This window comes from Agromyces bauzanensis (assembly GCF_014645655.1).
In the GTDB taxonomy this organism is placed as follows: domain Bacteria; phylum Actinomycetota; class Actinomycetes; order Actinomycetales; family Microbacteriaceae; genus Agromyces; species Agromyces bauzanensis.
Genome location: NZ_BMMD01000006.1, coordinates 1 through 168,168, shown reverse-complemented (window position 1 = coordinate 168,168; position 168,168 = coordinate 1). Strand labels below are relative to the sequence as shown.

The 168,168-nt window shown below is 68.4% G+C and carries 164 protein-coding genes, 1 tRNA gene and 2 pseudogenes; 84 read left to right on the top strand and 83 right to left on the bottom strand.

The genetic code is table 11. The annotated features are described in order from the left end of the window. The 3 genes from IEX31_RS07460 to IEX31_RS07450 all read right to left on the bottom strand — a co-directional run. Positions 1-441, bottom strand: a 441-nt coding sequence (locus tag IEX31_RS07460; protein ID WP_308423489.1) for a biotin/lipoyl-containing protein, incomplete at its 3' end; no start/stop codon positions are given. A 66-nt stretch (positions 442-507) separates the two neighbouring features. Further along, positions 508-1,881: a dihydrolipoyl dehydrogenase gene (gene lpdA, locus IEX31_RS07455; protein WP_188742793.1), complete on the bottom strand. Its 1,374-nt coding sequence runs from the start codon at positions 1,879-1,881 to the stop codon at positions 508-510. A gap of 96 nt (positions 1,882-1,977) precedes the next feature. After that, positions 1,978-3,444 (bottom strand): leucyl aminopeptidase, encoded by a 1,467-nt coding sequence (locus IEX31_RS07450; RefSeq protein ID WP_188742792.1) that lies wholly within the window; start codon positions 3,442-3,444, stop codon positions 1,978-1,980. An 87-nt stretch (positions 3,445-3,531) separates the two neighbouring features. Between IEX31_RS07450 and IEX31_RS07445 the strand changes: the two genes are divergently transcribed. The 4 genes from IEX31_RS07445 (at position 3,532) to IEX31_RS07430 (ending at position 8,197) form a co-directional block, all read left to right on the top strand. Next, entirely contained in the window at positions 3,532-4,458 is a 927-nt protein-coding gene (locus tag IEX31_RS07445; protein ID WP_188742791.1) for a proteasome assembly chaperone family protein, read from the top strand. A 208-nt stretch (positions 4,459-4,666) separates the two neighbouring features. Continuing rightward, entirely contained in the window at positions 4,667-6,193 is a 1,527-nt protein-coding gene (locus tag IEX31_RS07440; RefSeq protein ID WP_373285507.1) for an RNA polymerase sigma factor, read from the top strand. A 7-nt stretch (positions 6,194-6,200) separates the two neighbouring features. Continuing rightward, a complete protein-coding gene (locus IEX31_RS07435; RefSeq protein ID WP_188742789.1) occupies positions 6,201-7,457 on the top strand; it encodes a MurT ligase domain-containing protein in 1,257 nt (418 codons plus the stop codon). Then, positions 7,454-8,197, top strand: coding sequence for a type 1 glutamine amidotransferase (locus IEX31_RS07430; RefSeq protein ID WP_188742788.1), 744 nt, complete (start codon positions 7,454-7,456; stop codon positions 8,195-8,197). Before IEX31_RS07435 ends, IEX31_RS07430 begins: the two co-directional genes overlap by 4 nt. 106 nt (positions 8,198-8,303) lie before the next feature. Here the strand turns inward: IEX31_RS07430 and IEX31_RS07425 are convergent, their stop codons facing one another. Next, positions 8,304-8,540 (bottom strand): DUF7455 domain-containing protein, encoded by a 237-nt coding sequence (locus IEX31_RS07425; protein WP_188742787.1) that lies wholly within the window; start codon positions 8,538-8,540, stop codon positions 8,304-8,306. A gap of 144 nt (positions 8,541-8,684) precedes the next feature. On the opposite strand from IEX31_RS07425, the gene IEX31_RS07420 reads away from it, so the two are divergent. Next, positions 8,685-10,763 carry a DNA gyrase/topoisomerase IV subunit B gene (locus IEX31_RS07420; protein WP_188742786.1) on the top strand — a complete coding sequence of 693 codons (2,079 nt, stop codon included), beginning with the start codon at positions 8,685-8,687 and terminating at the stop codon, positions 10,761-10,763. Between the two features lie 189 nt (positions 10,764-10,952). Here IEX31_RS07420 and IEX31_RS07415 read toward each other — a convergent pair whose 3' ends face one another. Further along, positions 10,953-13,427 (bottom strand): DNA gyrase/topoisomerase IV subunit A, encoded by a 2,475-nt coding sequence (locus tag IEX31_RS07415; RefSeq protein WP_188742785.1) that lies wholly within the window; start codon positions 13,425-13,427, stop codon positions 10,953-10,955. Positions 13,428-13,502: 75 nt separating this feature from the next. Here IEX31_RS07415 and IEX31_RS07410 point away from each other — a divergent pair, with 75 nt between their 5' ends. Next, positions 13,503-14,651 (top strand): alkaline phosphatase family protein, encoded by a 1,149-nt coding sequence (locus IEX31_RS07410; protein ID WP_188742784.1) that lies wholly within the window; start codon positions 13,503-13,505, stop codon positions 14,649-14,651. A 7-nt stretch (positions 14,652-14,658) separates the two neighbouring features. Here the strand turns inward: IEX31_RS07410 and IEX31_RS07405 are convergent, their stop codons facing one another. Further along, complete coding sequence (locus IEX31_RS07405) at positions 14,659-15,243, bottom strand: DUF3043 domain-containing protein (RefSeq protein ID WP_229662175.1); 585 nt, start codon at positions 15,241-15,243, stop codon at positions 14,659-14,661. Between the two features lie 37 nt (positions 15,244-15,280). Here IEX31_RS07405 and IEX31_RS07400 point away from each other — a divergent pair, with 37 nt between their 5' ends. The 5 genes from IEX31_RS07400 to IEX31_RS07380 all read left to right on the top strand — a co-directional run bounded on the left by IEX31_RS07400 (position 15,281) and on the right by IEX31_RS07380 (position 20,396). Continuing rightward, positions 15,281-16,705: a dipeptidase gene (locus tag IEX31_RS07400; RefSeq protein WP_188742782.1), complete on the top strand. Its 1,425-nt coding sequence runs from the start codon at positions 15,281-15,283 to the stop codon at positions 16,703-16,705. Positions 16,706-16,785: 80 nt separating this feature from the next. Beyond that, positions 16,786-17,136: an iron-sulfur cluster insertion protein ErpA gene (gene erpA / locus IEX31_RS07395; protein WP_188742781.1), complete on the top strand. Its 351-nt coding sequence runs from the start codon at positions 16,786-16,788 to the stop codon at positions 17,134-17,136. A 201-nt stretch (positions 17,137-17,337) separates the two neighbouring features. Continuing rightward, positions 17,338-18,240, top strand: coding sequence for an aa3-type cytochrome oxidase subunit II (gene ctaC / locus IEX31_RS07390; protein ID WP_188742780.1), 903 nt, complete (start codon positions 17,338-17,340; stop codon positions 18,238-18,240). After that, a complete protein-coding gene (gene ctaD, locus IEX31_RS07385; protein ID WP_188742779.1) occupies positions 18,237-19,973 on the top strand; it encodes an aa3-type cytochrome oxidase subunit I in 1,737 nt (578 codons plus the stop codon). Before ctaC ends, ctaD begins: the two co-directional genes overlap by 4 nt. Beyond that, the gene (locus IEX31_RS07380; RefSeq protein WP_188742778.1) at positions 19,974-20,396 is read left to right on the top strand and encodes a cytochrome c oxidase subunit 4; all 423 of its coding nucleotides are present in this window, start codon (positions 19,974-19,976) and stop codon (positions 20,394-20,396) included. Between the two features lie 455 nt (positions 20,397-20,851). Here the strand turns inward: IEX31_RS07380 and IEX31_RS07375 are convergent, their stop codons facing one another. From IEX31_RS07375 to ctaE, 5 genes are read right to left on the bottom strand one after another with little or no spacing between them, the layout of a single operon-like run. After that, positions 20,852-21,703 carry a methyltransferase domain-containing protein gene (locus tag IEX31_RS07375; protein WP_188742777.1) on the bottom strand — a complete coding sequence of 284 codons (852 nt, stop codon included), beginning with the start codon at positions 21,701-21,703 and terminating at the stop codon, positions 20,852-20,854. Positions 21,704-21,741: 38 nt separating this feature from the next. Further along, positions 21,742-23,376: a cytochrome bc1 complex cytochrome b subunit gene (qcrB, locus tag IEX31_RS07370; RefSeq protein WP_188742776.1), complete on the bottom strand. Its 1,635-nt coding sequence runs from the start codon at positions 23,374-23,376 to the stop codon at positions 21,742-21,744. Next, positions 23,373-24,449, bottom strand: a complete 1,077-nt coding sequence (qcrA, locus tag IEX31_RS07365; protein WP_188742775.1) for a cytochrome bc1 complex Rieske iron-sulfur subunit — start codon at positions 24,447-24,449, stop codon at positions 23,373-23,375. The genes qcrB and qcrA overlap by 4 nt, the downstream gene beginning before the upstream one ends. A 38-nt stretch (positions 24,450-24,487) precedes the next feature. Further along, the gene (qcrC, locus tag IEX31_RS07360; RefSeq protein ID WP_188742774.1) at positions 24,488-25,279 is read right to left on the bottom strand and encodes a cytochrome bc1 complex diheme cytochrome c subunit; all 792 of its coding nucleotides are present in this window, start codon (positions 25,277-25,279) and stop codon (positions 24,488-24,490) included. A 50-nt stretch (positions 25,280-25,329) separates the two neighbouring features. Continuing rightward, a complete protein-coding gene (ctaE, locus tag IEX31_RS07355; protein ID WP_188742812.1) occupies positions 25,330-25,968 on the bottom strand; it encodes an aa3-type cytochrome oxidase subunit III in 639 nt (212 codons plus the stop codon). A 131-nt stretch (positions 25,969-26,099) separates the two neighbouring features. Here ctaE and trpD point away from each other — a divergent pair, with 131 nt between their 5' ends. Beyond that, positions 26,100-27,152 (top strand): anthranilate phosphoribosyltransferase, encoded by a 1,053-nt coding sequence (trpD, locus tag IEX31_RS07350; RefSeq protein ID WP_188742773.1) that lies wholly within the window; start codon positions 26,100-26,102, stop codon positions 27,150-27,152. Between the two features lie 60 nt (positions 27,153-27,212). On the opposite strand, the gene glpK is transcribed toward trpD, so the two are convergent. Further along, positions 27,213-28,733, bottom strand: coding sequence for a glycerol kinase GlpK (gene glpK / locus IEX31_RS07345; RefSeq protein WP_188742772.1), 1,521 nt, complete (start codon positions 28,731-28,733; stop codon positions 27,213-27,215). A gap of 103 nt (positions 28,734-28,836) precedes the next feature. Then, positions 28,837-29,562, bottom strand: coding sequence for an MIP/aquaporin family protein (locus tag IEX31_RS07340; RefSeq protein WP_229662177.1), 726 nt, complete (start codon positions 29,560-29,562; stop codon positions 28,837-28,839). Positions 29,563-29,829: 267 nt separating this feature from the next. Here IEX31_RS07340 and dhaK point away from each other — a divergent pair, with 267 nt between their 5' ends. The 3 genes from dhaK to dhaM are packed head-to-tail and all read left to right on the top strand — an operon-like array spanning position 29,830 to position 32,218. Then, complete coding sequence (gene dhaK / locus IEX31_RS07335; RefSeq protein WP_188742770.1) at positions 29,830-30,831, top strand: dihydroxyacetone kinase subunit DhaK; 1,002 nt, start codon at positions 29,830-29,832, stop codon at positions 30,829-30,831. 9 nt (positions 30,832-30,840) lie between these two features. Next, positions 30,841-31,488 (top strand): dihydroxyacetone kinase subunit DhaL, encoded by a 648-nt coding sequence (dhaL, locus tag IEX31_RS07330; RefSeq protein WP_188742769.1) that lies wholly within the window; start codon positions 30,841-30,843, stop codon positions 31,486-31,488. Position 31,489: 1 nt separating this feature from the next. Next, a complete protein-coding gene (dhaM, locus tag IEX31_RS07325) occupies positions 31,490-32,218 on the top strand; it encodes a dihydroxyacetone kinase phosphoryl donor subunit DhaM (protein WP_229662174.1) in 729 nt (242 codons plus the stop codon). A gap of 39 nt (positions 32,219-32,257) precedes the next feature. Here the strand turns inward: dhaM and IEX31_RS07320 are convergent, their stop codons facing one another. Next, a complete protein-coding gene (locus IEX31_RS07320) occupies positions 32,258-33,022 on the bottom strand; it encodes an SDR family NAD(P)-dependent oxidoreductase (RefSeq protein ID WP_229662173.1) in 765 nt (254 codons plus the stop codon). Positions 33,023-33,087: 65 nt separating this feature from the next. On the opposite strand from IEX31_RS07320, the gene IEX31_RS07315 reads away from it, so the two are divergent. Further along, the gene (locus IEX31_RS07315) at positions 33,088-33,420 is read left to right on the top strand and encodes a hypothetical protein (protein WP_188742768.1); all 333 of its coding nucleotides are present in this window, start codon (positions 33,088-33,090) and stop codon (positions 33,418-33,420) included. A 3-nt stretch (positions 33,421-33,423) separates the two neighbouring features. Here IEX31_RS07315 and IEX31_RS07310 read toward each other — a convergent pair whose 3' ends face one another. Then, positions 33,424-34,365 (bottom strand): helix-turn-helix transcriptional regulator, encoded by a 942-nt coding sequence (locus IEX31_RS07310; protein WP_188742767.1) that lies wholly within the window; start codon positions 34,363-34,365, stop codon positions 33,424-33,426. A 101-nt stretch (positions 34,366-34,466) separates the two neighbouring features. Between IEX31_RS07310 and IEX31_RS07305 the strand changes: the two genes are divergently transcribed. Continuing rightward, on the top strand, positions 34,467-34,856 hold the full coding sequence (locus IEX31_RS07305) for a VOC family protein (RefSeq protein ID WP_188742766.1): 390 nt from the start codon (positions 34,467-34,469) through the stop codon (positions 34,854-34,856). 54 nt (positions 34,857-34,910) lie between these two features. Here IEX31_RS07305 and IEX31_RS18785 read toward each other — a convergent pair whose 3' ends face one another. From IEX31_RS18785 to IEX31_RS07295, 3 genes are read right to left on the bottom strand one after another with little or no spacing between them, the layout of a single operon-like run. Continuing rightward, positions 34,911-35,189, bottom strand: a complete 279-nt coding sequence (locus tag IEX31_RS18785) for a hypothetical protein (protein ID WP_229662172.1) — start codon at positions 35,187-35,189, stop codon at positions 34,911-34,913. Next, the gene (locus IEX31_RS18780) at positions 35,165-35,521 is read right to left on the bottom strand and encodes an SRPBCC domain-containing protein (protein WP_229662171.1); all 357 of its coding nucleotides are present in this window, start codon (positions 35,519-35,521) and stop codon (positions 35,165-35,167) included. Before IEX31_RS18780 ends, IEX31_RS18785 begins: the two co-directional genes overlap by 25 nt. A 2-nt stretch (positions 35,522-35,523) precedes the next feature. After that, positions 35,524-35,874, bottom strand: coding sequence for an ArsR/SmtB family transcription factor (locus tag IEX31_RS07295; RefSeq protein ID WP_188742765.1), 351 nt, complete (start codon positions 35,872-35,874; stop codon positions 35,524-35,526). A gap of 189 nt (positions 35,875-36,063) precedes the next feature. On the opposite strand from IEX31_RS07295, the gene helR reads away from it, so the two are divergent. Continuing rightward, the gene (gene helR / locus IEX31_RS07290; protein WP_188742810.1) at positions 36,064-38,208 is read left to right on the top strand and encodes an RNA polymerase recycling motor ATPase HelR; all 2,145 of its coding nucleotides are present in this window, start codon (positions 36,064-36,066) and stop codon (positions 38,206-38,208) included. Between the two features lie 4 nt (positions 38,209-38,212). Here helR and IEX31_RS07285 read toward each other — a convergent pair whose 3' ends face one another. Further along, complete coding sequence (locus tag IEX31_RS07285; protein WP_188742764.1) at positions 38,213-38,818, bottom strand: dihydrofolate reductase family protein; 606 nt, start codon at positions 38,816-38,818, stop codon at positions 38,213-38,215. Further along, complete coding sequence (locus IEX31_RS07280) at positions 38,811-39,680, bottom strand: metalloregulator ArsR/SmtB family transcription factor (protein WP_188742763.1); 870 nt, start codon at positions 39,678-39,680, stop codon at positions 38,811-38,813. Before IEX31_RS07280 ends, IEX31_RS07285 begins: the two co-directional genes overlap by 8 nt. 131 nt (positions 39,681-39,811) lie before the next feature. Between IEX31_RS07280 and IEX31_RS07275 the strand changes: the two genes are divergently transcribed. The 4 genes from IEX31_RS07275 to IEX31_RS07260 all read left to right on the top strand — a co-directional run bounded on the left by IEX31_RS07275 (position 39,812) and on the right by IEX31_RS07260 (position 42,667). Further along, on the top strand, positions 39,812-40,258 hold the full coding sequence (locus IEX31_RS07275) for an SRPBCC family protein (protein ID WP_268236965.1): 447 nt from the start codon (positions 39,812-39,814) through the stop codon (positions 40,256-40,258). Between the two features lie 29 nt (positions 40,259-40,287). Next, a complete protein-coding gene (locus IEX31_RS07270) occupies positions 40,288-41,058 on the top strand; it encodes a DUF4386 family protein (protein WP_188742761.1) in 771 nt (256 codons plus the stop codon). Between the two features lie 360 nt (positions 41,059-41,418). Continuing rightward, positions 41,419-42,192 carry an alpha/beta fold hydrolase gene (locus IEX31_RS07265; protein WP_188742760.1) on the top strand — a complete coding sequence of 258 codons (774 nt, stop codon included), beginning with the start codon at positions 41,419-41,421 and terminating at the stop codon, positions 42,190-42,192. A 223-nt stretch (positions 42,193-42,415) separates the two neighbouring features. Beyond that, a complete protein-coding gene (locus tag IEX31_RS07260) occupies positions 42,416-42,667 on the top strand; it encodes a hypothetical protein (RefSeq protein ID WP_188742759.1) in 252 nt (83 codons plus the stop codon). A gap of 464 nt (positions 42,668-43,131) precedes the next feature. Here IEX31_RS07260 and IEX31_RS07255 read toward each other — a convergent pair whose 3' ends face one another. Next, positions 43,132-43,941, bottom strand: a complete 810-nt coding sequence (locus IEX31_RS07255; RefSeq protein ID WP_188742758.1) for a hypothetical protein — start codon at positions 43,939-43,941, stop codon at positions 43,132-43,134. Positions 43,942-44,549: 608 nt separating this feature from the next. On the opposite strand from IEX31_RS07255, the gene IEX31_RS07250 reads away from it, so the two are divergent. After that, positions 44,550-44,990 (top strand): iron chaperone, encoded by a 441-nt coding sequence (locus IEX31_RS07250; protein ID WP_188742757.1) that lies wholly within the window; start codon positions 44,550-44,552, stop codon positions 44,988-44,990. Positions 44,991-45,136: 146 nt separating this feature from the next. Further along, complete coding sequence (locus IEX31_RS07245) at positions 45,137-46,651, top strand: deoxyguanosinetriphosphate triphosphohydrolase family protein (protein ID WP_188742756.1); 1,515 nt, start codon at positions 45,137-45,139, stop codon at positions 46,649-46,651. Between the two features lie 157 nt (positions 46,652-46,808). Here IEX31_RS07245 and IEX31_RS07240 read toward each other — a convergent pair. From IEX31_RS07240 to IEX31_RS07230, 3 genes and pseudogenes are all read right to left on the bottom strand, one after another. Then, a pseudogene (locus IEX31_RS07240) lies at positions 46,809-47,952 on the bottom strand (ATP-binding cassette domain-containing protein); the annotation flags it as partial. Between the two features lie 173 nt (positions 47,953-48,125). After that, positions 48,126-48,536: a VOC family protein gene (locus tag IEX31_RS07235; protein ID WP_188742755.1), complete on the bottom strand. Its 411-nt coding sequence runs from the start codon at positions 48,534-48,536 to the stop codon at positions 48,126-48,128. A gap of 16 nt (positions 48,537-48,552) precedes the next feature. Beyond that, positions 48,553-48,984: a helix-turn-helix transcriptional regulator gene (locus IEX31_RS07230; RefSeq protein ID WP_188742809.1), complete on the bottom strand. Its 432-nt coding sequence runs from the start codon at positions 48,982-48,984 to the stop codon at positions 48,553-48,555. Positions 48,985-49,525: 541 nt separating this feature from the next. Here IEX31_RS07230 and IEX31_RS07225 point away from each other — a divergent pair. Continuing rightward, positions 49,526-50,134 carry an HdeD family acid-resistance protein gene (locus tag IEX31_RS07225; protein WP_188742754.1) on the top strand — a complete coding sequence of 203 codons (609 nt, stop codon included), beginning with the start codon at positions 49,526-49,528 and terminating at the stop codon, positions 50,132-50,134. A gap of 80 nt (positions 50,135-50,214) precedes the next feature. Here the strand turns inward: IEX31_RS07225 and IEX31_RS07220 are convergent, their stop codons facing one another. Continuing rightward, positions 50,215-50,982 carry an SDR family oxidoreductase gene (locus tag IEX31_RS07220; protein ID WP_188742753.1) on the bottom strand — a complete coding sequence of 256 codons (768 nt, stop codon included), beginning with the start codon at positions 50,980-50,982 and terminating at the stop codon, positions 50,215-50,217. A 141-nt stretch (positions 50,983-51,123) separates the two neighbouring features. Between IEX31_RS07220 and IEX31_RS07215 the strand changes: the two genes are divergently transcribed. From IEX31_RS07215 to IEX31_RS07195, 5 genes are all read left to right on the top strand, one after another. Continuing rightward, positions 51,124-51,594 (top strand): NfeD family protein, encoded by a 471-nt coding sequence (locus IEX31_RS07215; protein WP_229662176.1) that lies wholly within the window; start codon positions 51,124-51,126, stop codon positions 51,592-51,594. A gap of 55 nt (positions 51,595-51,649) precedes the next feature. Further along, positions 51,650-52,120 carry an NfeD family protein gene (locus IEX31_RS07210; protein ID WP_188742751.1) on the top strand — a complete coding sequence of 157 codons (471 nt, stop codon included), beginning with the start codon at positions 51,650-51,652 and terminating at the stop codon, positions 52,118-52,120. Positions 52,121-52,152: 32 nt separating this feature from the next. Further along, positions 52,153-53,124, top strand: a complete 972-nt coding sequence (locus IEX31_RS07205) for an SPFH domain-containing protein (protein WP_188742750.1) — start codon at positions 52,153-52,155, stop codon at positions 53,122-53,124. A gap of 14 nt (positions 53,125-53,138) precedes the next feature. Next, positions 53,139-53,891: a glycerophosphodiester phosphodiesterase family protein gene (locus tag IEX31_RS07200; RefSeq protein ID WP_188742749.1), complete on the top strand. Its 753-nt coding sequence runs from the start codon at positions 53,139-53,141 to the stop codon at positions 53,889-53,891. An 86-nt stretch (positions 53,892-53,977) separates the two neighbouring features. Then, positions 53,978-54,343 carry an RNA polymerase-binding protein RbpA gene (locus IEX31_RS07195; protein ID WP_188742748.1) on the top strand — a complete coding sequence of 122 codons (366 nt, stop codon included), beginning with the start codon at positions 53,978-53,980 and terminating at the stop codon, positions 54,341-54,343. Positions 54,344-54,352: 9 nt separating this feature from the next. Here the strand turns inward: IEX31_RS07195 and lnt are convergent, their stop codons facing one another. From lnt to IEX31_RS07150, 9 genes are all read right to left on the bottom strand, one after another. After that, complete coding sequence (gene lnt / locus IEX31_RS07190) at positions 54,353-55,951, bottom strand: apolipoprotein N-acyltransferase (protein ID WP_188742747.1); 1,599 nt, start codon at positions 55,949-55,951, stop codon at positions 54,353-54,355. Positions 55,952-55,980: 29 nt separating this feature from the next. Next, positions 55,981-58,410 (bottom strand): DEAD/DEAH box helicase, encoded by a 2,430-nt coding sequence (locus tag IEX31_RS07185; RefSeq protein ID WP_188742746.1) that lies wholly within the window; start codon positions 58,408-58,410, stop codon positions 55,981-55,983. Between the two features lie 25 nt (positions 58,411-58,435). Continuing rightward, the gene (gene tatC / locus IEX31_RS07180; RefSeq protein WP_188742808.1) at positions 58,436-59,188 is read right to left on the bottom strand and encodes a twin-arginine translocase subunit TatC; all 753 of its coding nucleotides are present in this window, start codon (positions 59,186-59,188) and stop codon (positions 58,436-58,438) included. 49 nt (positions 59,189-59,237) lie between these two features. Beyond that, the gene (gene tatA / locus IEX31_RS07175) at positions 59,238-59,507 is read right to left on the bottom strand and encodes a twin-arginine translocase TatA/TatE family subunit (RefSeq protein WP_188742745.1); all 270 of its coding nucleotides are present in this window, start codon (positions 59,505-59,507) and stop codon (positions 59,238-59,240) included. A 99-nt stretch (positions 59,508-59,606) separates the two neighbouring features. Then, on the bottom strand, positions 59,607-60,626 hold the full coding sequence (locus tag IEX31_RS07170) for a helix-turn-helix transcriptional regulator (RefSeq protein WP_188742744.1): 1,020 nt from the start codon (positions 60,624-60,626) through the stop codon (positions 59,607-59,609). Further along, entirely contained in the window at positions 60,626-61,645 is a 1,020-nt protein-coding gene (locus IEX31_RS07165; protein WP_308423487.1) for a helix-turn-helix transcriptional regulator, read from the bottom strand. Before IEX31_RS07165 ends, IEX31_RS07170 begins: the two co-directional genes overlap by 1 nt. Positions 61,646-61,695: 50 nt before the next feature. Continuing rightward, positions 61,696-62,640: an FKBP-type peptidyl-prolyl cis-trans isomerase gene (locus tag IEX31_RS19440; protein WP_188742743.1), complete on the bottom strand. Its 945-nt coding sequence runs from the start codon at positions 62,638-62,640 to the stop codon at positions 61,696-61,698. A 43-nt stretch (positions 62,641-62,683) separates the two neighbouring features. Then, a complete protein-coding gene (locus tag IEX31_RS07155) occupies positions 62,684-63,730 on the bottom strand; it encodes a tRNA (adenine-N1)-methyltransferase (protein WP_188742742.1) in 1,047 nt (348 codons plus the stop codon). Beyond that, positions 63,727-64,401, bottom strand: coding sequence for an HAD family hydrolase (locus IEX31_RS07150; RefSeq protein WP_229662169.1), 675 nt, complete (start codon positions 64,399-64,401; stop codon positions 63,727-63,729). Before IEX31_RS07150 ends, IEX31_RS07155 begins: the two co-directional genes overlap by 4 nt. 74 nt (positions 64,402-64,475) lie before the next feature. Here IEX31_RS07150 and IEX31_RS07145 point away from each other — a divergent pair, with 74 nt between their 5' ends. Continuing rightward, complete coding sequence (locus IEX31_RS07145; protein ID WP_229662168.1) at positions 64,476-65,417, top strand: proteasome assembly chaperone family protein; 942 nt, start codon at positions 64,476-64,478, stop codon at positions 65,415-65,417. A gap of 176 nt (positions 65,418-65,593) precedes the next feature. Here the strand turns inward: IEX31_RS07145 and IEX31_RS07140 are convergent, their stop codons facing one another. After that, entirely contained in the window at positions 65,594-66,421 is an 828-nt protein-coding gene (locus tag IEX31_RS07140; protein ID WP_188742741.1) for an undecaprenyl-diphosphate phosphatase, read from the bottom strand. Between the two features lie 37 nt (positions 66,422-66,458). Further along, complete coding sequence (locus tag IEX31_RS07135) at positions 66,459-67,784, bottom strand: M20/M25/M40 family metallo-hydrolase (protein ID WP_188742740.1); 1,326 nt, start codon at positions 67,782-67,784, stop codon at positions 66,459-66,461. A gap of 112 nt (positions 67,785-67,896) precedes the next feature. Between IEX31_RS07135 and IEX31_RS07130 the strand changes: the two genes are divergently transcribed. The 5 genes from IEX31_RS07130 to IEX31_RS07110 all read left to right on the top strand — a co-directional run bounded on the left by IEX31_RS07130 (position 67,897) and on the right by IEX31_RS07110 (position 74,292). Then, positions 67,897-67,980, top strand: a tRNA-Leu gene (locus tag IEX31_RS07130). Between the two features lie 131 nt (positions 67,981-68,111). Next, complete coding sequence (imuA', locus tag IEX31_RS07125) at positions 68,112-68,837, top strand: DnaE2-dependent mutagenesis accessory factor ImuA' (protein ID WP_188742739.1); 726 nt, start codon at positions 68,112-68,114, stop codon at positions 68,835-68,837. Continuing rightward, entirely contained in the window at positions 68,834-70,378 is a 1,545-nt protein-coding gene (locus tag IEX31_RS07120; RefSeq protein ID WP_188742738.1) for a DNA polymerase Y family protein, read from the top strand. The genes imuA' and IEX31_RS07120 overlap by 4 nt, the downstream gene beginning before the upstream one ends. After that, positions 70,378-73,836: an error-prone DNA polymerase gene (locus IEX31_RS07115; protein ID WP_188742737.1), complete on the top strand. Its 3,459-nt coding sequence runs from the start codon at positions 70,378-70,380 to the stop codon at positions 73,834-73,836. Before IEX31_RS07120 ends, IEX31_RS07115 begins: the two co-directional genes overlap by 1 nt. A gap of 225 nt (positions 73,837-74,061) precedes the next feature. Continuing rightward, on the top strand, positions 74,062-74,292 hold the full coding sequence (locus IEX31_RS07110; protein ID WP_188742736.1) for a YkvA family protein: 231 nt from the start codon (positions 74,062-74,064) through the stop codon (positions 74,290-74,292). A 59-nt stretch (positions 74,293-74,351) separates the two neighbouring features. Here IEX31_RS07110 and IEX31_RS07105 read toward each other — a convergent pair whose 3' ends face one another. Further along, entirely contained in the window at positions 74,352-74,780 is a 429-nt protein-coding gene (locus tag IEX31_RS07105; protein WP_188742735.1) for a hypothetical protein, read from the bottom strand. Positions 74,781-75,096: 316 nt separating this feature from the next. Further along, positions 75,097-75,342: a hypothetical protein gene (locus IEX31_RS07100; RefSeq protein ID WP_188742734.1), complete on the bottom strand. Its 246-nt coding sequence runs from the start codon at positions 75,340-75,342 to the stop codon at positions 75,097-75,099. 96 nt (positions 75,343-75,438) lie between these two features. Between IEX31_RS07100 and IEX31_RS07095 the strand changes: the two genes are divergently transcribed. Continuing rightward, on the top strand, positions 75,439-76,311 hold the full coding sequence (locus IEX31_RS07095) for a DUF3097 domain-containing protein (protein ID WP_188742733.1): 873 nt from the start codon (positions 75,439-75,441) through the stop codon (positions 76,309-76,311). A gap of 159 nt (positions 76,312-76,470) precedes the next feature. Continuing rightward, positions 76,471-77,565, top strand: coding sequence for a VIT1/CCC1 transporter family protein (locus tag IEX31_RS07090; protein ID WP_188742732.1), 1,095 nt, complete (start codon positions 76,471-76,473; stop codon positions 77,563-77,565). A gap of 24 nt (positions 77,566-77,589) precedes the next feature. Here IEX31_RS07090 and IEX31_RS07085 read toward each other — a convergent pair whose 3' ends face one another. Then, complete coding sequence (locus IEX31_RS07085) at positions 77,590-78,066, bottom strand: Lrp/AsnC family transcriptional regulator (protein WP_188742731.1); 477 nt, start codon at positions 78,064-78,066, stop codon at positions 77,590-77,592. 112 nt (positions 78,067-78,178) lie between these two features. Between IEX31_RS07085 and IEX31_RS19535 the strand changes: the two genes are divergently transcribed. After that, positions 78,179-78,964: a PLP-dependent transferase gene (locus IEX31_RS19535; protein ID WP_373285506.1), complete on the top strand. Its 786-nt coding sequence runs from the start codon at positions 78,179-78,181 to the stop codon at positions 78,962-78,964. Positions 78,965-79,247: 283 nt separating this feature from the next. Here the strand turns inward: IEX31_RS19535 and IEX31_RS07075 are convergent, their stop codons facing one another. Then, entirely contained in the window at positions 79,248-79,544 is a 297-nt protein-coding gene (locus IEX31_RS07075; RefSeq protein WP_188742730.1) for a hypothetical protein, read from the bottom strand. Positions 79,545-79,760: 216 nt separating this feature from the next. On the opposite strand from IEX31_RS07075, the gene IEX31_RS07070 reads away from it, so the two are divergent. Next, a complete protein-coding gene (locus tag IEX31_RS07070; RefSeq protein WP_188742729.1) occupies positions 79,761-80,399 on the top strand; it encodes a transglutaminase domain-containing protein in 639 nt (212 codons plus the stop codon). Positions 80,400-80,559: 160 nt separating this feature from the next. Here IEX31_RS07070 and IEX31_RS07065 read toward each other — a convergent pair whose 3' ends face one another. Beyond that, positions 80,560-81,984, bottom strand: a complete 1,425-nt coding sequence (locus IEX31_RS07065; RefSeq protein ID WP_188742728.1) for an MFS transporter — start codon at positions 81,982-81,984, stop codon at positions 80,560-80,562. Positions 81,985-82,050: 66 nt separating this feature from the next. Further along, entirely contained in the window at positions 82,051-83,850 is a 1,800-nt protein-coding gene (locus tag IEX31_RS07060) for a DEAD/DEAH box helicase (RefSeq protein ID WP_229662167.1), read from the bottom strand. 91 nt (positions 83,851-83,941) lie between these two features. Here IEX31_RS07060 and IEX31_RS07055 point away from each other — a divergent pair, with 91 nt between their 5' ends. After that, entirely contained in the window at positions 83,942-84,727 is a 786-nt protein-coding gene (locus IEX31_RS07055) for an SGNH/GDSL hydrolase family protein (protein ID WP_188742727.1), read from the top strand. On the opposite strand, the gene IEX31_RS07050 is transcribed toward IEX31_RS07055, so the two are convergent. Continuing rightward, complete coding sequence (locus tag IEX31_RS07050; RefSeq protein WP_188742726.1) at positions 84,709-85,989, bottom strand: D-alanyl-D-alanine carboxypeptidase family protein; 1,281 nt, start codon at positions 85,987-85,989, stop codon at positions 84,709-84,711. The two genes, IEX31_RS07055 and IEX31_RS07050, sit on opposite strands and share 19 nt — an antisense overlap. Beyond that, positions 85,982-86,803: a TrmH family RNA methyltransferase gene (locus IEX31_RS07045; protein WP_188742725.1), complete on the bottom strand. Its 822-nt coding sequence runs from the start codon at positions 86,801-86,803 to the stop codon at positions 85,982-85,984. The genes IEX31_RS07050 and IEX31_RS07045 overlap by 8 nt, the downstream gene beginning before the upstream one ends. Before the next feature lie 154 nt (positions 86,804-86,957). On the opposite strand from IEX31_RS07045, the gene IEX31_RS07040 reads away from it, so the two are divergent. Then, complete coding sequence (locus IEX31_RS07040; RefSeq protein WP_188742803.1) at positions 86,958-87,740, top strand: Sir2 family NAD-dependent protein deacetylase; 783 nt, start codon at positions 86,958-86,960, stop codon at positions 87,738-87,740. A 39-nt stretch (positions 87,741-87,779) separates the two neighbouring features. Here IEX31_RS07040 and IEX31_RS07035 read toward each other — a convergent pair whose 3' ends face one another. Both IEX31_RS07035 and IEX31_RS07030 read right to left on the bottom strand, forming a co-directional pair. Further along, on the bottom strand, positions 87,780-88,889 hold the full coding sequence (locus IEX31_RS07035; RefSeq protein WP_188742724.1) for a glycosyltransferase family 4 protein: 1,110 nt from the start codon (positions 88,887-88,889) through the stop codon (positions 87,780-87,782). Beyond that, on the bottom strand, positions 88,886-89,779 hold the full coding sequence (locus IEX31_RS07030) for an alpha/beta fold hydrolase (RefSeq protein ID WP_188742723.1): 894 nt from the start codon (positions 89,777-89,779) through the stop codon (positions 88,886-88,888). The genes IEX31_RS07035 and IEX31_RS07030 overlap by 4 nt, the downstream gene beginning before the upstream one ends. A 113-nt stretch (positions 89,780-89,892) precedes the next feature. Between IEX31_RS07030 and IEX31_RS07025 the strand changes: the two genes are divergently transcribed. Continuing rightward, positions 89,893-90,594: an exonuclease domain-containing protein gene (locus IEX31_RS07025; protein WP_188742722.1), complete on the top strand. Its 702-nt coding sequence runs from the start codon at positions 89,893-89,895 to the stop codon at positions 90,592-90,594. A gap of 175 nt (positions 90,595-90,769) precedes the next feature. Here IEX31_RS07025 and IEX31_RS07020 read toward each other — a convergent pair whose 3' ends face one another. The 3 genes from IEX31_RS07020 to glgA all read right to left on the bottom strand — a co-directional run bounded on the left by IEX31_RS07020 (position 90,770) and on the right by glgA (position 93,215). Beyond that, entirely contained in the window at positions 90,770-91,018 is a 249-nt protein-coding gene (locus IEX31_RS07020; protein WP_173924034.1) for a type B 50S ribosomal protein L31, read from the bottom strand. A gap of 134 nt (positions 91,019-91,152) precedes the next feature. Beyond that, on the bottom strand, positions 91,153-91,944 hold the full coding sequence (locus tag IEX31_RS07015; protein WP_188742721.1) for an ABC transporter ATP-binding protein: 792 nt from the start codon (positions 91,942-91,944) through the stop codon (positions 91,153-91,155). A gap of 83 nt (positions 91,945-92,027) precedes the next feature. After that, complete coding sequence (glgA, locus tag IEX31_RS07010; protein ID WP_188742720.1) at positions 92,028-93,215, bottom strand: glycogen synthase; 1,188 nt, start codon at positions 93,213-93,215, stop codon at positions 92,028-92,030. 106 nt (positions 93,216-93,321) lie between these two features. Between glgA and IEX31_RS07005 the strand changes: the two genes are divergently transcribed. The 3 genes from IEX31_RS07005 (at position 93,322) to IEX31_RS06995 (ending at position 96,265) form a co-directional block, all read left to right on the top strand. Continuing rightward, positions 93,322-94,569: a glucose-1-phosphate adenylyltransferase gene (locus IEX31_RS07005; protein WP_188742719.1), complete on the top strand. Its 1,248-nt coding sequence runs from the start codon at positions 93,322-93,324 to the stop codon at positions 94,567-94,569. Then, positions 94,566-95,228 (top strand): phosphoserine phosphatase SerB, encoded by a 663-nt coding sequence (gene serB / locus IEX31_RS07000; RefSeq protein WP_229662166.1) that lies wholly within the window; start codon positions 94,566-94,568, stop codon positions 95,226-95,228. The genes IEX31_RS07005 and serB overlap by 4 nt, the downstream gene beginning before the upstream one ends. An 86-nt stretch (positions 95,229-95,314) precedes the next feature. Next, on the top strand, positions 95,315-96,265 hold the full coding sequence (locus tag IEX31_RS06995) for an SMP-30/gluconolactonase/LRE family protein (protein WP_229662165.1): 951 nt from the start codon (positions 95,315-95,317) through the stop codon (positions 96,263-96,265). Between the two features lie 18 nt (positions 96,266-96,283). On the opposite strand, the gene IEX31_RS06990 is transcribed toward IEX31_RS06995, so the two are convergent. Next, positions 96,284-96,994 (bottom strand): beta-ketoacyl-ACP reductase, encoded by a 711-nt coding sequence (locus tag IEX31_RS06990; RefSeq protein WP_188742717.1) that lies wholly within the window; start codon positions 96,992-96,994, stop codon positions 96,284-96,286. Between the two features lie 166 nt (positions 96,995-97,160). On the opposite strand from IEX31_RS06990, the gene IEX31_RS06985 reads away from it, so the two are divergent. The 3 genes from IEX31_RS06985 to IEX31_RS06975 are packed head-to-tail and all read left to right on the top strand — an operon-like array spanning position 97,161 to position 98,607. Continuing rightward, complete coding sequence (locus IEX31_RS06985) at positions 97,161-97,529, top strand: DUF3099 domain-containing protein (RefSeq protein WP_188742716.1); 369 nt, start codon at positions 97,161-97,163, stop codon at positions 97,527-97,529. Further along, entirely contained in the window at positions 97,526-97,774 is a 249-nt protein-coding gene (locus tag IEX31_RS06980; RefSeq protein WP_229662164.1) for a hypothetical protein, read from the top strand. Before IEX31_RS06985 ends, IEX31_RS06980 begins: the two co-directional genes overlap by 4 nt. Further along, complete coding sequence (locus IEX31_RS06975; RefSeq protein WP_188742715.1) at positions 97,771-98,607, top strand: SURF1 family cytochrome oxidase biogenesis protein; 837 nt, start codon at positions 97,771-97,773, stop codon at positions 98,605-98,607. The genes IEX31_RS06980 and IEX31_RS06975 overlap by 4 nt, the downstream gene beginning before the upstream one ends. A 1-nt stretch (position 98,608) precedes the next feature. Here the strand turns inward: IEX31_RS06975 and IEX31_RS06970 are convergent, their stop codons facing one another. After that, positions 98,609-100,207 carry an ABC-F family ATP-binding cassette domain-containing protein gene (locus IEX31_RS06970; protein WP_188742714.1) on the bottom strand — a complete coding sequence of 533 codons (1,599 nt, stop codon included), beginning with the start codon at positions 100,205-100,207 and terminating at the stop codon, positions 98,609-98,611. A gap of 130 nt (positions 100,208-100,337) precedes the next feature. Between IEX31_RS06970 and IEX31_RS06965 the strand changes: the two genes are divergently transcribed. Continuing rightward, positions 100,338-101,438 carry a winged helix DNA-binding domain-containing protein gene (locus IEX31_RS06965; protein ID WP_188742713.1) on the top strand — a complete coding sequence of 367 codons (1,101 nt, stop codon included), beginning with the start codon at positions 100,338-100,340 and terminating at the stop codon, positions 101,436-101,438. A 54-nt stretch (positions 101,439-101,492) separates the two neighbouring features. Here the strand turns inward: IEX31_RS06965 and IEX31_RS06960 are convergent, their stop codons facing one another. After that, positions 101,493-102,056, bottom strand: a complete 564-nt coding sequence (locus IEX31_RS06960; RefSeq protein ID WP_188742712.1) for a YceI family protein — start codon at positions 102,054-102,056, stop codon at positions 101,493-101,495. 130 nt (positions 102,057-102,186) lie between these two features. Beyond that, positions 102,187-103,353 (bottom strand): glycoside hydrolase family 3 N-terminal domain-containing protein, encoded by a 1,167-nt coding sequence (locus IEX31_RS06955; protein WP_188742711.1) that lies wholly within the window; start codon positions 103,351-103,353, stop codon positions 102,187-102,189. A gap of 81 nt (positions 103,354-103,434) precedes the next feature. On the opposite strand from IEX31_RS06955, the gene IEX31_RS06950 reads away from it, so the two are divergent. The 6 genes from IEX31_RS06950 to IEX31_RS06925 all read left to right on the top strand — a co-directional run bounded on the left by IEX31_RS06950 (position 103,435) and on the right by IEX31_RS06925 (position 109,611). Next, on the top strand, positions 103,435-104,571 hold the full coding sequence (locus IEX31_RS06950) for an aggregation-promoting factor C-terminal-like domain-containing protein (RefSeq protein WP_188742710.1): 1,137 nt from the start codon (positions 103,435-103,437) through the stop codon (positions 104,569-104,571). Beyond that, positions 104,571-105,398, top strand: a complete 828-nt coding sequence (locus IEX31_RS06945; RefSeq protein WP_188742709.1) for an oxygenase MpaB family protein — start codon at positions 104,571-104,573, stop codon at positions 105,396-105,398. The genes IEX31_RS06950 and IEX31_RS06945 overlap by 1 nt, the downstream gene beginning before the upstream one ends. Beyond that, entirely contained in the window at positions 105,395-105,889 is a 495-nt protein-coding gene (locus IEX31_RS06940; protein WP_188742708.1) for an Lrp/AsnC family transcriptional regulator, read from the top strand. Before IEX31_RS06945 ends, IEX31_RS06940 begins: the two co-directional genes overlap by 4 nt. Before the next feature lie 109 nt (positions 105,890-105,998). Then, positions 105,999-107,147 carry a pyruvate dehydrogenase (acetyl-transferring) E1 component subunit alpha gene (gene pdhA / locus IEX31_RS06935; protein ID WP_188742707.1) on the top strand — a complete coding sequence of 383 codons (1,149 nt, stop codon included), beginning with the start codon at positions 105,999-106,001 and terminating at the stop codon, positions 107,145-107,147. Then, positions 107,144-108,166 carry an alpha-ketoacid dehydrogenase subunit beta gene (locus tag IEX31_RS06930; RefSeq protein ID WP_188742706.1) on the top strand — a complete coding sequence of 341 codons (1,023 nt, stop codon included), beginning with the start codon at positions 107,144-107,146 and terminating at the stop codon, positions 108,164-108,166. Before pdhA ends, IEX31_RS06930 begins: the two co-directional genes overlap by 4 nt. Further along, a complete protein-coding gene (locus IEX31_RS06925; protein WP_188742705.1) occupies positions 108,154-109,611 on the top strand; it encodes a dihydrolipoamide acetyltransferase family protein in 1,458 nt (485 codons plus the stop codon). The genes IEX31_RS06930 and IEX31_RS06925 overlap by 13 nt, the downstream gene beginning before the upstream one ends. Positions 109,612-109,668: 57 nt before the next feature. On the opposite strand, the gene IEX31_RS06920 is transcribed toward IEX31_RS06925, so the two are convergent. From IEX31_RS06920 to IEX31_RS06900, 6 genes and pseudogenes are all read right to left on the bottom strand, one after another. Continuing rightward, positions 109,669-110,202, bottom strand: coding sequence for a hypothetical protein (locus IEX31_RS06920; RefSeq protein ID WP_188742704.1), 534 nt, complete (start codon positions 110,200-110,202; stop codon positions 109,669-109,671). 104 nt (positions 110,203-110,306) lie between these two features. Further along, positions 110,307-110,786: pseudogene (locus tag IEX31_RS06915) on the bottom strand (glutathione peroxidase); the annotation flags it as partial. Between the two features lie 64 nt (positions 110,787-110,850). Beyond that, positions 110,851-111,411 carry a TetR/AcrR family transcriptional regulator gene (locus IEX31_RS06910; protein WP_188742702.1) on the bottom strand — a complete coding sequence of 187 codons (561 nt, stop codon included), beginning with the start codon at positions 111,409-111,411 and terminating at the stop codon, positions 110,851-110,853. Positions 111,412-112,076: 665 nt separating this feature from the next. Continuing rightward, positions 112,077-112,658, bottom strand: coding sequence for a hypothetical protein (locus tag IEX31_RS06905; protein ID WP_188742701.1), 582 nt, complete (start codon positions 112,656-112,658; stop codon positions 112,077-112,079). A 149-nt stretch (positions 112,659-112,807) separates the two neighbouring features. After that, on the bottom strand, positions 112,808-112,936 hold the full coding sequence (locus IEX31_RS19250) for a hypothetical protein (RefSeq protein WP_268236963.1): 129 nt from the start codon (positions 112,934-112,936) through the stop codon (positions 112,808-112,810). Positions 112,937-113,231: 295 nt separating this feature from the next. Further along, a complete protein-coding gene (locus IEX31_RS06900) occupies positions 113,232-113,822 on the bottom strand; it encodes a hypothetical protein (protein ID WP_188742700.1) in 591 nt (196 codons plus the stop codon). A gap of 168 nt (positions 113,823-113,990) precedes the next feature. Here IEX31_RS06900 and IEX31_RS06895 point away from each other — a divergent pair, with 168 nt between their 5' ends. After that, positions 113,991-114,404: a hypothetical protein gene (locus IEX31_RS06895; protein WP_188742699.1), complete on the top strand. Its 414-nt coding sequence runs from the start codon at positions 113,991-113,993 to the stop codon at positions 114,402-114,404. Between the two features lie 347 nt (positions 114,405-114,751). Here IEX31_RS06895 and IEX31_RS06890 read toward each other — a convergent pair whose 3' ends face one another. From IEX31_RS06890 to IEX31_RS06860, 6 genes are all read right to left on the bottom strand, one after another. Further along, on the bottom strand, positions 114,752-115,807 hold the full coding sequence (locus IEX31_RS06890; protein WP_188742698.1) for an Eco57I restriction-modification methylase domain-containing protein: 1,056 nt from the start codon (positions 115,805-115,807) through the stop codon (positions 114,752-114,754). Position 115,808: 1 nt separating this feature from the next. After that, entirely contained in the window at positions 115,809-119,222 is a 3,414-nt protein-coding gene (locus IEX31_RS06885; protein ID WP_188742800.1) for a DEAD/DEAH box helicase, read from the bottom strand. Next, entirely contained in the window at positions 119,134-119,781 is a 648-nt protein-coding gene (locus tag IEX31_RS06880; RefSeq protein ID WP_188742697.1) for a DNA methyltransferase family protein, read from the bottom strand. The genes IEX31_RS06885 and IEX31_RS06880 overlap by 89 nt, the downstream gene beginning before the upstream one ends. Before the next feature lie 600 nt (positions 119,782-120,381). Then, positions 120,382-121,293, bottom strand: a complete 912-nt coding sequence (locus IEX31_RS06870) for a hypothetical protein (protein ID WP_188742696.1) — start codon at positions 121,291-121,293, stop codon at positions 120,382-120,384. Further along, complete coding sequence (locus tag IEX31_RS06865) at positions 121,290-121,811, bottom strand: hypothetical protein (RefSeq protein ID WP_188742695.1); 522 nt, start codon at positions 121,809-121,811, stop codon at positions 121,290-121,292. The genes IEX31_RS06870 and IEX31_RS06865 overlap by 4 nt, the downstream gene beginning before the upstream one ends. A gap of 146 nt (positions 121,812-121,957) precedes the next feature. Next, the gene (locus IEX31_RS06860) at positions 121,958-123,073 is read right to left on the bottom strand and encodes an EcsC family protein (protein ID WP_188742694.1); all 1,116 of its coding nucleotides are present in this window, start codon (positions 123,071-123,073) and stop codon (positions 121,958-121,960) included. Positions 123,074-123,913: 840 nt separating this feature from the next. Here IEX31_RS06860 and IEX31_RS06855 point away from each other — a divergent pair. Beyond that, on the top strand, positions 123,914-124,306 hold the full coding sequence (locus tag IEX31_RS06855) for a helix-turn-helix domain-containing protein (RefSeq protein WP_188742693.1): 393 nt from the start codon (positions 123,914-123,916) through the stop codon (positions 124,304-124,306). A 20-nt stretch (positions 124,307-124,326) separates the two neighbouring features. Here IEX31_RS06855 and IEX31_RS06850 read toward each other — a convergent pair whose 3' ends face one another. Continuing rightward, a complete protein-coding gene (locus tag IEX31_RS06850; protein WP_188742692.1) occupies positions 124,327-124,677 on the bottom strand; it encodes a hypothetical protein in 351 nt (116 codons plus the stop codon). A gap of 122 nt (positions 124,678-124,799) precedes the next feature. On the opposite strand from IEX31_RS06850, the gene IEX31_RS06845 reads away from it, so the two are divergent. Beyond that, positions 124,800-125,093, top strand: coding sequence for a hypothetical protein (locus tag IEX31_RS06845; RefSeq protein ID WP_188742691.1), 294 nt, complete (start codon positions 124,800-124,802; stop codon positions 125,091-125,093). 165 nt (positions 125,094-125,258) lie between these two features. Here IEX31_RS06845 and IEX31_RS06840 read toward each other — a convergent pair whose 3' ends face one another. The 6 genes from IEX31_RS06840 to IEX31_RS06815 all read right to left on the bottom strand — a co-directional run bounded on the left by IEX31_RS06840 (position 125,259) and on the right by IEX31_RS06815 (position 132,994). Further along, on the bottom strand, positions 125,259-126,542 hold the full coding sequence (locus IEX31_RS06840) for a hypothetical protein (protein ID WP_188742690.1): 1,284 nt from the start codon (positions 126,540-126,542) through the stop codon (positions 125,259-125,261). 5 nt (positions 126,543-126,547) lie between these two features. Next, positions 126,548-126,814 (bottom strand): hypothetical protein, encoded by a 267-nt coding sequence (locus IEX31_RS06835; protein WP_188742689.1) that lies wholly within the window; start codon positions 126,812-126,814, stop codon positions 126,548-126,550. Between the two features lie 88 nt (positions 126,815-126,902). After that, on the bottom strand, positions 126,903-127,280 hold the full coding sequence (locus IEX31_RS06830; protein ID WP_229662163.1) for a sulfate permease: 378 nt from the start codon (positions 127,278-127,280) through the stop codon (positions 126,903-126,905). Positions 127,281-127,391: 111 nt separating this feature from the next. Beyond that, positions 127,392-130,838 (bottom strand): MobF family relaxase, encoded by a 3,447-nt coding sequence (mobF, locus tag IEX31_RS06825; RefSeq protein ID WP_188742688.1) that lies wholly within the window; start codon positions 130,836-130,838, stop codon positions 127,392-127,394. 338 nt (positions 130,839-131,176) lie between these two features. Then, the gene (locus IEX31_RS06820) at positions 131,177-132,244 is read right to left on the bottom strand and encodes a DUF3644 domain-containing protein (protein ID WP_188742687.1); all 1,068 of its coding nucleotides are present in this window, start codon (positions 132,242-132,244) and stop codon (positions 131,177-131,179) included. 36 nt (positions 132,245-132,280) lie between these two features. Further along, the gene (locus tag IEX31_RS06815; protein WP_188742686.1) at positions 132,281-132,994 is read right to left on the bottom strand and encodes a DUF3223 domain-containing protein; all 714 of its coding nucleotides are present in this window, start codon (positions 132,992-132,994) and stop codon (positions 132,281-132,283) included. Positions 132,995-133,148: 154 nt separating this feature from the next. Here IEX31_RS06815 and IEX31_RS06810 point away from each other — a divergent pair, with 154 nt between their 5' ends. Then, a complete protein-coding gene (locus tag IEX31_RS06810; RefSeq protein ID WP_188742685.1) occupies positions 133,149-133,532 on the top strand; it encodes a transposase in 384 nt (127 codons plus the stop codon). Positions 133,533-133,606: 74 nt separating this feature from the next. Here the strand turns inward: IEX31_RS06810 and IEX31_RS06805 are convergent, their stop codons facing one another. Continuing rightward, complete coding sequence (locus IEX31_RS06805) at positions 133,607-135,721, bottom strand: DEAD/DEAH box helicase (protein ID WP_188742684.1); 2,115 nt, start codon at positions 135,719-135,721, stop codon at positions 133,607-133,609. Then, a complete protein-coding gene (locus IEX31_RS06800) occupies positions 135,721-136,638 on the bottom strand; it encodes a HamA C-terminal domain-containing protein (protein ID WP_188742683.1) in 918 nt (305 codons plus the stop codon). Before IEX31_RS06800 ends, IEX31_RS06805 begins: the two co-directional genes overlap by 1 nt. A 261-nt stretch (positions 136,639-136,899) precedes the next feature. Here IEX31_RS06800 and IEX31_RS06795 point away from each other — a divergent pair, with 261 nt between their 5' ends. Then, entirely contained in the window at positions 136,900-137,631 is a 732-nt protein-coding gene (locus tag IEX31_RS06795; protein ID WP_188742682.1) for a hypothetical protein, read from the top strand. A 446-nt stretch (positions 137,632-138,077) separates the two neighbouring features. Next, positions 138,078-138,812 (top strand): NYN domain-containing protein, encoded by a 735-nt coding sequence (locus tag IEX31_RS06790; RefSeq protein WP_188742681.1) that lies wholly within the window; start codon positions 138,078-138,080, stop codon positions 138,810-138,812. Between the two features lie 331 nt (positions 138,813-139,143). On the opposite strand, the gene IEX31_RS06785 is transcribed toward IEX31_RS06790, so the two are convergent. The 4 genes from IEX31_RS06785 to IEX31_RS06770 form a co-directional block, all read right to left on the bottom strand. Beyond that, the gene (locus tag IEX31_RS06785; protein ID WP_229662162.1) at positions 139,144-140,262 is read right to left on the bottom strand and encodes an alpha/beta hydrolase family protein; all 1,119 of its coding nucleotides are present in this window, start codon (positions 140,260-140,262) and stop codon (positions 139,144-139,146) included. Between the two features lie 26 nt (positions 140,263-140,288). After that, positions 140,289-141,305, bottom strand: coding sequence for a DUF6545 domain-containing protein (locus IEX31_RS06780; protein WP_188742680.1), 1,017 nt, complete (start codon positions 141,303-141,305; stop codon positions 140,289-140,291). Then, complete coding sequence (locus IEX31_RS06775) at positions 141,302-141,712, bottom strand: hypothetical protein (RefSeq protein ID WP_229662161.1); 411 nt, start codon at positions 141,710-141,712, stop codon at positions 141,302-141,304. The genes IEX31_RS06780 and IEX31_RS06775 overlap by 4 nt, the downstream gene beginning before the upstream one ends. 119 nt (positions 141,713-141,831) lie before the next feature. Beyond that, positions 141,832-142,263: a hypothetical protein gene (locus IEX31_RS06770; protein ID WP_229662160.1), complete on the bottom strand. Its 432-nt coding sequence runs from the start codon at positions 142,261-142,263 to the stop codon at positions 141,832-141,834. A gap of 329 nt (positions 142,264-142,592) precedes the next feature. On the opposite strand from IEX31_RS06770, the gene IEX31_RS06765 reads away from it, so the two are divergent. The 13 genes from IEX31_RS06765 to IEX31_RS06705 all read left to right on the top strand — a co-directional run bounded on the left by IEX31_RS06765 (position 142,593) and on the right by IEX31_RS06705 (position 154,417). After that, positions 142,593-143,654, top strand: a complete 1,062-nt coding sequence (locus tag IEX31_RS06765; protein WP_188742678.1) for an ArdC-like ssDNA-binding domain-containing protein — start codon at positions 142,593-142,595, stop codon at positions 143,652-143,654. Next, a complete protein-coding gene (locus IEX31_RS19530; protein WP_188742677.1) occupies positions 143,654-144,583 on the top strand; it encodes a bifunctional DNA primase/polymerase in 930 nt (309 codons plus the stop codon). The genes IEX31_RS06765 and IEX31_RS19530 overlap by 1 nt, the downstream gene beginning before the upstream one ends. Next, positions 144,571-145,263, top strand: coding sequence for a DUF2637 domain-containing protein (locus IEX31_RS06755; RefSeq protein WP_229662159.1), 693 nt, complete (start codon positions 144,571-144,573; stop codon positions 145,261-145,263). The genes IEX31_RS19530 and IEX31_RS06755 overlap by 13 nt, the downstream gene beginning before the upstream one ends. Further along, positions 145,256-145,666: a hypothetical protein gene (locus IEX31_RS06750; RefSeq protein WP_188742676.1), complete on the top strand. Its 411-nt coding sequence runs from the start codon at positions 145,256-145,258 to the stop codon at positions 145,664-145,666. Before IEX31_RS06755 ends, IEX31_RS06750 begins: the two co-directional genes overlap by 8 nt. Before the next feature lie 3 nt (positions 145,667-145,669). Further along, on the top strand, positions 145,670-146,560 hold the full coding sequence (locus tag IEX31_RS06745) for a hypothetical protein (protein WP_229662158.1): 891 nt from the start codon (positions 145,670-145,672) through the stop codon (positions 146,558-146,560). Further along, on the top strand, positions 146,557-147,534 hold the full coding sequence (locus tag IEX31_RS06740) for a ParB/RepB/Spo0J family partition protein (protein ID WP_188742675.1): 978 nt from the start codon (positions 146,557-146,559) through the stop codon (positions 147,532-147,534). Before IEX31_RS06745 ends, IEX31_RS06740 begins: the two co-directional genes overlap by 4 nt. 401 nt (positions 147,535-147,935) lie before the next feature. Then, positions 147,936-148,247 (top strand): hypothetical protein, encoded by a 312-nt coding sequence (locus IEX31_RS06735; RefSeq protein WP_188742674.1) that lies wholly within the window; start codon positions 147,936-147,938, stop codon positions 148,245-148,247. Between the two features lie 9 nt (positions 148,248-148,256). Then, on the top strand, positions 148,257-149,423 hold the full coding sequence (locus IEX31_RS06730) for a M23 family metallopeptidase (RefSeq protein WP_229662157.1): 1,167 nt from the start codon (positions 148,257-148,259) through the stop codon (positions 149,421-149,423). 1 nt (position 149,424) lies between these two features. After that, positions 149,425-149,691, top strand: a complete 267-nt coding sequence (locus tag IEX31_RS06725; protein ID WP_188742673.1) for a DUF6112 family protein — start codon at positions 149,425-149,427, stop codon at positions 149,689-149,691. A gap of 273 nt (positions 149,692-149,964) precedes the next feature. Beyond that, positions 149,965-150,759: a hypothetical protein gene (locus IEX31_RS06720; RefSeq protein ID WP_188742672.1), complete on the top strand. Its 795-nt coding sequence runs from the start codon at positions 149,965-149,967 to the stop codon at positions 150,757-150,759. A gap of 509 nt (positions 150,760-151,268) precedes the next feature. Continuing rightward, the gene (locus tag IEX31_RS06715; protein ID WP_022888103.1) at positions 151,269-151,538 is read left to right on the top strand and encodes a DUF6112 family protein; all 270 of its coding nucleotides are present in this window, start codon (positions 151,269-151,271) and stop codon (positions 151,536-151,538) included. 27 nt (positions 151,539-151,565) lie between these two features. After that, positions 151,566-152,954, top strand: a complete 1,389-nt coding sequence (locus tag IEX31_RS06710) for a TrbL/VirB6 family protein (protein ID WP_188742671.1) — start codon at positions 151,566-151,568, stop codon at positions 152,952-152,954. After that, entirely contained in the window at positions 152,951-154,417 is a 1,467-nt protein-coding gene (locus tag IEX31_RS06705; protein WP_373285508.1) for an SCO6880 family protein, read from the top strand. Before IEX31_RS06710 ends, IEX31_RS06705 begins: the two co-directional genes overlap by 4 nt. A 30-nt stretch (positions 154,418-154,447) precedes the next feature. Here IEX31_RS06705 and IEX31_RS06700 read toward each other — a convergent pair whose 3' ends face one another. Continuing rightward, complete coding sequence (locus IEX31_RS06700) at positions 154,448-155,221, bottom strand: CFI-box-CTERM domain-containing protein (RefSeq protein ID WP_188742669.1); 774 nt, start codon at positions 155,219-155,221, stop codon at positions 154,448-154,450. A gap of 537 nt (positions 155,222-155,758) precedes the next feature. Between IEX31_RS06700 and IEX31_RS06695 the strand changes: the two genes are divergently transcribed. The 7 genes from IEX31_RS06695 (at position 155,759) to IEX31_RS06665 (ending at position 162,265) form a co-directional block, all read left to right on the top strand. Then, the gene (locus IEX31_RS06695) at positions 155,759-156,205 is read left to right on the top strand and encodes a hypothetical protein (RefSeq protein ID WP_188742668.1); all 447 of its coding nucleotides are present in this window, start codon (positions 155,759-155,761) and stop codon (positions 156,203-156,205) included. After that, positions 156,202-157,686, top strand: coding sequence for a putative type IV secretion/conjugal transfer ATPase (locus tag IEX31_RS06690; RefSeq protein WP_188742667.1), 1,485 nt, complete (start codon positions 156,202-156,204; stop codon positions 157,684-157,686). The genes IEX31_RS06695 and IEX31_RS06690 overlap by 4 nt, the downstream gene beginning before the upstream one ends. Before the next feature lie 61 nt (positions 157,687-157,747). Further along, positions 157,748-158,737: a DNA-processing protein DprA gene (gene dprA, locus IEX31_RS06685; protein ID WP_188742666.1), complete on the top strand. Its 990-nt coding sequence runs from the start codon at positions 157,748-157,750 to the stop codon at positions 158,735-158,737. 4 nt (positions 158,738-158,741) lie between these two features. Then, entirely contained in the window at positions 158,742-160,580 is a 1,839-nt protein-coding gene (locus IEX31_RS06680; protein WP_188742665.1) for a TraM recognition domain-containing protein, read from the top strand. 149 nt (positions 160,581-160,729) lie between these two features. Further along, a complete protein-coding gene (locus IEX31_RS06675) occupies positions 160,730-161,101 on the top strand; it encodes a hypothetical protein (protein WP_188742664.1) in 372 nt (123 codons plus the stop codon). A gap of 90 nt (positions 161,102-161,191) precedes the next feature. Then, a complete protein-coding gene (locus IEX31_RS06670) occupies positions 161,192-161,680 on the top strand; it encodes a single-stranded DNA-binding protein (RefSeq protein WP_188742663.1) in 489 nt (162 codons plus the stop codon). 66 nt (positions 161,681-161,746) lie between these two features. Further along, entirely contained in the window at positions 161,747-162,265 is a 519-nt protein-coding gene (locus tag IEX31_RS06665) for a hypothetical protein (RefSeq protein ID WP_188742794.1), read from the top strand. A 934-nt stretch (positions 162,266-163,199) separates the two neighbouring features. On the opposite strand, the gene IEX31_RS06660 is transcribed toward IEX31_RS06665, so the two are convergent. Continuing rightward, on the bottom strand, positions 163,200-163,856 hold the full coding sequence (locus IEX31_RS06660; RefSeq protein ID WP_188742662.1) for a hypothetical protein: 657 nt from the start codon (positions 163,854-163,856) through the stop codon (positions 163,200-163,202). A gap of 220 nt (positions 163,857-164,076) precedes the next feature. On the opposite strand from IEX31_RS06660, the gene IEX31_RS06655 reads away from it, so the two are divergent. Continuing rightward, a complete protein-coding gene (locus IEX31_RS06655) occupies positions 164,077-164,649 on the top strand; it encodes a hypothetical protein (RefSeq protein WP_188742661.1) in 573 nt (190 codons plus the stop codon). Here IEX31_RS06655 and IEX31_RS06650 read toward each other — a convergent pair. Continuing rightward, a complete protein-coding gene (locus IEX31_RS06650) occupies positions 164,612-165,382 on the bottom strand; it encodes a phage integrase central domain-containing protein (protein ID WP_188742660.1) in 771 nt (256 codons plus the stop codon). The two genes, IEX31_RS06655 and IEX31_RS06650, sit on opposite strands and share 38 nt — an antisense overlap. Continuing rightward, a complete protein-coding gene (locus IEX31_RS06645) occupies positions 165,382-165,615 on the bottom strand; it encodes a helix-turn-helix domain-containing protein (RefSeq protein ID WP_188742659.1) in 234 nt (77 codons plus the stop codon). Before IEX31_RS06645 ends, IEX31_RS06650 begins: the two co-directional genes overlap by 1 nt. A 400-nt stretch (positions 165,616-166,015) precedes the next feature. Between IEX31_RS06645 and IEX31_RS06640 the strand changes: the two genes are divergently transcribed. Then, positions 166,016-167,029 carry a hypothetical protein gene (locus IEX31_RS06640; RefSeq protein WP_188742658.1) on the top strand — a complete coding sequence of 338 codons (1,014 nt, stop codon included), beginning with the start codon at positions 166,016-166,018 and terminating at the stop codon, positions 167,027-167,029. 286 nt (positions 167,030-167,315) lie between these two features. On the opposite strand, the gene IEX31_RS06635 is transcribed toward IEX31_RS06640, so the two are convergent. After that, positions 167,316-167,990, bottom strand: a complete 675-nt coding sequence (locus IEX31_RS06635; protein ID WP_188742657.1) for a hypothetical protein — start codon at positions 167,988-167,990, stop codon at positions 167,316-167,318. Positions 167,991-168,168: the final 178 nt, after the last annotated feature.

Here is a 168,168-nt window from a genome sequence, read left to right as displayed (position 1 = left end):
GGCCTCGGGTGCGGGTGTCGGCGCAGGCGGGGCCGGCGCGGCCGGCGCGGCCGGCGCCACCGGAGCGGCCTCGGGTGCGGGTGTCGGCGCAGGCGGGGCCGGCGCCACCGGAGCGGCCTCGGGTGCGGGTGTCGGCGCAGGCGGGGCCGGCGCCACCGGAGCGGCCTCGGGTGCCGGCGCGGCGGCCAGTGCTGCGGCCCCCGACCCGTCGCCGATCGTCACGAGCGGGGTGCCGACCTCGACGGTCTCGTCCTCCTGGACGAGGATCGCCTCGACGACGCCGGCCACCGGCGACGGGATCTCGGTGTCGACCTTGTCGGTCGAGACCTCGAGCAGCGGCTCGTCGACCTCCACACGATCGCCGACGTTCTTCAGCCATCGGGTGACCGTGCCCTCTGTGACACTCTCGCCGAGTGCCGGGAGGCTGACGGATTCGCTCATGCGCTTGTCTCCTTCACAGCGTGTGACGCTTTCCAGCTTATTGCAGTCGTTTTTCGGGGCGCCGGGTCAGCTCACGTGGAGCGGCTTGCCGGCGAGCTTGAGGAACGCCTCACCCAGGGCCTCGTTCTGGGTCGGGTGGGCGTGGATGAACGGGGCGATGTCCTCGGGGTAGGCCTCCCAGTTCACGGCGAGCTGGGCCTCTCCGATGAGCTCGCCGACGCGGGCGCCGATCATGTGCACGCCGACGATGGGGCCGTCGTTCACGCGGACGACCTTGATCGAACCGCTCGTCTCGAGGATGTGGCTCTTGCCGTTGCCTGCGAGGTTGTACTCGTACGAGGACACCTGGTCTGCACCGTACTTCTCGGCCGCACGGGCCTGGGTGTAGCCGATCGAGGCGACCTCGGGTTCGCAGTACGTGACCCTCGGAATGTTCACGTCCTCGACGATGATCGGGTTGAGGCCCGCGATCTCCTCGGCGACGAAGATGCCCTGTGCGAACCCGCGGTGCGCGAGTTGCAGCCCGGGCACGATGTCGCCGACCGCGTACACGCCCGGCACGTTGGTGGCGAGGCGCTCGTCGGTGACGACGAAGCCGCGGTCGATCGTGATGCCGGCCTCTTCATAGCCGAGGCCCTGCGTGACGGGGCCGCGCCCGACGGCGACGAGCAGCAGTTCGGCCTCGACGGTCTCGCCGTTCTCGAGGGTCAGCAACACCCCGTCCTCGTGCTGCGTGACGCCCTGGAAGCGCACGCCGAGCTTGTAGGCGATGCCGCGCTTGCGGAATGCGCGCTCGAGCTGCTTGGAGACCGACTCCTCCTCGTTGGGCACGAGGTGGGGGAGCGCCTCGATGATCGTGACGTCGGCGCCGAACGACTTCCAGACGCTCGCGAACTCGACGCCGATGACGCCGCCACCGAGCACGGCGACCTTGCCGGGCACGAAGTCGAGTTCGAGTGCCTGCTCGCTCGTGATCACGCGGCCGCCGATCTCGAGGCCGGGCAGCGACCGGGAGTACGAGCCCGTGGCGAGGATGACGTTCTTGCCGCCGATGCGGTCGTCGCCGACCTGCACGGCGTTCGGCGCCACGAGTCGACCCTCGCCCTCGATGACCGTGATGCCCTGCGCCTTGACGAGACCCTGCAGGCCCTTGTACTTGCTGGCGACGATGCGCTCGCGGTACGTCGTGACGGCCGCGATGTCGATGCCCTCGAACACGGAGCGAACACCGAACTTCGAAGACTCGCGTGAGTTGTCGGCGATCTCGGCCGCGTGCAACAGGGCCTTCGTGGGGATGCAGCCCCGATGCAGACACGTGCCACCCAGCCTGTCCTTCTCGACCAGGCCGACGGTGAAGCCCAGCTGCACGGCACGCAGCGCGGCCGCGTACCCTCCGCTGCCGCCACCGAGGATGACTATGTCAAAGTTCTGCTCGGACAACCGCAATCTCCCTTGCGCACCGGATCTGCGACACGGACCACCCCAGTTCGAAGCGGGGCGGGGTGTATGGGCGACGATGTCGCCCATAAGACCTTACTACCCCGCTGCGAGGTCCTCGCCCAGCCGGACGAGGGTGCGCACGGCCACGCCCGTGCCCCCGGATCCGGTGAATCCCCAGGCGCCCGCGGAGTTGTACGACGGGCCCGCGATGTCCAGGTGCGCCCACGGGATCCGGTCGGCGGAGTCGGCCCGCTTGCCCACGAACTCGCGCAGGAAGACGCCGGCCAGGAGCATGCCGGGCACGGTCATGCCGAGCTTGGTGTTGGAGAGGTCGGCGACATCCGACGTCAGGAGGCTCTTGAGATCGCCCGGGAGCGGCATCGGCCACACCGACTCGTCGACGGCGTCGGCGGCGGCACGCGTGCGGGCGACGAGCGCGTCCTCGCCCATGAGTCCCGCCATGCGGCTGCCGAGTGCCACGACCTGGGCGCCAGTGAGGGTCGCGACGTCGACGATCGCGTCGGGGTGCTCGGCGCTCGCGGCGGCGAGCCCGTCGGCCAGCACCAGTCGGCCCTCGGCGTCGGTGTTCAGCACCTCCACCGTCGTGCCGCCGTGGATGCGCAACACGTCGTTCGGACGCACGGCCGTGCCAGACGGCAGGTTCTCGGCGAGGCAGAGCCAGCCGGTGACGCGGATGGGGACGTCCAGCTCGGCGAGCGCGACGATCGCCGAGAGCACGGCGGCGGCTCCGGCCATGTCGCTCTTCATGCCGACCATCGAGGCCATGGGCTTCAGCGAGAGGCCGCCCGAGTCGAACGTGATGCCCTTGCCGACGAGTGCGACATGCACGGATGCCCCGTCAGGGGCGTACTCGAGGCGCACGAGCCGAGGACCGCGGCTCGAGCCCCGCCCGACGGCCAGGATGCCACCGAAACCGCCGGCTTCGAGGGCCGCCTCATCCCAGACGCGCGACGACAACCCCGCGGCGTCGGCTGCGGCCACCGCGAGCTCCGCGAGGCGCTCGGGGGAGAGGTCGGCGGGCGGTGTGTTCACGAGGTCCTTCGTGCGCGCCACGGCGGTCGCGATGGCGCGCACCCGGTCGACGCGGACCTGGTCGAGGTCGGTGTGCAGAGTGACGACCGCCACGGGCGACTTCGCCTCGGCGCGGTACTCGGTGAAGGCGTAGGCGCCGAGGGCCGCGCCCTCGAGCGCCGCCTCGGCCTCGGCGGCGTCGGCGACGGGGATGGCGATGGCGACTGAGCCCGTGCCGGCGAGCTGTCGAAGGGCGCTTCCGGCGGCGAAGCGAAGGCCCGCGGCATCCGTGCGGACGCCGAGCCCCACGACGGCCACGACGGCGGGACCGTCGCCCCGCGCCGGGATCCGCGTGAGCTCGTCGGTCGCGCCGGTCGCGGCGAGTGTCCCGAGCAGCGGCGCCACCCATGCGTACTCGTCGGGCGCGAGGAGCGCGATGCCGGAGTCCTCCGGCCGGGCGGCCAGGAGCACGACATCGGCGTCGGATTCGGTGACGGGGGAGGCGGAGCAGGCGAGTTCGGGCACGGTCATGCAGCCGATCGTACGTGTTCGCTCCGAGCGTCACGCGGCCCGTCCGCGAACGACCGGGCGGAGAATCCCCGTCAGTAGGCTTGAAGCATGCGCGATCCCCGTTCCCTGTACGAGCTGAACCCGGACGTCGTCGTGCCGCCCGGCCTGCCGCTCGTCGCGGGCCTCACCGGATTCGCCGACGCCGGTGCTGCCGTCGCGCAGACGACCGAGTACCTCCTCTCCACGCTCGAGAGCACGGTGGTCGCGACGTTCGATGCCGATGAATTGCTCGACTACCGGGCGCGCCGCCCGATCATCCTGTTCGCGGGCGACCACCTCGCCGACTACCGCCCGCCGCGGCTCAGCCTCGATCTCGCGCGCGACGAGCTCGGACAGCCGTTCCTCCTGCTCACGGGCTACGAGCCCGACTTCCAGTGGGAGCGATTCGGCTCCGCGATGCTCGGGCTCATCGATGACCTCGGCGTGTCGTCGACGACGTGGATCAACTCCATTCCAATGCCCGTGCCGCACACACGCCCGATCGGCATGACCGTGAGCGGGAACCGTGCCGACCTCATCGACGCGATGTCCATCTGGCGCCCGACGACCCGGGTGCCGTCGAACGCGCTCCATCTCGTCGAATACCGCCTGCACGAGCAGGGTCATCCGACCACGGGCTTCGTCCTGCTCATTCCGCACTACCTCTCCGACACCGAGTACCCGCTCGCCGCTGTGGCCGCGCTGGAGGCCATCAGCGCCTCGACCGGACGGATCTTCCCCACCGATTCGCTGCGCGAGCAAGGGCGCGAGTTCGTGGCGCGGATCGACGAGCAGGTCGCAGAGAGCGGCGAGCTCGGCAAGCTCGTCGGCACGCTCGAGGAACGACACGACTCCTACATGAAGGGCACGACGTTGCGCTCACCGCTCACCGATGAGGCCGGCGAGCTGCCCTCCGCCGACGAGATCGCCGCCGAACTCGAGAAGTTCCTCGCATCCCGCCGTACGCGCGACGACGAATCGCCGCTCGGCGGCTGACAGCTCGCGCCCGAAGGCGCCCCGGCGCCGGGGATCACGCGGAATCAGGGGCTGCAACCGGGAATGCCCGACCTCCCGGATTCGTTGTGCCAAGAGGGGAAACGGCACGGCGTGTGGACGCCCGCACGCATGGGTGACTGTATAATGGAGGCAGGACCCGTTCTGGTCCGCTGGCACGACGTGTTCGCGCCGAAGAAGCGGACTTGACATGGGTCCTCACAGTGTCCGAAATCGACCGGGCCGAGAGCACGTGCCGCGCGTCCGAGAGGGCACACGCCGCGCGACGGTAGGAGAGGTTCAACGAATGGCAACGACGAAGGCTGCGACGTCGGCGAAGAGCGAGGCGGAGAAGCCCGCTGCGACGCGCGCGACGGCCGCGAAGTCGACCGCCGCGAAGACGGCCGCGAAGGCCACCGCCGCGACGACCGCGGCGAAGACGAAGTCCGCCGCGAAGAGCGGTGGCACGACTGCGGGCCCGAAGGCCGCGACGACGACGGCGGGCAAGACCCCGCGTACGAGCACCGCGAAGTCGGCGGCGAAGCCGCGCGGCAAGGCGGAGGCCGGCGCTGCCGGCGACGAGGACGACATCGAGCCCCACGAGATCGAGGACGTCGACGCCGACGTCGTCGTCGAGGTGGTGGAAGAGGTCGACGTGGTCGAGGAGACCGCCGAGGACGCGGCATCCGACACCGACACCGACGAGGACTCCGAGGAGGAGACCAAGCCCGTGGCCGTCGAGCCGCACCCGACGGGCGCTCTCGTCCTGCGCGCGGTCGACGACGAGGACGAGGTGCCGGTCTACTCGACCGCGATCACCGGCGCGACGGCCGACCCGGTGAAGGACTACCTGAAGCAGATCGGCAAGGTCGCGCTCCTGAACGCGGCCGAAGAGGTCGAACTCGCGATGCGAATCGAGGCCGGGCTCTTCGCCGAGGAGAAGCTGTCGCACATGACCGACGCCGAGCGCCGCTCACAGCTCGGTCGTGAGCTGCAGTGGGTCGCGAAGGACGGCCAGCGTGCGAAGAGCCACCTGCTCGGCGCGAACCTGCGCCTCGTGGTCTCGCTCGCAAAGCGCTACACCGGTCGCGGCATGCAGTTCCTCGACCTGATCCAGGAGGGCAACCTGGGCCTCATCCGTGCGGTCGAGAAGTTCGACTACACCAAGGGCTTCAAGTTCTCGACGTACGCCACGTGGTGGATCCGCCAGGCGATCACGCGCGCCATGGCCGACCAGGCCCGCACCATCCGCATCCCGGTGCACATGGTCGAAGTCATCAACAAGCTCGCCCGCGTGCAGCGTCAGATGCTGCAGGACCTGGGCCGCGAGCCCACGCCCGAGGAACTGTCGAAGGAACTCGACATGACCCCGGAGAAGGTCATCGAGGTGCAGAAGTACGGCCGCGAGCCCATCTCGCTGCACACGCCGCTCGGCGAAGACGGCGACAGCGAGTTCGGCGACCTCATCGAGGACACCGAGGCGGTCGTTCCGGCCGACGCGGTGGGCTTCACGATGCTGCAGAAGCAGCTCGAGTCGCTCCTCGACTCGCTGAGCGAGCGCGAGGCGGGCGTCATCCGCATGCGCTTCGGCCTCGGCGACGGCATGCCGAAGACGCTCGACCAGATCGGCGACACGTTCGGGGTGACCCGCGAGCGGATCCGCCAGATCGAGTCGAAGACGATGGCGAAGCTCCGCCATCCGTCGCGCTCGCAATCGCTCCGCGACTACCTCGAATAGGCCGCCGGTGCGCTACGCGCCGGCGATCCTCGTCGGCAGGCTCGTCCGATTCGCCGCCCGGCTGCGCAAGCCCGGCGGCGGATCGGCGATTCCGGGCCTGATCGTCAACCGGATCGCGCCGGGTTACCTCAGGCGGACCCTCTCGGGCTTCCCCCAGGGCCTCGTGGTCGTCTCGGGGTCCAGCGGCAAGTCGACCACGACGAAGATGCTCGTCGCGATCCTTCGCGCCCACGGCGTCGACGTCTTCACGAATCCCTCGACGGCGAACATCAGCCAGGGCCTCACGTCGGCGCTCCTCGAACGCGCCGACTGGCGGGGCCGCGTGCCCGGCGACATGGCCGTGCTCGAGATGGACGAGGGCCACGGCGCCGTCGTGATGCAGGGCGTCGACGCACGGGCCGTCGCCCTCACGAACGTCATGGTCGACCAGATCGACCGGTTCCACGATTCCGACATGGTCGCGGGCATGCTCGCGAAGATCGCCGCGCGCGCCCACGAGGCGGTCATCATGAACGCCGACGACGCGTACCTCGAGCGCATCGCCGCGAAGGCCGGTCCGGATATCACGGTGCACCGATTCGGCGTGTCGCAGTCGGTCGTCGACCAGGCGCCGCGCGGCCTCGGCCACACCGAGACCGCCGCGACGCGCCTCGCGGCCGGCGACGGCGTCGTCGTCGAGTCGGTGCAGGGTCGCGGAGCCGTCCTCAACGACGGACGTTCGTTCGCCACCATCGAGCTCCCCGCGCGCGGCGTGCACTATGCCGTCGACGCGGCAGCGGCCTACGCCACGGCGAAGGCCCTGCTCGGAGAGCGGTTCTCCGCCGACACCACCGCCCGCGCACTGAACGGGATCCCTCCGGTGTTCGGCCGGGGCGAGCGGGTCACGGTGCGCGGCCAGCAGGTCGAGTTCGTGCTGGTGCAGAACCCGACGAGTTACCAGCTGAACGTCGACAGCATCGAGCCCGGCACCGAGCAGATCCTCTTCGCGATGGGATCCGACGTGCGCGATCCCTCGTACTTCTGGCGCACGGATGCCTCGTCGCTCCGGCGTGTGGCGATCGTGAGCGGCTCGAAGGCGCCCGAGGCGGCGCTCATGCTCGCCTACGACGGCGTGCAAGTCGACCGCGTCGAACCCGACCTCGCGCGAGCACTCGACGACTTCCTCGCGTCGCCCGCACCCGCCGCGGGCGCGAAGACCATCGTCTTCACGGCCGACTCCATGCGGCGCACGCGCGCCCATCTCGGACTCACGGGAGCGGAATGACCCTCACCATCGTGGCGCTGCTGCCCGCGCTCCAGAACACGAACGGCGACGCCGAGAACGCGATGGTGCTCGCCCGACGAGCCGAGTGGGCGGGGCTCGACGCCCGCGTCGTGGCGGTCGACGCTCGCGAGCAGCTGCCCGAGCGCGTTGACGCGTTCGTCCTCGGATCGGGGAGCGACTCATCGATCGAGCAGAGCCGGGCCGTGCTGCTCACGATGCACGACGAACTGCGCACGTGGGGCACCGAGGGCGTGCCGATCCTCGCTGTCGGCACCGGCTGGGAGCTGCTGAGCTGGGGGATCGAGCTGCCCGACGGCTCGGGCATCGAGGGACTCGGCATCCTGCCCGGCCGTGCGGTCCCGGCTCCCGCACGCGTGACGGGCGACCTCGTCGTCGCCTCACCGAGGTTCGGCACGCTCGTCGGCTTCGAGAACCATTCCCGCGACTACGTCGGCGCCGAGGGCTCGCCGCTCGGCCGCGTGCGAGCGGGCGCGGGCAACGGCCGTGACGCGGGGCAGGAGGGTGTCGTGATGGGCGCCGTCATCGGAACCCACCTGCACGGTCCGGTGCTTGCCAAGAATCCGGCGTTCGCCGACCAGATCCTGGGTGTCGTCGCGGAGCGCGCCGGCCTGGCGTACGAACCCGGTCCTCGCGCCGCCGTCGTCGACGCGTACGCAGCCGCGGCCAGGGAGGCGCAACTCGGGGCCGTGCGCGCGGCGGCGACGCTCGCGCGGGGCTGAGTCGAGGCATTCGCCCGCACCCGAGGCGTGCCCACGGTACCGCCCGGAAACGAGGAACGCCCCGGTCACGACCGGGGCGTTCGTTCGTTCGTGAAGCGCTTGGGGGTCAGTCGCGACCCTCCCCGAGCAGGCGGCTCGACTCGTCGTGCCAGCTGTGCGCGATCTGGGCGAGCTTCTCCTGGTGCTTGCGCCCGTGGTGGGCGCAGAACAGCAGCTCGCCGTTGGCGACGACGACCCGGATGTAGGCCTGAGCACCGCAGGCGTCGCAGCGGTCGAGCGCGGTGAGCTCATATGGGGTGTCGAGTTCATCGACCGCACCGGTGGTGTCGGTGTACTGGGTCATGGCTCCTCCTCCTGCTCGACCTCAAGATTCCGTTCCTCAATGAAAGCACGCGCGAGGGGGTGATCCTTCCGTTGAGGCTGGCATTTCGCTGTGCGCGTAGCGCCTCACGCGTCGTGTCGCCCGGCGTCAGTAGGCTTGACCGACGTGAGCTCCGACTATTCCGCCCGCCATCTCTCCGTCCTCGAGGGCCTCGAGGCGGTGCGCAAGCGACCCGGCATGTACATAGGCTCGACCGATTCGCGCGGCCTCATGCACTGCCTCTGGGAGATCATCGACAACTCGGTCGACGAGGCGCTGGCCGGCCACGGCACCGAGATCGGGGTCATCCTGCACCCCGACGGCAGCGTCGAGGTGCGCGACAGCGCCCGGGGCATCCCCGTCGATGCCGAGCCCAAGACCGGGCTGTCAGGCGTCGAGGTGGTGTTCACCAAGCTGCACGCGGGCGGCAAGTTCGGCTCGGGCTCCTATGCCGCGTCGGGCGGTCTGCACGGGGTCGGGGCATCCGTCGTCAACGCCCTCTCCGAACGACTCGACGTGGAGGTCGACCGCGACGGCAGGACGTGGGCAATGTCGTTTCACCGAGGCGAGCCCGGGATCTTCGAGGACTCGGGGGAGCCGACCGCCGACGCACCGTTCACGCCGTTCGAGGAGCACAGCGAGCTGCAGGTCGTCGGCAAGGTCGCCAAGGGCGTCACCGGCACCCGCATCCGCTACTGGGCCGACCGGCAGATCTTCACGAAGGGCGCCGAGTTCCAGACCGACGAACTGCTCGGCCGTGCGCGCCAGACCGCGTTCCTCGTGCCGGGTCTCGCGATCGACGTCACCGACGAACGCGGCGCCGAGCCGCATACGACGTCGTTCCAGTTCGAGGGCGGCATCTCGGAGTTCGTGGAGCACCTGGCGACGGATGCCCCGCTCACCGACGTGTGGCGCCTGACCGGCTCCGGCGGCTTCACCGAGACCGTGCCCGTGCTCACCGAGGGCGGCACGATGGTGCCGACCGAGCTGCAGCGGGAGTGCCAGGTCGACATCGCGCTCCGCTGGGGTACCGGCTACGACACGATCGTGAAGTCGTTCGTGAACATCATCGCCACCCCGAAGGGCGGCACGCACCAGACCGGCTTCGACCAGGGGCTGCTGAGATTCCTGCGGCAGCAGGTGGAGCAGAACGCCCGGCGCCTGAGGGCCGGGAACGACAAGCTCGAGAAGGACGACGTGCTCGCGGGGCTGACGGCGGTCATCACCGTGCGGCTTCCCGAACCTCAGTTCGAGGGGCAGACCAAGGAGGTGCTCGGCACGCCCGCGGCCCGCGCGATCGTCTCGAACGTGCTCACGAAGGAACTCGGTGCCCGGTTCTCGTCGCCCAAGCGCGACGACAAGACGCAGTCCGCCCTGCTGCTCGACAAGGTCGTCGCCGAGATGAAGTCGCGCATCTCGGCCCGCGCCCACAAGGAGACGCAACGGCGTAAGAACGCCCTCGAGAGCTCGTCGCTGCCGGCGAAGCTCGTCGACTGCCGGTCGACGGATGTCGCGCACAGCGAGCTGTTCATCGTCGAGGGCGACTCGGCGCTCGGCACGGCGAAGCTCGCGCGCGACAGCGAGCACCAGGCGCTGCTGCCGATTCGCGGCAAGATCCTCAACGTGCAGAAGGCGAGCGTCTCCGACATGCTCGGCAACGCGGAGTGCGCGTCGATCATCCAGGTGATCGGGGCCGGCTCGGGCCGGAGCTTCGACCTGTCGGCGGCGCGATACGGCAAGGTCATCATCATGAGCGACGCAGACGTCGACGGCGCTCACATCCGCACGCTGCTGCTCACGCTGTTCTTCCGCTACATGCGGCCGATGATCGAGGAGGGTCGTGTGTTCGCGGCCGTGCCGCCCCTGCATCGCGTGGTCGTGGTGAACCCTGGCTCCAAGCCCAACGACACCATCTACACCTATTCGGAGGCCGAACTGCAGGGCGTGCTCGCGACCCTGAAAAGGCAGGGCAAGCGGCACCAGGACCCCATCCAACGCTACAAGGGCCTCGGCGAGATGGACGCCGATCAGCTCGCGACGACGACGATGGACAGGCGGCACCGCACGCTGCGGCGTGTGGGCATCGGCGGCGCGGAGAACGCGGGCCGCGTCTTCGAGCTCCTCATGGGCAACGACGTGGCTCCACGCAAGGAGTTCATCATCGACAGCTCCGATGCGCTGGAGCGCGACCGCATCGACGCCTGACCGGGCACCGCATCCACGCCAGACCGGGCGCGCAGTTCGTCTCGGCACCGGCCGGGCACGAGTCGAGGCCATCCGCACCGTGCGTCGATCCCATCGGTGCGGATGACATCGATTCGCGACGCAGGCGGGGTCGGGGCGTACGAAACGTATGGTCGAGCGCAGGCCTGGACGATGCAGCGCCGCGGCGTGTCAGCCGATGCGCGACCCGATCGCGGCGACGACCGCGTCGAGCGACTGCCCCGACGCGTCGCGTCTGGCACCGCCGTCGGGCAGTTGGCGGGCCGACCCGTCGAGGTCGACCGCCAACGCGGGGGAGCGGCCCACCCAGGCGAGGTGCAGCGCATCCTCGCCCTTGAGGAACCGCTGCGCGCGCACGCCGCCGGTCGCGCGGCCCTTCGCGGGGAACTCCGTGAATGCGCTCACCTTGGCGCTGCCGGGGTCGGTGCCGAGGAGCGTCTCACTGCTCGTGGCGATCGTGACGACCACGGCGTCGGCCGCGGCATCCGCCGGCACTCCCGTGAAGTGGACGACGTGCGCGCCACCGGCGAGGTTGATGCCCGCCATGCCGCCGGCCGGGCAGCCCTGCGGGCGCACCGAGGCGGCCGGGAAGCGCAGCAGCTGCGCATCGGATGCCACGAACACGAGCTCGTCGGCCTCGTCGCCCTGCACCGCGCCGACGACCTCGTCGCCCGCCTTCAGGCCGATCACCTCGAACTCGGGCCGGTTGGGGAAGGCGCCCGTCGAGACGCGCTTCACGATGCCCAGCTTCGTGCCGAGCGCGATCGACCGGTCGGCGTCGAGCGAGACGAGCGCGAGCACCTTCTCGTCCTTGCTGGGCAGGGCGAGGTAATCGGCCACCCGAATGCCGGCGCCGAGCTGCACCGACGTGGGCGGCAGCATCGGCAGGTCGACGGGCGTGAACCGGATGAGTCGCCCGAGGCTCGTGAGGGCGCCGATCTCCGCGCGGCTCGTGGTGTCGAGCGAGGAGCGGATCGCATCGTGCCTGCTGCGACGCGCCGGCGGCGTGATGGTGACGGGGCCCTCTGGCCTTTCGGGCAGGTCGACGCGAGCGATCCGGCCCGTGGCGCTGAGGAACACGCGGCACGGGACATCCGCCACCTCAAGGGCGACCGCCGCGTGCTTCGCCGCCGCCCGTGCGACGCTCGGACTCGCGTCGGTCAGGAGCGTGCGCCGGGGCGTGCCATAGCGCTCGGCCGCCTCGGCGAGCTCGTCGGAGACGAGGGCCTCGATGCGGTGCCGGTTCGCGAGGATCTCCTCGAGCTCCTCGATCTCGGCGCGCAGCCGGTCGCGCTCGGTCTCGAGCTCGATGCGGGAGAACTTGGTGAGACGGCGCAGCCGCAGCTCGAGGATGTACTCGGCCTGCACCTGGGTGAGGTCGAAGACGTCCATGAGGCGCGTGCGCGCCTGGTCAGCCTCGTCGCTCGTGCGGATCACCTGGATGACCTCGTCGATGTCGAGGATTGCGATGAGCAGGCCCTCGACGAGGTGCAGGCGTTCGTGCCTGCGGGCGAGGCGGAACTGCGACCTCCGGGTGACCACCGAGATGCGGTGCGCCAGGTAGACCTGCAGGAGTTCGCGCAGCCCGAGCGTCTCCGGGCTGCCGCCGACGAGCGCGACGTTGTTGATGTTGAATGAGTCCTCGAGGGGGGTCAGCCGGTACAGCTGCTCGAGCACCGCCTCGGGGCTGAAGCCGGTCTTGATGCCGATGACGAGCCGCAGGCCGTTCGTGCGGTCGGTGAGGTCGGTGACGTCCGAGATGCCGCTGATCTTCTTCGCGTTCACCCCGTCCTTGATCTTCTCTATGACCTTCTCGGGCCCGACGAGGTAGGGCAGCTCGGTGACGACGAGGCCCATCTTGCGGGCTGTGACGGACTCGATCGACACCCTCGCGCGGGTCTTGAAGCTGCCGCGCCCGGTGGCGTAGGCGTCCTTGATGCCGGCGAGCCCGACGATCGTGCCGCCCGAGGGCAGGTCGGGGCCCGGCACGAACTCCATGAGCTCGTCGAGCGTCGCGTCGGGGTGCGCGATGAGATGCCGCGCCGCGCCCACGACCTCGATGAGGTTGTGGGGCACCATGTTGGTGGCCATGCCGACGGCGATGCCGCTTGCGCCGTTGACGAGGAGATTGGGGTAGGCGGCGGGCAGCACGTCGGGCTGCTGGGCGGAGTTGTCGTAGTTTGGCACGAAGTCGACGACGTCCTCGTCGAGGCCGTCGGTCATGGCCAGCGCAGGGGCGGCCAGCCGTGCCTCGGTGTAGCGGGGCGCCGCGGGGCCGTCGTCGAGCGAGCCGAAGTTGCCGTGGCCGTCGATGAGCGGGACGCGCAGCGTGAACGGCTGCGCCATGCGCACGAGCGCGTCGTAGATGGCCGTGTCGCCGTGCGGGTGGTACTTGCCCATGACGTCGCCGACGACGCGCGACGACTTGACGTGACCGCGGTCGGGGCGCAGGCCCATCTCGCTCATGCCGAACAGGATGCGCCGCTGCACGGGCTTCAGGCCGTCGCGAGCATCGGGCAGCGCCCGCGAGTAGATGACCGAGTACGCGTACTCGAGGAACGAGCCCTGCATCTCGGTGGCGACGTCGACGTCCTCGATGCGTTCGACGATCGGATCGTCGGCGGGCGGGTTCTTTGCTCGGGTCATCCGTCGTCTCTGGGGCTGGCGTGCTCGGCACGCGGCGGAACGGGGCCGCGCCCGGCCTGTGCCAGACTGGGCGCGATGCCTGCAATGCTACCGGTGCCCGCCGTCAGTGCCCCCAGGCTTGCCGGGGTGCTCGGCAGTTCGTTCGCAAGTCTCAGGGGGGGGTCCAACCCGTTCGGGCTGCCCGCGGCATCCGGTGCCGTAGTCGTGCTCGTCGACGGCCTCGGAGCCGCCAACATCCAGGCCCGGGCCGGTCACGCGCGCTTCCTTTCGGCGAGGATGTCGCGGCGCGACGTGATCCGCACCGTGCTGCCGTCGACGACCGCGGCGGGCATCACGAGCTTCACCACCGGGCGGATGCCGGGCGAGCACGGCATCGTCGGCTACCGCGTGCTCGACCGAGCCAACGACCGGATCGTGAACCAGCTCACCGGCTGGGACGAGAAGATGGTTCCCGAGACCTGGCAGCGCGTGCCGACGCTCTTCGAGACCGCCAGGGATGCCGGCACTCGGAGTTTCGCGGTCGGATCGCCCAAGCACGTCGGCTCGGGCTTCTCGCGCGCGGTGCTGCGCGGCGTCGAATACCGGGCGGCGTCGACGATCGCCGACTGCCTGGCCGAGGCGCGCGACGTCGTCGCGACCGAGCCCGGCTCCCTCGTCTACGTCTACGTGTCCGAGCTCGATCGCATCGCGCACGCGCACGGATGGGAGTCCGATCGCTGGCTCGCCGCCCTGGAACAGCTCGACGCCGAGTTGGCGGCGTTCGAGCGCGGCCTGCCGCGCGGCGTCGGCGTACTGGTGACGGCCGACCACGGCGTGATCGACGTCCCGGCGGAGCGGCACGTGTTCGTCGACACCCGTCCGGAACTCCTCGAGGGGATCCGGTACGTCGGCGGCGAGCCTCGGTTCTTCTCGTTCTACTTCGAACCCGAGCTCGACGCCGCGGCGCGTTCGGCGCTCGTCGAGGGGTGGCGGGCCGCCGAGGGCAACCGCGCGTGGGTGCTCGGACGCGACGAGGCCATCGATTCCGGGGTGTTCGGGCCGGTCGCCGACGAGGTGCGCGACCGCATCGGCGACATCCTCATCGCCGCACGGTCGGGCGTCGCTTACTACGACCGTCGCGAGGCGAACCGGCAAGGGGAGTCCATGATCGGCCAGCACGGTTCGCTCACCGACGAGGAGACGCGCGTTCCGCTCATCCGCGGCGGCGCATACGCCCGCGCGTGACCGCGCCTCAGGCGGGGTACCGGCCGCGCTTGACCTGCGGCTTCGGCAGGCGCAGCGGACGGAGCTGTAGCGCCCGCATCGCGGCATACCAGCGCACGCGCTCGGCCTTGTCCTCGCCGTACTTCGCCCTGAGCTTGCGGGTGAGGATGAAGCCCAGGATCACGACGTCGAGCACCGCGACCAGGAAGAACGCCCAGAGCGCCATGATGCCGATCGCCTGCACCTCGGCGCTCGGCACGAACGTGAGCAGGATGATGGCGAACATGAAGGGGATCAGGACCTCGCCGATGCTGAACCTGGCGTCGACGTAGTCGCGAACGTACTTCTTCTGCGGGCCGCGATCGCGGGCCGGCAGGTACTTGTCTTCGCCCATCGCCATGCCGACGCGCGCGCGCTCGCGAGCCTCTGCCTGCTTCGCCCGTGCCTGCTTCGCCGCCTCCTTGCGGTCGTTCGGCACGAGCGGACGCTTGCGTGCGGCCTCCCGCTCGGCGCGACTCGGCGTGGGCGCGCCCTTGCCGACCTGGGGGGTCGCGGATGCCTCGTCGTCGGCGCCGGCCTCAGGCGCAGGGGTGTTGGTGGGGTGCTTTGCCACGGAAGTCCTCGAATCGGTTGGCCTTAAGATTATCGGCATGACCCAGCCGCATCCCACCGGATCCCCGGTCGTCGACTCCCACGAGGCCGTCGACGACATCCGCGACGCCGTCGACGGCGGATTCCCCGCGACCGTCGCCGATCTCGCGCGCCTCGTGCGCATCCCGTCCGTCTCGTGGCCCGCGTTCGACGCCGCCCACGTGGCCGAGAGCGCCGATGCCGTCGCCGAGCTCCTCCGGGGCACGGGCGTGTTCGACCTCGTCGACATCCGCCGGGCGCCGGTCGCGGACGGCTCCGAACTCGGCCAGCCGGCCGTCGTCGCGAGGCGGGCCGCGCGCAACGGGCGCCCGACCGTGCTGCTCTACGCGCACCACGACGTGCAGCCGCCGGGAAGGGACGAGGACTGGGAGACCCCGCCGTTCGAGCCGACCCAGCGCGGCGACCGCCTGCACGGCCGCGGGGCCGCCGACGACAAGGCCGGCATCATGGCGCACGTCGGCGCCATCCGCGCGTTCGCCGAGGTCGCCGGCGACTTCGATCTCGGCCTGGCGGTGTTCATCGAGGGCGAGGAGGAGTGGGCGTCGCGCTCGTTCGCGAACTTCGTGCACGAGAACCGCGACCTCCTCGCCGCGGACGCTATCATCGTCGCCGACTCGGGCAACTGGGATGTCACCACACCCGCCATCACGGTCGCGTTGCGCGGCGCGGTCGCCTTCAACCTCCGCATCGACACGCTGACGCACGCGTCGCACTCGGGCATGTTCGGAGGCGCCGCACCCGATGCCATGCTGGCGGCCATCCGACTGCTCGATTCCATGTGGGCCGACGACGGCTCGGTCGTCGTGGAGGGGCTGCGGAGCATCGACCTGCCGACCCCGGAGTACGACGAGGCGCAGCTGCGCGCCGAGGTCGGGCTGCTCGAGGGTGTCGTGCCGATCGGAAACGGTTCGCTCCTGTCCCGTATCTGGGCGCAGCCGGCCGTCACCGTGACGGGCATTGACGCTCCGGATGTCGCGAACGCGTCGAACACGCTGCTTCCCGGCGTCCGCGTGCGCGTGAGCGCGCGCATCGCCCCCGGCCAGGACGCCGACGAGGCGTTCACGGCGATCAGGAGCCACCTCGAGGCCCGTGCGCCGTTCGGGGCACGACTCACCTTCGAGGACATCGACACCGGGCAGCCGTTCCTCGTCGACACGAGTGGCTGGGCGGTGGCCGAGACGCGGGCGGCCATGGCGGAGGCGTGGGGGAGGGAACCGGTCGAGGTCGGCGTTGGCGGCTCGATACCGTTCATCGCCGAGTTCGTCGAGGAGTTCCCCGACGCACAGATCCTCGTGACCGGCGTGGAGGACCCCGACTCGCGAGCCCACAGTCCGAACGAATCGCTCCACCTCGGCGTGTTCAAGCGCGCGCTGCTCGCCGAGGCGCTCTTGCTCGCCCGGCTCGACGCGCGATCGGATTCCTGACCGCGCGTGGGGCCCACTCGCCGTTCCGGCGGTTACCATTGGAAGAGACATCCGCGTTCCCTGACGCACCGAGGAGAGACATGAGCGACATGATCACCGAGACGATGCACGGCGTGAAGCTGAGCGACGCCGCCGCCGACAAGGTCCGCGGCCTCCTCGAACAGGAGGGCCGCGACGACCTACGCCTCCGCGTGGCGGTGCAGCCGGGCGGATGCTCCGGGCTGATCTACCAGCTCTACTTCGACGAGCGCCTCCTCGACGGCGACGCGATCGTCGACTTCTTGGGCGTCGAGGTCGTCGTCGACAAGATGAGCGTGCCGTACCTCGACGGCGCCTCGATCGACTTCGAGGACACCATCCAGAAACAGGGCTTCACGATCGACAACCCCAACGCGCAGGGCAGCTGCGCGTGTGGCGACTCGTTCCACTGATTCCGGGCCCGAATCGCTCCCGAAGGGGGGTCGCGCGAGCGGCCTCCCTTCGGCGTTTCGGCCGATCGAGCGTGGATTTCCGGCTTCGACGCGCCGAACACCGCCCTCCGATGCACACCCCGGTGGTCGAGTCGGAGTAGGCTAGGCACCGATCACCGCGCTTCGCTGTGAAGCGCCTTCGAGTCTCCCGAAAGGTCACCGGTGCGCCATAATCGCCGTCTCCGATGGGCTGCTATTCCGATCGCAGCGTCGCTCAGCCTCGTCCTCGCCGGATGCACGCAGGCCCAGCTGAACGGATTCCTCCCGGGGTTCGAGGACGGAGCGGGTCCGGCCACCAACCACACCGAGCGCGTCTCGGGCCTCTGGGTCACGTCGTGGATCGTGCTGCTGGTCGTCGGCCTCGTGACCTGGGGACTCACCATCTGGGCCGTGATCGCGTACCGCCGCCGCAAGGGCCAGACGGGCCTGCCGGTGCAGCTGCGCTACAACATGCCGATCGAGGTGTTCTACACCGTCGTCCCGCTCATTCTCGTCCTGGGATTCTTCGCCTTCACGGCGCGCGACCAGGCGGCGATCGAGCAGCGCTTCGCCGAAGACGAGGTCGACGTGCGCATCGAGGTGATCGGCAAGCAGTGGGCGTGGGACATCAACTACATCGACGAGAACGTCTACTCGCCCGGCATCCAGGGCCAGCTCGACGACGAGGGCCCCTCGGGGTCGCTCGTGCAGTCCGAGCTCCCGACCCTCTACCTGCCCGTCGGCCAGAACGTCGAGCTCAAGCTCGAGGCTCGCGACGTCATCCACTCCTTCTGGGTCGTCGACTTCCTCTACAAGAAGGACCTGATCCCCGGCAAGACGAACTACATGTCGTTCGTCCCAGAGCGCGAGGGCACCTACGCCGGCAAGTGCGCCGAGCTCTGCGGCGAATACCACTCGCTCATGCTCTTCAACGTCGAGGTCGTCTCCCAGGACGAGTACGACGCCTACATCGAATCGCTCCGCGACCTCGGCCAGGAGGGCCAGCTCTCCACCGAATACGACCGCCGTCAGAACCAGCCCGGCCCGGGCGCGCCCGAATTGAACGAGGAGCAGGAAGCCGAATGAGCACCACGACCGCACCGGCTCGACCGCAGTCGAGCAGCCTGCCGTTCGGCACCTCAAAGGTCGAGCGCAAGGGGAACGTCCTCGTGCGGTGGATCACCTCCACCGATCACAAGGTCATCGGATACCTCTACCTGATCACGTCGTTCATCTACTTCTGCGTCGGCGGCGTGATGGCCCTCATCATCCGCGCCCAGCTGTTCGAGCCGGGCCTGGAGATCGTGCAGACGCGTGAGCAGTACAACCAGCTGTTCACGATGCACGGCACGATCATGCTGCTGATGTTCGCGACGCCGCTCTTCGCCGGCTTTGCGAACGTGCTCATGCCGCTGCAGATCGGCGCTCCCGATGTCGCGTTCCCGCGGCTGAACGCGCTGGCGTACTGGTTCTTCAACTTCGGTTCGCTCATCGCGGTCGCAGGCTTCTTCACGCCGCAGGGCGCCGCGTCCTTCGGCTGGTTCGCGTATCAGCCACTCGCCTCCACGACATTCTCACCAGGCATGGGCGGGAGTCTCTGGATGGTCGGGCTCGGCCTGTCGGGCTTCGGCACGATCCTCGGTGCGGTGAACTTCATCACCACGATCATCACGATGCGCGCACCCGGCATGACGATGTTCCGCATGCCGATCTTCACGTGGAACACGCTCGTCACGTCGATCCTGATCCTCATGGTGTTCCCGGTGCTCGCGGCCGCGATCCTCGCCGCGGCCGCCGACCGCATCCTCGGGGCGCACATCTACGACCCGGCCAACGGCGGTGTGATCCTCTGGCAGCACCTCTTCTGGTTCTTCGGGCATCCCGAGGTCTACATTATCGCGCTGCCGTTCTTCGGCATCATCTCGGAGGTCTTGCCGGTCTTCAGCCGGAAGCCGATCTTCGGATACAAGACCCTGATCTACGCGACGATCGCGATCGCCGCACTGTCGGTCACGGTCTGGGCGCACCACATGTACGTCACGGGATCGGTCCTGCTGCCGTTCTTCGCGCTCATGACCATGCTCATCGCCGTACCGACGGGTGTGAAGATCTTCAACTGGGTGGGCACGATGTGGCGCGGCTCGGTCACGTTCGAGACGCCGCTCGTCTGGGCGGTCGGCTTCCTCATCACGTTCGTGTTCGGTGGCCTCACCGGCGTCATCCTGGCGTCGCCGCCGCTCGACTTCCACGTCTCCGACACCTACTTCGTCGTCGCGCACTTCCACTACGTCGTCTTCGGAACGGTCGTGTTCGCGATGTTCTCGGGCTTCTACTTCTGGTGGCCGAAGTGGACCGGCAAGATGCTCAACGAGCGGCTCGGCAAGTGGCACTTCTGGCTGGTGTTCATCGGCTTCCACACGACGTTCCTCGTGCAGCACTGGCTGGGCGTCGTGGCGATGCCGCGCCGGTACTACTCGTACCTGCCGGAAGACAACATCACGTGGATGAACCAGCTGTCGACGGTCGGCGCCGCCATTCTGGCGATCTCCATGATCCCATTCTTCCTGAATGTGTACATCACCGCTCGCCGCGCGCCGAAGGTGACCGTGAACGACCCGTGGGGCTATGGTCGATCGCTCGAGTGGGCCACGAGCTGCCCGCCGCCGCGGCACAACTTCACCTCGATCCCGCGCATCCGTTCGGAGGCGCCGGCGTTCGACCTCAACCACCCCGAGGCGGGCATCCCTGTGGGTATCGGCCCGGCGAAGGATGCGCCGGATGCTCCCGTGTACGATGCAGCGACGAAGGAAGTCAAGTAGATGCGTGCGAATGTCATCCTCTTCTGGATCCTGTTCGTCTACTTCGCGCTGTTGGCGGCGATCTACGCATTCTGGACTTGGCTCGACGATGGGCAGCCCGGCGTTGAGCCGGCCGGGACCGTGGCGCTCACGCTCACGGCGGTGCTCTCGGCCTTCATCGCCTTCTACCTCGGGCGCGTGCGCAGCGCGCAGGGGGCTGAGCTGCCAGAGGACCGCCTCGACGCGAACATCGACGACGGCGACCCCGAACTCGGTTTCTTCAGCCCCTGGAGCTGGTGGCCGATCACGCTCGCTGCCGCCGCGGCGCTCGGCTTCCTCTCGTTGGCCGTCGGCTGGTGGATGTTCCCCATCGCCATCGTGCTCTTCCTCGTGGCCATCGTGGGTTGGGTCTACGAGTACTACCGCGGCAACTTCGCCCGCTGACCCGGGCGGATGCGGTCACGCCGCGTTGCGGCGATGACCCACCACTTCGGGCCGGTCCGAAGCGGGCGGACACGGAATCCTGCACACTCGAGGACGTCGTACATCGCCGCGGGGGAGTGCACGTACCCGCGGTACTCGCGTCCGCGGAGCCGCATCATCGCATTGCCGATTCCGACCGACATCCGTGTGAACCGCGTTCTCGGTGGATGACTGAACACGAGGGTCCGGCGTGCGTGGACGGCCGCTGCCCCGAGGAGCCGATCCGAATCGGGATTGCAGCAGACGACCCGGTGGAGCACCACGTAATCGGCAATGGCGATCCGGTCGCCGTTCGACCCTCGACGGCCCCGGTACCGCTTGGCCACGTCGTGGGAGAAGCGGCCGTCGAACACGCCCTCGTATCGCGCCGAGCCCTGATTGCAGCAATCGGGCATGCGCCCAGTATGCACCCGGCGTCAGCCCGACGGCGATATGAGTTGAAACGCGAGGACGTCGACGGCGATCGTCACGTCGAGGTCGCCTCCTGCGGGTCGTCCTGCGAGTGACACAGCATGGTGGGCGGACGGTCCCATCCCCGCGAGCAGCGCTCGCGTGTCGGGATCCGCCTCGAGGACGTACTGCACCCGAGCAGCACCGCGTGGTACGAGGCCGACGGCCGCAAGCCGGTCCGTGACCGTCTCGGCCTTTTGCGCCGGGACGTCGAGGAGCAGCCCGAGCTCCCTGAGCTCACGGAGGTGGTGCACGTGGGGAACGACGACCACCAGCCGACCGCCTGGTCGCAGGATCCGAGCGAACTCGCTCGGGTTCCGCGGAGCGAACACGTTCAGGACCACGTCGGCGACGTCGTCACGCAGGGGTAATGGGCGCCAGATGTCGAGGACGACGCCGGAGGCGCTGGGAACCGCGCGCAGGGCGGCACGTACGGCGTCTGGTGATCGGTCCGCGAGCAGGAAGTCCGCGTCGGGCAGGGCTTCGCTGAGAAATCGGGAGTAGTACCCGGTGCCGCAGCCGAGATCGGCGACGCGCAGGCGCACCTCCGCCTGCCCGGGGTTCGCCGGCAACGCGGCTCGCGCCAACTCCTCGGCGATCGGCCGGTAGGCGCCACGGTCGAGGAGCGCCGCGCGTGAGACGAGCATCTCGCGGTCGTCGCCGGTCGTGCGAGGTGCCCTGGGCGGGAGCAGCGTGAGATACCCGTGCTTCGAGGGATCGAATCGATGACCGTGGTCGCAGCCGTACGCCCGGTCGTCGACGGGAGAGAGGTCGCCGAAGCAGTTCGGGCACCGGAGCCATGTCCAGTCGATCGACATGGCGTTCCGGTGCCCGAATCGGTGAATGAGCCGCAGGCTCAGCCGTGGGTGGTATCCACCTCGGCATGGTGGCTGGAGTGCGCCGCCTCGAGCTCGCCCCTCGTGACCGGGGCGATCCGGTCCTCGAAGAACCATCGCGACACGGACGCCCGCAGCCGCTGGCCGGCCGTGATCTTGCCGCGTGCGTCCGGGCGGATCATGAGCGGCTCGTACGACTCGAAGCTCACCAGGCGCCAGCGGTCGTATTCGTCGAGCGGCTGGTGCACTTCGATGAACTCGCCGCCCGGCAGCTTCACGATGCGGCCCGACTCGTAGCCGTGCAGCACGATCTCACGGTCCTTCTTCTGCAGTGCGATGCAGACGCGCTTGGTGATGAAGTAGGCGATGATCGGTCCGAGGATCACCGTTGCCTGGAGCGCGTTGATGACGCCCTCCATCGTGAGCGAGAAGTGAGTGGCGAGGAGGTCCGAGCTCGCCGCGGCCCAGAGACCGGCGTAGAACGTCACGCCCGCGGCGCCGATCGCCGTGCGGATCGGCGCGTTGCGCGGACGGTCCGCGATGTGGTGCTCTCGCTTGTCGCCCTTGACCCACGCCTCGATGAACGGATAGCCCACGACGAGGACGAGGAAGATGCCGATCGCGATGAGGGGAACAAGGATGTTGAACGACCAGGTGCGATCGAGCCACACGAACTCCCAGCCCGGCGGGATCAGTCGAAGGGCGCCGTCGGCGAACCCGATGTACCAGTCGGGCTGCGTGCCCGCCGACACCGGTGACGGGTCGTACGGGCCGTAGTTCCAGATCGGGTTGATCGTGAACATCGCCGCGATGAGCGAGATCACGCCCCAGATGATGAACATGAAGCCGCCCGCCTTCGCGGCGTAGATCGGCAGGATGGGCGGACCGACCGAGTTCGTCGGCTGGCGCCCGGGTCCGGCGAACTGCGTGTGCTTGTGGATGAACACGTAGCCGACGTGCACGGCGATGAGTGCGACCACGAGCGCCGGCAGGAGCAGGATATGCAGCGTGTAGAGGCGGCCCACGATGGCCGTACCGGGGAACTCGCCGCCGAAGAGGAGGAACGAGGTCCACGTGCCGATCAAGGGGATGCCCTTGACCATGCCGTCGATGATGCGCAGGCCGTTGCCCGAGAGCAGGTCGTCGGGGAGCGAGTACCCGGTGAAGCCCTCGGCCATCGCGAGGACGAACAGGAGGAAGCCGAACACCCAGTTGATCTCACGGGGCTTGCGGAACGCACCGGTGAAGAACACGCGGAGCATGTGCAGGCCGATCGCGGCGACGAAGAGCAGCGCCGCCCAGTGGTGCATCTGCCGCACGAAGAGTCCGCCACGGATGTCGAAGGAGATGTCGAGGGTGGAGGCCATCGCCACCGACATCTCGACGCCCTTGAGCGGCACGTATGATCCGTCGTACTCGACCTCGGCCATCGAAGCCTGGAAGAAGAACGTCAGGAACGTGCCGGAGACCAGCACCACGACGAAACTGAAGAGCGCGACCTCGCCGAGGAGGAATGACCAGTGGTCGGGGAAGGCCTTGCGGCCGAGTCCTTTGATCGCGACGGCGATGCCGGTTCGATCGTTGACGTACTCGGATGCCGCCGCGGTGAACGAACGCTTCTCAGGAGCGGTTGATCGGGTCGTTGCGGTGCTCAATGGCGCTCCCAGAAGCTCGGGCCGACGGGTTCGTTGAAGTCGCTCTGGGCGACGAGGTAGCCCTCGTCGTCGACGGCGATCGGCAACTGCGGCAGGGCACGCTTTGCAGGCCCGAAGATGACTTCGCAGTTGTTCGAGACGTCGAACTGCGACTGATGGCAGGGGCAGAGCAGGTGATGCGTGTGCTGCTCGTACAGTGCTACCGGGCATCCGACGTGGGTGCAGATCTTCGAGTACGCCACGATGCCGTCGTACGCCCAGTCCTCGCGGCCTGGCGCCGGGTTGAGCTGGCTCGGCTCGAGGCGCATGAGGAGCACCGCCGCTTTCGCCTTCTCCTCCAGCTTGCCGTGCTCGAGCTCCGCGAGTCCCTCGGGAACCACGTGGAATGCGCTGCCGATCGTGACATCGGAAGCCTTGATCGGCGTGCCCGATGGGTCGAGCGTCAGGCGGGTGCCCCGTCGCCACATCGTGTGGCTGAGCAGCTCGACGGGCAGCTGGTCCTGCGGGGCGAGACCCCGGAAGAGCACGACGGCCGGCAGCGGGAACGCGAGGAGGGCCCCGATGAGGCTGTTGCGGATGACCGTGCGGCGACTGAATCCCGACTCCTCGTCGGCCTGTCGCATGACCTCGACGGCGCCCTGCTGGGTCGCCGGCGTCGAGCTGATGGGGTGCCGGATGTCGATCGATTCGGCTGAGGTCATCAGCGACTTGCCCCAGTGCACTGCGCCGAACCCGATGCCCAGCAGCGCGAGCGTGACGCCGATGCCCACGAACATGTTGTTCAGGCGCACGGCGCCGACGTCGTTCGACTCCATCGGGAACAACATGTACGCGGCGATCGCCCACACGCTGCCGAGGATCGAGAGGTAGAAGAGCGTGTAGACCGTGCGCTGCGCGCGCTTCTCGCGCTTGGGGTTCTCGTCGGTGACACGAGGACGATGCGGTTCGAAACCGGGGTTCTCGAACGCGTCGCGGGGGATGACTGCCGTGCCGGTCGAACCGGCGAACTCCTGCTCGGCGTGCGACGAGTCGGCAGCGACGAGATCGACGCCGCTGTTGTCGTCCTGGGCCATGGTTCTCCTTCTTCAGCTGCTTCGGTGCCGGGCGTGCGCTAGTTGGACTTCGCCGTGATCCACACGGTGATCGCGACGATCGAGCCGAGACCGAAGATCCAGATCAACAGCCCCTCTGCCACGGGACCCAGCGAGCCGAGCTCGAAACCGCCGGGGGAGCGATTGTCCTGGACGTACTTGAGGTACGTGATGATGTCGCGCTTGTCCTCCGGCGAGATGTTCAGGTCGTTGAACACCGGCATGTTCTGCGGGCCGGTGACCATGGCCTCGTAGATGTGAACGCCGGAGACACCCGTCAGCGCCGGAGCGAACTTGCCCTCGGTGAGCGCACCACCGGCGCCGGCCACGTTGTGGCACATGGCGCAGTTGATGCGGAAGAGCTCGGCGCCGTTGGCCGCATCGCCGCCGCCGTTGACGAGGTGGTCCGCGGGGATGTCGGGACCGGGGCCGAGGGAGGCCACGTAGTAGGCGAGCTGCTTGACCTGCTCATCGGTGAACTGCGGCGGCTTCACCTGCGCCTGCGGGCCCTGCATCTGCATGGGCATACGGCCGGTGCCCACCTGGAAGTCCACGGATGCCGCGCCCACGCCGATGAGGCTCGGGCCGTTGTTGCCCTGCGCGTCGAGCCCGTGGCAGGTCGCGCAGTTCGCCTGGAAGAGCTTCTTCCCCTCCTCGATCGTCTCCTGCGACGTGGGCTCCGCCTCGGCCTGCGCCACGGAGCCGGAGCTCAGAGCCGCATAGGCGCCACCGGTGAAGACGAGTCCGAGCGCGAGCAGCGCGACGGTTGCGAGCGGGTGCCGGCGGCCGGTGCGTCGCTTCGAGCGGTTCATCAGTTTCTTCCTGTTCGCGGGCATGCTGTTCGTGACGCTCCTGTCGAGGCTCATCTGAGGATGTAGATCACGAGGAACAGACCGATCCAGACGACGTCGACGAAGTGCCAGTAGTACGACACCACGATCGCGCTCGTCGCCTCGCGGTGGCCGAAGTTCTTGACGGCGAACACCCGGCCGATCACGAGGAGGAAGGCGATCAACCCGCCCGTGACGTGCAGGCCGTGGAAGCCGGTGGTGAGGTAGAACGCGGACCCGTAGGCGTTCGAGTCGATCGCGATGCCCTCGGAGACGAGCGTCGCGTACTCCCAGATCTGGCCGGCGACGAAGATGGCGCCCATGGCATAGGTCAGGAAGAACCACTCGACCATGCCCCACTGCGTGGGCTTCCAGCCGGTGGCGTAGGGCTGCAGCCGCTCGGCCGCGAACACGCCGAACTGGCACGTGAACGACGACGCCACGAGGATGATCGTGTTCGTCAGCGAGTACGGGAAGTTGAGGCGACCCGCCTCGAACGCCCACAACTCGGGCGACATCGATCGCAGCGTGAAGTAGATCGCGAACAGCCCAGCGAAGAACATGACCTCGCTGCCGAGCCAGACGATCGTGCCCACCGCGACGGTGTTCGGTCGTTTGATCACGGGCGCGCTCGCCTGGTAAGTGATTGAGGTGCTCGTCACGCACACCATTATGGCTGAAATCGCGGGTGAGTTCTCGTCAACCCGGACAGCCATGTCCGTCCCGGCCGGTTAGGGAACCCTAAGTTCTCAAGGGTCGAAGCCGGGAATCCGCCCTGAATCCGGCAGATAGGATCGAGTCCATGCCCACCCGACAGAATTGGCCGACCATCATCTCCGCGCTCCTCGAGCACGAGGACCTCAGCGTGTCGGACGCGGCGTGGTGCATGGAACAGGTCATGACCGGCACGGTCACGCCCGCACAGCTGGCCGGATTCCTCATCGCCCTCAGCGTGAAGGGGGAGACGGTGGACGAGATCGTCGGGTTCCGCGACGCGGTGCTCGAGCACGCGATCCCGCTGCCCGTCGATCCGATGGCGCTCGACATCGTGGGCACGGGCGGCGACCGCTTCGGCACGGTGAACGTGTCGACGATGGCGTCGGTCGTGGCCGCGGCATCCGGAGTCCCCGTGATCAAGCACGGCAACCGCGCCGCGAGCTCGTCGTCGGGATCCTCCGACGTGCTGGCCGCGCTCGGCCTCGACTTGGCGCTCCCTGCCGAGCGAGTGGCCCGGGTGCTCGGTGAGGTCGGCATCACGTTCGCGTTCGCCGGTGCCTTCCACCCCGGCTTCCGTCATGCGGGTCCGGTGCGGTCCGAACTCGGTGTGCCGACCGTCTTCAACTTCCTCGGCCCGCTCTGCAACCCTGCCCGCCCCGAGGCGTCGGCAGTGGGGGTCGCCAACCTCGACCGGGTGCCGCTCATCGTCGGCGTGTTCCGGACGCGCGGCGCGACGGCGCTCGTGTTCCGGGGCGACGACGGCCTCGACGAGCTCACGACCACCGGGCACAGCCACATCTGGGAGGTCTCGCGTGGCACGGTCAAGGAGCACGATCTCGACCCGCGGGAACTCGGCATCCGGCGCACGACGATCGACGAGCTGGTCGGCGGCGACGCAGCCCACAACGCCGAGATCGTGCACCGGGTGTTCGCCGGCGAGCGCGGTCCGGTGCGCGACATCGTCGTGCTCAACGCGGCCGCCGGCCTGGTGTCGTTCGAGCTGGCGAAGGACCCGAGCCAGTTCCAGCGCGCCGTGCTCGACCGGTTCCACGACAAGCTGGCCGTGGCCGAGGAGGCGGTCGACAGCGGCGCCGCGGCCCGGAAGCTCGAGGAGTGGATCGACGCCACGAAGCGGTGACGACGAAGGGTCCCGCGGCATCCGCGGGGCCCTCGCCTCACTGCTGGAGCACGCTCGGCATCAGCCGTGCGACACATCCTCGTCGACCCAGTCGAACGTCTTCGTGACGGCCTTCTTCCAGAGGCGCAGCTGACGGTCGCGCTCGGCGGGATCCATCTTCGGCTCCCAGCGCGAGTCCTCCTGCCAGTTGGCACGGAGCTCGTCGAGGCTCGACCAGAACCCGACCGCGAGGCCGGCCGCGTAGGCGGCTCCGAGCGCCGTGGTCTCGGCGACGACCGGACGCACGACCGGTACGCCCAGGATGTCGGCCTGGAACTGCATCAGCGTGTTGTTGGCGATCATGCCGCCGTCGACCTTGAGCTCGGTGAGGTCGACGCCCGAGTCGGCGTTCACCGCGTCGAGCACCTCGCGGGTCTGGAACGCGGTGGCCTCGAGGACGGCCCGGGCGATGTGGCCCTTGTGCACGTACCTGGTGAGGCCGACGAGCGCGCCGCGGGCGTCGGGTCGCCAGTACGGCGCGAACAGGCCGGAGAACGCCGGCACGAAGTACGCGCCGCCGTTGTCGTCGACGGTCTTCGCCAGGTCCTCGATCTCGGACGCGTTCGAGATGAGCCCGAGGTTGTCGCGCACCCACTGCACCAGGGAGCCCGTGACGGCGATCGCGCCCTCCAGCGCGTAGTGCGGCTTGTCGTCGCCGAGCTTGTAGCCGAGCGTCGTGAGCAGGCCGTTCCTGGAGTGGACGATCTCCTCGCCGGTGTTGAAGATGAGGAAGTTGCCGGTGCCGTAGGTGTTCTTCGACTCGCCCGGATCGAACGCCGCCTGCCCGAAGGTCGCCGCCTGCTGGTCGCCGAGGATCCCCGCGACCGGCACCTCGCGCAGCAGGCTCGAGGGCTCGACGGTGCCGTACACCTCGGACGACGCCTTGATCGCGGGCATCATCGAGCGCGGCACGCCGAACGCGGCGAGGATGTCGTCGCGCCACTCGAGCGTCGCGAGGTCCATGAACAACGTGCGGCTCGCGTTCGTGACATCCGTGGCGTGCACGCCGCCGTCGGTGCCACCGGTGAGGTTCCAGAGCACCCAGCAGTCGGTGGTGCCGAAGAGCAGGTCGCCCGCTTCCGCCTTCTCACGAGCACCGGGCACGTTCTCGAGGATCCAGACGATCTTCGTGCCCGAGAAGTACGTGGCGAGGGGAAGGCCGACATCCTGCTTGAACCGCTCCACGCCGCCGTCGGCCGCGAGCCGGTCGACGATGGGCTGGGTGCGCGTGTCCTGCCAGACGATGGCGTTGTAGACGGGCTCGCCGGTGTTCTTGTCCCAGACCACCGCGGTCTCGCGCTGGTTCGTGATGCCGACGGCCGCGATGTCGTGCCGGGTGAGGTCGGCCTTGCCGAGGGCCTGGCCGGTGACCTCCCGAGTGTTGCGCCAGATCTCCATGGGGTCGTGCTCGACCCAGCCGGCCTTGGGGAAGATCTGCTCGTGTTCGAGCTGTCCGGTCGCGACGATGGAACCCCTCTTGTCGAAGATGATCGCGCGCGACGACGTCGTGCCCTGGTCGATCGCCAGGATGTAGTCAGCCATGACTTCCTCTCAGATGATGCGGATGCCCCGCCACCGTCGGCGGGGGCACGGGGAACCGGCGGAACGGAGCGGGGCCGGTCCTTGCGGACCGGCCCCGCCGGGTTCAGCCGAGTAGCGGAAGGAGCGGGATCGCGGCCCAGCCGGCGAGGAGCCCGCCGATGATGGGGCCGACGACGGGGACCCACGAGTACGCCCAGTCGGAGGAGCCCTTGCCGCGGATGGGGAGGATGGCGTGTGCGATGCGCGGGCCGAGGTCACGCGCCGGGTTGATCGCGTAGCCCGTCGGACCACCCAGCGAGGCGCCGATTCCGATGACGAGAAGGCCGACGGGCAGTGCGCCGAGCGCCGCGAGCCCCGAGGCGTCTCCCTGCCGCCCGAAGCCGATCACCACGAAGACCAGCACGAACGTGCCGATGACCTCGGTGATGACGTTCCAGCCGTAGGAGCGGATCGCCGGACCGGTCGAGAACACGCCGAGCTTCGTCGCGGGCTCGGGCGCGTCGTCGAAGTGCTGCTTGTAGGCCAGCCACACGAAGACCGCGCCGATGATGCCGCCGAGCAGCTGCGCACCGATGAACGCGAGCACCGACAGTGCGTCGACCGGGACCGTCGTGCCGAAGGCCGGATTGCCGAACTCGGTCGCGCCGTTCGCCACGAGGCCGAGCGTGACCGCCGGATTGATTTGCGCGCCGGAAGCATAGGCGACGATGACACCGGCGAAGACTGCGAGGCCCCAGCCGACGTTCACCATGAGGAACCCGCCGCCGAAGCCCTTCGTCTTCGCGAGGGCGACGTTGGCCACCACACCGCAACCGAGGAGCACCAGCATCGCCGTCCCGACCATTTCGGACAGGAACAGCACACCGAGATCGTCCACGTTGACCTTCCATCCTTTTCGCTTGGCCCACAGGGCTTCGCCCAGGGGCGGAACACTGCCCACCATACTCAGCAGGCCTTCAGGTGGGAATGGTCTCGCCGATTTCGTCGAAGCCCCTTCCGGCGGGCTGCGGCGCGGGCGTAGGTTGACGGGGGAGTGCTGCGTCGACGCCGATGCACGGTCGCACGGCGTGCGGCAGCGATGGGGAAAGGGATACTCGTGAAGAAGATCATCAACGACCCGAAGCGCGTCGTCGACGAGTCGGTCGCCGGGTTCGGACTCGCCCACGCCGACATCGTGCGCGTCGAGATGGACCCGATCTACGTCGTGCGCGTCGACGCGCCGGTCAGCGGGAAGGTCGGCATCGTGAGCGGCGGCGGCAGCGGCCACGAACCCCTGCACGCGGGATACGTGGGCTTCGGCATGCTCGATGCGGCCGTGCCCGGTGCGGTGTTCACGTCGCCAACGCCCGACCCGATCCTCGCCGCGACCAAGGCGGTCGACGGCGGTGCCGGGGTGCTCCACATCGTGAAGAACTACACCGGCGACGTGCTGAACTTCGAGACGGCCGCCGACCTCGCCTCCGCTGAGGACATCACCGTGCGGGCGGTCGTGATCAACGACGACGTCGCCGTGAAGGACTCCCTCTACACGGCGGGTCGCCGTGGTGTCGGCGGCACGGTGCTCGTCGAGAAGCTCGCCGGAGCGGCAGCCCAGCGCGGCGACTCGCTCGACGACGTCGCCGAGATCGCCGAGCGCGTGAACGCCAACGTCCGCTCGATGGGCCTCGCGCTCACCCCGTGCATCGTGCCCCACGCCGGTGAGCCCAGCTTCACGCTCGCCGAGGACGAGATCGAGATCGGCATCGGCATCCACGGCGAGCCCGGGCGCGAGCGGATCAAGCTCGCACCCGCCGACGATCTCGTCGACCGGCTGATCGACCCCGTGCTCGACGACCTTCCCTTCGCCGGCGGCGAACGTGTGCTGCTGTTCGTGAACGGAATGGGCGGCACGCCGCTCATCGAGCTCTACCTCGCCTACCGCCGCGCCGCGGAAGTGCTGCAGGGACGCAACGTCACGATCTCCCGTTCGCTCGTCGGCAACTACATCACGTCGCTCGAGATGCAGGGGATGTCCATTACGGTGCTGCGGCTCGATGACGAGATGATCGAACTGTGGGATGCCCCGGTGCAGACGGCGGCACTCCGGTGGGGACGATAGGGGGCGACCTTGGGGCTGGACATCACCTGGGCGGTGGACTGGGTCAGGCGGAGCGCGGACGTCATCGCCGAGCACCGGGTCGAGCTGATCAAGCTCGACCGCGAGATCGGCGACGGCGATCACGGCGAGAACATGGACCGCGGCTTCCAGGCCGTGCTCCCGAAGCTCGACGACCTCCCCGCCGGATCCACACCGGGTGACGTCCTGAAGCTCGTGGCGACGACGCTCATCTCCACGGTCGGCGGCGCGGCCGGGCCGCTGTACGGCACCGCCTACCTCAAGGGCGCGGTCGCCGCCGGTTCGGCCACCTCGCTCGACGGCTCGGCGATCGCCGCGGTGCTGACCGCGGCGCGAGACGGCATCGTGCTGCGCGGCAAGGCCGAATCGGGCGACAAGACGATGGTCGACGCGTGGACGCCGGCCGCCGAGGCCGCCGACGCGGCCGCGTCGAACGGGTCGGATGTCGCGGCCGTCCTCGGGGCGGCGGCGGATGCCGCGGCCACGGGTTCCGACGCGACGATTCCGCTCGTCGCCCGCAAGGGTCGCGCGAGCTATCTCGGCGAACGTTCGGCGGGTCACCGCGACCCCGGCGCGCAGTCGTCGGCCCTGCTGCTGCGGGCGGCAGCGGAGGCTGCATCCGCCGCCGCTGGAGCCTGAGGTGGCGGCAGCCGACCGTGTCGGCGTGGTCTTCGTCTCGCACTCCGCCCGGATCGCGGAGGGGCTGGTCGAACTGGCAAGGCAGATGGCGCCGTTGGCGAGACTCGTCGCCGCAGGCGGTACCGACGACGGACGGATCGGCACGAGTTTCGACCTGGTGAACGCCGGCATCGCCGAGGCGGATGCGGGTGCGGGTGTCGTCATCCTCTGCGACCTGGGCTCGGCGATCCTCACCGCCGAGACCGCGCTCGATTTCCTCGACGATGAGACGCGCGCCCGCGTGCGCATCGTCGACGCGCCGCTCGTCGAGGGCGGCGTGGCCGCCGCCGTGGCGGCGGAGGCTGGCGACGGCCTCGACGAGGTGGTCGCCGCGGCGGAGAGCGCACGTGCCCCCGCCGGGGGCGCCGGTGCGACCGAGACCGGTGTTGACGCGGCATCCGTCGCCGCTCCGCCCACGAAAGCGGCGCCGCACGCGACGCACACGCGCCAGGTGACGCTCATCAATGCCGACGGCCTGCACGCCCGTCCCGCCGCCGAGCTCGTGAAGCTCGCGAGCACGTTCGGGCAGCGGGTCACCGTGAACGGCACCGACGCGAAGAGCCTGCTCGGCATCATGTCGCTCGGGCTCACGAAAGGCGCGACGATCGTGATCGCGAGCGACGACCCCGACGGGCGCGAGGCCGTCGATGCGATCGCCGCGCTGGCGGAGTCGGGGTTCGGCGAGCACTGAGCGCCGGCCGCGTCCGGGCGCCCAGGCGACCGGCTCAGGTCAGATGCCGCCTGCGACCCGGATGTCCGCGCCCGACGTGTACGAGGCATCCGCTGAGAAGAGGTATGCGACCGCACCGGCGATCTCGTGCACCTCGCCCGGGCGTCGCATGGGGATTCTGGGGGCGCGCTCGTCGGGCGCGTTCGGCCGGCCGGCCGCCGCGTGCATCTCGGTGCGCGTCGTACCCGGAGAGACGGTGTTCACGCGTACGCCGACCGGCCCGAACTCCTTCGCGGTGCCCGTGGTCAGCGCGTTGATCGCGGCCTTGCTCATGGCGTAGGGGATGTACGTGTTCGGCGCGCCCGAGGTGGCCGCACCCGAGGAGATGTTCACGATGCATCCGCCGGCCCCGCCGCGATCGGTGGCCATGTGGGCAATCGCGGCCTGCGTGAGCACGATGGGCGCGAGCACGTTGACGCGGAAGAGGAGCTCGGCCTCGTGGATCGAGGCGTCGAGGAATCCGCCGATCCGTCCGGTGATGCCGGCGTTGTTGACGAGCCCGGTCACCGTGCTGAACTCCGCGATCGCCGCCGGCACCACCGACGCGGCCTGCTCGAGATCGGCCAGGTCCGCGCGGAGCAGCAGCACGCGGGCACCGGATGCCTCGCACGCGCGCACGACGGCCGCGGCATCCGTCGCCCGATCCCGGTAGGTCAAGACGAGGTCGTGCCCGTCAGCGGCGAGTCGCTCGGCGATGGCGGCGCCGATGCCGCGACTCGCGCCGGTGATTATCGTGACGGGGCGAAGCCCTTCATTCATCTGCATGACGGCCAGCCTAGGTGGGCGGGGTGCTCTGGCGCGGCCCGGGGGAGCGGGCGTACCATCGGGCCATGGCACGCGAAGAGGCGAGCCCGCCTGAGGGCAACACGTTCACACGATTCTTCGATCGCGTCGACCGGGCCCTGCTGCCCGCGTTCGGCCTGCCGCCGATTCTCGACGACCGCGACGAGGACACCACGCCGCTCGATGAGCGAGCATGCCCGATCTGCGGGCATCCCATGTTCGAGCACGTGGTCGATCACTCGACTCCGAACACCGTGCTCGTCTGCCCCACGGAGGAACGGCTGCCCGAGCACGAGCCCACCACGGGTCCGCTGAACGAGCTCGGCATGCCCGCATCCGGCCGTCGACGGGAGAAGTTCGAGCAGCGCAGCTCCGGCTGACCGTCACGCGTTCCGCCGTACGAGCGCTTCGCCGAGGCGCCGCAGTTCAGTGCGGACCGAGGCCGGTTCGAGGACCTCGACGTACTCGCTCCAGCCCGCGAGTCCGCGGGCGAGCAACTGCTCGGTCGGAGCCGTGACGCGCACGCGGGAGCGGATGGGGTCGACGGATTCCGCTTCGACGGCCCGCTGTCCGAATTGGGTGCTCAGGAGCGGCACGATGCCGGTGTCGACGAGGATCGTGGCGGATGCTGCCGCGCGCTGCGCGTCCACGGCAGCCGTGACCCGCTCCCAGACCTCGGCGAGGTCGAGTCCGTCGGGGCGTTCGGCCGGCGCATCCGTCACCTCGGCCTCGAGGATCCGATCAACCCGGTAGGTGCGCTCCGCGCCGCCGACCCCGGCAAGCAGGTACCAGTGGTCCCGCTTGCGCACGAGACCCCAGGGGTCGACGAGCCGGTCGGCCGGGTCCCGATTCCACGCTGCGTAGCGGATTCGCACCCGGCGGCGCGCGACCACCGCCGACTCGAGCACGGGAAGGAGCGCAGGACGCTCGGTCGGCGGTTCTCCCCAGTCATCGGGATCGATCACGATCGCCTCGGCGGCGGACGCGGCATCCGCTCGGAAGGTCTCGGGCAGGGCACGCACGAGCTTGCGCAGCGCGGCCTTCGCATCGGGGTCGACGGACGCCGCGGGCCCGACGAGGAGGAAGAGGGCGCGTGCCTCGGGGGCGGTGAGTCCGCTGAGGTCGGTGCGCGCGCCACCGAGGAGCTGCCACCCGCCGCCGCGGCCCGGCTGCGGGTACACGGGGATGCCTGCGGAGGAGAGTGCCTCGAGGTCACGGCGCACGGTGGCGACCGAGATCTCGAGTTCCTCGGCGAGTTGGGCGGCGGTCACCCTTCCGCGTGCCTGCAGCGTGAGGAGGGTGGCGACGAGGCGGTCTGCGCGCATGTTCCGATTCTCGCCGGAAAAGTGGTCACGAGATGAGCACTTCTGCGTCCGAGAATGGGTTCAACAGATCGACATCGACACCGAAACAGAAGGATCACGACATGCTCAGGGGATTCGCCACCGTCAGTTACTACGCCGCCGACCTCGCCGCGGCATCCGCCTGGTACTCGGAGGTGCTCGGCATCGAACCGTACTTCGAGCGTCCCGGGTACCTGGAGTTCCGGGTGGGAGACTACCAGCACGAACTCGGCATCATCGACGCGAAGTACCGGCCGAACACGCCCGAACAGCCGGGGGGCGAGGTCATCCACTGGCACGTCGACGACCTGCAGGGAGCGTACGAACGGCTGCTCGAACTCGGCGCCACGAGCTACCAGCCGCCCATCGAGCACGGGCCCGGGTTCACGACGGCGGCGGTGGTCGATCCCTTCGGCAACGTGCTGGGCGTCATGTACAACCAGCACTACCTCGACGTGCTCGCCCGCGGCTGACGGCTGCGGGCGAGCGAGGTCGTCGGGCCAGGGCGGGGCCGCGGCATCCGTCGCTCAGGAGGGCAACACCGTGTACTGCGCCACGGCGGCATCACGGGCGCCGGCGATCTCCCCGGCCGAGGCCGTCGACGACGACTCGACGGCCTCGGTCCAGCGGTCGATCGAGCCGCGGTTGAACTCGATCACCTCGGGCGAGTTCGCCGCCTGGAGCGGGTCGCCGACGGACTCGCCGCGAAGGTGGAGTCCGAGCCCGAGCAGCGCGCCGTCCCAGCCGGGGCCGACGAAGAGTGCACCGGCCCCGCTTTGGGTCATGGCGATCGGCACGGTGTGCACGAGTCCAGCGTCGTACCGGTGCGCGCGTCGGTCAGGCGCACGTCGAGCACACTGTCGGGCGCACCGAAGGTCACCCGCAGCGCCGTCGGCCGGTCGCACTGGCGGATCTCACCGCCGGCGTTGCCCTCGAGCTGGAAGGTGCCCCCTGGTCGGAGGTCTCCGCTGATGGGGTAGAACCAGCGGGGGAGACGCTCGGGATTGGTCAGTGCGTCCCAGACGGCGTCACGGTCGGCGTCATACGTTCTGGAAACGGTGACCGAGACGGTGTCTGCCGCATCGTCGCGTGCCACCGAGCGGTGGATGGCAGCGAGCTCTTCGAGCAGGTCGAACATGGTCAGTCTTCGTTCGAGGAGTGAGATTTGCGCTCGTCACGGCGCCCCCTGGCGAGCTCGGTGCCGAGCGCATCGAGTCGCTGATTCCAGAAGGCACGGAATGGCTCGAGCCAGCGATCCACGTCCTGCAGGGGCGCAGCCTCCACGGCGTAGAGGCGGCGAGTGCCCTCCGCGCGAACGCGCGCGAAACCGTTCTCTCGCAGCACACGCAGGTGCTGCGAGACCGCGGGTTGGCTGATGCCGAATTCCGAGGCGATGACAGCCACGATCTGGCCCGACGACTGCTCGTCCTCGAGGAGCAACTCGAGGATCCGCCGGCGCACCGGGTCTCCGAGGATGTCGAACGCGTGCACAGGGGGAGCGTATCAGCCGAGACTTATTTAAGTCCAGACTTATGTTCAGGATGGCGCGGCGAGTTCGTGCTGCGCTATCGGTAACAGACGGGCGATGGGGCATCCGAAGCCCTGGATCTCCTCGCATTTCCAGTTTAACGGTGGGTGGGGGACTTGCCGCAAGACGGGGGTCGTGGCCGAGAATCGTCGATCGTGACTGCGAATCAGCGCGCGTTCAACCTTCCCGATCGCCTCGCCGCGAAGGCCGACCCGGCGTTGATCGCCGCCGACGAGCGGCATTTCGAAGCCATCGCCGAGAGCATCGAGGAGTCGACCGCAGAGCTGACGCGACGCCTCGACGCCGCGCGCAGGTCCGGCGGCGGCATCGGGCAGGCGGCGTTGGATCGCGACCTCGAGATCCATCGGCTGACGGCGCAGCTGCGCCTGCTGCGTCGGTTCGGCCTCGACCTGTGCCTCGGCCGCATCGTCGGCGACGACGGCGAGACGATCTACATCGGTCGCCGGGGGCTCACGGATGCGAGCGGCCGCCGTCTCCTGGTGGACTGGCGGACGCCTGCCGCCGAGCCATTCTTCGCCGCGACCCACGCGAAGCCGATGGGCCTCGTGAGCCGCCGGAGGTACCGGTGGACCGGAGGCCGGATCAGCGACTACTGGGACGAGGTGTTCACGCCCGATGGCCTGGTTCGGAACGCGGCGCTCGACGACCAGTCGGCGTTCATCGCGAGCTTGGGCAGCAGCCGATCGCCCCGGATGCGGGACGTGCTCAGCACGATCCAGGCCGATCAGGACGCGATCATCCGTGCCGGCTCCCGTGGCGCGCTCGTGGTCGACGGTGGACCAGGCACCGGCAAGACCGTGGTCGCGCTGCACCGCGCGGCCTTTCTCCTCTACGCGGACCCGCGCCTCGCGCCGAGCCATGGGGGAGTACTGTTCGTCGGTCCCACCCCGGCCTACCTGGCGTACGTCGACGACGTGCTGCCGAGCCTCGGTGAGGAGAGCGTGCAGATCTGCACGCTCAGCGATCTCGTCACCGAAGGGGCGACGGCACGAACGGAGCCGGACCCGGATGTCGCGGTGCTCAAGTCGTCGGCGGAACTCGTCGGCGCGGTCGAGGCGGCCGTCAGGTTCTACGAGGAGTCACCCGCCGAGGAACTGACGGTCGAGACGCCCTGGGCCGACCTGTGGCTCGGTCCCGCCGAGTGGGCCGAGGCCTTCGATGCGGTGGAGCCCGGGACGGCGCACAACGACGCGCGTGACGAGGTGTGGGAGGCCTTGCTCGACATCCTGATCGACCAGTTCGAGGACGAGGAGGTGCCGCCGCATCTTGTCCGACGGTCGCTGCTGCAGAACGAATCGCTCGCCGCGACGTTCGCGAAGGCATGGCCGCTGCTCGACCCGGCTGGCGTCGTCGGAGACCTGTGGACGGTGCCCGCCTACCTGCGGAGGTGCGCTCCGTGGCTGAGTTCCGAGCAGGTCGGCATGCTGCAGCGCGCTGATGCCCGGAGTTGGACGGTGTCGGACCTGCCCTTCCTCGACGCGGCTCGGCAGCGCATCGGCGACCCCGATGCCGCACGCCGCCGACGCCGGCGGGAGGCGGCCCTCGCCGCCGATCGGCAGCGCATGGCCGACGTGGTCGACGACCTGATCGCTGCCGACGATTCCGAGATGCTCGTCATGACGATGCTGCGGGGGCGGGACTTCCAGAACACCCTTGACGACGAAGCGGGCCTCCCGAGCACCGACCCCGACCTGCTCGCCGGTCCGTTCGCGCACGTGATCGTCGACGAGGCTCAGGAACTCACCGATGCGGAGTGGCAGATGCTGCTGCGCCGTTGCCCGTCACGAAGCTTCACCGTCGTGGGGGACCGGGCCCAGGCCCGGCACGGCTTCGCAGAGTCCTGGCAGGAGCGACTGCAGCGAGTCGGGCTGGGGCGGGTGGAACTCTCCTCGCTGAGCATCAACCACCGCACGCCGGCGGAGGTGATGGCGGAGGCTGAGCCGGTGATCCGAGCAGCGCTTCCGGATGCCAACGTGCCGACGTCGATCCGGAGCAACGGCCGTCCGGTCGTGCATGCGTCGAGGCCGGAACTGGACTCGATCGTGGAGACGTGGCTCGCCACGCATCCGGAAGGAATCGCGTGCGTCATCGGGGATTCGTCGTTCGCCTCGACGTCGCGGGTCCGCTCGTTGCGGCCGGAGCATTCGAAGGGGCTCGAGTTCGACCTCGTCGTGCTCGTCGACCCTCAGGCGTTCGGAACCGGCACCGAGGGCGCCGTCGATCGTTACGTCGCGATGACCCGGGCGACTGAGCAACTCGTGATCCTCACCCGTTGACTGCTCAGTCGGCGGCGCGCAGCCGGTCGTAGACGAGCGCGACGGCCCCGTGCTCGCCGCTCACGGCGGTCGCGAGCCTCCACTTCGATGCCGGCAGTCCCTCCTCGAACATGCGTGCACCGCCGCCGAGGATCTCGGGGAAGATCATGAACGAGAGCCGGTCGACGCGATCCGCGGCGAGCAGTGCCTTGATGACGCTCGCGCTCGAGAACACGACGATGTCGCCGCCGTCTTCCGCCTTCAGGCGGTCGACGACGTCTTCGGCGGGCTCGTTGAAGATCCGGGTGCGCTCCCATGGCGACTCGGTGAGGGTGCTCGAGAGCACGACCTTGTCGGCATCGCGGAGCCAGGCGGCGTAGCCGCGGTCGCGCGGGTCGGCATCGGCCTGGTCGGCGACGGGCGGCCAATAGGCCAGGAATCCCTCGGCGTTCGTGCGTCCCAGCAGCGCCGTGGTGGCGGGCTCCCACAGCCGCGTGAGGTGGTCGCGCGCGGCATCCGTGATCGCATATGGCATCACGAAGCCCATGTCCTGGGGGCCGCCGGGGCCATGATAATAACCGTCGATGCTCACGTTGGTGTTGACGACCACGCGGCGTCCGTTCTCAGTCATCCGTTTCCTTACTGGTGATGGTGTTCATGGTGGTGGTGTTACGGGAAGTGCTCACCGCCACGGCCGCGGCGAGCTTGTCGAGGCACTGATCCCAGCCCAGCTGCACGCCCGCGATGAACTCCGCGGACGGCACCGTGCTGTCGCTGATGCGCAGTCGCACCTCGAGCTCGGTGTTCTCGCCGGCCTCGGTCAGCGAGTACGTGTAGTGACCGTTGAACGCGGTGCTCCCGTCAGGCAGCACGGGGGAGAGGCGGAATGCCAACCGCTCAGCCGGGGTGACGGATTCGACGACGCCCTCAGCACGACCGATGACGGAATCGGCACCCTCGCCGACGTCGTCACCGGTGTACAGCTGCACGAGGCGGTCGCCCGGCCGGGTGCTGAACTCGATGTGCGAGAGCCGCAGGCCGTCGGTCGCCCACCACTCGGGCACCAGCTCGGGCAGCGTGAGGTGCCTCCAGACGGTGTCACGCGACGCGGTGAGCGTGCGACGGAAGACGTACTCCCGCTCGTCGGCCCAACGGTCGCGATCGGCGGCGAGCACTTCGGCGTCCACCTGGCTGGCGTATTGGTCGTACGTCTCCCGGTTGGCGCGATTCTCGTGGGCGATCGCCGCGACCCGCATGAGTTCGGCGATCACGGACTGCACCGCGTCGACCTGCAGCGCGTAGATGCGACGCTGCCCGAACCGCCGGGCGACCACGAGCCCTGCCCGTTCGAGGGTCTGCAGGTGCTTGGTCGCCTGCGGTTGGCGCAACCCGGTGAGGGAGGCGACGACACCCACCGCTCGCGGACGCTCGGCGAGGAGCTCGACGATGCGCCAGCGGGCGGGATCGGCGAGGGCGGCGAGCCTTTCGTGCATGCAGATGAGTATTCTCGGTCATGACTATTCGTGTCAAGGAATATTCCCCGCCACATCGCGGGGTCGCCCGCTCGGGGGAGTTCGAAGTTCCTCGGCCCCCTCAACGGGCAAGAGCCGTATAGCCTGAACAGGTGGCTCATGTCACTGGGAGCGTGCGGATCGCGGCACCGCCGGAGCAGGTCTTCGACACGGTGGCCGATTCGCGAAACGAGCCCTCGTTCAACACCGCCATGTCTCAGGTCGAATTGCTGACCCCCGAGCCCATTGGACTCGGCACCAGATTTCGTGCACGCATGGGCAACGCCGGCATGGACATGCTCGTGGAGCTGACCGAGTTCGACCGCCCCCACCGGCTGGGTTCGCTGACCACCAGCTCGATCATGGAGACCTCCGGGACGCTGACCTTCACCACCGACACTGACGCCACGCTCATGGTGTGGGACTGGCAGGTACACCCCAAGGGATGGTTCCGGATGCTCGGTCCCCTGGTGGGACCGGTCGGTCGACGCATGGAGCGCAAGATCTGGACCGGGCTGAAGCGCAGACTCGAGGCCGACGCCGCGCCTCGCACCTCGTGACCAATACGAATGACGCGGGAGGCGCGGAGATGACCGTTGAAGCCAGAACGATGGAGCCGGTCGGCACTGGATGGCGAGGGTTGGTCAGGCTCGGCGCCGCCGCAGCGGTGTTCGTGGTGGTGATGATCCCCCTCCAAGCAGCCGTCTTCATCCTCAGCCCACCACCCAGCACTGTCGAGGGCTTCTTCGCGTTGTTCCAGGACAACCCGCTGCTCGGCCTGCTCGACCTCGACCTCCTCCTGACTCTCGACTACCTCGTCATGATCCCCTTCTACCTGGCGTTGTACGTGGTGGTCCGCCGGGTAGCCCCCGCGTGGGGGCTGCTGGCACTGGTCTTCGGCCTCTTCAGTGTCGTACTCCTGGTCGTCTCCCGCGAAGCCACCTTCTCGATGTGGATGCTGAGCAACGAGTACGCCGCAGCGACCTCCGCAACCGACAAGGCCGCACTGCTGGCGGCAGGCACGACCCTGCTCACCCTCTACAACGGCGGCACGTTCGCAACCAGCTACATACTCGGTGCGATCAGTACCCTCCTCTTCTCGGCCATGATGGTGCGGCACCACATCTTCGGCCGGTTGCCCGGCCTCGTCGGCATCCTCACCGGACTGACCATGCTCGTCCCCGCGAATGCCGGCCCGGTCGGACTGACCATTGCCATGGTGTCCCTTCTTCCCACCGCCGTCTGGTTGATACTGCTCATCCCGCACTTGCTGCGGGTTGCCCGCGAAACACCCACCGGACAACACGACAGACCGGTTGCGGCGACGACGGGTGGTCCTGACATCGACCGTCGACATTGATCTGTCCGCAGTGGTGAGACGTCTCGTATGGCTTTGGGTTGCGAAACACTTACGGTGTCGCAGATGAGGCGACTTCGTGGGCGGGTTCACCGGGCGCTCGCAGCTCGCGTGTCTCTAGCGTGAACCACCTGTGTGCGGGATCATGGCCTCTATGAGTGGTGGGGCCACTCGGAGGTCGACCGCCCTGGGGGAGGGCCAATGGCGACAACTGCACACCAAACGGGGCGTAGGCGAGCCGTGTGGCTCGTCGGCGCATTCGCCCTACTCGCCGCGATTGGTGCGGCAGGCGTTCTCGTGGCACGGCGCGAACGCGCGAGGGTCGATGCGTCCACACCTCGGGTTGCAGTCGCCGCCAACGGAATGGAGTACGCGGTGCTCGGTGACGGGCGCAAGACGATCCTCTTCATCCCCGGCGGGCCCGGCAGTGAGATCCCGACAGGCGGCCTTGCAAGGAAGGGAATCCTGGGGCAACTCAAGCCGTATACGGAGGCCGGGTACACGGTGTGGCAGGTGTGCAGGCGTCGCAACATGCCCGTGGGCCACACGGTCGCCGACATGGCTGACGACTACGCGCGGTTCATCCGCGAGGAGCTCGGCGGGCACGTCGACGTGGTCATCGGCGAATCCTATGGCGGGATGATCGCGATCTACCTCGCGGCCGATCATGCCGCCCTGACCGGCCGCGTGGTCCTCGCGCTCGCCGCTGCGACGATCACGGACAGCGGACGGGAACTGGACCGGCGATGGGCGCGAGCGCGCGCAGAGGGACGGTTCAGCGATGCCGGTGCCATCGCCCTCGAGTACGTCCTCCGCGGTGACGAGATGGCCGGACTGCGGCACCGGCTCGGCCCCCTCGTCGGCCGAATGTTCGCGAATTCCCACATCCCTGCCGGCGACCTGCTCGTGGAGGGAGATGCCGAAGCATCCTTCGACGCCCGCGGCGTGCTGGGGCGTATCACGGTGCCAGTCCTTCTACTCTGTGGCGACAGCGATCAGTTCTTCACACCCGATATCGTCAGGGAGACAGCGGCGGGCATCCCTGACTGCACTGTGGTCTGGTTCGAGGGCATGGGGCACATGCGCGCTGCCATGAGCGGTCGTATTCCACGCGAGGTCCTCGCCTGGATTCAGTGAGTGCTTCGAGTCAAAGGGCAGTGGTTGCCCGGTGCCTACAGAGATGTCAGCGAGCGATCCTCTCTGATCAGGGGTTTGACATCCGTGGTGTCACGCTCGGCGAGGATGTCGTGCCATCGCAGACGTCAACTCCGTAGCCCGCGAGACACACTGGACGATCCTTGGGTGGGCAGGATCACCGACTTGAGTCGTCGGCCGGTGTGCTCCCGATAGGCTCGCGTCCGTGACCAACCTGCGGACCAACGCCGCCGAAATGCGACGCAGAGGATCGAACCGGAATCTGGTCACGAGCGTGGTGGCGGCGGTCTTGGCCTTGCTGCCGCTGTTCTTTGTCACGGGACTGCTCGCGCTGAGCATTGATGAGTACCAGTCGTATACGGCGTCGATCGCAGAGTACGGGGACGCCGCTGCGATGAAGGCGGAGGAGGAACGCGGCAACATCGTCATGGCCTCGTTCGTCCTCGTGGTGTTGTAGTTCTTCCTGACCGGGCTTGCAGTGACCTACGCAGCCATTACCAAGGGGCGGGTGCTCCGGACCGCGGTCTGGGTCGGCGGCGGGCTGGCGGTGGCTGTCGGCGTGATGCTCCTGGTTGACCTAACGGTCGGTACCGCCTGACGACGGTGCCACCTCCGGCATACATCTGACGTGGTCAGAGTCAGGAAACAGGAATGAGCGGCCCGGTCCCGAGATCGCTCCGAGCGTCGGCGCAGACCTGCATCTGCCCGTGTTCATCCCATCCGCAGAGTGGACGCGGTCTCGAACTCCCGCATGCTCAGGTTCCGCGGCTCGGGGGAGTCGGCAGTCCGGCATATCGCGCGCGCGGCCGGCAGCAGGTTCCGTACTGTTCGCACGTGCCACCCCCGCCCCAAGCCTTGCCAGAAGGATCCCGAATCAGGGTTGCAGCGCAATAGTCTAGGCGTTCCCAGCGGACTCACAGGTTAGTTCGCCGTTTCGGACTGCGGCGCGAGCGCGGGGACGGAACGCGCCCACGGGTAGGCGCCGTGAAGCGGCTCGACCAGTTGACATCTGGGTTTCAAAGCCCCGGAATCCGGGGATTGGCACGTCGGTTGGCAAGAATGACAGGTTCGCTGCAACGGGCAGCAGTGGTGGACCGGGAGAGTGTGGCAGTTAACTCTATCCGACATAATGTGCATTATCGGCGCTCCGAAGCAGTGGTCATCGACCGGTCGAGGGATGGTCGCGATGTCGGTGGACACGTCGTAGGCGGGTGAGCCGAACTTGTTCTGCGCCGGCTGAGCAGACCCTGACGGCTCAGTGGGCGTCGACTCGCCGGCGCTCCGTCGTGGCTCGACCGTCGACTTCAGCTCCTCGAGCGACGACGCCATGAACTCGTCGACGGCGGAGGATTCCTCTTCGTGCGAAGCCGGTTCACCAGGACGACGGCGCTCGCGCTGAGGACGTAAAGGGCTCGGCCGGATCAGGGCGGTCGGGACGGCGAGTACAAGCGCGGCCCAAGCCCGCTGCCGTTCACCCACCAATGCCGACAACGCCAGCAAGGCGATGAGACCCAGGCTCATCACGCCCAGCGAGGGCTCCGGGATGCGTTGTACGTCGCCGATCACCGACGCGTGCACGAGCCGGAACAGCACGAACCCGTCCGGCGCGACATCCAGTACGCCGATCATCACGAGCACGGCGAGCAATGCCGCGTCGGCCCGGAGCGCCAGGCGGACGCCGGACTCGGCTTGGCGGAGTACGGCGGATCGCCAGATGAGGTCCGCCGGCATACCGCGAATCGCCCGCAGCCGGATCTACCATCCGCATTTCCTGTTGGGCATCGTGACGATTGCGACGGCCACGACCTCGCCGCGTGCACGGCGTCGAGCACCCAGGTGCCGCAGTCCGCACCATCACCCACGGCCGGTGACTCGGCCTGCTCGAGCCACCACGCATAGTCCGATCGCCACCTCAACCGCGCCGTGGCCGAAGCCATGGTGTATGGTGCTGCTGCCGGGCTGGCCTCCATCGACGAACTCGTCGAGAGTGGCAGCCCACCGGTCCCAAACGCATCTCCTTGGTGCGCGCTCACCTGTTGGAACGCGCAGGCCGAACCGGCGAAGCGGTCGAGGAGTATCGTGAGGCCGCCCGAATGACCCACTCGATCCCGGAACGCGAGTACCTGATCGCCCGCGCCAGGCGATTGCAGGAATGATGACACTCGCGGGTGCCCCGTGAGGTTCGATCCGTTCGGTGAGATCAGCGACGAAGGTGCTCATCCCCCGATTCCTCGGATCGATCAGGAATGAAGAAGCCGGCGACGAACGCACCCGAATAGCCTGAGATCGACGCCGGATGCAGCGGTGTCGCGATCACAGTTCCGGAAGGGGAAACGACGATGGCCAAGACCGACACGTCCGGAGGGCTGAGCCAGGAGGAGCGCGACGCGGTCAAGCAGCGCGCGAAGGAGCTCCGCGAGCAGGAGAAGGCGGGCAAGAATCGCGCGGCCGGTGAGGAGGCCGTCCTGGAGGCAATCGCCCAGCTGGAGCCCGACGACAAGGTGCTCGCCGAAGGGCTCTACCGCGTCGTCACCGAGGTCGCGCCCGACCTCGTGCCGAAGACCTACTACGGCATGCCCGGTTTCGCGAACGCCGAGGGCAAGATGATGCTGTTCATCCAGCCGGCACACAAGTTCAAGACCCGCTACGCGACGATCGGCTTCGAAGACAAGGCCGCCCTCGACGACGGCGACCTGTGGCCCGTCGCCTTCGCGATCCGCGATTGGACGCCGTCGGTGGAGCAGAGAATCACCGAGCTCGTTCGCACGGCCGTCAGCTGAGGGCTCGGATCGACACGATCCCGGTTCCGGATGCCTCATCACGGTCGCTCGCCCCCTCGGGCCCATCTCGACACGACCCGGCCTAGATTGGGACACGAGCGGCCGCGGCATCCGTCGCCCGCGAACCGAGCAGAGGGAGGCATCGGATGAACCGGGAACGCGCCACCCGACTGGTCGCCGAGCCGAGCAGCAGCGTGGAGGTCACGGGCGAGCACTCGCAGTTCCGGCTCGACCTCGAGCGCATCCGCTTCTCCCCCTACTTCTCACGCCTCTCCGCCGTCACGCAGGTGATCGCCCAGCCGGGCGCAGGACCGCTCATCCACAACCGGCTCACCCACTCGATCAAGGTCACCGCAGTCTCGCGTGCGATCGCGGTCGGATTGACGGATGCCTCGTCGCCGGCGCGTGATCTCGCGCTCGAGCACGGCTGCGACGCCGTCGTCGTGCAGGCCGCCGCGAGTGCCCACGACCTCGGGCACCCGCCATTCGGGCACATCGGCGAGCGCGTGCTCGACCGTCTCGCTCGTGAGAGCCTCGGCCTCGCCGACGGGTTCGAGGGCAACGCGCAGACGTACCGGATCATCACCACACTCGACGTGTGCGAGGCCGCGCCGCGCGGGCTGAACCTCACCGCGGCGGTGCGGACCGCTGTCGCGAAGTACCCGTGGACGCGGTTCGTCGACGCCTCGGATCTCGGCGACGGACTCCCCCGCGGGCTCCGGCGGGCCGACGGCGGAATCGAGGTCGTGAAGTTCTCGGCGTACGACCTCGACGCCGACGACCTCGTCGCCGCTCGGCGCGGACTGCCGCCGATGGAGCAGTCGCTCGAGTGCTCCATCATGGACATCGCAGACGACATCGCCTACTCGATCCACGACGTCGACGACTTCTATCGGGCGGGACTGCTCAGCCACGGGGCGGTCGCGCGCGAGTTCCGCGGCTGGCTCTCGGGCGCCGCCGAGCTCGGCCGACTCCCGGAAGCCGAGTTGGCGATGCACTCGGCGCCGCCGGGGGCCGCGCTCGACGGGCTCCGTCGCAAGCTCAGGCGCAGCGACCCGTGGATCGCCGACGACGACGCGTTCGCGCAAGCGGTCGATGTCGTCGCCGACGACCTCGTCGACGGCCTCCTCGCAACGCCGTTCGACGGGTCGATCGCCTCGGAGCGTGCCCTCTCGTCATTCACGAATCGTTGGATCGGCCACCTGCAGACCTCGGTCGTGCCGGCGCCGGCGGACGTCGTCCGCTCGGGGCTCGTGACGCTCGACCGGCGCGCCTGGCACGAGGTCGAGATCCTGAAGTTCGTGCACCGCCACTTCATCCTCGACCGGGCCGACATCGTGATGTACCAGCGCGGGCTCAGCCGCGTGCTGACGCGAGCCGTCAAGGGGCTCGCCGCGTGGATCACCGACGACTATGACCGCAACCGCGTTCCGCTGCGGCTGAGGGAGCTCGTCGACATCGCCGCCGACGGCTACGCACGGCTGCGAGCGGCGCGGCCCGAGGGCATCCTGATCCCCGAGGCATCCGATGTGCTCACGCTCGGGGTGGGGCGAGGGGTGATCGACTACGTCGCCTCACTCTCAGACGACCAGGCGCTCGCGGTGTCGGAGGCGATCGACGGCCGCCCCGACCGGCTCTGGGACATCGGGCAGAACCTCTGATGCGACGCCCGCGAGCCCGGCGGATGCGAGGTCGGCGGCGGATGCTGCGACGCCCACGAGCACCAGTGCCGCCGGCGTTCCGGGCTCGGAGCGGGTTCCCGCTCCCCCGATTTCTCACGCCAGGTGCAGACACATGAGAATTCTTTTCTTTCTGGCGTCTGCCGAGCAGGCCGAGCAGCTGCTCGACGTCGGCGAGATGGAGGCCGGTGGTCGGCTCGTCGAGGACGTAGATCCCTCCTCCCTCGCCCAGGTGCGTCGCGAGCTTCAGGCGTTGCCGCTCCCCGCCGGAGAGCGTGGTCAGCGGCTGCCCCAGCGAGACATATCCGAGGCCCACGTCGGCGAGCCGCTGGGAGGATCGCGTGCGCCGCCGGGATGCGTGGCTCCCCCGTGGCGAAGAACTCCTCCGCCTCGGTCACCGGCATGGCGAGCACCTCGCTGATGTCGCGTCCGCCGAGATGGCAGTCGAGCACGGATGCATCGAACCGCCGGCCCTCGCAGACCCCGCACGTCGTGGCGACACTCGCCATCGGCCCGAGGTCGGTGTAGATGACCCCGGCACCGTTGCAGTTCGGGCACGCCCCCTCGGAGTTGGCGCTGAAGAGCGCCGGCTTCACGCCATTGGCCTTGGCGAACGCCTTGCGGATGGGATCGAGCAGCCCGGTGTAGGTCGCGGGATTGCTGCGGCGCGAGCCCCTGATCGCAGCCTGATCGACCGAGACCACGCCGTCGCGTCCGGTCACCGACCCCCGGATCAGCGAGCTCTTGCCGGAGCCGGCGACGCCGGTGAGCACCTGCTGCAGCGAGACGAGCAGTGGAGCCACCGATGGCTCGTCGAGTGCGCGCACCCAATCGGCCAGGTCGCTGATCCGCATGGCGCAGGCGTCGGCGATGCTCACGCCGTCGATCTTCGACGAGCGCGCCGGCGCGTTGAGCCGGGTGCCGCCGCACTCGGGGCACGGGGCGAATGCCACCGCGCGCTCCACGAACGCGCGAGGAACGACTTCTTCACTCTGGGACCAGTCCCTCGTAGGTGAGGTTGATGCCGTTGATCTTGACCTTGGTCGGATGTTGAACGAGAACGCCTGGGGCGAGCCGATGTGCAGCTGCCCGAGTCGGCTGAAGAGGATTCGCAGCAACGCGTTGGCGTCGGTGACGGTGCCCACGGTGGAGCGCGCGTTCGCGCCCATCCGCTCCTGGTCCACGAGGATCGCGGTCGTCAATCCGTCGAGCACATCGACGTCGGGCCGCGCGAGGGTCGGCATGAAGCCCTGCACGATCGCGCTGTAGGTCTCATTGGTCATCCGCTGCGACTCGGCAGCGCTCGTGTCGAACACCAGCGAGCTCTTGCCCGAGCCCGAGACACCGGTGAACACCGTCAACCGGCGCTTCGGGAGCTCGACGCTGACGTCCTTGAGGTTGTTCTCGCGCGCACCGCGCACCCGGATCAGACCATGACTGTCTGCGACGTGCATCCTCAGGCGCGCTCCTGGATCCGGATCATGTTGCCCGACGGATCGCGGAACGCGCAGTCGCGCACCCCGTAGGGCTGATCCGTGGGCTCCTGGACGACCTCGGCGCCGCCTGCCTCGAGCTTCGCGAACGTGTCGTCGACGTCGTCGGTCGCGAGGTTGGCGCCGAAGTAGCTGCCCTTCGCCATCAACTCGAGGATGGTGGTGCGTTCGTCGTCGGTCAGGTCGGGCTGTGCGGTCGGCGGGTGCAGCACGATCGAGGTGTCGGGCTGCCCGGTTGGGGCGACCGTGATCCATCGCATGCCCTGGTAGCCCACGTCATTGCGGATCTCGAAGCCGAGGAGGTCGCGGTAGAACGCGATCGAGGCGTCTGGGTCGGTGTGCGGAAGGAAGCTGTGGTGGATCGTGAGTTTCATGCCGCCACGCTAACCGCTACGAGACGGTGTGCGCTTCTCGATTCCTGATCGGCCTTGTGACCTGCTTCGCGGTGCAGGCGGGTAGTCCCTCGGTGGCCCGCGCCTCCTGCTCGCGGTAGACGCTCGGCGGGACCCCGACGAGCTCGGTGAAGCGGGTGCTGAATGTACCGAGCGACGAGCAGCCGACGGTGAAGCAGACCTCGGTGACGCTGAGATCGCCGCGGCGCAGCAACGCCATCGCGCGCTCGATGCGCCGTGTCATGAGGTAGGAGTACGGCGCGACGCCGTACGCGAGCCGGAACTGGCGGCTGAGATGACCGGCCGACATGCTGGCGCCGCGCGCCAGCTCCTCGACGTCGAGCGGCTGCGCGAACTCCCGGTCGATGCGGTCGCGCACTCGGCGCAGCCGCGCCAGGTCGCGCAGGTGCTGATCGTGGCTGGAACTCATGCTCACCCGCCAGATCGTGACACGTCGCACCGACGTTGTCCAGCACGCGGGACGGCCGACGGGAATAGTGCGACGCTCGCGCCGTCGAGTCATCCGTCTGCTGTGCAACCACCTCACGAGGATCCCGATGTCCACCTCCGTCGACCGAGGACCAGAGATTTCAACCACGTCCACGACGCTCATCATCGGCGGGACCGCAGAGGTCGCCGCAGCCGTGCTCACGACGAGCGGGTGGGAGGGCGGGTGCTCGAACTGTCCGGCCCGGTGGCGATCAGCTTCGACGAGTCCGTCGCCCGACTCGGTGCTGCGCAGGAACGACGAACGTCGAGCGAGTGCTGGGGCGGCCGGCGACCTCGTTCGAGGAGTGGGCGCGCCGCGCGTCGGACGTCTGAAGCTGGGTGTTTGCTGAGTGGCACGGAAAGCTCCCCCGGAATTCCGGGCGACGACGCGCCGGGACGCGCGGGCTCACATCCGACATTCAGGTGCCGTGGCGGTCTAGCCTGACCCTGCAACGTACCTCATCGCTCAGAAAGGACCCGTCATGTCGACGCCGCAGTCCAACACGGTCTTCGCCGCGTTCTCGCTGGACTCAGCGAGCCTGTCGAAGGCTGCTATCAACACCGTCCGCACCACCCTCGGGATCAGCGGCGCCGTCGCGCTGATCGTGGGCATCTTCATCACCTTCTGGCCCAAGAACTCCGCCCTCGTGCTGACGGTGATGCTCGGCATCTACTTCATCATCGCCGGACTCGCCTACGCCGGCCTCGGTATCTTCTCGAAGGGGATCTCGGGCGGCGCCAGGGCGCTCGACATCATCCTCGGCGTGCTGTTCGTGATCGGCGGAATCCTCGCCCTCGTGAACGTGCAGGGGGCCGCCGAATTCCTCGCGGTGTTCCTCGGCATCCTCATCGGTATCCTCTGGATCATCGAGGGCATCGTGGCGCTCGTACAGTCGTCGGACTCGCCATCACGGGGCTGGTCGATCTTCTTCGGCATCCTGGGCGTCATCGCGGGCGTCGTACTGCTGTTCTCGCCGCTGTGGGGTGTGGTCATCCTGTGGATCATCACGGGTATCGGCCTCATCGTGCTCGGCATCATGCAGATCGTGCGCGCGTTCACGTTCGGTCGTGGGGTGACCGCCACCGCATAGCGCAGACCCCGAACCACGAAGGGCCGGTCTCGAGCGCTCAGCGCTTCGCGACCGGCCCTTCGTCGGGCATGACGACGCGGTCAGGTCCCGTGCGCGAAGCCCGACGTGTCGCCGACGTAGCGCGTGTGGTCGACCGGCACGGGATCGACCGCGGCCCGCGCCACTTCGGCGGCGAACTCCGACACGTTGTAGAGGCGGCCGGCGTCCTGCTTTCGCGCCTCGATGGCGCCGGGGTTCGCGCGCTCGAGGAGCGTCGCGGTGATGGTTCCCTCGATCATGTCGCCCGACACGACGACGAACTCGACGCCCGCGGCATCGAGCTCGGGCAGCTTCGCCCGTAACGCATCCTCGCCGGCACGCTTCGACAGCGCCACGGGCTCATACTCGGGCATCGTGGGGGTCGTGCGGATGAAGTGCGCCTGGTGGCTCGTGACGAGCACGATGCGCGCGTCCGGCGCGAGGTGCGGCAGGGCACCCTCGACGACGTTGACCTGGGCATCGCGGTTGAGGCGCATGGCGTAGTCCTCGCCCATCCCGGTCTCCATGCCGCCGGAGGCATTCAGCACGAGGATGTCGATCGGACCGAACTCGGCGACGGCCTGCTCGAACATCGCCGCGACGGAGGCCGCGTCGGTGAGGTCGGCGCCGACGGCGATCGCACGCCCTCCCGCGGCGTTGATCTCGGCGACGACCTTCTCGGCCCGGGGCGCCTTGCTGCGGTAGTTCACGACGACGGATGCCCCGGCGCCCGCCAGGTACCGGGCGGTGTCGGCGCCGATGCCTCGTGACGAGCCCGTCACGAGGGCGACGCGGCCGTCGAGCGATCCGGGGGAAAGTGGATTGGTCACGGCGGGACTCCTCGTGGCTCGGGGAACGGACCTCGACGGTCCTCGGCGATGCGCCGAACCGAGACTATCAACTCGCCCCGCGGCCGCTGCCGCCCTGCTAGTTTCGGAGCGGACCGCAGGCGAAGGAGACCGCTATTGGACGTGCTGACCCAGTACGCGTGGATCGTCTGGTTGGTGCTGATCCTCGTGTTCGCCACCATCGAGATCTTCACCCTCGAGATGACGTTCCTGATGCTCGCCCTCGGCAGCGTCGCGGGTCTGCTCTCCGGCCTCTTCGGCATCCCGTGGTGGGCCCAGTTCATCGTCGCTGCCGTCGTGTCCATCGCGCTCATCCTCACCCTGCGACCACCACTGCTCCGGATGCTCCGGCAGCGCGGCGATCCCGCCCGCAGCAACATCGACGCCCTGATCGGCGCGGAGGGCTCGGTCGTGCGCACCGTTACCGCATCGGGCGGGCAGGTTCGTCTCCGGAACGGAGACATCTGGACGGCGCGCCTCTCTCCCATCACCGAGCAGTCGGATGTCGCGGTCGGCGACCGGGTGCTCGTCACGGGAATCGACGGCGCGACGGCGGTCGTCGTCCCCATCGAGCGCGCCACTCCGAACCCGTGAACGGCCGCCGGTGCGGTGCTAGGTTCATGGAAGGAGACGTAAAAGAGGCGATCGCATGGTGGACCTGACCCAGTACACCTGGATCGTCTGGCTCATCCTGATCCTCGTCTGCGTCATCATCGAGCTCCTGACGCTCGAGTTCACGTTCCTCATGATCGCCTTCGGCTCCGTCGCCGGACTCGGCGTCGATCTCCTCGGCTGGGAATGGTGGGCGCAGATCCTCATCGCCGCGGCCGTCTCGGTGCTGCTCATCCTCACCATCCGCCCGGTCATGCTCCGCTACATGCGCCGAGGCGCGGACCCGACCCCGAGCAACGTCGCGGCCATCCTCGGCATGTCGGGCAGAGTCGTCTCCTCGGTCTCCGAGGCGGCCGGACTCGTGAAGCTCGCGAACGGCGAGACCTGGACGGCGCGCCTCGCTCCCGATGCCGACGAACAGGTCGTCGGCGCCGGTGCATCCGTCAGGGTGGTGGTCGTCGACGGAGCGACCGTCGTCATCGTCCCGGTAGAGCGCGACAGCGCCTGACACCCGCCCCCCAACCGCACAGGAGTCTCCGCATGATCAGCATCGATGGTTTCGCCGGCCAGATCTTCGTCGTCGTGCTCTTGATAGTCATCGCGATCTTCGTGATCGTGGTGCTCGTCCGCGCGATCCGGATCATCCCGCAGGCCTATGAAGGCGTCGTCGAACGACTCGGCCGATACCACAAGACGCTCTCACCGGGCCTCAACATCTTGGTGCCGTTCATCGACCGGGTGCGCCCGCTCGTGGACATGCGCGAACAGGTCGTCTCGTTCCCGCCGCAGCCGGTCATCACCGAAGACAACCTGGTCGTCTCGATCGACACCGTCGTCTACTTCCAGGTGACGGATGCCAGGGCTGCGACGTACGAGATCGCGAACTACCTCGGCGCCGTCGAGCAGCTCACGACCACGACGCTCCGGAACGTCGTCGGCGGGCTCAATCTCGAAGAGGCGCTCACGAGCCGCGACAACATCAACGGACAGTTGCGCATCGTGCTCGATGAGGCGACCGGCAAGTGGGGCATCCGTGTCTCCCGGGTCGAGCTCAAGGCCATCGACCCGCCGCACTCGATCCAGGACTCCATGGAGAAGCAGATGCGCGCCGAGCGCGACCGTCGTGCGCTCATCCTCACCGCCGAGGGCACGAAGCAGTCCGCGATCCTCACGGCCGAGGGCGAACGTCAGGCCGCCATCCTCGAGGCCGAGGGCGACGCGAAGGCCGCCGTGCTCCGCGCGCAAGGCGAGGCCGAGGCGATCCTCACCGTCTTCGACGCCATCCACAAGGGCGACCCCGACCCCAAGCTCCTGGGCTACCAGTACCTCCAGATGCTGCCGCAGATCGCCAAGGGCGAGGCGAACAAGCTCTGGATCGTGCCCAGCGAGCTCAGCGAGGCGCTCAAGGGCATCGGCCGCGCCTTCACGCCGGGTGCGCCGGGCGCCGCGTCGGGGACGGATGCCGCGACGCCGCGCACCGGGCCCGGTGGCGGGTCGCCCGGCCGCGCCTGATGCAGACGAGCGCCATGTCGACGTACTTCGACCTGCCGAGGCCGCGCGTGCTCGCGCACCGCGGCCTCGCGACCGAGGCGCCCGAGAACACCCTGCTCGCGTTCGAGCGCGCCGCGGCCGTCGGCGCTGCGTACATCGAGACCGACGTGCACGTGTCGGCCGACGGCGTGGCGGTGGTCGCGCACGATCCATCCCTCCGCAGGGTCGCCGGGCGCGACGCGGCCGTGTCGGAACTCTCGATGGCCGAGCTGCGGCGCGTCGATCTCGGAGCCGGCCAGGGATTCGCCTCGCTCGAGGAGGCGCTCGGCGCGTTCCCCGACCTGCGGTTCAACATCGACGTCAAAGTCGCGGGGGCCGTCGGCCCCGCCGTGACGGCGCTCGAACGCACGGGCGCGGCGGGCCGCGCGCTGCTCACGAGCTTCTCGGATCGGCGCCGGCGTCGTCTCGGGAGGCTCGTCCCGCAAGCGGTGACCTCCGCCGGGCGGACCGGCGTCATCTCGACGCGTCTGGCGTCGTCGATCCACTGGCGGGCAGTCGTGTCACTCGCGAGACGCGGGGCGGCCGCGCTGCAGGTCCCCGAGCGGGTGGGCTCGGTCCGGCTCGTCACGGCCGGCTTCGTGAGGGCGGTGCAGCGCGCAGGTGCCGAGGTACATGTCTGGACCGTGAACGACCCCGCCGACATGACGCGGCTGCTCGATCTCGGCGTCGATGGGCTGGTCACCGACCGGGCCGACCTCGCGGTTCCGCTCATCGCCGCCCGAAGCTGAGAATTCCCCGGCAATCGTCCAGCCCCCGGCAAGGGAATGCTCAGCTTGATCGTTTATACCTTGTAGACGATCGAGAGGAGTACGCCATGGCGGACCGGAGCCTACGGGGCATGCGGATCGGCGCACAGAGCCTGCAGAGCGAGGACGGCGTCGTCTTTGCAGACCGTGCCGACTACACCTACCGCTGTGAGACGTGCGGTCGCGAAACGGTGATGACCTTCTCGACCGAGGCCGAGCTCCCCGAGACGTGGGAGTGCCGCTACTGCGGCGCCGCCGCCACGCTCCTCGTCGACTCGAAGCCCGTGGAGATCGACCGCTCCGGTGAGAAGGTCGCGCGCACCCACTGGGACATGCTGCTCGAGCGCCGCACGCGCGCCGAGCTCGAGGAGATCCTCGAGGAGCGCCTCAACTACCTCCGCGCTCGGCGCGGCCACCAGAAGATCGGCGCCTGAGGCCGGGGTTCAGTCCGCCCGGACCTCGTCACTCGCGTCCTCGTCGCTCACGTCGTCGTCGGTCGCATCGCCGCGGCGGCGCGGCGAACGCCGTGCGACGACGCCTGCCGTGATGAGCCCGCCGATCGCGCCCACCACGATCGTGACGGGCACCGCCCCGCCGAGCACGACGGCCGGCGTGAGGCCTTGGCGCAACTCGACGTCGGTGACCATGGCCCCCGGCTCGTACGCGGGCAGCGAGTCGACCGTGCGCCCCGTCGGGCCGATGACCTGGCTCGTGCCCACCGTCGAGATGTTCACGACCGAGCGGCCCGTCTCGATCGCGCGCAGGCGCGCGATCGAGAGCTGCTGCTCGTTCTCGTCGGTACCCCGGAAGTCCGCGTTGTTCGTCTGGAACAGGTAGACCTGTGCGCCCTCGCGCGCGCCCTCCCAGATGAGTCCGTCGTAGATGACGTCGAAGCAGATCGCGAGGCCGGCCACCGCGTTGCCGAGATCGAAGACCGGCGAATTCGTGCCGGGCGAGTAGCCGCGCTGGATCAGGCCCGTGAGATCGCCCGCGATCGCGTCGAAGAACCACCGATCGGGGATGTACTCGCCGAACGGCACCGGATTACGCTTGTCGTAGCTGTCGACCGCACCCTCGCCGGCGCGCCAGAGGAGGGACGTGTTGTAGAACCGCTCATCACGGGCGGTGACGGTGTTGAGCACGACCGGCGCATCGAGCTCGCTGCTGAGCGAGTCGAGGACGCGGGCCGCCGAATCGCTGCGTGTCGGGTCGATGTCCGACCCGCCCTCGGGCCACAGCAGCACATCGACGCCCGGCTCGTCGAGGATCGGCTCCGTCGCCGCCAGCTGCGTCGCGAGCAGGTCGCCGGGCTCGCGCTCGTCGAAGTACCCGGCAGGACCGTTGCCCTGCACGCTCGCGACCCGCAGTTCGCCGACGGCGACGGTCGGCCAGGCGGGCACGGCGACGGCGGTGAGAGCCAGCGCCGCGACCGGGATCGCCGACCGCAGGTCCCGCCAGCCGCGCAGCCGGATCCACTCGATGAGGCCCGCGACGAGCGCGACCATCACGAACCCGAGGCCAGTGGACCCGATCCAGGAGACCGTCTCGGCGAACGGGCTCTCGGCCTGGCTGAGCGCCGCCCGCCCCCAGGGGAACCCGCCGTACGGGATCGACCCCGTCGCCGCCTCGCGCACGATCCAGAGGCCCGCGACGAGCAGCGGCAGCCAGACCAACCTCACCCAACGCGACGCGCTCGCGCGTGGCACCCACCGGTAGGCGAGCGTGATCAGCACGGCGCCACCCGCCACGAACAACGACTGGAAGATCGACAACGCGAGCCACGGGATCGGTCCGAGGTACAACGACGTCCACGAGACCTGCGGCAGGTAGAAGGCGAGGCCGAACGCGAGCCCGAGGTGGAATGCCGCCCACGAGGAGCGGCCGATCAGGCTGACGAGCGCGAGCCCGATGCCCACGAAGGCGAGCGGCCACACGCTCGCCCCCGGGAACCCGAGGTCGTACACGAGCCCGCCGGCGATCGACGCGAGCACAGCCGCCCACAGCGGCAGCGGCAGGAGGGGTCGCTGGTCTCGTTCGGACACCAGATCAGCCTAAGCGAACCGGCGCGCCGTCAGGCGACCGAGCCGTAGGCCACCACGCCGCGGCGCACGGCATCGATCGCCGCACGAGCCGTGCTGCCGAGCTCCGCATCCGCCACGATCGAGATCTGATCGAGCAGGTCGACGACCTGCTTCGTGAGCCGCACGAAGTCGCCGGCGGCGAGCTCGGTGTCGGCGAGCACGCTGCCGAGATCCGCGCCGCTCGCCCACGCGTGCATCGCCGAGGCCAGCGCCGGCGACGGCTGCTCCGTGCCCGACAGGCGGTGCTCGCGCTCGAGGTCGTCGAGCCCGCTCCAGACATCCGTCGTGCGATCGAATGCGTCACGGAACCGGCCCCGCGGCATCCGGAACTGCTCACCGCGGTCGTCGCGGCGCGGCTCGTACACGATCGAGGCCGCCATCGCGGCGAGCGACGGCACGTCGAGGCGGTCCCACAGGCCGAGCCGCAGGCTCTCGGCCACGAGGAGGTCGCGTTCCCCGTAGATCCGCTTCAGGGTGCGACCCGGCGCCGCGGAGACGAGATCGCCGGACGCGTCGCGCTCGAGGTACCCGAGGGATTCGAGCACCTCGGTCACCCGGTCGAACCGCTTCGCGACCTGGCCGGTGCGCGTGCGGATCTGGCGCGAGAGCTGGTCGTGCTCCTGCTTCAGCCGCCACCAGCGCTCGGCCCAGCGCGCGTGCTGCTCGCGCTCGGCGCAGCCGTGGCAGGGATGCGCCCGCATCGCCTTTCGAGCGCCGTTCAGCTCGCGCTGCAGGCGCTCCCGCTGGGCGTGCGTCGGATTGCCCTTCGATGTCTGCCGTTCGAGTTCGCCGATGCGACGGCGGATCGCGGCGTATTCGCCGAAGTCGCCGAGGTGGCACCGCATGGCCTCCTCGAATCCGGCCATCGACTCCTCCTGCTTCCGCAGCGTACGTGCGAGGTCGACGACCGCGCGGTCGGCCTGGAACTGGGCGAACGAGAGCTCGAGGATCTGCCGGGTGCGCTCCCTCCCGAACTGGTCGATGAGGTTCACGGCCATGTTGTAGGTCGGCTTGAAGCTCGAATTGAGCGGGTAGCTGCGGCGGGAGGCCAGCGACGCGACGGCCTCGGGATCGAGCCCGTCGACCCACTGGATGACCGAGTGCCCCTCGACGTCGATACCGCGACGGCCCGCGCGGCCCGTCAGCTGCGTGTACTCCCCCGGCGTGATCGGCACCCGCGCCTCGCCGTTGAACTTCCCGAGCTTCTCGAGCACCACCGAGCGCGCCGGCATGTTCACCCCGAGCGCGAGCGTCTCGGTCGCGAACACGACCTTCAGGAGCTTCAGCTGGAACAGCTCCTCGACGACCTCCTTGAACGCCGGCAGCATGCCCGCGTGGTGCGCCGCGACGCCTCGCTGCAGGGCCTCGATCCAGTCCCAGTAGCCCAGCACCGCGAGGTCCTCGTCGCGAACCATCCGGACCCGCTCCTCGACGATGGACCGGATCTCGTCGCGCTCCGCCGCGTCGGTGAGCCGGATGCCGGAGCGGAGCACCTGGCGCACGGCCTGATCGCACCCCGCCCGGGAGAAGATGAACACGATCGCCGGGAGCAGGTGCTTGCCATGCAGCAGCTCGACGACGTCGGGCCGCTCCAGCCGCCCGCTCGCCTGCGCCTGCTGGTGGAAGCCCCCGCGATCTCCGCCGCGCCGTCCACGCGCAGAACGTGACGTGATCGACCTGCCGCCCGAGCGCGCGAGACGCTGCAGCTCGGGGTTCACGCGGTTCGTCGAGGCCTGGCCCGAGGAGTCGAACAGGTCGATCAGCTTGGCCTTCACGAGCACGTGCTGCTCGAGCGGCACTGGGCGGTCCTCGGAGACGATCACGTCGGTGTCGCCCCGCACGGCCTGCAACCAGTCGCCGAACTCCTCCGCGTTCGACACCGTCGCGCTCAGCGAGACGAGCCGCACCTCCTCGGGAAGGTGGATGATGACCTCCTCCCACACGGCCCCGCGGAAGCGGTCGGCGAGGTAGTGCACCTCGTCCATCACGACGTAGGCGAGCCGGTCGAGCAGTGGTGAGTCGGCGTAGAGCATGTTTCGCAGTACCTCGGTGGTCATCACCACGATTCGGGCACCCGAGTTCACGTTCGTGTCGCCCGTGAGCAGGCCCACCTCGGCGGCGCCCCACTCGTCGGCGAGTTCCTGGTACTTCTGGTTGCTGAGCGCCTTGATGGGAGTGGTGTAGAACACCTTCGCTCCCGGCTCCTGCATGGCGAGGAACACCGCGAACTCGGCCACGACGGTCTTGCCCGCACCGGTCGGTGCCGCGACGAGCACGCTCCGTCCCTCGTCGAGCGCGGTGCATCCGGCCCGCTGGAACGGGTCGAGGTCGAAGCGGAGCCTCGAGGCGAACTCCGCGAGTCGCGGCTTCCGACGCTGTTCGCGAGAGATCGCGTACCGTTCGGCCGGGGAGAGGCTCATCACCTCTCCAGCCTAGACAGCGCAGCTAGACCGCGGCCCCGAACTCGATTCGGTTCCGGCGCTCGACGCGCTTGTCGTGCAGGTGGGCGATGCCCCACGCGGCGAAGTACAGCGCGACCATCGGGATCGCGAGCATGAACATCGAGACGACATCGGCCGAGGGGGTCGCTATGGCCGTGAAGAGCACGATCACGAGGATCGCGATGCGCCACGACTTGATGAGCGCGGCGGCGCTCAGGATGCCGGCGAAGTTCAGCAGCACGAGGAACACCGGCACGACGAAGGCGATGCCGATCGCCACCACGAGCTTCAGCACGAAGTCGATGTACTCCTTGGCGGTGAGCAGCGACGCACCGCCCTCGGGCACGAAGCTCGTCATGAGCTTCACGATGTTCGGCAGCACGAACCAACCGGCGGCGCAACCGGCGAAGAACAGCGGGATAGCGGTCGCGAAGAACGCGAACGTGAACTTGCGCTCCTTGGTGTTGAGACCGGGCACGAGGAACGCGAAGATCTGGTAGAGCCACACCGGGCTCGAGAGGACGATACCAAGGGTGAACGCGATCTGCAGCCGCAGGTCGAACGCACTCGAGATCGTCGGGAAGATGATGCTGGTCGCATCGTCCCTCGCCTCCGCGACGCGGTACACCGGCTCTTGGATCGCCTCCCAGACGAAGAGGTCGGTGAGCACCCAGCCGACGATGCCGCCGACCACGATGGCGATCGCCGAGATGAAGAGGCGCTTGCGCAACTCGATGAGGTGCGCACCGAGCGACATCCGCTTCTCGCGGTTCTTCTCCCCGCGATCTTTCACCGCGGACATCGGGTCAACGACTCGTGCCCGAGTCGGCCTCGTCGCTCTTGGCCCGGACGCCGGCGGTGCCGCTCGCCTCGGGGGCCGTAGGCGCGGCGGCGTCGCTCGTCGCGGTGCCTTCGGTCGTATCGGTCTCGTCCTTCTCGGGGCGAACCTCGCTCTTCAGGATCTTCATCGACTGACCGAGACTACGGGCGAGAGCCGGGAGCTTGGGCGCGCCGAAGAGCAGCAGGATGACCACGAGGATGATCAGCGCATGCCAACCAGTGAAGCCTTGCCACATAGGTGTTCGTCCGTTTCTCCGGGGGGATCGTCACGTCAGTCTACCCGCCGTCGGCGCCTGCGGAACGAACGATCGGTCGATCGTCCGCTGCCGGCGAGGCTAGATGTCGTCGCTGCCCGTCGTTCGGGGGATCTCGGATGCCTCAACCTCGCGATATCCGGCGAGGCCCGCCTCCGCCCACTCCGCGACCGCGGCGCGCGCCTCGGGCGGCGAGACGACCGTGACGAGGCCCGGGAGGCCGGCGACGAGGCGCTTCAGCCCGTGCACGTGCGCGAGGCGCAGCGTGACCCGAAGGCGTCCGCCGACCTCACGCGCGCGCGAGTCGGCCAGGTAGTCGGCGAGGAGCGACAGTGTCGACGGCGACACGTCGACCACGACGTCGAGGTCGGAGTCCGAACGCTGGAACAGCGTGTCCGGCACCGCGTGCTGCGAGTGGTCGCCGACGGGCTCGTCGGTGAGCACGAGGTCGCTCATGCGGTCGACGCGGAAGTTGCGCACGTCCTCGCGCGTGTGGCAGTAGGCCTGCAGGTACCAGTCGGCGTCCTGCGAGATGATCCGCAGAGGGTCGGCGCGACGCCGGCTCCCCTCGCCCCGGGCGTTCAGGTAGTCGAACTCGATCTGACGGCCCACCGACACGGCCCCGCGGATGAGGGCGAGCGACGCGTCCGCCTCGGTCTCGGCGACGGCGAGCCGGCTCGGTGCCGCGGAGGCGCCAGCGGTGAGCTTCGCCATGAGCGAGGCGAGTGACGCGCTGCCCTGGTTCTCGGGTGACGCGGAGAGGTACTGGAGGCCCGCGATGAGCGCCGCCGCCTCGCGTGCCGAGAGCCGCGGCGCGTCGTCGATCGCGACGTGGTGCACGATGACGATGACGTCGTCGTCCTCGAACGCGTCCCAGTCGATGTCGAACAGGTCGTTGGGCTGGTACGTGCCCGTGGATCCGGGCAGGCCCGACGTCGCGATGAGCCGCACCGCGTCTCGGATCTCGTCGTCCGTCATGCCGAAGTGTGCCGCCGCCTCCGGCACGGCGACGACGCGCTGCTCGAGCAGGTACGGCACGAACGAGAGCAGGAAGACGAGCTTGTCGGGCGCCTTCAGCGGCCTGGCGCGGCGCGTGGCCATCACGCGGCTCCTTCGTCGCGATGGGTTGCGGCGACGGCGGCGAGGCGGCCGCGTACGGCCTCCCGCAGCGACGCGGGGTTGATGACGCGCACCTCGGGACCGTACGCGGCGAGCTCGTCGGCGAACACCGCGGCATCCGTGTAGTGGAGGCGGATGACGCCGGCATCCTCGTCACGGAGCACGGCGCGCTTGCCGAGACGCACCTCGGCGTCGGTGCCCGCCGTGACGGCGAGGTCGGCGGCGTGGCGGAGCCGCAGGTCGTCGAGCTCGGCGAGGATGCGGTCCTGGATGCCGGGCGGCGGCGCGTCGAACCTCATGCCGGGCACCGACTCGACCTCGCCCACGATGCGGGAGAGCAGAAAGGTGCGCGGACCGGCCGCATCGCGGTCGTACGCGTGCAGGTGCCAGCGCCCCTCGTGCAACACCACCGCGAGCGGGTTCACCGTGCGCAGGCGCGGCTCCGCCTCGCCGGGCTTGAGGTAGCGGAACCGAACGGCGTGCCGACGGTCGAGCGCGTGACGCAGCGGCTCGAACGCGGCGTCGCGGACGCGCAGGCGCGGGGCGTATCCGATCACGGGCTCACGGGGCTCGATGCCGAACGAGCGGAGCTTGGTGAGCGCGCGCTGCGAGTCGGCCGACAGGGATGCCTCGCGCCACACCTCGGCGGCGAGGCCGAGGAGCGTCAGCTCGTCGGGCGTGAACCGCACCTCGTCGGGCAGGTCGTACTGCCCCTTCGGGATGCGGTAGCGCAGCGCCTGGTTGTCACCCGGCCGGTCGGGAGACTCGACCGTCTCGAGCGGGATGCCGAGCTCGCGGATGTCGTCCTTGTCGCGCTCGAACTGGCGCTCGAGGTTGGCGTTGCCGCCCGATGCGTCGTACCGCTCGGCGTAGCCGCGCACCGACGACAGGATCTCGGATTTCAGGAGTCCGGTCTCCGTCGCGAGGAGCGCGAGCACGAGGCTGAAGAGCCGGTCTTCGACCGGAACCCTCGACTCCCCCATGCCCGCTGCGCCAGCCACACGAGCGATCATACTCATCCGGGGGCCGCCCCCGACCGTCGCCGACCGAGTCAGATGACACCCAGGATGTCGACCACGAAGAACAGCGTCGCGCCGCCCGGCACCTGGCCGTTGCCCTCCTCGCCGTAGCCCTCCGACGGGGGCACGATCACGCCGATCTGCGAGCCGACCTTCTGGCCGACGAGCGCCGTCGTGAAGCCCGGGATCACGTTGCCACCCTCGCCGACGACGAAGGTCGCCGGCCGGCCGTTCTCCCAGCTGGAGTCGAACACCGTCTTGCTGTCATCCCACAGCACGCCGGTGTAGTGCACGACCACCGCGTCGCCGTCCTCGATGGTCTGGCCGTTGCCCTGCTTCAGGACCGCGACCTCGCTCGTGTCGCCGACGGGCGGATCGTTGTTCGGAATGGTGATGCCCGGGCGCCCGTCGGGCGCGAGCACGACCGCGGGGAATCCGTCCCGGGACAGGCGCACCGAGCCGTCCGCACGCGTGAGGAACGCACGCTCCACGTCGACGACGAACACGAGGCTGTCGCCGCCGGCGATGCCGAGTGCGGCATTGCCGGCGTCGCCCAGGCCGTCGTCGGACGGGATCACCGCCACTACCCGGGAACCCTCGTTCGCGCACGTGAGGGCCTTCCGCAGACCGGGCATGAGCCCCTCCACGAGGGTCACCTCGACCGGATCCTGATCGCCGTACCCCGTCACCTCGACCTGGTCGCCGTTCGCGCCGTTGTACACGGCGTAGCGGATGAGCGCGTGCTGGCCCTCCCGGAGCCGCTCGCCCTCGCCCGCGATGACCTCGGCGCACTGGGTCTCGCCGGGCACGAGCGGTGTCGGGAACTCCACTCTCGGCGTCTCGCCGAAGTCCCCTGTCACGACGACGACGTCGGACGACTGCCCGGCCTGCGCCTCGGGGGCGGGCGCCGAAGCGCATCCGGAGAGCGTCACGGCGACGAGACCGGCCGTGGCGATGAGCACGAATGACGAGCGCACTGATCCTCGATTCTTCGATGGGTCGCGGAGGGGCGTTGGTAGCCTACCCGGCTTCGCCCGCTGAGTCGGTGGCGCCGGCGTCGGAATCGGCGGCGCTCGCATCGGGCTCGGCCGCACGGGAGCTCGCGGCCGCGGCATCCGCTGCTCGCGCGCGCTTGCGGAGGGCCTTGTCGCTCACCTGGCGCTCGCCGAGCGCACCCGGCGTCCACGCCTCGACGTCGTCGTCGCTGAACTCGGTCTTCGACGGACGGCGCTTGAGCTCGGGCAGCACGGTGCCCGGGGCGAGCCGGCGAGCCGTGACGAGGAAGCCCGTGTGCGCGATCATGCGGTGGTCGGGTCGCACGGCGAGGCCCTGCACATGCCAGCCGCGCACCATCGTCTCGTTCGCCTGCGGCTCCGTGTACCACCCGGTCGCGCGGATGGCCTCCGCCACCCGCGACAGCTGCGTCACGGTCGCGATATAGCAGAGCAGCACGCCGCCGGGCTTCAACGCGGTCGACACGGCGTCGACGCACTCCCACGGCGCGAGCATGTCGAGCACGACACGATCGACGGATGCCTCGGCCACTTGTCCGGGCAGGGACTCCGCGAGATCGCCGAGCGTGATCGACCAGTTCTCGGGGTCGGCGCCATGGAACGTCGCGACGTTGCCGCGCGCGACGTCCGCGAACTCCTCGCGCCGCTCGAACGAATGCAGGCGCCCGGTCGGTCCGATCGCCCGGAGCAGCCACAGCGCGAGTGCTCCGGAGCCGACACCCGCCTCGACCACGTTGGCGCCGGGGAAGACGTCGGCCTGGGCGAGGATCTGCGCGGCATCCTTCGGGTAGACGATGGCCGCACCGCGCGGCATCGACATCACGAAGTCGCTGAGGAGCGGCCGCAGCGCGAGGTACTCGACACCCGTCTGGTTGGTCACGACCGAGCCGTCGGGCAGGCCGATGAGGTCGTCGTGCGCGATCGCGCCCTTGTGGGAGTGGAAGAGCCTGCCGGGCTCGAGCGTGATGGTGTGCATGCGTCCCTTGGGGCCGGTGAGCTGCACCCGGTCGCCCGCGCGGAACGGCCCGCTGCGCCCGCCGCGACTCTCGATCATGCGTGCGCCTCCCGATGGTCGAGGAGTGCGGCGACGTCGGCGACCGACCGACCTTCGAGCGTCGGCCACAGCACGTGGGCGGGCGCCTCGTCGAGCGCGAGGATGTTCGGCACGCCGACCGTGACGGCACCCGACGCCCACGCCGAGGTGAGGCCGGCGGGTGAGTCCTCGATGGCGACGCACTCGCGCACGTCGACGCCGAGCTCCTTCGCCGCCTTCAGGTACGGCCCGGGGTGCGGCTTCGCGTGCTGCACGGCGTCACCCGTGACGAGCACGTCGAACGCGCGGAACGGGATCGCCCGCACGACGTCGTCGGCCATCGATCGCACCGACATGGTGACGAGGGCGGTGGGCACGGATGCCTCGCGCAGCGCCTCGAGCAGCTCGCGGGCGCCGGGCCGCCACGGCACGCCGTGCCCGGCGAGCTGCTCCTGCACGCGCGCGGTGAGCCGGGCGACGATCGTGTCGGCGTCGAGGTCGACGCCCGCCGACTGGAAGACCACCGCGGCCTCCCACAGCCCGCTGCCGACGAGGCCGAGCGCGTCCTCGTGCGTCCAGCGGCCGCCGAAGGACTCCACGAGCTCCTCCTCGGCCGCCATCCAGTAGCGTTCGGTGTCGACGAGGGTGCCGTCCATGTCCCAGAGGACGGCGGCGGGGAGGCGAGTGGTCACAACCCGCAAGTCTACGGGCACGGCCTATTGTGGAGGTGTCCCGGGTCCACCGGGCGGAAAGCGGGGCACCAGGAGTGAAACAGCCGGCCGGATTCGAGGGCGGAAGGCTGCTCATCGTCGCGTTCGAGGGTTGGAACGACGCCGGCGAGGCGGCGACCGGTGCCGCGAAGCTCCTCATCGATCGCCTCGGCCTCGTCGAGATCGCCGCGGTCGACCCCGAGCTCTACTTCGACTACCAGTTCACGCGCCCGACGGTCGTCGCCGGCGACGACGGCATGGGCCGGCTCGAATGGCCCGGCGCGGCCATCCTCGGCCCGAGCGGCATGCCCACATCGGACGACGAGGAGGGCGTGACCGGCCCTGGCGCGGACTCGCTGCACGTGCTCATCGGCGCCGAGCCCGCTCGCAGCTGGAGGGGATTCGCGGCCGAGCTCGTCGACGCGGCGCTCACCGCTGACATCGAGGGCATCGTGCTGCTGGGCGCGATGCTGGCGGATGCCCCGCACACGCGCCCGCTCTCGGTGTTCGCGTCGAGCGAGAACGCCGAGGTGCGCCGGGCGCTCGGCGTCGACCGCTCGAGCTACGAGGGACCGGTCGGCATCCTCAGCGTCATCGCCGACCAGGCCGAACGCGTCGGCATCCCGACGGTGTCGCTGTGGGCGTCGGTGCCGCACTACGTGCACAACGCGCCCTCGCCGAAGGCCGTGCTCGCCCTGCTCGGCAAGGTCGAGGAGCTCACGGGGCTCAGCATCCCGCGCGGCAACCTCGAGGCGGAGGCCAAGGCGTGGGAGGCCGGAGTGAACGAACTCGCGGCCGACGACGAGGACATGGCGGGCTACATCACCCAGCTCGAGCAGGCGCGCGACGCCGTCGACGCGCCCGAGGCGAGCGGCGAGGCCATCGCGCAGGAGTTCGAGCGCTACCTGCGCCGTCGCGGCGACGGACCCGAGGGCCGGGCCGACGGTCGCGGCGACGGCCCGCGCGACGAGCCCTGGCGCCCGCGCGACGGCGCCTGAGCCGCACGCGCCGGCTGCGGCATCCGCTGCCCCACCGCGTCGCCGTTCGCGAGTCGCAGGAACTTCTGCGCGACACGCCGACATCCCACCGCGCGAATCGGCGTGTCGTCCTGCGACTCGGCGAACGGAACGACGCCGGCCCACTGCGGGACGCCGACCCCGGGCACACCGGGCGATCAGGCGTCGATGGTGCCCGTGGCCAGCAGCCAGAAGATGAACCCGCCGAGCGCGAGGCGGTAGATCACGAACGGCAGGAAGCTGTGCTTCGAGATCCAGCTCATGAAGAATGCGATGATGAGGATCGCCACGATGAACGCGACGAGCGTCGCGACCCCGGTCTCGAGCGGGCCGAAGACGGCCGGCTCGCCCCAGCTCTTGAAGAGCTGGTAGAAGCCCGAGCCGAACACCGCAGGGATGGCGAGGAGGAACGCGTATCGCGCCGCCGCGGGCCGTGCGTAGCCGAGCAGGAGTCCCATGGTGATCGTGCCCCCGGAGCGCGACACGCCCGGGATGAGCGCCAGTGCCTGGGCGAGCCCGAACAGGATGCCGTGCGGCACGTTCAGCCGGTCGAGTGAGCGATTCTTCGCGCCCGCCCAGTCGGCCAGGCCCAGGATCACGCCGAAGACGACGAGCATGGTCGCGACGATCCAGAGCGAGCGGAACGTCGTCTCGATCTCGTCCTGGAAGAGGATGCCGAGCACGACGATCGGGATCGAACCGATGATGATGAGCCAGCCCATGCGCGCGTCGGGGTCGTGTCGCGGAACGCGACCGAAGAGCGATCGGAACCAGTGCGAGATGATGCGCGTGATGTCGCGCCAGAAGAACACGACGACCGCCGTCTCGGTGCCGATCTGCGTGATCGCGGTGAACGCGGCGCCCGGGTCCTGGGCGCTCGGGAGGAACTCCCCCAGGATTCGCAGGTGGGCGCTCGAGGAGATGGGGAGGAACTCGGTGAGGCCTTGAACGAGGCCGAGGATTATCGCGTCGAGCAACTGGGACATCCGCCTTCCGGGAGTCGTGGATCGAGACCGGTCGCGGTCAGTAGCCGAGGAGCAGGTCGCGCAGGACCCGCCTCCCGAAGGATAGTGCGTGGAGCGGAACGCGCTCGTCGACCCCGTGGAACATGCCCGGGAAGTCGAGGCCCGCGGGCAGGCGCAGCGGCGCGAACCCGTAGCCCGCGATGCCGAGCCGGCTCAGGGACTTGTTGTCGGTGCCGCCCGACAGGAGATACGGGAAGACCGGGGCCCCCGGGTCGTGCACCTCGATCGTGCGCCTGACGGCGTCGACCAGCGGACCCGAGGTGGATGTCTCGAGCCCGATGTCGCGATGCACGATCCGGATCTCGATGTCGTCGCCGATGAGCTCCTCGATCTCGGCGAGCACCGCGTCCTCCTCGCCCGGCAGGGTGCGGATGTCGACGAGGGCCTCGGCGTGGTCGGGGATGACGTTGTGCTTGTAGCCGGCGTCGAGCACTGTCGGGTTCGCGGTCGTGCGGAGCGTGGCCGTGATGAACCCCGACGCCGAGCCCGTGGCGAGTGCGAGCTCGTCGGGCGAGACCTGCTCGGGGTCCACGCCGAGCACGCCCGCGATCTCGGCGAGGAGCTCGCGGGTGGTGTCGGTGAGCCGCAGCGGCCACTCCCGGCGGCCGATGCGCGCGATCGCCACGGCGAGCTTGGTGACGGCATTGTCGCGGATCAGCCGAGAGCCGTGCGCGGCGACACCGCGGGCGATGAGACGGACCCAGATGAGCGACTTCTCCCCCGTCTGCAAGAGGTACGCCCGAGTGCCGCCGACCGTGATGGAGTAGCCGCCGACCTCGCTGATCGCCTCCGTGGCGCCCGCGAAGAGCTCGGGATGGTGGTCGACGAGCCAGCTCGCGCCGAGGCCGCCGCCCGCCTCCTCGTCGGCGAAGAAGGCCACGACGATCTCGCGCTCGGGCAGGGAGCCGGCGCCGATGATGTCGCCGAGCGCCGTGAGCATCATGGCGTCCATGTCCTTCATGTCGACCGCGCCGCGACCCCAGAGCATGCCGTCGCGGATCTCGCCCGCGAACGGGTCGACGCTCCAGTTGCGCGCGTCGGCAGGCACCACGTCGAGGTGGCCGTGCAGCACGAGCGCCGGCTTGTCGGGGTCGCGCCCCGGCACGCGCGCGACGACGCTCGTGCGACGCGGCTCGGGCTCGAACAGCTGCGGGGCGAGGCCGAGCGCGGCGAGCTTGGCCTCGACGTATTCGGCGGCCTCGCGCTCGCCCGTGGCCTTCCCCTCGCCGTAGTTCGACGTGTCGATGCGGATGAGATCCCGCGCGATCACGGCAGTCTCCTCGAGCTCGGTCGTCGGCTGCGGGACTGCGGGTGAGGAGGCCATGCGTTTCACCGTAGCCGCGGCGATCGAGGCGGGCCACCGGCGTTCGAGGCCCCCCTGAATCCGTGCTAAGGTCTTCTCTCGGGCCACCGAGCGATCTAGGGCCCGAGACAACGCGCGGGTGGCGGAAATGGCAGACGCGCTAGCTTGAGGTGCTAGTGCCCTAACGGGCGTGGGGGTTCAAGTCCCCCCTCGCGCACGCGTTGCGAGAAGGCCCGGATCGTGCCGATCTGGGCCTTCCGTCGTTCTTGGGCGGCCCGAACGCGGGGTGGACGGACGGCCTTCCCGGCTTGCCTCATTCGAATATGTGTTCGAAACTGGGGTATGACCATGACCGCTCCCCACGCCGCTCCAAGCCCTCGGCCGGCGCGCGTCGAGGAGCTGCAGGCCCGCATCCGCGGGATGCAGGCCACGCGCCTCGATTCCAAGGCCGTGCCGACGCATCCGGCCCTTGCCGAGGTGTTGCCGGGCGGCACGCTCCGCGAGGGCACGGTCGTGCAGGTCGAGGGGTCGACAACCCTGCTCATGGCGCTCCTCGCCGGGCCGAGCGCGAGCGGTCGGTGGGTCGCGGTGGCGGGCATGCCCGAGTTCGGCGTCGAGGCCGCCGCGCGGTTCGGCATCGCCCTCGACCGGCTGGTGCTCGTACCCGATCCCGGACGCCAGTGGCTCACGGTCGTCGCGGCGCTCGCCGACGTCATCCCCGTCGTCGCGGTGCGGCCGGGGGGCAGGGTCTCGCCCGCCGAGTCGAGTCGCCTCCAGGCGAGGCTCCGCCAGCGCGGCACCACCCTGCTCGTCGCGGGCGATTGGCCCGGCAGCGACGCCCGGCTCGGCGTCGAGGCGAGCGAGTGGCGGGGACTCGAGCGCGGCCACGGGCATCTCGCCGAACGCGAGGTCGTCGTGAGCGTCGCCGGCCGCGGCGAGTTCGTTCGGCGCACGCGCTCCCGCCTCCGGCTGCCCGGTCGCCATCTCGAGTTCGCGCCGGCGGCGCTGGGCCCTGCCCCCGGCCTCGCCGATCCGATCCCCCTCGACGACTTCGAACGGAGGGCCACCGGATGACCGCCGAACTCGGCCGCACCATCGTGCTCTGGTGCCCCGACTGGCCCGTCTTCGCCACCTGTCGTGAGACAGGTCTCGACCCGACCGCGCCCATCGCGCTCACCGAGGCCGGCCTCGTCTTCGCCTGCTCGCCGGCCGCGCGTCGCGACGGCGTCGCCCGCGGACTGAAGCTCCGCGAGGCGCAGTACCGCTCCCCCGGCCTCATCGTGCACGGCTACGACGCCGACCTCGACGCCCGCGTCTTCGAGCCGATCGTGCGGGCCGTCGAAGCCGCCGTGCCGGGCGTGCAGCTCGTCCGGCCGGGCACGCTCGCGATGCGGGCGAGGGGTCCCGCCCGCTACTACGGCGGTGAGGATGCCGCGGCGTCGGCCCTCCTCGCGACCGTCGCCGAGCACGGGGTGCCGGGTGCGCGGGTCGGCATCGCCGACGGGCCGTTCGCGGCCGAGCAGGCGGCGCGCGCCGCGCGCGAGTCGCCCGTCGGGATCGTGCCGCCCGGGGCATCCGCCGCGTTCATCGCGCCGCTCCCCGTCGCGCTCGTGGTCGACCCGCGCACGGCCACCCTGCTGAACCGGCTCGGCGTGCGCACGCTCGGCGAGTTCGCCGCCCTGCCCGCGGCCGACGTGCGGCGCCGGTTCGGGGCGGCCGGCGCGTTCGCGCACGATCGAGCGGCCGGGCGCGAGCAGGCCCGCGTCATCGCGCGCACGCCGCCGCCCGAGTTCGAGGCCGAGCTGCACTTCGAGCCCCCGCTCGATCGCATCGACCAGCTCGCGTTCGCGTTCCGCGTGGGCGCCGAGGAGTTCATCGAGCGCATGCGCGCCGTGCGGCTCGTGTGCACGGGCCTGCGCATCGAGCTCGACGACGAACGCGGCGGGCACTCGAGCCGGAGCTGGCTGCATCCGCGCTGGTTCACGCCGGCCGACGTCGTCGACCGCATCCGCTGGCAGCTGCAGGGCGCGGGCTCGGCCGACGCGGGCCTCGCCTCCCCCATCGTGCGGTTGCGCGTCATCCCCGAGCGCATCGACTCGACCGGCAACCACGAGGAGGGGCTCTGGGGCGGCGGCCCCGACGAGCGCGTGCACCACGGGCTCACGCGCGTGCAGAGCATGCTCGGGCACGAGGCCGTGGTGACCGCCGCGATCGGCGGGGGCCGTATGCTCGCCGATCGGCAGGTGCTCGTGCCGTGGGGCGACCGACCCCCCGAGCGCACGAGCGACGCGCCGTGGCCCGGGAGCCTGCCCGCACTCGCGCCCGCGAGCGTCTTCCGCGAGCGGCTGCCGATCGCGCTCCTCGACGAGCGCGGCTCCGCCGTCGCCATCGACGAGCGGGGGGCGATCTCCGCGTCACCCGAGCGGTTCGCCGTGGGCGGCGGCGAGGCGGCTCCGGTGCGCGCCTGGGCCGGCCCGTGGCCGGTCGTCGAGCGTTGGTGGGACGCCGAGCACGCCAAGCGCGTGCACCGGTTCCAGATCGTCGACGACGACGGTTGCGCCTGGCTCCTCGTGCGCGACCACGAGGGCTGGTGGGCCGAGGCGAGGTACGACTGATGGGCTGGAACAACCCTGGCGTCCCGTGGTCGGAGCTCGAGCGCAAGCTCTCCGATCGGCGGCGGCCGGGCGGGTCCGCGGTCATCGCCGACGGCGGCGACAGTCCCGCGTGGAGTAGGAAGCGGCATCCGTATCGCCCGTCCGACGGCCTCGAGGCGCCGGCCGGGCCCATCGTGCCCTACGCCGAACTGCACGCGCACTCGACGTTCAGCTTCCTCGACGGCGCTTCCACGCCCGAGCAGCTCGTCGAGGAGGCGCACTGCCTCGGGCTCTCGGGACTCGCCGTCACCGACCACGACGGCTTCTACGGCATCGTCCGCTTCGCCGAGGCCGCCGAGAGCTTCCCCGAGCTCCAGACGGTGTTCGGCGCCGAGCTCTCGCTCGGGCTGAGTGAGCCGCAGATGGGCGTCGCCGACCCCGAGGGTGAGCACCTGCTCGTGCTCGCGCACGGCGAGGAGGGCTACCACCGGCTCGCGAGCGCCATCACCGCCGGGCAGCTCGCGGGCGGCGAGAAGGGGCGGCCGGTGTATTCGCTCGAGGAGCTCGCCGAGCGCGCGGGCGGCGAGTGGGTGGTGCCCACCGGATGCCGCAAGGGCGCCGTGCGGCGTGCGCTCGCGACCGACGGGCCGGATGCCGCGTGGCGCGCGCTCGACCGCCTCGTCGCGCTCTTCGGCCGCGACCACGTCGTCGTGGAGCTGTTCGACCACGGGCACCCGCTCGACCAGGTCGCGAACGACGCGCTCGCGGAGCTCGCCGCGCGCGCCCGCCTGCCGCTCCTCGCGACGAATGCCGTGCACTACGCGACCCCCGGCGAGCACCGGTTGGCGTCGGCACTCGCGGCGGTGCGGGCCCGGCGCAGCCTCGACGAGCTCGACGGCTGGCTCACGGCCTCCGACGGCCTGCACCTGCGCTCGGGCGCCGAGATGATACGGCGGTTCGAGCGGTACCCCGGCGCCGTCGCGCGCTCGGTGACGCTCGCCGAGGAACTGGGCTTCCGGCTGCGCAGCGCCCGCCCGCGCCTGCCCCGCCAGGAGGTGCCCGCGGGCCACACGCCCATGAGCTGGTTGCGTGAGCTCGTGTGGACGGGCGCCGCGAAGCGCTACCCCGGCGTGCCCGAGCACGTGCGCGAGCGCCTCGCCCGCGAGCTCGACGTCATCGAGCAGAAGGACTTCCCCGGGTACTTCCTCATCGTGTACGACCTCGTGCGCGAGGCCCGCAGCCGCGGCATCCTGTGCCAGGGCCGGGGATCTGCGGCGAACTCGGCGGTCTGCTACGTGCTCGACATCACGGCGGTCGACTCGATCTACTTCGACCTGCCGTTCGAGCGGTTCCTGTCGGCGCTGCGCGACGAGGAGCCCGACATCGACGTGGATTTCGACTCCGACCGCCGCGAGGAGATCATCCAGTACGTCTACGGGAAGTACGGCCGCATGAACGCCGCGCAGGTCGCGAACGTCATCAGCTACCGGCCGAAGGCCGCCGTGCGCGACATGGCGAAGGCGCTCGGCTACTCCACCGGCCAGCAGGACGCCTGGTCGCGCCAGGTCGAGCGATGGGGCGCCGTGGTGTCGACCGACGACCACGACATCCCCGAGCCCGTGGTCGAGCTCGCCGAGCAGCTGCTCACCTTCCCGCGCCACCTCGGCATCCACTCGGGCGGCATGGTGCTCACCGACCGGCCCGTCGGCGAGGTGTGCCCCATCGAGCACGCCCGCATGGAGAACCGCACCGTGCTGCAGTGGGATAAAGACGACTGCGCGTGGATGGGCCTCGTGAAGTTCGACCTGCTCGGCCTCGGCATGCTCGCCGCCCTCCAGTACACGTTCGACCTCGTGCGTGAGGCGACCGGCGAGGAGTGGGAGCTCGCGACGATCCCGAAGGAGGAGGCGGCGGTCTACGACATGCTCTGCCGCGCCGACTCGATCGGGGTGTTCCAGGTCGAGAGCCGGGCGCAGATGGGCACGCTCCCCCGCCTGAAGCCGCGTTGCTTCTACGACCTCGTCGTCGAGATCGCGCTCATCCGCCCCGGTCCCGTACAGGGCGGCGCGGTGCATCCGTACATCCGGCGGCGCACTGGTGAGGAACCCGTCAGCTACCTGCATCCCAAGCTCGAACCCGTGCTCGCGCGCACGCTCGGCGTGCCGCTCTTCCAAGAGCAGCTCATGCAGATGGCGGTCGCCGTCGGCGACTGCGACGCGGCCGACGCCGACCTGCTGCGCCGGGCGATGGGCTCCAAGCGCGGTGTCGAGAAGATCGAGCGGCTGCGTGCGAAGCTCTACGACGGCATGGCCCGCAACGGCATCGCGCCCGACGTGGCGGATGCGATCTACGAGAAGATCGAGGCGTTCGCCAACTTCGGCTTCGCCGAGAGCCACGCGCTGAGCTTCGGGCTCCTCGTGTACGCGAGCTCATGGCTGAAGCTGCACTACCCCGCCGCGTTCCTCGCCGCCCTGCTGCGCGCCCAGCCGATGGGCTTCTACTCTCCGCAGACACTCACGGCCGACGCGCGCCGGCACGGCGTCGAGGTGCTCCGTCCCGACATCCTCCGGTCGGGCGTGAGCGCGGGCCTCGAGGCGGTCGGCGCGGCATCCCGTGACAGCGGCCGTACGGTCGACGGTGTGATCGACGGTTCAGCTGACGGATGCCGCGAGCCGACCGGCATGGCCGCGTGCGCCACCCCCGTGCAGCCGCCCGTCGGCGCCTTCCACCGCGATGCCCCCGATCGCTCTGCCGAGCACCGGCGCGACGCCGCCTTCGCGGTGCGGCTCGGGCTCGCCGACGTCTCCTCCATCGGCGCGATCGTGGCGGAGCGCATCGTGGCTGAGCGCGACGCCCGAGGGCCGTACCGCGACATGGCCGACGTCGCCCGCCGGGCCGCGCTGAGCGCCGAGCAGCTCGAGGCGCTCGCCGCGACCGGCGCGTTCGAGGGGTTCGGCCTGCAACGCCGCGAGGCGCTCTGGCTCGCCGGCGAGGCCGCGCAGGACCGCGAGGAGTACCTCGCCGGGTCGGTCGTCGTCGTGCAGCCGCCGCTCCTGCCGATGCTCACCGACGCGGAGCAGGTGGTCTACGACCTGTGGGCCACGGGCATCTCCCCCGACGACCATCCCATCCGGCACGTCAGGGATCGGCTCGACGAGCGGGGCGCTGTGCGCATCGACCTGCTGCGCCACGCGGAGAGCGGCCGGCGCGTCGAGGTCGGCGGGGTCGTCACGCACCGGCAGCGTCCGGCCACGGCGAGCGGCATCACGTTCCTGAACCTCGAGGACGAATCCGGCACGCTCAACGTCATCGCCGGGGTCGGCGTGTGGACCCGGTACCGCCGGGTGGCGCGCGAGGCGCCCGCGATGATCGTGCGCGGCATCCTGGAGCGTTCGCCCGAGGGCGTCACGAACCTCGTCGCCGACCGGTTCGAGCGGCTCGTGCTTGCGGCGCCCGGTCGCTCGCGCGACTTCCGGTGACGCTCAAGGTCGAATGGAACCAGGTCAGTCCGAATGTCAAGGCGATGATTCGGCGGTGGGCGCAGGGCACTCTCGACTCGAGCGCAACCATCTCCCGACCCGCCCAGCTGAGATGAGGACCGCTTCGCCCTGACATAAGGACCGCTGCGCCCGGGTCGCGGTTTGCCTTCGAGCGAGAACCTGCAGTCGTTCGACGTCGCCGCCGTTGTGCCGCACACTGGATGCATGTGGTGGAGGTTCCTCAAAGCGATCAAGGACCGTGAGCACCGTGTCGCGCCGACTACTTGGGTCGTCGCGATCGCTGCTGTTGTCTACACGTTCGCGCCGATCGATCTGATCCCCGAACTCGTACTCGGCCCATTGGGATTCGCGGACGACATCGGAGTATGGGCCATCTTCGCCGCGCTATTCGCACGCGAACAGCGGCGGTGGCAGGTCGGCCTCGGATCGGAGTAGGCGTCAGAGGGGATCCCCCTGCAGGCGCATCTCGAGCGGGCCCCCGATCCGCTGGCTGGCTACTCGAGCTCGAGAACGTACTCCGTCTCATATTCCGCGTACTGCACCGTGACGGTCACGGGTCGCTCCGTGACCTCGGGCGGGAGTACGAACACGTGCGTCGTCGCGGCCATGTCTGCCGTGCAGGGGTCGTGCGGTGATAGGCCGAACTCGATCTGTACCTCGTCGGCGCCGAGGACTTGGAGCTCGCCGGCAACGGCCGGGCAGCTGCTGCTGCTGCCTACCGTGATCACCCCGAACTCGGTATCGCTGACCCAGCCGACCACCGGGTGGCCGTTGAGCAGATCAGGATCGGGCCCATCCCAGTCCGAGGCCACCCCCTTCACCACCCGGTCGGCCCGAGAGCCGTCCCCGAAGAAGCCGTTGCCTGGCACGCCCGCGGCGCACCCCGTCATCGTCATCAGCCCGGCCAGCACCATCACGCCCACTGCGACATGACCCGGCCCTCGAGCAGCGCGGCGACCCCAACCTGATGCCCTCATGCGGAGATCGTGTCCTGACGGGGCCCGGGTGCGACAACGGAGATCGATTCGTTATGGAGTCGATGCAGACGGTCGGCGCTTGTTGCCCCGGATCCCTCAGTCGTGTCGTCAGAACATGTACTCCGGTCGTATCTCGACGATGGTTTCGAGCTCGAACCGCAATCGTTGGAAAGGAGCGTCGCCGCGCTCGATCCAGCCGTCGGGCGTCGGGCTCCCCTCGTCACGCGAAAGCCAGTCTTCGTTCCTTGATACAGCGCTGTGCTCAGTCTTTCGACAGCGCGCGGGCCGACTCCAGCGCTTCCTCGACGGTGGCGTCCAGGATGTCGGTGACGGCGACTTCGGACTCTCCGAACACGAACGCGCAGAATCGCAGATCGGTGTCGTACCTGAACGCATCCACAACGACGGCCTCTGCTCGCATGTCCCGAACCCTATTCGCCGTGAGCCGATTCACCGACTCGACGCCGCCGCCGCCCACCGCCAAGCGACTGTTCACGGCGCCGTTCATCGCACTCGGCGTCGCCTTGCCGACGCCCGGCCGTGATTTCGACGGCTTGACGTGTCGCCGAGGCATCCGGCCGCTGACGTCGACTAGCCTCGTCCGGTGCCGACCACGACCCACGACTCGAATGGACTCGACCGCTACGGCGACGACGTGCTCGCCGGCGACTGGCGCGCGCGGGGGCGACGCACGATCCCGAAGGTCGCGGCCGAACGCGACCTCGTCGTCGAACTCGCCGGCGACGGGTACGTCGGCGCGGTCGTGGGCCTCGACACGCAGCACGTGGTGCTCGAGGATCGACGCGGCCAGAAGCGGCTCTTCCCACTCGGACACGGTTTCCTGGTCGACGGCGAGGCAGTCGAGCTCGTGCGTCCCCTGCCCACGGCGCCGGCCGGCCGGGCCCGCACGGCGTCAGGCTCCTTCGCCGTGCGCGATGCCCACGCTCGCGTCGCGCTGCCGAGCCGCATCTTCGTCGAGGGCCGGCACGACGCCGAACTCGTCGAGAAGGTGTGGGGGGCGGACCTCCGCATCGAGGGCGTCGTCGTGGAGTACCTCGAGGGCGTCGATGTGCTCGCGGCCCAGCTCGACGAGTTCCGTCCGGGCCCCTGGCGACGCGCGGGCATCCTCGTCGACCACCTCGTTCCGGGCTCGAAGGAGCAGCGCATCGCCGACGCGGTCGCCCGCGGGCCGCACGGTGCGCACGTGCTCGTGGTGGGGCATCCGTTCATCGACATCTGGCAGGCGGTGAAGCCCGCCCGCCTCGGTCGCGACGCGTGGCCCGTGATCCCCCGCGGCACCGAGTGGAAGCACGGCGTCTGCGAGGCGTTCGGGTGGCCGCACGCCGAGCAGGCCGACATCGCGCGGGCGTGGCAGCACATCCTCGGTCGCGTGCGCGGCTACGGCGACCTCGAGCCCGCGCTCCTCGGCCGGGTCGAGGAACTCATCGACTTCGTCACGGCGCCGCTGGAGTCCTGAACCGCAGGCGCTTCGGCGCTCCGAAATGCTGCCAATCCCGACATTCCGGCCGGATGCCGCCGGGCGCGCCGATATGGTTGCTGTCGGCCGCCGAGGCGGCGACGACGTGACGGGGCGAGCGGGCCTGCGCGCGTTCCCGCCGACGATGTGTGGAGCACGATGAACGACGACGAGCAGCGCCTCGGGAGCGCCGCCGACCGGGCCAGGTGGCGCCGGTACCTCGCCGACGAGCGCGCGGAGGCCGCGGTCTATCGCGAGCTCGCCGCACGACGGGAGGGTGAGGAGCGCGAGATCCTCCTCGCGCTCGCCGCCGCCGAGGGCCGCCACGAGGCGCACTGGCTCAGCCTTCTCGGCGATGATGACGACGGACTGCCTCGCGCCGACCTGCGCACACGCATGCTCGGCGCGCTCGCACGACGCTTCGGATCGATCTTCGTGCTCGCGCTCGCGCAGCGCGCCGAGGCCCGCTCGCCGTATGCCAGCGACCCCGACGCCACGGCCGCGATGGCGGCGGACGAGCGAATCCACGGCGAGGTGGTCCGCGGGCTCGCGGCCCGTGGCCGGCGACGACTCGCGGGCACCTTCCGCGCGGCCGTGTTCGGCGCGAATGACGGGCTCGTCTCGAACCTCGCACTCGTGCTGGGCATCGGTGCGACCGGGGTGCCGGCGCCCGTCGTGCTCTTCACCGGGATCGCCGGTCTCCTCGCCGGTGCGCTGTCGATGGGCGCCGGCGAGTACGTCTCGGTGCGCTCGCAGCGCGAGCTGCTGGAGGCATCCGCCCCCGACCCGACGACCGGGGAGGCGCTCGTCGACCTCGACATCGACGCCAACGAGCTCGCGCTCGTCTACCGCGCCCGCGGCATGAGCGAGGAGGAGTCCCGCGAGCACGCGGCGCTCGTGGTCGCGCGTGTGCAGGCCGCCGGGCGGCAGCTGGAGACCGACGCACTCGCGGTGGCGGCGCACGACGACGACGGGGTCGGCACGGGCCTGTCGGCGGCCGTGTCGAGCTTCGCCTTCTTCGCCTCGGGCGCGCTGGTCCCGGTGCTGCCGTGGATCTTCGGCCTGAGCGGCACGACGGCCGTCGTCACCGCCACCGTCCTGGTGGGCATCGCCCTGCTCGCGACCGGCGCCATCGTCGGCCTACTGTCGGGCGCCTCGCCGCTGAAGCGGGCGCTGCGCCAGCTGGGCATCGGCCTGGGCGCGGCGGCCGTCACGTACCTGCTCGGTCTGGCGTTCGGCACCACGCTGGGATGAGCGACGCTCGGCGCCGAGCGGCGCTCAGCCGACGAGCTTGTTCCAGCCGTCGCCGTCGACGTGCTCGAAGATGAGGTTCGTCTCGGTGTGCGCGACCGCCGGATGCCCCGTGAGGTAGGCGACGACGAATTCGCGGAGTTCCTCGGCATCGCGCGCCGCGACGTGGATGAGGTAGTCGTCGGCGCCGGCCATGTGGAAGACCCCGAGCACGCCCGGCAGGTGCGGCGCCTGGGCGCGGAACGCGTCGATCTCACTGCGGTCGTGTTTCACGAGCCGGACGGCGATGAGCGCCTGCAGCGACGCCCCGAGCGCGGCGAGGTCGACGTCGACCCGGTAGCCGCGGATCGTGCCGAGGCTCTGCAGTCGCCGGAGCCGGAGCGATACGGTGGACTCGGCGACGCCGACCTCGGCGGCGAGGGCCGCGCCCGACGCACGGGCGTTCGCCGACAGCGCCTGCAGGAGGGCGCGGTCGACGCGGTCGAGTTCGGGTCGTTGCGCCATCGGTGGCCTCCCGGCATCGTGTCCGCTTTGCAGGAACTTCGAGATTCTGACTCGATTGTACTGATCCTTCGATCAGTTTGCGATTCGTGGCGCATTCTGCTTCATTCGAGGCATGCAGACATCGTCGTCGCAGTTCGAGACCCGCGCCGTCCACGGCGGCATGGATGGGGTCCGGGCGAGCGGTTCCCACGTGCCCGTCATCGACTTCTCCACCACCAACCCGCTCGGGTCGGTGGAGACAGGAGGCCTCTCCTACGAGGAGCTCGCCACGGGCCACGACCTGGGCGAGGGACGCTCGGCCGTCTACCAGCGGCTGTGGCATCCCGGCGTCGCGCGGTTCGAGGAGTCGCTCGCGGGCCTGGAGGGCACCGAGGGTGCCGTCGCATTCTCGAGCGGGATGGCGGCGCTCGCCGCGACGCTCATTGCGACCGCGCGCGCAGCAGGAGACCGCGCGAGTGCTCGCCGAACGACGTGCCGCCCACCCGGGCCCGGGCTCGATCATCGCGCTGGAGCTCGCGGATGGTTACAACGCCGCCGCCCGCTCCACCGAGTCCTGCGAGCTCGTGACCCACGCGGTCTCGCTCGGCGGCTGGACTCGCTGGTGCAGCATCCCGCGTCGCTCACGCACCGGCCGGTGGCCGGAGAGGCGAAGCCCGGAGCCGGAATCGTTCGGATCTCGATCGGCCTCGAACACGTCGAGGACATGCCGCCGGCGTCTCCGCCGACCCGTTCGAGCACGCGCATCGAGCCCAGGCGCTCGCGTTCGCGGAAGTCCCCGTTTCCGACCGCGCGGTGGAAGACGCGATACGGAGCCTGTCCCCCGTCCGCCGGATCTGTGAAGACGTCGTGGATCACGAGCGCGCCTTCCGCCATGACTCAGCGCGGCCAGCCCTCGTAGTCGTTGTTCGCGTGCTCGTCGGTGTGCCCGCCGTCGATGAATACGGGCGAGAGGGGGGTGCGCACAGTGCGGAGACCGTCGTCGAACGACCGACGATCGCGACGACCTGTTCGTCGAGCCCCGCAGACACGAGGGTGCGCCGGAACTCGCCGAGCGTGTCCAACCGCCCGCTCGACTCGTCGACGAGCGCGACATCGTGGTAGTCCCATCCCGGCCGGTTCTCCTCCAGCCGCGTCACCGGTGCCCGGCCGGCAGCCGGCCCGTCCGGGCCGTCCGCGGTGCTTCAGTGTTCGGCTCCGAAGAACCGGGAGAGCGCGACCGCGGTGCCGGTCGCGCCTGCCGTGAACGCGATTCCGGTGCCCAAGTCGCGCCGCACTCCGCGCAGCACCAGTGCTGCGGCCATCGCATTCAGCGAACTCCATGCGACGTTGACCCAGGGCGCCGAGAGGCCGACCCCCGGCGGCGCGGCGAACGGCGTCGGGAACGACCGCCCGGAGATGCCGTTGATCCCGTGCGGGATGGCGTTGGCCAGCAGCGCGCCCCCGAGCGTCGCCCTGACGAGATGTGAAACGCCGGCCATGGGCGTGTCCTCCTATCGGCGTCATCGCAACCGAGCTGCGCGTGAATCGGTCGGCCCGACGGGCGTCCCGCGGGTCAGTGCGGCGCCGGCGTCGTTGCCGACAGCGCCGAACTCTCACGATCATCCTCCCCCGCTGCAGGATCGGGAGCGAACTCTTTGGCAAAGTAACGCACGTCGGCGCCCTTGCCAGGGCGCTCGTACGACGTAGGAGTTGTGATGAGCGCGAAGTCCACTGAGCCGACGTTCACNATCTTCGTGGCCGTGCGCGACGGCATCTGGTACGACCCGTACATGATTCCCGCGGCAGACGGCGACTTCCGCGCGAGCGTCGTGGCCACGACCACGCGCGCGTATTGCGTGCCCAAGGCCGTGCTTCTGACGGCTGCAGCCCGCGCGGCGGGAATTCCCGCCCGACTCGGTTTCGCCGATGTGCGCAATCACCTGCAGACCGACACGCTGCGGGAGAAGATGCAAGGCAGCGACCTGTTCCCCTGGCACGGCTACACCGAGACGCTGATCGACGGTCGCTGGGTCAAGGCGACTCCGGCGTTCAACGCCGAGCTGTGCGCGCGGTTCGGCGTGGAGCCGCTCGAGTTTGACGGCGTCCATGACGCCGTCCTGCATCCATTCTCGGGGGACGGCTCTGAATACATGGAATACATCCAAGACCATGGCTGGTTCGCCGATCTGCCCCTTGATCGGATATTCGCCTCGTACGAAGGATTCCGCTTCGACGACAGCGACAAGATCGTCGATCAGAAGTTCGCGTGCCCGGGCACGGATTCCGCTCGGAGGGCAGCAGGTCGTATCGCTGAACCGACCGGTTCAACGATAGGTCAATCCGACCGAGGCTGAGGCGGCGCTGCCGCGGTTCCGCCCGGTCGGGACGAATCTCGGACAGACCGCGTGGCGGTCATTCGTCCTGTGGTCTGCATCGACCGGCTCACGTTGGGATGTCGCGGATGGCGGATGGGGGCGACGCGACAACCCGGCCACTGGTCCGCCCGGGATTCCGTCACTCCGATGCGGACGGCCGCCCACCCGGATGCGGCGGCGCCGGAGCCGTCGACGGAAGCTCAGAGCTGCTTGCGCCGGTCGCGAGCGGCGGGTTCCGGATGCCGATCCAGGAGATCGCACCCCCGACGACGAGGAACGCGGCGACGGCGATCGCGGCGCGATGGTACCCGTCGAGGTCGAGCTGCGCACCGACGATGGCGCCGATGCTCGCCACCGCGAGGAGTCCCGCGATGCGAGCGACGGCGTTGTTCACGGCCGATCCGATGCCGGCACGTGCAGGATCCACCGCTCCGAGGATCGCGGAGGTGAGCGGTGCCACCGTCATCGCCATGCCGAGTCCGGCCACCAGGATGCCCGGGAGGAACTGCAGCCAGTAGTCCAGCTCGCGTTGAACGGTGAGCGTGAGCAGGTAGCCTGCCGCGACGGTGATCGGTCCGAGTGTCATGAGGATGCGCGGTCCCCACCGCGTCGACCGCTCGCCGAACCATGAACCGAGCAGCACGAGCATCACCGTCGGAGGCAACGTCGCGAGTCCGGCGAGCGTTGCCGAGAATCCCCCGGTCTCCTGCAGGAAGATGGTCATCACGAACGGGCCGAGCGCGAATGACGCGTAGATGAAGAACGTCGCGAGGTTGCCCGCCGCGAAGTTGCGGGCGCCGAAGAGGCTCAGCGGCAGCATCGGCTGCGGTGCGCGGTGCTCCCACCACACGAACGCGACGAGCGCAGCGATTCCCGCAATGAGGGGCACGAGCACGACCGGCGAGCCCCACCCGAATCGGCCGCACTCGATGAGCGCGAAGACCGTACCACCGAGGCCCGCCACGCCGAGCGCGGCACCTGTCCAGTCGATGCGCTCCCGATACGGGTTCGGCTCGTCACGGCCGAGCGCACGCATGACGATCAACACGACCGCGATCGGCAGCAAGTTGATCCAGAACACGAGCCGCCACGACACGAGGTCGACGAGCACGCCGCCGAACAGCGGCCCCACGAGGAAGGCGGCGGTCGTCCACGCCGTCCACCGTCCGATCGCGCGGCCCTGCTCGGCGTGCGGGAACGTGGAGATGATGAGGGCCAGCGAGCTCGGCACGAGCAGCGCCCCAGCCGCACCCTGCAGGGCGCGGGCGAGCACGAACAACACACCGTCGGGCGCGAGCGCGCAGAGCATCGACGTCGCGGCGAAGCCGTACAACCCGAAGCGGATGACGCGCAGCCGCCCGAACGAGTCCGAGAGCGACCCGGCGAGAAGGATCAGGGACCCGAGCGTGAGCAGGTACGCGTCCACCGCCCACTGCTGCAGCGCCAACCCGCCGCCGAACTCGGCCGCGAGGGCCGGCAGCGCCACGTTGATGACCGCGCCATCGAGGAAGGCGATGAACGAGACCACGATGGCGACGACGAGCACGCGGGTGCGGCGGTCCATGCGGCCATGCTCGCACACGAGCGGATGTCGCCGGGGCCGTCGTCGCGGCATCCGATGCTCGTATCTTCAGCGACTCCCGAGCCGCTTGCGCAGGAACTCGATCCGCGCCTGCAGCTGCGTGACCGTCGCCTGGGCGACCGGCGGCCCGCCGCAGATGCGGCGGAGCTCGGCGTGCACCTGCGAGTGCGGCGCGCCGGTCTGGCGAGCCCAGAGCCCGACGAGGCTGTTGAGCAGCGAACGCTGCTCCTTGAGGGTGCGGTAGAGGGCGACCGGCTCGGGTCGCTCATCCTCGTGCTCGAGCACGTGCTTGCGCCGCTCCCCCGCGCGGCGCGCCTGCCGGGCCTGGCGGTGTCGGAGGAGCTCGGAGACCTGCTCGGGTTCGAGGATGCCGGGGATGCCGATGAAGTCGTACTCCTCGTCGGTGCCGGGCTCGGCGAGCGTGCCGAACTCGGTGCCGTCGTAGAGCACGCGATCGAACGAGGCATCCGACCCGATGGCCTCCCACGTGCCGAGGCCGGCCTCCTCGGACGCGCGCTCCTCGCGATTGGCGGACTCGAGGAGGCTGTCGTCGAGCCCGTCGTCGGAGTCGCCGCCGCGACGGTCGAGGGCGTGGTCGCGCTCCAGCTCGAGCTGGGCGGCGAGGTTCATGAGGGTCGCCACGTTGGGCAGGAACACCGACGCGGTCTCGCCGCGACGCCGCGCCCGCACGAACCGGCCGATCGCCTGCGCGAAGAACAGCGGTGTCGACGCGCTGGTGGCGTACACGCCCACGGCGAGGCGCGGCACGTCGACACCCTCGGAGACCATGCGCACTGCGACCATCCACCGACGCGTGTTGTTCGAGAACTCCTCGATGCGCGTGCTCGCCTCCTTCTCGTCGGAGAGCACGACGGTCACGGACTCCCCGCAGATCCTCTCGAGGATCTGAGCGTAGGCGCGCGCCATCGACTGATCGGTCGCGATGACCAGGCCGCCCGCGTCGGGGATGCCGTGCCGCACCTCGGTGAGACGACGGTCGGCGGAGGCGAGCACGGCGGGGATCCACTCCCCGGTGGGCTCGAGCGCGGTGCGCCACGCCGACGAGGTGATGTCCTTCGTGTTGTCCTCGCCGAGCTTCGCCTCCATCTCGTCGCCGGCCTTCGTGCGCCAGCGCATGTGGCCGGCGTAGACCATGAACAGCACCGGACGCACGACGCCGTCGGCCAGCGCCCGGCCGTAGCCGTAGTCGTAGTCGGTCTTCGAGAGCCGCACGCCGTGCGCGTCGGGTTCGTAGCGCACGAACGGGATCGGCGCCGTGTCGGAGCGGAACGGCGTGCCCGTGAGCGAGAGCCGCTTGGTCGCCGGTTCGAACGCCTCGCGGATCGCATCGCCCCACGACAGCGTGTCGCCACCGTGGTGCACCTCGTCGAGGATCACGAGAGTGCGCCCCGAGAGCGTGAGCTCCCGGTGCAACGTCGGCCGCATGGCGACCTGGGCGTATGTCACCGCGACGCCGTGGAAGTGCCGCGCGCTCTGCCCGTGCGCGTTGCGGAACCCGGGATCGAGCCGGATGCCCGCGCGTGCCGCGGCATCCGCCCACTGCCGCTTCAGGTGGTCGGTGGGTGCGACCACCGTGATGCGGTCGATGACCCGCCGCGCCCGGAGCTCGGCGGCCAGCCGCAGCGCGAAGGTCGTCTTGCCGGCGCCCGGCGTGGCGGCCGCGAGGAAGTCGCGGGGCATCTCGGCGAGGTACTGTTCGAGGGCTTCGGCCTGCCACGCACGGAGCTTGCTCGCCGTTCCCCTGGGCGCGCGCGCTGGGAACGAGGGCGGAAGGTGTTCGGCGGCCGATGTGCCCGGCAGGTGGCCGGAGGGGGTCGCATTGTTCACTGGATCCGAGCGTAGCGGAGGGCTCCGACATCCTCGAACCGCTGCGCGGCCGGGACCGGCGGCGCAGCTGCGGAAGCGGCACAATGGACGCATGGTCACGCAGCAGCATCCCTGGTCGCGCTATGTCGCCATCGGCGACTCGTTCACCGAGGGCATCGGCGACCCCGAGCCCGGCGTGCCGGGCGGTCACCGCGGATGGGCCGACCGCGTCGCCGAAGTGCTCTCCCGCGGCACCGAGGACTTCGCCTACGCGAACCTCGCCATCCGCGGTCGGCTGATCAGGCAGATCATCGACGAGCAGGTCGAGCCCGCCCTCGAGCTGCATCCCGACCTCATCACGATCTCAGCCGGCGGCAACGACGTCATCCGGCCGCGCACCGACCCCGACGAGATCGCCGCGCGCTTCGATCACGCCATCGAGCGGCTCTCGCGTGACCGGGCGACGATCGTGCTGTTCACGGGCGTCGACGTGGGCTTCTCCCCCGTCTTCCGCGGAATCCGCGGCAAGGTCGCGATCTACAACGAGAACCTGCGCGCCATCGCCCAGAAGCACGACTGCATCGTGGCCGACCAGTGGGCCCTCACCGAGATCCAGGACCAGCGAATGTGGGCGCCCGACCGGCTGCACCTCAACCCGCTGGGACACCACACGGTCGCCCGCATGGTGCTCGCGGCGCTCAACGTCGAGAACGACCTCGAGCCCATGAAGCCCGAGCCGCTGCCGACGAGCACGTGGCGGCAGGCCCGCGTCGAAGACCTCTCGTGGGCGCGCGAGTACCTCGTGCCGTGGGTGCTGCGCCGCATCCGCCACCAGTCGTCGGGCGACTTCGTCTCGGCCAAGCGCCCAGAGGCCGGGCCCTACTCACTGCCTGACTGAGCCTCGCGCGCCGCGTCGAGCGCACCGGGGTTGGTGAGCCGCCACCACGTGCCGGGGTCGGCGAGAGCCGCGTCGAGCACGAGCGGCACGGTGATCTCCCGGGCGCCGGCGCGCACGATGGCCGTGCCGACCTCGGCGCCGCGCGCGGCGAGCGTCACGGGTTCGGCGTGCACCTCCACGTCGACCGGCGTGTCGTTCCAGACGACGACGGATGCCGCGGCCGTCGTGCGCGCACGGGCCGTGTCGCCCCACGGCGTCGCGTATTCGGCGAGCGTCTGGTTCGCCTCGAGCGGCGCGACCTCGTGGAATCCCGGGGCGATCGAGTCAAGGAGTGCCGCGATCGCGTCGTTCAGCACGGCATGCGTCTCACCGCCGAGAAGCACGCCCACGATCGTCACCGAGGTGGAGCCGACCGGCACGTCGGCCGAGAAGAGCAGGTTGGCGGCGTCATCGGTCGTGCCGGTCTTGATGCCGTCGACGCCGTGCGTGCCGAGGAGCCTGTTCGAGTTCTTCAGCGCCCCCAGCTCGGGGATGTCGACCGCGGGCGTCGCCACGATCTCGGCCAGCACGGGGTTCGTGAGGGCGATCTCGCCGAGCCGCACGAGGTCTGCGGCCGTCGACACGTTGTCGAGCGAGAGGCCGCTCGTGTCGACGAGGCGCGTGCTCGCGAGTCCGTGCTCGACGAGCCACGCGTTGGCGCGCTCGACGAGCGTGTCGACCGAGCCGAACCCCCAGTTCGCGAGCGAGATCGCGTAGTTGTTGCCCGACGGCAGCAGCATCGCCTCGAGGCTCTCGCGCAGCGTCAGCGTCGCGCCGGGCAGGACGGGTGCGACCGAGCCGTTCTGGGCGACCATGTCCCAGTAGATGTCGACGTCGGCGTCGGTGTAGGCGATCTCAGGTCCGCCCTCGCCGGGCGCGATCGGGTGGGCCTCGAGGAGCACGAGCGCCGTGACGACCTTCGTGATGCTCGCGATGGGCACGGACGCCGCCTCCTCACCGGCGGCGAGGAGCCCGTCGAACCCGACCGCGCCGACCGCGTAGCTGCCGAACCCCGGGAGTCTCAGCTGCTGCGGTGCAGCGGCAACGGGCTCGGGGTCGGTGACGGCCGGCGTCGCCGCCGGGATGGGCGCCCCGAGCGCGTCGGCGGTGTAGACCGCGCCCGTCGCGATGAGCGCGAGCACCAGCGCGAGCGCGCCGAACACGACGATCCGGCGGCGGCGGTAGACCTTGGCGCGATCGATGCGCGGGTCCCGGTCAGGCATGTGCGGCCTCCCGGTCGACGGCGAGGGCGTACAGCACCACGGCGGCGGCGGCCGCGACGTTCAGCGAGTCGACGCCGTGCGCCATCGGGATCGTGACCACCCGGTCGGCGACTTCGAGCACGCGGCGGCTGAGGCCATCGCCCTCGGCGCCGAACACGAGGGCGAGCCGCTCGGGCGGGTTCGCCGCGAGGTCCCGCAACGACACCGCGTCGTCGGCGAGGGCGAGCGCGGCGACTGAGAAGCCGTGGGCGTGGAGCATCCATTCCGCCTCGGGCCACTCGGGCAGGCGGGTCCACGGAACCTGGAACACGGTGCCCATGCTCACCCGAACGCTGCGACGGTAGAGCGGATCGGCGCAGCGCGGACTGACGAGCACGGCATCGGCGCCGAGCGCGGCGACGCTTCGGAAGATCGCGCCGACGTTGGTGTGGTCGACGATGTCCTCGAGCACCACGACCCGTCGCGCACCCCTGAGGAGCTCGACCGGATCAGGCAGCACGGGCCGCTCGAAGGCCGCGAGAGCGCCCCGGTGCACGCGGTAGCCCGTGATCGCTTCGAGCTGGTCGGGGTCGGCGAGATGCACGGGTACGTCGAACGGCGCGAGGTCGGGCTCCAGCCCGTCCAGCCACTTCTCCTCCATGAGCACCGACCGCGGCCGGTGGCCCGCGCGGATCGCCCGGCGGATGACCTTCGCGGATTCGGCGATGTACAGGCCTGCCGCGGGCTCGTGCGCGCTGCGGAGCGAGACGTCGGTGAGCCGGGCGTAATCGGCCACCTCGTCGGATGCCGCGTCGCGGACTCGTTCGATGTGCATGGGTCTCCTCCACACCAGCCTGCCAGTAGCACGAAACAAACCGGAAAACCGACGCGTTTACACTGAGGGACACAGCCGAAGGGAGATCCACGTGGCAACTGGCCTGGAAGCTCCGCCGCTGACCGACGAACTGCTTGACGAGGCGGTCTCGCTCATGCGCGGCGCGCACGTCGCCGTGCTCACGGGCGCCGGCGTCTCGACCGACTCCGGCATCCCCGACTACCGCGGCGAAGGCGCGCCCGTGCGCACGCCCATGACCTTCCAGACCTTCCTCGCCTCCGAGACGGCGCGCAAGCGCTACTGGGCGGGCAGCCACCTCGGCTGGCGGAACTTCGCCGCCGCCGAACCCAACTCGGGGCATCGCGCGCTCGCCGAGCTCGAGCTGCACGGGGTCGTGCCGGGCGTGGTCACGCAGAACGTCGACGGCCTGCACCGTCGCGCGGGCAGCCGCCACGTCGTCGAGCTGCACGGCGGCATGGACCGCGTGCGCTGCCTCACCTGCGGCCAGCACTACGCCCGGCAGGCGATCGCCGACCGGCTCGCCAGTCTCAACCCGCTCGTCGACCTCGACACCGCGATCCGTCCGGCGCCCGACGGCGACGTCGAGGTGGACGACGTCGGGTCGATGGCGATCCCCGCGTGCACGGTGTGCGGCGGCGTGCTGAAGCCCGATGTCGTGTTCTTCGGCGAGTTCGTGCCGACCGACACGTTCCACGCGGCCTCCTCCCTCGTGCGAGGCTCCGACACGCTGCTCGTAGCCGGCTCCTCGCTCGTCGTCAACTCGGGCATCCGCCTCATCGAGTTCGCCCGCCGGCGCCGCATGCCGATCATCGTGGTCAACCGCGGCGTGACCAAGGGCGACAGCCGGGCGACCGTCAAGATCGACGGCGGCGCCAGCGAGACGCTCACCGCCATGGCCGACGCCCTGCTGCGCTGAGCCGAGTGCGTGCCGGGTCGCTCCAGGCCTTGGCCGCGGTCAGGCGCGCACCCGGCCCCGGCGACCCCGCCGCCGTCGGCTCCCCGGCCCCACCGAGCGTCGCATGAGGTCGAGCAGCTTCTCGGCCGACGACGCCCAGTCGTAGCGGGCGGCCACCTCGACGGATGCCGCGGAGCGCAGCTCCCACTCCCCGTCGCGCTCGAGCGCCCACAGCGCGCCGACGAGCGACTCGGGGCTGGCCGGGTCGAAGTACAGCGCTGCGTCGCCGCCGATCTCGCGGAAGATCGGAATGTCGCTGACCACCACGGGCGTGCCGAACCGCATGGCTTCCACGAGCGGGATGCCGAACCCCTCGGCACGGGACGCGTGCACGAGGGCGGTCGCGCCGGCGAGCAGCTCGGCGTACGCGGCATCCGTCACCCCGTCGTGGAAGACGAGCCGTGCCTGCGGGGCGAGCCGCGTGAGCCGGGTGCGCTCGTCTGGGCTGATGCGGCTGGCGAGGTGCAGCTCGTGGTCGGGCAGGGCGGCGACGGCCCGCACGAGCGTGTCGACGTTCTTGTACGGCATGTATGAGCCCATGTACACGAGCCGCTTGCCCTCGGGTCGCACGCGCGGCAGCGCCGGTGCGCCCAGGTCGTCGGCCGCGTTCGGCACCACGGTGACGGGCCGGTCGGTGAGGTGGTGCTCGCGGATGAGGCCGGCGGTGGTCTCGGAGACGGTGACGACCGCATCGGCCCGGTTCAGGAGCATCCGCTGCGGCCACCAGGCGAGGTGGTACAGGCGCCAGAGCAGGCGCACGGGTGCGGGGAGGTCGTGCGGCGGCGTGCGATTCTCGTAGTAGATGAGGTCGTGCAGGGTCAGCAGCAGCTTGTAGTCGCGACCCCACGAGCCCATGGTCTGCATGGGCGTGAACACGAGATCGGGGCGGAGCTTGCGCACCTGCAACGCGACGAGCGGCTCGCGGATGCTCGTGGGCGAGCTCACGAGCTGCCACGGCAGCGGCGGCAGCTTCTCGAGCTGGCGGTGGTCGCTGATGAGCATGGTCAGCGGATGCCGCGAGCCGAGCTCCGTGACGATGCCCGCGGTGAACCGGCTGATGCCGTCGTGCTGCCCGACGCGGACGTAGCGGCAGTCGACGACGAGCCTCACGCCCGCGCTCCAGAGCGCAGGAACCGCAGGATGCGCGCGGCCGCGTCGCCGGGCGTCTCGTAGTGGATCAGGTGCCCGACCTCGGGGATGACCTCGAGCTTCGCATCGGCGAACAGCGTGACGAGGCGGCGCTGCGCCTCGATGGGCGTGACGTCGTCGCGCTCGGCGGCCACGAGCAGGGTGGGAACGCGGATGTCGCGGGCGAACTCGCTGACGTCGTGGCTCACCGACGCGCGGAACGCCTCGAGCACCGCGTCGCGGTCGCCGAACGCCGAGAAGTAGCGATCGTGCTGGTCGTGGATCCAGCGGCGGAGCGTCTTCGACCGGGTCTTCGCCATCGTGACGCTCATGACCCGCACGATCGCGCCGTTCCGCAGCAGTGCGAATCCGGCCCGTTCGGGGAGCGCGGCCGCGGTGCGGTAGTACAGCACGGCGAGCCGCGTCATCACCGCGCGCGGGCCCTCGAGGGCGGGTGCGCCGATGGGATTCACGAGCACGAGGCGCTCGGGAGCGAGGCCACGCGCGACGGCGGCGGCCGCCACGATGGAGCCGAACGAGTGGCCGAGCAGCACGTAGGGGCCGGTGATGCCGACGACGTCGATGAACGCCGCGAGCCAGTCGGCGTACGCCTCGATGTCGTGCGGGCGGCCGGCGAACGTCGCCGATTCGCCGAAGCCCGGCAGGTCGGGCGAGACGATGCGGAACCCGGGCAGCTGGGCGACGACCGGCTCGAGGCCGTGGTGGTCACCGCGGAAGCCGTGCACGAGCACGAGCACCGGGGCATCCGCCGGTCCGTACTCCCACCACGCGGTCTCGGTGCCGGCGACGTCGACACGGTGCCTGCGCACGGGGATGCGAGCGAGCTGCTCGGCGTACGGGGAGGCGATCATCCCGGCCATTCTATGGCGCGGCGCCTGAGCGCCTGCGTCCCTCCGGCGACGGGATGCCGCGCCACACGGGCGCGCTCACGGCCCCTGACGGTGGCCGCCTCTAGCCTTCGACCATGGATCTCGCGTCGAACGCCCACTGGGCGAACACCCTGGCCGTCTTCGATCTCGAGACCACCGGCATCGACGTCGACACCTGTCGTATCGTGACGGCGCACGTCGGCGTCATCGGCATGAGCGGCGAGGTGCTCGAGCGTCGCGAGTGGCTCGTCGATCCGGGCGTCGAGATCCCCACTGCGGCGTCGCTCATCCACGGCGTGAGCACCGAGCGTGCACGGCTGGAGGGTCAGGTCGCGGCCGCCGCGGTCGCCGAGATCATCGAGGCGCTGACGGATGCCGCGAAGAGGAGCCTGCCGATCGTCGCGTACAACGCCGCCTACGACCTCACCGTGCTGGCGCGTGAGGCGGAGCGCTACGGCCACGCTTCCCTGCCCGGCCCCGCGCCGGTCATCGACCCGCTCGTGATCGACAAGGCCGTCGACCGATACCGCCGCGGCAAGCGCACGCTGACCGCCACGGCCGCGCACTACGGGGTCGCCCTCCCGAACGCGCATGACGCCGGCGCCGATGCCGTCGCCGCAGGGCGGGTGGCGCAGGCGATCGCCCGCGCCCACCCCGAGCTCGCGGCGATCGCCGTGGCCGAGCTCCACGCGCGCCAGGTCGACTGGTGCCGCGAGCAGGCCGAGAGCTACCAGGCGTGGCGTCGCGCGAACGGGGAGCCCGAGTTCACGACCTCCGGCGCCTGGCCGGTGCGCTGACGCGAGGCGTCCCGGGACGCCCACCGATTCGCGAATCGCAGGACGACACGCCGATCGACGACCGCGACACGCCGCGCGAGCAAGGATTCGTCCGTCGACTCGTCAACGGCCGACGGCGTCGCACGCACGACGAGGGGCGGGCAACCGGAGTCGCCCGCCCCTCGTTCGGCAGTGTCTACTTGCCGAAGTTCTTGAAGCGCTGGTTGAACTTCTCGACCCGACCGGCCGAGTCCATGATGCGCTGCTTGCCCGTGTAGAACGGGTGCGACTCCGACGAGATCTCGACGTCGATGACGGGGTAGGTCTCGCCGTCGAGCTCGATCGTCTTGTCGCTCGTGACCGTCGACCGGGTGAGGAACGTGGCGCCCGAAGCGAGGTCGCGGAAGACGACTGCGTTGTACTCGGGGTGGATGTCGGTCTTCATGGAGACTTCCTTGCTGATCGGATGGTGTTCTGGGAATCCCACCCACGAGCACGTGCGCGGTGGCGGGAAAGCATGGTGGCCCACGGGCCAGCTATCGATCTTAGCAGAACCGACGCGCTCGCACGTCGAGCTGGTCAGGCCGCGGCTGCCCGAGCGGCGTATCGCTGGTCGCGCTCGGTGAGCTCGATCGGGATGCCGAACGTCTCGGTCAGCGCCTCCGACGTGAGCGCCTCGGCGAGGGGCCCGGCCGTGACGATCTTGCCGTGTGCGAGCAGCATCGCGTGCGTGAAACCCGGCGGGATCTCCTCGACATGGTGCGTGACCATGATGATGGCCGGCGACGCCGGCGACGAGGCGTATCCGCCGAGGAGCCCCACGAGCTCCTCGCGGGCGCCGAGGTCGAGGCTCGCGGCGGGCTCGTCGAGGAGCAGGAGTTCTGGGTCGGTCATCACCGACCGCGCGATCTGCACGCGCTTCTGCTCGCCGTCGGAGAGGCTGCCGAAGCGGCGCTCGGCGAAGCCCTCGAGCCCCCACTCCTTGAGCACGCGGTGGGCACGGCGGAGGTCGATCTCCTCGTACTCCTCGTTCCACCGGCCCGTGACCGAGTAGGCCGCGGTGAGCACCGTGTCGAGCACGGATTCGTTCTTCGGGATCTTTCGAGCCATGGCCGTGGAGGCGAAGCCGATCATCGGGCGGAGCTCGAAGACGTCGACCTTGCCGAGCGCCTCCTGCAGCACGTCGGCGGTGCCCTTCGTCGGATGCATCGCCGCGGCGGCGATCTGCAGCAGCGTGGTCTTGCCGGCCCCGTTCGGCCCGAGGATCACCCAGCGCTCGTCGGATCCGACGCTCCACGTGATCGAGTCGAGGATCGGATTGCCGTCTCGAACCACCGACACATCGTGGAACTCCAGAACCGTGCTCGCCATGCCACCAATGCTATCGGGATGCGAGGAGGCGCCCCGCGCGCGCGACGTGGGCGCAGCGGCACCCGACCTGGTACGTGCGGCTCTCATGCGGCGAGCACGCGATCGTAGACCTCGCGGGTACGCGCCGCGATCGCGTCCCAGGCGAACTGCGCCTCGGCGCGGCGGCGACCGGCCTCGCCCATGGCCCGAGCCGTGGCGGGGTCGCCGACCACGCGCGTGAGCGCGGCGGCGAGATCCGCGACGAACGCGTCGGGGTCGAGGGGGGTTCCGGTGCCGTCGTCGGCTTGCTCGATCGGCACGAGCACGCCGGTCACGCCGTCGTCGACGACCTCGGGGATGCCGCCAGTCGCCGTGCCCACGACGGGAGCGCCGCACGCCATCGCCTCGAGGTTCACGATGCCGAGCGGCTCGTACACCGAGGGGCAGACGAACGTCGTCGCAGCCGTGAGCAGCGCCGTGAGCTCCGCACGCGGAAGGTGCCGGTCGATCCAGACCACGCCGTCGCGCTCGGTGCGGAGCTGATCGACGAGCCCGGTGACCTCGGCCATGATCTCGTCGGTGTCGGGCGCCCCCGCGCAGAGCACGAGCTGCACGTCATCGGGCAGCAGCCGTGCCGCGCGCAGGAGGTACGGCATGCCCTTCTGCCTGGTGATCCGTCCCACGAAGACGACCGACGGCCGGTCGGGGTCGAGCCCCAGCGCACGGGCCGTGTCGCTGTCGTGGTTGGGCCGCCAGTCGGCGAGGTCGATGCCGTTGTAGACGACCTCGATGCGCTCGGGCTCGATCGCCGGGTAGGCGCGCAGGATGTCGCGTCGCATGCCGGCGCTCACCGCGATCACGGCGTCGGCGTCCTCGAAGGCCGTGCGCTCCACCCACGATGAGAGTCGGTAGCCGCCGCCGAGCTGCTCGGCCTTCCACGGGCGCAGCGGCTCGAGGCTGTGCGCGGTCACAACGTGCGGCACGTCGTGCAGGCGCTTGGCGGTGAAGCCGGCGAAGTTCGCGTACCACGTGTGGGAGTGCACGACATCCGCCCCGGCGGCATCGCCCGCCATGAGCAGGTCGAGGCCCATCGTGCCGAGTGCGGCGTTACGGCCCGAGAACTCGGCCGGAGTGGCGTAGGCGAAGGTGCCGGGCTCGTCGCGGGGCGCCCCGAAGCAGCGCACCACGACGTCGACGTCGCGCCGCAGCGCCCGCACGAGTTCGGCGACGTGCACCCCCGCCCCTCCGTAGACCTCGGGTGGATACTCGCGGGTGAGCAGGTCGACACGCATGCAGCAACGCTAGCGCAGGGGCATCCGTCAGCGGCATCTTCAACCCCACCCATCATGCCCCGACTTCGGCGAACGCCAGCGGCATGGTCTGACTACGCTGGGAGACATGGCCACGCGCAAGGTTTTCGGCATCGTCCTCGCCGGCGGCGAGGGGAAGCGTCTCATGCCACTCACCGAGGACCGCGCGAAGCCCGCGGTGCCGTTCGGCGGGCAATACCGGCTCATCGACTTCGCGCTGTCGAACCTGCTCAACTCGGGCCTGCGCCAGATCGTGGTGCTCACGCAGTACAAGTCGCACAGCCTCGACCGGCACGTCTCGCAGACCTGGCGCATGAACGGGCTGCTCAACTCATACATCGCCTCGGTGCCCGCGCAGCAGCGACTCGGCAAGCGCTGGTTCTCGGGGTCGGCCGACGCCATCCTACAGAGCCTCAACCTCATCTACGACGAGCAGCCCGACATCATCGTCGTCGTGGGCGCCGACCACGTCTACCGCATGGACTTCGCCCAGATGATCGACGCACACGTGGAGTCAGGGCTCGCCGCCACGGTCGCGGCGATCCGCCAGCCCATCACGCTGGCCGACCAGTTCGGCGTCATCGAGGTCGACCCGAAGCAGCCGGAGCGCATCCACCGCTTCCTCGAGAAGCCCAAGGAGCCGGTCGGCCTGCCCGACGCGCCGCACGAGGTGCTCGCGTCGATGGGCAACTACGTGTTCGACGCCGACGCGCTCATCGACGCGGTGCTGCGCGACGGTGAGCGCACGGACTCGAGCCACGACATGGGCGGCGACATCATCCCCGCGTTCGTGTCGCAGGGTGCGGCCGGTGTCTACGACCTGAGGCGCAACGACGTGCCCGGCTCGACCGACCGCGACCGCTACTACTGGCGCGACGTGGGAACCATCGACTCGTTCTTCGAGGCCCACCAGGACCTCATCTCGGTGCTGCCGGTGTTCAACCTCTACAACCGCGAGTGGCCGATCTTCAGCCAGCAGCTGAACTCCCCGCCCGCGAAGTTCACGCGCGACGCCCGCGGGTCGCTCGGCACCGTCATCGACTCGATCGTCTCGCTCGGCTCGGTCATCTCGGGGGCGCACGTCGAGCGCAGCGTGCTCGGTCCGTGGGCGATCGTCGGGTCCGGGGCGCACGTCGCCGACTCGATCCTGTTCGACCGTGCCCGCATCGACGCGGGCGCCACGGTGCAGCGCGCGATCCTCGACAAGGAGGTCGTCGTCGAGGCGGGAGCCCATATCGGCGTCGACCGCGCCGAAGACCTGGCACGCGGCTTCATCGTCACCGACAGCGGCATCACGGTGGTCGGCAAGGGCTCGAGGGTGCGGGCCACGGCGTGACGGGCGGCGACCTCGGCCGCCCGAGCGGCCACCTCGTGGTGCTCGACGCCGACTCCACGCTCATCCGCGAGGAGGCCATCGAACTGCTCGCGGGTGCCGCGGGCAGCCTCGATCTCGTCGCGGCCGTGACCGAGCGCGCCATGCGTGGCGAGCTCGACTTCGCCGCGAGCCTGCGCGAACGCGTCGCGACCCTCGAGGGACTCGATGTCGCCGTGTTCGAGCGGGTCCGGCTGCAGATGACGCCGACGCCGGGCGTGCACGAGCTCATCGATGGGGTGCACGCGGCCGGCGGGCGCATCGGCGTCGTGTCGGGCGGGTTCCACGAGCTCCTCGACCCGCTCGCCACGCGTCTCGGCCTCGACTTCTGCCGCGCCAACCGGCTCGAGGTGGCCGACGGGCGACTCACCGGCCGGGTCGACGGCCCGATCGTCGACGCGCACGCCAAGGCGGCATCGCTCGACGAGTGGGCGGAGGCCAGCGGCATCCGTCCTGACCGCACGGTGGCGGTGGGCGACGGCGCGAACGACCTCGAGATGCTCGGCCGGGCGGCGCTCGGCGTGGCGTTCTGCGCCAAGCCCGTCGTGCGTGAGCGAGCGGAAGTCGCGATCGACCGCCCCGACCTGAGCCAGGTGCTGGCGCTCCTCGGGCTGCGCGGCTGAGGCCGCGTCCGATGGCCGGCCGAAGCGCTCCGGGAACGCTCCGCGGGGGCTGGCCGCATCGACGATCGCGACGTAGCATGTGCCCCATGTCCGGACGCACCGTTGCACGTACATTCACCGCCGCCACCCTCACGGCCCTCCTCGCGCTCACGGCCGCAGGCGCAGCGCAGGCCGCGGGCTCACCGTCAGGCGGTGGCCCGGTCGAGGACCTGATCGAGCTGCCCGACGGATTCCAGCCCGAGGGCATCGCGATCGACGCACGTGGCACCGCCTACGTCGGATCACTCGCCGACGGCGACATCTACGCCGCCGACGTGCACACCGGCGCCGGCGAGGTCATCAGCCAGGGCCCCGGCACCCCGTCGGTCGGACTGACGATCGACCGGCACGACCGGCTCTTCGTGGCGGGCGGCCCCTCCGGTACAGCACGCGTGGTCGACGCCGCGACCGGCGAGATCCTGGCGAGCTACCAGCTGACCACGAACACGTCGTTCGTCAACGACGTCGTGCTGACCCAGGACGGCGCGTGGTTCACCGACAGCCTTCAGGCGCAGCTGTACTTCCTGCCCGTCGGACCCTCGGGCGCACTGCCCGACGCGTCGGAGATCCGGACGGTCACGCTCGGCGACGAGTGGGTGCAGGTGGCCGGCTTCAACGCGAACGGCATCGCGATGACGCCCGATCATCGCGCGCTGCTCGTCGTGAACTCCTCGACTGGGACGCTCTACCGTGTCGATCCCGTTGCGGAGCACACCATCGCGGTCGACCTCGGCGGCACGCAGGTCCCGAACGGCGACGGGCTGCTCGTGCTCGGCCGCAAGCTCTACGTGGTGCAGAACCAGCCGAGCCAGGTCGCCGTGTTCGCGATGGCCGCACAGGGCTTCTCCGGCCGGCTGGTCGATACGCTCACGAGCCCAGAGTTCGACATCCCGACCACGGTCGCCCGGTACGGCGACGGCCTGTTCCTGCCGAACGCCCGGTTCACCACGCCGCCGACGCCCGACACCGAGTACTGGGTGACCCGCATCGAACGTTGACGGGCGGTGGCCCTGGGGCTAGTGCCCCATCCCGAGCCCACCATCGACGGGGATGACGGCGCCTGAGATGTACCCGGCGTCGTCGCCGGCGAGCCACGCGACGACCTTGGCGACCTCGTCGGGCGACGCGAAGCGCCCGAGCGGGATGCTCTTCAGGTACTCCGCCTGATGCGCCTCGGGGAGCTCGTCGGTCATGTCGGTCTCGATGAACCCCGGGGCAACGACGTTCGCCGTGATGTTGCGGGCACCGAGCTCGCGCGTAAGCGAGCGGGCCATGCCGACCAGGCCCGCCTTCGACGAGGAGTAGTTGACCTGGCCGGCGGAGCCGTAGAGGCCGACGACGCTCGAGATGAGCACGATCCGCCCGAACCGCGCCTTGAGCATTCCCTTCGAGGCGCGCTTCACGACCCGGAACGCCCCCGTGAGGTTCGTGTCGACAACGCTCGTGAAGTCGTCCTCGCTCATGCGCAGGAGGAGCGTGTCGCGCGTGATGCCGGCGTTCGCCACGACGACTTCCACGGGACCGAGCGCCGCCTCGACGCCGGTGAAGGCCTGGTCGACGGACGCCGCATCCGTGACGTCCGCTCGCACCGTGAGCGAACCCTCTGGGCCCTCGCCGGACCGAGCGGTGACGGCGACGCGGTGTCCCTGGGCGAGGAGCTCGCGGGCGATCGCGTACCCGATCCCGCGGTTGCCACCGGTCACGAGGACGGTGCGGCTCGTCGTCATGCTGGACTCCGTTCTGCGGTGCGTGCCGGGGTGCCGGCTGGGGTGCGAAGCCGGCGGGTCCGTGGGCCCGTCCCAGCATAGAGGCTCGCCCGATCGGAGCATCCGTCGGGCGCAGACGGACGTAGGCTTGAAGGTGAGGAGTGCCGCCCGACCCACGGCGTCCACGATGAAGCAGCACCAGACGATCACCTCGCTGCCGCCTTCGCCGGAAGCGGAGCGCCGCGCGCGCATGATCAAGTACACGATCGCGATGTTGATCCGTGTCGTGTGCATCTTCGCCATGCTGTTCGCGCAGGGCTGGTGGCTCGTGATCTTCGCGGCGGGCGCGATCTTGCTGCCCTACGTGGCCGTGGTGCTCGCGAACGTGAACACGTCGTCGCGCGACACGCAGGTGCTGCGCCCCGGGGGCATCGTGCCCGTGCCTGCGCCGCCGAGTCCTTCCGGGGCATCGGGCGACGGTGCACCGGGCGACGCCGCGCCCGGCGGCGCATCTGACGACGCGGGCCGTCACGACGACGAACGCGGTGCGGCGTGATCGGTGGCATCGGGGCGGACGCCGCACAGGGAGTGTGCTCGCGCGCCGCCTGCCGGGAGGCGGCCACGTGGCGCATCGACTGGCAGAACCCGCGCATCCACACGGGTGACCGGTGGAAGACGTGGCTGGCCTGCGACGAGCACGTCGAGTACCTGCGCGGATTCCTCGAGGCGCGATCGTTCCCGGTGCGGGTCGGCGCGTTCGAGGTGAGCGCGACGGATGCCGCAGCCGAGGCCGGCTCGTGAGCGAGTGGTCGTTCCTCGCGTCGCCGCGGTGGGCGGGCTACCTCGCCCTCGTCGTCGTCTTCGCCGTCGCGAGCTCCGCGCTCGGCGTCTGGCAGCTGAACCGCCGCGCCGAGGCGCTCGCCGAGGTGGCGCGCATCGACGTGAACTACGATGCCGACGCCGTGCCGGTCGCCGAGGCGCTGCCCGACCCGGCCGCGTTCGACATCGACCAGCGCTGGCTCGTCGTGGCGCTCGAGGGCGAGTACCTGGCCGACGAGGAGGTCGTGGTGCGGAACCGCCCGTTCGAGGGCAGTTCGGGCTTCGAGGTCGTGACGCCGTTCCGGCTCGACGACGGCAGCGTGTTCATGGTCGACCGCGGCTGGATCGCACAGGGTTCCGCCGGACGACCGAGCGACTACGCCGCGCCGCCGACGGGCCGCGTCGAGATCGAGGCGCGGCTGAAGGCCGGGGAGGACCGCATCACGGGGCGCACCTCCAGCGGGAACGAGCTCGCCACCCTCGACCTCGCGGAGCTCGCCGAGCGGGTCGACGCGACCACGTACACGGGTGCCTACGGCGTGCTCGTGCAGTCGGCGGCCGACGCCGACGAGCCGCCCCTGGCCGCGGCGCGTCCCATCCGGGACGAGGGGCCGCACCTCTCCTATGCACTGCAGTGGTTCGTGTTCGCGCTGATGGCGTTCGTCGGCCTCGGGTGGGCCGCGAACCAGGAGCGACGCGCGCTCGCTGAGGCATCCACGTCGCCCGACGCGCCGACGACGACGCGGGAGCCGCGCAGACCGCCGCGCGAGCGCGAGGACGCCGACATCGAGGACGAGGTCCTGGACCGGCGGTAGCTCACGCGAGCTCGATGAGCTCCTGGTATTCGCGGCTCCAGTGGTCTTCCGTACCGTCGGGCATGATCAGCACGCGCTCTGGGTTCAGCGCCTCGACCGCACCGGGGTCGTGCGAGACGAGCACGACGGCGCCCTCGTAGTGCGCCAGCGCGTCGAGGATCTCGGCGCGACTCGCGGGGTCGAGGTTGTTCGTCGGCTCGTCGAGCAGCAGCACGTTCGCCCCCGACACGACGATGGTCGCGAGCGCCAGCCGGGTCTTCTCGCCGCCCGAGAGCACACCTGCGGGCTTGTGCACGTCGTCGCCCGTGAACAGGAACGAGCCGAGCACCTTGCGCGCCTCGGTCTCGGTGAGGTTCGGTGAGGCGCTCACCATGTTCTGCAGCACCGTGCGCGTGACGTCGAGCGTCTCGTGCTCCTGCGCATAGTAGCCGATGCGCAGCCCATGACCCGGCTCGACGGCGCCGGTGTCGGGCCGGTCTACCCCCGCGAGGATGCGCAGGAGCGTGGTCTTGCCTGCGCCGTTGAGGCCGATGATGACGACCTTCGAGCCGCGGTCGATGGCGAGGTCGACCGCGGTGAAGATCTCGAGCGAGCCGTAGCTCTTCGACAGGTCGCTCGCCGTGAGCGGCGTGCGACCGCACGGTACTGGGGTCGGGAAGCGCAGCTTCGCGACCCGGTCGACGGCACGCACCTCTTCGAGGCCCGCCAGGAGCTTCTCGGCCCGGGCGACCATCTGGTGGGCCGCAGCGGCCTTCGTCGCCTTGGCGCCGAACTTCGCGGCCTGCGCCTGCAGGGCCGACGCCTTCTTCTCGGCGTTGGCGCGCTCCTTCTTGCGCCGCTCCTCGTCGGCGGCGCGCTGGCGCAGGTAGTGCTTCCACCCCATGTTGTAGATGTCGATGATCGAGCGGTTCGCGTCGAGGTAGAAGACGCGGTTCACGACCTCGCCGACGAGTTCGACATCATGGCTGATCACGATGACGCCGCCCTTGTAGTTCTTGAGGAATTCGCGGAGCCAGACCACCGAGTCGGCGTCGAGGTGGTTCGTCGGCTCGTCGAGGATCATCGTCTCGGCGTCGGAGAAGAGGATGCGCGCCAGTTCGATGCGCCGGCGCTGGCCGCCCGAGAGGGTCTTCAGCTGCTGGTCGAGGATGCGATCGGGCAGGTTGAGGTTCGAGGCGATTGAGGCCGCCTCGGCCTCGGCGGCGTATCCCCCGAGCGCCGTGAAGCGGTCGGTGAGGTTGCCGTACTTCTTCATCGCGCGCTCGGCCACCGCGGCGTCGTCGCTGGCCATGGCGACGGATGCCTCGTGCATGCCGAGCACGAGGGAGCCGAGTCCGCGCGCGTCGAGGATGCGGGTGCGCGCGAGCATCTCGGGGTCGCCCGACCGCGGATCCTGCGGCAGGTAGCCGATCTGGCCGGAGCGGTCGATGCGACCGGCCGTCGGGAGCGTCTCCCCCGCGAGCGTCTTGGTGAGCGTCGTCTTGCCCGCACCGTTGCGCCCGACGAGGCCGACCTTGTCGCCCGCCGTCACGCGGAAGTCGACGTGCTCCATGAGAACGCGCGCGCCCACGCGGATCTCGAGATCATGGACGGCGAGCACGGTGAGCCTCCGGGCGGACGACGGTGTGGGAGCGTGCCGACGGGCACAGCCTCCCATTCTATCCCGCCCGCAGAACGCCGGGATGCACGCACGGCGGACGCATGTCGCCGGCATCCGCCAGACTCGTGGCATGCCGAAGCCACCAAGCGCCGCGCGGCTGCGCGCGGCACGCCTCGAGTCGCACGGTCTGCGTCGCGGCCTGACCACGGTCGCCGACGCGGTGCGCCGCCTCGGCGCCATACAGGCGCAGGACTTCACGGCCGCGAAGTGGGTGCTCGGCGCGCGGGTTCCGCGGTCGGTCGCAGCCGACGTCGACGCGGCCGTCGAGTCGCGCGAGATCGTGCGCTCGTGGCCGATGCGGGGCACGCTGCACCTGGTGCCCGCCGAGCGCCTGCGGCCGATCCTCGCGATCACAGGGCCGCGCGTGCAGCAGCAGACGGCGACTCGGCACCGACAGCTGGAACTCGATGCCGCCACGTACCGGCGCGCCCGGGCCGTCGCCGAGGCCGAGCTCGCCGGTGGCGCATCCCGCTCCCGCAAGGAGCTCCAGACCGCGTGGGAGGCCGCGGGCATCGGCACCCGCGGCCAGCGCGGCTACCACCTCATCTCGTGGCTGGCCCACGACGCGGTCGTCTGCTGGGGTCCGGTCGAGGGACGCGGGCAGCGACTCGTCCTGCTCGACGAGTGGGCGCCCGGGCAGGCCGCCGAGGATCGCGACGAGACCCTCGCCGAGCTGTTCCGCACGTACGTCGCGGGCCACGGCCCCGCGACGGTCCGGGACTTCGCGTGGTGGAGCGGGCTCACGCACGGCGACGCACGCGTGGCACGCGCCGCCGCGGGCGGGACGGTCACGGAGTTCGACCAGGAGCGCCTCGTCGCGATGGATGCCGGGTGGCCGGCCGATCGCGCATCGCCGACGCCGCGTGCCGCCGCCGCCGGCCTCGCCCTCGCGGCGTTCGACGAGTACTTCCTCGGCTACACCGACCGCGACGCGGTCTGCGATCGGGCGCACGCCGGGCGCGTGATCCCCGGCGGGAACGGCGTGTTCCAGCCGATCCTGGTGGCCGGCGGCCGAGTGGTGGGCACCTGGCGGAGGGGCCGCGACGCGTCGTCGATCGTGATCGAGGGCTTCGACGCGGCATCCCCCCTCGATCCGGTGACGTTCACGACGTCGCTCCGGGCGTGGTCGCGGTTCCGAGGACACGAGCTCGAGAGCGTGACCGTCGCCTGAACGCGAGGACGGGCGGCACCGCCGTGCGGTGCCGCCCGTTCGGACTCGAACCTGCTACTGCTGGAGCGAAGCCTGCAGTTCGAGGGTGATGGTCACCTTGTCGCCGAGCAGCACACCGCCTGTCTCGAGCGCGGCGTTGTAGGTGAGGCCGAAGTCCTCGCGGTTGATGACGGTCTTGGCCGTGGCGCCGCCCTTGTAGTTGCCGTAGGGGTCGCCACCGAAGCCCCCGAACTCGAAGTCGAACGTGACCGGCTTGGTGATGCCGCGGATGGTGAGGTCGCCGTCCACCCTGAAGTCGCCGTCTTCGACGCGCGCGCCCGTGGAGCGGAAGTCGATGGTCGGGTACGTCTCGGCATCGAAGAAGTCGCCGCTGCGCAGGTGGGCGTCGCGGTTCGGCTCGTTGGTGGTGATCGAGGCGACCTCGACGGACGCCGTCACGCTGGACTCGAAGGGGTTCTCGGCGGTCACGAAGGTCGCGTCGAATCGCTCGAACTTCCCCTTCACCTTGCTGATCATGATGTGGCGTATGCTGAAGCCGATCTCGCTGTGCTTGGTGTCGATGGTCCAGGTGCCGACGCGGTATCCGGGAATCTCGGTCGTGGTGGCGGTGCTCGTCATAGTGCTGGTCCTCTCCGTCGTAGGGATGTCGGTGCGGCCGAGTGCCGCCCACACCGGTGCAAACGCATAGATGCCGTCGGCCTATTCCCCGATGGGCACGAACGTCTTCCGACGCGGTGTCGACGTCAGGTCAGGCGACGAGCGAACGCCTGAGCGTCAGCACGCGCTCGACGGCCTCATCGAGCCGGCCCACGTCGATGCGGCCCGACTGCACCGCCGCGACGATCGACGCGGCGAGGCCGTCGACCGAGATGCCGAACTCCGAGGGGTCCGCCGGCAGCACGTACAGCAGGAGGTCGGAGCCCGCCGCGATGGCGCGCACCGCGTTCTCGCCGGGGTCGGCGTACTCGGGCAGGCCGTTGTGCTGCAGCATGAGCATGTCGTCGGTCACGATGACGCCGGCGAAGCCGAGCTCCTCGCGCAGGATCCGGTGCCATTCCGCCGACAGCGACGCGGGCGCCGCGTCGACCGCGGGGTACGCCAGGTGACCCGTCATCACGAGCTCCGCACCGGCTTCGATGCCGGCTCCGAACGGGATCGCGGGGCCGGCGCGCCACTCGTCGATCGTGAGCGGTGCGGCGGGAACGCTCGAGTGAGAGTCGCCGGGAGCGGCACCGTGGCCCGGGAAGTGCTTGAGCGTCGAGAACACGGTGCCCTGCTCGCCCGACACGGCCGCCGCGACGCGCTCTGCCGCAGCGGCGGGGTCGGTGCCGAGGATGCGCCCGAAGATGAACGACTCGGAGTCGGCGGTGACGTCGGCGACGATGCCGAAGTTGACCGAGACGCCGGCCTGCGCGAGCGTCGAAGCTCGCGACGCGAACGCAATACGGCTCGCGGCGGCGGGCTCGGCGCGCAGTTCTTCCGCGCTCGCGGACTCGTCCCACGGCAGGCGCTGCACCTCACCGCCCTCCTCGTCGATCCCGACGAGCACGGGTGCCTCGGGATCGGCCTGGGCGGCGGCCGTGAGCGCGGCGAGCTCGGCCGGGCCGGGCGGCACGTTGTCACCCATGAGGATGAGTCCAGAGACGCCGGCGTCGACGTACGCCCGGAGCGGCGCCGGGTCGGTACCTGGCGCATGCAGCATGAGCAGGGCCGCCGCCTTCTCCTCGATCGTGAGCTGCGACATCCGCTCATCGACCCACGCGGCGACGGGATCCGCCGGCGGAGGCGTCGTCGAGGGAGCGGCCCGCGTGGGGGCGGCCGTGGGGTCGGTGGGGGTCGCGCCGCCGCAGGCCGTCGCACCGAGCAGCACCGTCGCGACCAGGAACGGCAGCGCAGCCGTTCGCTTCGCTCGCACCCGCCCGAGTCTACGCTGCGTGTCCGGCGGGTCGCCGAGCACGTTCGTGGGTAGACTCGCCGCGCTCGAGAGGGGTTGGCCGTGCGAAGCAGGATGACGGGCCTCGGCGCAGCGATCGCGCTCGCCGCCGCCCTCGTCGTGCCCACGGGCGCCGTGTCCGCCGCGGAGTACCCCAGTTGGGACGAGGTGGAGGCCGCGAAGACGGATGTCGGGTCACGCGAGGCCGAAGCCGCACGAATCACGACGTTCGTCGACGAGCTCGAAGCCGAGACCGGCCGGCTCGGCGACGCCGCCGTCGCGGCCGCGGCCGTCTCGGCCGCGGCGGAGGCCGCGCGCGTCGACGCGGAGGCCCGCGCGACGAAGCTCCGGGTGGCGTCGGATGCCGCGGCCGAGGAGGCGACGACGACGGGCGCGCGGCTCGGCCGCGTCGGCGCCGTGCTCGCGCGGTCGGGCGGAGCCGACGTCACGCTGCGACTCCTCTTCGACGGCGGCGAGGACGACCTGCTGTTCGGGCTCGCCCGCGCGGCGCAACTGGCGAACGTCTTCGGAGGCGTCGCGGCGCGGGCGAGGGCCGCACGAGGCGACGCGGCGGCGCTCAGCGCGCAGGCCGACATCGCGGAGGCCGAGCGCAGCCGACTCGCGAGCGAGGCGGCCGCGGCGGCCGAGGCCGCGCAGGCGGCGCATGAGGCGGCCGAGGCGCGGGTCGCGGAGCAGCGCGCGGCGCTCGACACGCTGTACGCCCAGCTCGCGAGCCTGCGCGACCGGTCGGTCGAGCTCGAACGGCAGTACCGCGTCGGAGAACAGGCGGCACGCGAGCAGGCGGCACGCGAGGCCGCGGCCGCCGCGGCCGCCGCAGCCGGTGGCGGCGGCGGTGGCGATGGCGGCGGCGCTCCCCCGCCGGGTGTGGTGGTGGACCGGGCGGCGGCGAAGGCATACGCGGCCGGGCGCATGGCGGCCTACGGATGGGGCTCCGACCAGTTCCGCTGCCTCGACCTCCTCTGGACGCGCGAATCGGGCTGGCGTGCCGACGCGTACAACGCCTCGAGCGGCGCGTACGGCATCCCCCAGTCTCTCCCGGGCAGCAAGATGGCGAGCGCCGGCGCCGACTGGCGCACGAACGCCGCGACCCAGATCGACTGGGGCCTCTCGTACATCGCGGCTCGCTATGGGACGCCGTGCAGTGCCTGGGCGCACTCAGAAGTGGTCAACTGGTACTGATGCCGCACGATGACGAACGCGATGCCTTCCGGCGCCACGGCGCCGAGGGCGTGCTCCTCCTCGGCGGTGGAGCCGCCATCCTGCTGCAGCTCGCCGACCCGCGCGTCGCGCGCGGCGTGGCGCGGCACAGCGGCTTCCGCGACCGCCCGCTCGACCGGCTCCTCGGCACGCTCGACTACGTCTACGCCGTCGGCTTCGGCGACGAGGAGGTCGCCGCCGCAGCCGTGCGCGCCGTGAACGCGCGCCACGCTCCCGTTCATGGGCCGGCCGCCGAGGGTCGGCCCGCGTACAGCGCGTTCGACCCCGACGCGCAGCGCTGGGTGGCCTCGACGCTGCTCGCGGTGGCGCTGAAACTGCACGAACGCCTGTGGGGCCCCCTCGACGTCGCCACCGCCGACGCGATCGTGCGCGGCTACGAGCCCCTCGGCCTGCGCCTGCAGGCCGGGACGGCCGGCTGGCCTGCTTCGCGCGCCGAGTTCGACGCGTGGTGGTCCGAACGCCTCTCCGGGCTCGAGGTGGGCCCCGAGGCTCGCTCGGTGGCGCGCACGCTGCTATCCGGGGCATCCGCGCTGCCGTTCGGCACCGCCGTGCTGCTCCCGCTCGTGCGCCTCGCCACGGCCGCGCTGCTCCCGCCCGAACTGCGCCGGGCGTACGGGTTACAGTGGACCCCTCGGGTCGAACGCGTCGCGGGCGCCTGGTTCGCCGGCATCGCCGTCGTCTGGCCACTCCTCCCCCGAATCATCCGGCACGCGCCGATGCACGCCTCCCTCCGGCGCGTGCGGCGCCGCAGCCGGTACGCTGAGCATGAGCCCCGAGGACGACGATGAAGCAGCAGACACCGCACCGGCACGAGCCGCTCGACAGCATCGATCGGCGCATCGTGGCCGAGCTGAGCCGCGACGGCCGCCTCTCGGTGCGCACGCTGGCCGAGCGGGTGCACATCTCACGCACCGCCGCGCACAACCGGGTGCAGCATCTGCTGAAGCTCGGGGTCATCACGGGGTTCGGCGCGCAGATCGACCGAAAGGCGATCGGGCTGAACATCTCCGCCCTGGTGGTCGTGCGCATCGGCGACGTGTCGTGGGAGGAGATCGCCGCGAAGCTCGCGACGCTGCCGTTCGTCGAGAAGGTGCAGGCCGTCTCGGGTGACATCGACATCATCCTCACGGTGAGCGCGCCCGACCACGAGCAGCTGAGTCAGGCGATCCTCCGCGACATCCACGACATGCCGGGCGTGGTGTCGACCAGGTCGCACCTGATCCTCGCCGAGTTGGAGGGGCATCCGCCCGCACAGACCCTGGACATCTGGCGCGCCTGACGCCCCGTGGGGCGGACGGGTGGCAACGCTTTCGACCAGTCGGTGCCGATCGTTCACGCTTCGCCGAGACGCCATGCGCACGCCCGCGCGCTGGCGCAACATTGGCCGTATGAGCCTCGACGTCGAGCACGACAGCGTGCGTACGCTCCCCTCCGAGAAGCCCATCCGGCTGCTCGACAACGCCGGCCACGCGGTGCGCGGTGCCGCCGCCGGCGGGTTCGAGCTGCCCGAGCTCGACACCCTCCTCGAGCTCTACCGGCGCATGGTCGTCGCGCGTCGCTTCGACGTGCAGGTGACCGCGCTCACGAAGCAGGGCCGGCTTGCGACCTATCCGTCCGCGTATGGACAGGAGGCCTGCGAGATCGGCGCCATCTCGGCGATCGAGGCCCAGGACTGGTTCTTCCCGACCTACCGCGACAGCATCGCCCTGCTCACCCGCGGCATCGACCCGGGCGACATCCTGCAGTCCTTCCGGGGTGATTGGCACAACGGCTACGACCAGCACGCGCACCGGTGCGCCTCGCAGACCACGCCGCTCGCGACGCAGGCGCTGCACGCCGTGGGCCTCGCGCACGCGGCACGGCTCCGCCAGGACCCGATCGTTGCCATGACCTATCTCGGCGACGGCGCGACGAGCGAGGGCGACGCGCACGAAGCGTTCAACTTCGCGGCGGTCTGGCAGACGCCCACGGTGTTCCTCGTGCAGAACAACCAGTTCGCGATCAGCGTGCCCGTGTCCCGCCAGACGCACGCCGTCACGCTCGCCGACAAGGCCATCGGCTACGGCATGCCCGGGTTCCACGTCGACGGCAACGACGTGGCCGCGATGTACGCGGTCACGCGCGCGGCGGTCGGACGTGCGCGATCGGGCGGCGGCCCGACCCTCATCGAGGGCCTCACCTACCGCATCGAGTCGCACACCAACTCCGACGACCCGACCCGCTACCGCAGCGCGCGCGACGTCGAGCACTGGAAGCGCCGCGACCCCATCGAGCGGCTCGAGAAGTACCTCGTCTCCGAGGGCGCGCTCACCGAGTCGCTGCGCGCCGAGATGACGGATGCCGCGGAGGCGGTCGCCGCGCACACGCGCGACGTCATGACGACCGAGGCCGAACTCGATCCGCTCGAGCTCTTCGACCACGTCTACGCCCGGCCGCGCGCCACGCTCCTCGAGCAGCGTGCACGCCTCGAGGCCGAACTGGCAGAGGCCGCGACCCACGCCGGCGCCGCCGCACCGCACGCCGGAGCCGCCCGATGACCGCGACCACTACCGAGCACGAGACGCCCGCGGCATCCGCCCCCACGCAGCTGACCATGGCGGGCGCGCTGAACGCCGCGCTGCGCGACGCGATGGCGGCCGACGACCGCGTCGTCGTCTACGGTGAGGACGTCGGCCCCCTCGGCGGCGTGTTTCGCGTCACCGACGGCCTTCAGGCGCGGTTCGGCGAGGACCGCATCTGGGACTCGCCGCTCGCCGAGTCGGGCATCGTCGGCACGGCGATCGGCATGGCGATGTACGGCATGCGACCGGTCGTCGAAATGCAGTTCGACGCGTTCAGCTATCCGGCGTTCGAGCAGATGGTCTCGCACGTCGCCAAGATGCGGAATCGCACGAAGGGCCGGATGACCCTGCCCATGGTCGTGCGCATCCCCTGCGCCGGCGCGATCGGCGGCGTCGAGCACCACTCGGACTCCTCGGAGGCGTACTGGACGGCGACGCCCGGGCTCACGGTCGTGATGCCGTCGAACCCGGCCGACGCCTACTCGATGCTGCGCGAGGCGATCGACAGCGACGACCCCGTCGTCTTCATGGAGCCGAAGAGCCGGTACTGGTCGAAGGCGCCGCTCACGCTGCCGGTCACGACCGCGCCCATGGACCGGGCCGTCGTGGAGCGCGAGGGCACCGACGTCACCCTCCTCGGCTACGGCCCGACGGTGCGCACCGCGCTCGAGGCGGCCGACGCCGCCGAGGCCGAGGGGCTCTCGATCGAGGTCGTCGACCTGCGCAGCCTCTCGCCCTTCGACGACGAGACGGTCGGGGCATCCGTGCGCAAGACCTCGCGCGCCGCCGTGATCCACGAGGCCGCGCAGTTCGGCGGCTACGGCGCCGAGGTCGCGGCGCGGGTGACCGAACGCAACTTCCACCACCTCGCGGCGCCCGTGCTGCGCGTCACGGGCTTCGACATCCCATACCCGTCGCCCAAGCTCGAGGAGCACTACCTGCCGACCGCCGACCGCGTGCTCGCGGCGCTCGACACCTGGGAATGGGACGACTGATGGGGCGCGACTTCATCCTGCCCGACCTCGGCGAGGGCCTCACCGAGGCCGAGGTCGTCGCGTGGCTCGTGGCTCCGGGCGACGAGGTCGCCATCGACCAGCCCGTCGTCGAGCTCGAGTCGGCGAAGTCCGTGGTGCAGCTGCCCTCGCCCTTCGCGGGCGTCGTCGAGACACTCGGCGGCGAGGTCGGCGAGGTGCTGCTCGCGGGCCAGGTGCTCATGACGCTCGCGCCGGCCGGCACAGCATCGGCGCAGCGGGCCCCGGATGCCGCGGCCGGACCGGAGCCCGCCGAGCCCGGCGTCGCGGTGCCGACCGAGGCCGCGACGGAGGAATCCGGCGCCGTGCTCATCGGCTACGGCACCCGCGCGACGAGCGCGACGGAGCGCGCCGCGTCGGCCCCGGCACGGTTCGGGCGCCGGCGTTCGGCCGGGGGCGGCGGGGGCGCGGGCGGTACCGGCGGCGGCACCTCGCCGAGCGCTGCAGGCACCGCGACCGGCCCCGCCCGGGGTCCTGCGCGGCTCGACGCGTCGCGTCGCTCCCCCGTCGTCTCGCCCATCGTGCGCCGCATCGCCCGCCAGCACGGCTTCGACGCCAGCCAGCTCGACGGCTCGGGTCCCGACCACCTCGTGATGCGTCGTGACGTCGAGGCGTTCCTGCACGAGCTCGAGGCCGAGACGGTCGGCGCCGAGACCCCCGTCGCGCCCGACGTGGCGGCATCCGCTGCGCACGCGACATCAGCGTCCGATGCAGCCGCCGGCGACCGTCGTGTGCCGCTCGACCGAATCGGCCGCACCGCCGCCGCGCACTTCTCGCGTTCTCGTCGCGAAATCCCCGAGGCGACCGTCTGGATGGACGTCGACGCCACCGAACTGCTCGCCGCCCGCCGGCAGCTGCAGGAGGCGACGGGCGAGCGCTTCGGCGTCACCGCGCTCGTGGCACGATTCGTCGTGGCCGGCCTCGCGCGGCATCCGCTGCTGAACTCGAGCTTCGACGCCGAGCGCGAGGAGATCGTGCTGCACGGTGCCGTGAGTCTCGGCATCGCCGCGCAGACGCCGCGCGGACTGCTCGTGCCCGTCGTGCACGGGGCCGAGCGGATGAGCCTACGGGCGCTCCGCGACGCGATCGGCGGGCGCAGCGAGGCGGCGGCGACGGGCGCCTTCCCGCCGTCGGCTCTCACGGGCGGCACGTTCACGCTGAACAACTACGGCACGCTCGGCGTCGACGGCTCGGCGGCGATCATCAACCACCCCGAAGCGGCGATGCTCGGCCTCGGCCGGCTCCTGGAGCGCCCGTGGGTGGTCGACGGCACGCTCGCGGTGCGCACGGTCACCGAGCTCACGCTCTCATTCGACCACCGGGTATGCGACGGTGCCGAGGCGGCGGCGTTCCTCACGTTCGTGGCCCGCTGCATCGAACGGCCGGTGTCGGTGCTCGCCGACCTCTAGCACCGCGCCGGGGCCGTCACCGGGTCCCAGCCGGCTCCGAAGCCTCCCCGGTCCCGATCAGAAGAACTCGTCGGGCGTGCCCGCCGCACGCTCCACGTCGCGCGTGTCGCGGCCGTCGGCCTTCAGCTTGGCGACCGCGACTCGCAGGCCGGACTCCATCTGGGCGGCCCACGCGTCGGACTCGCGGGCGCTCGCCTCGGCGGCCCGCGCGCGGGCGTCGGCCGCCTGGGCGGCGTTCCGCGCGTCGGTGACCTGTCGCAGTGCGAGCGAGATGCCGTAGTAGGCCGCGACCATGGTCGCGATCGGCGCCGCGATGATCGCGAGGGCGCTGATGGCCGCACCCGTGGGGCTGAAGGCGATCAGCAGCGCGAACGCGAGGAACAGCACCACGATGGCCGTGAGCACGACGAGCATGAACCGCAGGTCGCGGCTCCACGGGGTCGCGCCCGGGCCGGACGGTGACGGCTGGCCGCCGTGCTCAGGCTGGGATGCCGGATCGCGGAGCACCGCGGTGTCGTCGACCCGCGGTGCCGGGACTCCGCTCGAAGCGGCGCCCTGATCGACGATCGGACGAGCATACGCGTCGGTCATTCGTTTCCCCCGCTCCCGTTGAACTGCTCAACCCCCCAATTGTGGGGCGTGGCGACAGGTCGGTCAAGGAAACGCGCCGCGCCCCGCTCAGGCCGCGGCGGCTTCGGCGAGCCCTCCTCGATCACCGCGATGATCGCGGGATCGTCGGGCTGCACCGCCGGGCGGAACCGCTGCACCTCCCCCGACGGCAGCACGAGGAACTTCTCGAAGTTCCACTGCACACGGCCGGCCCTGCCGGCCGCGTCCGGCGTCTTCCGGAGCTGGTCGTAGAGCGGATGCCGGTGCCTGCCGTTGACCTTCACCTTCGCCATCAGCGGGAACGACACCCCGTAGGTCGTCGAGCAGAATGCCTTGATGTCCTCGGCGCCGCCCGGCTCCTGGCCCGCGAACTGGTTGCACGGGAAACCGATCACCGTGAACCCGCGATCACCGTACTCGCGCTGCAGCGCCTCGAGCTTCTCGTATTGCGGCGTGAGCCCGCAGCGGGAGGCGACGTTCACCACCATCACCACACGGTCGGCGTAGCCGGCGAGCGAGGCCTCGTCGCCGTCGATGGTCGTGAGAGGGATGTCGCGGAGGTCCATCTCTCGAGCCTAACCCGGCCGACGGCGACGGGATCCGCTCAGCGACGGTCAGCCGGTCGGGAACTCACCGCGAGGCGGATGCGACGGCCCGCACCGCGGCGATGACCGACGCACGGTGCCGACGACGACGGGCGGCCTCGTTGTTTCCCACGGGGTTGCGCAGGGCGGGCGAGGTGAGCAGCCAAGCCTGGCCGACGGCGAGAACGATCATCATCAGGTCGACCGCCGGCTCCAGCCCGATGCCGAGCACGTCGGCGAGCGCGGTCGCCTTCTCGGAGTGCGCCTCACGCTCCGACTCGGATGCATCTGAGCGCTCGAGCGCCTTCCACTGCGTGAGGCGCAACAGTCCGGGATCGAGGCAGAGTTGGTCGAACAGCGCGCCGATGTACTCGGGCAGATCGTCTGGTCTGAACGGCACCAGGTCGGCGAGCACCTGGAGCCGGGTGTCGAGCACTGCGTCGAAGAGCGCGTCCTTTGAGCCGAAGTAGGCGTAGATCGCCTGCTTGTTGGCCGTGGCCGCCTTCGCGATCCGTTCCACTCGCGCGCCGGCGAGGCCGAACGCCACGAACTCCTCGTATGCAGCGTCGAGCAGGCGGGCACGCGTCGCTTCCGAGTCGTAGGCCATGCCCGTCAGTCTAAACCAACCGGATGGATTGATGAGCTGGCTTGCGAGCCTCCCGGTCAAGTAAAACATCCGGTTGGATTGGACGGGGATCCGGTCATGACCCCGACCGACCGCCTTGGCTCACCTGGTGACGCCGATCGATCTCGATGATCCCCATATCTCGGAACGCCCCTACGACGCGTGGCCCGCAAACCGGCCGCCTCAGTCCTCGTGACCGGCGTCCCCGAGCGCTACGTCGAGGACGCCCGGATCGCGGCGCAATCCAGGATCCGTCGGTCGGTGGAACAGGGGTGGTGTCTCAGGCCGCCGATCGCGGCAACGCCGACCGGCTCTGGAACGAGACCGTGGCGCCCGCTTGGGAATGCGAGCCTCGCCGCAACCGCGTGCGTCGCACCGGCGGCTCAGAGTCCACCGACGACGAAGCCCCGGCCGTCGGCCGGGGCTTCGAATCGGTGGATCTGAGGGGACTCGAACCCCTGACCCCCTGACAGTGCTGCACATCGCATTGAGCGCACGTGTTTGGTTGTGGATGCCAGCAATTATATGGGAGAAGCGCTAATCTAGCCGGCCGGAGTTCTTCCGTTGGATGCCCCCGATTGGCGGTGTTTGTGGTTGAAAAAGGCCACAAAACGGCCACACGCCGGAGGGACATGCCTACGTGCCTCCTACCAGGGCGCCGGCATGTTCTCCCGCCACGGGTGACCTGCCGGCAACCCGACACGATCCTCCTCGAGCGCGTAGCCGCGATATTCGAGCAGCAAGAGGATCGGGGCTTCATCGGCTGACGCGTCGAGCAAGTCCCACCGGCCCTCGTATCGTTCGAAGGTCCGGATCTGAACACGGCTGCGGTCTGGACCGACGTTGCGCTTGCCTGGTGGAATCCCAGGTTCGGTGAACCAGTGCTGGTGCCCAATCCAAGCGGCAGCCGCGACATGGGCCCGTGGGATGACGAACCCGCGCATTGGTTTCGCAACGTCGTCCGGGACCGCAACCATCACGAACCATTCGTGAGCATGCTTTGGCGGCTGTTGGCTCTTCTCCCCCAGAGGCCAGCTGCTTTTCGCGGAGTCTCCGCGGATCGACTTGACCTGCACCTCGATGAGTCGCCGTTCATCCCCGGTATGGACAGCCAAGATGTCGGCGCGCTCGAGTCCGTCGCGGGTCAAGGCCGGTGCCCAGCCACGGCGCGCCAGTTCCGAGGCAGCCCAATGCTCGCCCACGGTCTTCGTCTGTTTCGTGTCAGCCACGCCTCTGAGCGTAACGGGGGCTACCGACCCGTAGGCGGATGGCCGAGATCCTCCGCCAAGTCTGGCGCACATCTCGGGTGGTAGCCGAGCCGCTTCGAGTCAACGGGTCTGCTTCAAAGACGGACGCCCCACCTTCGGGAAAAAAGGCACTAGTCGTCGCTGGCATCGTCCCCGCGCGGTTGCGGCCCACGGTCGTTCTCCGTCAGCCGCTTGAACACCTTCTCGACATCCGGGCGCGTAGGCGGATGCGGGGGCGGGGGCTTGTCGTCGTCGCCCATGGTTACTCCTTCGTTGTCCGGTCACCCGACGCGAGCAAGGTCTCAAACACCATTCCCACTTCGGGACGGGCCGACGCCGAGGCAGGCGCGGGTGTCGGCGCAGGTGGCGGGGAAGTGACATCACTCATCGCTGTTCCTTCGGTTCCTCGTGCTGGGTCGCCGTGACCTTCTTGAACACGATTTCAACGTCGGGCCGGGACGACGCGGGCTCCCGGTTTGGCTCCTGGTCGTCGCTCATCGCTTCTCGATCGGTGTGTTGTCGCTGTGCGTCAGCGTCTGCATCACCATTGTCACGTCAGGTCGCGGCTGGGGCTTGGGTGTTGACTGGGGTTTGGGTGGGTTCGGTTTCGTCATGGTTACTCCAAGTGGGGCTAAGTGTGGTGAGAATTACTACGGCGAGAGTCGTAACGAGTCCGGCGAGCACGAGGCCGAAGCCCCAATTCGTCAGCTTCGCCCGCTTCTCGTTCTGCGCGTCACGGTTGGTGACTTCTTGTGCCTTGACTTCAAGGACGTTGTCTTCGAGTTCGTCAGCGGGCATGTCGGCGTCAACCCATGCGTCGACCACTTCACGCGCGGACGGTAGGTCAATCTTCCGGGGCCAGAGGGCGGCCGTCGCCACTGCCACAGCGGCGACCGTCAGGCCGAACGGTAAGAGCCCGACGAGCCAGGTTTCGGTGCTGACGAGCGACAGACCGGTGACCGATGCGAGCACACCCGCCACCACCACGATGAATGACGCCTTCGTGTCGATGGTCCGCGACCGCTCGGACGACGCACCGCGTAGGACATCAAGTTCGGCGTTGAGTATTCGAATCCTTTTCGCGCGCTCCTGAGCCGAGCGACGGGTCTTCCGCCAGCTCTTCATCCACGGGCGTGGAGCGGACATGCGCTTAGCATAGGCGAGGCCTCCGGCACCTGATCGGAGCCGTGCCGTAGTCCCATTACCCTTGGCGCATGCCACTCGCCTGCGCCCGACCCGACAATCTACGAAACGTGGTCGCTCGCTGCGCAGTGGGTTGGGTCTGCCGCTGCGGCGGCGGCGGTCCTGGTCGCGGTGCTCTTCGGCTATCTCACCCTCGCCAGCAACCGCCGGTCGAAAGATGCCCAGCAACGCGCCACACTGGTAGCGGCGCTGGGCGACCCGAACCGGGCGCAGAGCATCCTCGCGGACAACGAGTCTGGGCGCGCCGACTTCATGATCCGGCACAAGGCAGGCGAGACCTGGCTCCTTGTGAATGAAGGGCCAGATGTCGCATTCATGGTCGAAATCGAGGGTTTGACCGATCTGGACAAGAAGCGGCTTATCGAGGTGGCGGCGGGGCCTGCATCGCTTGGCGAGGGCCAGGCGAAGGAATTCGTCCTGGTGTCGCGGTTTACGCTCTCGGGTCCGGCCAACGTAGTTGTGTCGTATCGGCTGGAGCCGGGCGGCTCACAACTACGCCGCGTCCTTCAAGTGCCTGCGCAGTAACGCTCAGGGACACATTCTGGGCCACGTTGTGGGCGAGCGGTCCGGGGTCGTTCCCGAGCAGCACGTACACGCCGGTGCACATGGCTTCCTCGCGCTTGAGCAGTTTGTCGCGTGCGTCCGAGCGAGGGGCCGCCATAACGTGCCCCGTCCAATTCATGATCTCGGCAGTGAGGAGTCCGTGGGCGTCCGTCTACGAAATACAGGCGGACGGACTTCCCTGCGCTATGGTCGCAGGCTACAGCGTGGACACCGCCGGCTTCGGGAGGCGCTCGACGCGGCAGTGTATCTCGGGGACATCCCCCTGCCTGTGCATGAACCATGAAGGGCTTCCGCGACGAACCCCGCGGTCAATCCGTCGGTTTGACTTGGGATTCGATGAACGCGATCTCGGCCGCGTCGAGACTGTACTTTGCGTAGAGCTCCTCGTCGATCTCGGGGATCGACTTCGACCAGTCGATGTCGGACGTGAGCGTGAAGTCTTGAACAGGGACGTACTTCCACGCCTTCGCCGGATTGTGCTGGGTGATCTTCAACACACCGAGCAGCGTCCTCGCGAACTTGGACTTGATGTACTTCAGGCACGCCTGCGCCTCTGCTTCGGTCTCGAACGAGCCGATGGTGATGAACGTCTGTGTGACCGCAACTCTTGGCTCAAGCACGGTCGGCTTGTTCAGCGCGACGCCAAAGAAGTCAGTCGTCGACCCCGACCCGTTCGCCGCCGGAACCGCAACCTTGTACTTGTCGAAGCTCTCAGGACCGGTGATGTACTCGCTGCTGATCCAGCGGAAGAATCGTCTGTTCTTGATCACCCCGAGAATCCGCACGTACCCGTTGCCGTCGGCGGGTTCATCAGCGTAGTAGAGGAAGGAGAACTGCTCGAAGGCGTTCGTGTTCACCAACGCGGCATTACCCACCGGACGTAGTGCCAACGCCTGGGGGTGGTCCTCGTACAACTTGTCCGTGTAGCGGTATGAGCGAGAGCTCGTGATTTCGAGCTGTTCAAGAGACTCGCCACCGGACACGTTGACCTTGTGCAGGATCGTGTTGAGCTCGGGGTGCCTGGTGAAGAAACCGATGGGGCCGAGCTTGAGTTCCGAATCGCGGTATGTGACGGCGATGCCGCCCTTGATAGGGTCCGTAAGGCTCGAAAACAGGAGGTTTGAGTCGGACTCGAAATATGCCACCCTCAGGTACTCGTCCGCCAGCATCTTCTCGTTCCAGTCCTTCGGCGTGAACCCCGCGTTGAACAGAAAGCGTGCTGGTGTGATGAGCACGGCTTTCCTGGCGACCTCGTACGCGGCGTCCATAAAGCGGTGGTAGATGGGGGTACCGCGAGTGCCCTCGCCCTGGGCCTCCTCCTGGTAGGGAGGATTGCCGATCACGACATCGAACTTCTTGGCCATGTCAGTTGTCTCCCAGCATCTCGTCCACTACCCGCTCGCGTTCCTCGGAGGTCATGCGGGCGAGGTCGCCGACCCGGAAGTGCCCACTGGCTTCCAGCCAAGCCCGTCGCTCGGCCACACCACCGCTGACGGCCTCCAATGTAATGGCGTGCAGGATCTCGTTGTGGCTCATCTCGAACACCTGCCGCGTCAGGATGTGCCGCAGCCGGTCGTCCTGGTCAGGGATGGCGTCGGCCAAGCCCTCTTCGAGCCGGCGGACGATCTCCATGCAGAACAGACCGGCGGTGGAGAACAGGTCGGCGAACGTCTTGTCCGGGTCGGAGAAGATGCCCGGGGTCGCCCCCTCCAGCGTGTCGCACATCATCTGCACGACCGGCTTCGGGGTGAACACCAACGATGTCTTCTGTTGCGGGATGTACGCGAAGATGTCCTCGGTCAGCGCCGGGTCGAAGTAGTCGGAGAGTCCGTCCTTCTTGTTCAGGAACTCCTGGATCGCCTGGTTGAACACAGCCTCGTCGAACAGGCCCGGGACGCGGGTGATCTCGCCGGTCTTCTGGTCGGTCACTTCGCGACCGTCGCGAAGCTTCCGGAAGTCCTCCTCGGTGATCCCCGTGATCTCAGCAAACACGTCGTCCGGGGTGTAGTCGTCGAAGTTGGCGAGTGTGATGTTCTGGTCGCCGTAGGCCATGAGGAACATCGGGATGGTCCTTGCGAACCCGCGCAGGTGGTCGCGGGCCGCGTCCATCGTCTTGTTCGCCTCTGACTGGACCTTCTTTGTCTCCTCGCGCTTGACAACGGTCTCGGTGACGTTGTCGAGCGTGTGATGGAAGATCGAGAGTACCTGCGCGTCGAGCTCGGCCTTCGCCTCAGCCTTCTTCGCCTCGACAGCCAGGAACTCGGCCTCCGTCGCCGCGTCCGTGCCTTCGGCCTCGATGTGGTTCAAGACGATCTGATGTTCGACGTAGGCCCGCTCCACCTTGACCTTCACCTGCGCCTCGGTGGCCTTCTCGTCGTTCTCGACCTGCTTTGCCGTCATGCCGTACTCGGCCGCGACCTTCGTCCGTGTCTCTCGCGCCTTCTCGGTGACGACCGCGGCGATCTGCTTGGCCGCCTCAGTCGCCTTCGTCGTGGCAGGGTCCAGCGGCGGCACGTCCTCATCTGAGTAGATCGGCTTGCCAAGCTCGGCGATCTTCGCGTTGATTACGGTGCCGACGTCGATCTGCACGTTTCCGTGCGCGTCCGTGGTCGGCGGCGGGATCGGAAACTCGACTGGCTTGCCTTTCTCGGCCTTCTTCTCCTTGGCGACGGGGAGCTGGTTGAGGATGTCCTGGAAGTGCTCCACGGCCCGGAAGATGCCAGACACGTTCGCGAAAAGCAGGTTCGACAGGAAGCCCCGCCGAACGACCTCACGAGCTTTGAACACCTGCGGGAACGTGAGGACCTGAGCGGCGTCGAGCTCGATCATGCGGCCCTCGGTGTCCTCACCCAGGATGGGGAAGAAGTTCAGCAACCGACGGATATTCTCCCTGCGCTCACCGGCATCGATCGGCGGGTGCGGGGCGAGGTTGTTCGCGAACGCGTCAAAGATCGTCAGCGTGCGCTCGGGGGCGAAGTCGAAGATGTAGGCGTTCTTCTTCTGGAACACCTTGTCGCCGCGGGTGAACGTGCACGGGTTCTGCGATCGGAAGGCCGCCTGCATGTAGAGAGCGGGCGAGGACAGATTGGACAGCATTATGACCGCCGTCCACTCGGGCACCGTGACACCAGTCGTGAGCTGACCCACTGACAACGTGATCGTCTTGCCGCCTTCGGCCTCCGCCTTTGCGATGGCCGCGCGGACCTTGTCGAGCGACTTCCCCACGGTCACCGAGTCGTCGGCATCCTCGTCCAGCCCGTCGTTCTCGTCAGCGTGGGGTCGGCCGTCGCCGGCCGCCAGGATGACCGTGTACCCGCCGAAGACAGGGTGCTTCTTGAGCATCCGCTCCAGCGCCTTGGCGGAGGCGACCCGGTTGAGCAGCCAGAACGAGTGCCTGATCTCGTCTCGCAGCTCCGGGGTGGAGAACGGGTACTTCTCCTGCGTCGCCAGCGCGTCCAAGAACCGCGTCACGTCAGCTTCGTAGACGAAGTAGCCGTTCTCCTTGGTCGCAAAGAACTCCGCCAGGTCGAATGTGTAGTCGACGTTCCCCGCGTCTTCGTCGAGCGCAACGCCTTCGGTGAGCCGGTCGGCCACCATGCGGGAGAGCTGGTAGGTCAGGAGGTTGAGGGTCGGGAGCTGGGCGTACGGGTTGTCGATCGAGTCGTCCGCCCATGACTCCTTGGCGTCCTGCTCGTTCTCGTACGTCCAGTTGAAGATCTGGTTGTCGCTAAAGCGTCCTGACGCCAACGCCTTGAACGGAGTGCCCGACAGGTGCAACGTGTGGCGACGCTTGATCTGGTTGAACGCCACATCGGTCTTGGTCGTGTCGACGCCTTCGTGCGCCTCGTCGATGACGAGCAAGTCCCAGTCGAAGTCGGCGATGTGCTTGAGCTTGTCGAAGGAGCCGCCGAAGTACTGCGAACCCTTGAGGTCCTGGAGCGACACGAACTCGATGATGCGGGGGTCCTGGTCGACGTTCTCCAGTGAGTACGCCCTCCACTGCTCGCGCGTCATCGGGCTGCGCTGCGCGAGCGACGGCGAGTCGGACACGAACTGGTAACTGGTCTGATGGCCGATGAACCGCTGGTAGTCGTCGAACCAGGAGTTGGCGATGGCTGGGCGATTGGTGACGATGAGGGCACGCTTGACATCCATCTTCGCCATCAGGTCGTACGTCGTCAGCGTCTTGCCGAATCGCGGCTTCGCGTTCCACAGCACCTCACCAGCCCCTTGCGGGCCGAACGCCGTCATCGCCTGGCTGACGGCTTGCTGCTGCTCGGGCCGCAGTCTGTAGTCATCCTGCGACGCCCCGAGCGGTGTTGTGAAGGACTTCGAGGCGAACTCGAAGAAGTACTGCTGGCTCGTCTTCGGGGCACCAGCGAACTTGTGCCACTCCGTGCGGCTCGGTGTGCTGGTTGGGTCGAACTCGCGCTGGATGCCTTGCTGCTTGAGGAAGGCGTGAAAGTGGGAGTCGCGGAAGGTACCACCGTCTTCGGTGATGAATGCCGCCCTGTACGCCCAGACCTTGATCTTCGTGATGTTGAGCTGACTGCCCTGTTGGGAGATTCGCTTCTCGGCAGACTCCTGCTCGGTGTACCCGATCTTCTCCCATCCGTCGTACTTGGGGATGTCGGGGGTCTTCCACGAATAGATGTAGGGGACCACCTCGTGGAACGTGCTGATGTTCGGGCTAGCCACTGGCTCTCGCTTCGTCGTGGACGTGGTCGATTCGGCACACCGCGTACGTGTCGTAGACGGTGAAGTCCAAGGCGTTGTCATCGCGCAAGGAGGCGAGTGAGAACGGGTCGCGCTGCACCATGCCAGGGCTGTTGGGGACCCGGTTCCACCAGGAGAACTGGATCTCGTTGCCACGCCAGTCGCGGCCGGTCAGGGTGTTGCCGCGGATGACGTTCGTGTCGACCAGGAACGATGCAGCGCGCATCAGGCCTGTGTCGGGACCGCAAGGGATATCGTGCCTCGCGTGGAAGCGCGAAAACTCGGCGAGCATGGCCGCCTTGGCATCCTCGTGGTTGTCCTCGAGCAGTTCGATGCCGTAGATCGAGGCGAGGGCGAACAGGGACTCGTTGGGCCAGGACTCGGGTGGACACCGCTTCTCGATCGCTCGGAGCTTTCGGTGCAGAATCGCGACGAGGAAGTTCCCGTCGCCCGCGGCAGGTTCGAGGAATGTCTTATCGACGAAGTCCGGGCCGGTCTCCAGCTCCTCACGGACCAGGTCCAGCATGCGATTGACCATGTGCCGAGGGGTGAAAACCTCGCCGTAAGCCTTGACGCGATGCCGTGACTTCACCATCAGCTCCTCGGTGATCGTCTGCGTCACTAGTGTCTCCCATACTGGCCTCGGACGGTGTCCGCCTGGCCCGGCAGCCCGCGTGGTTCGACCAACTAGTCCGGCTCACGCCAGAGTACAGCGTCGCGCACGATGGCCGTGCTTGGCACTCCCATTCCGTCGCCTCAGTCGGGGTCGCAATATCAGACATCATCAAGCCCATTGAAGAGCGCTTCGTAGGAGAGGTAGCGGAGCCTCGCTACGCTCCGCGGGACCCGCCAGGGCGAGATTACCTTCGCTGCGTCCGGTTTCCCGCGAGCGCGCCGACCAGCTTCCAAGATCTTCACGTATCAGTTCCGGTTCAGCCCGTGCTTGCGGGTATCGAGCACGTCCTTGAAGTGGCTTTCCGCAGCATCGATCTCTCGCATGGGTGACGCCGGATCGAACACGCGCAGCAGCAAGAATCTGAAGCTCGTCGGTTCGACGTTCGCAGCTCGACGTTGCCGCCGTGACCGTTCATCGCAGACGCACCCCAGCGCTGACGAATGTTCTCCGCCGCATGCCGGCGAGAAGGCGCGTCAGTACGAACTGGCCGTTCCGAAAGTCAATGCCCATAGCTCATTTCACAACGTTTGACCGCTGTCACGCGCCTCAGGTTGCGCCCTCCGCTGCCGCGTCGGAGGGAATGGCTTGCCATGTCCCGGCGACGTCAGCAATGCGAATGCGATAGGCATCGAAGCGCTGCTTGATCTCCCAGAGCTCCGACCCTTCCCGATATCGGCCCAGTAGTTCGTCTGCCTGCCCGGTGAGGCGAACAGCGAGGAGGCGGACGACGAGTTCGTTCACATCGCCAATGAGGAACGTCTCAGCATGGTCAGGGAAGGAGCCGCGGTCAGCGTGCTTGACCGAGTTGTAGTTATTCGCGATTGCCTTGGCCAGCCCGACCTGGCTGTGAATGTAGTCGCCCCAGCGGATGCCCAGCAGCTCCAAGCAGCGATACACATACGTCGCCGTGGTTCGCCGCCCTCGATGGTACGTAGCGGCTTCGCCGGGTCGTTCACCGAGCAGTTGTCCCGCAGCTTCCAGGCTCATTGACGTCGACATGACGATGTCCTCCGCGAAGCGGTGGCGCCGACCGACAATCGAAACAGCCGGCAAGATGAACCGCTCCCACGCGTCGTAGTTCGATGCCCATTCGGCGAGGCCTTCCGCGCCGAGCTCCTCCAATACGAGCAGAGGTCGTCCGAGCTTGTCCTTCGACGGGATGGGCTGCGCCCGCTCCCGGATAGTGCGAGCGCTGATGACCTCGACGAACGGATGCTCGAAGATCTCCCCACTCATAAGGCGGGCGGCGATTGACTCGTCACGCACACGATGTTCACGGAACGACAGCGCCGTACCGAACAGGAAGACCAACAGGTGCAGCGCCTTGCGTTGCTCGACAAGGTGGTCAACGAACGGACGGGGCTGCTCCCACTCGCTTTCAATGACGACATTGTCTTCCAGCTCGTGGACACGCTCGTAGCCATCTTCGCGAGGTGCGAAACGCCACGTTGCTCTCACCCGTATGAGTGCGTCCCCCTGCCGCCATTCGATAGGTTCCGGGCTCTCACCCGAACGTCGAGCGCGTTGGCTCGGCGCTCCTCGTCTCGGGTCGCTTCCGAGCTCACCGCCGTGACCCGCGACCACCGATTGAGCCCGTCGGCACGACTTTGGCACGTCTTCACTGTTAGCGGCTCCAAGAGGGCGCCATCGCGGTCATGAAGCAGCGCCTCGGTCGCAGAGAACCGTCCGCTCCCGACTCTCGAACCGGCTGCATCGGCATGCCCGCTCCAGCGGCAGCCGAAGAGCTGGATATTGCCTTCGCGGGTGTGAACCAGCACATTCTCTGGCGGGGTCATCCGGCGGAACCACTGGTCGACGTGGTCGAACTGCGGCACGACGAAGCCCGGCATGTACGGGACCTCGACCTCGACGCCGGCCTCCTTCAAACGAAGGGTGGCGCCGACGTACGGAGTCTCCTCGACGCCGTCGACGAGCAGCACCGCCAGGCTGTCGCCGAAGTTCAGTTCAACGCTCATTGGTCATCCCCGAGTTCTGGTTGGTCCTACACGGCCGGAAGCTCCCCCGCCTCGTGGCCACCGTATCGGCGTACCCCGACGTCGAGCGGTTGCGCTGGGCAAAGTACCCGGAGTCCGCGGTGTACGGAGTCCCCGTCGTTGCCCCACTATTCGAGGTCCGGGCCTCCAGCGTCCGAGACTTCCCGAAGGACGCTGATTGTCTCGTCCGCGTCCTCAGCGGCTTCGGCAGTGACGGATACAGGCACCTCTTCGGCTGCGAGTGACGGGTACTTCTCGAGAAGGAACCGATGTCGGTACGCGATGTTCGCAGCATCCACGATCGCCTCGAGCGTCGTCCAGTTGAAGGTGCCACCGAGGACGATTCCTGCCACTGGCACGACCTTGCCGAGCGACTGCTTCGTGAAGCGTACGCCGAATGCCTTGGCGAACTGCTTCGACACTTGGGAGACGACTGACTTGTCGAGAATGCTCCACACTTTTCCGCGTACGAGCGCCTGGGTGAGCCGAGAAACATCGGCCATCGCGGCAGCCTTTGCCGTGGCGGACAGTGCGGTCCCCGCGTTGACGACGGACATGATGAAGAGCTTCTCCGCGGGCTCCTCAGGGTCGTAGCCGTAGTGGAGCGACACCTGACCGACGCAGCGGGATGCCAGACCGAGGACGATTGCGGCGTCGCCGACCATGGCGCCCGCGATCACGGCGCCAGATGGGGCGGCTGATGCACCACCGGACACGGGTACTGCGAGCTCGCCACCAGTAATCAAGAAGCCCGCACCGGCGCCAGAAAGCGCCGCAGTCGCCGGGTAGTACCAACTCGCCGCGCGTCCACGGACGAGGTCGACCTGCTTCAGGTCGAGTCGCCGGACATCTGCGAGATCCGTTACATCGTGCCCGCGCTTCTGATGCAGCTTGACCACCCGGGCCGGCGACAGCGCGACGCGAGAGATCCTTCCCACGATGCGCCGAATCGAATCGAACGCCTGGCCGCTCCAGTCCGTCACGCCGTCGGGGATCGCGCCGACCGCCTGCTTCGCTCCCGTCCCGACAACCTGGGCGGTCTTGACCGCGGCTCCTTGCCCCTTCGCCACGACCGCTTGAGTCTTGGGGTGCTTCGCGAGGTACGTCGTTGCCTGGGTGCCGATCGCTGAGAAGCCGAGCGCCATCTGCTCGCCGACGCCTCGCATCGCTCGGGACAGCGGGCGTCCCTTGAAGCACTGGACGTCGCGCCACGCGGCGAGTTCATAGTCGGACGGGTCTGCCATCCAGTCAGGCCATCTGGCAGGTGCGCGACATCCTCCGTGAAGCTCTTAGCTTTCCCCGCGGGACTGACAGGTAGAAATGTGGGCTGCGTGGAGGGTGAACGAAGGACGACGTAGACGCCTGGCTTCGTTGACGCCCCGAGCCGCCGAAGCTCACCGAACGTCACAAACCGTGCGTAGCCCGCCGCTTCGAGTCCCCCCGATTCCATGTCGTCGGCGTCGTTCCTCGTTCACCACGACGGTGTCGCGTGCATCCATCTCGCCGCCTCCAAGTTGAAGCATCCGCAGCTGCTATTGCGGACATGCAACCATCTGAACACCGGCCACCGACGTTCGCGACCGACACCCCGACGCAACGGACTTCTCGCGGCCCTGGCACAGGTATAGCCGTTCGCGGTGCGGGCACACGACAATGAATCAGTGGATGAGATGAAGGCGACCGAGCCAGATGACCGGAGTACGGTCCGTCTCAACTCCACGCAGCAGGCCATCCTCGGCTGGGTGGTCGCGGGGTGCCCTCCTGATGTCTATCCCGAAGATGAGTACAGCCACCGCGTCTCGGCGCGGGCACTGAAGAATCGCGGACTCATCGAGATTTCCGGGCATGGCAAATCCTGGCGAGCCACGCCGACTGAGCGCGGTCGACGCTGGCCTGAAGCCACCGAGGAAGACCGCCGTGAGCGAGCACACCTGGCGCGCGCCGCACCTCGCGTTGCGGTCGAACAGGGCTCGGCCAAGGTCGAATCCGGCGCGCTCGGTCGTGCGCTGCAGCGGATGCCTCGTAGGAAGCCAGCCGAGAAGGAACCGCTTCCGGTCAAGAAGGTCAATAGGCAGGAGACGTATATGCGCTACAGGGTCGTGGTTACCAGGGTGCAGATCGCCGAGAAGTGGGTGCGCGCCACCGACGAGGAAGACGCCGCTCGCAAGGTACAGGAGGAGTTCGCCAAGCCCTACTCGTACTTCGGCAACTGGGACACGAAGGCCTCTGAGGTGGAGATCATCGAGGCCGAGCAGACCACTGTCATCCACCCGAGCAAGCTGTCCGAGTCCGGCCCGATGCTCCTCAGCCTCAAGGACGCCGCGGCGGCGCTCGGCATCCCGTACTCGGCGCTCTACGAACTGACCAACCGCGGCGACATCGAGTACACGAAGATGGGCTCACGCAAGTACATCCAACGGGAGTCGCTGATGAACTTCATCGCGACGAACACGCACCGCGGGTATTACCCGGGATGACGCCGCTACGAGACGCGCGACTACTCGGCCACCCGTGCGCGGAGCACATCGACGATGTCGGGCACATACCGCTGCTTGACGCGGTGCTTCACGCCCCTCTGCATCTCGGCCACGACCTTGTCGATGTGCAACGCTTCCTTGAACTCGCCGCCTGCCGCGTAGAACGCGCGTAGCCAGGCCTCGCCGTCGAGCGGATACCCAGCGGCGGTGAAAGCGCACAGAAGCTGGATGACAGTGTCCTTGCCTCGTCCCGAGCTGAGCCCGTTGTACTGCTCATCGACCATGCTCACGGCCGCCTCGAGCTGTACCGGGTCAACGGTTGGCGCGGTCTCGCCGGTGTGAAGGTCGACTGCGCCGAGGCCGTCGAGCATGACGTGCACCTCATCGGCTCGTGCCCAGATGATGACGAATATGCGCTCGACGCGGCCCGCCCGGATGACTTCGCGGAGCAGTTCGCAGTCCTGTTCCTTGTTGGGGTGGATAATACAACGGCGTGGTCGAGTCCGTCCTCGCCGCTACGGCGGAACTGACCAAGCTCCGAGAGCGCAAAGACGCGGCGCTGGGACGCGTCGGGTTCCACGAAATCGACGAACTCACGGTCGGCGTCGTTCTCGGTCTCGTGCTTCTTCAGGTCGGGCGCGAGGAAGAGGTAGGGTGCATCGCCGAGCCACTCGCGGATGACGGCGCTCTGTTCGGTCATCGCCGTGCCGTGCTGGGCCCAGTCGCTACGGATCATGTAGGCAAGTTCGGTCACGGAATCGATGATGCACCGAGCCACCGACGTTGAGCCTCCTCCCCCGGCCAATAGAGCGGGTCCCCCGACGAGTCGATCGCGACACCCATCGGCGGGTTGAAGCGTGCAGCGGTGACGACGCCATGGACAATGCAGCAGCTCGCTTGGTAACAGATGCTCACGACGCGCGCGACCGTGCCAGTTGTCGAATGGGTATGTTCACGCCTCCAGACAACGGCCGCGCTGATTGTCACTCGATCCTGCATCGAGCATCTGACCGAGCGCAAAAGAAGCGCGACCAAGCGCCCTGCGGATGTCCCCAGCGGCCAGCAAGGTTGTCGGCACCTGCGCTGCTACTTCTTGCAGCGCGATTCGGACCAGGAGTTCGTCTCGATCGACGGATGGCTTGCCTCGCATGCGGCGAGCGCGGCTTTCCATCGCCGCGTCCGCGGCGAGCCGCACCCGATTCCGCTGTACGTGCACCACGACGGCCTCAACGAGCCGCTCGTGCTGCCGCTTCTGCTCAGCCCTCCGCATCGTCGCCTTCGCAGCCCGCACGGCTGCAGCGACATCCCGGCTCGTGAGCAAATCGACCCGTCGACTGCCGTCGAGCACAACGTCAACCGCCCTCGCCCACATCACATCGTCTGCGTTCGCCGGCGGCAGGCCCATCCGTTCACGGGTCGCGACGTAGGACTCGGCGAACTCCCGCATCCGGGCGTGGTGCAGGAGCATGTGCTTCGTTAGATTCTCGACGAAGACCGTCGACTGGTGCACGTGCTCCGGGAGCGAGGGGTCACCGAAGAACGCGACGGCGGCTCGCTCATTGGCGCGGCGTTCAGCAGCGGTCGCTGGGTGCAGACGCCTCGGCGGCAGACCCGCCCGCGCGAGCGCACGCTTGAGTCGGCGGGCAGCTGCGTTCGCCTCGAGCTCGGCCGCGTAGACCTCCGGGTCGGCACGACGGGCGCGTTGCAACTCAGCCCGGTGCTCTTTGTGGTCTGCCGCCCATGCCTGTTTGCTCGCCGCGGCGCCCGCGGGGTCAGCGTCGCGGCGGGCCGTCGCACGGGCGTTCACCTCGTCGCGGTGCGTGCGGTAGTAGCGGTTGTAGTACTCACGCACCTTGTCGCGGTTCGCCTCAACCCAATCGCGCTGATACTTCCGAACGCGGTCAGGATGCTCCTCCCGCCAAACACGCACGCGTACACGCGCCTTTGCTCGAGTCTCGGCCTCGCGACGCTTTCGGTCAGCGGCGCGGCGCATCGAGTCACGATTGAGCTCACGGGCGCGCTCGAGATGCGTTTCGCGCCATCGACGGTTCGACTCACGGATGCGGTCGCGGTTCGCCTCGACCCATCTACGGCGCTGAGCCGCGTGTTCCTCCGGATGCTCGAGCCGGTATCGTCGGTCGCGCTCGCGCTTTCGCGCGCGAGCAACCTCTTCCCGCTCGGGCGTGCGAGACGTCGGCGCCGGCTGGGGCGCATCCTTGTCGACCGGGCCGCTCATGCTCGCTACTCGCTCAGTGGCGGCGCCAGTTCGACGACGAGCGCGAGCAGCTCGGACCGGTACGCGGTCGGGTCGGCGATCGCTCGCGCGACCGCTTGACCCAGACGCTCGATATCGTCGGCGGGCAGTCCCTCGACAGCCTGTAGGCAGTACGCGACATCATCCTGGATGCGGTACTCGCCGTTCTCGACCGTGACCTCGGGGTAGTAGAACAGCGCGGCCAGCGCAGTGCGTCCGAGTAGGTCGTCGAACTGCTCCTGCGAGATCGTCATGTCGGCCTCCCCTGTCGGCGTGCTCGTATGCCACCAGCCTGCCGTGAACGAGAGGTGCGCCGAGGGCGCCGTGCCGAGCGACCGCCCTTCAGTTTCGAAGCGTCGGCTCCGCGACTTGGGCCCGCTCCTGCTCAGCCTCAAGCTCGACCATCGCGAGAATCCGACGAGCGCGAGCCTCTCGTGCGCGCACACGAATCAAACGCGCGAGGGTCGCGGGGCCGGCGATAAGGAACTTGAACGCGTTCCAGACACACAGCAGCGCGAGCACGCTGAACCAGCCGCCGTAATCCGTCATTTCAGCAAAGGCGACGGCGGCGATCAGGTACGGGATCGCGAGCAGCATCGCCGGCACCCCCCACTTCAAGCCCCGCCGCGTGTGGATGACGTCCAGCAAGACGCTGGTCGGCATGAAGCGGCGAAGGAAGACTCCAGTGCGGACGCTCATGGCCCAAACGAGTGCGAACATGCGGCTGCTCTCCGATCGGTCAGCAGCGAGAACCTGGAGAGACGGCCTGTCAGTCGTCGTGCCATCGCATCGAACGATGGCGAACACATTGAATGCTGCCTAACCCGCACTTTAGACCCGAAGACCGACACCCGAAAGACCCGCGTTGACGATCGGCACATGACCGCGGGTCGGGTCGTTCTCACGATCCGCGATCCGGCGGGCGGCCTCGACGGCTGCGCGGGCTCGCGTAGCATCCGCCTTCTGGGCATCGGATGCCGGTTGCCCGACGCCGAGCGGGCGGCCGCCGACGATCCCGTAGCGGTCACGGTACGCGGCGACGGTGGCCGCGTGTCGACGCCACGACTTCCCGTCGGATCCGATGGGTGGCGCCCCGAGTGCACGCATCCACGACTCCCCCGACCCGATGGCCTGCTCAGCCAACGCTATGGCTCGCGCCTCGATGAGGTCGGCTCGCTCGCGCAGTGCACGCCTCGATGCGGCATCCATCGGTCCGCCAGCGATCGGCAACAGCCCAGCGACGAGACGTGGCATGTGCCCACTGCGTCCGGCCGCGGCATCCTGCACCATCGCTCGCGCAACCCGCGTCCGGAGGACTGCGGCGATGTCCGCGGCATCCTCGAAACCGCGCTGCCCGACCACCCGGATCAGCAGCCGTTCGACATCCGCCCGGTGCGCCTCCGCCCGACGGAGCTCCGCCCCGAGCGGCCCGAACGCCTCCGAGCCGACCACTGCATCCGCCTGCTCGCCAGTGAGCCCGCTGCCTCGCACGAGCGCAACCCAGCGCTCCTGCTGTGCGGCGGCAGCGATGGTCTCGTACTCAGCGGCGAGCTGCGCGATCGATCCCCAGGTCTCCTGCTCAGCAGTGACCATCTCGTGCGCTGAAAGTTCCGCACCGACATGGTGAAGCACGCCGACGAGCACCGACTGGGCACTCGCGTCGACGTCATCACGGGGCCGCAAGCCTGTGTGTGCGACATCTGGGCGGTCGAGTGCGACGTACGCGGTGTTCGCTTCGCGTCCGCGGGTCATGGCGACGTAGAGGTTCTCGCGCGTCATGCCGCGGGCGACGACGACGTGCGCAGTATCTGTCGTCAGGCCCTGAGCGCGATGAGCGGTCACGGCGTAACCAAGCTCGACGTGATCGGCGACGTACCCGGCGGGCAACAGCGTGCTGCTCCCCCACCGGCGCCCCAGCCGCCGCACCTCGAGCGCGCCGTTCCGGTGCACGGCGAGGACCGTCCATCGGTCGCCGTTGCGAACCCATGCCCGACCGGTCCGAAGACGCCGGTCATTGTGGCGGGTGATGATCATGTCTCCGACCGCGGCGCGGGTGCCGTCATGCAGGCTGACCTCGTGCAGGGCATCCACCCGCCCGTCGAGAATCGAGTCTGTACGCGCCCGCTCATTCAGGGCTGCAACGGCCCCGTTCGAATCGCTGATCAGCACGCTCACCCGGCCCGCGCGGGCGTCGGCCCGCCACGCGAGGTAAGCGGCATCCGCCATCTCCTCGGTGTCGCCATCCCGCACGCGGTCGTGCGCGAGATAACGATCGATGGATGCCTCGTCGCCACGGCGCAGGCCGAGGGATGCCGCCTTCTCCCAGTCGTGCACGAATCGGTGCACGTCGACGAGTTCAGGCGCATCGCGCCGGTCGTGCACCAGCATCGCGAACGCGCCGCCCGCATCCACGGATTGCAGTTGGGCGTAGTCGCCGACGAGCAGCACCTTCGCACCTGCCGCCGCGGCGAGCGCGCTCACCCGCTCGAGGGCGAGCGTTCCGGCCAAGGATGCTTCATCGACGATCACCAACTGGCCTGCGCGGAACGCGTCGCCATGAGCGAGGTGGTTCGTCCACCACTTCGCGAGGTTCTCGGTCGCGATGCCGAGGTCTTCGGCGAGGACGTGTGCGGCTGCGGACGACGGGGCGAGGCCGATGACGGAGCCGCGGCCGTGCTCGGTCTCCCAGGCGCGCCGGAGCGCGCCCATGACCGTGCTCTTGCCAGCGCCGGCAGGGCCGACGAGCACGTCGACGATTCGGCCCGACCCGACGATCGCTTGCAACGCGGCCGACTGATCATCACCGAGGGAACCGCCGCCCGGCAGGCGTCGGCGGGCGACCTCGTGCAACGTGGTGATACCCATCGTCGACCCCGAGGCATCCGTCGCCCGCTCGCGAAGCCGCGCCTCAGCGTCAATCAGTGCCTCGGTGGTGTAGACGATGGAGTGCTTCGGGCGGAAGACTGACGTGCCATCTTCGCGCTGCAACACGGCCGGGCTGGACGCGAGCTCGGGCGGGGTGATGCGCAATGACGCACGCTCGGCCGCGTTAACGACGAGTCCGATGATGGCCTCACGATCGGACGCCGTTGCAAAGCGGAATTGCATTGTCTGCCTTGCGGCCTCGGCGGTGAGGTTCCAGTGCCGCCAGGTTGCACGCTTCTCGCTCACGGCTTGCAACACCTGGGCGCAGAGGTTTGCAATGACTTCGAGCGGCATGTCTTCTGCGTGCAACACCGACGGCGAAACATCCGCGGATGCAATGCGCGCCCATTCCGTTGCATCCTGCCCGATCACCCGCGTTGCACGCTGCCGCCACCCGCGCGTGAGCTCGGCGAGCGAGCGCACTTGTTTTTCGGGACGCGTCGACAACGTCGCCTGCGCGCGGAGCTTCATGATCGTCGCCCGACTCGGGCGATGGCCGCGCGCCTCCACGTACGCGGCGATGAGGCGATCGGTGACGGTGTCAATGTGGCGCGAGCGCGTCGAGAACTCCGCGACCAGCGCCTCGGGTACCGCGGTGATCGCCCAGGCCGGATTGCGATCGCCGCCGCGCTCGCGCTGCTCCCAATCGACGCCGAGCGCACGAGTGAGCGCATCCATGAAGAGCGCCTCGTGCAACTCAGACAGCGCCACGACCGCGCCGTGCAGAGGGCGGCCGTCGAGGGATCGCCACTTGCCATCGAGCACCGTCTGCACCTTGTTGCTCACCACGACATGCGTGTGCAGGTGCGGATCGCCCGCGCGACTGTCGAAATGATCGAACGCAGTCGCGATCAAACCAGCGATATCGACCTGTGCGACGGCGCCATCGCCAGCCGCGACTCCGGTGCGGGTGGCTGCAACCTCACGTTCCATGAACGCGACCACCTGCGCGACCGCGTCGTGGTGTGCGCGCACGATGATCTCCTGCGTCGCGGCATCTGCCACGCCCCAGAGCACGCTCGCCGACTTCGGCACCGAGAAGGTGAAGTCGAAACCGGCCACGGCGCGCCTGCCTCCCTCGTACTGCGGGAAGGATCGGCCAAGCGGGTCGCCGGTGACAGGATCGCGCCCGAGCCCTATCAGCAGTTGAAGTTGTTCCTCGGTGACTTCATCTCCAGAGGCGAGCTGCCCGGCGCCGAGTCCGCGGACACCGCTGCCCATCCAGCGTCCAGGCGGCGTGCCCTTCGCCTCGTAGTACCGCGTGAGAGGCGTCGCGAGCGATCGTTCACCGTCGCCGGCCGCGACAGTGCGCAGGAGGTACCGGAATCCGTCACCGGCACTCATGACTCGCATCGACACCGTCACCGCGTCCTACCTCCGTCGTCGTCGCGGAGAAGGTGCGCCCTCGATCTGCAAGAGGCGTGGGGCAATAGGCGGGGTCACACCGGTCGGAACTCACTCGTCCGTAACGGCGCGCCGAACGCCGATCAGCATGGTTCGGACTGCCGCGTTCGAGGCAACCGCGGCAGGACTTGTCATCGCGCGGGTCTTGCGGGAATTCACCCGTCCGATCCGCGGTGAACTCGGGTGGGCAATGACCGCTGATCGACGTGCCTCTTTGATGGACCGGCTTGCGGGCCGCTTCGAAGGAGCCGGACGTCGCTTGATCTCATCGCCGTTGCGATTCGCGGCTATTCCGTCTGCACTCTCGGGCGAGGCTCACGGCCCACGACGGCTCGAAACCCCTCGGCGGTTGAACACTTTCGGACCAAGTAGGCCACGTACGCGTCGGTGTAACCATAATCGCGGTGCAGCGTGTCATAGACGCAAAAGTCCGCCTTTGTCCGCTTTGGATTTGTCGCGCCAGACTCGGGCCGCACCTTTCCCTTCTTCCAGGCCTGGCTGAAGTCGTAGGAATTGAAGACGAAGGGAATCTGATCGGCAACTTCGGCTATCACGCTTGAGGGCTTGTGAAGATTCTGGTTGGAGACCGGCCGATCTTGTTGCCGAACGATTACCCGCCCCGACTGTCCAAGTTGATCAATCGTCGCTCGCTGGTCGTCCGTCAAGTCCTCATATCGATCGAACTGAATCGCCATGTCTGCTTTGCTCGCGCTCGCCTCGAGCAACACCCGGAGGCGCAGATTGTAGTGACTGTCGCGGCGGATGTCGTCGCTCAGCCCAGCATCAAATTCGGCAAGGAATCGATGTAGATCGGCTGGCAGGGTCTTCTGCAACCGAGTGAGTGCTTCCTCGGCCGGTTCGGTGAACGTGCCGATAAAGACTGGAAAGCGAAGAACCTTTGCCATTGAGAACTCGTTGCCGAACTGCTGAGTGAGCTCCTCTTCGTAGTTCAGGAGGAACGCATGCGACTTGCCGGCTACTGCCTCGAACATTGACTCGTCGGCGCCCGCGTGGCGATGCTCGACTCTGTTTCTCAACTGGATGAAGAACTCAAGATTCGTCCGCACTGCACCACCGTCCGGCCATCGTTGTCGAACCGATTTCGACAGGTCCCAGGTCTTGTGTTCGCCGTCGACCTTTTCGAACCAGCCTTTGTGATGCGGGTCCGGAAACCGAAAATCGACCTTGTCTCGAACGAACTCTGCCTGCAGAAGGTAGAGCCACGCTAAGTGCATGTGCACAACGAACGCCTCGAGCGCGCGCGGAAATGTCGGTTCGTTGTACAGGCGAACTGCGACCGCCGCCTCACCCTGCGAGGCAAGAACTACCCGTCGCCAGCTGGGCGGCCGTCCCACGGCGAACCTACTCTGCCAGGGGCAAGCGTGGGGAGATCATGGTCGCCAACCCGTTTCATCGACCTTCGCCCTTCTTGCGCCCTCGCTCTTCGAAGCTAGCGCGAGCACGGCGTGCCTTCTCCAGAACGCCACCCAGCGAGCAGCCACGCCGGGGTCGACGAGCACGTCTCCGATGAATGCCGACCCTCCGCCCTGGCTTACGTCGATCGCCCCCCAGCCTCCCTCTGACTCCGCAAACCGGAAGGCGAGTTGCGAGAAGGAAGGGACTTGATAGATAACAGTCGCGTCGGCGCGTCGAGCGAAAAGGTTCCCCGAGATGTCGCTCGCGACGGGCGTCCCGTCAGCGAATCTTGCGTCACGGTAGGCGAGACGTTCATCGTCTACGGCCGCCCTCAGCGCGGAGGTGACCTGCTTTCGGTGATCGCTCGGGGATATTGCTTCGACATAACTGATGTCGATCGCCGTGCCGTCCTTCTGCATGATCCAGAAGCCAATATCGTCATCTGCCACCTGCACACCGGGTGCGTGGGCGACTTTGTCAATGAAGAAGTAGTCGACGCCCTGCCCCGCCTTAGCGGCGGAGTGCGGATGAATCTCGAGTATCGCCGTCAGAACCTCAATATGACGTCGGTCGGTAATGGGCGCCCTGAGTTGGTAGCCGCCTCCCCTCAATATGTCGTTACATTCCGCCAAAGCATCGGCTCTGGTCGGCCAGCTAACGGCGGTCGTCACAACAGGTTTCGCAGCCACTGATGTCCCCTCCGGGTGTGACCCAAAGCTAGCGCCAACAAACCTACAATCGCTACGGCCGCCGCCATCTCGGCGAGACGTCGCGCACGCGCAGTGGGCGAAGCTCCTCGAGCACGTGTAGTCGCTCGTACTGGCGAATGGCGACTTGGACTGGGTGGCTTCGATCGACTTGACGATCGTGCCCGTCCACCAGCACGGTGCGGACCCTTCCGCGCACCACAGGGGGCTGAGCGGAACTACAAGAAAGTTCGGCGTGGAGCCTCGCGATCACGCGATCGGCCGCTCCCGCGGCGGGCTGACGACGAAGAACCATCTGGTCTGCGATGGAAAGGGTCGCGCGGTGGCGTTCATCCTCACACATGGCCAGACCGCCGACACGAGCATGCTCGCCGACGCTTTCGAACAGATCCGCGTACCCGGCAAAGCCGGCAGACCCCGCACCCGACCGGATCGAGTGATGGCCGACAAGGGCCACCCGTCCAAAGCAAACCGGGTCTGGCTGCGCGAGCGAGGCATCGCTGCGACGATCCCGGAATGAACCGATCAAATCTCCGCGCTCTGCTCGCCGCGACGCTCCACTGGGTGCAAAGCGGGTTTGGCAACAAGGCATAGTCACCGGTGAGGCGAGATAGCCAACGGCATCTCCCGGGTGAGTCCCGACGCCACGTCAGACACGAACCAGCGTTCGACCCGCGTCAGAGCGGCAAGTACGCGTTGACTTTTCGCCATTGCGACCAGAGTCGCAACGATGTCCTCGATGCCTTCGCCTCGAAGCCCAAGATTCGCCAATTTCACGCCCACTGGAATCGGGAGGCCATAGTCTTCGAGCTCGGCAATGAACGGGGGCAAATAGAGCGACTCAATCTGGCGAATGACGAACTCATAGTTGGCTGACTGCCCGTTTCGATCACGCGCGACTTCCGTCTGGATTGAGTTGGCAGCGCGCAGAATCGAGGGGATTTTGAATCCCATCCAATTTCTCTGGAAACTCAGGACATCGTCTACGACGTCGCTACGAGATTGGTTGAGTCGCTTATGGGGCAGTGCTGCGCCTACCAGCGACGGAATGCTTCCCTCCGCCAACCTGGCGGCACGTAACTTGGCGAGTATAGACAGTGGATTGTCCCCGCTTCTGTCGCGCCCTCGAATCAACTCGTCGTACCCAAGTTTGATGACCGCGGCGAACTCGTCGCCAGTCGGGATACCTCTCCAGGAAAGCTCGTCAAACTCTCCCGGGCTAGCCGCTCGCATCCTGCGCGCGGCACCGATCTGCAGGTCGGGGTCTAAACCTCGGTTCTTCCGAATCGTGCTCAGCGAGAGATCGGTCTGCGTAAGCACATCGTCGAGCCGTTCCCGCGACACTCCAGTCAGTTCGTCGAGATCGAGCTGTATCAAGGTCGCGAGGGAAGCCGCAGAGGACTGCGACTCGATCGGTAGATCGACGGTGGATATCTCGGGCTCCGGATGGTCGGCGTATGAGACCACCCTGCCCACGAAGTGCTTAAGCATTCGTCCTGCGCGCCCGCGGATGTTGGAGAATGTGAAGAAGTCGATCGGCTTCCGGTCGATCTTCTTGTCGTAGATGATCACGTTTCTTGCAACGGTGTTCACCCCCTCGATCAAGGTTGTCGTGCACACTAGGCGGTCAATCTTTCCCATGGCAAAGAGTCGGATCATTGCGCGCTGGAGACTTCGAGGCATCGGTCCTGTGTGAGTACCAACGCCGCCGTTAAGGGCCTTTGCAACGAACCACTCCGGGTCGTAATGTGTCCCTATCCACTCGGCCAGTTCGATCACAAACGGGTCCGCAGCACCAGTCGCGAGCTCGAATGCAATCTCGCTTGCGCGACCAGGAGCGCTCACGAATATCAAGCTAGGGCCGTCCGCCTCATGGTCCAGGAACGACTGCATGTCCGTGAGACGGTCTTCGACGCGTGATCGATCCTCGACATCGACCACGACGGGATTGAAGTCTGACAGGATGAACGACTTTGCCAAGTCGGTCCCCGTATCCGCCCCGAGGGCGTCGATGTTCGGGCCCAGCAAGTAGTACTGCGCACCCGTGTTCCGCAGAATGCGCCATGTAATGTTTAGCGTCGTCCGTCTCTTGTCGTCGCTCTCGCCGTCGCCAAGCTTGTAGAACTCGTCGATGATGAAGAAGTCAACTTCGGGCACCGGGTCGAGTTCGAGGAACCGCTCCTGAGTGAGAACGTAAATGTTGCGCGGTCCGGCCAGCTGAGTGGGGTGCGAAACGATGGTGTAGCCGGTATCCAGCTGGACTAAACGTCGCCGAGTCTCGTCAATTAGGGCGATCGTGGGTACTATCACCACAAAGTTCCGCCAGTTGCCGGAGAGCACGAGTGCATCAATGATGGCCGACTTGCCGAACGACGTGGGTGCTGACAGAACTACACTCTCCCCGTCCATGAGCCGTTCGTAGATCCGTTGCTGCTCAGCGTGAAAAATGAAGTCGCGTTCGCGGAGGGCCTGTGGTGAGTGATAGGCGAGCGACAACGCCTCCGCTTCGCTTACATCCCCGATCGGTGCGGACGCGTACGGAAATAACCCGAGGCGCATTGCAAGGGAGTCCACCACTACGGTTAGCGGCCCGACGCCCGAGTACCGGTCGAGGAATCGAATGAAACGGTCTCGCGCTACCCGCTCGGTGTCCTCCAACAGGAGCAGATTTGATATTTCTCGTAGCTCAGTGAACTCGTCTGTAGGCATCAGATTCCCTGGAGTGCTCGCAACTTGGCATGCATGAGGTCGACGAGTTTGGCCTTCGACTTCAGTGGTACCAAAATGAGTCGGATCTCGACCTCCAGAGGCTTCTTCAGGCGTGACTCGAACGAAGACAGCGCCTCCGTTACCTCTACGGTCAAAGCAGCAACATAGTCCTCCCCTACGACATCATGTTGGCTAACGGCATCGCTGTCGTAGGTCAGGAAGACGGGCATCACGATCGCGCTCGAGATTTCGTCGAGGCTCCTCGCGCGGACAATCATCTCCTTGAATGCCTGCGCCAGCGGCCATTCGTCGTCGACCTTGCGAGTGATAAAGACGAATTCCTTGCGCAGAAAATCTGTCGCGAGATGCGTCTCGATATCGAGGAGAGCACTTGCGATTGCACCATCCAAGTCCGCATAAAACTTGGCCTCTCCGAGCCAGATCTTGAGAGAATTGTCGGGCTCCGCGACAACGTGAACGCTGTCGAAGCCCTTGACTACATCGTTTGATGAGTCTTCGTAGTAGATCTTGCTAACCGCCGGTTCGGCGCCATAGAAGTCAACTAGAGCGGCGTGAAGGAGCAGCTCACCAAACTCGCCACGGTGCTGGTACTTGTCCGTCGAATAGACGGACACTGCAGCATCCCGCACTGACTGGATTGCCGTTGCGCTCGTTACGCTCCGTGCTTCGGTATAACTCAGCGCAAATGTCAGCAGGTGACGATCAAAGAGGTCCTCGACTAGGGCGCCCGCTCGCCAATGCCCCGTCTCGTACCCGGCGCAAAGAGCGTCGACTACCACGGAGCCGGGCACAAGGCTAACCCGCACCTGTAGCACTGGCATCTCGGTCCCCTTGCCGACGTCGTGTCGATCCGACCATATCGCGACGCCCATTGCGTCCCGGGCATTGAGCTGCAAGCGAGAAGCCGGCAGCTTCGCTCCGATGCGCTGCTCTTGATGCGTCTGGTCGTCGCTGCCACATTTTCGACCCTCGTGCGCTGTGGTGGTCCCGCGCAGACATCGGGCTGTTGTGTCGGGCGGGCCGCTCGCTGACGGACCCACTATCGGGCGCGCCTGCAACGGGGGAATAGTGCCGGGGTCGACGAGTGGCAGAGTTGTCGGGTGATTCGCCGTGGACGACTGTGCCTGGGCCGGAGCGATCCAAGCGCGGAGCTGTACTTGCCGCTCGCGAAGGGTGAGCTCCGTGGTCTGCTCTGGGTATTCGAATTGGATGACCGCTCGGACCGTTGGGAGCAGTTCTTGGCGGAGGCGACCCGTCTCGGTCATCGGTCGGTACTTCAGATCACCGCCGAGTTCAGCAGTGGAGAGGTCTCGGCCGCGGAGTGGTGCCACCTCTCGCCGCAATGGCACCACGGTTATCCGCAGCCCGAGGATACGTATCTCGAGGTCTCGTACGACCAGGCCGGCCATTGCCCGGTGTGTCATATCGGCCTTTGCCAATCCGCTCCACTCCGCATGCGCGCTGAGCCCGACTGGGGTCGTCGTTCGATCATGCAGATGTTCTGGATCTACGACGCATGGTTCGTGACCCCGGAAGCGCACTCCTCGGTGTTCGCGCCGTACGGGGTTGCCAGCCGGCCGGTGCTTTCGAAATCGGGCCGGACCCTGGAACGTGTGGTCCAGTTGACCATCGACGAGATCGTTCCGCTCGTTGAGAACCGAACGCAGGGCGAGATGTGTGACACCTGTTCGCGATTCAAACTCCACGAGAGAATGACCGATTTCGCACCGAAGCCCGCTCGGATGCCGGATAGCCCACTCGTCCAGAGCGAGCTGTACTACGGCTCGGGCGGCTCGGCGTTCCGAGACACGCTCGTTCGTCGCGACCTGGTCGCCGCGATCCGGTCCGCAGGATTGCGCGGCGCCACCTTCCACCCCTGTGCAACCTAAGCCGTCGGGACGGAGAGTTCGAGGCAGAGTGCAGTTGGCGATCCCAAACGGGCGAAGCCCGCTCAGGCCGACGGCGTCCTCCCCGTCCAGGAGTGCCACCCTCGGTGGCCAGTCATGAGGCGGGCGACGCAGTCGCTTGACGTCGGTGCGCTGCTTCGCTTCCAAGTACCGTTCCTTGGCACCGCGACTCGGACGTCGGTCGTCGCGACGGTGACGGCGGCCGCAGAGCGTCGGCCACGACGGCGGCCAGCCGAGCGCGCGCAGCATCCCCGTTGCGCAATTGCGCGCGTTACTCGGATGATGCGATCGTCAGTACTCTGTCGACCAACTGACTGCTCAGACGCTCGAGGAGGCGCTCCCGCTGGAGCGCATAGAGGACGGCCGAGCTGGGCCGGCACTGGGCGATGTCGGCGATTGTGCCTTGCGCTGACTGGCATGCTTGTCGCATGGTGCATCCGAACGACCTCCTCGCCGTCCTTGTCGACGCCGACAATGTGCCGCCTTCAAAGATTGGTGCAGTTCTCACCGAGGTCGCACGTTTCGGCACTGCCTCGGTCAAGCGGGTCTACGGCGACTGGACCAAGCCGAACCTGAGCAGTTGGAAGCTTGTTGCCAGCGAGCACGTGATCCAGCCGATGCAGCAATTTGCCAACACGATCGGCAAGAACGCGACCGACAGTGCACTGATCATCGACGCCATGGACCTGCTCTACACGCGTCGATTCCACGGGTTCTGCATCGTGTCATCCGACAGCGACTTCACCCGTCTCGCATCCCGCATTCGCGAAGAAGGCGTCACCGTCTATGGGTTCGGAGAGCGGAAGACGCCCGAAGCGTTCCGCAACGCGTGCGATCGATTCACCTACCTCGACGTGCTCGACGAGCCGGCAGCGGAGAGCACGCCTGCTGCACTCACGCGCGTTCCGGCCCCAAAACTGCGCAGCGACACCAAGCTCGTATCCGGGCTACGGACTGGTGTCACCACCGCATCGGGAGAGGACGGATGGGCGAACCTTGCGACGGTGGGCCAGCTCATGAGGAAGCAACAGCCCGACTTCGACTCACGTAACTGGGGCTACGCAAAACTCTCCGATCTGATGCGAGCGACGGAACTCTTCGTCGTCGAGATCCGACCCGCCGGGGGACTGCAGGTGCAGAACAGAAAGAAGAACGGCGACTGAGCGCGAAACGCTGGTGCCTGGTGCCTGGTGCCTGAAGCCGCCAGGCAGAGTGCGGCTTGATTAGAGGATCCATCAACGGGCACAGGCCGTACTTCAACCGCTACCGCACATGGCGCGCTCCAAGAACACGCCTGATTTATCCACGGGCAACGTGGGCTTTCGCCCCGCCTCGATACGGACGCCCCGACAATAGGTTGCGGTGGACCGGGCTACCCGAACTCGAAGAAGAAGCAGACGGTGAATCGCCGCGCTCCCTGAAGTAGCGTGGGCTGCCTTTTCCTGCAATTGTCAAAGAACCGTGCGTCGAGCTGCAGCATCAGGCTGAGGCAGATCACCGTCCGATGTGCTCCGCCAACACGGTAGCCACGGTTGCCCGCCAACGCTCGGGGTCGGAGTTCCACGTCATAGTGTGGTCCGCATCAAAACGCTCGAGCTGAACGAGATCGGGTCTGCGATCTCGGAGGCGCGCCGCCACACCGATCGGCGCCGAAGTATCAGCGGATCCGTGGAGGATAAGTGTCGGGGTGGCGAGTTCATCGGCACGCGTGATCCAATCGAAGCTGCGCAGCCCGACGGGCGCATCGAGACCTGTGACGCGTGACAGCTGCCGGTTGTCGAGCCACGGCACAGCGAGCGCGCCGGTCCACGAGGGAAGGCCTGACCGCTTGCAGTTCGCCTTGATGGTCGAGAGCCAGTCGAGCACTGGTGACTCGAGAACGAGCCCGGCGACGATACCGCGAAGACCGGGCTCTGCCGCGAGTTGCAGCGCAATGGCCGCGCCCATCGACCATCCGAAGAGAATGACTTGTCTCGCGCCATGTGCGAGCGCGTACTGCAGGGCGGCCCGCACGTCGTCGACTTCGGTGGCGCCGAGCGTCGACCGTCCTGAACCAGTGGTCGGGCCCTCGCCGTCATTCCGGTAGGTCACCACGAGCGACGTGAGTCCGGTCTCGGCGGCGACCTGCACGCCGCGGAGCGTGCCGGCCCGCGGGCTTCCGAGACCGTGAATGTGGATGGCCCACGTCGTCGATGAGCCAGTTCGAGGGCGAATGAGCCAAGCGGGAGCCGGGCCGGCATCCGTCGGGATAGCGACGTCCAATGCCTCGAGGCCGGCATCCTCCGGGCTCGAGAAGTAGATGCCGCTACAGGACGCCCGTTCGCCGACATGCAGACCCGCGCGGGTCTCGCCCAACACGCCGCGGCCCACGAGCCCCGGACCGAGATCCTCGACTTCGCTCGACAGCCGAACCCAGCCCCCGTTCTCGAGCAGAAGGCAGTAGCGACCGGGCGCTGCCGTTTGCTGGGTCCGGTCGAGCGCAACGACCGGCCGCTCCCCCGAGTCATCCACCCCACGAATGATGAGGTCGTACCGTCGACCGCCTACAGGACTGGTAAGGCGCCTCGCGATACCCAAGCCCAGGCCTCCAAGCGCGACGCCGACCGAGGCCACCGCACCCGCTACTGCCCACCTCACGCTCATCGCTTGCCCCACCCGACACTTGGTTGCCCGTGTGCCACCCATGCAGCAGTACCCGGACCCGCTCCGAGCAGATGCCGCTCGGCCCGTTCGACGAGCCCTCGTTCGTCATCGCTCACCTCGAACGACACCCGCGTGTCGATCATCGCATCGCGGATCTCAACGACCTGGCGGTGCAGCAGTGTTTCGCCGTCGTCGGCGTGGAATGGGGCATCCTCACTCTGGCTTATACCGGGTCGCACCGCGGTTGCTCGGGCCCACAGCGGCTCGAGCTCTCGCGCCAGCGCACGCGTTGCCCGTTCCCGAGACCGTGCATGCAGGGTTCGTGCGACTGGTTGTCCGGCGAACCCGAAGCAGAGGAAAAGGAACGTCAACAGGTACAGCGGGTTGTAGGCGACGGAGACCGCGGTCATCAGGTCGAGATTGCCGGCCACATGCGCGACATCCATCGTGATGACGACGGCGGTGAGCGCGAAGCCGAAGGCGCTACCGAGGACGAGCGAGGCTGGGGGCAGAAGTTGGACGCCCCGGTTGACTCGCAGCTGCCGTGCCGCGAGCACTGCCATCGCCGTGAGCACGATCGCGTAGTAGGCGAAGTGAATCACCGAGTAGGCGGCCGCCGCCGGCTGATATCCGAGGTCGAGCATGAAGGTTGTGGTGGTCGAGCCCCGATCGATGAGGAAGAATGCGACGACCGCACTCACCAGCGCGGTCGCGAGCGCGGGTGTCCCGAGTGCAAGCTGCGCGAATCGCGGCTGGTGATCGGATGCCTTCATGACGCCGCGACCGAGGAAGAACACGCCGACCGTAAGGGCGAGATCGGCGAGTAGGGTCACAAGGTTGGCTGTGCCGACAAGTCCGTCGAGCGCGACATAGATCGGGTCGATGTTCAGGGTCATCGCGATCGCGATGACGAGCGCCGCGTAGGTGACGCTGCGCTCCCCACGTCCCCGGCGCAGAATGAGCAGGCATGCGAGCAGCAGCCACATCAGCGCGGAGACGAGGACTGGAATCACCCGAAGATCTCCAGGAACCGCGACTCGTGCATGGCTGAGCCGCGGATCGCGGCGGCCAACTGGTCGGCGAGGGATTCCGCCAAAATCTCGTCGGCGGTGTTCAGGTCCTGTCGCCGGAGAAGGCGTTGCCGTGTCTCGGGCGGGATGTCCGGCAAAAGGAAGTCGGGTTCCGCGTGATCATCGTCGTCACCGTGATCGAAGATCATGTGCGCGAGCTCGTGCAGCACGAATTGCTGTCGATGCAACACCGATTCGCTGTGCGCGTGGAGTACCAGATCTTCTGCGTCGGTCTTGAGCCAGATCGCGCAGAGCCCGTCGTGGTCTCCGAGTTCGGAGAGTTCGACGATTCGCACCCGGCGACGGCGCCGGCGCTGCACGGCCCCCACCAGCTCGTCGAAGGTGAACACGTCCCCGAGGGCGAGTGCGTCGAATGCCGCTGACACGGCGGCCTCGCTGTTCACGGGTCGTCACCTCCGTTGGGACAGTTGCAGGGTTCCCGGCGCCCTCAGCGCATTCGCGCCGCTGGCTACGTTCTCATGATCTCCTCGTCGAGGAACTTGCTGATTGCCGCAAGCGCGTTCGGCGAGATGTCACCGAGCGTGCGAGCGGCGTACGACTTCACGCGAGCGGCGCGCATTGAGCGAACGAGATCGAGCTGTGCACTCACCCTCTCCGGAGCTTCCGCACCTTCGGCGCCCATCAGGAACTCGGTGTCCACGTCAAAGTAGGCGGCGAGCCCGTCGAACAACGCGCGGTCCTGCACGTATCGGTGGCCGTTCACCATGTACGTCCAGCGGGATCGCGACAGGTTGATCCCGCGCCCTTCGAGGTACGCGGCGATCTGCGCGTACGTGGGCTCGGATCCCGATTCAGCGACCGCGACGTCGAGGAGGAGGCGGAGGCGTTTCGCGAGGTCCTCTGCGGCTGCTTTGCTCTCGTCTTCATCCATGTCTCGCATCACCATCACCCTCGGGACAGGTCTGGTATCGCTTTTCTGTGTCGCTCGACATCCCAAGCGTTGGGCATGCTCAATCTACTCGTTGGGCATGCCCAACGCAAGCGTTGCGCATGCTCAAATCGCGTGGTAAGAACGAGACAAAACGAACGTTGAGCATGCTCAACGAGGGAGGTAGCGAGCAAGCCCACAACTCCCGCGGTGTCCGCGCTCTCGCGCGCGGGCTCTGCGATGCCGCTCACCTGCGCCCGGAGCATGCGTGCGCAGCCGGGCGCACCTATGCGTCAGCCGCGCATCACTCGCGCGGGTAGTCGTTCCGAAGGGTGGTCGCCGTGTCGACGAAACCGCAACCGCATCACGACCGGGAAGCGAAGCTCGTCGAGCTGCATGAGCACCTCGTCGCGTCCGTCGAGACGCTCGTCACCGGCGACGACTGGAGGCGCGCACTCGAGTTCGCCGCCCGATTCCACACGCGATCGTTCAATAACACGCTGCTGATCTGGTGGCAGCACGAGGCCGCCTACCGGCAGGGACGCGTCCCCGACCCGATGCCGACGTACATCGCCGGCTTCAAGCAGTGGCAGGCATTGGGCCGCCGAGTGATCGCCGGACAGCGCGGATACATGATCTTCGCACCGCTCACCGCGCGGTTCGCGACCTCGGCGCCCATGGATGCGGACTCGTGGCGTCGGCTCGACCGCAACGAACGCCCGCGCGCCGGCGAGATCGTGCGCCCGCGAATGGTCGGGGTTCGGCCAGCGTACGTCTGGGACGTCTCGCAGACTGACGGCCGTCCGCTACCAGAGCTGCCGGTTCCGCGCCTGCTCCGCGGCGAGGCACCGCCGGGAGTCTGGGATGGGCTCGCCGCGATCGTTCGGGACGAGGGCTTCAGCCTGTCGACGGTGACGGATGCCACGGAGCTGCGGGGCGCGAACGGCGTCACTGATTTCGGGGCGCGCACGGTCATGGTGCGCGGCAACATGGATGCCGCTGGCCGCGTGAAGACTTTGGCGCACGAGCTTGCGCACATCAGAATGCACGAGCCCGAAAGCAACGTCTTCTTGCATCGCGGGATCGGCGAGGTCGAGGCAGAGTCAGTCGCCTTGATGATCGGCGCCGCGCACGGGATGGACACGAGCGACTATACGATCCCGTACGTCTCATCGTGGGCGAACGCTGTGGAGGCTAAGAAGCCCACCGAGGTGGTGCAGGAGACCGGTGAGCGTGTGCGCCGTACCGCCGGCGCGATACTCGACCGGCTCCCCACAACCCAAGGCGGCGCCGGTGATCCTCCCGAACTCGATCGGTCCGCAACGGCCCAGCGCGTCACCGCGGCAGCCCCCACCACGTCGCCCGAGCGGCAACCGGAGTCGCTCGAAGCGCGGGGCCTCTGATGGACATCGCAGAGCTGCTGTTGACCACGAACCGCGTTCCGATCCGCAACGCGGCGATCGCATTCGCCAGTGCCGGCGTCCCGGTCTTCCCGTGTGCCCGCGAGGAGAAGCGTCCCCTGACTGCGGCGGGATTCCACGATGCCAGCTGCGACGTCGACCAAGTCGAGACATGGTGGACTCGTTGGCCCGACGCGAACCTCGGCATTCCGACCGGCAGCGCCTCCGGGATCGACGTCGTCGATGTCGACGCGAAGGGAGTCGCGGGATCGGGCTTTCCCGCGTTCGAGCGCGCCGCCACAGCTGGACTCGTCGACGGCGAACTCGCCCGGGTTCGCACACCGTCTGGCGGCCTGCACGTGTACTTCCCAGCGATGCAGTCCCGGCCACAGCGCTGCTGGCAGGCCGCCGTGGCGCGCATCGACTTCCGCGGGACGGGCGGCTACGTGGTCTCGCCGCCATCGAGCCTGGCGACAGATCGCGGCCGCGTCGCGTATCGGCTCTTCTCCGTATCATTCGCTCACACGAAGCCCGTCGACGCCGTCGCACTTCGCGAGTTCGTCGACCCGCGCCCGGCACGACCAAGCACGCGCTCGGCAGAGCCGGCCACAGCCGCAGCGCTCGACCCAAGAAGGCTCGCTGGGTGGGTAGGTCGCCTCCGAGAAGGCGAGCGGAACGCCGGTCTCTTCTGGGCCGCCTGCCGACTCGCCGAAGCCGGCTTACCACCCGACGCCGTCGCATCCGCACTGGCGCCAGCGGCGGCGAGCGCCGGCCTCGCGGATGCTGAGATCGCGACCACGATCCGATCCGCCAGCCGTCAAGCCTCGGCGAGACCACCGAGGCCGCCAAGCCCGAGACAGGCACCGCCGACCCCCTGGTCCGCTCCCCCGTCCCCACCACCAAGGGCAGGTGACACGCGATGCCTGCCCTGACCCGCCCGAACCAGCTCCATCGCCCCGACGGCGTCCGCCTCGCGATGATCACCGCTGTAATCGGCACCATCTTCATCGCGGCCGGAGCATTCTGGCTCTCGTTCACCTCGCTCAGCGACCTCGCGCGCCGCTCCGGTTTCGATCCGGCACAGGCGTGGGTGTGGCCGCTCATCGTCGACGGCATCATCGTTGTCGCGACCGTGGCTGCCGTCGCCCTCGCGCGGTCGCGGGTCGCCTGGTACCCGTGGATGCTCCTCATCGCAGGCGCCGCCATCTCCGTCGCCGCGAACGCCATCCACGCGATCGTCGCGGATTCGATCGAGGTGCCGCTGTTCCTCGCGGCATCCGTCTCGGCCGTCCCGCCGCTCGTACTGCTTGCGATCACCCACCTGACCTCGGTCCTCATGCGCGCTCCACGGAAGACGGCTTCCGCCGAGGCCACGGCGCCCGCAGCCGCGAAGTCGAGACCGCCGGCGGCCACGATCATCCGTCAGCAGCCCGGCGCCGCGCTCGTGCCGCGCGACGACGCTTCATCCCTGCGCGCGCTCGGGTGGTCGAACTCGGCGATCGCCCGTCAGCTCGGCGTGCATCCCTCGACCATCGGGCGGTGGCTGCGTGACCACGTCGGCGCACCTACGTCGCAGACCGGCACCGTGAGGGAGGGCGCGAGCGATGGATGAAGACGAATTCGAGCAGAACCGCCGATTCGCGGATGACTGGCGCACGGGCATCCCGGACACGGATGCGCCGACCGACGATGTCGCCGAGCGAATTCGCGCCGCGCTCGCCGCCCGCAGCACCCCGACCGAGGCTGACCCGGCTGCCGACCTCTACCCGAGCCGACCCGCACAGCGGCCGGGAATCGTGTGGGTGCGGGCATCCGACCTGTTGAGCACTGGCACCGGCCGCATCGCCGGCCGTGGGCTTGATCTCGAGGCCGACCTCGCCCGCCGGCTTCGCCGCGCGCCCGCGACGACGAGGCGGGCGATCCGCGAGCGGGCGGCGAAACTGCCACCCCTCTCCGAGTTCGGCCGCTCCCCCGAGCATCCCCGATTTTCCCGCCCCGGGATGGGACGGCGGTGAGTCATGAGCATCCTGCAAACCGCGGCAACACGCACCGAACCGACGGGAGGTGCCGCGATGAACTGGAGCTCGACGCGGGAACGCGAACCCGAAGCCTTCCGGAACCCCGAAGGCCTGAGGATGCTGCTCATGCGCATGCAGGAATCCGACGGCAGAGCCTGGCGTACCGACCCGGAAGCCAACGCCCTCGTGCAGTACGCCGCCGAGAAGTACTCGGCCCTCGCCCGCAAGCACAGCCTCGACCCGTGGGAGGCCGCCTCCGCGGCGTTCGATGCGATGCGCGCCCCGTCGACCATCCGGGCGGATGACCCTTGGGCACTCGTTACCCGCGCCGTGCAGGTCACGTGCATCGCCGAGGAACGCGCGCAGGGACTCCTTTGCTCGGTGCATCAGGCGCGGCGCGCGAAGGTGTCGGAGTTCCACGATGCCGAGCGCTTCAGCGACCGCGAGCATGAACTGCCCGAGTACCACCCGGCGTTCCGCATCGCGGCCGTCGACGCGATCCTCGACAACGATTCGGCGCCGCGCGAGGACGTGAATGCCGCAATCCACGACGCGATCACCCTGTTCACGTTGCTCGGCTGGCCGAGCGACCGCGCCCGCGCCGGCGTCGAGTACGTCTGTGGTCGGCTTGCGGATGCCCCGTCGCGAGCATCCGCTTATGAATCTCTCCGTCGTGACTACGCGGCTCGCGCCCAACTCGACCTGCCGCAGCGCGCCTGGCACGCCATGCTCAAGGCTCTACTCGGATGCTGCGACCCGGTGCATCAGCACACAGTCGCGGGCAGAGGTATCCTGCTGCGTCTGCTTGTCGGCGAACCTCTGCGTGCCTTGCTGCACGACGATGACCTCGTTACCGACGTCGTCATCAACACTCCGCGGGTGACGATATGACCGGCGGCCAGGGGCACATCGAGCTCGAGCGAGCAATCGACTCGATCCGCGTCGGCGCCCGCCACCGCACCGACCTCGGTGACATCGACGCCCTCGCCGCTTCCATCGAACGCCAGGGACTGCTGCAGCCGATCACGGTCACACCCGACGGTGACCTCGTCTGCGGGGCGAGGCGGCTCGCAGCGTTGCGCCAACTCGGGCATCGGACGGTGAACGTCTGGGTGCGGTCCGGGATCTCCGATGACCTCGCACGGCTGCTCGCTGAACAGGACGACAACGCCCTGCACAAGTCGCTCGCCCCGACCGAGGCGGCGGCGCTGTATCGCGAGGTCAAGCAGTTGCTCGCCGAGGATGCCCAGAGGCGGCAGGCCACCGGTCGATTCGGGGTCGGCGGCGTTCACCTGAGCGGTGCCGCACCCGGTGCGGCACCGCTCCGTCGCGGTTCCGGTGATACCCGCGCGCAGGCAGCGCAGTTGGTGACCGGCAATCGCTCGTACAACACGCACGAACGCGTTGGTCGGCTGCAGCAGATCATCGACGACGAGGATGCGACGGACGAGCTCCGGGCGGACGCGGCGCGAGCACTCGTCGCCATTGACGGCGGCGCGCCGGTCAAGCCGGCGCTCCGGTCAGTGGCGACGCAGCTGCACGCGGTCGACGGACCGACCATGCCTGTGGATCTTGAAAAGCTCGCGACGGAAGCACTCGCCCGCGTGAAAGCAGAATCGCGGTCGAAGCGACGTAGCCGACCGGCTGTGAGCGCGGGCGATGAGATCGTGAAGCTGCCGATCCGGGCGTTCGTGCTGCAGTGGTCCGACCTGCGGGCGTGGTGGCTGCACTTCGAACTCGACGAGATCGCAGCCGAACTCACCGATGAGCAGTGGGACGACTTCGAGTCGACGGTCGCCGGCACGGTCTCGTTCGCCGAAGCGATCCGGGCGCTCCGGAACCGAGCTCAGGCGATCGCCCGCTGACCTCGCGCGCACCTGTCTCATGACCTTGCTCATCGGGACGCAGCAGAGGAGCCGACCATGCCATTCGCCCGTCGTCGCCGACTGATCATCGCCCTGGTTGCGGGCGGATGTATCCTGCTCGCGCTCATCGGTATGGGGATCTACGGGCTACTGCGGGGGCCAGCGCTTGAAGCCGAGCACCAGTCCCGTCCAGCGTCGGCGGCGAACACGGCCTCAACCCGTCCGGACCCGATCGCCTCGCCGCACTCCATCACCGCGACATCCGACCCCGAACGCTTCGCGCGCAGCGTCGCTCGGTCGCTCTTCGACTGGGACACGCGAGCACCCGAGAACGCCGCCCAGTGGGCTCAGTCCCTCGTCGACGTCGCGGACGCCGAGAGGCAGTCGGCGTCGCCACCGATGTGCGGGCCTATCTCCCGAGTTCAATCGTCTGGAAGCAGCTGCAGACGTACGGCACCCGGCAGCATCTCGACATCGACGCGGTCGGGGTTCCGGATGCTTGGATCACCGCCCGCGCACAGGCATCCGCTGGTCAGATCTCGAAGACCACCGTCGCCTACACCGTGACCGGCACCGCCCACCGAGACGGTACCTGGAACCGCGAGCCCGTCGAGAGCTCCCGCAGGGTTTCGTTCACCGTCTTCATCGACTGCCCGACCGGCGAGCCGTGCCGATTGCTCCGGCTGTCGCGCCCCGACGCGCCGCTGCAGTGAGGATGCCTGGTGAAGAAGCTCCTCGTCATCCTGCTGGTGCTCGTCTTCATCGGCCCGCCCGCCGGGCTCGTGAGCGTCGCCGCGCTCGTCAACCCGGCCGCACGCTCGTGCACGGTCGGCTCGCTCATCGTCGGCAGTGTCCCCGATTCGCTCACCACCCGAACCAGCAGCGGCCAGACTCTCACGCTGAACCGTCGGCAGCTGACACATGCGGCCACGATTACCACGATCGGTTCACAGATCGCCGGCGTCGGCCGCGACGGCGTGATGATCGCGCTCATGGCGGCGCTCACCGAGTCGGGTCTCAGGATGCTTGCCAACCCCAGCGCCTACCCCGAATCGGCGGACTACCCGAACGACGGCATCGGATCCGACCACGACTCCCTCGGACTCTTCCAGATGCGCCCGGCCTCAGGATGGGGCACCGTCGCCGAACTCATGGATCCGAACTACCAGGCCCGCGCCTTCTACGGCGGACCGTCCGGCCCGAACAACGGCTCACCGCGGGGTCTGCTCGATATCTCGGGCTGGCAGCAGCTCGAACGCGGCGCGGCTGCGCAAGCCGTCGAGGTCAGTGCCTACCCCGATCGCTACCGCGACTACGAGCCTGTCGCCGAAGCGATTCTCGCCGCGCTCACCAGCTCGAGCTCGACCGGCGCAGGCGGCGGCGTCGCCCGTGTGCCCGAGACGACGCAGATCGTCTTCCCGCTCGCGCATGGCACCTACACGAGCACCGACAGCTTCGGCTGGCGCACCGACCCCATCACCGGCGCGCGCGCCTTCCATGCCGGCAGCGATCTCGCTGCACCTGGCGGCATCCCGATCCTTGCCGTCGCCGACGGCCGCGTCGTCTTCGCCGGCCCGCGCGGCACCTATGGCGGGTTGATCATCCTCGAGCACACGGTCGCCGGCCAGACCGTCGCCTCGTACTACGCGCACATGTACGACACCGGCATCCACGTCAAAGTCGGCGACAGCGTCGCCGCCGGTCAACACATCGGCGACGTCGGCTCAGCCGGCAAGTCCACTGGCCCGCACCTGCACCTCGAGATCCACCCTGGCGGGCAAGGCGAACCCGCCGTCGATGCCCTCGACTGGCTCGCCGAACACGGCGCCGCCGGCATCGGCGACGCAGAGGTCGCCCTCGCCGGATGCCGCCCCGAAAGGAACCCGTGAAATGGACATCTTCCCCGACTTTGGCGCCGTCGGCGCCGCCGCCGAACTCCGCAGCATCATCGGCGCACTCATGACCTACGTCCTGATCTTCGCCGTGCTCATGATGATCATCAGCGCCGTTACCTGGGCGCTCGCCACCGCGAACGGCCACTACCAAACCGCTACCCGCGCCCGCCTTGGCCTCTGGATCGCTTGCGGTGCCGCCGCCCTCTCGGGGCTGGGAGTGGCTTGGGCGAATTTTCTCCTTGGCGTCGGGTCGAACCTATAGCCCCTACGAAGTGGAGTATTCCCATGAGCACTCCCCCGGAGCTATCCATGTAGCTAGCCTCGAGGTTTCGGGGCAGAGTGGGCGGATCGAAGCGCCTCGCGCGCAATCCATCGTTCCGGGTCAAGCCCCGCGGAGGTCCGACAGCAGGGAGGAGCACAGCCGGGAGGTCAAGCTCGAGTCGGACTCCGTCGTTGACACTCCTGATCACCCCCATTCGGGTACTCCCGCTGCACAGTCCCGCCCTGCAGGCTCTTACACATGGGATCGCCTCAAATGCGGAAGGAGGGCCGGCCAGCGCTCGTGCTGTCGATTGTCTCTCTCGTTGTGTCTACCGTCACTGCTGTTTTCCTGGCAGCAGTTCCTCTGGCCTGGCGGCCGGTGGTCATCCAGCCGCCGGTCGCGAGCAAGTACGTGGAACACCTCGTGACGTCCGGATACCGCAGCGCATATCTCGCTGCGGGGCTTTCCGAAAAGGACTCCCCGGCTTGGCAATTCGCCGAGGCGATCAAGACGCTCCGCGCGGCGTACGAAGGTGCCGTAACAGAATCGAACGACGGAACATGGCGTGGTGTCGGTGACGGCATCGAAGGATGCCTCGATCTGTCTCTCGTATATGAAGACTGCGTGGTGTTCGCGAACTTTGAGTTCAATGAGAACGACCGCGTGGTCAGATTCACAATCGACGGTATCCCCGTGGAACAGCTGTACCGTCCGGCGAACTGGTCCGCCCCGGCGACCGCCGAGGACGGTGTCGGGCAGTTCCGCGCATACACGATGGCTGAACTCTTCAATACCGACTACACCAGAAAGATCCTCGTGTACCAGCTTGACCGTTCGCCTAGCCGAGCGGACCCCCTCCCGTTCGACCTCCTTTACGCCCGTGTCCAGTACGCAGACCTCTCGGAGGTGACGCCTGAGGACGCCATCTACGACGTCACAGGCCGGATAACGCAGTGGTCGCGGGGGGTCGCGTTCTTCGACGTCCCCTACAACTCTGAGTTCATCCAGCTCTGTTGGACCCATGACCCGCCGGACGCCACTGTCTGCGACTGGATTTACAATCTATGACCGAAGCGGGCCGCTCCTCGTTCTCCCCTCGACCGGGTGCCGAGGCGGCCGTTTGTAGCGGCAAGTGTCAGGTCGATTGATCGAGCGGGTCCCAAAACGAGGTTCCAGTCGCCCCTCGCGGTTCTCGCAGGGGTGAACCCATTCCGGGGGAGCCTGCGTTCAATGATCGCTACAGCAGGCGAGGCGTGCGGCGTTGAACGTTCCCCCAGCGCACCCGATGACGATGCCCGCCTGGGTACGACAACCGCTATGCGATCGAATCCCGAAGAGTTGTCCGTTTGGAACAAGTCGGTGACAACTGCTGCGGGAATTGGACATGATCAGCGGGAACCTACAAATGCTCCGCGACGCCGCAAGCACCGACGTGGCGGCTACTGGATCGAGTCCCCGCTTTCTGCTGAACATCGCGTCGATTCCGTGCTGATCACGATCGGATGACGTAATCCCGGCTGTTCGGGAGGACGTTGCTCACCTCTCAGTCGACCCTTCCTACGACTGAGGAGCCCACCGTGATCGACATCGACCCCAATGGCACCGGTCTGCCCGGCATCGACCAGTTGCGCATCATCGTCGGCGCCGTTATGACGATCGGCCTCATCATGGCCGTCCTCGCGCTGATCGTCGCGGCGATCGTGTGGGGATTCGGCGCGAACTCGTCCAACCCCCATCTCGCCTCGCGCGGAAAGGCCGGTGTGCTGATTGCGTGCGGGGCCGCGGTCATCTGCGGCGCCGCGGTGACGCTGACGAATTTCTTCTGGAACGTCGGCCAGGCCGTCTGAGGCCGCCGCGCCATTCAGGGTTGGACGATGAGCGTCTGCGACATCCCAGTCATCGCCGAAGTCTGCACCGCGGTCGGCGAGGGCACCGCCTCGCTGGTCACTGCACCATTCGACTGGCTGGCCGCCGCTATGGGTGCCGCGGCCGCATGGATGTTCGAGGCCGTCTGGACCGCCTTCGACACCACCACCCTCGTCGACGTCACCGACCCGAGCTATCTCGGAGTATTCAACGTCCTCTTCGGGGTGGCAGTGTTCGTCACCCTGATCTTCTTCTTCCTGCAACTGATCACGGGACTTGTGCACCGCGATCCGACGGCGCTCTCCCGCGCTGGCATCGGCCTGGCCAAGTCGATCCTCGGCTCGTTCGTGATCGTTAGCCTCACGGCCCTCCTGCTGGAGATCACCGACCAACTCTCGATCGGCATCGTGCAGGCAACCGGCAACACCATGGAAGGCATGGGCGACCGCATCGCCCTCCTCGCCGGCGGACTCGCGACGGTCAACATCGCTGCCCCTGGCGTCGGCGCGATCGTCACGATCTTCCTGTCTGCACTCGCGATCAGCGCTGCCGCGATCGTGTGGTTCTCCCTCCTGATTCGCAAGGCGCTGCTGCTGGTCGCGATCGTCTTTGGCCCGATCGCCTTGGCTGGGGCGACCTGGGATGCCACGAAGGGCTGGATCTCCAAGTGGATCGCGTTCGTCGTGGCGCTCGTGCTGTCAAAGCTCGTGCTCGTCGTGATCTTTCTCGTCGCGATCGCGCAAGTTGCTGCCCCGATCGACGCCGACCTCGCCTCGATCAGCGATCCGATCGCCGGCATCGTACTGATGTTCATCGCCGCGTTCGCCCCGTACATCACGTACAAGTTCCTCAACTTCGTCGGGTTCGACATGTACCACGCCATGTCCAGCGAGCAGGAGGCAAAGTCGGCATTGAACCGCCCAGTGCCGGTGCCTGGCGGGCCAGGCATCGACAACGCGAAGAAGATCCTCGACGGTGGTGGCAACGGAACCAATAGCAATGGCGCTCAAGGCAGTGGCCAAGCGCCGACCGGCGCAACCGCCGGGCACGCCGGAGCCCGAGCAGGCAGTACTTCAGGCGGGGCGGCTGGCGGTTCCGCCGGAGCCTCCAGCTCTGGCGCGGCCAGCGGCGGCGCAGGAGCAGCGGGCGTCGGCGCCGCCGCCGGTCCGATTGGCATCGCCGCCGTCGCCAGCGCCCAAGTTGTCGGCGCGACCGCGAAGGCCGGCCATCAGCTCGGCAGCAACATTGGCCAGGCCGCCGACTCTCAGTTCGGTGCGGCGGATGTCTCGGCCACACCTCTGCCACCTGAATCCGCGCCGCCCAGCCCAGTCTCCAACCGGCGCCCGCCAGCCCCCAGCACACCCGCGGCCCCGCCGCCACCGCGAAAGGATGCCTGACCTTGCACACCGATACCGCCCGCGACTACAAGCTCGCCCCAGTACAGTTCTCGAGGCTGACGAAGCGAGGCATCCTGCTCGGCCTCTCCACGCCGCAGCTCATCGCCCTCACGTTCGCGCTCCTCACGCTCGTGTCCGCGCTCTACTCGGCCGGGGCATCCGGCGTCGCCTGGGCGTCGCCACTCTGGGGCGCCGCTGCTCTGACCGCCGTCATCCCGCTCGGCGGGCGCAAGCTCGTCGAATGGGTGCCCGTCACGACCAAATGGATGCTGCGCGCCGCCCGCGGGCAACTCACGTACCGCCGCCGCATCATCCGACCCCGGCCCGTCGGCACCCTCGCACTGCCCGGCGATGCCGCATCCCTTCGCGAATGGCACGACCCCGAATCCGGCGCCGTCATGATCCAAGACCCCCACCAGCAGACTCTCACCGCGATCATCGCAATCTCCCACCCCGCTTTCGCGCTCGTCGACGCCGGCGAACAACACCGCCGCGTCCAGGGATGGGGACGTGTTCTCGCCGGCGCCTGCCGCTCAGGGCGCATCGCTCGCATCCAAGTCAACGAACGCACCCTCCCCGACTCCGGCACCGGCCTCGCCGAATGGTGGGAACGTCACGGTGCAGACGATGACTCCTGGGCCGCGAACACATATCGCGACCTCATCGAACGAGCGGGCCCCGCCGGTGAACGCCACGCAACCACCATCAGCGTCGCTCTCGACCTGAAGTCCGCCGCACGGCAGGTGCGGGCGAACGGTGGCGGGATGCGCGGTGCGGCTGCCGTCCTCCGCCAAGAGATGACTGCTCTCTCGAGCGCACTCCGCGCCGCCGATCTCATCGTCGGCGGGTGGCTCACAGCCTCTGAAGTCGCCAGCGCACTTCGGACCGCCTACGACCCGGCGGTCGGCGTGGAACTCGAGCGCCACCCGGACGTCGGGCGAGACCTCGCCACCGCCGGCCCCGTCGCCGTCACCGAAACCTGGGACCGGCTCCGCACCGACACCGCATTCCACACCGTCCTCTGGATCAGCGAGTGGCCGCGCTCACAGGTCTACCCCGGCTTCCTCGCCCCGCTCGTTTTCACCAACGGCATCCTCCGCACAGTCGCCCTCCACTACTTGCCCGTTCGCGCCGATCAAGCTGCCCGAGACCTCCGCAAGAAGAAGACCGAACTCATCTCCGATGCCCACCAACGCCGCCGCATCGGCCAGATCGAGGATGCCTCGGCCACCGCGGAGTACGGAGACGTGCTGCAACAGGAAGCAGACCTCACCGCCGGCCACGGCGTGCTCCGGGTAACTGGGCTCATCTCGGTGACGGCGCCGACCACTGACGAACTCGACGCCGCGGTCGCGGCGATCGAGCAAGCGGCGATCCAGGCATCATGCGAAGTCCGACGACTCGTAGGGCAGCAGGCTCAAGCATTCACCGCCGCGGCGCTGCCGCTCTGCCGGAGCGTCTGACCGACTGCCACAGACCTCTCACCACTGGAACTAGCGCGAGCCAGGCATCTCGTTGTGATCCGTGTGGGACGCGTCGGTGTAGCCGGCCCTCACTAGCCGTCGGACGAACCGATCCAGGAAGTAGCGCGCAGGCCCGACGAACCAAACTCGCTGTCCCACGGCCCACACAAGCTTGGGCGAAGTCGCGTAATAGAACCGTACGAACTCGCGTCCCGTTGCTGACGCCTTCAGGAAGTCGTCACGCCAGCGTCGAAGCACTCGAACTTCGGGTGCGTCATAGCTGCCGTAAACCGCCGTGGCAACGTAGCAGCCGCCACTCTTCGGAGGAGTGACATTCTCATCGGACCCGAGGCTGACCTCCATCTGCTTGAGCTGTGCTGGCGTGAAGCCCTCGAGTGTACTGACAATCATGCCGACCCGCTGCGGGAAGGATGTGTTGCTCAGATTCTTCGAAGGACCGCCCGACTTCCACCCCAGACCCTCGCCGAGATTGTCCACGAGGTCACTGTTCAGGTAGCCCCACGGGGAGAACATCGGAGCCATTGCGTTGCGGTCCTGCTGCGCGTACTGCTCCGTCCGCGTAACGAGCTTCTCCCACATGGACCGGTCCAACGTGTACACCAGATACAGCCGGATCTGCTCTTCGATATGGGACTGACCGATGTCTTCGTACGACGATCCGTTCTGAACGTGAACGGCGTACTCGCGATGTTGAGCGACAAGTCGCCGACCCAGCTGATCGAGCCCATCCCCTGACTGGGTAGCGTTCTCAATTTCAGCTGCAAGAGCGTCAATCTTCTTCATTCAACGTCCAATCACTTCGGGGGGCGATACAACACAAGCATCAGCGCGCGCGTCATCCAAGGCAGACCTCGTGCATCACCGGGACACTGATTAGGAGAGACGCGGGCTTAGACCGAGCCTGAGGCCGCGATGAAGAGAGCGATCCCGTTCAGGATGGCGGCGCACCATCCGACACCCTTTGAGCCAAGCATCCCGAGCATGAATGAGGCAAAGAACCCCGGGAACGTAACCAGGACGCCAACCGACGGTTCGAGGTTGAATGCTGCGATCGCGCAACCGAAGGCCACGATGCCGCTAACAACTCGCCAAACGCCGAGTTCCGTCCTTGCGTCCAACTTGGGACTCCTCCGCTATTCAATCTGGAAACACCGAGCTTCAGTATCTACGACGCGGACAGGCTGAGATTCGAGAATCGTGCCCCCAGAAATGGGGCTTCTGCACGGCAAGCGAGCCCGTCGCTTCCGATGGATGCCAGCGATCGGACGCCATGCACGCTCCACACACCTTCCATGCGAAGCATCCTGATTGGAGCCGAGCATGTCTGCCTACCAACGTGACGATCCATCGACGCGGTGGATCAGCGTCGTCTTCCTGCAGGGCGGTGAGGCCGAGGAACTCCTCGCCCTGATCGATCGAGAGGGGCCGATCTCCGCGATCTACTGCCTGCAAGCGTACGATCACGGCGACGCAACCACCGAGGCCGCGCTCGCGAACGGGTATGTGTACGACGCCGTGCCCGCTGGCAGCACCGATCACACGATCGAACCGTTCGGCTCGCCGTACGCGCTGACGTACAGCAACACGTTCGGCTACGTGTCACTACTGCGCCGCTACGACGGCAGGCTCGAGCCGGAACTCGTCCCCGCAGCGCCCAACGCTCCCACGCCGTTCGAACGGTCATCGCGAGCGGTCGCGGACCGCTGGCAGGCGAACCCGATGTCCTCTGCGCCTTCCTCGCACCTGAATCGTGCCGTGGCGCTGTGAGCATTGACGAGCGCCTGCACACCGCGCCCCTGGTCAGTCCACGCGACGAGCCTCATCGAGATCGGCGTGCCCGAAAGCGCTCCGCTTCAACGATCGAGCAGAACGCCCGCAGAGCGGTCGCAGCTGAGCGGCGCACGCGGTTTGAAGCCGAGCGCGCGGAATCGCGCCAGGCCGCCTACTTGCCTGCCGCTGGCGAGCCCGGCCCTGCCGCGCTCCGCACCCCGGGCCGCCTCCGTCTGCCGAAGCACCAAGACACGTCGGCAACGCTCGCGGGACACTACCCGTTCCTCGCCGAGGCCGGCCTCGGCTCGGCCGGGGTGTTCGTCGGGCAGGACCTCTATTCGGGCGGATCCTTCGTCTACGACCCCTGGGTGCTCTATCAGCAGGGCATGATCACAGCCCCGAACGTCGTGCTGGCCGGCATCGTCGGCTCCGGCAAGTCCTCGCTTGCGAAGTCGCTGTACACGCGGTCCCTGCCGTTCGGGCGGCGCGTGTACGTGCCCGGTGACCCGAAGGGCGAGCACACCGGTGTCGCCGAAGCGGTTGGCGGCAAAGCGATCATCCTCGGCCACGGCCTACGCAACCGGCTGAACCCGCTCGACGAAGGACACCGGCAGACCGCGGCATCCGATGCCGAATGGGCCGCGCAACTTGCCGCGCGCCGCCGTGGACTCATCGGCGCCTTGGCTGAGACAGTCCTGGATCGCCCGCTGTCCCCGCTCGAGCACACCGCGATCGACCTAGCGCTCGGCGATGCGGTGCGCAGCGCCGAGGTGCCGATTCTGCCGATGGTCGTCGACCGCATCCTCGATCCCAGCATCACGGATGACCGTGAGCGGCGCCTGGCCGAGGACGGCCGCCTTGTCGGGCACGCCCTTCGGCGCCTCGTCGCCGGAGATCTCGCAGGCCTGTTCGATGGTCCCTCAACGGTGCGGTTCGATCCGTCGCTACCGATGGTCTCTCTCGATCTGTCGCGTGTTGCCGAGAATTCGACCCTGATCTCGGTGTTGATGACCTGCTCGTCGGCGTGGATGGAGTCCGCCCTCTCCGACCCCGCCGGCGGGCAGCGCTGGGTGATCTACGACGAGGCCTGGCGGCTGATGGCATACCCGGCGCTCCTGCGCCGCATGGACGCTCAGTGGCGTCTTGCGCGCCACTTCGGCATCGCGAACATGCTGATCTTCCACAAGCTCTCCGATCTCGACAACGTCGGCGACTCCGGCTCCGCGATGCGCGCCCTCGCATCATCCCTGCTCGCAAACGCTGAAACTCGCATCGTCTACCGGCAGGAACCCGACCAACTCGGCGCCACAGCGATCGCCCTCGGCCTCTCCGGCACCGAGCAGAAACTCCTGCCGACGCTTGGCACCGGGCAAGGGCTCTGGCGGGTCAAGGACCGCAGCTTCGTCGTGCAGCACCAGCTGCACCCCGATGAGCTCGCCGCATTCGACACGACAGCTCGGATGTTGGCGGGCCAATGATGCGGATGCTGGGCGCCAACGGCCGGGCGGGCGCACCTGTCGGACACACCGAGGAGGCGCCGTGACCGCAGACGACGAACGGGCAGCGAGGATGACGCTCGCCGCGGTGTCCGAACCGGCCGACATCATCACCGGCACCCTCGTTACCCACATCGGCGCGGCCGAGACGCTCACGCTCCTCGAGTCGAGAAGCGCCCTTCCACCTGGCATCGACCCTGCCGAGGGCGAGCTTTGGCGCCGGCGACTCGCCGCACGCCTGAGCCCCGCCGAGAGCGATGGCGTCCACGCGCGGATGGAGCAGCATGATCTGCAGATGATCACACCCGGGGACGCGGCCTGGCCGGCCGAGCTGAGCCAACTCGGCCCGAGCGCTCCGCTCGCCCTCTGGCTCAAAGGCGACCCGGCCCCGCTTGTGGCTCCGCTGGCAGGGCGAGTCGCGATGGTCGGTTCGCGCGCGGCGACCTCGTACGGCGATCGGATCACCGCGGACCTCGCCAGCGACATGATCCGCCGGGGGAAGGTGATTGTGACCGGAGGCGCCTATGGCATCGACGCAGCTGCGATCCGCGCCGCGACCGCCACCGCGACCGGACACACGATCGCGGTCCTCGCCGGCGGACTCGACCGCCCCCACCCCAGCGGACACGACGACCTCTTCACCCGCGTCACTGAATCCGGGAGTCTCCTCGTCAGCGAACTCCCGCCTGGAGCTGCGCCGACGAAATGGCGGTTCCTGCAGCGCGGCCGGATCGTGGCGGTCCTAGGCAGCGCAACCATCGTCGTCGAAGCTGGGCAACGGTCGTCGTCCCTGAGCGTCGCCGGTATCGCTCACGCGCTCGGCCGCCCCGTCGCCGCCGTACCCGGACCACTCACCTCACCCGCGAGCGCAGGCACGCACCGGCTGATCCAAGACGGCGTCGCTACCCTCGTCGTCGACGCCGATGACATCCTCGCCCTGACCGACCCTGCCGTCAGGTATGCCACCGAGCGGCCCTTCGCCTACTCCCCCACCCGCCGCGGCCTTCGCGTCAGCGCGGGAATCTCCCGCTGAGCCGATGACCACAGTGCGCACCTCAGGCGGGCTCGGCGACGAGCTCACGAACCTCGGCATGGGCGTCCTGATCAGTGCCGCCGGGATCGCGCTCATGCTGCGCGCGGCCGGCAGCGCCGGGGCGTGGGCCACCGGCATCTCTCAGCCGACCAGCGGCCCTGAAACGGGCCTCGCCGTCATTCTCAACCCCGGCGACCCCGGCACGGCACTCGGCGCCCCCGGCCTGCATCCGGTCGCATACTGGGTCACCGCCGCACTGCTGCTCGCGATTGCCATGACGGCCGTCATCCTGGTCTGGCGGATGCTGCATTCGTCGACCCGTGACCGGCGGGTCGACCCGTACCGCCTGCCGGGCATCGCCACGAAAACCGACGTCACCCGTGCTGCGTCGCGAGCCGCGCTCATGAGGCGCGGCCGCCATCTGCGCCCCTCACTGACCAAGGCGAAACCAGCAGATATCGGCTACCGCCTTGGCAGCTCCCGCGGAGTTGACGTGTGGGCCTCCGTCGAAGACTCGATCCTTGTCATCGGCCCGCCCCGCTCCGGCAAGGGGGCGCACATCGTCATCAATGCGATCCTCGACGCACCTGGCCCTGTCGTGACGACCTCCACCCGCCCCGACAACCTCACGGCGACGCTGCGCACGCGACGGCAGCGCGGACCGGTCGCCGTCTTCGACCCGCAGCACCTCGCTCCCGGTGTGCCCGCCGGGCTGCGGTGGTCGCCGATCCGTGGCTGCGACGACCCTCTCATCGCGATGATCCGCGCCGCCGGCCTTGCCGCCGGTACCGGACTCGCCGCAGGTGGGGTCGATGGCGGCGGTTTCTGGGAAGCGAAGACCCGTGTCGCGCTCCAAGCCCTCCTGCACGCCGCCTCGCTCGACCGCCGCACCCCGGCAGAGCTATTCCGGTGGACCCTCGACCCCACAGCCGCCGCGGACGCCGTCGCGATTCTCACCGCCAACCCCGCAGCGGCAACCGGATGGGGCGACTCGCTGCAGGCGATGCTCGAAGCCGACCCACGAACCCGCGACTCGATCTGGCAAGGCGTCTCCCTCGCACTCGCGGCCCTCGCCGACCCACGCGTGCTCGACGCCGTCTCTCCCAGCGACAGCGAGCAATTCGATCCCGAGGCGTTCCTGCAGAACAATGGCACCCTCTACCTACTGGCCACCAGCGCGGGCGCGAACAACTCCGCATCCCTCGTTGCCGCATTTCTCGAAGACCTCATCGAGACCGCACGCAGGATCGCCGCCCGCAACCCTGCCGCTCGCCTCGATCCGCCGCTGCTGCTCGCCCTGGACGAGATCGGCAACCTCGCCCCGCTTCCGTCGCTGCCGAACCTGATGGCCGAAGGTGGCGGGACCGGCATCACCACCATGCCCGTGCTGCAATCGCTCGCCCAGGCCCGCACGAAATGGTCCGATAGCGCAGCAAGCACGATCTGGGATGCCTCAATCGTGAAGATCGTGCTCGGCGGAGCATCCAACTCGAAAGACCTTCAAGACCTGTCCACCCTCATCGGCGACCGCGACGACACCACCGACTCCACCACCATCGGCGACCGCGGCTCCCGCACCGCGCAGCGCTCGGTGCGCCGCATCGCGACCATGCCGCCCGACGCGATCCGCACCCTCCCATTCGGCACCGGCCTCATCCTGCTCCGCTCAGCCCTACCCATAGTCGCCCGGCTTCGCATGTGGACGAACCGCGCCGACGCCAAGCAGCTCCGCACCGACCGCAGTTCCATCGAGGCACAGCTCAGATTGCCCGATCCCGCGATTCCGCCAGACCAGATCACCCAAGACGAAGCCGCAACGCCGCCCGTCGGGCCAGCTCCGTGAGCCGCGATAGCTATACCTCGACCGCACAACTCTCCAGACTCTGCCTCGAAAAGGGGGCTGGGCAAACTAGACCACGGGCAGTATCGTCGCGCGGGTCCGAACCTCCCGATATGCCCACTCCGCCGATCAGTCCAGGAGACTACGCTCCGATGCCTTTCCGCACTGCCGCCGCCATTATCACCCTCAGCCTGGCGCTCACGGGCTGCACGACGAGCAGCTACGACCTCGAACCAGGCAACGAAGACCACCTCGAGAGCCGCGACGACGACTACCAGCAGTCCGAGGAGTACTTGCAAGCCGAAGCGGATGCCTATCTCGATCAGCAGGCGGCCGACTTCGCGCCCAGCGGATGGCGTTGTTACTGGGACCCCACGATGAACGACGACTGGCACGACGACTACCAATGCACCAACGGTGTCGACTACGACCGCCCGTACTTGATTCCCGACGACTCTTTCGTCGAAGGGTGGGAGATCGACGCCGCAGCCGCCGAGTACGAAGCGAGCCTCAACGGTAACTAGGGCAGTGGAAGGCCGTGGACTGGGGATGGTCGCGCACCTGTAGTTGAACGCGGATCGCGCGATCCGCTCGGCACAGGAAGGCACAGTCCCGTGGCTCTGCACACCCAGCAATCGGTCTCCGGATTTATCGCAACCGAACCCCAGCAGTCCGTCACCGAGCGCGGCGAGACCCGCTTCTACGTCCGCATCGGTCAGCCTCAGTTTCGCCGCGAAGTCGACGGCAGCTTCACCGAACTCGCACCCACCTTCCACGACCTCGTCGCCTACCGCGCCACCGCCGACCGCGCCATGGCCCGCTTCGCGAAAGGCGACCGCTTCGTCGCCGAAGGTTATGTCCGCACGTTCCAGGTCGAACGCGACGGCGAGATCATCGACCGCGAAGAGTTCGTTGCGAAGAAGCTTGGACACGACCTGACCCGCACCGAGTACGAAGTCGACCGCACCCGCCGACACGTCGCAGTAACCCAAGCGGATGTCACGGCCAACGGCCACGATGCGACCGGAACCGACCGCGAGGAGGCTGGAGCGCGACGCAGCGATGCGCCCGCACCTGCCGGATCTGCCGTACTCGGACTGTGAATCGACGTGCCTGAGACATCCTCACGAGACTCTGCTGCCGCCGATCAGGAGCCTGCGCTCGGCAGCGTGTTCACCGGAGCCGCGTTCGACGATGACGCCTTCGATGACCTTGAAGCGCCGTTGCTCGCCGAGCCCCCGCATCCGGTCAACTGGAAACTGCTCACCGCCGAACAAGCCAGAACCGAGTGGATCGAGCTCAACCGCTGGGTGAACTGGCTTCGCCGCACCTACGGCCTCCCGGCCTCGATCATCCCGCCCTTCTGGCACCGCCACCCCGAACTCGTGTCGGAACTCTCCGCCCTCCACCTGCACTGGCTCAGCGCCTACGACCCCGACCAGCACGGCTCGGCCCCCTTCGGTTGGCACCGCGACTTCGCCGACGCTCGCGGCCGCCTCCACGACTGGGTCGCGACCTCGGGGACCCGCCTCGACCGCGACCGCCCCACCCGCCAAACCGCGTGGCCCGGCGAACCGCCAGCGGAGGCCGTGGAGGATGCCGTCATCGCTGACCGCGACGCCGACTTCATCGAGTTCGTCGTTGCCGACCTCGAGCACCGTAGCGCGGCGGAATCGGCACAGCGTTAGGGGGCGAGCACATTGCGAGTTGCACCGCCCCGACTTATCATCGAACATAGTTTCGAATCTTCGAGAGGCGGCGTCATGCTCACCACACGCGATGAGCCCGTGAGCGTCTGGCTCGACAGCACAGACCTACCCACTCGACTCGTTTATCGCGGATCGCGCTACCGCGTGGTCGACCAGCCCACTGCCCTCCCCCGCACGCCCGAATGGCCCAGCGGCATCTCCCACCCTCCAACAGACGTGCGACTGGCACCCGGCTGGCGGGTCACCGGTCGCACCGACGACGGCACGCTGCTCGTGTTCGATCTGCGCCTTGCGCCGCACGGCTGGACCGTCGAAGCGACCTACGCCTAACGTGGGTACCAACCGCAGATACCCCGATCGTGCTGACGAACGCGCCGACGAGATCCGGCTCGAGCAAGCCAAGCTCGGAAGCCCCGTCAGTCTGACGACCGCCGAAGTCCGACGCACCGGCCACGGTGCCGAGGCCCGCGAACCGATACCAGTCAACGCATCAGTCCGATATCGATTCGTCTATGAGGAACCGCGAACGGTCGAAGGCGAGGCGATGGCTTGGACTCGGGGCGCAGTGCTTGTGAAGTACCTAGACCCAGTGACGAACCAAGATCAATTCGTCTGGGTGTACGCCAACGCGGTCACGAGACGCACTCAGCCCTGACCCCGGTGGGCCCGCCGTCACCCTCACGCACTACTGCCCCCAGTCATCCCACGAGATCGAGTCGACGTCGTCATCCGCACCAGGCCACCTGAAGCACTTCAGCCGGCTTAGATGTCCCCGATCGATCAGGCTCCGCGTAGTGCTCCCTCGTCACGGCTGTCGACGCGTGACCGAGCCAGCCTGCAATCCGAGTTCTTGAGCCACCCCGATGGCGCTGGATGATCGTTCCGCAGATCTCCACTCGCGCCGGATCGACTGTCACATCGACTTCCACTTGCGAAGCGCGAGCGCTCGCGTCAGACGCGGAAAGTGCCGCGCCAGCACCTCGGCCATCTGCGAGACTCCGACTTCACCCACAGCGCCAACGCCCAAACTGCCCTGGTTCGGCGAACCACCGGCCAACCCCGTCGAGAGGTTGCCATCGCGAACCGTGATGCCTACTTCGTCGAGGTCGTCGTGGCTGGCCTCGAGCGCCGTAGCGCGGCCGATCGACCGTACTCGACTGTTCGGACTTCCTAGCGGGCGTGCGGGCCTGACCGATGCCTGCTCTTGATTCTGAGGAGGCGTCGTGCCGCGACGAGTGTTGGTCCAGCGGAATGATAAAACTTTCGATCTGGTCGAAGTACCCGCGCCGAACGAACACCATCTGCAGGAGATCATGAAGTCGCAGCCGCAGCTCATCCCGGCGGACGACCTCGGCTTTGACGGTGATCTACTCGTCGTTGGACGAGAAACCGCCCTGGCTCTGGCTACATCGATCTGCTCCGCCTTGCCTCGTCGGGAGACATCGTCCTGATCGAGTTCAAGACAGGTCCTCAGAATCCGGACTTTCGTCACGCGCTGGCGCAGCTCATTGATTACGGCTCGGATCTCTGGCAGCTCACCGTCGAAGAGTTCGACAGAGGGGTCGTTCAAGCGTTACCTCGAGAGCGACAGAGCGGAAGCGGAGTATCGTGGAGCAGCCACCCTCGCGGACGCTGTGGCGCGTAGCGGTTGGAATCTCAACGATGAAGAGCTATCTGCGTTCCAAGGTCGGCTCGGAGATGTTCTCACAACAGGGGACATTCACTATGTCGTTGCGGCACAGCGGTTCACGCCATCGATGCAGACAAGCCTTGACTACCTGAATGCGACAATGCGGTTCGGCAAGTTCTTCCTGGTCGAGATCGTCCAGATGCGAGGAGAAGAGCTGGTCGCACATGCAGCGCAGGTTGTTTCCGCACCGCCGCGCCGTACATCAAGCGGTTCCTCCAGCCCTGCGGGCCAAGCCGACGAGGCGGCGTTTTTGGCCGGGATCGCGGACCACAGCTACCGTGACGCAATAAACGATGTGATCGCCGGCTGTACGGCACTGGGCGTCGAAGTGAAATGGAGATCCCAGGGCGCATCCTTTCGAATCACGACGCCAGATCGACGACAGCCTCTGTCGATCGGGTGGATCCTGCCCGATGACAGCCATTGGCAGGGGGCGCGTTTCGCGACCTTCGGAGTCGATCCCTGGTCGCTCTCCAAGACCCCCTCGGTCAAAGGCGCTGTCGAGCACTACACGAACCGCCTGGCCGCCATCGCCGGAGCGAAGCCCGTCGCGTCGAAGCTTGATGCCTTCACCTTCGGCATCGACACTCTGCCGAACGCACATGCGGCGATTGTCGCGGCAATCGGGAACCTCGTCAGGGAAATCGGCGAAGCCAACACCGTGGTGAACTGAGTATCAGCACTCCGAGGCGCACGACCCCCGCGTCGTCGACTTTCCTGATTGCCACGGTGGCCGCCGCTCCGGGCCGGGCGGGCAGGAGCGGCAACCACGAGGAGTCCCCGCGCATGCCGGGTGGCCCACCACCTGCCGGGGCGTTTTCGCCGTATACCCCGGCATCCACGCTTACTGCTCCCAGCGCCTTCGGCACCCGCTTGGGCTTCTTCAGCTGCGAGGTCTCCTTCACAGGGTTCCGTTCAAGAAGCCCCTGTCGCACCCCGAACGCCAACACCATGCTCAGCGACGTCTTCGAATGTTTGGCCATCGAGAACGAGCGCTGCCGCTGTTGCTTCAGATACCGCTCGATGCGGCCGACGGTGATCTCGCGCACCGCGAAGTCGGCGAAGAACGGCAGCACGATCCCTCGAAGCTGGCGCTCGTACGTCTCCTTGGTGGTCTCGGCACGGTCGACGTCCAAGCGCAGATCGTCCAACCAAGCGTCGGCAAGGTCCGCGAATTTCGAGTCGGGAGTGAGTGAGCCAGTGGTCCCGGCATGCCGCACCCGCTCCTGCAGATCGAGCTTGAGCGCAGTGATCGCCGCGTTGCGGCTTTCCCCGGTGGCAGCGACTTGGCGCGTCTGGCCGTCCCAGTCGCGGAACCGAGTCAGTGCCCTGAACCGTCCGCGTGCGAGCTCAATGGTTTGGATGCTGCCGTAGGTGCCGATCGCGAGCCGTGGACGGCCGGCCATCAGGCTTCACCTCCGAAAGCCGGCACAGCCTGAGATTCGTGAATCCCGTCCAGCCAGCGGATGACGTCGGAGACGCGGTACCGGATCTCCCGGCCGACCCGCATGCCCGCCGGGCCCCGTCCGTCGGTGCGCAGGTCGTAGATCGCCTGCACGTGCACGCCCAGGTACTCGGCGAGCTCGCTCGTGGTCAACACGGGCTCGAGGCCGAGCCCGGAGAGGCGTTCGCTGTTCATGACATGAAGGTGTTCGAGGTGAACCCAGCTGTGCCGAACACCGTCGACCGACGCTATCGGAGCGCGCCCATTCTTGTGCGCACGAATGAATAAACGTTGGATAAACGTTGACGACATAGACCGTCGCCAATGCTCCTGACGAATGAACTGATCAGGGCGCGAATCCGGGGTGTCTGCGCTGCCGCGAGAACCGTCACGGAAAGCGTACGCCGCTGCTCCTACCCTCCCTATTGCGTTCTCAACGGAGCAGGGAGCAAACTCGCATCGTTGGGGCTATCTAGAGTTGGAGTCTTCGAGCCCAGCAGTGTCGGATCGACCCGAGCCTGTTCGCCGAGTCCGAAGCCCGCGTTGCTAGTAGACCACCGTCCACGATGATGGGCCAAGTTAGTAGAAGGTCGCCGTGAGTGCAACTCCAGAAGAACGCGCCGAGAGCGGAACGTCCGATTTCGAGCGCGGAATCTCCGACTGGGAGCGCGGAACGTCCACCGCGAGAGAAGAAACGAGCGCCGGCGCCCGCGCTGAGCAGGGACCCGGCAGGTTGTACGCGGGTGCCGGCGGTGTCAGTTCACCGGCAGCTTCGACGAGAGGCTCGACCAGTCAACAAGTTCGCAAAGCGAAGTCCGTTATCCGCGTGGCGGTCAACCGTGAATCGACTATCAACGCTGAAGCCTTCGTCAGACTCCTCAATCAGACTCCCGGGATCGTGCCCGAATTCAAGAACAAGCTCAAGTACGACAAGAAGGCCAATGCGATTGTGGTACCCGACTATTCGCAGGACGCGGTCGTCACTGGCAAGGAGTGGCTGTTCGACCTCGGTAGAGCGGGAAATGATTGGGAGCTCACGACAGCAACGCTGATTCTGGGGTTGGAGGAAGGGGGTTATACCAAATTGAAGGAAGACGTCCAGGTCGATGAGGAACGCGGTACAACCGCCCGCATTAATGACCCCGACGACATCCTGATTAGGCCATCGAGAGACGATACGGAAACTAGCACGAGATGGATGGGTGGTCTTACTGTTCCTACCCGCACAATGGTTGCGAAGAATGCACGAAGGGAAACCCGGCCTCAGGTTGTCCGTCTGAACAGCGGCAAAGGATTGATCATCCTCGCAAACAGGGCGGTCGTGAAGAAACGGGGAAAGTTCGTGCAAGTAAGGCGAGGTGGGAAATTGGTACCGAAGGAAGTGCCTATCCCGAGAAAGATGATCGCCATGGCCTTCTTTCATGAGCTGTCGGCACACGCCTGCTTCTTCCAGAACGGCCAGAACGCGGCTCACGACGAGTCGCCACTCGTCGACCGAAACTACAAACAAGCGGAGGAGAGCTACCAAGTGATCCTGAGAAGGGATCGGGACTCGTTCGAGCAGAGTGTGGATAGGGGCGCAGACGCCCTGAACAAAAGGGACCCGTAATCTCCTAGCTTTGAGGAAGACCTCGCGTCTGGGTGAAGATCCAAACCCGGCCTGCGGTCGCTCGACCATCATCGGCCACAGCTCGCCGGCAAGCGCGTCGCACCGGTCTCCGCCCCATGTGATGACCATCCACGTGTCCCAGGCGGGCCCCCTGGCCGCCGGCCGGCACGTCAGGAACACAGGCTCCTGGCGAGTGGACGGCGCCTGTTCCACTCGAGATCGACTCTCCGTCCCGCACTCCCAGGGTCGGCCGGCCCATATGGTCCCCCGCGGCGTCGCGCATGGCTCACGGATTTCCTCCTCCAGGCGGGCTTGCACCCTCCTGCTTCACTTCAACGACGAGCGTTGCGTTGGACGGTGGCGATGGGTCACTTAGGTCGTGGTCAGCGACGCGTTGACGTCGGCGATCCGCCTCAACCTCTTCGATGGCGGCACGCGCACCCTGAAGTCGAACATCAATCGCTCTGCTCTCGTCGATGTAGGTCTCGCAAGCGTCGCATTCACCGGTGACCGCCTCCAGGAGCGTGCCCGGGGTTGGCATCGAGATGAGTATCGGTTGGACTTTGCTCTCGTCCTCGAGCTTCTTTCTGTCCGCGTCGATCTCTTCTATGAGATTGGCGAGGTCGATCTCTTCAATCGTGAATGGCTCACGCAAAGGGAAGGCCCCGCGGTCGCCGTGGAAACCGATCAGCTCGTTCTCGATCTGCGACGCGGCCGGCCCGTACTGCTGGAGTCGCAGCAGGCGCTGGTCCGGATCTTCGCGCGCCCAAACCGCTTGCGCATAGTGGAGCCAGTGGGCGTCCATATGGCAACGCAGCCGTTCGTACTCAACCACTGACTCGGCGGCCGCAGGGTCGATCTGCTCGCCCTCGAGCGGCGCAACTCCAATGAGCGGAGCACGACCAAGGAAGCTTGAAACGGCGGCCATGCTCGCGCGAAGGCCTGCATCGTCATACTCCAAGAGGTCCCACTCGACACCCCATCGGGTCGCGGCTCCTTCTCCCCAGGCTTGATACCGCTCGTTGAGCTCTCGTTGGCGCGTAGCGTGAGTTGGTACTGGTGGTCCAGCGATCTGGTGTGTTATCTCGTGACATCGTGGACACTGGATCTCGTCACTTCGTAGACGCTGGATCTCATGG

Excerpts from the sequence above, each read along its gene's own strand:
- IEX31_RS06770 (WP_229662160.1), bottom strand. The coding sequence starts at position 142,263 with ATGCGAGACATGGATGAAGACGAGAGCAAAGCAGCCGCAGAGGACCTC.
- IEX31_RS07115 (WP_188742737.1), top strand. The coding sequence starts at position 70,378 with ATGGGCTGGAACAACCCTGGCGTCCCGTGGTCGGAGCTCGAGCGCAAG.
- IEX31_RS07230 (WP_188742809.1), bottom strand. The coding sequence starts at position 48,984 with ATGAGTTCCAGCCACGATCAGCACCTGCGCGACCTGGCGCGGCTGCGC.
- IEX31_RS07245 (WP_188742756.1), top strand. The coding sequence starts at position 45,137 with ATGAACCGGGAACGCGCCACCCGACTGGTCGCCGAGCCGAGCAGCAGC.
- IEX31_RS06655 (WP_188742661.1), top strand. The coding sequence starts at position 164,077 with ATGCGGTTCGGCAAGTTCTTCCTGGTCGAGATCGTCCAGATGCGAGGA.
- IEX31_RS07270 (WP_188742761.1), top strand. The coding sequence starts at position 40,288 with ATGACCGTTGAAGCCAGAACGATGGAGCCGGTCGGCACTGGATGGCGA.
- tatC (WP_188742808.1), bottom strand. The coding sequence starts at position 59,188 with ATGTCGCTCGGTGCGCACCTCATCGAGTTGCGCAAGCGCCTCTTCATC.
- IEX31_RS06930 (WP_188742706.1), top strand. The coding sequence starts at position 107,144 with ATGACCGCGACCACTACCGAGCACGAGACGCCCGCGGCATCCGCCCCC.
- IEX31_RS07055 (WP_188742727.1), top strand. The coding sequence starts at position 83,942 with ATGGTCACGCAGCAGCATCCCTGGTCGCGCTATGTCGCCATCGGCGAC.
- IEX31_RS06920 (WP_188742704.1), bottom strand. The coding sequence starts at position 110,202 with ATGACCGACGCGTATGCTCGTCCGATCGTCGATCAGGGCGCCGCTTCG.
- IEX31_RS06835 (WP_188742689.1), bottom strand. The coding sequence starts at position 126,814 with ATGACGATCTCGCAGGAGCAGTTCGACGACCTACTCGGACGCACTGCG.
- IEX31_RS07075 (WP_188742730.1), bottom strand. The coding sequence starts at position 79,544 with ATGGCCGGCGTTTCACATCTCGTCAGGGCGACGCTCGGGGGCGCGCTG.
- IEX31_RS06855 (WP_188742693.1), top strand. The coding sequence starts at position 123,914 with ATGCGCTACAGGGTCGTGGTTACCAGGGTGCAGATCGCCGAGAAGTGG.
- IEX31_RS07100 (WP_188742734.1), bottom strand. The coding sequence starts at position 75,342 with ATGAACGGCGCCGTGAACAGTCGCTTGGCGGTGGGCGGCGGCGGCGTC.
- IEX31_RS07235 (WP_188742755.1), bottom strand. The coding sequence starts at position 48,536 with ATGAAACTCACGATCCACCACAGCTTCCTTCCGCACACCGACCCAGAC.
- ctaD (WP_188742779.1), top strand. The coding sequence starts at position 18,237 with ATGAGCACCACGACCGCACCGGCTCGACCGCAGTCGAGCAGCCTGCCG.
- IEX31_RS07400 (WP_188742782.1), top strand. The coding sequence starts at position 15,281 with ATGACCCAGCCGCATCCCACCGGATCCCCGGTCGTCGACTCCCACGAG.
- IEX31_RS07195 (WP_188742748.1), top strand. The coding sequence starts at position 53,978 with ATGGCGGACCGGAGCCTACGGGGCATGCGGATCGGCGCACAGAGCCTG.
- IEX31_RS07140 (WP_188742741.1), bottom strand. The coding sequence starts at position 66,421 with ATGTCCCAGTTGCTCGACGCGATAATCCTCGGCCTCGTTCAAGGCCTC.
- IEX31_RS07380 (WP_188742778.1), top strand. The coding sequence starts at position 19,974 with ATGCGTGCGAATGTCATCCTCTTCTGGATCCTGTTCGTCTACTTCGCG.
- IEX31_RS07155 (WP_188742742.1), bottom strand. The coding sequence starts at position 63,730 with ATGATCGAGAGTCGCGGCGGGCGCAGCGGGCCGTTCCGCGCGGGCGAC.
- IEX31_RS07205 (WP_188742750.1), top strand. The coding sequence starts at position 52,153 with ATGATCAGCATCGATGGTTTCGCCGGCCAGATCTTCGTCGTCGTGCTC.
- IEX31_RS06990 (WP_188742717.1), bottom strand. The coding sequence starts at position 96,994 with ATGACGACGAGCCGCACCGTCCTCGTGACCGGTGGCAACCGCGGGATC.
- IEX31_RS07210 (WP_188742751.1), top strand. The coding sequence starts at position 51,650 with ATGGTGGACCTGACCCAGTACACCTGGATCGTCTGGCTCATCCTGATC.
- IEX31_RS07440 (WP_373285507.1), top strand. The coding sequence starts at position 4,667 with ATGGGTCCTCACAGTGTCCGAAATCGACCGGGCCGAGAGCACGTGCCG.
- IEX31_RS07170 (WP_188742744.1), bottom strand. The coding sequence starts at position 60,626 with ATGGCCACGCGCCGCGCCAGGCCGCTGAAGGCGCCCGACAAGCTCGTC.
- IEX31_RS06740 (WP_188742675.1), top strand. The coding sequence starts at position 146,557 with ATGACCGGCGGCCAGGGGCACATCGAGCTCGAGCGAGCAATCGACTCG.
- mobF (WP_188742688.1), bottom strand. The coding sequence starts at position 130,838 with ATGCGAGTCATGAGTGCCGGTGACGGATTCCGGTACCTCCTGCGCACT.
- IEX31_RS07045 (WP_188742725.1), bottom strand. The coding sequence starts at position 86,803 with ATGCACATCGAACGAGTCCGCGACGCGGCATCCGACGAGGTGGCCGAT.
- IEX31_RS19250 (WP_268236963.1), bottom strand. The coding sequence starts at position 112,936 with ATGGGCGACGACGACAAGCCCCCGCCCCCGCATCCGCCTACGCGCCCG.
- IEX31_RS06850 (WP_188742692.1), bottom strand. The coding sequence starts at position 124,677 with ATGCTCGACGGCCTCGGCGCAGTCGACCTTCACACCGGCGAGACCGCG.
- tatA (WP_188742745.1), bottom strand. The coding sequence starts at position 59,507 with ATGTGGCAAGGCTTCACTGGTTGGCATGCGCTGATCATCCTCGTGGTC.
- IEX31_RS06945 (WP_188742709.1), top strand. The coding sequence starts at position 104,571 with ATGCCGCACGATGACGAACGCGATGCCTTCCGGCGCCACGGCGCCGAG.
- IEX31_RS06940 (WP_188742708.1), top strand. The coding sequence starts at position 105,395 with ATGAAGCAGCAGACACCGCACCGGCACGAGCCGCTCGACAGCATCGAT.
- IEX31_RS07085 (WP_188742731.1), bottom strand. The coding sequence starts at position 78,066 with ATGGCGCAACGACCCGAACTCGACCGCGTCGACCGCGCCCTCCTGCAG.
- IEX31_RS07065 (WP_188742728.1), bottom strand. The coding sequence starts at position 81,984 with ATGGACCGCCGCACCCGCGTGCTCGTCGTCGCCATCGTGGTCTCGTTC.
- IEX31_RS07375 (WP_188742777.1), bottom strand. The coding sequence starts at position 21,703 with ATGTCGATCGACTGGACATGGCTCCGGTGCCCGAACTGCTTCGGCGAC.
- IEX31_RS06960 (WP_188742712.1), bottom strand. The coding sequence starts at position 102,056 with ATGACGAGCACCGCCACCACGACCGAGATTCCCGGATACCGCGTCGGC.
- IEX31_RS06720 (WP_188742672.1), top strand. The coding sequence starts at position 149,965 with ATGCGGAAGGAGGGCCGGCCAGCGCTCGTGCTGTCGATTGTCTCTCTC.
- IEX31_RS06710 (WP_188742671.1), top strand. The coding sequence starts at position 151,566 with ATGAGCGTCTGCGACATCCCAGTCATCGCCGAAGTCTGCACCGCGGTC.
- IEX31_RS07005 (WP_188742719.1), top strand. The coding sequence starts at position 93,322 with ATGGCCACGCGCAAGGTTTTCGGCATCGTCCTCGCCGGCGGCGAGGGG.
- IEX31_RS07200 (WP_188742749.1), top strand. The coding sequence starts at position 53,139 with ATGTCGACGTACTTCGACCTGCCGAGGCCGCGCGTGCTCGCGCACCGC.
- glgA (WP_188742720.1), bottom strand. The coding sequence starts at position 93,215 with ATGCGTGTCGACCTGCTCACCCGCGAGTATCCACCCGAGGTCTACGGA.
- IEX31_RS07255 (WP_188742758.1), bottom strand. The coding sequence starts at position 43,941 with ATGCCGGCGGACCTCATCTGGCGATCCGCCGTACTCCGCCAAGCCGAG.
- pdhA (WP_188742707.1), top strand. The coding sequence starts at position 105,999 with ATGAGCCTCGACGTCGAGCACGACAGCGTGCGTACGCTCCCCTCCGAG.
- IEX31_RS07135 (WP_188742740.1), bottom strand. The coding sequence starts at position 67,784 with ATGGCCTCCTCACCCGCAGTCCCGCAGCCGACGACCGAGCTCGAGGAG.
- IEX31_RS06910 (WP_188742702.1), bottom strand. The coding sequence starts at position 111,411 with ATGGCCTACGACTCGGAAGCGACGCGTGCCCGCCTGCTCGACGCTGCA.
- IEX31_RS07225 (WP_188742754.1), top strand. The coding sequence starts at position 49,526 with ATGTCGACGCCGCAGTCCAACACGGTCTTCGCCGCGTTCTCGCTGGAC.
- IEX31_RS06805 (WP_188742684.1), bottom strand. The coding sequence starts at position 135,721 with ATGCCTACAGACGAGTTCACTGAGCTACGAGAAATATCAAATCTGCTC.
- IEX31_RS06695 (WP_188742668.1), top strand. The coding sequence starts at position 155,759 with ATGTCTGCCTACCAACGTGACGATCCATCGACGCGGTGGATCAGCGTC.
- IEX31_RS07040 (WP_188742803.1), top strand. The coding sequence starts at position 86,958 with ATGCGCGGCGCGCACGTCGCCGTGCTCACGGGCGCCGGCGTCTCGACC.
- IEX31_RS06830 (WP_229662163.1), bottom strand. The coding sequence starts at position 127,280 with ATGTTCGCACTCGTTTGGGCCATGAGCGTCCGCACTGGAGTCTTCCTT.
- IEX31_RS06790 (WP_188742681.1), top strand. The coding sequence starts at position 138,078 with ATGGTGCATCCGAACGACCTCCTCGCCGTCCTTGTCGACGCCGACAAT.
- IEX31_RS06700 (WP_188742669.1), bottom strand. The coding sequence starts at position 155,221 with ATGAAGAAGATTGACGCTCTTGCAGCTGAAATTGAGAACGCTACCCAG.
- IEX31_RS06680 (WP_188742665.1), top strand. The coding sequence starts at position 158,742 with ATGACCACAGTGCGCACCTCAGGCGGGCTCGGCGACGAGCTCACGAAC.
- IEX31_RS07030 (WP_188742723.1), bottom strand. The coding sequence starts at position 89,779 with ATGATCGCCTCCCCGTACGCCGAGCAGCTCGCTCGCATCCCCGTGCGC.
- IEX31_RS07120 (WP_188742738.1), top strand. The coding sequence starts at position 68,834 with ATGACCGCCGAACTCGGCCGCACCATCGTGCTCTGGTGCCCCGACTGG.
- IEX31_RS07340 (WP_229662177.1), bottom strand. The coding sequence starts at position 29,562 with ATGCTGGTGCTCCTCGGTTGCGGTGTGGTGGCCAACGTCGCCCTCGCG.
- IEX31_RS07090 (WP_188742732.1), top strand. The coding sequence starts at position 76,471 with ATGAACGACGACGAGCAGCGCCTCGGGAGCGCCGCCGACCGGGCCAGG.
- IEX31_RS06900 (WP_188742700.1), bottom strand. The coding sequence starts at position 113,822 with ATGTCCGCTCCACGCCCGTGGATGAAGAGCTGGCGGAAGACCCGTCGC.
- IEX31_RS06885 (WP_188742800.1), bottom strand. The coding sequence starts at position 119,222 with ATGACAACGCCTTGGACTTCACCGTCTACGACACGTACGCGGTGTGCC.
- IEX31_RS06965 (WP_188742713.1), top strand. The coding sequence starts at position 100,338 with ATGCCGAAGCCACCAAGCGCCGCGCGGCTGCGCGCGGCACGCCTCGAG.
- erpA (WP_188742781.1), top strand. The coding sequence starts at position 16,786 with ATGAGCGACATGATCACCGAGACGATGCACGGCGTGAAGCTGAGCGAC.
- IEX31_RS07025 (WP_188742722.1), top strand. The coding sequence starts at position 89,893 with ATGGATCTCGCGTCGAACGCCCACTGGGCGAACACCCTGGCCGTCTTC.
- IEX31_RS07250 (WP_188742757.1), top strand. The coding sequence starts at position 44,550 with ATGGCCAAGACCGACACGTCCGGAGGGCTGAGCCAGGAGGAGCGCGAC.
- imuA' (WP_188742739.1), top strand. The coding sequence starts at position 68,112 with ATGACCGCTCCCCACGCCGCTCCAAGCCCTCGGCCGGCGCGCGTCGAG.
- IEX31_RS07185 (WP_188742746.1), bottom strand. The coding sequence starts at position 58,410 with ATGAGCCTCTCCCCGGCCGAACGGTACGCGATCTCTCGCGAACAGCGT.
- IEX31_RS06745 (WP_229662158.1), top strand. The coding sequence starts at position 145,670 with ATGAGCATCCTGCAAACCGCGGCAACACGCACCGAACCGACGGGAGGT.
- glpK (WP_188742772.1), bottom strand. The coding sequence starts at position 28,733 with ATGGCTGACTACATCCTGGCGATCGACCAGGGCACGACGTCGTCGCGC.
- IEX31_RS06985 (WP_188742716.1), top strand. The coding sequence starts at position 97,161 with ATGAAGCAGCACCAGACGATCACCTCGCTGCCGCCTTCGCCGGAAGCG.
- IEX31_RS07285 (WP_188742764.1), bottom strand. The coding sequence starts at position 38,818 with ATGACTGAGAACGGACGCCGCGTGGTCGTCAACACCAACGTGAGCATC.
- IEX31_RS06650 (WP_188742660.1), bottom strand. The coding sequence starts at position 165,382 with ATGGCCGGCCGTCCACGGCTCGCGATCGGCACCTACGGCAGCATCCAA.
- IEX31_RS07410 (WP_188742784.1), top strand. The coding sequence starts at position 13,503 with ATGCCTGCAATGCTACCGGTGCCCGCCGTCAGTGCCCCCAGGCTTGCC.
- IEX31_RS18780 (WP_229662171.1), bottom strand. The coding sequence starts at position 35,521 with ATGTTCGACCTGCTCGAAGAGCTCGCTGCCATCCACCGCTCGGTGGCA.
- IEX31_RS07415 (WP_188742785.1), bottom strand. The coding sequence starts at position 13,427 with ATGACCCGAGCAAAGAACCCGCCCGCCGACGATCCGATCGTCGAACGC.
- IEX31_RS07015 (WP_188742721.1), bottom strand. The coding sequence starts at position 91,944 with ATGGCGAGCACGGTTCTGGAGTTCCACGATGTGTCGGTGGTTCGAGAC.
- IEX31_RS06925 (WP_188742705.1), top strand. The coding sequence starts at position 108,154 with ATGGGACGACTGATGGGGCGCGACTTCATCCTGCCCGACCTCGGCGAG.
- IEX31_RS07020 (WP_173924034.1), bottom strand. The coding sequence starts at position 91,018 with ATGAAGACCGACATCCACCCCGAGTACAACGCAGTCGTCTTCCGCGAC.
- IEX31_RS19530 (WP_188742677.1), top strand. The coding sequence starts at position 143,654 with ATGGACATCGCAGAGCTGCTGTTGACCACGAACCGCGTTCCGATCCGC.
- IEX31_RS19535 (WP_373285506.1), top strand. The coding sequence starts at position 78,179 with ATGCAGACATCGTCGTCGCAGTTCGAGACCCGCGCCGTCCACGGCGGC.
- IEX31_RS07445 (WP_188742791.1), top strand. The coding sequence starts at position 3,532 with ATGCGCGATCCCCGTTCCCTGTACGAGCTGAACCCGGACGTCGTCGTG.
- IEX31_RS07450 (WP_188742792.1), bottom strand. The coding sequence starts at position 3,444 with ATGACCGTGCCCGAACTCGCCTGCTCCGCCTCCCCCGTCACCGAATCC.
- IEX31_RS07265 (WP_188742760.1), top strand. The coding sequence starts at position 41,419 with ATGGAGTACGCGGTGCTCGGTGACGGGCGCAAGACGATCCTCTTCATC.
- IEX31_RS06995 (WP_229662165.1), top strand. The coding sequence starts at position 95,315 with ATGTCCGGACGCACCGTTGCACGTACATTCACCGCCGCCACCCTCACG.
- IEX31_RS07280 (WP_188742763.1), bottom strand. The coding sequence starts at position 39,680 with ATGCACGAAAGGCTCGCCGCCCTCGCCGATCCCGCCCGCTGGCGCATC.
- IEX31_RS06725 (WP_188742673.1), top strand. The coding sequence starts at position 149,425 with ATGGACATCTTCCCCGACTTTGGCGCCGTCGGCGCCGCCGCCGAACTC.
- IEX31_RS07310 (WP_188742767.1), bottom strand. The coding sequence starts at position 34,365 with ATGCGCGCAGACCGCCTCGTCGCCACCCTCCTCACGCTGCAGGCACGC.
- trpD (WP_188742773.1), top strand. The coding sequence starts at position 26,100 with ATGCCCACCCGACAGAATTGGCCGACCATCATCTCCGCGCTCCTCGAG.
- IEX31_RS07110 (WP_188742736.1), top strand. The coding sequence starts at position 74,062 with ATGTGGTGGAGGTTCCTCAAAGCGATCAAGGACCGTGAGCACCGTGTC.
- IEX31_RS06860 (WP_188742694.1), bottom strand. The coding sequence starts at position 123,073 with ATGGCAGACCCGTCCGACTATGAACTCGCCGCGTGGCGCGACGTCCAG.
- IEX31_RS07315 (WP_188742768.1), top strand. The coding sequence starts at position 33,088 with ATGGCACGCGAAGAGGCGAGCCCGCCTGAGGGCAACACGTTCACACGA.
- qcrA (WP_188742775.1), bottom strand. The coding sequence starts at position 24,449 with ATGGCCCAGGACGACAACAGCGGCGTCGATCTCGTCGCTGCCGACTCG.
- IEX31_RS06865 (WP_188742695.1), bottom strand. The coding sequence starts at position 121,811 with ATGAGCGTTGAACTGAACTTCGGCGACAGCCTGGCGGTGCTGCTCGTC.
- qcrC (WP_188742774.1), bottom strand. The coding sequence starts at position 25,279 with ATGAACCGCTCGAAGCGACGCACCGGCCGCCGGCACCCGCTCGCAACC.
- IEX31_RS06675 (WP_188742664.1), top strand. The coding sequence starts at position 160,730 with ATGCCTTTCCGCACTGCCGCCGCCATTATCACCCTCAGCCTGGCGCTC.
- IEX31_RS06645 (WP_188742659.1), bottom strand. The coding sequence starts at position 165,615 with ATGAACAGCGAACGCCTCTCCGGGCTCGGCCTCGAGCCCGTGTTGACC.
- IEX31_RS06890 (WP_188742698.1), bottom strand. The coding sequence starts at position 115,807 with ATGGCCAAGAAGTTCGATGTCGTGATCGGCAATCCTCCCTACCAGGAG.
- IEX31_RS06840 (WP_188742690.1), bottom strand. The coding sequence starts at position 126,542 with ATGAGCGGCCCGGTCGACAAGGATGCGCCCCAGCCGGCGCCGACGTCT.
- ctaE (WP_188742812.1), bottom strand. The coding sequence starts at position 25,968 with ATGGTGTGCGTGACGAGCACCTCAATCACTTACCAGGCGAGCGCGCCC.
- IEX31_RS07050 (WP_188742726.1), bottom strand. The coding sequence starts at position 85,989 with ATGCCTGACCGGGACCCGCGCATCGATCGCGCCAAGGTCTACCGCCGC.
- IEX31_RS06750 (WP_188742676.1), top strand. The coding sequence starts at position 145,256 with ATGGATGAAGACGAATTCGAGCAGAACCGCCGATTCGCGGATGACTGG.
- IEX31_RS07320 (WP_229662173.1), bottom strand. The coding sequence starts at position 33,022 with ATGCAGATGAATGAAGGGCTTCGCCCCGTCACGATAATCACCGGCGCG.
- IEX31_RS07430 (WP_188742788.1), top strand. The coding sequence starts at position 7,454 with ATGACCCTCACCATCGTGGCGCTGCTGCCCGCGCTCCAGAACACGAAC.
- IEX31_RS07425 (WP_188742787.1), bottom strand. The coding sequence starts at position 8,540 with ATGACCCAGTACACCGACACCACCGGTGCGGTCGATGAACTCGACACC.
- IEX31_RS06755 (WP_229662159.1), top strand. The coding sequence starts at position 144,571 with ATGCCTGCCCTGACCCGCCCGAACCAGCTCCATCGCCCCGACGGCGTC.
- IEX31_RS07305 (WP_188742766.1), top strand. The coding sequence starts at position 34,467 with ATGCTCAGGGGATTCGCCACCGTCAGTTACTACGCCGCCGACCTCGCC.